Consider the following 230686-nt stretch of genomic DNA (forward strand, 5'->3'; position numbering starts at 1 on the left):
GAATTACCGGCCACGGTCTCGATCTCTCATCCCTCTTTGGGCAACCATGAAGTGGTATTGGGCGAGCGCCAATACGACGGTCTGGGCCGACTGGTGTGGGAAAAGGTCGGCCAGAGTGTCTCTGAATGGCAATACGCCGAAGGACAAATCCACGCCCATACCCAGACCTTGCCCGATGGCACCGAAGTAGTCACAGAACGCCAACCAGAACTGGGTGGCGCGCTGCTGTCGATGCAGGCGCCCGGCATCAGCGTGTTCAATAAATACGATCCACTAAGTGGCCGTTTGCTGGAGTCGCAAGGGAATCTTGGGCAACAGAACGATCACTGGTCGCCGTCGGGCTTGCTGACCAAGGCCGATTACGCCTGGCAGGGCGATCAACCACGCTCGCAACAGCAAACCACCACGCCATCGGGCAAGGTCACGCGTCTGACCGATGCTGACGGCGCCGAACAGCGCTGCCAGTACGATGGGTTTGGGCGTTTGAGTCAGCAGCAAGGCCCTGATGTCACCGTCACAATGACCTACGATGCGGCCTCGCGGATTCACCAGCAGCGCACCCAATCAAAAGACAGCTTGCGAGACATGACCGTAACCCTGGGCTACGACAGCCTCGGCCGGCCGGCACGGCGCACTACTGAAACCCGCACCCCGTCCGGGCAGCAGGTAGAAGTGCAAACCCAAGAGTGGCGCCAAGACGGCAAGCTCACTCAGCGCGAACTGACCCGTGACGGTGTTCTGGTACGCAGTGAAACCTTCGACTACGACATCCGTGGCCGGATGATTTCCCATCGTCTTACAGGCCAAGCGTTACCCGAAGACGCCCACGGCAAAACCTACCGCGAACAACACTTCCAGTACGACGCCCTCGACAACGTGCGCCGCCTCGAAACGGTATTTGCCGACGGCAGCGAAAACAATATCAGCGTGTTTGGCTACAACCCTTCCGACCTTACCCAGCTAATACACATCAGCCACAGCCGACCCGATTACCCGGCACCAGTAACTCTGGAGTACGACACTCTGGGCAATCTCAAACGCGACGAGCGCGGCAATCCGCTGCACTACGACGCCCTAGGCCGACTCATCGGGGTAACCCTGCCTACGGGCCAGCGCCGTTGGCACTACGGCCCAGCGGGCAACATCATCAAGACCGAAGACGCAGCCGGTCCACGTTGGCGCTACCACACCTCAGGCCAGCTCAGCTGCGAGGTGGGTGCATCCACGCAAACCCGCTGGGTCCGTGCAGGAAATGTTCCGGTGGCCGAAAGCCGACTGGCCTCAGCGGTGCGCGAAGTCATGCTGCTGGGCACCGATGCCCAAGGCTCGGTAACTACGGAGGCCAAAAACCAAATCCAGACCCCGGTCTACGGTGCCTACGGCCAAAGCAAAATCGAACCCGGAGCCAGCCGACTGGGCTACGCCGGCGCCTTGCGCGAACAGGACACCGGCTGGTATTTCCTCGGCGACTACCGGATCTACAACCCGGTGCTGATGCGTTTTCACAGCCGCGACAGCCTCAGCCCTTTCGGTGAAGGCGGCCTCAATGGCTATGCCTATTGCGCCGGCGACCCTGTGAACCGCATCGACCCGTCGGGCCATGCGTGGACCGACTGGCTGTTACCGGCAGCGGGGCTCGTGCTGGGCATGATCGGCACCGTGGCATCGCTGGGCGCTCTGGCCGCGCCAGCTGCGGCCCTGACCGCCAGCTATGTGGCGGCGGTGACCACCGCGACCCTGAGTGTGGTGTCGCTGGCCGCAGACGTCGCTTCCATGGCCTTGCTCGCCACCGGCAATGAAAACGCGGGGCGGATTCTGGGCTATGTGGGCATGGCCACGGGCCTGGCATCAGCGGCGCCGTCGATTGCCAGTGCCGCTGCCAAAAAGGTCAAAGCATTCGGCATCCGCGTGGGCCACGGACAGTACAGGCTGCAACACGCCGGGGGCCGAGGCCGAGGGTTTCCTGGACACGCTCAACGAGTGGGATCGAATGCGCCTATGCGCGATATGAACTTGTCCTATTTGCTGGAACAAGGGACGACCCGAGAGCGTATTTTACCGCATCTGTCCCGTGGTGATTTGCAAAATATAGCGCAAACCAACACCGTCAATAGCACCTCCGTTTATGCAATCGCGCCTGTTAATCCACTGCAGCTACCTCCCAAAGCCACCCCTATCAGGGGCGGCAGGCTATTAACCTGGGAGCAGAATGGCCGTATGGGCACCTATGGCGGATATCCACAAATAGAAAACCCTGCCTATGTCCGGGAAGTCAGACGCATCGCATCAGGGCAACACCCGGACTTCTACCCCCATCAATTGAGTCAGGCAGGCATAAATCCGAACGAAATCCGACACCTTGATCCGTTTTATTACGAAGCTCAGGAGCTGCAACGAGTCGCCGGAGCAGCACCCTTCACAGAGAGTCTTGCTGATCACCCGCTGTTTCTGGAGGATCTCTTGTGGCGTCATCGAAACCAGCTGGCTCAGCACGCAAATGTGATACGGATGTAGTAGAAAACACCGGGCTTGAACGGCGCACTAGTGCGCCGTTCAACCCGCCAGACCAGGCTCTGGAGAGCAGGATCGAAGATGTCCGCACCTGCCCTCTCTTTCAGGAACTGCAGTCTGCACGTTGCTGCAGAGCGGATCGAGATCATGCTGGCGGATGCAGTGCCTGACACCTGATCACCGCGCCAACAGCGCCTTGCGCATAAACACCCGGGCAAATCCATTTTCTGTAGCGCTATGGGTGTGCCGGTAGCCAAGCTTTTGGTAGATGTCGATGTTCTCGGTCATCAGCTCATGGGTGTAGAGCCGTATGGCGTCGCACCCATTGCGCAACGCATGGCGCTCACAGAACGCCATCAGTGTTTTGCCGATACCTTTGCCTTTATGGCGAGGCAGTACGGCGATGTTGATCAGGAGCAACTCCGTATCCTCCAGGCTCATCACCAGCACTCCCGACAGATCCGCACCCTCTTTAACCACGAACGTATGGGTATCAGCCACCACCTGCCGGTAGTCATCCAGCATGGGGCCCGGTTTTTTCCCGATTCTGCAGATATAGGGCTCATAGGCCTGATTGACCAGCGCAGCGATGGCGTCAGCATCGTCCTGACGGGCGCGGCGAATAACTCTCACAGTATGCAATGCATGCCTCCGGACAAAGACGCTCTGTATCCACCCGTCACTCCCGCCCTCACGGCCCGGAGACGGTCATGGGCGGGGCCGCAGACTAGCAGAAGACGCTTTAAATTCATCTGACGCATCTACTCAGTCATCTTGAGGCGAGGGATCTTTTTCGAGCAAAGCCGCACCTGCCCCGAGCGGGTTCAAACGATCGCCCGGATAGCAGCTCGTCCAGCGCAGCCTTGATGCACGACTGCTCTGGACAGGATTTACGGATGTCTCAACAACCGCTCAATGCCTCGGGACGACGCTCACCGGCAAAGAACATAGGCCGCAGACGCACACCCACGCTGTTGCCGATAAACGCTGCCACTAACCAGACCCAGCCATGCAGGCTGCCCGAGGCAATGCCGCTGAAATACGCGCCGATGTTGCAGCCGTACGCCAGTCGCGAGCCATAACCGAGCAGCAAGCCGCCGATCACCGCCGCCAGCAGCGAGCGCGGCGGGATTTTCAGGCTGGGGGCGAAACGTCCGGCCAGCCCGGCGGCCAATAGCGCACCAAGCATGATGCCAATGTCCATGACGCTGGTGATGTCTTCCCACACCGGTGCGGCCAGGGCTTTGGCGTTAGCCGGGACCTGCCAGAACACCCAGCTTGCGACATCAACCCCCAGCCCGCTGGCCACCTTGGCACCCCACAGGGCGAACGCCGAAGTAATGCCCCATGGCCGTCCGGCCAACGCCAGGGTGGCGTAGTTGAGCAAGGCCAGGGCAATGGCCCCCCAGACCAGCGGCCACGGCCCGCGCAGAAAACGGCGCAGCCCCGGGTGCTCGCTGGTCACGCCCTGTTCAAGCTGACCGTGACGGCCCTTCTCCAGGCGTACGGTCACCGCTGCAATGATCCCGAACACCGCCAGACTCAAGAGCAATGCCGGAATCACGCCGAAGCTTTTGACGATGGAAACCGCCGGGAACGACGGCAATGCAAACCACCAGTCAACGTGCTGAGTGGCGATCAGCGAACCGCAGATAAAGAACAACAGGGTCACCAGCATGCGCGCATTGCCGCCGCCCACGGTGAACAGAGTGCCTGACGCACATCCGCCGCCCAGTTGCATGCCAATGCCGAAGATGAACGCACCGAACACTACCGAAATGCCGGCCGGCGCCACCAGCCCGACCACCGGCTGACCGAACAGGGTTCCCGCCCCCAACGCCGGGAAGAACAGCACCACCGCCAGCGCCAGCATCACCATTTGTGCGCGTAAACCTGCGCCGCGCCGATCCGTGATGAACACCCGCCAGGCCGAGGTAAAGCCGAAGGCTGCGTGATAAAGGGTCAACCCCAGTGCCGCGCCGACCACCAGCAACAGCACTTGGCGCGAGCCGACGCTGTTTTGCAGGAACACGGCGCCAAGCACCAGGAAGATAAAGGCCACCAGCGGCGCAAACGACTTGCGCGCGGGCGTCATAGAGAGAGAACTGCTCATGAAGAATCTCGGTTCGTTTGATTTTGATTAATGGCGAGGGCGGCGAGTATAAACCCGGGCGCAGGTCCGATCTTCGGGTAATTGGTCCCGGGCACCCATTACCTGTGCCCGGGCGGGTTCAAACCGAAGCGGCGCCCCCCTGTCAGGCGCCGAATGTTTTGGCCAGCGCGGTTGCGCCCCGGGCAGTCAGGGTCAGTGCGCGGGAATCGAGATGACGGCTCACCCAGTCGCGCTTGAGCATCAGTTCAAGCAGCGCAGCACCCAGCGCGCCCCCCAAATGCGGCGTGCGCTCGCTCCAGTCCATGCAGGGATAGGCCAGGCGCCTGCGTTGCTGCACCAGGCAATCGACCTCAATGCCCAGTTTGGCCAACTGGTCCGCGCCTTTGTCGGTGAGGGCATAGTCCTTGCCTTGTACCTGAATCCAGCCCTGCCCGAGCATTGCGTCATGCACCTTCACCGAGATTTCGCCGGCGCAGTGGTCGTAGCAGGTTCTTGCCTGTTTCAACGCACAAGGCGTACTGGGCCTGAATACCGGCGCGCCACGATCAGTGATCGACAGCAACGCCTCAAGCGCCCGGGCCACGTGTGTATTGCTCAGCCGGTAGTAACGATGCCGGCCCTGAGCATGCATCTGCACCAGGCCCTGTTCGCGCAAACGGGCAAAATGACCGCTCGCAGTGGACGACGCAATATCGGCCAGTGCGGCAAGCTCAGTGGCCGTGCGAGCACGGCCATCCAGCAGCGCGCACAACATTATTGAGCGTGACGGATCAGCAATTGCACCCGCCACCGCCGCCAGGGAAAGATCCGCAGCCTCTACATCCATAGTTCACTCAATCCCGAAGTGTTGATGTACCGCAACGCCATACTGAGGCCAAGCAATAGGAAGAGATAGATCAATGAGCCAATCAGGCTCCTTTGGCAACCGGACTGGCCCGGGACCTGAGTCATACGTCTGTCATCCACGCTTGTTAAGGTTCTGCCCCATCTTCGCGGACCGCTGCTCCACCGACCCAAGGTGCCACTCCAGGTGTTATCCAGCCCGACACGCCAACCCATCATCCTCAGATCCAGCGACATGCGCGGCGACGACTTCGGCGCCCTGTTCTCGAACATGTTCGGCAACCGCTACCCGGACATGCCGCCGCCGGCCAAAGAGATCATCATTGGCGGCGTTTACGGGCGCCATGCCGGCGTCAGCTTTCGCCGCATGCATTACCGGGGAGATTTTACCGTGGTGTTCCCCGGCCCCCAGGACGAAATCACCTTCGTGATTCCCACTGCCGGCAAGATTGTCTTCAATAACACCACCGAGTCGACAGGCGTGGTGAACGTCGGCCTGGCGGTCGACAAGGCCGATGTTCGCTCAATGCAGTTTCTCGACAACCATGCCCAGCACGGGATCTCGATCAAACGCCAACTGCTCACCGAACGCCTGTCGACACTGCTGGGCAAACCGATTCTCGACAGCCTGATTTTTCAACCGAGGGTGGATCTGAATATCGCGTCCTTTCAGGGCATCAAGGCGTTGATCGATCTGGCAACCGGAACCGAGTTCGACTTGCTGCTCAACGCTGGTACGCTCATGCCCTCCCGCCTTCGGGAAATGCTGATCGACGCCGTGCTGGACGCCTGGCCGCATAACTTCACCCATGCACTGCACCAGCCCGCGGCACTGATCGCGCCCCGGCATGTGAAGCTGGCAGTCGAGTACATCCAGGATCATCCCGGGAACCCGGTCAGCGGCACTGACCTGGCGCTGCTGGCCAACGTCAGCCAGCGCGCATTGCAGGAAGGTTTTCGGCGGTTCATGGGCACATCAGTCGTGGCCTATCAACGCCAGGTGCGTCTGGAACGTGCCCACACTGCACTGACCCTGGGCAACGCCACTTCAGTCACCGCTGTGGCCCTGGGCCTGGGGTTCAGCAATGTCGGCAGGTTTTGCCAGTACTTCAGGGACGCCTATGGCATCAGCCCTGCGGACCTTAAATCCGGGCTGAAAAACCCGATCCGCAGTTAAGGCCCGGGCCGCCCGATCCAGACGGCCAGGACCTTGGCGCGAGGTCAGAACAGGTAGCTGGCCTTGAGGCTGGCGCCAAAACCGTGGCTCTCACCGCCCGCGCTGGCGCCCAGTTCGGCCCCCAGACTCAGCGCGTCAAGACTGGCCATGAGATTGACCCCGGCGGTGAACTGATCACGGTTATCGAAGGCCGCGCGCTGATCAATATCCAGACCCGGCAAGTGACCTTCGCTGTTGACGGATGAATCACCCAGCACATGTTCGTAGCCCGCCCGCACACCCGGCACCAACTGCCAGCGCCCAAGCCCGACCGGAACAAATGAAACGTTCAGATTGGCCAGCGCACTGCGCCGGGTTTGCTCGATGCCGTCGACGTCGAGGGCCAGTTCACTGCCCTTCTCCCTGAAGCCTGACAAATCGAGGTGACTGATGCGCACGCCAAGGCTCGGCTCGAAGATCATGTCGCTCACCGGAATCCGATAACCCAGTGCCAGGGTGGCGCCGGTGAGTTTGCCATGGCTGTCGCCCCTTGCAGTGCCGAGCCCGCCGCCCAGGTCGCGCTTGCTGTCGTAGTCGAGCCAGCCGGCGATGATGCTCGTGTCGACAAACAGGCCCTGCTCCAGGCTGCCCGGGGCATAGCGGGCACCCACGTTGAAAAAGGTCAGGTCGGTCTGCGCATTACCGCCCGCCCCGCCGATATTGCCGTGACTGTAGCCAAACCCGGCGCGGGCACTCAGTTGCCCGGAGAAGCGACCGGTCACGCCGACCATCATGCCCTGCCCATGTTCGTTGCTGCTGGCCACACTTGATGAACCATCGGTTCCCAGGTAACTGGCCAGCGCCGTACTCCACAAACGGTACTGGCCGACTTTGAGGTCATTACCGCTGCTGTAGGGTGCCGCAGCCTGGTCAATCATCGCGTCCTGACGTAGCAGGTAGCTGGCCGCATCAGCATGCACCTGGCCGCCAACAGCGGACTCGACGCCACCAAGAGTGCCGGCATCAATGGCCGATTGCAGGTAATAGTTGTAAGCGCTGTAGGTGCCGGACAGGCTGCTGCCCTGCAACTGTTGCAACAGCTGCGCTCCCGCCGCCGCGTTGCCTTGCAGTCCGGCTTGCCCCGGCAGGCTGTTGTAGGAAACCATCTTGGCGCGCAGGACATAGAGCGTCTCCTGGGACAGGCCCAAACCTTGTTTGAGGTAGTTGTCCATACTGCCGTACTGTGCGCTCACTTGGTCCAGGCCGGCTTGCAGATAACTGGCCTCGACCCCCAGCAGTGGCGCATAGATCGCAGCCATGGCCGGTGGCATTGCAGCCAGCGTCGCTGCCACCCGCGCCGCGGTGTAGTCGTTGGTGGCCAGGTAATTATTCATGATCGTCGCGTTGTCGACCCCGGCGATGCTGAGCAACACCGCGCCGGTCCAGCCCGTGCGGTCCTTGCCGGCGGTGCAGTGGAACAAAGCGGCACCGTCTACCGCCGCCAGCTCGTTGAACAGCGTCTTGAACTGACCGCGCATCCCGGCATCGCTGACAAATGCACGGTTGGTGTCCTGCATCATCGCCATCGCCTGGGCCGCGCTGGTGAATGAAACGGTGGTTACATTTGAGCCGGAAGCGGTGCTGCCAATGATGTCGATGTTCGACCAGGTCGCGCCGTGCAGTGCAGTGTCGGGCGTAGCCGCGATCTCGTCGGCAGTGCGCAGGTCGTAAATCGCCTTGATCCCCAGACCATTCAGGGTGGCCAGGTCAGCCGCCGACGGGGTCAGCGCGTTGGAGCGGTAGAACACGCCGCTGCGCATCGTCCCGTCATGGGCCGTGGCGTAGGCAGTGGTGGTGCCGGCGATATCGCGAAAATTGTCGATGCTCGCCAGACGCGGGGTGTCCAGCACAGCAGTTTCACCCGCCTGGGCAGCGGCAATGGACAGGCTCAAAACGGACAGCGAACATAAAAGTCGTTGAAACACGGCGCAGCCTCTTTAAAACAGGTTGGGCTGCCTACTATCTGTAGTGAAGTGATACCGAATATGACAGATTGCCGAAGGGTGAAAATACCTGCGCGATCTGTCCGCAGGCTGCGCTTCTTGGCCATGTAACCCTCAGGCCAGCGAGCACCGAGTCCATCTCCTCTTACCAGCGAGGCCAGTCATGAGCACAACCACTGCCGATAACCGCCCCGTTTACCAGGCCGCCTGCCATTGCGGCACCGTACGTTTCACGGTAAGGCTGAGCGATGGCCTGAACACGGTACGCCGATGCAATTGTTCCTATTGCCGTATGCGCGGTGCAGTCGCCGTGTCGGCCAACCTGGCAGACATCGAGGTACTGCAGGGCAAAGATGCGCTGACGCTCTACCAGTTCAACAAGAAAGAAGCCCGGCATTACTTCTGCTCGCGCTGTGGCATCTATACCTTTCACCAGCGCCGCTCTTCACCTCATCAGTACGGGGTCAACATTGCCTGTATCGAACACATGAGCCCGTTTGATTTCGCAGAAGTACCCGTGTTCGAAGGCCGGGTCCATCCCAATGACCGCGCGGACAAAGGCCCTTTGGTGGCAGGCTGGCTGCGCTATGAAGAAAATCGGCCAGTGACTGGCGATTGACCGGCCTCAGCCGCTCACTTTAAACGGCGCGACATCAGGTATTGCTCTTTGCCCCAACCCTGAAAGCGTTCCACCACTTCCCAGCCGAAGCGGGCGTAGTAATGGCTCTGGCTGTGGGTATGCAGGTAAAGGGTGCTGATACCCGTGTCCCTTGCATGGTCACAGATCCCTTCGATCAACTGTGCTGCGAGCCCGGTTCTTCTGGCCTCTGGCGCGATGAACACGCACGCCAGCCACGGCCCCAGATCGGGCCGTGCGGCCAGGTCATTGCTGGCCAGTGCGGCGCCCCCCAGCAGTTGGTCACCGCGCATCGCGACCAGGCACTTCCATCTGCCGTCTTGCTGCCCGGCCGAGAATTCCTGTTGCCAGCTTGCTAGAGGCTGATGGGCATACTCGTAACTGAATTCCTGATGAATCCATTGCGCCATCTCATTGCATTTGTCCATGTGCCGGTCAAGCCACTCAATGCGTACCATGTGATGCACCCTTTATAGATTCGTCCCGCAGACAGGATTTGCAGGCCTACAGCCGTGCGGGACAGAATATGTGAAAGTGCGCGGTTTGGCCCGTGCCTAGCGCTGATGCAGGGCGTTGACGTCACCTTTGGCCCGGGTTTCGCGCAGGTATTCGTCCATCGAGTCATCCAGCGCCTGTAACCAGCGGGTATGGTGCGGGACCGCCGCCGTACCGGTGATCACCGAACGATAGGACTTGTCGCGATAACCCATGATGTCGTGCTTCTTGTCGGTCTTCCACTTGAGGAAGATCCGGTTCACGGCATCGATATCGAAGCTTGGATAGTCGGTCTGGTCGATCAGGTGCTTGATGTAGCTGCCCTGGAATTCGTACATCGAGGCCGTGGACTCCAGGCCTTCTTCCCGGGCACGCCAGCGGGCACTGTCGGCCTTCATGGCCGCCTGCTCAGGCAGGGTAATGCGCCCCAGCATGTAGTCGCGGGCATACCAGGCCTGGGCGTCGAACAGGTTGAAGCTGTACCAGAGGTCCTGCATGCCGAGGTAGATCAATTGCGGATTGTCTTCCCATATCACCCCTTGATAGAGCTCTGCGGGCCACAGCCGGTTGGCCGTCTGCAGGGTCAGTTCCTCGGACAGGAAGGGAAAGTGGTGTTTGTAGCCGGTGCACAGAATGATTGCGTCCACCCGTTTGCTCGATCCGTCGACAAAGTAGGCCATGTCGCCGTCCACCTTGCTCAGTTGCGGGCGCTCCTCCCAGTTCTTTGGCCACTTGTAGCCCATCGGCTGGGTCCGGTAGGCACTGGTGATCGAGCGCGCACCGTACTTGTAGCACTGCGAGCCGATGTCTTCCGCCGAGTAGCTGCTGCCTACGATCAACAGGTCCTTGCCCTTGAGTTCAGTGGCTTCACGGAAGTCGTGGGCATGCATGATGCGCCCCGAAAAGCGCTCGAATCCCTCAAAGGCAGGCACATTCGGCGTGGAGAAATGACCGCTGGCCACGACCACGAAGTCGAATGTCTGGATCACGTTTTGCTGCAGGCCGTAGTCGTAGGCGGTGACGGTAAATTCCCGGGTGGCCTTATCAAAACTGACGTGCTTGACCGCCGTATTGAAGCGGATGTAATCACGCACACCGGCCTTGCTTACCCGACCCTGGATGTAATCCCAAAGCACTTCACGGGGTGGATAAGAAGAGATCGGGCGGCCGAAATGCTCATCGAAGCTGTAGTCGGAAAACTCCAGGCATTCCTTCGGACCGTTGGACCACAGGTAGCGGTACATGCTGCCGTGGACCGGCTCGCCGTGCTCATCAAGGCCGGTGCGCCAGGTGTAGTTCCACATCCCGCCCCAGTCGGCCTGCTTCTCGAAGCAAACCACATGCGGCATGGGTGCACCTTTGGCATGTGCGGATTGAAAGGCGCGCAGTTGCGCCAGGCCACTAGGGCCGGCACCGATAATAGCGACACGAATAGACATTGAATTCCCTCGACAGATAAACGCAGAAAAAACACACCCGACCCGCACGGCTATAGCCGCAGGCAACGGGAGAAAGAGTTCAGGCGTCAAGCTGCAGGTGGAGGGAACGAACGCTTGCGTTTAAAGGCCACCAGCACGTCGTGGGGCAGAATTGGCTGGTATTGATAGCGTCTGGAGAGCTGTGCATTGGCACAAGGAAAAGCGGTAAACGCAGAGGATTTCAGGTTGGGCCCATGTCCATCACCGCGATGCGCAGGACGGGGGGCTGAAAAGCGAAAGATACGTGTGTTCTCGTGCATGGGGGCTGATCCAGCCTCTTTTAATTATGAATGCCTTTTAGCTATAAGGGATAAAAACCCTGATTGCAAGGATAAAACCCGGACGGTCTGCAAGGGTAAGCGCCGGCCCGGGCTTGATCCGTTTAGGTGGGCAGCGCCTGGAAGCGGCTGCCCGTCAGGTCAATAAACCGTCGAGCGACGGCTGATGACCGATCAGGTGCCCGCGTCGAAATCACTTGCCTCATGACGCTCGGGCAACTGCTGCGAAGGGTCGCCCCAGGTACAGTTGACCCGGCGTCCACGCTGGACCGCAGGCCGCGCTTCAATAGCATCGGCCCAGCGCATCACATGCCGGTAGTCCTGCACCGAGAGGAACTGCGCGGCTTCATACAACCGGCCTTTGAGCAGGCCGCCGTACCAGGGCCAGATCGCCATGTCGGCGATGGTGTATTGATCCCCCGCGACGTATTCGTTCACTGCCAGCTGCTTGTCCAGCACGTCCAGCTGACGTTTGACCTCCATGGCAAAGCGGTCGATGGCGTACTCGATCTTCACCGGCGCGTAGGCATAGAAATGGCCAAAACCGCCCCCCAGATAAGGCGCACTGCCCATCTGCCAGAACAGCCAGGAAAGGCACTCGGCACGGGCCGCCGGCTCGGTGGGCACAAACGCCCCGAACTTTTCGGCGAGGTACAGCAAGATCGCGCCCGACTCGAAGATACGCACGGGTTTGGCCCCGCTGTGATCCATCAGCGCCGGAATCTTGGAGTTCGGGTTTACTGCGACGAAGCCGCTGCCAAACTGATCGCCGTCACCGATCTTGATCAGCCAGGCGTCGTACTCCGCCCCTTGATGACCGAGGGCCAGCAGCTCTTCCAGTAAAATGGTGACCTTCTGGCCGTTGGGCGTTGCCAGGGAATACAACTGCAGCGGATGCCGCCCCACCGGCAGCTCCTTGTCATGGGTAGCGCCGGCCACCGGCCGGTTGATACTGGCGAATGCCCCGCCGTTTTCCCTGTTCCAGGTCCAGACCTTGGGTGGTACGTAATCAGTCATGCTTGATACTCCCGGGGTTCAATTGCGCTGTTCACCAACCTATATGGATTGCACTGGCGCCGTGCAGTTCAGGATGGGCGAACAACTCGAAGATACGCTTGCCGGGCGCCAGTAGCGGCGATTTTTTATGTCCCCACGGTCCAGCAGACTCAACCTTGTGCCAGGCGCAACCACTCAGTAGTAACGGCGCGGATCGGAATCGATCAGGCTGGCCAGCTTGGTCAAGGCAAAACGCAGTTCGTCCTGGCTGGTGGGCGACATCAGCACCAGGCGTACACATCGGGTAATCCCTGAGCGTTCTGCCTGGAACTGGGTGCCACTGAGCACCAGCACCCCGTTGGCCCGGGCCAGCATGGTGAACTCATCACTGGTCCAGGGTTCGGGCAGCGTCAACCAGACGTGGTACGAATAGGGCTGGGTCTTGAGCTCGAAATTGGCAAACACTTCCCGTGCTATCGCCTGCCGCCCAGCGGCCTCGTTGCGCTGGGTGCGGATCAGTTTTTTGTCCAGGCCTTCAGTTATGACATTGCTGGCCAGTTGCGCCGTCAAGGGCGACGGCATCCAGACGCTGCTGCGCACCATTGAGGTCAGGCGCGACAGCAGCTTGGGCGGGCTATACAGATAACCGATGCGCAGCGCTGGCATGATCGACTTCGACAGGCTGGTCAGGTACACCGAGCGCTCCGGTGCAAACGCCGACAGCGGCTTGATCGACGGGTCGGTCGCGAGGAAGCCATAAATGTCGTCGTCGAGGATGATGAAGTCGAACTCTTCGGCCAGAGCCGCAATTTGCGCCCGACGCTTTTGCGACATGATGGCCGCGGTCGGGTTCTGGCAAGTCGCAACGCACACCAGCATCGCCGGTTTCTCCCGCAGACACAGCTCGCGCAGGGCCTCGGGGATGATCCCTTCATCGTCCATCGGCACGCCACGCAGGCGACGCTCCAGACCGTGGGCCAGGGAAATGATGCCGGGGTAGCAAAGCTCTTCGCAAAGTACCAGGTCACCGGCGCGGGTCAGGGCGCTCATCGCCACCATCAAGCCATGCTGGGCGCCGGCGGTAATCACTACCTGCTGCCACTGGGCATCGGGCAAAGAATGACGCAGCCACTGCGCACCCGCTTCACGATGAGCCGGGTGCCCGCCGTCCGGCGCGTAATCCAGGGTGCGGGCGAAATCGGTGCTCCTGGCCATGCCTACCAATGCGTCGCGCAACCAGTACTCCAGGGTTTCGCTGTAGGGCTTGATTATCGACAGGTCGAGTAATTCCGACTGCCCCAGATTCAGCGGCGCAGCGCTATTGCTGGCAGGCAACTCGAGCTGCTTGTGACCCAGCACATAAGTGCCGCGCCCTACCTCCCCCTGCACCAGGCCACGTCGATGGGCTTCGCTATAGGCCCGGCTGATGGTGCCCGGCGTGACATTCAGGGTGCTGGCCAGTTCCCGAAGCGTCGGCAGGCGGTCGCCTTCGCTCAACACGCCGTTGCTGATATCGCGTGCTAACGCATCGGCAATCGACAAATACATCGGCTGGCTGAACTCGCTTAGCTGGGGAACCCACATGAATGATCACTGCCCATCGTAGAAATGATGAATATCCGAGCATATCACACGGGTTCAGGCAACCAATAAATCGACCCAATGCCTGAGTTGAGTCGATTGACGCTGCTATTGAGTCGATTAGAAGCGCCCGCCCCACAATCGCAAGCGAACAAATAAATCACTTAAAAATCAATTATTTACGCGAAAAATCAACGAAAAACAGACGACAACAGCAAATAAAACATTTGGCAACACCATTTCCGGCTATTGAATCAACTCAATCCATTCAATTACACTCATCCGAAATCGAGTCAATCGACTCAATTTGCACCCTGATAACTACGCGACCCTGCCGCGCCAAGTCGAGACATCATGGACACACTCAGAAAGGATCTATCCCTGTCAGCGATCATTGCGGGTTTCATTGCCGTGATCATTTCCTACGCCGGACCGTTGATCATCGTGTTCCAGGCAGCCAGGGAAGCGCACCTTCCCAATGACGTCATATCTTCGTGGATCTGGGCAATCTCCATTGGCAGCGGCATTACCGGCCTGATCCTGAGCTGGCGTCTGCGTATTCCAGTGATCACCGCATGGTCGACGCCGGGTGCAGCACTGCTGGTGTCGATGCTGCCCACCGTCACCCTGCCCCAGGCGATCGGTGCTTATGTGGTGGCGTCGGTGATCATCGCCGTGGTCGGGTTATCCGGCGCATTTGACAAGCTGATGAGTCGCCTGCCCAAAGCCATCGCCGCAGCAATGCTGGCTGGCATTCTGTTTCGTTTCGGCGCCGAGCTGTTCACTTCCATCAAGCTGCAGCCGGCGCTGGTGCTGTCGATGATCGCCGCCTATCTGCTGTGCAAACGCTTTTCACCGCGCTACGCGATTCTCTCGGTGCTAATTACCGGTTGCGCCATGGCCGCGGTGTTCGGTGAACTGAACAGCAGCTCGATCACCATCGCAGTCGCCCACCCGGTCTTCATCGCCCCCGAATGGAGCTGGCACGCAATCATCAACATTGGCCTGCCCCTGGCACTGGTGACGCTGACCGGCCAGTACGTGCCGGGTATGGCTGTGTTGCGCACCTCTGGCTACAACACCCCGGCGCGCCCGATTATTTCGGTCACTGCCATTGGCTCGATTCTGCTGGCTCCGTTTGGCTCCCACGGGCTGAACCTGGCCGCCATCACCGCCGCGATCTGCACCGGCCGTGAAGCACACGAGGACCGTGACAGACGTTACATCGCCGGGATCGCCTGCGGGGTGTTTTACATTCTGATGGGTATCTTCGGCGCAACCCTGGCCTCGGTGTTTTCCGCCCTGCCCAAAGAGCTGATTGCATCCCTCGCCGGCCTGGCGCTGTTCGGCGCAATCAGCGCCGGACTGACCGGCGCCATGGCGGATGAAAAACAACGCGAAGCCGCACTGATCACCTTCCTGGTCACGGCCTCAGGCATGAGTTTCCTCGGTCTGGCAGCGGCCTTCTGGGGCCTGATCTTCGGCATCGTCGCGCACTTCGTCCTGTCTTACTCACGTGAACGCAAAGCCGGCGCCATTGCCCAGGGGAGCCGACCATGATCGCTCGTTATGATTTCATTGTGGTTGGTGGCGGCATCGCGGGGGTCTCGGTGGCGTATGAACTGGCAGCCCATGGCAGCGTCTGCCTGCTCGAGCAAGAACCACAGCTGGCTTACCACACCACCGGTCGTTCAGCGGCGATCTCGATGCAAAGCTATGGCAACCAGCAGATCCGCTCGTTGACCTGTGCCTCCCGGGAATTTTTCGAGAACCCGCCGCAGGGGCTCGCCGAGCACCCGTTGTGGTCGCCACGGGGCGCATTGATCGTGGCCCAGGAAGCCCGCACGGACAAGCTGGTGGCGCGCTTCACAGCGGTACTCGAGCAAGTCCCCTCGGCGATGCTTCTCGATGACAGGCAGGTACTGGAGTTGGTGCCCTACCTGGCCGAGGGCGCCTGGAGCTGCGGCATCTACGAGCCGGGCGCCTTCGACCTGGATGTGCACGGCATTCATGGTACTTACCTGGGCGGCCTGCGCGCCCGCGGCGGGGTGATCAAGCGTGAAGCCCGGGTGCTGCGCGGTGAGTACCACAACGCCCACTGGACCCTGCACACCCAGGATGGCCAGCAGCTTGAATCGGCCATTGTGGTCAACGCCGCCGGAGCCTGGGCCGATGATGTCGCCGAGCGCTGCGGGGTGCCCAAAGTCGGTGTGCGGCCACTGCGGCGCACGGTGCTCGCCGTTGATCCGCAATGCGACGTACACCACACGCCGTATCTGGGCACGGTCGACGAAGACATTTTCATCAAGCCGGAGGCCGGACGACTGATCGTTTCCCCCTGCGATGAAAGCCCTTCGCTGCCCTGCGATGCGCTGCCGGAGGAACTCGACCTGGCCATCACCATGGACCGCCTGCAAAACACCACACGCCTGCGCCCACGCTCGATCATCAATAAATGGGCGGGCCTGCGAACGTTCGTCGCCGACCGCTCCCCGGTCCTCGGCCAGGACCCACAGCAAGAGAGCTTTATCTGGCTCGCCGCCCTCGGTGGCTATGGCATTCAGGCAGCGCCGGCCATTGCACGCTTGTGCAGCCACGCGGCACTGGGCATCGCAATGCCGAAGGATTTGGCAGGGCTAGACCTCAACTATCAGCATTTTTCTGCGGCCCGCTGCCGTGAAGAGGCGTTTTCAGCGCTGGCCGTCAAACAGGTTGCCGATTTGCATTAACCCCACCCACCTCACAAGGAACGTCACCATGCAAACCAACACTCAACACCGTAGCGCCGCCCAACCTTTCCTGAGCGAAGAAAACGTCATTTTTACCAACAAGGCGCCGCTGCCGCTGGGCACCTATTCCCAAGGCATCAAGGTCAGCCACGGACAGACCATCTACCTGTCGGCCCAGACACCGGTTTCGGCGCTGAACAATGAAGTGCTGGCGCAAGATTTTGAAGGTCAGTTGCGCCAGACCCTGGACAACCTGGCGCAAATGGCCCAGGCAACAGGGGGCAGCCTGGCAAACGTGGTCAAGGTGACGGCATTCATCACTGACTTGAACGAATTCCCGACGCTTAACCGTGTCATGGCGGAGTACTTCACCAAGCCGTATCCGGCCCGTACCACTGCCGGAGCCAGCGCCCTGGCCCGCAATACCCTGGTTGCCATCGACGCCATCATGGTGGTCTGAAACACCGTCGATCAACCCAGTGCCCATCGGTCCGGCGCACCGGACCGATGAGCACACCGCAACAGCGTACTTTCAGGGATTGGCCATGAACAATTGGTACAGGGAATATGTGCTGCAATGTCTGGTTTGCGATCGCAGCTACCGGCCCCATGAGGTCAGCTATTACTGCCCGCACTGCAAAATCGATGGCGCCCTCGATACGCTCTACGATTACGCGTCACTCAAGCGCGAATGGTCCCGCGACAGCCTGGCCCATCACCAGGCCCGAGGCATGTGGCGCTATGACCGGCTGATGCCGTTGAGATCGACGCAGTTCATTCCGCCCTTGCTGGTGGGGAACACGCCGCTGTATTCGCGCCCGGAACTACTCGGCAAAGGCGCCCGGATCAAAGTCTTGATCAAGGATGAATCGCGCCAACCCACCGGTTCGCTAAAGGATCGCGCCAGCGCACTGGCGGTGGCCCACGCCATGCAGTCCGGGGCGCTGACCGTCGCGGTGGCCAGCACCGGCAACGCCGCCTCGGCCCTGTCCGGCATGAGTGCAAGTCTGGGGCTGCGCAATGTGATTTACCTTCCCAAAAGCGCACCCCGCGAAAAGCTTGCCCAAATGCAGGGCTATGGCGCCGAGATAGTGCTGGTGGACGGGCAATACGACGACGCCTTCGAACAATGCCTCAACGCCTGCGAAACCCACGGCTGGTACAACCGCACCACCGGGATCAATTCGTACATGAGCGAAGGCAAGAAAACCGTAGCCCTGGAGATGTGCGAACAGCTCAATTGGCAAGTGCCCGATCTGGTGTTCGTTCCAGTCGGTAATGGCTGCATTCTGGGCGCGGTGTACAAAGGCTTTTTCGACCTGCTGCAACTGGACTGGATCGAGCGCATACCGCGCTTGATAGGGGTGCAGGCCGAGCACAGCAACTTCATGTATCGCGCCTGGCGCAGTGACCGGACGATGCACCACATCGAACGTATTGCCCCCTCCAGCCTGGCCAGCAGCATCAACGTGGCGCTGCCCCGTGACCGCCTCAAAGCCATGCGCGCGGTGACCGCCAGCGATGGCGAATTTATCTGCGTCAGCGACCAGAGCATTGTTGCCGCCGCATCCAGGCTGGCGACCAGCACCGGCGTATTCGCCGAAGCCGGCGCCGCCAGTGCCTTCGCCGGCCTGCTGAAGTACGCCGAAGAACACCCCGATACCGCGCAAACAGCCGTGATCCTGATCACCGGAAGCGGTTTGAAAGACACGTCCATTTTTCTATCCGATCCGACCAGCCGCCCGTCACGCAAACCGCAAGCACACACCCGTGCTCCGCTGGCTGAAGCGCTTACTTAAGGAGTCACTCTATGAGCCTGCAAAATTTCGACCCTGCCCTTGCCCGCCTGATCGACCGCGAACGCAATCGCCAGGAAACCCACCTGGAGCTGATCGCTTCAGAAAACTATGTCAGCAAAGAAGTGCTCGAGGCCCAGGGCTCGGTGCTCACCAACAAGTACGCCGAAGGCTATCCGGGCAAGCGTTACTACGGTGGCTGCAAGGTCGTCGACGAGATCGAAAACCTGGCCATTGAACGCGCCCGTAAACTGTTCAAATGCGAATACGTCAACGTCCAGCCGCATTCCGGCTCACAGGCCAACCAGGCAGTTTTTCTGGCGGTGCTTGAACCTGGCGATACCATTCTGGGCATGTCCCTGGCCCACGGCGGGCACCTGACCCACGGCGCCTCGGTGAATTTTTCAGGCAAGTTCTATCGCGCATTTTCATACGGTCTGGAGAAGGAAACCGAGACCCTCGACTATGCAGAAATGGAAGCCCTGGCCCGCGAGCACCGGCCAAAAATGATCATCGCCGGGGCCTCGGCGTATTCGCGCACTATCGACTTTCAGCGCTTTCGCACCATCTGTGATGAAATCGGCGCCTACCTGATGGTCGACATGGCGCACTACGCCGGCCTGATCGCCGCCGGCGTGTACCCGTCGCCCGTTGGCATCGCCGACTTCATTACCTCCACCACCCACAAAACCTTGCGCGGGCCGCGCGGCGGTCTGATTCTGGCCAAGGCGCAGTACGCCGCCTTGCTCGACAAGACGATTTTCCCGGTTTACCAGGGCGGACCACTGATGCACGTTATCGCCGCCAAGGCCGTGGCGTTTAATGAAGCTCTGGACGATGAGTTCATGCACTATCAGCAACGCGTGATCAACAATGCCCGCACGATGGCTGACGTGCTCAGCCGACGCGGGCTGCGGGTGGTGTCCGGCGGCACTGACTGCCACATGTTCCTGCTTGATTTGCAGGCCCTGAACATCACCGGCAAAGATGCCGAGGCCCTTCTGGAAAGCGCCCACATAACGCTGAACAAGAACTCAATCCCCAATGATCCGCAGAAACCGACGATTACCAGCGGTATCCGCATCGGTACCCCGGCGTTGACCACCCGTGGCTTTGGTGTAGCGGAATGTGCCGAAGTGGCGACCCTGATCGCCGACCTGCTGGAGCAGCCGGACAACAAGGCCCTGCTGGAAAATACCCGCCGCCGTGTCATGCACTTGTGTGAGTGTTTCCCGGTTTACTTGATGGCCTAGCGGCCCGCGCTTCGGCTGCCGGGTCCAGGCCAACCCGGCGCCGAAGTCGATATCAACGGGCAATATAAAGTTCAGCGTTAATACAACCCATGATGCCGGGCCTGAATATAAACTGCAGATAATTAATTGTGTGCGTGCGCACGTTTAAATACGGCTCAATTTCTCCCGCTGCACGCGCTCATTACCTGATACTTCAATGTTTTTAATTGCCCGCTTGAATCTTCGTAAGTCATCAACTTTGGCACCACTTTACAGGCTCTCAAGTCCGGCGATACACGTATGATTCTGGCCACGTCGAGTTGCATTCCATATTTATATTCCATGAGCAAGGGCTCTGTTTTGTTTTGAGCCCGGGCATAGTGTTTGACCGCCTGTTGATGTTGAGTGATTACATTGGATATCGCTTCATCCGTCACGACAGCCCAGGACGGCATGGCTGCAATCAGCGCCAGTGTAAAAATCAATGACCTGGCCATTGGCATCGGCATTCTCCACTTGAGTATTCGCTGAAGATAACAGCCTCTGCCTGACGGGAACGTTGCGCATAAATGACCATTTGGACATCTTGAAAACAGTGAGGGCTGCACACTGCACGCTTATATAACAATATTGTAATTATCCGCTCACCTTCCTGTTAACGGCCGCCACCTATCATCACGCTTAACCCCTGAGAGTCGACACCCTTGCTGCTCAGGCTTTAACTTCAAACCCATACGGTCATTATCATGAATCTGATCAAGTCACTGTTTTTCACTGTCGCTGTCTTGTCGTGTACTGCAGCACTGGCAGAAGACGGCAGCGAGCGCTCCAGTCAAGCCGTACAAAAAATGCGACTTGATCAGGCAGCACTCTTTAATGATCGGGACAACAGTCAGGCCTCACAACCCGTCAACACTGATAATACTGACAACAAACCCCGGGCTGAGAAGACCGAGAAGTCAGAAGGCTAAGTTTAACCATTTCACCTTTAGCAGCTTCCCCGCTCCTTTGGTCAAGGTGAAACTTTTAGCGCCCCTCGGGGCGCTTTTTTTTGCTCTTTTTTTACGTCAAAGCAGCGTGTTTGAGCCCAGTCCGGACCCGGTAAAGGGCTCACGGCAGTTGCCTGCCGCGAGCCGCCATCACTCGTCCTCTTCGCGACGATGGGCCCATTGATAGAGCGCAGGCAGGACAAGCAGTGTCAGGGCAGTGGAGGACAGTATGCCGCCTATGACTACCGTTGCCAGCGGGCGCTGTACTTCGGCCCCGGTACCTGTCGCCAGGGCCATGGGAATAAACCCCAGGGATGCGACCAGCGCAGTCATCAATACAGGGCGCAAACGTGTCAGGGCGCCTTCGTTGATGGCCTCGGCCAGTGAGCGCCCCTCCTCGCGCAGATTGCGAATGAAGGAAATCATTACCAGCCCGTTCAGAACGGCTACCCCGGACAAGGCAATAAAGCCCACCCCCGCCGAAATCGACAACGGGATACCCCTTGACCAGAGCGCCAGGACCCCACCGGTCAGTGCGAATGGAATACCGGTAAAGACCAGTAACCCGTCCTTCAAGTTATTGAACATCATGAACAGCAGCGCCAATACCATTAACAGGGCAATGGGCACCACAATCTGCAGGCGCCTGGCGGCAGATTGAAGCTGCTCGAACTGCCCTCCCCAGCTGGTCCAGTATCCCGCAGGGATCTGCACTTCACGCTGGATGGTTTCGCCCGCCGACTGAACAAATGAACCCAGGTCCCGGCCCCGCACGTTGGCACTGACAATCACCACACGCTTGCCGTTTTCACGACTGACCTGATTAGGGCCCAGCACCAGATCCAGGCTCGCAACCTGGGACAGCGAGATAAAACCGATTTGCTGATTACTGCTGTTGGCCGGCACCGGAATAAGCAGACCGGAAAGTCCTGCAACGTCCGTTCGCAGCGCCTCTGACAATCTCACGACTATATCGAACCGACGATCGCCCTCGTAAAGGATGCCGGCCTGACGCCCCCCCACAGCAATCGCGATCGCCTCCTGAACCTCGGCCACGTTAAGGCCATAACGCGCAGCCTTGTCCCGATCAATATTGATCGTTAATACCGGCAACCCGGTGGTTTGCTCGACCTTGACCTCGGAAGCGCCGGCGACGGTCTGTAGAGTGGCGGCGATTTTTGCAGCGGTCTGGTTCAACACCGCCATATCGTCGCCGAACACCTTGACCGCGACGTCACTTCGCACGCCCGAAACAAGCTCATTGAAACGTAACTGTATCGGCTGGGACAGTTCATAGTTACTGCCCGGCACAGTCGCAGCAGCCTGCTGTAATTGTGCAATCAGCGTGGCACGCGACTTGTTCGGGTCAGGCCACTCACTTTGCGGCTTGAGCATGACGTAACTGTCGGAGATGTTCGGCGGCATCGGGTCGGCGGCAATTTCTGCGGTACCTGTGCGGGCAAACATGCGCTCAACTTCCGGAACCTTAGCCATTACGGCTTTCTCGAGACGCTGCTGCATGTCCACCGACTGGGTGAGACTGGTGCCCGGCACGCGCAGAGCCTGCAAGGCAAAATCGCCTTCGCTCAAACTCGGGATGAACTCACTGCCCATGCGGGTTGCGGTAAAACCGGACAAGACAATCAGCACCAGCGCGATGCAAAACACGAGGCCGCGATGCCCCAGCACGAACTTTAAGACAGGCGCGTAACGCAGCCGCGCGGTACGCATTACAAAGCCTTCTTCTTCCTTGACTTTACCGGTCACAAACATCGCGATAGCGGCAGGCACAAAAGTCACCGAAAGGATCATGGCGCCAAGTAGCGCAATGACCACAGTGAACGCCATCGGATGGAACATTTTGCCTTCCACCCCCGTCAGGGCAAATATCGGCAAGTACACCACCATGATGATCAACTGACCGAAAATCAGCGGCCGGCGCGCCTCTTTGGCCGCAGCAAAGACCTCGTGAAAACGTTCCGAACGGGTCAGCACCCGAGCATGCTTGTGCTGTGCGTGGGCCAGCCTGCGGATTGCGTTTTCAACGATCACCACCGCGCCGTCAACAATGATGCCGAAATCAAGCGCGCCCAGACTCATGAGGTTGGCACTGACTTTATTGGCAAACATCCCGGTAAAGGTGAACAGCATTGCCAGCGGTATCACCATGGCGGTAATCAATGCCGCGCGAATGTTGCCAAGGAACAGAAACAGGATTGCGATAACCAGAATCGCGCCTTCAATCAGGTTTTTCTTGACCGTCGCGATGGCTTTTTCAACCAGATTGGTACGGTCATAAACCGTGACGGCTTTAACACCTGCCGGCAACGAACGGTTGATCTGCTCAAGCCTGGCAGCAACAGCCCGCGAGACTGTACGACTGTTTTCGCCGATCAGCATGAAGACAGTGCCCAGCACCACCTCGCGACCGTTCTGGGTGGCGGCCCCGGAACGTAACTCCTGACCGATAACGACATCGGCAACACTGCTGATGCGGATCGCAGTGCCCTGTATGTTGCTGATGACGATATTGGCAATATCTTCAACCCCGCCGAGCTGACCTGGCGCACGGATCAACAACTGCTCGCCTGCGCGCTCGATATAGCCGGCGCCGACGTTCGCATTGTTGCGCTCAAGAGCCGTCACCAAATCGTTCAGTGTCAGCTTGTAGGCGGCCATTTTTTTGGGGTCGGGAGCAATCTGGTACTGCCTGGCGTAACCACCGATGGTGTTGATTTCGGCGACCCCGGGCACGTTGCGCAACTGAGGCTTGATGATCCAGTCCTGGATAACCCGAAGATCTGTTGGCGTATAAGGTGTCCCGTCCTCTTTCAGTGCCCCGTCCACGGCTTCAACTGTCCACAGGAAGATCTCGCCGAGGCCGGTGGAAATGGGCCCCATGACCGCATCAACCCCTTCTGGCAACTGCTCCCTGGCAGTTTGCAGGCGTTCACCGACCAACTGGCGCGCGAAGAACAGATCGGTCCCGTCTGCAAAAATGACCGTGACCTGAGACAACCCCGAGCGCGACAACGAACGGGTTTGCTGCAAGCCGGGAAGACCGGCCATGCTGGTTTCAATCGCGTAAGTAATACGCTGTTCCGTCTCCAGGGGAGAAAAGCCGGGGGCAGATGTGTTGATTTGCACCTGAATGTTGGTGATATCAGGGACTGCATCGATAGGCAGTTTCTGGTAGCTGGCAATACCGAGCCCAGCCATGAGCAACACCGCAAGCATTACGACGATGCGCTGTTCAATCGCAAATTGGATCAACCGTTCAAACATGGCGTTTTACTCGTGGGACACAGGTCAATGGGCATGCTCGGCAGAGCCTTTGCCCAGCTCCGACTTGAGAATGAAACTGCCGGCAGCCGCGACCCGGGTGCCGGCAGCCAGGCCCTGGACGATTTCCACATGGTCTCCATCGCGCCGGCCGACCTTCACCGGCTGCAACTTGAAGCCTTCATCGTTTCGAACAAAAACCGAAGGTTTGTCGTTCACGGTCTGCAGCGAAGATTCAGGGAGGCTGACAGCGGCATTGGCTTTGTCAGCGACCACATCGATAGACACGAAAAGACCGGGGCGCCAGGCTCCTTCAGGGTTTTCAAGCATGACTCGAACCAGGGCAGCCCTTGTCTGCTCGCCGAGCAGGCTGCCGACATACCCGATCCGCCCCTCGACGCGGGCATCCAGATCAGGCGCGATGACCGTCACCACCCGCCCCACGACAACCTTGTTCAAGTCTTTTGGCGTCACACCAAACGTGGCCCAGACCCGAGACAGGTCCGACAGCGTGAACGCAGCGCTGGCTTCGCTCACGACTTCTCCGATGGCGAGGTGTTTTTCGACCACCACCGCGTCGAACGGGGCGATGAGTTCATAGCGGTTGCCCGCGGAGGAGTCCGGGTTCGCGCCGATAGCGCTCAGCTTCTGGCGCGCGTTGGTCAAACTGATGTCGGCTTCCTGGAAGGCCTGACGGGCCGCCAGGTAATCCTGCTCTGCAGAAATCTTGTCTTCCCACAGTTTTTGCTCGCGCTGCAGGGTCAGTCGGGCGAGCCCCAGGCGTCTGTGCGCAGCGTTTAATTCGGCTCGTTGATCCGAGATTTGCTGACTGGCAATCACCGCCAGCACCTGACCCTTTTTCACCGACTGCCCCAGGTCAACTTTGACCGCTTCAACGACCCCGCCTACCCGGGGCACGACATGGGTCGTCCGGTCTTCGTCGAACCTGATTTCTCCGGGAAAAGTAACCGACGTACTCATCAGCCTGGGGGCTGCCAAGGCCAGCTCAATGCCTGCGGCACTGATCTGTTGCGCACTGAGTTGCAGCTGTCCTTCCTCATCAGCATGACCCTCGGTTGCGCCTGGCTTGGCGTGATCTTCGTCGCCGTGGGCCTCCTCTGCTCCGCTCTCCTGCCCGTGACTGTCAGGTTGTGGTTCGACCACCGTCGCCAGCCCCTGCTTACCCAGCGACACACTTGCCAGTGCGATGATGGCGACTACCGCAAGGGCCGTAGCAATACTTCGTTTGTTGTTCATGGATGCTCCCGGCGAGCACGTGCTCAGGCACACGGTGCCGCCCTTGATAAGGATGAAAAGGCAATGGCCTAAGGTTGGGCCGTGAACCGGTCGAGGTCGCCGTAGATACCCTCGACCGTCACTCGGGCCTCGGTGGCTGTCGCCAGGGATTCCAGATACTGGCTGCGGACGGCAATCAGGGTCCGCTGGGCATCGAGGACTTCAAGAAATCCGAACTTGCCCATCTCGAAACCACGGGTGGCGGCATCAACAGCGCGCTGGGCAGTCGGCAGGATGAGTTCATGAAAAGAGGCCACGTCTCGTGCGGCGCTGGCCCACTGATCGAGAGCAGATCGGGTCTGGGTGCGCAGGCGGAGCTCCAGCGCATTACGAAGATCACGGGCCTGATCTGCCCGGCGTGAGGCAGCCAGCACGTTGCCCTGATTGCTGTTGAATAGAGGAATGGGCATCGACAAGCCGACCACGTTGACGCGGTCGCGCTCTTCGCGACTGTACTGGCTGCCAACGCTGACGGTCAGGTTAGGAATGCGCTGGGCCCGCTCGGAGCCTGAAGCAGCCTCACGCTGTTCAATCAGGGCCTGGGCCAGACGCAACTGTGCGGTTTGATTGATAGCGCTCAGTAGCCTGGTCGCCGAGGGTAATGTGCCTGCAGAAAGGTCAGCGTATTGCAGCCGATCAAACGACTGCGTCACAGCCCCGGTAACCCGTGCAAGTTCACGGTAGTTATTGGCCTTCAAGGTTTGCGCCCTTCGGACCAGCAGGTCGGTTTCGGCCAGTTGCACCTGGGCCCGGGTCGCCTCTACCGGAGATGACTTGCCTGCGCGGACACGACCTTCTGCGACCACCAGGCCACGCTCGGCAAGTGCCCGCGATTGCTGCGCCAGATCCAGTCCCGCGTCGGAACGCGCAGCGCCATAGAAGGCCTGGATGACCTGGGCACGTAACTCGTTGCCCCGGCGCTCAAGTTCCAGCCGGGCGACATCTTGTCCACGACGGGCAACCTCAATACGCGCACCGCGCTTTCCCCCCAGCTCAAGCTCCTGGCTAAGCATGACGGTTGTGGTGCCGGTATTGCGCCGGGTGTCTTCCACCTCCCATGACACCACCGGGTTGGGTATGAGACCGGCCTGTTGTCTGTCGCCCTCAGCGATGGCTGTTTCCTGTCGGGCAGCGGCAAGGTCGGGGTTGGCGCTAAAAGCAGCCTCGATTGCCTGCGACAGACTCAAACTGCTCGCCAGCGCAAGGCCGGGTGTCATGCCAGACAGTAACAAGAGGCACAAGACCACTCGTGTCATTGAAGGGCTCAGGCTGAACAATCTGTACCGTGCACCCTGGCGTTTCTCCAGTCGCATAAATCACCACATAAAGTATGAAAAGGCACAACCGGCTTTATATAGCCGGCCTTATCTGAAGGGACTTTATGCAATAGAAGTTATCGGCAGGATTGCTGAAAAATTACAATTGCGTTATCTGCAGAAATTCAATTTTTTTGCCTTACACTGCAGACCTTAAAGATACTTTTGCAGAAACGAAATGCAATAACTCCAGGCACAGACTCAATCATCGGATTCACATCCGGCGCACTGCGGCATAACGCCACAGCTGTCGTTAACCCCTTATATTGCCTGGATCAGGGCTTGACCTTATAGCGGCTTCAGGCTTGAAAATACCGGCCAATCCATGGGATCGAAAACACCGCCTGGAAAATAACGCAGTGCTCAACCGCACACTAATAAATCCAGCACGCCATACATAACTAATTAATGTTAGGGAATTACGCCATGCGAATCCTTGTAGTAGAGGACGAGCCAAAAACTGCCGAGTATATGCATCAGGGATTAACCGAAAGTGGCTATATTGTTGATATCGCCACTACCGGACTTGACGGACTTTTCCTGGCACAACATCAGCCTTACGGTCTGGTCATACTTGACGTCAACTTGCCGGAAATGGAGGGGTGGGAAGTCCTGACCCGGTTAAGGGCAACTTCCAATACGCGAGTCATGATGGTCACCGCCCGGGGACGTCTTGAGGAGAAAGTCAGGGGCCTGGAACTGGGAGCCGATGATTATCTGGTCAAGCCGTTCGCGTTTGCGGAGCTGCTGGCACGGGTGCGTACCCTTTTGCGCCGCAGCGAACAGGCCAGCCTGCCCGGGGTATTGCGGGTGGGCGACCTGGAACTGGATCAGGGTCGGCACCGAGCTTTTCGAGGCACCCGGCGTATCGACCTGACCACCAAAGAGTTCGCGCTCTTGCATCTGCTGATGCTGCACAGCGGTGAGGTGATGTCGAGAACCCAGATCATCTCACTGGTGTGGGACATGAATTTCGACTGTGACAGCAATGTCGTGGAAGTATCGATACGGCGTTTGCGAGCCAAACTGGACGACCCTTTCGAGCAGAAGCTGATCCATACCCTGCGCGGTGTCGGGTACGTGCTGGAAGTGCGCAATTGAAACCGGCACGGCTCTCCATGCGGCTAGGGCTCGCCGTCACGGCAATGAGCGCCCTCCTCGTACTGGTAATGGCCGCATTCGCCTACGCCTCCATTTCTCATCAACTTGATCTGCGGGCCAGAGAAGGACTGAGTGAAAAACTGGGGCAAATTGAACACAGCCTGGCCGAGAGTTCTGCGTCGGCGGCAGAGATTGTTCTTCAACCCCATAACCTTCGAGACCAGATCATTGGTCACGACAATTTCACCCTCACTATCCTGGACTCGAGCGCCCCCCGAAAGCGCTTGCTCAGTATTGGAAACAACGAGGACATAGCACTGCAAGTGCCACTCAACGAAACAGGATTACAGGGTTTTGAGGTCTTGAAATCAGCGCAAGGCGATGAAACCTTGACGGCCTATAAACTGATAAACCTTAAAAAAGACCGGCCAGTGCTGGTGATTCTTGCTCTGGACAGAAAGAGCGACGCCTTGCTACTTGCCGCGTATGTGAAATCCACAATCATCGCCCTGCCTTTTATCTTGCTGCTGGTAGGCAGTTGCGCGTGGTGGGTGATCCATCGTGGGTTGCAACCATTGCAGGCCTTTCGCAGGGTTGCGCAAAGAATCACCGCCCGGGACTTGTCCCATCGAATACAGGCAGCCGATCTGCCAGAGGAACTCAGTGATCTGGCGCATGCCGTTAATTTCATGCTTGACCGGCTGGACAGTGATATTCAACAGCTGGCCCGGTTCTGCGATGACTTGGCGCATGAACTGCGCTCACCCATGAATAATTTGATGGGCAAAGCCCAGGTCACCTTGTCCAAGGAAAGACCCCCGGCGCAATACAAGCAGGTACTGGAATCCTGTACTGAAGAACTGGAACGGCTGTCGCGCATGGTGTCGCAGATGCTGTTCCTGGCCAGCGCAAGCCAACCGTCGGCGCCACTGTCCTTCGAAACCATTGAGCTTCAGGAAGAGGCGATAAAGGTAACCGAGCTATTTTCCTTGTCGGCAGAAGAAAAACAGATGTCGTTGCGCGTTCAGGGAAGCGCTCAGGTGTCGGGCGACCGACTGATGATTCAGAGAGCAATCTCCAATCTGCTTTCCAATGCCATACGCCATGGCACACCCGGCTCCGAGGTCACGATAACCCTTGCCAGTCAGCCGGATGCGATATCGCTGGCGGTGCGTAATGCCGGCGAAGGCATTGAAGCAGAACACCTGCCTCGCCTGTTCGACCGTTTCTACAGGGTTCATGCCAGCCGCTCGCGACAACAGGGCGGAACAGGATTGGGCCTGGCGATTGTCCGTTCGATCATGAACGTGCATGAAGGGCGCGCAACCGTGACAAGCGAGCCTGGAGACGCCACTACATTCAGCCTGATATTTCCCGCACGACCTCAGCTTGGCGCCCGGGTGGTCCGGTAACGGATCATCAACAGGACTCACGCTCAACCTGAGGGCATTCAACCCGGTGAATCACCGGCTCGTTGCTGCCTTCAATCACATACTGGGCGGCCCGGCGCCCCATCTCGTAATAGGGCAATTGCACCGTACTCAGCGGCGGATAGAACAACTCGGCAACACCGATCATGTTGTCGTAACCCAGCACCGCCACATCCTGCGGAATACGCAAACCCCGGCTGAGCAAGTACTGATAAGCGACCAAAGCAATGCGGTCGTTGCCACACACCAGCAAGTCGAAAGGCGGTTTGGCGTTTACCCCCTGCAATTGCTGCTCCAGCACTGCAATCGTTTCCTGGTAGGCGTCATCGGTCGACAGGCTGAATTGAGCAACGTCATCGCCAGACATGCCAGCCTCTGTCAGGGCACGTCGCAATCCCAGCTGGCGCGGCTCCCAGGCCAGGCTGGCGTGCGGCAGGTTGATGCACAGCGGTTTGCGGTAACCGCGTTTCAGCGCCTGGCGCACGGCTTGATACTGACCGTCTGCATCATCGGGTATGTAACAGGCCACGCCGGGTTCTGAGCTGATGCAATTGCTCAGCACCAGCGGCAGGCTGCGCAGTACCGCCGGGATCTCGACGGTGCGTAACTGCATGGCGCTGAAGATGATCCCGTCGGGTTGATGGGCCAGCATCAGGTCGATGGCCTGCTGACTCAGCGGCGTTTCAAACACGTTGAGGATGAAAACGTTCCAGCCGTTTTCACGGGCGGTGCGCTCCATGGACAGGAGCATTTCCACGGCGAAGGGAGTGGTCGCGGTATCCAGTGCGAAGACGCCGATGGTCTTGCCGCTGGAATGACCGCCACGGATCTTGCGGGCAGAAAGGCTGGGAACGTAGCCCAGAGTCTCGATTGCCTGACGAACTTTGGTCAGGGTTTCCTGATTGAGTTTTTCAGGGGTATTGAGCGCCCTGGACACTGTCATGAAGGAAACCCCCGCCAGCCGTGCGACATCTTTAACTGAAGCCATTCGCGGGTGCCATTGCTTATGAGGCCGGGCATCATGTCATGTCTGGCAAAAGCATGACAACACGCTGCCGGCAGCAGGCGCCACGAACAGCCCGTCAGGCTGTTCAGAGTTGCAGGTCGGCCAGTTCCCAGGCCTGGACGTTACCCAGTACCCCTACCCCGTTGACCGCAAAAGCACGGACCGCCAGGCTGTGCGGCCCGGGATAAATCCGGCTGCTCAAGCTATAGGCGCCGTCATCGACGAACACCTCGATCGAGGACCGGTCGAGAAAAATCCGCAATGCGATCCGCGTCTGCGACAGGCTCACCGCAATGCTGCGAACACCGCTCACGCCCGCTCCCGAGTGTTGCCGGTCGAGCACCAGGCGCCGGGCCATGGCGTCGAAATACAGCAAGGTCTGCTCCCGCCCGTCCTCGCTGCAGCGCAACGCCAGACCAAAGCGCTCTGCGTTGCTGGCGGCCAGATCCAGTTCCAGCTCAATCTCCAGCAACGCCCCCCGAAGCTGGAGGGTGTGGCTGCAGGATTCGACCGCGCCGACCTGCAGCGCCCAGTGTTCACGCCTTAGCGCTTCGAGCTCGCGGGCCGGACGCATGCGCAACCGTTCGCCATGACGGCTCAACTCGCGAGGCAACGACAGCGCGCCGCACCAGTGATGCGCCTGAGTCGGCATCGGGCTGTCCCACATATCCATCCACGCCCACAGCAGGCGGCGCCCGTCCGGCGCCAGCAGGGTCTGCGCGGCATAGAAATCGTGACCGTGATCGAGTTCGTAGAGCTTCCCGCATTCACTGAAACGACCCCTGTCGTCCAGCTGGCCCATTCGATAGCTGTTCTGGAATTTGTTCCAGTTGTCATAGCCACTGGGTTTGAGCCCCTGGGGCGAATAGAGAAACACGTCGCAGCCATCGAGCTCGAATATGTCCGGACATTCCCACATGTAGCCATCGGCCTCGCGCTGACCTTGCAAGGCGCAGCCCAGGTAGTCCCAGTGATACAGGTCATCTGAGCGATAGAGCAGCAGCTGCGGGTCGTCGCCGTGACGAGCCCCCAGCGCCATCCACCACTGCCCTTCGCGCATCCACACCTTGGGGTCGCGAAAATGCATGGTCTGCGGGTCCGGCGCGGTTTCGATAACCGGCCCGTGTTTGCTGAACGACAGGCCATCGGTGCTGCTGGCCAGGCACTGGACCTGGTGAATATTGCTGTCATCGCCCGGCGCACCCAACCAGGTGTGCCCGGTATAGATCAGATAAAGCTTGTCGTGCGCGACCACCGCCGAGCCTGAAAAACAGCCGTCACGGTCATAGCTGTCACCCGGCGCCAGTGCGATGGGCAGATGTTCCCAATGCACCAGGTCGCTGCTTTTGGCGTGCCCCCAGTGCATCGGCCCCCATTGCGCCGAATACGGATGATGCTGGTAAAACACGTGGTATTCACCGCGAAAAAAGACCAGCCCGTTGGGGTCGTTCATCCATCCTGCAGGCGGCGCCAGATGATAGCCGGGGCGATAGTCGTTACCCCGTGCGGGGAGTGTTTTTTCGATGGCACGATTCGCTTCGTCCAGCAGTACAGCATGCATGGCTTGATCCTTTCTAGGGTTCGTAACGGGTGACGGACTGAGCAATGGCAGGCAGCTCCAGCGCTTCGGCAACCGTGTTTTTAGAGGGATTGCGCGCAGGGTCCTTGCGCAACAGGGTCCATGACAGCAACAGGCAGGCGCCCACCAGGCCAGCCATTAGCACGTAAACGCTGGAGAAGCCGAAATGGTCGTAGCCGTAGCCCACCAGCGGCGAGAGCAGCATAGCGGTCAATTGTTGGGCGAACTGGAATCCCACCAGATAAATAGAGGCGGACAGCCGGGAGTCGAAGTTGAGCGAAATGTATTTGAATACCGAAACCAGCAGGATGGGTACTTCCAGGGCATGCAGCATTTTGCAGGCCGCGATGGTCCAGGCTTCAGTGGCCAGTCCGGAGCCGAGAATCCGCACGAACATGATGCTGCCGGCCAGGATCAGCCCGTTTTTGGCGCCCGTGCGGCTGACCACCCAGGGGGCGAACAGCATCAGAATTGCCTCGACCAGAACCTGGGATGAGTTCAGGTAGCCATAGGCTCGGGTGCCCTGCTCCGGGGTCGAAAAAAACGAAGAGAAATACACCGGAAACTGCTGCTCGTAAATCATGTAGATCCCGCACACCCCGGTCAGGTAGATGCTGAATGCCCAGAAACGCGGGAGTGCCAGCAACTTCCACAGATCGTGCATGCGCACGGGGATGGCAGCCGCTCCTGACTGCATCTGCGGCTCGCTGAAGCGGCTCAGATCGAGCCGGTACAGAATCAGCAGGAACACGACACCGGCAGCGCTGCTCATGTAAAACGCGATGTCCGGATCAATGTTGAATACCACGCCGACGATCCCCGTCGCGCTGGCCCAACCCAGCGAACCCCACATTCTGGTGATGCCGAACTCGAAGCCTGCGTGACGCGAAAGCCGCTCCGTGTAGGACTCGATCACGCCCACGCCCGCCAGCATCGCCAAGGCCAGGAAAGCCGCGCCGACCACGGCCCCCAACACCACGTTTTGCGCCAGCAGGTTGGCATATACATAAATCGCAAACGGGGCGGCGGCACAGAGCAGGATGCCAATCCACACCAGAAGTTTTCTCGACAGGCCGAGGCGATCCTGAAGAGCACCGTAGAACGGCTGAATCAGCAGAGCGGCAATGGCGTTGGCGGCGAAAACAAACCCGGTTTCGGTGCCATTGAGGCCAATGACCCGGTGCAGCCAGATAGAGAACAGCGAATAGCTGGAAGACCACGAGAAGAAGAAGAAAAACAACAAACCACTGATAAGCCAGTACTCACGTTTGGCTGTAATTTGCATGTGACGCCCCTCTTGTTTTTATTTAAGTTAACGTTAACATTGCAACATATTACGAGGCCTCGACCGGTTCGCTGTCAAGTGGTTCGCCATGCAAAAGGCGCAGATCCCTTGCTACGGAGTCCTGCAAAAAAATGCAGCCCGGCCAGCGCCCGGCGACTGTTCAAAGGCGTTTGCGGTACCCGAATAAAACAAAAAAAAGGGTGATTTATGCGTTCTGCGGTTTACCGGCCTTGGGCCGGCATTTCATTGCTGATGGTCTCCACGCAACTGTTGGCCGGGCCGGCGCAAAGCATCGAGGAGCGTCTGCTCAGACTTGAAGCCAGGACCTCCTCCGCCGAAGCTCGGGCCTCGGTGGCCGAAGCCGATGCAGCGAAATTGCGCCAGCAAGTCGAACTGCTCAACCGGCAAATTATCGCCAGCCCGCAGACCCCAGTGCAAAGCGCCCTCGACCAGCGAGTCGCGCGCATAGAAGCCAGCCAACAGGCCCTTGCAAGCTCTGCGGCAGCGAAGGCCACGCCAGCCACTCCAAATGGACAGCTAAGCGATGGCTTCAGCTTCGGCGGCTATGCCCGTTCGGGATTCATGAGCAACGGATCGGGTGCCGGCCATGGCGGCCCGTACCTGACCCCCGCAGGCTCTGTAGGTGGCGCGGTGGGTCGCTTGGGCAATGAAGTCGATACCTACGTCGAAGCTAAATTCACCCAGCAAAACCAGACCGACAACGGAACACGCGCCAAGTACACGCTGATGCTCGCCGACGGCCTGGAGACCCCCAACGACTGGACCGCCGCACAAAGCTCGCTGAATGTGCGCCAGGCCTACGCCGAACTTGGCCACCTGGCGTCCTTTCAGGACAGCCCCATGTTGCGTGATGCCAGCCTGTGGGCGGGCAAGCGCTTTGATCGGGACAATGCCGATATCCACTGGATGGACCGGGGGATCGTGTTCCTGGCCGGAACCGGCGGCGGTATCTACGACGTGAAACCGGGCGAAGACTGGCGCCTCAATGCATCGCTGATGAGCCGTTCCTACGGTGACTTCGGCACTGAGGAAAACAAGGACATCCGCAGCTATGTCGCCACCCTCAATCAATTTTTCGACGAGGGCCGCTGGCAGGTCATGCTCAATGGCATTTCCTCGGCCCAAAACGATGCCCGCCTGGACGAGCGGCACCGACAGGAACAGGCCAGGGACAGCCGGGTAAACAAGTCCGGATTCAGCCCCGCCTTGAGTGGCGCCCACGGCATGCTGGCCTACCACCAACCCGACTTTTTTGGCCGTGAAGGCTACTTCAAGGCCGCGCTGCTGTATGGCCAGGGGCTGGGGGCGGAGGTCAACAGCATCGGTGCCGACGGCGACTTGCTGGACCAGGCCCGCACAGTGCGTCTGGCGCTCTATGGCCATACCCGGTTGAGTCAGGACTGGCGTATCGCACCGGCCCTGATTGCCGAGCAGAGCAAGGACCGTTACGTACCCGGCGACGACTATCGCTACATGACACTCAACGTACGCCTGGCCAACGAACTGAGCAGTAACTTCGAAATGCAATATGAACTGAGCTGGCAGACCATGGACCTGGATGCACTGGGCTACGATGGCCGCCAGTCAGCCAATGGCGACTATTGGAAATTCACCTTCGCCCCGACCTTCAAGGCCCGGACCGGTGACTTTTTCATCCGCCCGGAACTGCGTTTGTTCGCCACTTACATGAACTGGTCCAGGGACCTGGACAGCTTTAGCGCAACAGACGATTTTGGGCAAAAGGGTTTCAAGTCCGGTGGCAACTGGCAATTGGGTGTACAGATGGAGACCTGGTTTTAACAATGCCGAAGTGGCTCACCGGGGCGGCTTGAACCCTGGCTTGCAGCCATCGCCGACCGCACCGAAGCCACAACAGGCAAGTGAGACAAAAGCGTTTTACCCCATAGACGAGGGGATCGACCCGCTACGCATCAAGCTCGACGTAGCTCGACTCCCCTCCTCCCGTTGCCCCCGACAGCCAGCCCCAGACAAAACTCAACGTAGTACGCCCTGCGTGATCAACGCCTACTGTGCCACGAGACCAGCCGGCAAGAATCTCACCGTCCGTAGTCAAGCAATGATAAAGAAGCTCAAGGGTGTCAGCGCCTGTCACACGCCCCACCTGATGCCCCATGCGGATGCGGCCGCCCTGATAAGTCCCCCAAATGGCATCACCCTCGACCTGGTAATGAAATACGGTGCCGGCGCCGGATAACCCGTGGGTATTGCCCGCTACCGTGAATCGGCGATCGTTCAAACGCTCGCTGATTTGAGAACAAGGGGTTTGCATAAATGTTGGGTCCTTTGGTCAAGATATTCCATTGCGGCTTTCGCCAGATCTTAAGTTTTTTCACGGCTGAGCTACGACCAGGCAAGAACCGGGATCAGCCGTTGGATTTCTGTTCTTTCACATTCATAGCGATCAACGCCTGCCTGGCAGCAGCGACAACAATGCCCCATTGGGGCAGCGCGATTACCGCCGCGTCGTCCCCTATGTTTTGAGGTGTAGCCTGGCAAAAAGCATCGATGGCGGCGCTGACTGTTTGCACAAGATCGCTCTGCAGCGGGGTGAAGCCCTGAGCAGTGAAAGGGTCCTTTGCCACAGACACCGGCACCCAGTCTGCCCATGAATTGATTAACTCATTCATGCCCAAACGCGGGGGCTCGTTCTCACATTCAATCAGCCACTCGAGCAGCTCGACGGTCCGATTTCGTATGCGTTGAGAGACGACCTGGGTATTCATATTTTTCACGCCTCCTTGATGGGCAGGCAGCCCCCTTCAAGCCCGGGGTTCATTGCCAGCCTTGACCTGTGAAAAGACATGGTCTGGGTCAGCCTGGCCCGCATACCTGAACAGAAGGCCGGGTTCGGTATCGGCAAAATACTGACTCAGGATGCTCTCCCCGGGGATCAGCCATTCAGGTTCGGGCCATTGCTGCGCCAGAACCCCTATCGGTTTACCCGACGAACAAATAATCCACGTAGCCCGACCTCCATGGATGCCAGGCAGGTAGCCCATGCCTTGTATCGCTTCAAACAAAGTGCGCAGTGTGGCTGCCGGATCAAGACTGATCGACGTCCTGTGGCTTTCCAGATCATCCCCTGCATGCACGCTATCGCGATCAACTCCAATGACCAACATGAATGCTCCTTGCCAGCGTTGTGCGGTTGTTGGATTGACCAGCGTAGGGATTAGGTAAGCGATGATCAGCCGTCCAAATTGCATTTGTGATGGCGAAAGCCTCGTACCCGCGATCTGAAGTAATTGCCTCCTCTCGAGACAACATCCTGCCAAGAATGTGATTCCTGACCCACGATGTTTTGTCAGCATCCATAACCATGCAGCCGGGTCCGCGGTCAGCGTTTCTCCACTCAAGCGCAACACACTCTTTGACCGCATTATCCGTCCCTTCACCCCCTCCTCGAATGCTTACCGCCTTGGACGCGCCTGACTCGGGATGCGATGCACTGTACGTGCATTGGTAAATAGCTTCATAGGGAGAACTGTGCGACCACTTCGTCCGATGACATGACATCGGCATACTCATTACCGAGGATAGCCAAGGTCAACTCATGAACGGTTGTGGCGTCCCATGACTGTCCGTGCGCCCCGATGACGGGCACCGCTGTCGTGGCATCTGAGGGAAGGATGATGCTGTACCCGAGTGCTTTTCCGGCACGGACTGTGGCATCCATGCTGTTGTGAATGACAACACCTGTCAGCACTAAACGCTTTACCTGCATCCGTTTAAGAATGGCGTCCAGTTCGGAACCAATAAACGCGCAGTTTTCCTGTTTGGTAATAACGATTTCTCCTTTTATTGGAGCAACGTCCTTCTTTATGCCATTCCATGGGCCATGGACGTAGTAGCTGGATGTGGGCGTCTGCTCATCGTGCTTCACGTGTAGAACCGGCCAACCGTTTGATCGCCAGTGATTGAGAAGGCGTTGGATGACCGGCAAATACTCAGGATTATTTTTGCCATCCCAGATCGGGCGATCAATGGCATCCTGAACGTCAAGGATAACAAGGGGAACAGGGCCGGATTGATCCTTCATATAATCTCATCTCCTTCATACAGGGCAGTAGGCTGAGTGTGCTGAAGCGAGCTTCTACCAGCAACTGATTGCAGCACAAACCTGCCCACCGCTCTCTACGAATCCCTTCACAATGAACATCCGGCTTATGCAAGGTGACTTGGCCGCACGCCTACTTTGACATCTCCCTTGGTGAAGCAAAATTTACGATCGTCAGCTATCGGCCAAGAGCTGACATTCAGAAGGGCACGTTTCGATCATTTACAGGCTACCTTTCGAGTTACTTGCCTTTCAGCATCGACACCATGTGTCGTGCCGAATCAAGGATCTCTTCCGAGGGGCCATTAACCTGGCATGTAACGATCAACCCCTCGCCGATCAAGAACAACTGCCTCGCGGCCAAAAATGGCTGCTTAAGCTGTGCGTCAGTGCAGATATCTTCAAGATAAGCGAGAACCTGTTGCTTATGCTGTTTCGCCAAAATGTGCGGCTGATCGGTCTCGCCGCTGTACTCGGCTGAAGCATTGATAAAGGCACAACCATGAAAATCTGGTTCCTGGACCCATGCAGCAATGAATTCGATGTATGCCAGTGGTCGCAGCAGCTCGGAAACCCCTTCCACTACGTCTCTTATTTTCCTCATGAACTCGGTATCGCGAAGCTGTAAGGCTGCCTCGACAAGATGTTCTTTGCTGGAGAAATGGCGATACAGCGTCTTTTTGGTTACTCCAGCTTCATGGCTTAGCTGTTCCACCCCGGAGGCGTGAAAACCCTGGCGGTAAAATAATCGTAGAGCGGACTCAGTGATGGTGTCGGATGTGCTCATTTCCTTGGGCCTCATGCAGGTATGCACGCAGTGTATACCGATCGGTTGACATGCAGGTATACCGATCGGTATCTTCTGTTTCTCCCCCCTCCTTTCCGGAGTTACCACCGTGCCAATCGATTACTTGCTCAGGTCTAAAGCACCGCCAGCACCTTCTCTGCGTTTTACGTTGATGTCATTCATCGGAGTCGTCATCACAATCGGGGCAACCGGTTGGCTCAGTTATATTTCCGGAGTGCCTTGGCTAATGGCCTCTTTTGGTGCGAGCTGCGTACTTGCTTTCGGGGTGCCTGAGTCGCCGCTAGCCCAGCCACGCAGCATTATCGGCGGACACGTAGTGTCAACCTTGGTCGGGCTTTTGGTGCTGAGCATTCTTGGGAACTCATGGTGGGCAGGTGCACTGGCCGTGGGACTGGCATTGGCAGCCATGCAACAAACACGCACACTGCATGCCCCGGCAGGGGCAAATCCATTGGTTGTACTCGCCGCAAGCGCCCCTGCTAGCTTTCTGGTTACGCCGGTTTTGACGGGCTCAATTGTAATCGTCGTCGTGGCCTGGTGTATGAACAACATACGTAGCAGGGGTAGCTACCCCAAGTATTGGTTTTAAGTAAGTCCAGTCCGTTAGAACTTTCAATCCGGCTCCGTAAGTAATCTCAACGTAAAAATGTCTGCTTTGGGTCGATTGAATCGCCCAATGCGAGCGCGTTCGATCGACACGCGCAATCGATCACCTGGAGCGTCACGTCCAACCCTTTCAGGAGGTCGTGCACCACCACTGGCTGGGTAAGGATTACTTGTTACGACCACAACCAGGGAAAAGCCTCTGTAGCTGGAAACGGCTACAGAGGCTGCGCTTATTTCGGTGAGTTGAGGTTCAGCGTGGGTGTCTCGTCGAAGAAGTTCCAAGGCTTGAGCAGTACGTGCACCCATTCGGTTGGCATGATCGGCCACTCCTCTGCGCGCGCCACGTGAGTGGTGCCGGTGGTAAGCCACACCACATTGTCACTGCTTTCGATCGACTGGTTGTTGGCTGTGAAGAGGCCCAGACCGGTATCCGTTGCAGAGCGATTCGGGTATTTACCTTCTGGATAGCGCTCCAGAGGATCGTAACGGGTCACCCAAATCTGCTTGTCCATGAAACTCAGTCGATGGTACAGCCATTCGTCGCTACCGAAATTGGCGCCCTTGGCCACAGGGTGAGTCCCGCCCGCATAAGGGATCAGTTGGTAGGACACCGGGTATCCCATCTTGTTTTCCTTACTCGTGTTGCTGATCAGACGAATAGTCGCGGGGTCGAATTTTTGTGCAGCTTGCTGTTCAGTGCTGACCACCTTTTGGTCAATCTGCATGGTGCTGGAGCGCGGCCCGCCGCGGTCATTTTTGGCAACCACGGGATTAAGTTCGACCAGCGAGTTGTTTTCGCCATCTACGTCCATGTCCAGGCGGAAATTGTAGATGTGCTGGTGAGTGGTGCCGACAATGTTGTGGTCGATCAAGGTACCGTAGCGAGTGTCCTCTTTGGCTGTTGCGTCATGAATGGTGGTGGACTTCACACCTTTGACTGCCTCGATGCCAGTTGCACCTGCGTCGATACCGATCACCCCGTTCTGCTGGAAGACCCAGTCAAAAATGTAGTCATAGTTGCCGACAGTGCTGATCCAGCGAATCACCAGTTCCCGGCGCTCGGTGCTGAGGTTGGGTTGGCCCATTTCCTGATGCTTGTATTCAGGTCCCGCATAGCGTTCGAATATCGCCATCGCGCGCGGGATATTGATGGGCGATCCGGCATAGTCGGCGATGGTCGCGTCAACAAACACCGCGTTCTGCGGCGCGTCCTTGCCAGGCTGGATCTGGGAGGTGAGAGTCCCCATGCCGTAGTCTCCGGAATCGAGATAGGCTTTGAAGTACCAGCCCACGTCCGGATCTCCATAGGGCACGATCATGCCGCCCAGGTTACCTTCGTACATGACTTTGCGCTTCTTGCCCTGATCGTTATAGGTGACCGTGGAAATCACCGGGCCTACCCGCGAATCCAGTGCCAAATGCAGGTCCCAGTTCTGCCAGTGGATGCTGTTGCCGGTGATCGTGTAGTTTTTGCCCTCGGGTTCGATGATCTCCAGTGGCTTGACGGTCGCCGCCTTACGCCCTCGCCCGTCGTAAGGCGTAGGCTTCATTGGCACCGGCACTATCACGCCATCTTCGATCTTGATCACGCTCTTGGTTTCCAGGTCGACCACGGCCACCAGGTTTTCGATCGGATGAGCCCAGTAGTTACCATCGCCGACATCCAGATAGCTGACCACCTTAAGCAGACGCTGGTCCTGAACAAGGCCGTCTTTGCCATCAAAGTAGCCCACTGTGAGCGGCGTAGTGACGACCTTCTTGACGTCTTTGATGCCACGTTTGGCCAGCGCCTGAGCATAGTCAGTGCTGCCTTCTATGACCGACTGCACAGTCGCGAAGTCGTCCAGCAAGACCATCCCGTGAACATTCCTGGTCGGTTCCCAACTCAGGAGTTTTTTGCTGCCCAGATCTACCACGGCTTCGACGACGTGCCTGCCATCGAGTACGGTCACATCGGCTTCGCGAGATTGACTTACGGGTTTTCCGGTATAGATGAAGTCCCAGACTTCGCTCTTCTTCGGCCCCCGGAGCGATATTGCCGTGAACCGGAAGTCTTTTTTATAGTGCCCAGACGCTTTGATCACCTCGACCGCCAACTTGATTTCGTCTGCACTCAAAGCGTTAAGTGGATGAGGCCGGGTTTCGACGCTAAACGTTTTATCCAGGCCCGACTGGAATACTTCATTGATGAAGTTATTCGACATAAGTGCAGTATCTTTTTTAAAAACCACCGGAACGCTAAGTTCCAGTCTTTTGCCGTTAAGCATCGCCACTTTGCTGTTCGGTTTTACCTTGATATATGCCCCGTCTTTGGAAATAACGAAGAGGTTGGCATAGTCGTCCCATTTTACAGTGGCCCCGAAATTTTCCAGGGTCGACTTCAGGGGTACCATCTGCGCTGCGCCGCCATGGGCATGGGCGGTGGAGGCAAGGCCGGCAAGGGTTAATGCCAAGGCCAGCGGCGCTAAATTAAATTGACGGCGTTTGAGTGTATGACTCATCAGTGAAGTCCTTAAAGTGCCCAGCAAAGTAATGAGGCATGTTTCTTTCGCCAACGGTTTTTTCCATTTTGCGGGCGAGCCAAACAGCGTTCTATGCAGGAGGGCGAAGTAGTCGGGAGCCGGCAGGCACACTCACTGTAAGGCGAAGTTGTTGGCGTCCTTTAACACAAATTGGCAATTCATCGCGCCAGGGGCTAGCAGTGAAAGTTGCGCCAGAGCGGCGCACTAACTTGACGCAGGCATGCTGCAAGTTGGTGCTTTAAACAGCACTACTTGGTCCTTCAGCACGCATTGGGGGAGGAAATTTATTGGCATAACGCTTGCTAACAATTTGTAACATTTACCCGTTACAGCGTTTTTTCCCGTAGAGGTTCCGCGTGCGTCAATCCCTTCATACAACCGATATTTTCGAGCATGCCAACGCATTGCCAGGCTGGCGTCAGCGCTATGACCAGCTCAGTTGCGGCCGCCTCGAAGGTTGGCTGGATGTGGTCCAGGCGGGTGAAGTTCAGCTGTTTCGTGAGCGTCTCAATCAGCAGGTTATCCAGCACATCTGTCTACCGCGCAATGCGGTCAACATCTTGTTCCCGCTGGCTTGGCCTGCAGTGGATTATCAAGGGACGATGGCGGAAAAATGCGCCACTGTTTTGCTGCCGAACGACGAATATCGCGTGTTCACGCCGGCTGGCATGGATGTGCTCTGCATGTCGATTCCCTATGCAACGTTACGCGGGCTGCTGGACGAAGCGGTGCTCTATGCATTGATGCAACTGGATCGGCCGAAGCGCGTGTGTCTGCGAACACACCGCCTGGCCCCTGGCATAGTGATGTTCAAGGCTTTGATGGAGGGCTCGCCGACCAGTTCGACATGGCAGTCGCTGACTCTCATGGCCGTCGAGTGGCTGGAGCGAGTGATTGATGTACCTCAGGAAACGCCGCGGCCTGGGACCCACAATTACATCGTTGAACGTTGTCATCAGTGGTTGATTGAAGAACCCGCAGCGCCAACGAACGTGCTTGAGTTTTGTCGACGTTTGAAAGTGTCACGACGCACACTTCAATATAGTTTTCAGTCGGTGGCCGCGGTTACACCTGTGCAGTATCTGCGGTCGGTTCGCTTGAACGGTGCGCGCCGCGCGTTGAAAGAAGACCCATATGCAAGCATTGCCGATATCGCCGAACGTTGGGGGTTTGGCCATTCGAGTTATTTCACCCTGGAATATCAGAAACTGTTTAACGAGTTACCGTCGGCCTTGCGCTGTCTTGAGCGAAGGCTGTAGTTACGAATCTTTTATTCAAGCCACGCAGGATAAATAAGCGCAAACCGCTGACTTACCCAGTCGACAAAAGCATGTACCTGCGGAGCAAGATGCGTTCTGCTCGGATACAACACGGACACCGGGCGCGGTCTTGGCCGAAAGCGCTCAAGTACTTCCACCAAAGATCCGTCAGCCAGATACCGCTGCAGCGTGATCCCCGGTGCCTGAAGAATGCCAAAACCGGCTACGCCACATTGCACATAGGCATTGGACTCATTGACGACGATGCCGCGGTGGCTGATGTAACCCCTGTCGACGCCGCCCTGGGAGAATTGCCAGGGGAGCGGCCGGTGGCTCTGGCCGGAAAGAAAACTTATGCAACGGTGAGTATCCAGCCCCTCCAGAGTATCCGGTGCTCCGAACTCCTGGATATATCCTGGCGCCGCGCACGTCACCATGGTTGCCATACCTATACGTCTGGCCACCAGACTGGAGTCCGGTAACTCTCCGATCCTGAGCACGCAATCCACACCTTCGGCAACCAGATCCACCGTGCGGTCGGTCACCCCCAAAGCCATTTCGATTTGCGGATGAGTGTGGGTGAACTCTCTCAAACTTGTGATGAATGCAGGCTGGGAAAGCGCCGACGCAATATCAACCCGCAGCTTTCCTCGAAGGCAAGCTCCCGCCGTATTGAACATCGACGTCGTCTCAGCCAGACGACCGAGAATATCCATGACCCGTTCGTAAAACTGCTCCCCCTCTGTCGTAAGCCGGACTTGTCGGGTCGTACGCTGAAAAAGCCTGACCCCAAGAGACGCTTCCAGATCCTGTATGGCTCTGGTGACCTGAGGGCGCCCCAATTGAGTGGCATCGGCGGCCTTCGTGAAGCTTGCGAGCTCGGCAACACGAACAAAAACCTGCATTGATTGAAGCAGTTCCATACACCCTCGCCCTGTTTTTGTTGCCCCTATAGGTACAAACCCTAGGCCATTGTTGCCTTTAAAGACAACAGTCCTGTTCTGGCTGGCGCATTTATTGTTGTCGACTCGCAAGGAACAATGGCTGCACCTCACCAGACACGACTGGTGCCCTTTAAGGAGAAACGAAATGAAAGCCTGGCTTGTGCATGATTTTGGTCTCGACAATTTAGTCCTTGGTGACACCCCTGCTCCGGAACCGAAGACCGGAGAGTTGCTGGTCAAGGTTGGCGCCGTTTCGCTCAACTTCCGCGACAAAGCCATCGTCGACGGTATTTATGAGCCACATAAGGTGCCAAAACCGCTGATACCCGTAAGTGATGCAGCTGGAACCGTGGTGGCTGTTGGTGAAGGGGTAAGCCGATTCAACGTAGGCGACCGGGTAAACTCGCATTTGTATTCGCGCTGGATTGATGGCGCCCCGGGCCCCGACGAACCCGATTACTGCTTTGGCTCGCCCCTGCCTGGCGGTCTGGCCGAATACATGATCATTCACGAGGATAGCGCTGTGCGCGCACCCGATAACATGTCGGACGAAGAAGCATCGACACTGCCTATCGCCGCACTTACTGCCTGGTACTCACTCGTGGACTACGGCCAGATCAAGGCCGGAGAAAGCGTGCTCGTGCAGGGTACGGGCGGCGTATCGATTTTTGCTGTTCAACTGGCTACCGCGCTGGGCGCCAAAGTCATTGTCACATCAAGCAATGACGCGAATCTGGAAGCTGCCATGAAGCTGGGCGCAGTCGCTGGGGTGAACTACCGGACCCACCCGGATTGGGCCGAGCAAGTGCTGAAGCTCACCGACGGGAAAGGGGTCGACCTGCTTCTGGACGTTGCCGGTGGCAATGGCCTGAACCAGTCAATCGCAGCGACCCGGGCCGCAGGCAAGATCGCACAGATCGGCTTTTTGACAGGGCAAACCACCGAGCTAGGGCTGATGCCACTGATCTTCCGGCAGACAACCATTCGCGGCATCGCAGTCGCGCCTCGCTCGTCGTTCGACCGCATGAACTCTTTCCTCAACGAGAACCAGATCAGACCGGTAATCGACAAGGTCTACCCGTTTACAGAGGCACGCCAGGCCTATGAACACTTGGCGAGGGGAGCTTTTGGCAAGGTCGTTATCAAGATTGCCTGATTGCTGGGGGGTAATTTCGAATTACCCCTTCTTCTCGATACGGGTCTGCGGCCTCAGTCATTGTTGATCAGTGTTGTTATGCATCAGGTTTTCAAATCCCTGCCTGCCAAAGGGCTGACTATTTTCTGGGGAGCAATGCGATCATTTGATCAAAGGACGTTAACGAATATCTTCCCTCAAGCTTTTCTACAGTGGGCATTTTGCAAGGAAACCCGAATCGCACTCTGCCGGGAAGCACTTCGTCCATGGATGCGTACCAGATCAGCAAAGCCTGTTGGAGGCGCACATGTAGCTCGAAATTACTCCGGCGGCGGGTGGTGTCTGCTTTGGCTCGTTCGCGCGCGAGCAGAGGATCTATGCGGCCAACAATGTAACAGTCAGCAAAGCCAATACGTCCTTGTGCGATCGTTTCTCTTGTGGCTTGCAACTCTGTTTGCCAGTCGTGTTCGCTTGCTTCACCGATCTGCCAAAGGCACCAAATGTAGTGGAGTTTGAGAGGGTCACTGTCACACAGAGCCCACGAAGAAATGTCTTCCATGGCCAGCGCCGTTTGCCAGCGATCCACGTTTCGCTCTGCCCAAAAAGTTGCTGCTCCCAATGAATCCTTTGTCCGGTCCGGCTCGTTTTCAAAACGACCGTTTTCAGCAATGACATGTTGCCCTCCATGCTTAGCGCACCAAGTGGTTTTCCCGCTGGCACTGATCCCTTCAACAACCAAAATCATCGTTTGACTACTCCGTTAGTTGCGCGTGCTTGTATCCGTCCGGCGGTGTCCTTGCATCGCTCCAGATTTTCTAAATACATCGGATTGACTGCTTTAGGCCGATAGCAGCCTGTCACGAAGCGCAGCTGTCGGCCAATGGCTGCCTCGAGCCCTTTGCGCGAATGCCTCGCCCGCTGCCTGATACCCCCAAGGCTGAGAGCGATAACAATCAGCGTTGACGGAGGCGCTCGAGGTGCACATTCAGGCAACGCATTACGAATAAATCCGCTCCTGCAACAGCGCGAGTGACTGCCGACAAAGCAGAACAGCTATCTTGGACTAGCTTTACCTGGATCACTGAAGCCTCCGCCCACAACTCAACCAGGCCAAAGTTCATAATGCTCAAAAAAATCGATTTGACGATCACCCACGATTACCTCAATCCATTTGCCTCGCTGGACGCACCCAAACTAAGCCCGGAGCTGGCGGACTACCTGTTGGATAGTGCCTGGTACTACCCCAAGCTGTGCCTGCAGATCAACTGTCCGGAAAATGAGCGAGAACGCCTACAGCAAGCCATCAGCAATACCTTTGCGGAAAAGAGCGAGCAAGTCAGAGGGAATATTCTCATCCTGCGATTCGAAGCGCTGACACTCCTGGGCCTGGCACTGGCGGTGGGGTTAATAGGCAAGACTCTGGGCATTGAAAGCACCATCCCGGTGGCAGTATTTACCGTTACGGTGTGGATGCTGCTCTGGCGCAGCGCAGAGATATTTTTTCTGGATATCGGCAGCGCTTATCGGGAGTTGCGTAAGTACCGGCGTATAGCCAGTGCAACAAAGCAGTTTTGATTGAAAGTGTTGAGTCGCCGCTGATTGAATAAGTACCCTCGAAGACCAGCTCTTGGCAGATTTCAACCCCTCGTGGCAAACAGAAACGATACCCTCAAGTACTCCGCGAAAATGGGAGTGACTACTTATGGCCGCTTACCACCTCTAGCAAAGGGCAGCAATCGGCCAGAAGCAGCCACTTATGAGCGACTTCTATCGACCGAGGCTGTGTGAAAACGTTTTAGAGCAGGTTTGACAGTCAGAGCCGGACCGAAAATCGCGATCCTACGCAAATTTCAGGTCTGGCTGACCAACCAAGCGCTGGCAGATTTTACCTAGCAACGCAGACTTCAAAACGCTGCATCCGTTTTCACACAGCCTGGACCCATAGCGGACTTACGCTCAACGAAGGCAAAGCCATGGCCCGTCCGATCATGACATCACCACATTAATGGTGATCGTCGCGCAGAAGCCCAAGAGACACAGGATCCCAACACCATAGAAAACGGTGCGCCAAGGCTGGACGCCCTTCAGGTATGCCAACGTGTGCAGGACTCTGGCGATGGTGAACAGAACGCTCAACCATGCCGTGACGGAAGCAGGTGCATTCATGGCAACGGCGAGCCCACCCAGCGCGAAGAATGCCGGGATGCTTTCCAGGTCGTTCGCCCAGGCCCTTGCCGCGCGAGTCACTTGCGCAAGCTCCTTTTCACGAGCGAATCGATTGAAAACAGCGGCGTCCTCTGTGTTCGTGAATGCCCTGAAGCGTATGCGGAAGAGGCCTTGGTAACAGGAGACCGCGAACATCTTGAGGAACAGCACAACCACGCAGAGTGAGTAGACGGTCAAAGCACTGGTCATGCCTGGCGCTCCCTATTAAAGCCTTTGACCACGAGGTACAGCAGCGGCCCCACGGAAACGAATACAGCAGTCAGTATCAGGTAGGGAAGCAGGTCAATGAGTGAACCACCTCGCGATCGGTTGTCTTTCGCCATCCAGATGCCGGCCAGCGCTGCCATAAGGTACAAGTCGATGACCAACTGGGCAGTGTCAGGTCGGGAAATCAGCTCAAGCCCAAAGGCAAACAGCGACTGCTCAGCATTCAGCATCGTCCAGCCGGTATACATCGAAAAGAGCACCAGCGATGCCAGCGTAATGAGGCGAAGTACCATAGTCCTGTCCTTGCTAGGGTTTCCTGGCACAGTAGTGGTAGGGTTGCTGGCGCTCAATGACCTGTGAGGTCATGGAGGCCGAGCACAAGGACGTCAGAGGCGAAGCATGAGTAATCACCTGTTCCTTCATAAACATCCCCCTCCGGCCACATCGGCGGGCCAGCACGTGCGCCACCTGCGTCGGCAGGCAGGGCTAAGCCAGCTCGATCTTGCACTCATGGCCGGGGTTTCGCAGCGCCACCTCAGCTGCGTCGAAACCGGCCGCGCCAAGGCGAGCACCAGTACCTTGCACGCCATACTTTCGGCCCTTGGAGCGCCGCTAGATCACTGCAACGAAGTCTTTCTTGCCGCTGGATACGCGCCACGTTACGCAGCAACGTCGCTCGATGCGCCCGCCTTGGAAATGGTACACACGGCCATCGATCACATCCTGCGTGCGAACAATCCGGCGCCTGCCATCGTTATCGACAGCAACTGGGATATCACTACTGCGAACGTGAGCACGGGGCTACTGTTGGCGATGGCGGGGGTGGCACAGGACGTGGCGTCAGGTTTCAATCTGCTGAAAACACTGCTCTGCCCCGGCGGACTCGGTGATCGGTTGGCCAATGCACAGGAGATCCGTGCTGCTGCGTGGCAGCGCGCCTCCAGAGAGTCAGTCGGCAATCCAGCGCTCGCAAAGCGCTTGCGCAACCTACCAGCTCCAGCCATTGCCTTGCAGACACCCTCTGTCAGCCCTTTGCTGCTGACCCGTGTGTGCACCCCGGATGGAGAGTTGAGCTTTCTCTCAACCTTCACTACCTTCGGCATGCCCCTGGACATCACCGTGGAGTCGCTGCGAATCGAACATTTGATACCAGCCGATGTGATGACCAAGCGCAGGATGATGCAAGCCTTCGAAGATTGGAACGCGGATGACGACCAATCATGAATGCCGCAATCGACCCATAGTGGACATCTCGTCTAGGTCACGGTATTCGACGGTGCGGATAGGTAAGGAAAATATTTTGCCAAGTCGGTGTGACTCGACCCTTTAAAGCGGCCGGTTAAGTACCAGTAAACGCGCCGCCAGCGCTGTCATTACCGCAGCGAAGCCATAAGCACCAAGGCGTTTAGATATGAAGCCCTTGCTGAGGCGCCCATGCAGCCGTCCGGCGCAAAATCCGAGCAGGGAATGGAAGATCAATGCGATCAGTGCAAGCAACATACCTAAGAACATCAACTGCGAGGTGACGCTGCTGGCGCCTGTGGTGACGAACTGCGGCAGGAATACCATGAAGAATAACAGCGCCTTGGGGTTTAACAGGCTGTTGAGCGTGGCTCGGGCAACGATCTTCCGAAACGAAGCCTGTGTAGCTTGAGTATCAGTGTCCGCAGGAGGCGTCTTCAATGCCTGCCAGGCCAGCCACATCAGATAACAAGCCCCGGCCCACCGTAGCAAGTCAAACGCCGGCGCCCAACTCATCACCAGCGCACCGAGACCTGCGCTAACCATGACGGTCATCAGCACATCGGCCAAGGTTATTCCTAGTGCTGCGGCGAGGCCGGCGCGCCAGCCGTGGGCAACCGCATGGCTGCTGACGATAGCCATGTTAGGGCCAGGCACGATCAGCAACATCAAGGCGGCGGCAATGAATAGGTAGAGGTTAGTGGCGTCCGGCATAGTGCAATACTTCCTTGGGTGAGGAGTGATGCTAACCGGTAGTAGTTAGGCAAAGCAGATACAGTGGGGATGGATTTGGCCGCAACAGTATGGTGTGGAGAGGCAAAATCCGTTCGACAGCATGGTGAAACAAGTTCGAGCGGCTGCTATTGGCCGATTTCTGCCGGTCAAGGCCCACCCCGTGCGCAGGTCAGATCCCATACAAACAACTGGTGAAGTCGAATGCAAATGGCTGGTCAGTGGCAATGCAAACGGGTGGTCAAGTGGAATGCAATTTGCCACGAATACCAGCGCCCAACTGAAATTCGGCCGCTAAGCTGTTTCGGCGCGGTAATAGCGGTAGCTAAGCAGCCTACCAATTCTCGTCTCCAACTATGCCAAAGTCCGCAACCATTCCAGCAGGTCGGCCTGAGGGCTATCAGGGCGCAACGGCTCAGGTGAAAACAGGCAGTAGCGTGAGCCATCCTCCACGAAATCCAATGGCGCAGTTAAGACACCCGTCTCCAAATCGTCGCGCACTAGATGCCACGGCCCGATTGCCACACCCAAGCCTGCCACAGAAGCCTGCAAGCTGAAGTAGAAGTGCTCAAAGGTTTGCCCTGTCGTATCGGGCGGAGACTCGCCTACAGCTGACGCCCATTCATGCCAAGCGCTTAGACGCGAGCGGGTATGCAGACGCGGTGCGGTCGCCTTAATCACGGTGCCCGTCTTCTTCTTGATGAACCAAGCTGCTGCCATGCCACCCGATGGCGGCCACAGTTCTCAACAACCTCGCGCAGATCATCATGGATCTTGCGATAGCCATAAACACCACCGCTTTCCAGCCAGGAATGCTTGATCAAACCGAGCAGTCGTTGATCCTCCTTGGCGCGCGCAGATTCTGACTCGGATAGCCACGCGTAGTAGCCTCTGGGATGAACCTTCAGCGTCTGGCAGAGCCGTCGAATGGAGTAGTCGCCCGCTAGATGCTTAATAAAGGCGTACTTCAGCCGCACTCCTTGGCAAAGTACGCGGCGGCCTTTTTTAAGATGTCCCGCTCCTCCGTCAACCGCTTTAGCTCAGCACGTAGACGGCGAAGCTCAGCGCTCTGATCGTCCTCCTGGACGCACTGCTCCTGGGGCTTGGTGTAGCGCTTAATCCAGGCATAGAGGCTGTGCACGGACACGCCCAATCGCGCAGCCACCTCTGAGACAGGAAGCTGCTTTCGGTCACTTGGTTGACCGCCTGGATTTTGAATTCTTCAGGATAACGCTGGTTGCTCATGGCACCTCTAATGGGCCTCATTTTAAGGCTTGGAGGTGTCTACGAAACTAGGCGCGATTCAGCTTGATGCAGAATAGCAAGTTCATTTGAGACGCTTTTCCCGTGTCAGTGAATTGCCCCGGCCTTCCTAGACGCCTTTGAGCGGCTGCTATTGGCCGATAGCTGCCGGTCATTAATGCTCGGTTTGTAACTGGCAAGCTCCACCTATCGCTTGAAAGTCTTGCTTGCTGTGCGTCTTCTACACTGACGAAGCTCGCTCGTGCCCCGTTGGTCACGACCTCGGCTCACCGTCTTTGCACGTTGCCGGTAACGCTTTCCAGCCGTTGCGGGTTGACGCAGGCGCTGATACGCACCCTGCAACCCCACACCCAACAGATCGCGAGGGGACACACGCCATGAACGCAATTACGACCAAAGACGGCACCAAGATTTTCTACAAGGATTGGGGGCCGAAAGACGCGTCGCCCATCGTGTTTCACCACGGTTGGCCGTTGAGCGCGGATGACTGGGACAACCAGATGATGTTCTTCTTGCTCAAAGGCTACCGGGTGATCGCGCATGACCGCCGCGGACACGGGCGCTCGACCCAGACGTGGGAGGGCAACGACATGGACACCTACACCGCCGATGTCATCGAGCTGACCGATGTGCTCGACCTCAAGGGGGCGATCCATATCGGCCACTCGACCGGGGGTGGTGAAGTCGCGCGCTACGCCGCGCGAGCCAAACCGGGACGTGTTGCCAAGGCCGTACTGATCAGCGCGGTTCCACCCATCATGGTCAAGTCGCAAAAGAATCCTGGAGGCTTATCTCTGGAAGTGTTCGACGGGTTCCGTTCGGCATTGGTTGCCAGTCGTGCGCAGTTTTACGTGGACGTGCCGGCGGGGCCGTTCTACGGCTTCAATCGACCCGGGGCCAAGGTCTCGCAAGGCGTCATCGACAACTGGTGGCGTCAAGGCATGATGGGCGGTGCAAAAGCTCAGTACGACTGCATCAAGGCGTTTTCCGAAACCGATTTCACCGAAGATTTAAAGGCGATTGAGGTGCCGACGCTGGTCATGCATGGCGAGGACGATCAGATCGTACCGTTTGCAGACTCTGCGCCGCTTTCGGCCAAACTTTTGAAGCATTCCACGCTCAAGACGTACCCCGGCTTCCCTCACGGTATGCCGACGACCAACGCGGATCAGATCAATGCTGATTTGTTGGCGTTTATTCGCGATTGAGCAATGCGTCGTGACGACGGCTGCACAAGATAAGGGGACCGATTTGTTTTCGAAGAAAATAGATCTGTCCCTTTTTTCACACCCACGTTTCTGTAGGCAGCCCTTCGTGACTGGCTGCTATCGGCCGAGGCTGTGTAAAAACGTTTTTGAGCGCGTCAGGTACTCAAAACCGGACTGTAAATCGCGTTTCTACGCGAAATTCACATCTGCAGACGTGCCGATAAATTTCAGATTTAACGCAGAGGCGCGCACTTCAATTTTGGCGAAGCGTTTTTACACACTCTGGGCCAGGAGCGGATCGTTACTTTAGGCCGCCGCCTGACATCAGCGACTCGTAGCGGGCCCCCAGAAATACTCAGCTTAAGCTGTTCGGTTGTTATGCCCAGTAGCGCCAAATCATGCACTCTCGCGTTCAATCACATCACAAGCCAGCAAATTCAGGCGCTGCAACTCACCCTCTCGCTCGACCACTCCGAGACTTTGCAGCAGACGGGTGGCGGCCAGGACGCCGATTTCCAGCGCTGGAGGTTTGATCGTGCTCAGGCTCGGCAAGAGCATCTGGGCGAAGGCGTAATCACCGAAACCCAGCACTGCGCAATCCTGCGGGATTCGCAGTCCGGCGCGCTGGCCGGCGAGCAGTGCGCCAGCGGCCAGATTGTCGTTGGCGAACACGATGGCATCGGGCTTGTCCGGCCGGTTCATCAGCGCCTGCATGGCTTGCTTGCCGGCTTCGAAGGGCGCCCAATCAGGGTCTGGCGCAAACTCTATGGGCTCCAGGCCCAACTCGATCAGCGCCGCCGAACAACCATCGCGCCGCTCCAGAGCACTGAAGTCACCCGCCGCGCTGTTCTGTACGAACGCAATGCGCCGATAGCCCTTGCCGTGCAGATATCGCGCAGCGGTGACCCCGACCTCAAAGTGCGAAAAACCGATCTGAATAGGTGCCCGGTCCGGTTGGTAGTCCCAGGTTTCTACCAGCGGAATGTCCGCATCGGCAAGCATCTTTTCGGTGGCAGCGCTGTGAAAGTGGCTGGTGACCACCAACGCCGCGGGGGACCAACCCAGAAAAGCCCGCACCGCACTTTCTTCCTGCTCCATCGAAAAGTAACTGGATGCCAGCAACAACTGATAACCATGGCGGCTGAGGGTGTCGCTGAACCCTTGGATGGTATTGGCGAAAATCGGCCCCGAAATGTTCGGCACCACCATGCCGATGATCCTGCCTCGCGCCGAAGCCAGACCGCCCGCCACGAGATTCGGCACATAACCCAGTTCTGCAACAGCAGCGGCGATGCGTTCCCGGTGTTCTTCAGACACCTGATCTGGCTGATTGAAATAACGCGAAACCGTCATCGTCGAAACCCCGACATGCGTGGCGACGGTCTGCAACGTGATGCGCCCTGCCCCACGCCGTTTGCGCGGCGGGTTCTTCTGATCGCTCAAGATTTCGGCCTATCTAACAAAAAGGAATATAAAAGTAATTTTTTAGTATTTGACGATCTATAACGCCCTTATCGATACTGGTGATGTTAGCGCTAACGGAGCGATCTTGTCAGCTACTCGCTTGAGCGAATGCCGCCGGACAACCATGGCACCTATCAGGCGCAATGACCGAAGAGTCATGGCAACCAGAGCATCTTTCAAGTGAGCATCGACATGCAACACACCTTTGGGGAAATCATCAAACCAACGCGCCTCGCGCAAGCCGTCGTTGCGGCACTGGCCTTGACATCACTGTACGGTCAGGCTGCGCAGGGCACCGCGCACAGCAGCGATGCGCAAACCGCAACCTTGCAGGCCGTGACCGTCACCGCCACCCGCCGGGAAGAATCCCTGCAGAAAGTGCCGGTGGCAGTTTCGGTCGTCGATGGCGAGCAGCTGGAACGAGACAACCGCAACAGCGTGTCGAGTATCGTCCAGCAGATTCCCAGCGTGAACTTCCGCACCGGCGCGTCAAACAAGGACACCTCGCTATTCATCCGCGGCGTGGGGACGATATCCACCTCACCGGGCGTGGAGCCGACCGTCGCTACAGTAGTGGACGGCGTGGTTTACGCGCGCCCCGGCCAGGCCACTCTGGACCTCCTGGACCTGGAGCGCATCGAAGTGTTGCGCGGCCCACAGGGTACGTTGTTTGGCAAAAACGCATCGGCAGGTGTGCTCAACGTCATCAGCAAGGCGCCGAGCGCCGCAACACACGGCTATATCGATCAGTCCTACTACAGCGGCAACGAAAGCCGCACCCGGTTTGGTATCGGTGGCAGCCTGATCCCCGACACCCTCAAAGCCTTGCTGACCACTCTGTTCGCCAGCTACGACGGCAACGTCGACAACAAGGCCAATGGTCAGGAAGTCAATGGCTACAACCACAAAGGCGCGCGGGGCAAGCTGGAGTTCACCCCTAACGACGACGTCACACTGACAGTGATCGCCGATTACATGCAGTCCCATGACGACGCGCCCAATGGCGTGATCGTTTCCGCGCTGACCCCAGCCTTCGCGGGTGCCCTTGCACCGGTGCATGCCAGCAGCGACAACCGCGATATCCTCAGCGATTACCGCAGCCACGTCGAAGACATCAACAAAGGTCTATCGGCGCAACTGGACTGGAGCCTGGGGGATTACACCCTGACGTCGATCACCGCCTGGCGCGGCTGGAACAACACGCAATGGCAGGACGGCGACCGCCTGGCGACCATTAGCGCGGCTTTCCCCGGCACCGAAGACAAGGGCGATCTGGATTTCAATCAATACTCCCAGGAGTTGCGCCTGGCCTCACCAAAAGGCCAGTTTCTGGAGTACGTCGGCGGGCTGTATTACATGCATGGCAAGGATGATGAAACCTATCGCCGCGCCTTGGTGACGACTACCCGCACCGACGTCGGCGTAGCGGACTACAGCACCACCAGCGACAGCTATTCGGTATTTGGCGAATCCACGCTGAACTTCACTTCTGCATTTCGCGGGATCGCCGGCCTGCGCTGGACACACGACGAACTGGAATACGACCACCGCAGGTTGTCGACGTCAGCCACGACCGTCAGCGGCATTCAACCCGCGACCAGCAGCTCCGGCTCAGTGGATGAAGACGGCTGGTCCGGGCGGCTAGGCCTGCAATACGACCTGACCGACAACGTGATGACATACCTGACGTATTCCCGTGGCTACAAAGGCCCGGCCTATAACGTGTTCTTCAATATGCAGCCCCGGGACACCGACCCGCTGAAACCGGAAACCTCCAATACGTGGGAGCTGGGCGTGAAAGCCACCAGCTGGAATGATCGACTGGTCACCAACGTGGCGGTCTTCCATAGCGATTACGACAACTACCAGGCGAACTTCTTCGATACCGTGGCCGGTCTGGTGGTCACCCGACTGATCAACGCAGGCAGCGTCAGCACTGAAGGTGTTGAAGCGGACCTTGCCCTGCAGGCTACACAAAACCTGAAGCTGTCCGGTGCCCTGGCTTACACCCGGGCGCGTATCGATACTTTCTCCTGCCCGGCAGGTGCAGCGGCATCCTGCAATGTGAACGGCAAAACCCTGCCCTTCTCGCCGGACTGGAAAAGCTACGTGCGCGCCGACTACAGCATCCCGCTGGAAAACGGCCTGGATATCGAACTGGGCACCGATTACAACTGGCAGAGCGAAGTGCAGTACGACATCAGCCAGAACCCGGACACCAAACAAGGCGCCTACGGCATCTGGAATGCCAGCGTCGCCCTGGCCGACTACAACCAAGGCTGGCGTGTAGCGCTGCTGGGGAAAAACCTTGCCGACAAATCCTATTCGTCCGTACTGGCAAGCGGCAGCGGCTACATCTATCGCTCTGTGCCCCGTGATGATGAGCGTTATTTCGGCGTGCAGGTGCGCAAGGATTTTTGAACGAAACCACACCGCCATCCCAGTGCAAGCGAGGCGTTCCCGCGCGAAAGACACCGCGATCGACGTCGAACCGCGTCCAGCTTTATCGCCGCCAGCACCGTTTCCACAGGATCCGGGTCAGACAAACCCTGTGGATCCGCCATTGATTCAACAAGGACCAAACTATGCTTACCCCGCCCCGCCAGCTCAAACTCGGCGCCTTTCTCATGGCCACCGGGCATCACGTGGCCGCCTGGCGCCACAAGGATGTCCCGGCCGACGCCGGGCTGGATTTCAGACACTACAAGCACCTGGCCAGGGTGGCCGAAGCGGCGAAGTTCGATGCGCTGTTCGTCGCCGACAGCGTCGCTGCCCCCACCGGTGCCAGCGCCAGCCACATGGCCCGCTCCGATCACTTCGAGCCGCTGACACTGATGTCGGCGCTCAGTGCCGTCACCGAGCATATCGGCCTGATCTGCACCGCCACCACCAGCTACAACGAGCCGTACCATGTAGCGCGTAAATTCGCCTCGCTGGATCACCTGTCCGGCGGTCGCGCTGGCTGGAATCTGGTGACCTCCGATGCCGCAGCAGAAGCGCAGAATTTCGGGCGCGACGAACACATCGGCCATGCCGAGCGCTACAGCCGGGCGCGGGAGTTCCATCAAGTGGTGACTGGCTTGTGGGACAGCTGGGAAGACGATGCTTTCATCCGCAACAAAGCCAGTGGCGAGTACTACGATCCGGCCAAGCTGCACGTGCTGGATCATCAGGGCGAGCACTTTCGGGTCAAAGGTCCGTTGAACGTCGCCCGCCCCCCTCAGGGTCGGCCCGTCATTGTCCAGGCCGGCTCCTCGGAAGTCGGCCGCGAGCTGTCAGCCGAAACCGCAGAAGTGGTGTTCACGGCCCAGACCTCTCTGGCCGATGCGCAGCAATTCTATGCCGACCTCAAAGGCCGGATGGCGCGCTTTGACCGCGACCCCGACGCGCTGAAAATCATGCCGGGTGTTTTTATCGTGGTCGGCGACAGCGAAGCACTGGCCCGGGAGAAGTTCGAGGAGTTTCAGGCGCTGGTAGAGCCCAAGGTCGGTGTCGCCTTATTGGGGCGCATGCTGGGCAACTTTGACCTGTCCGGTTACCGCCTCGATGAACCGCTGCCCCTCTTGCCATTGACCGAGAGCGGGCAGCAAAGCCGGCAAAAACTGCTGACCCGGCTCTCACAGGATGAAAACCTGACGCTGGAGCAGCTGGGGCGCAGGATCGCCGGGGGCCGTGGCCACTACAGCCTGGTTGGCACCGCGACGCAGATCGCCGATGAACTTCAGGTCTGGTTCGAAGAGCGCGCCGCAGATGGCTTCAATGTGCTGGTGCCGCATCTGCCGGGAGGGCTTGAAGACGTTGCCTTTCATGTGGTGCCGCAGTTGCAGCGCCGTGGCTTGTTCCGCACCGAGTACAGCGGCCATACGCTGCGGGAAAACTTGGGCCTGCAACGACCGCGTCACCGCTACGCCGGGAGTGTATAGGTGAATTTCACAACCTCGAAGACCGCTTGCCTGATGCTGGCCTGGGCCCTGTCGTCCAGTGTTTTTGCGCTCAATGGGGATGCACGTCCGGACGCGCCCGAGCTGGCTGCACGGGGGCCTTACAAGGTTGGCGTGCACACTGCGAACGTCGTGCATCTTGACCAGCTCAACGTGTTGGCGGTCAGCGCCACGGCCAGCGATCCCCGTTACGACCGACCGTTGCGTCTGGAGGTGTGGTACCCGGCGCAATTGGGCAAAACCCAGTCCGAGCTGACCACTTACAACGATGTGCTGGGCGCCGGTGCCAACGACCCGGCCCGACCCAATACCGTTTTCACTTTTGAAGGCCGCGCAGCACGAGACGCGCAGCCCCTGGCAGACAAGACCTGCCCACTGGTCATTGTGTCTCATGGTTACCCGGGCTCACGCCTGCAGATGAGTTACCTGACCGAGTTCCTCGCCTCCCATGGCTATGTGGTGGTGGCCATCGATCACACACAATCCACCCGCGCCGACAAGGCCGGGTTTGCCAGTACCCTGCTCAACCGCCCGCTGGACATTCTGTTCGTGCTGGATCAAGTCACGCAGTGGTCGGCACCGGCAAGTGGTAATCCCCTTGCGGGCAAAATCGATGTCAGCCACACCGCTTTGGTTGGCTATTCCATGGGGGGTTACGGTGTGCTTAACGCAGCGGGCGTTGGCACCAGCCAAACGGCGTCGCGCTTTGTACCTGGCAACCTATTGCAGGCCAGACAAGCGGGAAACCCCGATTTTGAAGCCCGCCAGGATGCCCGCATCAAAGCCGTGGTTGCCTTTGCGCCCTGGGGTGGCGAGCAAGGTCTGTTCGATGAAAAGGGGCTGGCAAGCCTGCGTGTCCCCAGCCTGTTCATCGCCGGTGACCAGGACGATGTAGCGGGTTACGCCCGGGGCGTCAGACGGCTGGCAGAAGGCGCAATCAATGCCGATCGCTACCTGCTGGTTTACCAGAATGCACGGCACAATATTGCATCTAATCCGCCGCCACAGGCAGCCAGCAGCCATCCCGAGGATTTCGGCGCCTATGCCGAACCGGTTTGGGATTCCAGCCGAATCAACAATATCAATCAGCACTTCGTCCTCACTTTTCTCGACCAGCAGCTCAAGGGACTGGACCGCCAGTCCTGGCTTAGCCTGGTGCCGCTGGCCTCTGCGGGCAAATGGTCGAAAGACCAAAGCGGATATGAAAAACCCGATCACAGCTATTGGAAGGGCTTTAAGAACCGCAGCGCGCTGGGCCTGGAGTTTTATCACTGGCCCGTGCAGGTCGCCCCCTTTTCCGCTTCCCGTCGAGACTCACAATGACTTATATCGCTGCCGAAACCCGCTACGAGCCCCCCCCCAAAATGAAACGCCTCACGCTCCTGTTCGCAGGCCTGATCAGCCTTTTATCGGCCCACGCTGCCCTGGCAGATGACCCGCAAACCCTGCGCATTGGCTATCAGAAAGGCTCCATCGCACTGGTCATTGCCAAGGAACAAGGCCTGCTGGAGAAGCGCTTCGTTGACACCAAGGTGCAGTGGATCGAATTCCCTGCCGGGCCGCAGATGCTTGAAGCGTTGAACATCGGCGCGCTGGATCTGGGTTCCACAGGCGATATCCCGCCCTTATTCGCGCAGGCTGCCGGGGCTGATCTGGTTTATGTGGGTGCCGAGCCAGCCAAGCCAACCGCTGAAACGATCCTCGTGCGCAAAGACAGTCCGCTGCAAAACGTGGCCGACCTCAAGGGCAAAAAAGTCGCTTTCCAGAAAGGCTCCAGCTCCCACAACCTGCTGCTGAGGGCCCTGAACAAGGCTGGCTTGAGCTATAAGGACATCCAGCCCATCTACCTCAGCCCCGCCGATGCCCGCGCGGCCTTTGAACAAGGCAGCGTCGAGGCCTGGGCGATCTGGGATCCCTATGCTTCGCTGGCCTTGCTCGAAGGCCATTCCCGCCTGCTGGCCAATGGTGAAGGCCTGGGGTTGTCCGGCCCGATCTACACCGCCCGGCGCGACTATGCAAAAACCCATGAGGCATTTGTAAACGCGGTTCTTGAGCAGTTAACTGCCGCCGAGGCGACGACACGTAGCCAGCGTCAGCAAAGTATCGACATCCTGACCCGCTCCATGGGCCTGCCCGAAGCCGTGATCACGCGCTACCTGGATAACCGGCCGCCCTCTCCAATCCTGCCGGTTGACGCAAGAATCATCGCCGCCCAGCAGGCTACCGCCGACCTGTTCTACGAGAATCACTTGCTGCCAAAAAAGATCCGCGTCGAAGACGTGGTATGGCACTGAACAGGCCCTGCAGCGCTGTGGGGTGTTTCACGCCAACACTCTGCAGCCATTGCGCCCAAGGGCGGCGATCTGAACGAGTGATCACAGGCGGTATTTTCAGTGATAGAGGCCACGCGAATTGAGTCAACCTGCGCAAGACTGGTGACTCGTCGGGCCGGGTATAAGTTTACCGCCAGGCGGCGATATTCGGTCGAGCGGGCCTGGCGATTGTACGCTCTACCCGGGCTCAGTGGGTTGGCGCTGCGCGAGGGGGTTCACGTTGATAAAACACCTTCCTTTGCCGGAGGCGTACAGGACTGACAGTTCTGTATTCAAGTCACTGGCCATGCCATGGCACACCGACTTTGCGGAGCGAATCCATGCTTGTACTCCTCGTCCAATAACCCCGTCAGCCTCTGATCCAGATCTGTGGTGGCTTTAGTCTCAAAGCCTGCCCGGGAGTAAAATGGTGCATTCCATGGCACGTTTTTGAATGTCGTCAGCGTGACGAAACTGAGTCTGCTTGAGCGCGCATAATCCTTCGCGGCCTCAATCAGACACCGCCCGGTACCTTGTCCTTGCATCGATTGCATCACTGATAATTCATAGATATGTAGATCACTGCCGTGGCGCTCGCCGCTGAGAAATCCTTGCGGCCGATTTTCGGCATCAAGCGCAACCCAACATGTCGATAGCGCAATGAGTTGGCGATGACGTTCGATGGACATCGGAGGCGAATCAGCCAGCCAACTCAACTCATCAATCATGCGAAATGCTTGAGCAGCGGAGGTTTCAATGGCGGGCAGCAGTTGTGCATCTTGCGGTACAGCAAGGCGGATAATCGCAGGCATGTGATGCCCTTGGTGATGTGAGTGAGTGAGCGGTCAAACCAGAAAAGCCAGCGTTGGATAGTCGAACATATCATGCGCTCAGACGACCCGGTATGAGCGGCCAGCGAACACCCCTTGATCAGATCAGGCAGGCAGCCGCTTCAGCACCTCCTTGAGATAAGCATCCGAATCATACCCACCCTGCCCCAGCCATCTAAGCCGCCCTTGCCTGCCAGCAAAGGTAGACGATGACTGCACGCGACCACCTTGCATAGGTATAGGGGGTATACCTATACTGCTCGCCATATAGGCAGGAGGGGTATCCCATGGGTCATATCGCAGCAAACAAAGACGATCTTCTCAAACGCGTAAAACGTATTGCCGGTCAGATCCAGGCCGTTGAACGGGCATTGGCATCGGATCTCGATTGCGCCAAAACACTGCACCTGGTTGCCGCCACTCGTGGTGCCATCAATGGCTTGATGGAGCAAATCATCGAGGACCACGCCCGCGAGCATGTTGCTAACCCTTCGTTGAGCGAAGAAGAACGCAACAAGGGCGTCGAAGAGCTGCTTGAAGCCATTCGCCGTTACTCCAAGTGAACAATATGAACAGCATCAACCACACACATGAGCACGTATTCCTTGGCTCGGCGCACGACGAAAATGCCAGGCGCACACTTTGGGTGGTGGCACTGACCGTGGTGATGATGGTCGGCGAGATCACCGCAGGCTATCTCACGGGTTCGATGGCGTTGCTGGCCGATGGCTTTCATATGGCTACCCATGCCGGAGCATTGGGCATCGCGGCCCTCGCTTACGCTTACGCCAAACGCCACGCGTCCAGCCAGCGCTACAGCTTCGGCACCGGAAAGGTCGGAGACCTGGGCGGGTTCGCCTCGGCATTGATTCTCGGCATGGTCTCCCTGGGCATTGGCGTTGAGTCTGTGATGCGCCTCTTGCAGCCAACAGAAGTTCAGTTCGGTACCGCTACGCTGATCGCGATTGCCGGATTAATCGTGAACATTGTCAGTGCCCTGCTGCTGGGCCACGGCCACGATCATGATGATCATGGCCATGAACATGCTCATCACGGCAACGACAACAACCTGAAATCGGCCTACGTCCATGTCCTCGCAGACGCGCTGACTTCGGTTCTGGCTATCGCTGCCCTGCTCGCCGGCCGCTATCTGGGCTGGGTGTGGCTGGACCCGGCCATGGGCATCGTCGGCGCCATCGTTATCGCGCGCTGGGCATGGACCCTGATGGGGGCCACTGCAGGTGTACTGCTGGACCAGACCGATGTGCACGTTGCCGAGGAAATCCGCGAACTGGTGGAGAAACCCGGGGATGCGACCATCACGGATTTGCACGTCTGGCGGGTAGGACCGCAAGCCCATGCGGCCATCGTCAGTGTCCTGGGAGAGGCCACTGCAAACGCCGAGAGCATTCGTGAGCGTCTCAAGCCGGTTCACGAAGTCAGCCACCTGACGGTCGAATTTCGAGCGCTCTGATTCCAAGCGCCCCCCCTTCTTCAAAGGAACCTGCAATGCCTCCAGGAAAACCCGAACGGGCCCGTCGCCTGACTCAATCACAAGTGAACCAGGCGACTGACAATGGCTAAAGAAATCGAAAACCCCTGCATCTCGATTTGCCAGCTCAGTGGTGATCTGTGCGTGAGTTGCGGGCGAAGCAAGGAAGACATCAGAAAGTGGAAACGCATGAAGCGGCCTGAAAAAATGGCCGCTGTGCAGAGGGCGAATGTGCGCTTGAAAGGGCTGAAAAAAGCGCAGGGGTAATGGTGCAGCGCACTCAGATCAAGACAGCCACCACTGCCCCCGCAGAAGCGGGGGCTCAATCAGATAGAACCCTCAGGGGCGATCAGTATTTCCAGGTGACAGAAGCAACCACGTTGCGCGGCGCCCCATAGCTGGCAGTGGTGGCGCTGTTGTACAGCGAGAGCAGGTACTTGCGGTCGGTGACGTTGTTCAGGTTCACCGACGTGCTCCAGTTGCTGTCTATGTCATAGCTGGCCATGAAGTCGAGCAGCGCGTAGGCGTTTTGCCGGATCGCGCTGTTATTGTCGTTCTCCACCGCGCTCTGCCAGCTGACCCGGGTACCCACCTTGGCTTTTGGCAAGCTCGGCAGGCGATAGGTCAGCATGCCGCGCACGCTGTGGGTCGGCACATATTTACGCGCCCTGTCGCCATCATCGTTGTCGATGCGTACGTAGGTGTAGCCACCCAGCAGGTCAAGACCCGGCAGTGCTTCGCCAGAGGCTTGCAGCTCAACGCCGTGACTCTTGTAGTCCATGGGGTTATAGACGTATCGACCGTCGACCAAGCCGGCGTACTCCGCCACATTTTGCTGTTCGGTCTTGAACGCAGCAGCCGTGAGGTTCAGGCGGTTATCCAGCAGGCTGCCCTTGACGCCGGCTTCCATGCTTTTGCCTTCCAGTGGCGCGAGCAACTTGCCGTCGGCGCCCAGGTTGTACTGTGCGCTGTAGATTTTCGTCCAGCTGCCATAGACGCTCCACTGCTTGTCGAGGTCGTAGACCAGGCCCGTATAAGGTGTGACCTTGCCGTGGGCGCGGGTGTAGTAATCGGAACCGTAGCTATCGCCAGAAGCATCCAGGCTGAGCATTCGTGCGCCGACGATCCAGTGCAGGTCGTCGGCCAGGCTGAATCGGGCACCGGCGTACAGGCTTTTCTGGGTGTCGCTGAAGTTCTGGGTGTTGGTATCGCTGGTAAACAGGAAGGACGGACGGGCCAGATTCCCTGCCAACACGTCCGGGAACGATACGTCGTAGTAGCCCCCTTCAACCGCGTCGTATTCCCGGGCCTTTTGATGGGTACGGCCGTAGGCAGCCCCCAGGGTCAACTCATGCTCGCGGCCAAACAGGCTGAACGGGCCTGAGACCCTGGCATCCCCCAGCAACTGATGAGCCTCGCTGGTGGTGTGGGCGGCAAACACCGAGGCCTCGTCACCGCTGACCCCGGCGACATACATCATGTTGGTGTCTTGCTTTTCATTGATGCCGGTGGCCGTGAGCGTGGCGTTCCAGCCGTTGCCAAACTCATGTTTGAGCTCGGCGAATGCGCGCTGGGTATGCAGGTTCCAGTAAGTCCACGGCTGGCCGATGCTGGAGCTGCGGCTGCCATAGTGGATGGGCTTGCCGTCATTATCGACCAGCGGCAAGTTACCCCAGGTGCTGCCATTGGAATCGCTATTGTGCTGGGAGAAACCCACGGTCACGGTGTCGGCATCGGACAGATCGAACGCCAACAGGCCGGCAGCAACGTTGCGCTCGTGGCTGTAGCGATCCATCCATGAATTGCCCTTGTCATGGGAATAGATAAAGCGGCCACGCACATTGGCGGTGGACGTCAACGGACCGGAAACATCCACGTCCACTCGACGGCCGTCCCAAGAGCTGACACGGGTGTCGACTTGCGCCTGGAACGTCTCGGTCGGACGCTTGCGCACGAAGTTGACCGTGGCCGACGGGTTGCCTGCCCCGCTCATCAAGCCGTTGGCGCCATGCAGGATATCGATCTGCTCGAACTCGGCCAGATCCTGGTCACCCACCAGCACGGTCCCCACGAACGGCATGCCCACGCCGTCGTACTGGAAGGTATTGATATCGAAGCCGCGGGAAGTGAATTCGGTCCGGTCGGTTTCAGTCTGCTCAACCGTCACTGAAGGCGCCGAGCGCAGCGCATCCTTGATGCCGGTGATCTTGAAGTCGTCGAGTGCCTGGCGGGTAATGGTGGTCACCGCCTGCGGGGTTTGCTTGTCGGTCAGCCCCAGACGAGTTGTGCTGGACGCCGGATTGCCCTTGTAGCCCACGCTGGGAGCGTCAACATATTCATTGCTGCCTTCGATCTGCATGGCAGGTAACGTCAAATCTTCAGCGGCATAAACCAGAGGCATGGCGCTGCAAGCGCCGGCAAGCAAAAGGCTGGCGGGGAGACGATGTTTCAAGCTGAAATTCCTACGGCTGAATATTCAAGGAAGACGTCATTCTTGATAACGCTAATGATAATCTAACTCAATAACAACCAAGCCTTCGACATTTTTTTTACATTTTGAAATATTTGCCCTCGCCCGCCGGGCGCTGGCCAAGGGAAGCCCGCATCCGCTAAGAGCGCCCCTGGGGATGGAACGCTCAGCTTCTATATTTCAGCGCTTGAACCAATGCAGTAAAGGCGGGAGACGCCTGGCGTCTGTTGGGGTAATACAAGTGGTAACCCTGAAACTCGGGGCACCAGTGGGCCAGGACTTCCTGGAGTCGACCGTCGGCCAGATACGGTGCTACCAGTTGCTCTGGTACGTAGGCCAAACCAATGCCATCAACGGCGGCATTCAGAACATGGATGATGCTGTTGAACACCAGCTGTCCATCTGCCTTGACCGTAAAAGCCTGACCATTGTTTTCAAATTCCCAGGCGTAGATCGCCCCTGATGGTCGGTGCCGGATATTCACGCAGTCATGCCCGGTCAGCTCATGGGGGGTAGCCGGAGCCGGGTTGCGTTCGAAATATTCTGGAGAGCCCACCACCGCCAACCGCCAGTCCGGCCCTATGCGGACCGCGATCATGTCCTTGCTGATCGATTCGCCCATGCGAATGCCAGCATCGAATCGCTCCTCGACCACGTTGGTAAATCCATAGTCGACGTAGAACTCCAGGGTGATATCCGGGTAGCGCTTGAGGAAGCCTGCAAGCATTGGCCGAATGCACAACTCAATTTGATCGTCGGTACAGGAAATACGGATCGTGCCACTGGGCTTGTCCCGCAGCTCACCCAGCGCTTCAAGCTCGGCGTTGATCTGATCAAAAAGCGGAGCAACCGAGTGCATCAATCGTTCTCCGGCTTCTGTCGGCGACACATTGCGTGTCGTGCGGGCCAGCAGCCGTAGCCCCAGTCTTTGTTCAAGCGCGCGGATCGTATGACTCAGCGCAGAAGGCGTAACCCCCAGTTTGGCGGCGGCTTTGGTAAAACTTCGATCGCGTGCTACCGCGAGAAACGCCTGGATATCGTTGACTTTGGTATGGGCCATTGCTGAGTTTTTCTCAAAACTGCATGAAGATTATGCCTACTAATCAAGATATCTCGAATACGTCAAGCTCTGTCACCTGTCTGGGGCGCAACAATGATGATGGGCGAGACACCGCTCAATACAGCTATGAAAACCTTGATCCCCGCAGAGCCTGATCGGCGCCGGTCACGTGGATCTGTACGGTCGCGTGAACTTGATTCCCAGGAACAAGCCAACAGCTATTTGATGAGATTTTTTTGAATGACGGCTCAACCACTAGACACCCCCACAGGTGATGCCACCGGCACGCCGCAGACTGAAGCGCTCGCCGATCACTGGGGTGGCATCTTTGCGATGACACTGTGCGTATTCGCGTTGATTGCCTCGGAGTTCATGCCTGTCAGTTTGCTCACGCCGATCGCTTCGGATCTGCACATCAGTGAAGGACTGGCCGGGTATGGCATTGCCATTTCCGGTGCCTTCGCGGTGCTGACAAGCCTCTGGATTTCCAGGCTGGCGGGCGCTATGGACCGCAAGACGCTGTTGCTGCTACTGACCGCAATCATGTGCGTGTCGGGGCTGGTGGTCGGCCTGGCGCCAAACTATACGGTCTACCTGATGGGGCGTGCGCTGATAGGGGTGGTGATTGGCGGGTTCTGGTCGATGTCGGCAGCCATGGCCATGCGCCTGGTTGCGCCCCGTAGCGTGCCCAGGGCGCTGGCAATCTTCAACGGCGGCAATGCTTTGGCAACCGTAGTGGCCGCCCCGCTGGGAAGCTACCTGGGGAGTGTCATCGGTTGGCGAGGGGCTTTTTTCTGCCTGATTCCGGTAGCGATCATTGCGTTTATCTGGCAGTGGATCAGCCTGCCAGCCATGCCGGCGGCGCCGCGTAAAACGGGGGCTGGCTGTGTCTTTCGATTGCTCAAGAGCCCTTTGATCCGTTTCGGCATGTTGAGTGTGGGCACCTTCTTTATGGGGCAGTTTGTATTGTTCACCTATCTGCGCCCGTTCCTGGAAACCGTCACAGGCGTAGATGTCTCCCTGTTGTCGATGATCCTGCTGGTTATCGGTGTGGCGGGGGTTGTCGGAACCCTTGTGATCGGTACTTTCCTGAAAGCCGGCATGTACCGCGTCCTTGTCTGCATGCCACTGTTGATGGCCGCCATTGCCCTTTCCTTGATTGTCGCTGGCAGCTCAGTGGTGGCAGCTTTTGTATTGCTGGGGCTGTGGGGCCTGATTGCAACGGCTGCACCTGTGGGATGGTGGTCATGGCTGGCCAATGCGCTGCCCAAGGATGCTGAAGCCGGTGGTGGACTGATGGTGGCGGTCATCCAGCTCTGCATTGCACTGGGCTCTAGCGTCGGCGGCCTGTTGTTCGACGGGAGTGGCTACCGCATGACCTTTTTCGCAAGCGCTATCTTGCTGGTGCTCGCGGCGGTACTGGCCTTGTTCACATCGAGGAGTCGGGCAGGACAAAAACACCATCGGTGAAACAGCTGTAGCGCGACAAGACAGTGACGGCTCAGGTGGCATGATCCAGAGAAATCAGCGCCCGGCTTTGTTCCGGCGAATCAGCAATATGAAAAACCCTGCGAGCTGACTTGCGATCACCCCGATCACCAGGCTCTTGCCCCACAGGGGCAGCGTGCCCAGCCAATCAACCAGATAAACCAAAAGCACTGCACAAACCAGGGTCCAGCACGTGATGACAACCCCGCGTATCACTCTCGGATAACGCCGATACCACCTGAAGGGCCCCTCTTCTTTAGCCTGGGAATCAATCAGACCCAGCAGTTCCAGAACAGCCATAAGCAATTCAATCATGCTGTTTCAATCCAGTGTTTTTTGGGGCCGCGGACACGCGGGTGATCGGGCGGATTGAATATAGCAGCCTGTTTACAGTGGCCCAGGCCGCAAATACGCCGCAGTCATTGCGCCAGTCTTTAAACAGCTCGCGAGCAAGCTCGCTCCTACAGAGACGGCATAAACCCCTGTGGGAGCGGGCTTGCCCGCGATGGCCGCAACTGCGCCGCAGCCATCCCGCCAGTTCGCGTTTTCAGAGACGGCATAAACCCCTTTGGGAGCGGGCTTGCCCGCGATGGCCGCACGTGCGCCGCAGCCATCCCGCCAGTTCGCGTTTTCAGAGACGGCATAAAACCCTGTGGGAGCGGGCTTGCCCGCGATGGCCGCAACTGCGCCGCAGCCATCCCGCCAGTTCGCGTTTTCAGAGACGGCATAAACCCCTGTGGGAGCGGGCTTGCCCGCGATGGCCGCAACTGCGCCGCAGTCATCCCGCCCGTTCGCGTTTTCAGGGACGACATAAACCCCTGTGGGAGCGGGCTTGCCCGCGATGGCCGCACGTGCGCCGCAGCCATCCCGCCAGTTCACGTCTTCAGAGACGACATAAACCCCTGTGGGAGCGGGCTTGCCCGCGATGGCCGCACGTGCGCCGCAGCCAACCCGCCAGTTCGCGTTTTCAGAGACGGCATAAAACCCTGTGGGAGCGGGCTTGCCCGCGATGGCCGCACGTGCGCCGCAGCCATCCCACCCGTTCGCGTTTTCAGAGACGGCATAAACCCCTGTGGGAGCGGGCTTGCCCGCGATGGCCGCACGTGCGCCGCAGTCATCCCGCCAGTTCGCGTTTTCAGAGACGGCATAAACCCCTGTGGGAGCGGGCTTGCCCGCGATGGCCGCACGTGCGCCGCAGCCATCCCGCCAGTTCGCGTTTTCAGAGACGGCATAAAACCCTGTGGGAGCGGACTTGCCCGCGATGGCCGCACGTGCGCCGCAGCCATCCCGCCAGTTCGCGTTTTCAGAGACGGCATAAACCCCTGTGGGAGCGGGCTTGCCCGCGATGGCCCCACGTGCGCCGCAGTCATCCCGCCCGTTCGCGTCTTCAGAAACGCAACACACCCACTGCTCATTCCACCCGCCCGGTTTCCGGCAGCAGGTACTACCGGCGGTGAGCTGAGAATGGCTTCAACGGGAAGTATTATCGATGGTCAAACTCACCCGGTTGGCCCGGCAGTAGAGCTCGGAACAGTGCACGGGACGGCCGTGCTGGTCGTAGGCGGTTTTGCCGATGCGGAATAACGGCTCGCCGGGCTCGCAACCCAGCCATTTGGCTTCGGCCTTGGTGGCGGTGTACACGTCGATGACCTTGCGGTCACTGCGCACGCTGGTCTCGTAGTCGTCATGCAGCAGTTGATAGGTGGAGTGCCCGGGCTGGTAGCGCTGGTCAAATTCCGGGTAGCGCGCCAAGGGTATGTAGGAATAGTCGATGAACAGCGGCTCGTCTTCCAGGTACATCACCCGCACCAGCTTGAACAGGCGCCCGCCCTGGGGCACGTCGAGCCGTTGCTGGTAATCGTCCACCGGAATCAACTCCTGCTTGATCACCGCTTCGCGGGTGTTCTTGCCTTGGGCAATGCCAAAATCGGTAAAGCCGCTGACCGTGAGCAGAGCATTTTCGACCTTGCGCCCTTGCACGAAAGTGCCTTTGCCCTGCACCCGGGTGAGTACGCCATCTTTCACCAGGTCGGTGATTGCCTTGCGCACCGTGATGCGACTCACACCATAGAGTTCACACAGTTCGGGCTCGGTGGGGATCTGCCCGTCCACCGGGTACACGCCCTGCTCGATGGCCTCGAGTATCCGCTGGCGAACCACCGCATAGAGGCGCTGGGACGAATTGCGCTGCAAGCCGGGCATGGACCATCCTTGTTGAATAACGAACACGGCGGCCAGTATAAGGGCTACCGCTTGCGCCGCCAGCTTTTCCGGGGCCGGCGTTCAGTCCCAGGCGCCCTGGCACTGCAAGGTCCGCGCCGCGCCGGCTGCGCCCTGCTCCATGGACTGTTTAACGCCGAGGCCACAGGCTGCGGCATATAGAAACCCGGCGATAAACGCGTCGCCCGCGCCCATGGTGTCGACGATGTTCACGGGCAGTGCGCACTGGCGGTAGAACTGCTGGCCGTCATAGGCAAGGCTGCCTTCAGCGCCGAGGGTGGCGATCGCCGTGCCTGCGCCCATGCCAGTCACTTCGCGCAGGCGGCCTCGCAGTTCGGGGGTGTCCGCGGGCGCCGAGGCGAAGGCATAGTCCAGGCTGGGGGGCAGCTCGCGCCAGAGCGGGCTGTCCCATTTATCGGCAAAGTCAAAACTGATGATTTTACCCCGGGCTTTGAGCCCGGCCAGGTAAGGCTCCACGTGGCCCCAAATGCCCGCGTGCACCATATCGAACTGCCCGATCCAGGCCAGGTCCTGTTCACTCAGATAAAAATCGCTCATCACCCCTTCCGCATAATCCCCCAGCACCCGGTCGCTGCCGTGCAGCTCGACGAACGTCAGTGCGGTGCTGCCTGGCTTGACGTGTACGTGGCTGACGTCCACGCCTTTGGCTCCCAGCTCGCGTCGCAACTGTTCGCCCCAGGCATCCTCGCCCACCCAGCCGATGTAGGCCGGGCGCATGCCATGGCGGGCACTGTGCACCGCAACGTTGACCGCGTTGCCCCCGGAAAACCCTCGACCCAGCGCCGGGTATACGTCAATGCAGTTGTCGCCGACAGTAACCAGTCTTTTCATGACCATTGCTCCGTGAAAAGGCAGGGCGACCCGGGTCGCCCTGCGGCACTCAGTACTCCACTAGGCCGCCGTAGTAGCGACGGTCGTCAGGGTTGTGGTCTTTATAGATGGAGAGGTAGTAACACAGCCACTCCATGGGCACGAACATCAGGAACGGCGCCAGCCAGGGATGCAGGCCGTGACTGATCTCGGCGTAGTCCACGACGATCACATCATCGGTGTATTGCTTCACAAAGCGGATGGCCCGCTCGGTGGTATGCCGGCTTTCATCGGTGCCCAGCAAAAACAGAAACGGCACGCCAGGCTCGACCACTTCCAGCGGGCCGTGACGGAACTCGCCGCTTTCGAACACGCTGCCGTGGGTCCAGGTGAACTCCATCAGGGTAACAATGCCTTCCTTGTAAGCCAGCGGCCGCAGGGGGCCGGCGGCCACGGTGTAGATCATCGGCCAGGCCGAGGCACGCTCGCCCAGTGCACGGCCTTTTTCTTCCCAGCCACGTACCAGCTCGCCCAGAACCCGGGGCAATTGTTCAAGCTCGCGGGCGATTCTGGCGACATCCGGGTGCGGGGCAGGCTCCAGCCGCCTGATCATTTCCAGCGCCACGGTGTAGCACAGCAGGAGGTGAATCTCCCAGATGCAGTCCGCCTCGTAGGCCACGACTTGTTCGGCCACTTGCGTAATCGGGCTGTCCGCCCGCTTGGTGAAGGCGGCGGTCATGGCCCCGCGTTCGCCGGCCAGGCGCAAGGCCTGGATCACCTCTTCGGTCTTGCCGTAGTCGGACACGCCGATCACCGCGCAGCGCTCATCCAGCCGATGGGGCGTGTTGTCGCAGAACTCCCACCCCGAATAGGCCATGCACTGCAAACCGGAGTAACGGTCCACCAGATGCTTGGCGGTCTGCGCCGCGTTCAGCGGCGAGCCACAGGCCACGAAGTAGATGCGATCGACGCCGCGGGCAAGCATCTGTTCGACAATGGCCTTGACCTTGGGCACATCCACTGCCAGCACTTTCTCGACTTCCTGAACCATGTTTTCGGTGACCAGAAAATCCACCGTGCTTTTATCGATATCCAGCATGTTGTTGTCTCCAGGGGTAATCAGGTCGGTTGTACTTCGAGGGCGGCAAGGCGCTTGTTGCGCCGCTCCCAGTAGGCGTAGGCAGGCAAGCCCGTGGCGATCACGACCAGCGCGCACACCAGGCCCTGAACCGGGGCCCAGACAAATGTGGAGGCCACCAGGATCAGGCTCGACGCCAGGGCCAGAAAGGTCATCAGGCCGAAGGCCGGGGTGCGCCACAGGGGGTTGTAGTCCGGCTGGCGACGGCACCAGATGATGGAGCCAAACGTGAGGGTGTTCTTGAAACACATGACCAGGGTGAAGTAGCCCAGCAAGGCTGTGAGGTCAGAGGCGTAGACGAACACAATACCCAGCGCGCACTGCAGGATGATCGAGTAATCCGGTGTGTGAAAACGCGGGTGGACATGGGCAAAGCATTTGAAGAACAGGTTGTCCCTGGCCATGGCGTATTCCAGTCGCGGCTGGTACATCACGCAGCTGGACAGCGAGCCGAGGATCACGATGATTGCCGTGACCGCGACGAAGATCCCCGCTATTTCGCCCAACGCCGGCAGGTAGGTAAGCGCATCGGAAATAGGCGTTTCAGAGCCCAGCAATCGATCGAAGGGCATCATCCCTGTGATCACCAGCGCCAGCAGCGAATAGAGCACCAGCACCAGCAGGCAGGAACCAATCAACGCCCGGGGCATGGTCTTGCCTGGTTGTTTGATTTCGCCGGTCATATAGCAGATAGACGCCATCCCGGTGTAGGACCAACTGGTGGCAGAAATACCGGCCAGCAGCGCCATCAGGCTTGCGCCCAACCCCAGGCCCAGGCCGGACTGGGAAACCGTGGTTGCGGTGAGGTTGTCGCCCTTGATGTAGAAAATACCCAGGCCGATGACCATGGTGAAGGGGATGATCTTGGCCACGGTAATCAGGGTCTGGAAGGTGGCCCCGCCCTCTACGGAGCGCAGGTGCAACAGCATGAAGCAGAGGATCAGTACCGTGGCCAGCAACTTCCCGAACAACGGGCTTACCGGCAGGATGAAGTTCAGGTTACTGACGATGGCCAGGGCCATGATTGACAGCGAGGGTGCGTCGTTGGCCCAGAAGCTGGTCCAGCCTGACAGAAACGCCAGCGGCCGGCTGCCGGCCTTTTTCAAGTAGATGTAATCCGCACCGTTCTCCGGGTAGGCCGTAGAGAGCTCGGCATACACGCACATCTGCGGGATAACAATCAGCCCGCCGATCACAAAGGCGAGGATGGTCAGCAGCGGCGAGCCTGCCGCCTTGGCCACCTCCCCCACCGAGACAAAAATACCCGAGCCCACAGTGGTGCCCACCGCGATAGCCAACACCGGCCAAAAGCCCAGCTTGCGGGCCAGTTCTTTTGAATGCCCTTCTGAAACCTGCATATGCCCACCCGATTGTTTTCGTTATTTGGGGGCCGCCCCACCGGGCGGCGCTGACTACGCAACGCAATTTACAACTTTGTTTCGCTCTTCTTTTTGATATGACGATATATAACGTCTTGCAAAATAATGTAGCAGGCAGCGGCAACTGCGCAAGGCATTTTTTGCGTTAATTCAGGGCGAAATAGATGGGGCTGCAGGCTAGACAGCTGGCGACCGCATTTACGGTCAGGCGGGGTTTGTGAAGGCGTATTGCCCCACTCAAAGTCAGAAGCAGAGGTTCGACTGAGCGCAACAGGATGGTTAAGCTGGGGCTCTTTTCAGGGAGAAATATATGACCGGGAACCACCAGGGCAGCTGCCTGTGCTCGGCAGTCAGATACGCGCTGCTCACTGCACCAAAAGCCGTCAGTCACTGCCATTGCAGCCAGTGCCGCAAAGGCCACGGCGCAGCATTCGCGTCTTATGCCAGCGTGCCCCGCAGCGCACTGCGAATGCTCAGTGGCAGCGCCAGCATCACTTCCTATGCCTCATCGGAGTCAGTGCTGCGCGAGTTCTGTGCGCACTGTGGTTCGACCCTGTTCTGGTCACGTACTGATGGCGAATTCAGCGACTGGGTTTCGATAGCGCTGGGCACACTGGACACGCCCTTTACGCCGCCAAAGCAACAACACCTTCATGTTGCCTCCAGTGTTCACTGGTACACCCCCATCGAATCAGGTGCCAGGGGCGAATAACCGCTGCGGGTCGATAACCACCCGCCGTCGTAGCCAAGCGGGCAGCTGATATTCAGGCGCCTGCCAGCAGCTCGATGATCCAGCCAGCTTCCCGTGCGATCTCTTGCACCTTGTGCTCGGGCACGGCCTGTTGCGCCCGGGCCAGATTGCTCAGGTTCTGCTGCTTGTGGCGCAGGATACGTTGCCACTTGAGCAGGAATGCCGGACTGCGGGCCTGCATCTGCAGCGGGCCGAAAAACAGCTCCCGGGCGGTGTACACCACAGGCCCGTCACGTTCGGCGACGATGATTTCGTAGTCGAAACGGTTTTCCTGCAGCAATTCCTCGTGGAGGATCCGGTAGCCGTTTTCCATCAGCCATTGGCGCAGTGGCTGCTCGCCGCCGTTAGGCTGCAGGATCAAGCGTTCCTGGCCGCTCAGATGCGCCTTGCCACTGTCGAGGATGTCGCGGATGGTCTCACCGCCCATGCCGCAGATGCTGATAGCGGTGATTGCATCGCCCGGCTCGATTGCCGCCAGACCATTGGCCATGCGCACTGTGATCCGCTGCTCCAGGCCGTTGTCGCGCACGGTGCGTTGCGCCGCGCTGAATGGGGTCAATGCCACTTCACCGGCCACCGCTGCCGATATAACGCCTCGGCGCATCAACGCCACCGGCAGGTAGCCGTGGTCCGAGCCGATATCGGCCAACCGCGCACCGGCTGGCACATTCGCCGCCACGCGTTCCAGGCGCATGGACAATGTATGTTCGTTCAACTGCAGTTCCTTTTCACCACGAATGTCCGACACCCATAGAAACGGTGCGGCGGCCATAATGCGTGCTGAGGCCAGCAGGGTAAAGCGCAGGCCGGCGCCGCTCCCTAGAACTTCGTTACCAGGCCCATACGTAACGTTCTGCCGGGCGCAGGCATAAAGCTCTGAGCAAGCGGGTCCAGGTAATAGCGGTTGGTCAGGTTCTGCAACGAAAGATTCAGGTTCGTGTGCTCCTGCCACTTGTAGTTGAGGAACAGATCAAACAGCGTCACCTCGTGATAGACCAGTTGCGGCGTGGTGGCGCCGGTCTGCCAGTTGTTGTCGGCCGTGACGGTCGGACCCGAGGTGTGGGTAACACGTGCGCCGAGCGTCAGCGTCTGGTCAAAAAAGCGCAGACCCGAGGTCAGATTCGCTGAAAAGCGTGGAGGATTCTGAGTGTTGGTGTAAGAACCCATAAAGCTGCCCGGCGTACAGTCCGGCGTGTTGCTCAAGTCCTGGTAACGGTTCGAACTGGCGCGCAAGCGGGCCGCGAATACCGAGTCGCAGGTTTCGGTTTTCAAATAGTAGGTGGATGACAGGTCTGCAAACATGCGGCCCGAGTCGTAATGCGACTGCAACTCCAGGCCACTGGTTTTAAAACTGTCGGTATTGCTGAACTGCATCAGCCCCATCAGGCCCGGGGTCGGATCGTAATAGCGGGTGATGTAGTTTTTGATGGTGTTGTTGAAATAGGCAATTTTGATGGCCGCCGAGTCGCCGTCGAACAACAGGTCGGTTTGCTGAGTGCTGGCGCCGATTTCCCAATTGCTCGAGCGTTCGGGTTTCAAGCCCTTTCCGGGCATGGTCTGCAATACCCCCTGGCTGGTTTCAAACAGTGAAGGCATGCGCAGGGCCTGGGTGTAGGACGCATAAACGAACGTATCCGGCGCCAGTTCAATGTTGAAGCCAATGGCAGGCGCAAACGCGCCGCCGCTGTCACTCTGTTTGCCGGAATATTCATAACCGGTCACGACACTGCTGGTCTGAGCGGGGTAGACAATTGACTCGGTCGCACCGAAGTCGTTGTAGCGTATGCCTTCAAAGGGGTAGTTGGTGTTATTGAAGACGATTGCGTTGTTCAGCCTCGGGTCGGTGGCGTCCGTGTATTGCCCGTTCTGATCCGGGAACCACATCATGTTGCCGTTGGTACCCGGTTTCATGACCCTCAGGTACTTCACCTCGCGGTCCTCGCGCACCCCTTGTGAATGGGTGACGTGATCCTGGGTCCGGTAGTAGGTATAACGCCCGCCGCCCCAGAGGGTCAGGCGGTCAATCGGCAGGTACTCCAGCTTGCCGTTAAGGCTCAATTCCTGGCGGGATCCGTCGCGCAAGCTGCGGTTGGCGTTGATGTCGTCCTGAGTGGTGACCACGCCCTTTTGTGGGCGAAGTTCCTCGGTCTGAAACGAGCCACCCAGGTCCAGTTTTAAATCGCCATAGCCCGTCTCGAACCGCGAAGTATTGGCCAGGTCACCGCCGATGCGGCGGTCGGCCTGGCGGTTCCAGTTGCGGTCCGAGCGATAGGCCTGCGAAGTTGGCGCCAGTACCGACGTCAGCTGGCTGGTCTGTGCATCCGTCATCCACAGATTGGCCGTGAGGTCCACCAGCGGGTTGCCGGCTGGCAAGTAGTTGTAGCGCGCGGTGTAGGTATCAATCCTGGTGTGGCCCAGGGGGTATTGGTAAATGCCTCCGGTGCCAAAACGAAAGATATCCGAAGGCATGATTTCGCCAATATGACCGTCGTAACGACGAAAGCCCAGGTCCAGCGTATGCCCGTCTACCGGGCGTATGGTGGTTTTGAGCAGCATCGATTCGGTCTCGGCCGAGGAGTTAAGGACCTCCTCACCGGGGTTATAGGTGGTGGCGACGGTCATGTCTTCGCGGCCCCAACGGTCATAGGTGCGGTAGCGATCCTGGCCTTTTTTGCCGGCGAAATAGTTACCCTGGTTGCGGTGGGCGTAAGCCGCGACGACGTCAAACATGTCATGGGTATAGGCGAAAGCCGCACTGCCGGACTCGGCCTCGGAACCGAGCAGGCCTCCACGGTTTTTGTGCGGCTGCGAGTACAGAGGCTCTGTCGCGGAGTGGCCATCGCGAGAGGCAGGAGCGACACCGTTATTCCACAGGTCCCCCTTCAGGCGCAGTCCGACGGTGTTGCCATCGCGCAAAATATCCTCAACCCCCAGGGTGCGCATTTTCACCGTACCGCCGATGGCACTGGATGTCAGGCTCGGCCCCTTGTCGATCTCGATGTCGCTGATCAGGTCCGGGTCAATGTAGCTGCGTTGCTGCGTACCGGCATAACCCCGGTAGACATCAAGCGCCTGTTGCGAGCCGTCGACTGTCACAGCTACCCGGCTTTGCCCCTGGATTCCGCGAATATTGACATCCAGGCCACCGCCATTACGGCTGTCTCCCACCTGGACGCCCGGCTGGCCTTTGAGCAGATCGCCGGTCGAAATAACGCCAAAACGCTGCATGTCTTCGCCGGAGATATACACGGAAGAGCGTGGCGCCGAGTACACCTGTTTTTTGCCAGGATCTTCGCCGATGACTTTTTGCGAGGGCAGGAGCACGGCCCCTCCCCCCTGATACAACTCGAAGCTGCCGTCATCCTGAGGCTGATAACTCAGACCGGTTCCCGCCAACAGCCGGGACAGACCGTCCCGGGTGCTGAAATCGCCATGCAGGCCTTTGCTGGTCTTGCCTGCTGTCAGCGTCGAGCTCCCCGCCAGGCTGATCCCAGCCTGCACGCCAAAACGCGAGAGCGCCTGGTCCAGCGGGCCGGCATCAATGTCGTAATAGAGGCGCTCCTGGGCAGCAAAAACGGCAGCGCTGTACAGCGGCTGCACACTCAGAATAAGCAGGCCAAACGTGCGGGCACACAAAACACTTGCTGGGGAAATCATGCAGGGCTCCTGGAGGTGAAGGCCCACCTGTCTCGGTGGGTGATTCCTGTAGGCCCCGCCAGTTTTGAAAAACTATCGTCAATCAAATAAAAAAACTCACACCGCCACCACCGTCACCCAGTAACGGCTGCGTCGCTCGATGCGAACGGGCAGCGCACGGGCCACCAACGCCAGGGCGGCATCGGTGTCGTCGAGCTGGAAGCTACCCGTCACACGCAAGGCCGCGACCTGCGGGGCACAACGCAAAATACCCGGCCGGTAACGCGAGAGCTCGGCCAGCAGGTCATCAAGGCGCATCCGCTCAGCCGGTAAAATGCCGCGCAACCAAGCCTGGGCCAGAAACCCGTCAGTGGTATTTGCCGCATGCACCCCCTGACTGTCGACCTGTGTTCGCCAGCCGCTCTCCAGTAGCAGGGGCGCAGGTTCATATCGCGAACGCACCCGCACCAGGCCGCGTAACACGGTCACCTGAGTACCCCGCTGATCATGGCGTACCAGCAGATCAGCGTCGCGGCTGTGCAATACGGCGTCAGGTGTGAGCAACTCCAACGGACGCGACTCGACCCGCACGTCCAGCGCCAACTCGCCCTCGATCAATTGCACGCGGCGCAGATCGGCATGCAGTTGCAGATTCGCTGCGCTGGCGGTGTTCAACCATAACGAACTGCCGTCAGCCAGCGCCCAGCGACGACGCTCACCGGTCCCGGTGCGGTAGCTGGCCATGGCTGAGCGCACCAGAGTGCTGTCCACGCCTTGCCAGGCAATCCCGGCAAGCAGACTGATTGCCAACACGCTTTTGAGTACTTGCCTGCGCCGCTGAAGATCTGCTCCGGCCGACTCCAGGGCCCGGCGGGCGGTCGCATCGGACAAAAGATCTGCCCCGGGCTGCTGCAACAGCGCCAGGCTGCTGACACGCTGCCAGGCGTATTCGTGGGCTTCGCTGGCCTGACGCCATTGCTGCAATGCCTGATGGTCCGTTGCACTCATCAGCCCGGACTGCATGCGCACCATCCAGTCGATGGCGCTATCGCGCACACGAGGGGGAATCGACAGGCCGCTCATTCAAAACGGCTCGCATAACACACACCGAACGCCTTGCTCATGGCCCGCTGTACCTGGGCCACAGTCAGGTCCAGCTGCATGGCGATTTGCGGGTAGGTCAAACCGTCGAGCTGAGACAGAAAGAAAATCTGGCGCACCCGCACGGACAACCCCACCAACAACGAGTCGAGTTGCAACAGGGTTTCAATCATCAGGTAGCGGTCTTCTGGCGATGGCTCAAGAGCATGTGGACGTGCGGCCAGCGCTTCGAGATAAGCCCGTTCTATCGCCTGACGACGCCAGCGGTTGATCAGCAGACCATTGGCGATGGTCGCGAGAAAGGCCATGGGTTGGCGCAGTTCATGTACATCGTGCTGAGCGCGCAGCACGCGGATAAACGTGTCGTGAGCCAGATCTTCGGCATCGGCACTGTGGCCTAAACGCCGATGCAGCCAGCCCCGAAGCCAGCGGTGGTGATTGGCATACAACTGCTCGACGGGCGAGGCAATCCTGTCGTGACCCATGTCAGATTCACTTAATGCAAATGATAATGCTTCTCATATTATTATTTGTCGCGGACGCTTGTACAGCGCCCGTGTTGTCGGCTCCGTCATTGACGCCGGGGCCCGAGGCAGGTGCACCTGCCCCGGGCATTCAGTCGATGCATCACGCTCAGTTGTGCAGCGCCCGCCCGTACGCGGCCAGTACCGCTTCGTGCATGGCCTCGGACATTGTCGGGTGCGGCAGGATGCTTTCGATCAGCTCGGCTTCGGTGGTTTCCAGCCCGCGCGCAATGACGTAGCCCTGAATCATTTCGGTCACCTCCTCACCCACCATATGCGCCCCCAGCAGCTCGCCGCTGTGGGCGTCGAACACCACCTTGACGAAGCCATCGGTGGCGCCCATGGCAATCGCCTTGCCGTTGGTCACGAAAGGAAACTTGCCCACGTTGAGGGTCTTGCCGGCACTGCGCGCCTGAGCTTCGGTGTAGCCGACACTCGCCACTTGCGGGTGACTGTAGGTACAGGCCGGCACGCTGCGCGGGTCCAGTGGATGCGGGTTGCCACCGGCGATTTTCTCGACACAGATCAGCGCTTCGTGGCTGGCCTTGTGTGCCAGCCACGGCGCCCCCGCCAGGTCTCCTATGGCGTACACGCCCGGCTCGCCGGTGCGACAGAACTCATCCACCAGCACATGGCTGCGCTCGACCTTGATCCCCGTGCCTTCAAGCCCCAGCTCCTCGACATTGCCGACAATGCCCGCCGCCACCAGCACTACATCGGCTTGCAGCGTTTCATGGCGTTTGCCTTCGAGGCGCAGGTGCACCGCGCCCTGCTCCACCTTACTGCCTTGCACCGCGCAGCCGGTGTACAGACCGATACCGTCGCGCGTCAGGGACTGTGCCACATGGGCGCTGATTTCCTGATCTTCCACCGGCAGGATCCGCTCGGCCATTTCGACCACGCTGACCTGCGCACCGAGGGCGTGATAGAAGCTGGCGAACTCGATACCGATAGCACCACCCCCGATGATCACCAGACGCTTGGGCACGCTTTGCGGCACCAGGGCCTGGCGGTAAGTCCAGAAGTGCTTGCCGTCCGGCTCCATGCCCGGCAGCACCCGCGCCCGGGCGCCGGTGGCGAGGATGATATGCGCCGCGCCGAGGCGCAGCTCACCCTGATCTGATCTGACCCGCAGTTGCTGCGGTCCGTCCAGTCGTGCATGACCGTTGAATACCTGAATGCGGTGCTTTTTCATCAGCCCGCCAACGCCCCGCTGCAACTGCGCAGCCACATCGCGGGAGCGTTTGACGATGGCACCCAGATCCGGCGTGGCCTGCCCGACTTCGATCCCGAAGCGGTCGGCGCCGCGGATCATGCGCAATACATCGGCGCTGCGCAGCAGCGCCTTGGTCGGGATGCAGCCCCAGTTCAGACAGACTCCGCCCAACTGGGCCTTTTCCACCAGGGCGGTGCGCAAGCCCAGCTGGCTGGCGCGGATGGCGGCAACATACCCGCCGGGGCCGCCGCCAACCACGATTACATCGAATTTACTATCGCTCATCGGGACTTCCTCAGATCAGCATGCCCAGCGGGTTTTCCATCAGGCCCTTGAACACTGCCAGCCATTGCGCCGCCAGCGCGCCATCCACGGCCCGGTGATCCACCGACAAGGTGCAGCCCAGGACCGAACCGATCTTCAGTTCACCGTCTTCCACTACCGGTATTTGCCGGGTGGCGCCCACTGCCAGAATCGCGGCCTGGGGCGGGTTGATAATGGCGCTGAACTGCTGCACGCCGAACATACCCAGGTTACTGATGGTGAAGCTGCCGCCCTGATATTCCTCGGGTTGCAGACGCCCTTCACGGGCACGCCCGGCCAGTTGCAGTACATCCGCGCTGATTTGCGACAGGGTTTTGCCATCGGCATTGCGCACCACTGGCGTGATCAGACCGGTATCGGTGGAGACCGCCACACAGACATCGGCCTGGTGATAGCGGCGCAGCGCCGTGTCGGTCCAGCTCACGTTCATCGCCGGCACCTGCCTGAGGGCAATTGCCACCGCCTTGACGATAAAATCGTTGATCGAAATTTTCCTCGGCGCGCTCTGGTTGACCTGCTCGCGCAAGGCCAGCAAACGCTCCATCCGGCACTCCACTTCCAGATAGAAGTGCGGCACCGTCGCCTTGCTTTCCACCAGACGCCGAGCAATGGTCTTGCGCATGCTGCTGTGGGCAACTTCTTCAAAACCGGCCCCGGATACCGGCATGGCCACCGGTGCAGGCAACACACTCGGTGCGAATGCTGCCTCAACATCGCGTTTAACAATGCGCCCGTTCGGCCCGCTGCCCTTGAGGCTGGCCAGATCCAGCCCCTTGGCCGCAGCCAGTCGGCGGGCCAGGGGGCTGGCGAAGATGCGCGCACGTGCAGGCCCGGCCGTCGCCGCTGCGACATGGACCGGGGCTTGCACGCCAGGCGCATCAGCGGTAACCGGCGCACTGGCCGCAGGCACAACACCGGCACCGGCCAACAACGCGGCGATATCGACATTGCTTTCACCGACGCCAAACAGCACCCCGATCGGGGCGCCCACTTCCACTTCACGCCCCGCTTCGACGAGGATCTTGCCCAGTACTGCATCCTCTTCAGCGGCCAGTTCGACCAGCGCTTTTTCGGTTTCGATCTCGGCAATGCAATCACCGAGGCTGATTGCATCGCCTTCCTTGAGGGTCCAGTTCTGGATCGCGGCGTGGGTCGCGTTGGCCGACACCTCAGGCATACGTAATAGCTTGGCCATCAGGCACTCCGTTGGTTGAAAAGGTCGGGACGGTAGGCGGCGATATCGGCGTACTCGACCAACTCCAGAACGTTGCCTTCCGGATCACGGCAGAACAGCGCTTTCACATCGGGACGCAGCTGAATCGCGGTGTCACCGGCGAAAAAACGCGCACCGGCGCGTTTCAGCTCAGCCGCCAGGCTGGCAATGTCTGCGACGATGAATGTCAGGTAGCTCGCATTGCGGCGCTCGAGTATCAAGCCCTCGGCCTGGGGTTCGGGTGCGCGCTGCGGCGCGAGCAACTTGATCCGTTCGCCATAGGGTGTCTGCAGCCGCACCACGCTGTACCCGCCCTCACTCAGGCCAACCTGTTGCGCAGCGGCGGCCGGCATCTGCACCTGGGCAATAAAGGTAAAACCCAGCACATCCTGATAGAACTGGCTGAGGGCCTGCAGATCAGCGCAGCAAATCCCGACTTCCATTGGTACCAGCATCTTCATGCTCATTGCTGCGCTCCTTTTTCATCCATGACCTGTTGCAGGCCTGCGACCACTTCTTCGGTGCGGGCACTGGCCGCGCGCTCCAGGATTCTGGAAATACTCGGTGAACCTTCGCCACCGGTGACACGCTGAATCGGCTGATCGAGCCAGTCGAAGCAACGGCGCTGCAACTCATCTGCCAGCCAGCCGCCATAGGAAGTACCCCGGGCGCCCTGCTCGACGATCAGCACATTGTTAGTCTTGCGGATACTGGCCTCGACCGTGGCCCAGTCGAAGCTGGCGCGGTCCAGGAAGCGCAGGTCGATGACCTCGGCATCAATACCGGTCTGCTCCACGGCTTCCAGCGAGTGCCCGACCATGCTCAGGTAGGTGAGGATGGTCAGTTCGCGGCCTTCACGGCGTACCGCAGCGGTACCGAACGCAATCTGATAGTCCAGATCGTCCACCGGTACATCACCGCTGTGGCTGTACAAGTCGACGTGCTCGATTACCAGCACCGGGTCTTTGCAGGCCAGCGCAGCATTCATCAGGCCGATGTAGTCGAACGGCGTAGACGCGGCAACGATGCGCCAGCCCGGGCTGGTGACAAAGATCCCCGCCGGGTCCATGGAGTGCTGGGAGCCGTAGCCGGTGCCCATGGCGATTTTGGTCCGCAGCACCAGCGGCACGTCGCTTTGCCCGCCGAACATGTGCCGGGCCTTGCCGATCTGGTTGAACACCTGGTCGGCCGCCACCCACATGAAGTCGGGGTACATGAACTCCACCACCGGCTTGAAGCGGCCGTCCAGGGCCAGGCCGCCACCCAGGCCGCAGAAGGCGTTCTCGCTGATAGGGGTGCCGAGGGTGCGCTTTGCAAAGCGCTCTTTCAGGCCCCGGGTTGCACCGTTGGTGCCGCCCTTGAGGCGGTGCACGTCCTCACCCATGACCACGATGCTGTCATCGGTTTCCATCCGCCGGTTCATCACGTCGGCAATGGCGTCGATGAACTTGCGTTTTTCCAGGCCGCCGCTGTAGCTCGACTGCTCACAGGTGCGGGCCTCGGCCAACTCGCTGAGATCGCCGCGGATACCCACGTCGCGAAAATCCGGCGAAGGCCATAATTGTGGACGAATCCGGCGCTTGCCCGGCTTGCCGTCCGGGTCGGCTTCCAGCAGTTGTGCCGCCGCCTGGACCATGGCCTGCTTGATGGTTTCGCGCAGCCCGGCCACACCGGCGTCATCGATCAGGTCGCGTTTTTTCATTTCCACGGCCAGCCGCTCCAGCGGATCACGGGCACGCCAGCTTTGCTCTTCTTCCTTGCTGCGGTAACCGAAAGCGCTGCCCGGGAACGGGCCGTTCTGATGGAAAAAGCGGTACACATCGGCCTCGATGACGGTCGGCCCGTTACCGGCACGCATGTGCGCCAGCGCTTGCTGCATGGCCAGGTAAACCGCCAGCGGGTCCATGCCGTCAACCTTCCAGCTCGGGATGTTGAAGCCCAGCCCCCGGGCCGACAGCCGCGGTTCGGCGGTGGCTTCTTCCACCGTGGTAGACACCGCGTAGAGGTTGTTCTCGATGAAGAAACACAACGGCAGTTTCCAGGCGGCCGCCAGGTTCATGGTCTCCAGCACCGAACCGATGTTGACCGCGCCGTCGCCAAAATAGGTGACCGCCACGGTATCGGTGTTCGCATGCCGATGGGCCCAGGCCGCGCCGGCGGCCAGCGGTACGCCGCCACCGACGATGGCGTTGGTGCCCAGGGCACCGGCTTCGGCCCATTGCAGGTGCATCGAACCGCCACGGCCTTTGCAGAAGCCCTGGGCCAGACCGAGAATTTCCGCCAGGGTGCGTTGCAGCAGATCCTGGATCGCGGGGGGCACCGGCGCTTTCGGGTCAATCCCGTCGGGCATCAGGTACACCAAGGCCTTGGCCAGAAACTGGTGGTGACCACGGTGCGAACCGTTGACTTCATCCGCCGCACCCAGCGCCACGATCGAACCTGCCGCGCCCCCTTCCTGGCCGATGCTCGAATGCGCCGGGCCATGCACCAGGCCTTCACCCGCCAGCTCCAGCACGGTCTCCTCAAAGGCACGAATCAGGTGTAAATGGCTGAGCAACGTGCCCAGCAACACAGGGTCGGCCTGCTTCCAGTCGGCGTCGGTGGTACTGAGCTCGACCCACGGCGAAGCCGGCGACAAGGCAACACTTTTCGGCATTTTACTTCTCCACAATTGACTCAAATCGACAGGCCGCAACGGGCCGGTACAACGAAGGCGAACTAGAAGCCGTTGGCAGTCCAGCCGCCATCCGATACGTAGATCTGCCCGGTAATGAAGGTTGCGCTGGTGGACGCCAGAAACAGCGCCAGTTCGGCCATTTCCCCAGGCTCGCCAAGGCGTTGCAGCGGTGTACGCCGGCGCAGTGCCTCGACGTCCAGACGGCCGCTGCGCTGCAGTTCCTCCACCAGCGGGGTGCGGGTGTAACCGGGGCCGATGGCGTTCATGCGGATGCCGTGCCGGGCCCACTCCACCGCCAGGCACTTGGTCATGGAGACCACGGCGGCTTTGGTTGCGCAGTAGGCGGTGCGATCGGCGGAGTGCGAAACACCCCACATCGACGAGGTGTTGATGATGACGCCCGACTGCTGCCCGATCATGTGCCGGGCGGCGGCCTGGGCGCAGAAGAACACACTGTTGAAATTGATCTCCACGGCCCGGCGCCATTCGGCCGGGGTGATCTCCAGCGACGGCTTGTTGATCGACACTCCGGCGTTGTTGAGCAACACGTCGATACGCCCGAAACACGCCTTGGCATAGGCAAAGGCCGCTTCGACAGCCACTTCGTCAGCCACCGAGGCCTGGAAGCATTCGACGCGGGCATTGGGGAATGCTTGCTGCAATTGGCCTCTGGCGTCGGCCATGGCCGGGGCATTGATGTCGATCAGCAGCAAATGTGCACCGTTGCGGGCAAAACCCTCGGCGAGGGCCAGGCCGATACCGCTGCCTCCACCGGTGACCACCACCACTTTGTCGTGGATACCGGCGTAGCGGCTGTGCTGGAAAACCGGCGCGTCCGACACGGGCTGTTCGGGCGTAGTTGCAGAGCAATCTGGGTTGGACATGAAGTTCTCACTTATTTTTATATCTGGTCATACATTACAATCAACTTGTCAGACCAGTAGATAAAAACTAACCCGCAGTGGCGGGTTAGTCAAAGGAAATTGCTACGAAATTCGTCAGAACAACGCCAGGCTGTAGCTGACGATAAGGCGATTGTCGTCGACCGAAGGACCGAAACTGGAGCGCACCATGGCATTCCTCCAGCGCAGCCCCAGGTTCTTCAGCGGACCGCTCTGGATCACATAGGACACATCAAAGTCCCGCTCCCATTCCTTGCCGTCGTTGCCACCGGCCACGGCCACGTTGTCGCCCCTGACGTAACGCACAAAGGACGTCAGCCCCGGCACTCCCATGGCGGCAAAGTTGTAGTCGTAACGCAGTTGCCAGGCCTTCTCCTGCGCCGAGGCAAAATTGCGCACCTGGATATCGTTGGGCAGTACGGTCGTGGTGGGGCTTAGCCAGATGCTGGCGTCTTCGCCATACATGCGCTGCCAGGCCGCCATCAGCGTGTGCCCGCCCAGACCGGCACTCAGGGCCGTGAAGAACGATCGGTTATCGATCTGGCCCGCCTTGGCCTGGCCTTGTTCCTCGGAATCCAGCAGGCCGATATTGGCCCCCAGGGTCCAGGCGCCGACGGGCTGTTTGTGGGTGAACTGGATAAAGCGCTGGCGGTAGATGTCCTCCAGCTCGGCCCCCCACAGACCGACCATGGTCCGTTCCTGGTTGAAGCGGTACTCGCCGCCCAGGTAGTTGTAGCGATCCGAAGTGGCATAGGCGCGACCGTCGATAAACAGGTCTTCACGGTTGCTGGAGTTACGCTGGGTGAATGAGCGCATCTGCCCGGCATTGAGGGTCAGCCCGGTGAATTCCTTCGAGGTCAGCATCGCTCCCTGAAAGGTCTGGGGCAGCAGGCGTGCATCGTTGTACTGGAGGATCGGCAGGGTCGGCAGCAACTCGCCGACTTTAAGTTCGGTCCGGGACACTTTCAGTTTGACCGCAGCCCCCAGACTGGAAAAATCATCTGCCGAACCATTGCCGTGTTCGGGCAACAGCAGGCTGCCGGTGCGCCCGGCGCCGCTGTCGAGTTTGATCCCCAGGCGGCCGATCAGGTCGACGCCCACCCCCACAGTGCCCTGGGTGTAGCCGGACTGCGCATTGAGCATGAAACCCTGGGCCCACTCCTCGCTCTTGGCCTTGGGGGCTGCGCTGTCGCGATAGTCGCGATTGAAGTAAAAGTTGCGCATCTGCACGGTGGCCGTAGCGTCCTCGATAAAGCCCTGTTCCTGAGCCAGGGCCAGGCCCGGCAAAGTGCTCAGCAGCAGCAGGGGTGGTGCGGTGAAGTATTTAGGCAGGCTCATTGTTATTGTTTTTCCCGGTGGATTTCAGGCACGGCGATCCCGTGGCAGCACCCGTGCTGCCACACAATCAGCCGGTATATGGCAGGCGAACCTGCCGGTTTGAAAGCAGGGGCAGCCTCAGACCGCCAGCCACTCCTGCATCAGGTCCGGATCGTCGGTCAACGCCTGGGGCGTGCCTTCGAAGACAATCCGCCCGTGGCCCATCACGCACACACGGGAGGAGACCTTAAGGGCGATGGTCAGCTTCTGCTCTACCAGCAGAATTGAAACTCCCCGTCGATGGATCTCGCGGATTGCCTCGGCAACCACGGCCACAATCTTCGGCGCCAGGCCTTCGGTAGGTTCGTCAATCAGCAACACCCTGGGGCAACCCAACAGTGAGCGGCACAGGGTAAGCATCTGCTGTTCGCCACCGGAGAGGTTGCCCGCACCGGTGTTGCGCCGCTCGCGCAAACGCGGAAAGAACTCGAACATCTGCCCGACGTTCCATGCCGTGGCGCCATCGACAGCCTGCTGCTGCCCCATGCGCAGGTTTTCTTCGACGCTGAGGTTGGCGAACACCTCGCGCTCTTCCGGAACAATGCCGACTCCGGCTCGGCTGATGCGATAGGGTCTGAGCCCGGTCAGCTCGCGACCGCCCAGCTGGATGCTGCCGGCACTGGCCGGCACCAGCCCCATTACAGCTTTCATAGTGGTGGAGCGCCCGGCGCCATTACGTCCGAGCAGGCTCACTACCTCGTTGTGAGCGATATTCAGGTTGACCCCGTGCAACACATGACTCTTGCCGTAATGCACATGCAGGTCACGGATCGACAACAGATTTTGCGAGAGCGGATTCATGCGCATTGCTCCTCACCCAGATAGGCTTCCTGCACCCGCCGGTCCGCCCGGATCTGGTCAGGTGTTCCGGTGGCGATGACTTCGCCGTAGACCAGCACGCTGATGCGGTCACACAGGGAAAACACCACGTCCATGTCATGCTCGACAATCAACAGCGAACGCCCCTGTGTCACCTCGCGAATCAGGTTCAGGGCGTAGTCGGTTTCTTCATGGGACATGCCTGCCATCGGCTCGTCGAGCAGGATCACCCGCGGGTCGCTGGCCAGCGTCATGCCAATCTCCAGAGCCCGCTGCTCGGAGTAGGACAGCTCTGCCGCAGACACTGCCTGCTTGCCCTGGAGCCGCACCTGCTCAAGCAGTTTTTCGGTCTGCTCGCGTACCTGCGCATAGCCCTGCACCGAGCGCCAGAAGTGGTACTGCATCCGGTGTTTGCGCATCACCGCAATACGCAGGTTCTCGAACACCGAAAGTCCGGGGAAAATGTTGGTGATCTGGAACGAGCGCGACAGCCCCAGGTGATTAATGTGTTCCGGTGAGCGGCCTTGAATCTCGGTCTCACCGAGAATTATCTTGCCGCTGGAGGGTTGCAGCTGCCCGGAGATCAAGTGAAACAGGGTCGACTTGCCGGCCCCATTGGGACCAATCACCGCATGCCGTTCGCCGGAGCGCAGCTGCAGTTGCGCACCACGAATGATATGGGCCTCACCGAACGACTTGTGCACATCGTGTAATTGCAGGATCGAGCTGCTCATGGTCGTTCTCCTTCTACCCCAAGCGTGAGCGCAGCAGCAGCTTGCTCCGGTTTATCGTCCAGCAGGCGCAGCCATTGGCGCCGGGCCAGCTTCAACGCCAACAGGCCGCACAGCCCCAACAGCACCGGCGTGGCCCAGGTCAGTGGTGCCCCCGGCAACCATTGGCGGCCAAACAGGCTGATGGCCGGCCAGGGCTGACCGGCAATCAGCAGCGCCTGGTAATCCTGGCTGAAAATCCGTTGCAAGGTTTCGATCGCGAACACCACGGCCAGGCTCAGCAACCCGGCGGTGAGCAATGCCGTTAACGCCGCCGGGATAATCGCCAGCCAGCCACGTCGACGGATCTGCGCGTTCCAGGCCAGCACCAGCCCCGCCAGACCGCTGGGCATGAACATCATCACCAGCACGAACAGCAGCCCCTGATAAAGCAGCCAGGACTGGGTCAGGTCGGAGGCAACGTTACCGAAGAAGGTCATCAGCGCTGCGCCCAGTACCGGGCCGAGGAACACGTTGACGCCACCGATGTAAGTGTTGAGTACCACCTCTGCCGAATAATGCATGTCGAAGAGCACGTAGTTGGCCGACTCCAGATTCAACGCCTGCAAGCCACCGGCAATCCCTGCAAACATGGCCGACAGGGCAAACACCAGCACCCGCAAGCGATGCACGTTGTAGCCCAGAAACTGCAGGCGGTGACCGTTCTCACGCAAGGCAAATGTCAGCCGCCCCATGGGCGTCAACGTGAAGGCGTAGAGCAAGGCGATGGACAGCACCACCCAGCCCAGAGTCAGGTAGTACACCTGGGTGGCATCGCCGAAATCCAGGCCCCATGCCGGGATGCGCATCGACGAGATACCGGCCTCGCCGCCAAACAGGGTGCTCAGGTGCGGTGCCAGGGAGTGCAGCAGCTCGGCCAGCGCCAGGGTGATCATGGAGAAGTAAACCCCCGCCCGCTTGGTGGCGAACCAGCCGGCACACAGCCCGCACATAAAGCCGCCCAGGGCGCCGATCAGCGGCAGCAGTGGCGTTGGCAGGAGGCCCTGGCCATTGAGCGCGTTCATCGCGTGGAGGGTGGCGAAGGAGCCAACGCCAAAATACGCCGCGTGGCCGAACGAAAGCATGCCGCCCTGTCCGCACAGCAGGTTGAAGGCACAGGCAAACAGGGCTGCAATCAGCATCTGGATGGCCGCGTTGACCATCGCCACCGGCAGGATGCCAGGCAGCACCAGCAGTGCCAGCAGCAACAGCGCCAGCAGGATTTTCGTGAGTTTCATGGTCTACCCCTTCTCGCCCATTAACCCGGACGGCCGGATTAGCAAAATCAGCAGCATCAGTGCAAACGGAATGGTTGCCGCCACGCTCGATACCTTGAGCGTCATCAGCCCGCCCGCCTGCTGCGCCCAGTCACCGGCGCCAAACAGACCCAGGACCGTGGCCAGACTGAGGTCCACACCCACTGCAAACGATGAAATCAGCCCGATCAACAGCGAAGCGACCATCGCTCCGGCCATCGAGCCCAAACCGCCGACTACCACCACGACGAAGACAATCACCCCCAGCTCCAGGGCCATGTTCGGATTGGTGGTGTAGAACGCCCCGGCCAGTGCCCCGGCCAGACCGGCCAGCGCGGCGCCGATACCAAACACCGCCATGAACACCAGCGGCACGTTGTGCCCAAGGGCCTCGGCCATTTGCGGACGATGGATTGCGGCCCGCACCACGATGCCGACGCGGGTACGGGTCAACAGCAGGTAGATCAGGGCAAACACCAGCAGCGAGACCGCCCCCATCAACAGGCGATAGAACGGATAGTCAGTGCTGAATACCTGGAACGCTGCAAAGTTGAGAAACTCCGGCACCCGGTACTCGACAGAAAAGTTGCCGTAAAACAACTTGATCAACTCGGCAATGATGAACGTCAGGCCAAAGGTCAGCAGCAGTTCGTGGGCATGCCCGTACTTGTGCACCCGGCGCAGGAAGAACCGCTCGACGATCACCCCCAGCAGCCCCACCAACAAGGTCGAAAGCAGCACCGCGCTGATGAAACCGACATATTTCTGCAGGGTGTAGGCCAGGTACGCGCCCACCATGTAGAAGGAGGCATGGGCGAAGTTGAGCACCCCCATCATGCCGAAAATCAGGGTCAGGCCAGCTGAAACCATAAACAGCAGCAGGCCGTAGATCACGCCGTTAAGCAGTGAAACTGTGAGAAATTCCATAGGCGACTCCAACATGGGCAGGAAGGCGTGCCGGGCGGCACGCCGGGCGGCGTCACTCGGGCCGTTGCATCCGGCAGTCATCCTGCACGGGCGCCGCAGCCTCATCGGCAGTGAACGACTTGATCGGCACGAAACCCATGTCGGTGCCGTCAACTTTGTAGCGGGCGTCCCGCGAAACCACCGACACCACGAACGGCATCAACAACTGGTGATCCTCGGCCCGCATGCGCACGTCACCCAAAGGGTTGCTGTCGCCGGCCTTTTCCAGGGCCAGGGCGAAGGTGCGGGTATTGAGACGGCCGTCTTCGGCCGGGAGTTTTTTCAGCACATTGCCGACCATCTGCAAGGCGAATACGGTTTGCGGCTCGATGTACGCCGGCAGGTGCCCGGTCGAGGCCTGGTACTCGCTGGCAAAGCGCTCGCCCTGCTCGCCCGCAGCCTCGATATTGAACGGATGGGAAACGTAGTGCCCCAGGGCGACATCGCCGGCGTTGGCCAGATTGCCCGGCTGGTCGAGAAAGGCGGTGCCAAAGCGCAGTTTCAGGCCCGCGGCTCGGCTGGCCTTCATCAGCAACAACAGGTCGTTGCCCCAGTTACCGGTCAGCACCGTTTCAGCACCAGAAGCCTGGATGCGCGCGATATAGGGCGAAAAGTCCTGAACTTTCTGGGTGTCGTGCAGGCTTTTGCCCACCAATTGATAGCCACCGGCTGCGGCGTTATCGGAGATGGCTTTTTCCATGTCCAGGCCCCAGCTGTAGTTCTGGTTCATGGCGTAGACGCTGGTGCCCAGGGTGCCCGCCTCTTTCATCGCCGCAACCAGAGTCTTGACCCGGATCGGCGCATTACCGTTGAAGCGGAAGTGATAGAAGTGACATTTGCTGCCCGTCAGCTCAAGGGCTTCACCGCCAACATTGAGGAACACCACTTCCTTGCCTTTGTTGCGCAGGTTGTACTTGCGTACATCTTCAGTGATCTGCCCGGCGGCGACTGACGAGGCGCCCTGAACAATCATTTGCGCCCCGCTGCCGATGGCGGCCTTGAGCTTTTCGGAGGCGCCCGCCGGGGTACCCTGGCTGTCGAATTCGAGCAACTGGATCGGCTCGCCGTTCCAGCCACCTTCGGCGTTAAGCCGTTCGATCTGAAAGCGGGTGGCGGCGCGGAACATTTGTCCGGTGGCAGCTGACGGCCCCGACAGGGTTTCGACCAGCGCTACTTTCAATGGATCAGCACAGGCGATACCGGCGCACAGAGTGGTGCCGAGGGTGAGCAGACGCAGCGTGGTCTTGGTGTGCATGGAAGCCTCGTTTTTATTTTTATTAACGATCTGGTAATACATCATCAACAACATGTCTGACCAGTTTGCGGAAATTACGACAACGCTGCCCCGATGTCAAAGCACCCTGAACAGGAAATATGCTTTTATTGGCTCATGAGTCTCGTGTAGACCTTTAAAACAAACGGTCCAGGCGGGTGATTTTTTTCTAAAACTTGTAAGACCACAGTTCAATCATTCACTATCACCAATCCATCACTTTGATGCCCGTACCCGTGCTGCCTCCGGGCAGAGGACTGACCAATGAAAAGCGCAAACGTACAACCCAACCAGCCCCTGCCCGTGGAAATCGTCAACTGGCTGAGTGCCGAGATCGAGTCCGGACGGCTGGCCACCGGCGATCAATTGCCCAGCGAGCGGCAATTGTGCGAGCAGTTTTCGGTAAGCCGGGCGGTGGTACGCGAAGCGTTGTCGCAGCTCAAGTTCGAAGAACTGATCACCACCCAGCAAGGCAAGGGGGCGTTCGTCGCCAAGCGCGGGGAGCGCCATGCGTTCCGTTTGAAAGAGGTCTCGCTGGGCGAAGAGGATTCACTGCTGCATATCCTCGAGTTCCTGATCACCATCGAAGTCGGCGCCACACGCCTGGCTGCCTTGCGCCATACCCCCGAAGACCTGAAGAAGATCCGCCAGGCGCTGGTGGGCATGGAGTACGCCATGGTCAATGACCAACTGGGCGATGAAGAGGACTACGCCTTCCACCAGGCGATCGTCGCGGCCACCCACAATCCGCATTTCAAATCCCTCAACGAATACCTGGACCACAGCGTCCGGCGGCTGATCCGTGAAGCCCGCAGCAACACCGCGCAAATCTATAACGAGCTGATCCAGGACGTGCAGGACGAGCACCAGGCCATCTTCCAGGCCATCCAGGCGCGCAATCCGGATCTGGCCGGCGAAGCCGCCGAACGCCATCTGCGCAATGCCGCCAAGCGTATGGACATGTACCTGCAGGACTGACCTCCTGCAGCGCCCTTGACACCGAAAAGCGAAGCCTTCTACCATCCTGTCAGACAACAACAAAATATGTCAGACAGGTTATTCCCCATGAGTCCCTCCCGAGCACCGCTGCCACCCTTGGCGGCAATGATTCAACCCTTGTGCGCGATTTCACCGGCTGACCACTTATCTGGCTCTGCGCATCATGTGCAAGGCTTGTGCACGCCCGCCAATATCCGTTGTCCATCCTGACCCAGAGGTTTCCATGCACATCAGTGGCCAGACAAAACTGATCGGCATCGTTGCTGATCCGATCGCCCACGTAAAAACCCCGCAAGTGATCAACCAGAGTGCAGCCAACCAAGGCCTGGACGTGGCCTGCATCCCCCTGCACGTAAAGGCTCAAAACCTGCAAAAAGTGCTCAGCGGCGTAGCCGGTATCGCCAACCTGCATGGCCTGGTCGTGACCATTCCGTACAAGGAAAGCATCGTTGAATACTGTGATGAGCTGACCGACCTCGCCCGCCAGATCGGCTCGGTCAATGCCGTACGGATCGACCCCGAAAGCGGACGCCTGACCGGTGGCAACTTTGACGGCGAAGGCCTGCTTGCCGGTTTGCATCAACAAGGCCACAGCGTTTATGGCAAGCGCGTACTGCTGGTGGGTGCCGGCGGTGCGGGCAAGTCGATTGCCTGGTCCATCGCTCGCCAGAAGCCCGCCCGGCTGGCGATCTACAACCGCTCTGCGGCCCGCGCCGAAGCGCTGCTGGAACGCCTGAAAAAACAGTTCCCCGAAGTCGACCTGAGCATCAGCGACGGCAATGCCCAGGGCTTCGACGTGATCATCAATGCCACGTCCCTGGGGCTCAGGGACGAGGATGCCCTGCCCCTCGACCCTAGCACCTTGAGTGCCGAGGCCCTGGTTTGCGAGGCCGTGGTGCGCGACGGCGATACCGCCCTGCTGGCCGCAGCCCGCCTGCGCGGCTGCCGGGTACACCCCGGGCAGCACATGATTTACGGACAGATCGTGCAGATCTGCCGCTTCCTCGGTGTGGACCTGCAGCAAGAGCAAGTTGCGCGCATTCTCGGCCCATGAGCCCTTGGGCCTCCCGGCCCTGATCCTCGTTTGGAGACACTGACCATGTACGACTTCAACAACCGCGTCTTGCTGCTGACGGGGGCCAACGGTGGCATTGGCCGCGAAGTGGCGAAACTGTTCTACCAGTACGGCGCCTCTATGGTGCTCACCGACCTGGACGGCGAGGGTCTGGCGGATTTCGCCCGGACCCTCGACGTCAGCGGCGACCGGGTTGCCACCTTGAGAATGAACGCAGGCGACCCTGAAGACTCGGCCAGGGCCGTACAACTGGCCGTCGAGCGCTTTGGCGGGATTGATTTTCTGGTGCCGTCGGCCGGTCTGTACCAGTCACAGCCGATTCGCGAGATGACCGACGAGCAATGGCGCCAGACTCTGGGCATCAACCTCGACGGCGTGTTCTATCTGTGCCGTCGCGCTATCCCGGCACTGCGCGCCAACAGCGCGATCGTCAACCTGACCTCGGTTGCCGCGCACCGGGGTGCCTACTCCAACGCCCACTATGGCTCGTCCAAGGGTGGCCTGCTGAGCCTGACCCGCGCGCTGGCCCGTGAACTGGGGCCCGAGACCCGGGTCAACGCTGTTTCTCCGGGTGTCATCGAAACCCCGATGACCCAAAGCCTGATCGCAACCCGTGGCAGCGACTCGGTTGAACAAACACCGCTCAAACGCCTGGGCCAGCCGAGCGAAATCGCTTCGGTGATCGCCTTTTTGTGTAGCAACGGCTCAAGTTTCATGACCGGTGAAGTGCTGCACGTGAATGGCGGGCTGTACATCGCCGGATGAGTCAAAGCTCCCCTTTTTCGCAATGAAAACGGGGAGCTCTACTTAAAGGCCGACGGGCCTGATGGCTCAACGGCGAGGCTCAAGTGAAGGCATCTGGGTTGCTTTTCAAGCCCGATCTGTACATTGAACGCGCCTGTGTTTCACCAATAATCGGCCACTCCGGACCTGAGCGGTTTTGATTACTACAGGAGCATATTGATGAGCACCCATATCCGTACCAAACGATTGACGGTCCCACAGCTGGTTGCAATGAAAGGCCAGCAGAAAATCGTCTCCCTGACGGCCTACTCCAGCTCTATCGCCAGGTTGATCGACCCTGTTGTCGATTTCATTCTGATCGGTGACTCAACGGCAATGGTCGGCTATGGCCGGGCCTCGACCCTGAGCATGCAGCTTGAAGAAATCATCGGTCATACCCGTGCTGTGGTCGACAGCACGCGCCTGGCCTGTGTGATCGCCGACATGCCGTTCGCCAGCTATCAGGAATCCCATGAACAGGCCTTTCGCAATTGCGCTCAGGTCCTGGCGCGCACCGGTTGCGATGCCGTGAAGCTGGAAGCCAACAAGACCCTGGCGAGTACCGTTGAATTCCTGGTGGCCCGCGGCATCCCGGTCATGGCCCACGTCGGGCTGATGCCGCAGTTTGTCAACGTGATGGGAGGCTTCAAGGCCCAGGGCCTGAGCGCGCAAAACGCTGGCGTGATAGCCGCAGATGCCCGGGCCAATCTCGAAGCAGGCGCTTTCAGTCTGCTGCTCGAAGGTGTGGCCGAAGGCGTAGCCCGGCAGATCACTCTGGATTCGGAAATGCCCACCATCGGGATTGGCGCTTCGCCGGCCTGTGACGGCCAGATCCTGGTGACCGAAGACTTGCTGGGCCTGAGCGGTGAGCATTTGCCGCGCTTCGTTAAACAATACGCCGATGTCGGCGCGGTGATTCGAGACGCTTGCGAGCGTTTTGCCGAAGACGTGCGTAACGCAGGTTTCCCTGAGGCGCGGCATTGCTACGGGCTCTGACTATACCGAGCGCTCTTCGCCGATAGCTCGTGCCAGTTGTTGCAGGGCCAGGACAATATCCTTGCTCCAGTCGAGGGTGAAGCTCAAGCGCAAGTGATGCTTGCAGGCCCCTTGCTGGCTGAAGATCTCTCCGGGGGCGATCACGATACCCTGGCCCAGCAAGCGCTCGAACACCCGGCGCATATCTACCGCCCGCGTGGCCTCGAGCCAGAAGGTGGCGCCTCCTTGCGGGGCGACCACCTGCAACTGCCCGGCGCAGTGCACCTGCAGCAGGACCTTCATGCGTTTCATACGCTCCAGCAATATGGTCCGTAACAGAATCAGATGCTGGTCGATACGCCTGGAGTTCAAGAGCATGGCGATTGCTTTCTGACGGATCGGCGACAGGCGAAACCCACGTTCCAGGAACAGCCGATGCAGTTGCGGCCCGTGCTGGCGGCACAACACAAAGCCATAGGGTGCTTCCGGGCCAATGATCTTGTCGAAGGTAGAGAACACCAGCAATTTCTGCGGATCGGCGAAATCGCGATAGCGGGCTGGCGCGGCAGAAAAACAGAACTCGCCATAGGTGTCATTTTCGAACAACCAGATATCCCGCTCTGCCAGCCAGCGACAGATCTGCTGTTTATCCTGCGCCGGCATCAACATGCCCTGGGGAATGTTCACCGTCGACGACAACACTGCCAGGCGTACCGGCTCACGCCCGAGCAGCTCAGCGAGTGCTGGCAGATCAAAACGCCCGTCCACGCCGAGGGGCACTTCAATCACGCGGATCTTCGCTGCCTGCAACTGGCGCAGAATCGTCCACGAACATGGCGACTCCACCAGAGCTAGCGTGCCACCAAGGTCCAGGGCATCGAGTGACAACTCCAGCACACCGCGCAGATCCGGGCCGATAAACACATGCCCGGCCTGCCAGGTGCAGTCTCTGGATCGGGTGTAGCGCGCAGCCAGCGCCATGCGCAACTCCGTCTCGCCTAACGGCTGATAGAGCGGCGCCCGAGAGCGCGGGTAGTGACGGGCCAGTTCGCGCTCCATCAGTAACAAGGGGTTTTCCAGCGACAACAGCATCGCCGGAGCATCACTGCTCAGGGCCAGCATCCCCGGCTGGCGGGCGCTGGAATACACGCTGTCAAGCAGGTTGGGCGAGCTGGCATTCCATAACGATGCCGGTGTCGCCCGGGTGAAATAACCGGACTTGGGTCTGGCCCGGACGCGCCCCTCGTCCTCGAGAAGTGCATAGGCGTACTTGGTAGTCGACACCGACACATTCAGACGCAAGGCCAATTGCCGCAGAGACGGCAATTTATGCTCGCGCCCAGGGCTGGCTGCCTCGATCAACCCGACAAGATAGCGGTACACCGCCTGATAGGCGAAGCAAGGGTCTTTGTCTATATCCGTGCTCACGTGCGCTAACTCCTTGTGCTGCTTTATGAGGCATTCCTGCTGATCGCGCTCAAGTAACTTGACGTGCGACGCTGACTTGTCATGGGCGACATTGCTTACCTTCCGCACTCGGCACGGGCTATGTATTATCAGCGCAGGCTGATACTGCCTGCCGCTCGCGTCCGTAAGGAAAGGTGAAAGTATTGCTTCTCTTCCCGAATCCTCCCGCTTCTTTTGACAGTCGAGGTTTGGCAATGCGAGCACCGTACACCTCGACCTCAGGAGAGCAAGCATGATTTCGATCGAACAAGCCAAGCAGATGGCCAAGCGGCTGCGTGCCTCGCATGAGTTGCGCCAGCAACCGATGACACACGCCATGGCGCTGGAAACCGTGGCCCACCAACTGGGCTACAAGGACTGGAATACGGCGTCAGCAATGCTGCCCGGTGAAGATCCTGTGCCCGCGATTACCTTCGACAAGGCCATCCCGATCCTGAGGATGTTTGACGAAGCCAAGGCGCGTGAGTTTTATCTGGATTTTCTGGGTTTCAGTGTCGAGTTTGAACACCGGTTTGAGGCTGACTTGCCGCTGTATCTGGGGATCAGCCGCAACGGTCTGCAGTTGCATCTTTCCGAGCATCACGGCGATGCGAGCCCCGGTTCAACGATCTTTGTGCCGATGCACAATATCCAGTTGCTGCAGGACGAATTGCAGGGCAAACGCTACGGCTACGGACGCCCCGAGATTGTTCAACAGGGCTGGGGCCAGGTGCTGGAAGTCCATGATCCGTTCGGCAATCGCATCCGCTTCTGCCAGGACTAAGCCTCATTGGACGGGCCAGGTACATGACCTGACCGTAGGAGCGAGCTTGCTCGCAAGCTCTTCGGGGCTGCGTTGGAAAGGCTCGCGAGCAAGCTCGCTCCTACAGGTCGTGCGCTTACAGCCGCAATCGCATCTTCTGGGTCTTGGCCTGCCGGATATATGACCTGACCGTAGGAGCGAGCTTGCTCGCGAGCTCTTCGGGGCTGCGTTGGAAAGGCTCGCGAGGCAAGCTCGCTCCTACAGGTTGTGCGCTTACAGCCGCAATCGCATCTTTTGGGTCCTGGCCTGCCGAATATATGACCTGACCGTAGGAGCGAGCTTGCTCGCGAGCTCTTCGGGGCTGCGCCGGAAAGGCTCGCGAGCAAGCTCGCTCCTACAGGTTGTGGGCTTAGCGCTTGAGTTTGCGTTTGTTGCGGTATTGATCGATCACTACGGCCACCACAATGATCAGGCCCTTGATGATGTCCTGGATGTAGGCATCGACCCCGACAAAGGTGAAACCACTGGCCATGACCCCAAGGATCAATGCACCAATCACCGTACCGGTAATGCGCCCTACCCCGCCCGCCAGGCTGGTGCCGCCAATCACTGCCGCGGCAATCGCGTCCAGTTCATAGGACATGCCCATGCCTGCCTGCCCGGTGGCTGCCCGTGCCGAAGCCACGACTCCGGCCAGCCCCGCCAGCAGCCCGGCGATGCTGTAGACGATGATCAAGTGACGCTTGACGTTGATCCCCGAAGTACGCGCCGCCTGCATGTTGCCGCCGATGGCGTAGGTGTACTTGCCGTATTTGGTGTAACGCAGGGCAATGTGGAAGATCAGCGCCACCACCAGAAAGATGATGACCGGCATCGCGCCATGCCCGATGGCAGTGTAGGAATCCGAGAGCATGCTCACCGGCTGGCCTTCGGTGTAGTAACGCGCCAGGCCGCGGGCCGACACCATCATGCCCAGGGTCGCAATAAAGGGCGGTATCCCGGTAATCGCAATGATGCTGCCGTTGATCGCGCCTGCCAGCAGCCCCACGCCAAGCCCCGCCAGCACCGGGATCCACACCGGCAGGTCGGTCAGCGAAGGGAATACCGCGCGGGTGAAATCGGACGTTTGTGCCAGGCTGGCGGCGATCATCGCCGACAGCGCCAGCACTGAACCCGATGACAGATCGATACCGGTGGTGATGATCACCTGGGTGACACCAATCGCCAGCAAACCGATCACCGATACTTGCAGGATCATCAGTACCAGGCGCTGGGAGTTCATCAAAAAGCTCTGGTCACGCACGATCCAGCCAAAGACTTCAAACACCAGACCAATGCCGATCAGCACCAGAAAGATGCTCAGCTCGGTCGGGAACCGACGACGGCTTTTGGTTTTGGGCGGGGCCACGGCAGGCTTGTTTTCGGTTATTGCGTTCATGGACGTTTTCTCTCTTGTTCTGCTGCGCCACTGGCCCTGTCGGGCCGCTGCACTGAAGTCGTTAATGAATCGCGGTGATACCGGACGCCAATTGCATGATTCGCTCCTGGGTCGCCTCGCTGCGGTCCAGGGTGCCCATCAGTTCACCTTCGTGCATGACCATCACCCGGTCGCTCATGCCCAGCACTTCGGGGAGTTCCGAAGAAATCATGATCACCGCCATGCCTTCACTGGCCAGGAAGGAGATCAGCCGGTAAATCTCGACCTTGGCGCCGACGTCGATGCCCCGGGTCGGCTCATCCAGAATCAGCACCCGCGGGTTGGTCATCAGCCAGCGCGCCAGCAAGGCTTTTTGCTGATTGCCACCGGACAGGGTGTCGATGCATTGCTCAAGGGAAGGGGTTTTGACCCGCAGCTTTTTGCACATGTCTTCACACAGTGCGCGCAGGGCTTTTTGCTGGATAAATCCGTTGCCGGCGTAATGCGGCAGGATCGCCATTTCCATGTTTTCCAGCACTGACAGACAGGGGAAAAGCCCGGTCAGCTTGCGGTCTTCAGTCAACAGGGCGAAGCCCTTCTCGATGGCCATGTTGGGACTGGTGATACGAACGGGCAGCCCGTCCAGCTGGATTTCACCGCCACTGCTGGGGGTGATGCCGAAAATGGTTTCGGCGATGTTGGTCCGCCCCGACCCCATCAAACCGGCAATGCCCATGATCTCGCCAGCGTGCAAGTCAAACGAAACCCCGTTGAACACACCGTCCAGGCTCAGGTTGCGCACCGACAGCAGCAATTCACCCAGCGGGTTTTCCCGCACCGGGAACAACTGGTTCAGCTCGCGCCCCACCATCATCGAAATCAGGCTGTCGCCGTCCATGCTGTCGGCCCGCTGCAGACCGATATAGGCACCGTCTCGAAACACCGCCACTTCGTCGGCGATGCTGAACACCTCGTTCATTTTATGGGTGATATAGATGATGCCTTTGCCCTGGGACTTGAGGTCGGCAATGATCGAAAACAGGTGCGCGACTTCCTTGTCGGTAATGGCCGAGGTCGGTTCATCCATGATCAGGATGTCCGAGTTGTATGACACGGCCTTGGCAATCTCCACCATCTGCCGCTCGGCGATACTGAGGTTGCCTACCAGCTCCTGCGGGTCGAGGTTGATGCGCAGACGCTCCAGCAGTTGCGCGGTGCAGCGGAACATCTCGCGGTGGTCGATCATGTGCAGCGCGTTTAACTGCTCGCGGCCGATCCAGATATTTTCCGCAATGTTCATGTGCGGCATCAGGTTCAGTTCCTGATGGATCATTGCGATCCCGGCCTGCAATGCAGCCAGCGGACCGGAGAAGGTCACCGGCTTGCCCCGCAGTCGCAGCTCACCGGAATCGGGTTGATAGATACCGGCGATGATTTTCATCAGGGTTGACTTGCCGGCGCCGTTTTCGCCCATCAGGGCCAGCACCGAACCGGGGCGAACCCGCAGTTGCACGTCATCAAGCGCCACCACACCGGGGAAGCCCTTGCTGACATTGATCACTTCCAGCAGGTATGGAACCTCTTGAGCGATAGCCGCGGGCGCGGGCGCCATGGTCGAGGTGCTTGAAACAGTCGCTGACGCGAGCATAGCCAGTACTCCTCAGATGCCTCGGGCAGTGTCCGAGACAGCGGGCAAGGCGTGAGCCCTGCCGCATATTGTTGTTATTGGATTGAGATGACGACTACTTGAAATCCTTGGCATTGTCTTTGGTGATCAGCTGGAAAGGCACCCAGACCGCCTGCTCTACCGGTTCTTTGTTGATCATTTTCAGGGCTGTGTCGACGGAGCCGTAAGCCTGGCCCTTGGCGTCCTGGAACACCGTGACTGCCAGCTCGCCTTTCTCCACCGCGCGCACGCCGTCGGGGGTGCCATCGACACCGGCAATCAGCACAGTCCCGGGCTCGATGCCGGCTTGCTTCAAGGCCATTGCCGCACCGATGGCCATCTCGTCGTTGTTGGAAATCACCGCATCAAACTTGCGGCCCTGGGTCAGCCAGTCATTGGTCAGGGTCATGCCCTTGTCACGCAACCAGATGCCGGTCTGCTCTTGATCGACCTTGATATCCGGGTACTTGGCCAGCACCTCTTTCACGCCTTTGGTGCGGTTGGTGGTGGCGTTGTTGGCCAGGTCGCCCAACAGGATGACGATGTCGCCCTTGCCGCCCATCTTCTTCGCCAGGTATTCCATCTGCATCTGACCGGCTTCCATGTCTTTGGAAGCTACGGTGGCAACGCCCAAGGGCAGCTTTTCGTCATCAGGACGGCGGTTGACATAGACCAGCGGAATCCCGGCCTTGACCGCTGCTTCGGTGATTTTGCGGGTCGCAGCAGTGTCCACCGGGTTAACCACAATGGCATCGACTTTCTGGCTGATAAAGTTTTCGACCTGACTCAGCTGCTTGACCACGTCAGCGCGCGCATCCTCAAACTGCAACTGCACGCCTTCGGGGTTGCTTTTAGCTCTTTCGTTCATCGACTCACGCAAGTAAGTCAGATAAGTGTCATCGAACTGGGACATGCTCACACCGATTTTTACATCGGCCATGGCGGCGCCGCTGGCCAGCGTCATCGACAGTGCAAGGGAAGCAAAACGTAGGCGGTGTTTCATTAGGGCAGTCTCCACATTCTTGTTGGTTTTATAGATGCGGTACGTACTTGAATGACGGGTGAGGCAAGGTCTCGCTGAACTGGGATTGACTCTATTGGAAAATAATTTCTATATCAACCCGATTTAGAAATTTATGAAAAAATAATTCTATTTAAACTTCACGGGTCCAGCCGGATCACCTGCTGTCGTTCAGCACTCAGGCGCGCCGCGTCCAGCACCCGCAGAGCCTGCAACGCATCCTGCGGATCCACCGGCACTGGCCCGTGGTGGTTTACCGCGTCAATCATTTGCGTATAGAACTGCTGCCAGCGGCCATGCTCAGTGGGTACCCGCTCACGTTCAGCCCCCTGCTCGAACCAACCCCAGCGTCGATGTTCTTCGGCGCCCCAGCGCTCGCCTTCGGTTTTAGGCGAAAGCCCGGCCAGAACTGCCGCCTCTTGCCCGTCAAAGCCCTCAACGCTATAGCAGCCGAGGGTGCCGGTAACCCGGAACCTGGGGCGCGGACTGCTTTGCAGGCAACTGCCACCGACATGGGAGACCACGCCATTGGTGTGGGTCATCGCGATAAAGAAACTGTGGTCGATACCGGGATGCCCGGGGCTGTCGGCAAGCTCGGCATAAACCGTCTGCACCGGGCCGAACAACTGCAGCGCCTGGTCAACCAGGTGGCTGCCCAGATCCCGGAGCCAGCCCCCACCACTGGCATCGCCCACTGCGTCGGGAGCAAAGCGTTCGACGAATGATTCAAAGCGGCTGACCTGGCCCAGGGCTCCGGCATCCAGCAACTTGCGGATGGTCAGATAGTCCGAATCCCAGCGCCGGTTTTGATACACGCTCAACAGCACGTTCTGGCGCTGAGCTGCGGCCACTAATTGTTCGGCCTGAGCAGTGTCGGCGGCGAAAGGCTTGTCACTGACCACCGGCACGCCCAACTCGATGGCCTGCATCACCAGCTCCGGGCGACCGTGCAGCGGGGTTGAAATCACCAGCAGGTCAACCCCGGCTTCAACCAATTGGCCGAGACTGTCCCAGGCCGGTACGCCGGGGTATTCATTGGCCAGCAACTGGCGACGCTCGGGCGAACGGGTAACCACCCCGGCGAAAGTGACCCCGGGCAAACTGGCAATCAACGGAGCATGAAAAAAGCGGCCTCCATGGCCAAAACCGACGAGTCCAATACGCATAAAGCCTCCATTCGCTTGGGCGAACCTGATTCCTGTAGGAGCGAGCTTGCTCGCGAGCTTTTGATCTTGAAGAGCTCGCGAGCAAGCTCGCTCCTACAGGGTATTTGGTGTTTGTGACTTTCGGTCCGACTGGCTGAACATCGTGGTCAAACCCGCGTTTGCCCGGACGTTCCCGAATTCTGTAGGAGCGAGCTTGCCTCGCGAGCTTTTGATCTTGAAGAGCTCGCGAGCAAGCTCGCTCCTACAGGGTAATGGGTGTCTGTAACCTTCGGTCCGACTGGCTGAACATCGTGGTCAAACCGGCGTTTGCCCGGGCGTTCCTACAGGTTTTTTGGTGTGTTGTTTATTTGGCGTCCGGGCCGTAAAACTGTGGGCGCTCAGGCAGCTGGACTTTGACTATCGCCCCGCTTTGCTGCGCTTCGATGCAGGCATCCGCTGCCACCGCTGCGGCAAAACCGTCCCATGCCGACGGGCCACCTACCCGGCCGGCCCGCACGGCGTCGATAAAGGCTTGCAACTCAACGTCGTAGGCGCCGATGAAACGGTCTTTCCAGTCCATCAAAATGGCGTTGGACAGTTTGGCGCCGCTGCGCAGTTGCACTTGCGACGGCTCTGGCAGTTTGGCAATCCCGGTCTCGCCCACCACTTCACACTGAATGTCATAGCCGTATTGGCAGTTCACAAACACTTCAACATCTATGCGTGTGCCCTTGACCGTTTCCAGCAGCACGATTTGCGGATCTTTGAGATGGGCCAAGGCTTTGCTGGTTTTGCGCGGGAACACCACTTGCACCGACACGTAGTCGTCATCCAGCAACCAGCGCAATACGTCCAGTTCATGGATCAGGGTGTCGGTAATCGCCATGTCGGTCTTGTAGTTCTCGCCCACCGTCGGGTTGCGGTGCGCACAGTGCAGCATCAACGGCTCGCCGATCTGGCCACTGTCGATCACCGCTTTGAGTGCCCGGTAGCCTTCGTCATACGGACGCATGAAACCGACCTGCACCAGACGCTTGCCATGGGCCACCTCAGCATCAACGATGGCCCGGCAACCGGCCGCCGTCACTGCCAGCGGTTTTTCGCAAAACACCGGCTTGCCGGCCTTGATCGCTGCCAGCACGAACTCTTCGTGGCTTGGCCCCCACGATGTCACCAGTACCGCATCGACTTCCGGTGCATTGATCAGTGCATGACCGTCCGGATACACCTCGGCGGTCAGCCCGAGATCAGCAACCACCCGGGCGGCTTGCTGCAAATCGATATCGGTGACGGCCACCACCTGGCTGTTGAGCAAGGTCTGGCTGCAACGACGGATGTGGTCTCGACCGATGGCGCCGGTACCGATCACGCCCAATTTCAATGCTTGAGTGTTCAACGACATTTGCCTGCTCCTGTTGGATTTTTTATCAGAGGTTTGCGATCAGTACTGCCGGGCTTTGGAAAGTGCGAGGTTGAGTTTTTGTGCTGCCGCATGGGTGCGCGGGCTGGTGGACACCTGCGCCACGCCGACCCGCCACCATGTCAGGTAGCTGTGAATCATGGTTTTGGGCAGCACCTTGATGTCGATCAGGGTCGATACCGTTTGCAAACGCGCATCGGCCAGCGCCCCATGCAACTGCTCAAGGGTACTGACCTTGTAGGTCTTGCAACCGTAAGCGGCCGCGCTCATGGCGAAGTCCACCGGTACAAAGCCGCCGTCGAGCTTGCCGGTCTCATCATTGCGATACCTGAACTCGGTGCCGAAGCTGTCCATCCCGTTGCCCATCTGCAAGTTGTTGATGCAGCCGAAAGTCATGTTGTCGAACAGCACTACGTTGATCTTGCGCCGCTCCTGAATCGACGTCGGCAACTCGGAGTGCAGCATCATGTACGAGCCGTCCCCTACCAGCGCGTAGACCTCACGCCCGGGCTCGGCGAGCTTGACCCCGAGCGCTGCGTTGACTTCGTAACCCATGCACGAGTAGCCATACTCAAGGTGATAGGTGTTGACCCCCTTGCTGCGCCAGGCCCGTTGCAAGTCACCGGGCAGGCTGCCTGCCGCTGCCACGATCACCGCGTCGTCGGCCAGGCTGTGGTTGAGTACGCCCAGCACCTGGCTCTGGGTCAGGCATGATCCGGTCAGCTCGATAAATTCGCGCAGTACCGCCGGGTCAAGGTGGTCGGTGATCTCGGGGGCGAAGTCCGGCTGCTGATAATCGACCTGATAAACCCGGTCGACTTCTGCGTCCAGTTGCGCCCGGGCCAGTCTGGGAGCATCGCCCCAGCTGGAGCGATAGCCCTGTTGCTCGAGGATTCCGGTCAGCGCTTGCAGTGCCTCCCGGGCATCGGCCAGCAATTGCACGCCATCAAGTTTCAGTGCATCGCAAGGGCTGATGTTGAGGTTGAGAAACTCCACTTCCGGGTGCTGAAACAACGATTTCGACGAGGTGGTGAAGTCGGTATAGCGGGTGCCGATGCCGATGATCAGGTCGGCATCCCGGGCCAGCAGGTTGGCGGCCAGGCAGCCGGTCTCGCCAATCCCGCCGACGTTCAGCGGGTGCGCCGAGACAATGGCGCTTTTGCCGGCCTGGGTTTCAGCGAACGGGATATCAAAGCGCTCGGCGAAAGCCTGCAAGGCGGCATTGGCGCCGGAGTACTTGACCCCGCCACCGCAAATGATCAGCGGCTTGCGCTTGCGTTGCACGATGGCCTGGGCGTCAGCCAGCATCGCCGGGGTCGGCAACCGGCGATCGATGCGGTGTACGCGTTTTTGCAGGAAGTAATCCGGGTAATCGTAGGCTTCGGCCTGTACATCCTGAGGCAGGGCCAGGGTTACCGCGCCGGTTTCAGCCGGGTCCGTGAGCACGCGCATGGCCTGGATGGCGGCGCTCATCAACTGCTCGGGGCGGTTGATGCGGTCCCAGTATTTACTCACTGCCTTGAAGGCGTCGTTGGTGCTGATGCTCAGGTCGTGAAATTGCTCGATCTGTTGCAGCACCGGGTCCGGCTGACGGCTGGCATAGACATCGCCCGGCAGCAGCAACAGCGGGATCCGGTTGGCGGTGGCAGTGGCCGCCGCAGTGAGCATATTGGCGGCACCCGGGCCTACCGATGAGGTGCAGGCGTAAATCTTGCGCCGCAGGTTCTGCTTGGCAAACCCGATCGCCGCATGGGCCATGCCCTGCTCGTTGCGACCTTGATGCACCACCAGATCACCGCTGTCCTGCTCCAGCGCCTGGCCCAGCCCCAGTACGTTGCCGTGACCAAAAATGGTGAAGATACCGGCGATAAACTTGCTCTGGACCCCATCGACTTCGACGTACTGGTTATCGAGAAATTTCACCAGGGCCTGGGCCATGGTCAGTCGTGTCGTACTCATGCTGTCACCTTGAATAAATACATATCCCGACTACTTGCTGCCCACTGTAGGAGCGAGCTTGCTCGCGATCTTTTGATCTTGAAGAGCTCGCTCCTGCAGGTCAGGTGGGGTGGTTGTTTATTTGGCCGTCGGCATGCTGAATTCCGGGCCCTTGGCGATGCTGTCCGGCCAACGCTGCATCACGCTTTTGTAGCGGCTGTAGAAGCGGATACCTTCTTCGCCGTAGGCGTGATGATCACCAAACAATGAGCGCTTCCAGCCGCCAAATGAATGCCAGGCCATCGGCACCGGAATCGGCACGTTGATGCCCACCATGCCAACCTTGATCGTGCGGGCAAAGGCCCGGGCCACACCGCCGTCGCTGGTGAAGCAGGACACGCCGTTGCCGAATTCATGGGCATTGATCAGCGCCACGGCGCTGGCGAAATCCGCCACCCGGACAATGCCCAGCACCGGTCCGAAAATCTCTTGCTGATAGATGCTCATCTCAGTGGTGACGTTATCGAACAAGGTTGCGCCGACAAAGAAGCCCTGCTCTGCGCCCGGCACTTTCAGGTCGCGACCGTCGACGATCAACTGCGCGCCCTGGGCCACGCCCTGATCGATAAAACCAATGACCTTGGCCTTGTGCTCTGCGGTCACCAGCGGCCCCATCTCGCTGTCCGGCTGCAAGCCATTGCCGACCTTGAGCCGGTCGATGCGCGGCAGCAGTTTTTCGATCAATTTGTCGGCTACATCGCCCACGGTCACGGCAATCGAGATCGCCATGCAACGCTCGCCCGCAGAGCCGTAAGCGGCACCGATCAATGCATCCGCCGCCTGGTCGAGGTCGGCATCGGGCATCACGATCATGTGGTTTTTCGCCCCGCCCAACGCCTGTACACGCTTGCCCCGCGCAGTGCCCTGCTGGTAGATGTACTCGGCAATCGGGGTGGAGCCGACAAACGAAATGGCTTCGATGTCCGGGTGCTGCAACAGCCCGTCAACCGCGCTTTTGTCGCCCTGCACCACGTTGAATACGCCATCCGGCAAACCGGCTTCAGTCAGCAGCCGGGCCATCAGCAGGCTGGCCGAAGGATCGCGCTCCGAAGGCTTGAGGATGAAGCAGTTGCCGGTCACCAGCGCCAGCGGAATCATCCACAGTGGCACCATGACCGGGAAGTTGAACGGCGTTACCCCGGCGCACACGCCCAGGGGCTGGCGCAGGTTCCAGTTATCGATGCCACCGCCGATGTTGTCGCTGAAATCGGTTTTCAGCAGTGCAGGCGCACCGCAGGCATATTCAACAATTTCGATGCCGCGGGTCACTTCGCCCTTGGCGTCGGAAAACACCTTGCCGTGTTCGCGACAGATAATTTCGGCCAGTTCATCGTGGTGTTCATCGAGCAGTTGCTTGAACTTGAACATCACCCGCGCACGGCGCAAGGACGACTGTTCGGACCATGCAGGAAACGCCTTGAGTGCCGACGCCACGGCCTCGTCTACCGTGTGCTGGCTGGCCAGTGCCACCCGTGCCTGGACGGCGCCGGTGGCTGGATTGAATACGTCGCTGAAACGCTCACCGCCTGTGTCCTGGACCTGGCCGTTGAGGTAGTGACCGATAACCGGGGTAGTGCTCATTATTGTTCTCCGAAAGCGTTAAAGATCCATCAGCCAGCTGTGCTGCGGGTCGTTGTGAAATTGCCAGACGCGCTTGGGACCGGCCATGACATTGAGGTAATAAGATTCATAGCCATAGGGCACGCTGACCGGGTGGTAACCCTTGGGCACCACCACCAGGTCGCTGTTCTCAACCGCCATGGCCTGGTCGAGGCTGCGGTCATCGGTATACACGCGCTGGAACACAAAGCCCTGGGGCGGGTTGATGCGGTGGTAATAGGTTTCTTCGAGAAAGCTCTGGTGCGGCAAATCGTCGGTGTCGTGTTTATGCGGCGGATAGCTGGACGAGTGCCCGGACGGAGTCCGCACCTCGACCACCAGCAGCGAATGCGCCGGCTCGGTGTCGGGCAGGATGTCGCACACGTAGCGGGTATTGGCGCCTTTGCCGCGCACACTGCGTTTCATGCTGGGCGGCGTGATCAGGCGTGCAGCCAGCCCGGCAGTGGCCGAACCGGGTGCGGCACAGACGGCAATTTGCACGTCGCTCAAGGCCAGCACCCGGGCCTGACTGCCCGGTGGCAGGTAGGCCGCAAACGGCGATTTATCCTCGAATACCGAGTTGCGATCGCCAATATCCTCCCAGCTGAAAGCGCCCTTGCCCGGCTCTTCGCCACTGATGGTGACCCGACCGCTGAGCAGCACCAGGCACAGTTCCTGAGTGCCGGCGCTCACCGGCAATTGCTCGCCGGGGGCCAGGCGATAAGCGCTAAAGCCCACGTACTCCAGGGCACCCTGTGGCAGTTCGACCAGGGTGTTGCCCGTGGCCTGACCTTTGATCAGCAAGCTCATTGTCCAGTCCTCGCATCCAGCAGCGCGCGCAGGGTTTGGTAACCCTTTTGCGCATAGGCAAAACTCGGCGCCACGGCCGGGTCCTGTTCGGCTTCTACCACCAGCCAGCCGTGGTAATCGGCAGCCAGCAGTACATCGAGCAACGCTGCGAAATCAATGTCGCCGTCGCCGGGTACGGTGAAGGTGCCGTTGATGATGCAGTCGGGGAAACTCCACAGGTTGTTGCGCGCCAGTTGCACCACAGCCTTGCGCACATCCTTGAAGTGCACGTGGCAGACCCGGTCAATATGTTTGCGCAACACCTCGATCGGCTCGCCACCGCCCATGTAGCAATGGCCGGCGTCGAACAGCAGGCCAACGTCGGGGCCGGTCAGGCTCATCAAGGTGTCGATGTCCGACGGCGACTCAACATAGGCGCCCATGTGATGGTGATAAGCCAGGCGCACGCCCTGGGACAACGTGAACTGCGCCAGTTCATTGAGTTTGTCGGCGTAGGCTTGCCATGCCTGCTCAGTGTGAAAGCGCGGGCGCTCGACCAATGGAATGCGCTGGCCCTGGATTGAGTCGGCGACTTCGCCATAGACCAGCACCTTGGCCCCGTTTGCGGCCAGCAACTGCACATGGCTGGCGATTGCGTCGATTTCCTCGGCGGCCGAGTGCCGGGCCAGGCGGCTGGAATACCAGCCCGAGACCAATGCCAGATCGTAGGGTCGCAGCACATCGCCGACGCCCTTGGCGTCCTTGGGGAATTTGCCGTTGAGTTCGAAGCCATCGTAACCGATTTGCTTGCCTTCACTGAGCGCCGTGCTCAATGGCGTCTCACCGCCCAATGACGGCAAGTCATCGTTACTCCAGGAAATCGGGTTGATGCCAATACGGATAGCGGGCATGGCTGCACCTATTATTGTTTTCTGAATTAAACAGCACCCTGCGGCTGTACTTGAACTTGAACCTGATCCTGTAGGAGCGAGCTTGCTCGCGAGCTTTTAGATTGCCAACAGCTCGCGAGCAAGCTCGCTCCTACAGATGCAGATGCAGGGGGTCGGGGTCAGCGGCGGGCCGCTTGCCAGGATTCGATGAGCTGCACAAACGTGCCCTGTACCCGTTCAATCAAGGTTTCATCATCGATCTCTCCCGCCAGCCAGGCGCGGCTCGGTTCCTGGAAGATCGTGCGGCCCACGGCAAACCCGCGGCAGGTGCTGCTGTGGCGTGCCTGCCTGAAACCTTCTGCCAGTGCTTGCGCCGGGGCATTGAGGCCCAGCAGTACCACGCCGCGGCAATACGGGTCGCGCTCTTGAATCAGGGCGTCGAGCTGCTCCCACACCTGTGCCGTCTGGGCTTCGATTTTCCACCAGGCCGGGTAAATCCCCAGGTTGTACAAGCGCTTCAATGCGCGGTACAGCACATCGGGATAAGTCGAGGGGTGATCCTTGGGCGGAATGATTTCCAGCAGCAATTCATGGCCACTGACCAGTGACGCCTCGTACAGGCCCTTGATCTGCGCTTCCTGCTCCAGGCGCAGCAGCGGCTCGTCGTCGGGGTGAAACTGCACCAGGCATTTGATGATGTGTTCCTGCGGCCAGCCGATCAGGTTGCTGCCCACCGAACGGCCATGTTCGAAAGCCAGTGGCCGTGAACCCTGGACCTCTACCGGACGGGCAATCCACCAGCCGCGACCGGTGGCGGCATTGAGTGAGTCCTGGGCAAAACGCTGGTCGGCCAGCAACCCGACATCGGCGTCGATACCCTGGCGGCGCAGGTCGGTTTCAACCCGCTCGACAGCGCGGATAAACAGCTGCTTGAGCGCGCAGATGCTGGTGTGATCGCGACCATACTGCTGGGCCACTTCCACCAGTTGCCAGCGATGATCGAAGGCGAATACAAACAGTTGTTTCCACTGTTTGCGCGGCACGCTGACCTGATGCAAACGCTGCAAAGCCACATCCTGATCCGGACGGGTGATCGGCACCGGGCTATTGAACAGGTAGTCGAGTTCGGCCGGCGTCGGCATCGCCGGGGCGCAGGCATGCCGCGACACCACCAGCCCGCCGCAGGCATTGGCCAGCTGGCTGCAACGCTCATCGCTGGCATCTTTGAGCCAGCCGCTGAGGAAGCCGGACATAAAGGCATCGCCGGCGCCCAGCACGTTAAGCACCTCAACCCGCACGCCGGGATAAACCGCACCGTCTTCAAGCCGGGCCGGAATGTCGCCATGGATCACCGTGCATCCCTGGGAGCCCAGCTTGACCACCAGCGTTGCCGCCGTCACTGCCCGCACCGCGCGCAATGCAGCCAGCAAGTCGGTGCCGCCACCGGCAATCAAGAATTCTTCTTCAGTGCCCACGATCAGGTCGAAGCGCGGCAGGATCGATTGCACGTGCGCGGTCACTTTCCGGTCTTCGACAAAGCGGGTTTCGCCATCGGCCTTGCCTGCCAGCCCCCAAAGCACCGGACGGTAATCGATGTCCAGAATCCGTTTGACGTTGTTCTGCTCGGCGTACTCAAGGGCCTGGACGCTGGCCTGGTAGACCCCCTCGGTGGAGAAGTGAGTGCCGGTGATCAGCAGTGCCTTGCTCGACGCTATAAACGCCGGATCGATGTCTTCTGCACGCAGCGCCATGTCGGCGCAGTTTTCGCGGTAGAACACCAGCGGGAAGGTTTCGCGGTCTTTAAGACCCAGCAGCACCAGTGCGGTGAGGCGCTGGGGATCGAGGGTGACGGCACTCACGTCGCAGCCTTCGCGAGCCAGTGACTCGGTCAGAAAACGGCCCATGTGATCATCGCCCACCCGGCTCAGCATGGCTGAGCGCAAGCCCAGACGCGCGGTGCCGAACGCAATATTGGCCGATGAGCCGCCAAGGTATTTGGCGAAGCTGCTGACATCCTCCAGGCGCGCGCCGACTTGCTGCGAATAAAGGTCGACGCCCAGGCGTCCAAGGCAGATCAAATCCAAATCACGCCCTGTGGCAAAACGAGTCTGTCCCATGCTGGCTCCTGTTATTTTTATCAGCCTGCACTCATCACCCGACGGCTGAGCGCTCTTTGTGAGATGAAGACTAAAACGTCCTCCCACATAAAACAATATTTATTCCATAATTTTTTAATGTAGAATTTTTGTTCCATATTGGTCGTACGTGATCAGTTTTCGGCCCTGTAGCGATTCAGCTAGCGGGTCATTGAACGCCAGGTCAGGATTATTTGCGCACCTACCCTGTAGACTTTGCAGGCTAAACTGCCCCATGCCCTGAAGAGCCATCCATAAGGACTCCCTATGCCCTCCACTGATCAGCCGGCCCCGATCGAGCAAACGCCTGAGAGCGAACAGGCCGGCCCACCGATCAATGCCGAACGCCTGTTGCAGCTTATTACCGAGGAGTACGAGAGCCTGCCGCGCCAGCTCAAGCGTATTGCCAGTTACATGAGCCAGCAAAGTGACCGGATCATGGTTGACCGGATCAGTGATATTGCCCGCGAGTGCGAAGTTCACCCTTCAGCCATCGTGCGCTTCTCACAGCGTTTCGGTTTCAGTGGTTTCAGTGAAATGCAGGCGCTGTTTCGCGAGGCATACACCCACAAGGCCACGCCGGCGCAGAACTATCAGCAGCGCATTCGCAGCATGATTGCCAACAAGTCGCAAAAAGCCAGTGGCGGCGACCTGGCCCGCGAATGCATCAATGCGACCCTGTCGGGCATAGAGCGTCTGGGGCTGGAGCTCGATGACCAATCCTTCGACAAGGCCGTGGATCTGGTGGTCAATGCCGACAATATCTACGTGGTGGGCGTGCGGCGCTCCTTCGCCGTGGCCGACTACCTGGTGTACAACCTGCAGCACACCAACAAGCGCATTCATCTGGTGTCCGGGCTGGGTGGCAGTTACCGCGAACAAATGCGCAGCGTACGGGCCAACGACCTGGTAATTGCCATCAGCTTTACCCCCTACGGCAAGGAAACCCAGCATTGCCTGCGCATCGCGCAACTGCATCAGGCCAAGACCCTGATCATCACCGACAGCAACCTGTCACCGCTGGCCAAGCGCGCCAACAGCGTGTTGCTGGTCAATGAGGGCAGTTCGTTTGCGTTTCGCTCATTGAGTGCAACCTTGTGTCTGTGCCAGGCCTTGTTTATTGCCGTGGCCTACCGGCTGGAACTGAAAGTGGATGAAATTCACGAGCAAGTGGGGTTTGACGACTAGAGCGCCCAGCTCTAAACATCAAAATAAATGCAGTTAACCATCATTATTATGAATTTGCGGACTGGAACGACCTGCTGCACACTGCGCCCGTTCCTCCCCCAAATGAAGGGACTTTTCAAGGGCTTGCCGGGAAACCCGCTAAGCCCTTTTTTTATCTCTTGAGTCGCCAACACCGGATTTCCCTCACCATGCCAACCCGCTGGATCAGCCGCCTATTGCCTGCGGCCACCCATACCCGTCCCACCGAATGGAGCCGCGCCGCCATTGGCGTATCCCTTGGCACACTCTTGAGTGTCTGGGTCTGCAGCCTGTTTTTCGGCCTGCCGGTCGCCATGCACCTGATTGGCCCGCTGGGGGCCAGTGCGGTCTTGTTGTTTGCCGTGTCTTCAGGGGCACTGGCGCAACCCTGGTCGATTATTGGCGGCTACTGCTGTGCAACCCTGGTGTCATTGGCGGTAGCGCACTTTTTCGGCCGCAACCTGGACAGCGCTTGCCTAGCCGTGGGCCTGGCCCTGATTGTCATGTGCCTGCTGCGCTGCCTGCACCCGCCTGCCGGGGCTTTGGCCCTGCTGGTGGTACTGGCCGACCCGGACAGCGCAAACCTGGGCTGGGGCTTGCTCGCGCCCGTGATGCTCGCCGCAGCGTGCATGCTGCTGGCAGCGCTGGTTTATAACAATCTGACGCGGGTGCGCTACCCGAAAAAACCCGCCGAGCCGAGCCCGGTAGCGAGCACACCGCAGGTTGCCGGTGACCCGGGGATCAAGGCTGAAGACTTGCAAAAAGCCCTGGAACAGATGGACGCGTTTATTGACGTGACACCCGAAGACCTTGAAGAACTGATTCGGGCCAGTGAGCACTATGCCCGTCGACGCAGTGTCGGCGAGGTGCTCGCCCAGGCCCGCTGAGCGGCATGCGCAGCCGGGCAGGAGGCATTGCACTGTTACCCTGAACTTCCTGCTAGGGTTATCCGTGCAACGTCCTGGCGACCTGGTTTTCATTGTTCCTGATCGCCCGGATGCAAAGGCCCCTGCCTTTGTCACGCAGGTGGCCCGAATTCCCTCGGTTGACCGCGATCAAGGCCTGTAATGCTCAAGACCATTGAAAAAGAAATCTCGAATCAAGCTGCCCCTCCCGCCCTGCAAGCTGAATTCGCCCAACATGATTTCGAGAAACTGCGCAATTTTTGCCGCCTGACCTATATCGCAAGCATCTTCATCTGGCTGTTGTTCGACCTGATTGTCAGCATCAAGGGTGGCCAGGGGTTTACCGGCGCTTCGATGGTTTTTCTCAGCGTCATGGTGGTGCTCACCATCATTTTGGGCTTTGTCCGCAAGTCCCGGCACTTCGACATACTCAATGTGATGTTTGTACTGGTGATTACGCTCGGTATCCGCCTGATCATTTTCGGCCTGCCAACCGATGCACAGCCGATCTGGCTGATTCTTGTCACGTCCAGCACCCTCTATAGCGCGTCGGTATTGCCTCTGAGCCGCGGGGCATTTATCGCCGTGGTGGCAATCACCTGGGTGACCCTCAACCCTTTTCTGATGACTCAAGAGTCCGTCACGGATCTGCGGGGCACCCTGCTCCTGTGCTACCTCGCTTTTCTCAGCAGCCTGACCATCTACAGCTTTTTCAAGCTGCGCAAAATCAAGCTGTACAACTTCACCATGACCCGGCTGCTGGTGACCCAGGCCTACATTGACGCCCTGACCGAGATTCCCAATCGCCGCGCCTTCATGACCCGGGCCACCAGCACATTACAGAGCCGGCCCCGGGTGTATGACCACTATCTGGCGATGATCGACATCGACAACTTCAAGCAGGTAAATGACCATTACGGTCATGACATTGGCGATGAGGTACTCAAGCGCACCGCAGCCAGCATCCAGTCGGTTTTGGCTGACCACGAGTACGCGCGCATGGGCGGTGAGGAATTTGCCGTGTATTTGTCGGGGGTGCGCCGCAGTGACGTCGAGGCGCTGATGGACAGGTTATGCCGGCAAGTGCGTGAAGACCCCCATGCACACCCCGTGACCGTCAGCATCGGGCTGACCCGGGTCGAAGACAATGACACCCTGAACCAGGCGCTGGCCAAGGCTGACAAGGCGCTGTACGTGTCCAAGAACAGCGGCAAGGACCGGTTTACCTTTCGTTAGGGCTCATGCCTGGCCCTGTAGGAGCGAGCTAGCTCGCGAGCTGTTCTAGCTGCCCGCGAAAAGCTCGCGCCTGCAAGGTTCAGGTTGATTAGCGGTCTTCGCTCAGATCGGTATTGCCGTCCCAGCCACCGCCCAGTGCGGCAATCAGTTTGACGCTGGCAATCAGGCGGCTTTGCTGCAAGTTAAGCACGCTGCGTTCGGTGTTCAGGGCCGTGGCCTGGACCACCACGACGTCCAGGTAAGCGATCAGGCCAGCCTTGTACTGATTGTTGGTCAGGCGTAACGACTCGCGGGCCGACTCCAGTGCCTGTTCCTGGACGACGCTCTCATCGCCCAGCACCTTGAGCTGCACCAGGTAGTTTTCCACTTCGCGCAAGCCATCGAGCACGGTCTGGCGGTACTTGGCCACGGTCTGGTCATACACCGCCTCGTTGCGGTCAACCTCGGCCGAACGCTGGCCACCATCGAACAACGGCAAGGATACTTTGGGCCCCACCGACCAGAAACGGTTCGGCACGCTGATCCAGTCCTGGTACTGACTGCTGCTGTAACCGCCCTGAAGGCTCAAGCTGAAATCGGGGTAGTAAGCGGCTTTGGCCACGCCGATGTTGGCGTTGGCGGCGATGATTGAGCGCTCCGCCGAGGCGATGTCCGGACGCCGTTCCAGTAACTGCGAAGGCAGGCTCAGCGGGATTTGCGGTAGCGCGGGAACGGTTGTGGTTTCAGCCAGGCTAAACCCCGAAGGCGCCTGACCGGTGAGCACCGCAATGGCGTTCTCAAATTGCGCGCGCTGCCAGATCAGGTCGATCAGGCTGGCCTGGGTGTTACGTAACTGGGTTTGCGCCTGAGCCACGGCGTCCTTGCCGGAAATCCCGGCCTTGTACTGGTTTTCGCTCATTTTCAGCGAACGCTGATAAGCCTCGACCGTCGCTTGCAGCAAGCGTTTTTGCTCATCGATCACCCGCAGTTGCAGGTAGTTCTGCACCAGTTCCGACTGCTGACTCAAGCGCATGGCGGCCAGGTCGGCCAGGCTCGCTTCGGCAGTGGCTTCATTGGCTTCCAGCCCGCGGCGCAGCTTGCCCCAGACATCCGCTTCCCAGCTGACCCCGACCTGGGCGTTCAAGGTGTCGCGAATGCCACTGCTGGAGCTGGTCAAACTGGAGTTGGAACTGCCGGTGCCCTGACTGGAGCGGGTTTTGCCCACGCTCAAGTCGGCGCTGGGTAAAAACGCCCCGCGGGCGCTGCGCACCAGAGCCTGGGCCTGACGGAACTGGGCCTCGGACTGAGCCACGGTCTGGTTGGTGCTGTTGAGTTTCTCCACCAGCCCATTGAGCTGAGCGTCGTCATACAGCTCCCACCAGGCTCCACGGGCCAGCGCATCACTGGGGTTGGCCCGGGTCCAGCCGGCAGCCTCTTTGTAATCCGACGGCGCCGCCGATTCGGGACGCTGGTAGTCCGGACCGATTGCACAGGCGCTGAGCAACAGACCCGATAACACCAGCGGAGCGAGTTTAAGCAAACGAGAGGTCATAACGGAGTGTCCAGAGCAGCATCAGTGCGCACGCCACGCCATTTGTTGAAACGATGGCGGGCGCGATCAAGATAGAGGTAAACCACCGGGGTGGTGTAAAGGGTCAGGATCTGACTGAAGATCAGCCCGCCGATAATGGTCAGGCCCAGCGGCTGGCGCATTTCTGCCCCTTCGGCAGTACTGAGCATTAACGGCACGGCCCCCAGGATGGCCGCCAGGGTGGTCATCAGGATCGGGCGCAAACGTTGCAGGCACGCGCTGCGAATCGAATTTTCAGGGCTGAACCCGGCAGTCCGTTCCAGCTGCAGCGCGAGGTCGATCATCAAAATCGCGTTTTTCTTCACCACCCCGATCAGCAGGAACAGGCCCAGTAGCGATATCAGGCTGAATTCGCCCCCCGTGAGGTAGATGCTCAGCAAGGCACCCACCCCGGCCGACGGCAAGGTCGAGAGAATGGTCAATGGGTGGATATAGCTCTCATAGAGAATCCCCAGCACCAGATACACCGCCACCAGCGCGCCCAGAATCATGAACGGCTGACTTTTTTGGGTCGCGGCAAAGGCATCGCCGGTGCCGGCCATTTTCGCAATCACGTCTTCGGGCAGGCCGAGTTTGGCAATGGCCCGCTCAATCGCTGCGGTGCCCTGCTCGGTCGATACCCCGGGAGCCATGTCAAACGAGACGGTCTCGGAGGCAAACTGGCCTTCGTGCTCGACCCGGTCGTCCTGCAGGCTGTTCTCGTAATGGGCAATGGCCGACAACGGAATCCGCTGGCCATCGGCGGTGATCACCTGTACCTGCTCCAGGGTCTGCGGGTCCTGGGCGTACTTGGGGTTGACCTCCATCACCACCTGGTACTGGTTCAGGCTGTCGTAGATGGTAGAAATCTGGCGCTGGCTGTAGGCGTTGTTGAGCACGGCGGTCACCATGTCCATGTCCACCCCCAGGCGCTTGGCCTGATCGCGATCCACCACCAGTGTCACTTGCTGCGCGCCCCGTCCTTCACGGGCGTCGATTGCCGTCAGCTCAGGCAGAGCCTTGAGCGCGGCCACCACCTTCGGGTACCAGGTCCGCAGTTCACCAAGGTCGCCGCTTTGCAGGATGTAGGAGTACTGCGAACTGGTTTGCTCGCGCCCCCCGCCGAACTGCAAGTCCTGGTCGGCCATCAGCATCAGGCGCCCGCCGGGCACTTTGGGCATGGTGTCTCGCAGGCGCTCAATGACTTTTTGCGCAGAGATCTTGCGCTCGGAAATGGGCTTGAGGCGCACGATCATGACCGCGTTGTTGGTGCCGCCATTGCCGCCAATAAAGCCGGCCACACTCTCGACCGCCGGATCGGCCAGCACCGCCTTGCGGAAGATTTCCATCTTCGGTTGCATCACGCTGAATGACAGACCGTCGTCACCGCGGACAAAGCCGATCAACTGCCCGGTGTCCTGTTGCGGCATGAAGGTCTTGGGCACCACCACGTACAGCGCCACGTTGACGCCAATGGTCACCAGCAGGCTCAACAGGGTCAGGCGCTTGTGGCGCAACACCCAGTCCAGGCTGCGGGCATAACCGGCGACCATGCGCTCGTTAAGGCGAATGCTCCAGCGCTGCATGGCGTTTTCGGTGCCCGGCACATGGGGCTTGAGCCAGCGCGCACAAAGCATGGGCGTCAAGGTCAGCGACACCACCAGCGACACCACGATCGAGGCGGCCAGGGTGATGGAAAACTCACGGAACAGGCTTTCGACAATCCCCCCCATAAACAGGATCGAAAGAAATACCGCCACCAGCGAAACGTTCATCGACAGCAGGGTAAAACCGACTTCCTTGGCCCCCAGCATCGCCGCTTTCATCGGCGCGATACCGGCGTCGATATGCCGCGAGATGTTCTCCAGCACCACGATGGCATCATCCACCACCAGCCCGGTGGCCAGAATCAGGGCCATCAGCGACAGGTTGTTCAGCGAGAAACCGTACAGGTACATGATGGCAAAGGTGCCCACCAGCGATACCGGCACCGCCAGGGTCGGAATCAGCGAGGCCCTGAAGTTACCCAGAAACAGGAACACCACCAGAATCACCAGCGCCACGGCAATCAGCAGGGTCATCTCGGCTTCGTGCAAGGTGGCCTTGATCACCGGCGAGCGATCCATGGCCAGGTTCAGTTTGACGCTGGCCGGCAACACCGCCTGCAGTGCAGGCAACTGGGCCTTGATCGCGTTCACGGTCTCGATGATGTTGGCCCCGGCCTGGCGGTTGACCACCAGCAATACGGCCGCATCGTTGTTGAAAAAACCACTGTTGTAGCGGTCTTCAACGCTGTCCTGAACCTTGGCTACATGGCTCAGGCGCAAGGCTGCACCGTCCTGGTAGCGAATGATCAGCGGTTCGTAATCCTTGGCTTTTTCCAGCTGGTCATTGGCCTGGATCTGCCAGTTGCGATCGCCATCGGACACCGCGCCCTTGGGCCGGCGTACGTTGGCGTTGGCAATGGTGTTGCGCACGTCATCCAGCGCCACACCGTACTGGTTGAGCAGTTGCGGCTCCAGTTCGATGCGCACCGCAGGCAGCGAGCTGCCGCCGATCTGCACTTCGCCCACGCCCGGCACCTGAGACAGGCTCTGGGACAGGATGGTCGAGGCCAGGTCGTACAGCTCGCCCTTGGACAGCACGTCGGAAGTCAGCGACAGCACCATGATCGGGGCCTGGGACGGGTTGACCTTTTTATAGGTCGGCATGCTTTTCATGCCGCTGGGCAACAGGTTGCGCGAAGCATTGATCGCCGCCTGCACTTCGCGGGCGGCGCCGTTGATGTCGCGGTCCTGATCGAACTGCAGGATGACCCGGGTCGAGCCCTGACTCGAGCGGCTGCTCATGGTGTTGACCCCGGCAATCGCGCCGAAGGAACGTTCCAGCGGGGTGGCGACCGTGGACGCCATCACCTCGGGGCTGGCGCCCGGCAGGCTGGCCGACACCACGATGACCGGGAAATCCATCTGCGGCAGCGGCGACACCGGCAACAACCCAAAACTCACCCCGCCCAGCAACATGATGGCCAGGCTCAGGAGCATGGTCGCCACGGGACGTTTGATGAACGGACCGGACAGGTTCATACCGACGCCTGCTCGGACGAAGCCGCATCACCCCGCCAGCGGCGGCCCAGTCGATCGAAGTACAGGTAGATCACCGGGGTGGTAAACAGGGTCAGCACCTGGCTCACCAGCAGACCGCCGACCATCACCAGCCCCAGTGGCTGTCGCAACTCTGCGCCGGAGCCGGTGGCCAGCATCAGCGGTATGGCACCGAACAGCGCCGCCAGAGTGGTCATCAAAATCGGCCGGAAGCGCAGCAGTGCGGCCTGATAGATCGCTTGCTCGGGGGCCATGCCCTGATTGCGTTCGGCGTCGAGGGCGAAGTCGATCATCATGATCGCGTTCTTTTTTACGATACCGATCAACAAGATGATGCCGATGATGGCAATCATCCCAAGGTCATTGCCACTCAGGATCAAGGCCAGCAAGGCCCCGACCGCTGCCGAGGGCAAGGTCGAGAGGATGGTGATCGGGTGGATGTAGCTCTCGTAAAGCACGCCGAGCACGATGTACATGGTCACCACTGCCGCCAGAATCAGCAGCAGTGTGCTCGACAACGAGGCCTGGAAGGCCTGGGCTGCGCCCTGGAACTCGGTCTTCACCCCTACCGGCATGCCGATGTCTTTCTGCACCTGATCGATCAACTCGACCGCTTGCCCCAGGGCAACGCCCGGCGCCAGGTTGAACGACACCATCACCGAAGGGAACTGGCCGATATGAGAGATCGCCAGTTGTGCCTGGCGCTCTTCGACCTTGGCCAGGCTCGATAACCGGACCTGGCCGCCATCGGTGGTTTTGACGTGGATCTGCTCCAGCGCCTGGGGGCCGATTTTCTCGCCGTCCCGGGCCTGCAGCACCACGCGGTACTGGCTGGCCTGGGTGTAAATGGTGGAAATCTGGCGCTGACCAAAGGCGTCATACAGCGCATCGGTGATGTTGGCCACCGACACACCAAGGCGTGAAGCCGCATCGCGGTCAATCACCAGGAACACCTGCAGGCCCTTGTCCTGCAGGTCGCTGGCCACATCGGTCAACTCGGGCTGATTGTTCAGCGCCGTCACCAGTTTCTGGCTCCAGGTGCTGAGCATCTCGGCGTCCGGGGAGGACAGGCTGAACTGGTATTGCGTACGGCTGACGCGGTCCTCGATGGTCAGGTCCTGCACCGGCTGCATGTACAGTCGAATACCCACCAGCTGGTCCAGTTGCGGCTGCAGGCGCTCAATCACTTGCGCGGCACTTTCGCTGCGCTCGCTATGGGGCTTGAGGTTGATCAGCATGCGCCCGCTGTTGAGTGTCGGGTTATCCCCGTCCACCCCGATGTAGGACGACAGGCTCTCGACATCCGGGTCTTGCAGAATGATCCGGGCCAACTCTTGCTGACGCTGGCTCATGGCACTGAACGAGATGGACTGCGGCGCTTCGGAGATGCCCTGGATCACCCCGGTGTCCTGCACCGGGAAGAAGCCCTTGGGCACCACCATGTACAGCACCACCGTCAGCGCCAGAGTACCGATGGCCACCAGCAGGGTCAGCGGCTGATGCCTGAGGACCCACTGCAACATGCTGGCGTAGCGGGCGATCATCCAGTCAATGAAGGCACCACTGGCGCGGTAGAACCGCCCCTGCTCTTCTTCCTTGGGTTCGGCTTTGAGCAGGCGCGCACACATCATGGGCGTGAGTGTGAGCGAGACCACCAGCGACAGCAGAATCGCCACCGCCAGGGTAATCGCAAACTCGCGAAACAGGCGCCCCACCACATCAGCCATAAACAACAGCGGAATCAATACCGCAATCAGCGACAGCGTCAGCGAGATCAGGGTAAAGCCGATTTGCTTGGCCCCCTTGAGCGCGGCCTGCATCGGGCTGTCGCCCTCTTCGATGTAACGCGAAATGTTTTCCAGCATCACGATGGCGTCATCGACCACAAAACCAGTGGCGATGGTCAGGGCCATCAGCGTCAGGTTATTGATCGAGAATCCCGCCAGGTACATCACACCAAAGGTGCCCACCAGCGACAGCGGCACGGCAATCGAAGGGATCAGGGTGGCGCTGGCGCGACGCAGAAACAGGAACGTCACCATCACCACCAGCGCGATGGCGATCAGCAATTCAAACTGCACATCGCGCACCGAGGCGCGGATGGTCTGGGTGCGGTCGGTGAGGACGGTAACGTCGATACCGGCCGGCAGGTTGTCGGTGATGCTTGGCAGCAACGCCTTGATCCGGTCCACCACTTCAATCACGTTGGCGCCCGGCTGGCGCTGAATATTCAGCAACACGGCCTGGTTTTCGTTGGCCCAGGCGGCGAGACGTTCGTTTTCGGCGCCATCGACAATTTCCGCCACATCCTTGAGCCGCAACGGCGCGCCGTTGTTGTAGGCAAGGATCAGCTCGGCATATTCCTGCGGGGTTTTCAGCTGGTCATTGGCGTCCAGCATCGACACCCGGGTCGGGCCGTCAAAGTTGCCCTTGGGCTGGTTGACGTTGGAGGCACCGATCAGGGTGCGCACGTCCGCCAGGTTCAAACCGTTGGCGGCCAGCGCTTCAGGGTTGACCTTGATGCGCACCGCCTGGCGTTGACCGCCGGCAATGCTGACCATGCCGACGCCGCTGATCTGGGCGATCTTTTGCGCCATGCGGGTGTCGACCAGATCATTGAGTTTGGGCAACAGCATGGTTTTGGAGGTGATCGCCAGGGTCAACACCGGGGTATCCGCCGGGTTGACCTTGTTGTACACCGGTGGCGCCGGCAGATCCTTGGGCAGCAGGTTGCTGGCGGCATTGATCGCGGCCTGCACCTGCTGCTCGGCGACATCCATATTGATGTCGAGGTTAAAACGCAGGGTCAGCACCGAAGCACCGCCGGAGCTGGTGGAGGCCATTTGCGTCAGGCCCGGCATTTGCCCGAACTGACGCTCAAGCGGTGCAGTCACCGCACTGGTCATGACATCCGGGCTGGCACCCGGATAGAGCGTCATTACGCGGATGGTCGGGTAATCGACCTGGGGCAAGGCCGATACTGGCAACAAGCGATAGGCGATGATCCCGGACAACACGATGGCGAGCATGCATAGCGTGGTTGCGACCGGGCGCAGGATAAACAGCCGCGACAGATTCATTCGTGGGCCTTGCCCTTGCCATCAGCCGTTGCATCGGCTTCAGACCCGCCTTGCAGGTGCTGCGCCGGAGTGGCCGGCACCTCGGTGCTGTCGTTGACCACTTCCACCGCACCGCCATCACGCAGGCGGTCTGTGCCTTCAAGCACTACGCGATCGCCGGGCTCGAGGCCTTGTTCGATCACCGTCACATCACCGTCGGTGACACCGGCCTTGATGCTGCGAATCTTGACCTTTTTGTCGCCGTCCATCACATAGACGAACGAACCGTTGGTGCCGTACTGAATCGCTGCGGTCGGGGCCAGGACCACATTTTTCAGAGTGTCGGCCAGCAGGTGCACGTTAACGAACTGATTGGGGAACAACACCTGATCGCGGTTATCGAACAGGGCCTTGAACTTCAAGGTGCCGGTGGTGATATCAATCTGGTTATCGATACTGCTCAACACCCCTGTCGCCAGCTCCTGGGTGTCGCCACGGTTCCAGGCCTGTACCGGCAACTTGGCGCCGCTGCGATAACGCTCAAGCACCAGGGCAAGGTCCTTCTCGGGCAAGGTGAAGCTGACCACAATCGGCTCGGTCTGGGTGATCACCACCAGCGCGGTGGTGTCGTTGGCCGCCACCAGGTTGCCGACGTCCAGTTGACGCAGGCCCACACGGCCGGTGATCGGAGCGCGAATCTTGGTGAAGTCCAGATTCAGCTTGGCGTCGTTGACCGCTGCCTGATTGGTCTTGACCGTACCCTGATACTGGCCGACCAGTGCTTCTGCGGTGTCCAGGGTCTGCTTGGCGATACTGTCTTCAGCGTACAGGCCACGATAGCGCTGCACATCGACCTGGGCGTTTTTCAACTGGGCCTGGTTCTGCAACAGCGTGCCTTCGGCCTGGAGCAAGGCGTTTTGATAGCTGCGCGGGTCGATTTCAGCCAGCAGTTCGCCAGCCTTGACCATCTGCCCTTCCTTGAAATAGACCTTGACCAGCTCGCCTGCTACCCGGCTGCGTACATTGATCGTGTTGAGCGCGGTTACCGTGCCCAGCGCCTTGTAGTAGACCGGAAAATCACCCCGCGTCACTTCTGAAACCCGAACCGGCACGGCCTGGGTCGAACCGCCGAATCCGGGACGCATCATCCCCGACTTGCTGGTGTGCCCGGCGGGCTGAGCAGTCGCTGCCTTTTTCGAGGCGGATGGCCACAGCCACCAGCACAGGGCAACAACGATCAACAGGACCAGCAGGCCAAACAGCCAGCGACGAGATTTGTGGGAAACAGACGATTGCATTGAATGATCAACCATTGGGCGGCGAGCGCTTATTATCAGGAGGCTGAAAGATAAGCAGTGCGCACGGTTATGAAAAGGTTCTTTACCGGGTATTTACGTTATAGCGGTGTCAAGGCCATGGGTTTGCCCTGCAATCCTGTTAATCGTCTGCCGCAGCAGTGGGGGGCGGTTCGGTTTTAACCGACGGGTGTGACATTTACACCGGGCCGGGCTCCACGCCTGCAGAGTTATTTGTAGCAGCCCACAAAAAAACGGCCGGGCAATAAATGCCGGGCCGTTTTTTAGGTAGCGCTGCGACTTACTTCAAAGCAGCCAGTGCTGCTTCGTAGTTCGGCTCTTCAGCGATTTCTTTAACCAGCTCGCTGTAAAGCACGTTGTCGTTTTCGTCCAGCACGACTACCGCGCGGGCAGTCAGACCAGCCAACGGACCATCAGCGATTGCCACGCCGTAGTTCTCGATGAACTCACGACCGCGCAGGGTCGACAGGTTCTGTACGTTTTCCAGACCTTCGGCACCGCAGAAACGGGCCTGGGCAAACGGCAGGTCAGCCGAGATGCACAGCACCACGGTGTTGGCCAGTTCGTTGGCCTTGGCGTTGAACGTGCGCACCGAAGTCGCGCAGGTCGGAGTATCAACGCTCGGGAAGATGTTCAGCACTTTGCGTTTGCCCGCAAGGCTGGCCAATGTCACATCGGACAAATTACCTGCTACCAGCGAAAACGCCGGCGCCTTGGAACCTACTGCTGGCAGTTCGCCTTTGACTTGAACAGGGTTGCCTTTAAGCGTCACTTGAGCCATGAACGATGTCCTTCTTAACGGTTTTTGAAGAGGCCGAAGTTAAACACGAATCAGGCAGCCGACCTACGGCCCGCACGTAAATTGTCATGGATCGGGTTACGACCTGAAGACAGGCTCGGCAAAGGCGTCAGCGAAAACGGGCCGTCAGGCAATGCAAACAGCCCCGATTCGCTGCATTGCCTGAGGTGTGTTACTGATTTTTAAGTTTCAGGTACGACTGATGAAGATCGGATGCCCAGCCATCAATCACTTTTTTCACGTCATCCGGCTTCATCGCCTGGCTGCTGTTCGCCAGCGGCTTGCCGATGCCTTTGCGCACCACCTGCGCGACAACTTGCTGGTTTTGCCCGTCAATAAACACCGCTTCGGTTGCCAGCTGGGTTTCCTGATCGCGGATACCCGACGCAGTACTGACCGCCGCTGCCACCAGCGCTACCGGAATATATTCGTAAGGTGCCAGGCTCTCGGTCTCGCTGCTCACGGCAGTGATCGCTGGCCGCAGCACAATCACGCCCGGCCCGGGGGCACTGGCCAAGGGCAATGACTTGCTGAGTTCACGCTTGAGCGCTTGATCGTAGTAGCTGGTGATACCGTTCAAAGTGCTTTGCGGGATCTTCTCCGTCGGTTTCGGCGCCGGGTAGAGCTGGCTTGGCTCGATATAGACGCTGGTGTACTTGTTCACATTCAGCTTTGGATCGATCCAGCGCATTACTTCAGCGCCCGAAGGCGATTTGGCTTCTTTAAGACGGCTGTAATCCTTCAAAAAACCGGAGTATTCATCCGGCTGCTGGACCTTGCTTGCACAACCGACTACCCCGAGTGAGGCAATACACAAGGTACCCATCATCAGCCCTAGCTTCATTTTGTGGCTCCCGTGGAGAACGTAACATTTTGTGTGCGAAGAGTAGTTATAGCTAATCCTCCCCAAAAGCGCTGGCTTGGGCACCGATTCCCCATGACAACAGAGCCGAAACGGCACAGCTCAGATCAATTAAAAAAACATACAGCTATAAAAAAGCAGATCAGATAATAAAAAAAGCTCATGAATATGCCTTTATATCTGCTCCGTATTAATTCTATCCCCCTGAATCTGTTTTGTTTCTGGCCAACTTCCTAGAGTTCACCCAGCGCCAGACCACCAGGCCTGGCAGGACTTTGAACCGTGGAAGACTTGAGCATGAGCACAGCACTAAACGGGCAGGCCTATAACTATAAGGTCGTCCGCCAATTCGCCATCATGACGGTAGTCTGGGGGGTGGTCGGCATGGCCATGGGCGTGTGGATCGCCTCGCAACTGGTCTGGCCGCAAATGAACCTGGACCTGCCCTGGACCACCTTCGGCCGCCTGCGACCCCTGCACACCAGCCTGGTGATTTTCGGCTTTGCCGGCAGCGCACAGTTTGCCGCCAGCTATTACGCGGTGCAGCGCACCTGTCAGGTGCGGTTATTCTCAGACAAGCTGGCGGCCTTCACCTTTTGGGGCTGGCAATCAGTGATCGTGATCATGCTGGTCACCCTGCCGCTGGGCTACACCACAACCAAGGAATACGCAGAAATAGAATTCACCGGTGCCGTGTGGCTGACCGTGGTCTGGGTCGCCTACGCCATCGTGTTCTTCACCACCGTGGTGCAGCGCAAAACCAGACATATCTACGTCGGCAACTGGTTTTTTGGCGCCTTTATTCTGGTGATTGCCATGCTGCACGTGGTCAACCACCTGGCGATTCCGGTGGACTGGTTCAAGTCTTATCCGGTGTATGCCGGGGCCACCGACGCCATGGTGCAGTGGTGGTATGGGCATAACGCAGTAGGATTTTTCCTGACCACCGGCTTTCTCGGGATGATGTACTACTTTGTGCCGAAACAGGCCGGCCGGCCGATCTACTCTTATCGCCTCTCGATTGTGCATTTTTGGGCGCTGATCACTCTCTATATCTGGGCCGGGCCCCATCACCTGCACTACACCGCACTGCCTGACTGGGCGCAGTCGCTGGGCATGGCCATGTCGATCATCCTGCTGGCCCCGAGCTGGGGCGGCATGATCAACGGCATGATGACCCTTTCGGGGGCCTGGCATAAATTGCGCACCGACCCGATCCTGCGGTTTCTGGTGCTGTCCCTGGCGTTCTACGGCATGTCGACCTTTGAAGGGCCGATGATGGCAATCAAGACTGTCAACGCCCTCTCCCACTACACCGACTGGACCATCGGCCACGTCCACGCCGGCGCTTTGGGCTGGGTGGCGATGATCACCTTCGGCGCGCTCTATCACATGATTCCGAAGATCTTCGGCCGCGAGCAGATGTACAGCATTGGGCTGATCAACCTGCACTTCTGGCTGGCGACCATCGGCACCGTGCTGTACATCGCCTCGATGTGGGTCAACGGCATCACCCAGGGCCTGATGTGGCGCGCGATCAACGACGACGGCACCCTGACCTATTCGTTCGTAGAGTCGTTGACCGCCAGCCACCCGGGCTACGTCGTTCGTCTGGTGGGCGGGCTGTTCTTCCTCAGCGGCATGCTGCTGATGTGCTGGAACGTGTGGCGGACAGTACGCGTGGCCAACCTCAAGCAAGCCGAGCTGACGGCACAGATAGCTTGACCCTCACCCGACGCAGGTCGCCGGACCTGCGCCGGGTGCTATCCAACAAGGAGCGCTGGACATGATCGAAATAGCCCTCAATTGCGCAGCCGTCATCAGCCTCTATTGCGCCATCAGCTGGTGTTTGAAACATAAAACCCAAAGCGATATCGACGAGGCCAGCCTGATCCCCTTTGCCGATGACCCTGAAGTGGCGCGCCGGGTTGAACGCGCCACGGGTAAAAAGATCAACGCAGTGCAGATGAGCGAGCCACAAAGCCGCAAGCCAGACCGGTACACGCTGGAACTCTGAATCGAGGAGAATGGCCCTTTGCACAGATTAAATCGCACGATCAGTTGCACAACCAAGGTGTTCGGCGGCATTCTGCCAGCTTGGGTTTAACGAACTTTTGATCGACTACGCACTCAATCTGTACAGCCATTAATACCTTTCCGACAGAGACGCTCATGACTTCCAAGCTGGAACAACTCAAGCAGTTCACCACCGTGGTCGCAGACACCGGCGACCTCGACGCGATTACCCGCCTCAAACCTGTTGATGCCACCACCAATCCATCCCTGCTGCTTAAAGCCGCAGCCATGCCGGGTTATGCCGAGCTGCTGAAAAACGCCATCGCCCACGCAAACGGTGATGTTGGCCTGGCCTGCGACCACTTCGCGGTCTCGGTTGGTAGCGGTATCTTGAAGGTCATTCCGGGCCGTATTTCGACCGAAGTCGATGCACGCCTGTCGTTCGACGAATATGCCTTGCTGAAAAAAGCCAACCAGTTGGTCGAGCTTTACGACAAGGCCGGCGTGGGCCGCGACCGGGTACTGATCAAGCTCGCCTCGACCTGGGAAGGCATCCGTGCCGCTGAAAAACTGGAAAATGACGGCATTCAAACCAACCTGACCCTGCTGTTCTCGTTTGCCCAGGCTGCTGCCTGTGCCGATGCCGGGGTGTTCCTGATTTCGCCGTTCGTGGGCCGGATCTACGACTGGTACAAAAAATCCACCGGCATTGACTACACAGGCTCGGATGATCCGGGTGTGCAGTCCGTGACCCGCATCTACAACTACTACAAAGCCAATGACTACAAGACCGTGGTCATGGGTGCCAGCTTCCGTAACCTGAACCAGATCGAACAGCTGGCCGGTTGCGACCGCCTGACCATCAGCCCGGACCTGCTGGAAAAACTGGCACTGGACCAAGGCCAACTGGAGCGCAAATTGAGCCCGGGCCATCAGGGCGAACCACGCCAGAGCCTGAACGAAGCGCAGTTCCGCTGGGCCTCCAACGAAGACGCAATGGCCACCGAGAAACTGGCCGAGGGCATCCGCCAGTTCGCCCGCGACCAGGAAAAACTCGAGGCATTGTTAACCGCCAAGTAACCCGCGCCTCTCCCGCAGGCGCAGCAGCACAAAACCTGTGGGAGCGGACTTGCCCGCTCCCACAGGGGTGTTCAGCGAATCAGCAGACTCCTGCAATAGCGTTCCACGCCCGCCTCCAGACCCGCCATCGGCTCGCCATACCCCGCCTCACGCAACTGACTCAGGTCGGCACAGGTGTAAACCTGATATTTGCTCTTGAGCTCTTCAGGGAATTCGAAATAGCGCAACGCCCCTTCAAGGGCTGCCGTTTCCAGGGTCAAGGGCGGCCGCCCCGCTGCCCCACGCAAACAGTTGATTGTCGCCAGCGCCAGATCGTTGAACGTACGGGCCACACCGGTACCCAGGTTAAAAATACCACTGGTGTGCGGGTGATCGAGCCAGTGCAAATTGACCTTGACCACATCCTCCACCGCGACAAAATCGCGCATGTGCCCGCCTGCCGGGTAGCCGCCGTACTCACCAAACAACTCGACATGACCATGCTCGCGGTACTGGTTGAAGCAATGCCAGACCATCGAGGCCATTTGCCCTTTGTGTTGCTCGCGCGGGCCGTACACATTGAAGTAGCGCAAACCCACAATCTGGCTGCGCGCCCTGGGCAGTAGCCGGCGCACGTACTGGTCGAAGAGAAATTTGGAGTAGGCGTAAACGTTCAGCGGCCGCTCACACTCGCGAACTTCGCGAAAATCCCGGTTGGCGCCATAGACCGCAGCCGAGGAGGCATAAATAAAAGCAGTCGATTGCTCCTGGCAGGCTTGCAGCACGTCACAGCTGTAACGGTAGTTGTTGTCCATCATCAACCGGCCGTCACTTTCAACCGTACTGGAGCATGCGCCCTGATGCAGCACGGCGCGTATATCACCCAACTGACGGTTGGAAAAACGATGCACGAATTCGCGTTTATCGATGTAGTCCTCGATATCACAGTCCGCCAGATTGCGGCACTTATCGCCTTCAGTCAGATCGTCCACGGCAATGATGTCACGCTCACCGCGCCGGTTAAGTGCCTTCACCAGGTTGCTGCCGATAAAACCGGCGGCCCCGGTTACGATGATGCTCATCAGTCACTACCTCCCATGGGTTGAGCTCAGCCTATGCCGGTGCGCTCAGACAGTCTTGACGCAGATCAGATGTTGCGCCTGCAGCCGCCTGGCTGAACCAACCATAGCTGAATGCCGCTCACCGCATGAGCGAACTCGCCGGTAGGAGCGAGTTTGCTCGCGAGCTTTTGACGATTTGAGGTGCTGCGCAGGAAAAGATCGCGAGCAAGCTCGCTCCTACAGAAAGCGCAAAGCATTGCGTCAGAAGCTGTACTTCATCCCCAGCATCAGATTGCGTGGATCGCCGTAGTAATAGGTCGAATACAGCCCGTAACCGCTGAGGTATTCGCGGTCGAACACGTTGTTGAGATTGACCGTAGCGCTGAGGTTGCGGTTGATCTCATAGCGGGCCATCAAGCCCACCACCGCGAAGCTGCCCTCCTTGGCATCAGCCTTGATCGAGGAATCCAGCTCGGTGTAGGTCGAGCCTTGCCACGCCACATTACCGCCGGCCGTCAGGTCTTTAAGGTCGCCGTCGAGCTGATAACTGGTCGCCAGCTTGAACAACTGCTCAGGGTGGTTACTGTTGATCCGTTTGCCGTCCTTGTCCCGTGGCTGGGCGTAGGTATAGCCCGCGAGCAACTGCCAGCCGCTCATGATTTCGCCGGAGATTTCAGCCTCAAAGCCTTTGGTTTTTGTCCCGCTGATGGCCTTGTAGGCCTCTTCGCCGTTGGAGCGCACGCCGTCGTATTGGGCGTAGTTGTCCTGCTTGATCAGGAACAGTGCAAAGCTGGTGTTGAGGGCGCCGCCGAAATATTCCGACTTCAATCCTGTTTCATAGCTCTGTCCGGTCATCGGTGCCAGGACTTTGTCATCACGGTCAAAGTAACTTTGCGGGGTGAAAATATCGGTATAGCTGGCAAAGACCGAGTGGTTTTCATTCAGGTCGTAGACGATGCCCGCGTAAGGGATCATTTTCCCAGATGTTTTCGAGTTATCCGTGGTCGGCGTTGTTTGCTCGGCGTTGTAGGTCATGGACCCCTTGCGGTCGTAGTCCACCACCCGTGTCCCGAGAATGACCGACAAATCATCCGTGGGCTTCAAGCGCAACGCGCCGTAGGCCGCTGACTCTCTGGTTTTATACCTTTGCTTTAAGCCGCGGCTTAAATCAGCAGGGCGTGGCGCGTCGTTGTTCCAGTCTTGATAGTTGATGGTCACATCATCGGCATTCATGGCCAGATAGTCGGTACGGCGGTTGCTGACGTTAACCCCCAGCACCAGCTCATGGCTGCGGCCCAACAACTCAAATGGCCCGGTGGCATAGGCGTCCAGGGTGTCCGTGTTTATTTCGAAGGTTTTGGTACCGCTCATGAACTGCGCTTGACCGGTGGTTTTGTCCGGGAACGGCCCCCAGCCCACGATGTTGCCTTGTAGCTGTTCGGTATTGCCTTTCCAGTGGCTGGCCTCGACCTTGAGCAGCCAGTCGCTGGCAAAACGCTGTTCTACCCCGGCGAAGTATTTGGTGCTTTCGCTGTCGGCATACGCCCATTTCGCCGCCGGATTGGTCGAGCGCTTGAAGTGGGTTCGGCTGCCGTCGCTGTAATACAGCGGTAATTGACCAAAGCTTGAGCCATTGGAGTTGATGCGTTGATAGTCGATGCCCGCATAGGCGGTGGTGTCATCGCTCAGGTCGGCTTCGCCGATACCGTAGAACACATCCTTGGTGGAGGAATAGCGATCGATAAAGGAGCGGCCATCTTCACGGGCCGCGACAATCCGGCCGCGCACCGCACCGTTTTCAGTAAGCGGGCCCGACAGGTCCAGTTCACTGCGATAGCGGTCCCAGGAGCCGCCGCTGCCGGCCACATACCCCTGAAACTCTTTGGTTGGACGCTTGCGCACCAGGTTCACCGCGCCGGACGGGCTGCCCACCCCGCTCATCAACCCTGTTGCGCCGCGCACTACTTCAACCCGGTCGTAAATCGCCATGTCGCGCATGCCCAGGCCATTGGTATTAGTAGTGAAATCCGAGGTCGGCACGCCGTCGTACTGAAAGTTATCCAGGGTGAAGCCACGGGAGTAGAAGTTGAATCGCTCGCTATCGTCATGCACCACCGTGATCCCCGGGGTTTGCCCCAGCACCTGGGCGATGCTGCCCAAGCCTTGATCAGTCATTTGCTGACGGGTGATGACCGTGACCGATTGCGGTGTTTCTCGCAGCGAAAGCGCCAGCCTGGTGGCGGTGCTTGTTTCCCCGGTGGTGTAGGAATGGCTGCCTTCAGTGGTAGCACCTAATACCTGCCCCGTTACGCTGGTGGCTTGCAGTTGCAATTGCCCGTCAGCCCCGCCGGACGTCAGCGGGTACAGAGTCCACACACCCTCGGCGCTTTCGGTGGCGGTCAGGCCGCTGCCGCCGAGCAGGCGTTGCAAGCCCTGCGCCACATCAAATCGGCCCTTGAGGGCGGGAGCCTGTTTGTTACTCACCAGCGCGGGGTCGTAAGGCAGGGAAATATTGGCCTGCTGGGCAAATATATTTAACGACTCCTGCAGATCGCTAGCCGGCACATCAAAGCTGCGCTGCGCGCTGACAGGCGCGGCTGTGACCGGCTGCGCGACCGTCAGCACGCCGCTGCCCAGTAAAACGGCGTGCAAGGCGATGGCTAAACGGTTGCGCGACGACAAAGGAAGGTTGCGAAAAACACGGGACATTGGCGTGGGGCTCCTGCAATTAAATGGTCCTATGCCCTATTTGTCGAAGGACGCCCGAAAACCCGCAAATAAATTTGCGATTAATTCCTATTCCCACAACGCCGATCCGGGTTTGCCTGCAAGATTGAGCTGATCCCATCGCCAGCAAGCTGGCTCCTACAAGGTCCGCCTCCATCAAAGCCACCATTGTGGGAGCCGGCTTGCCAGCGATGCCGGCAACCGGGTTTGCCTGCAAGATTGAGCTGATCCCATCGCCAGCAAGCTGGCTCCTACAAGGTATGCCCCCATCAAAGCCACCATTGTGGGAGCTGGCTTGCCAGCGATGCCGGCAACCGGGTTTGTCTACAGGATTGAGCTGATCCCATCGCCAGCAAGCTGGCTCCTACAAGGTATGCCCCCATCAAGGCCACCATTGTGGGAGCTGGCTTGCCAGCGATGCCGGCAACCGGGTTTGCCTGCAGGATTGAGCTGATCTCATCGTCAGCAAGCTGGCTCCTACAAGGTCCGCCTCCATCAAAGCCACCATTGTGGGAGCTGGCTTGCCAGCGATGCCGGCAACCGGTTTGTCTGCAGGATTGAGCTGATCCCATCGCCAGCAAGCTGGCTCCTACAAGATCCGCCCCCCATCAAAGCCACCATTGTGGGAGCTGGCTTGCCAGCGATGCCGGCAACCGGGTTTGTATGCAGGATTGAGCTGATCCCATCGCCAGCAAGCTGGCTCCTACAAGGTCCGCCCCCATCAAGGCCACCATTGTGGGAGCTGGCTTGCCAGCGATGCCGGCAACCGGGTTTGTCTGCAGGATTGAGCTGATCCCATCGCCAGCAAGCTGGCTCCTACAAGGTCCGCCCCCATCAAAGCCACCATTGTGGGAGCTGGCTTGCCAGCGATGCCGGCAACCGGGTTTGTCTGCAGGATTGAGCTGATCCCATCGCCAGCAAGCTGGCTCCTACAAGGTCCGCCCCCATCAAAGCCACCATTGTGGGAGCTGGCTTGCCAGCGATGCCGGCAACCGGGTTTGTCTGCAGGATTGAGCTGATCCCATCGCCAGCAAGCTGATTCCTCAGGCCGCCACGATCCGCGTCCAGAAACGCGTTCTGCGTTCAATGCGTACCGCCAGCGACTGGCTCAGGCTATCCAGCGCCAGATCAATGTGTTCGAGCTGGAACACGCCCGAGACCCGCAACTGCACCACAGCCGGATCGCAGTTCAGCCAGCCATGGCGATAGCGTGACAGTTCGCCCGCCAGGTCTTGCAAGGACATTTGCCTGGCCACCAGTGCTCCTCGCGCCCAGCCACTGGCATACAACCCGGGCGAGACCTGTAACTGTGCCGAGCGCGCATCGATCAGGTACTCGCTGCCCGCCTGCACCAACAGCGGCGGCCCGGAATGGGGCCGATGCACTGCCACGACTCCCTCTTCGACCATCAGACGCGTGCCTGCTGACTCCTGACGCACATCGAAAGCCGTGCCGATGGCCTGTAATTGCGCCTCACGGGTCTGTACCCAAAACGGTCGACGGCCCGGGGCAAAGTCAGAATCGCCCCCCGTGCGGATAAAGATCTCGCCAGTACGCAACACCACCAGCCGCTGTTGCTCACTGAACAGCACATCAGCAGCACTGTCGGTATTGAGCTGCAAACGCGTACCGTCAGCCAGGTTGAACAGCCTTCGCTCACCCACGCCGGTTGTGTAATCGGCGCCAAAGGTGCGCCAGGGTTGTTGCACCAGCAACCCGCCCGCCCCGGCCCCCAGCAGGCCTAAACCAAGCACTTTGAGGGTCTGGCGACGCGAGCGCAGCCGGTCACTCCCGGCCAGGGTTTCGAGGGCCACGCCGCCGGGCAGCGTCGAGGCCAGGCGAAAGGTCGATTCGGCGACTTGCAGCGCTTGCCAGGCGGCCTCATGGCTGGCGTCTGCAGCACGCCACTGCTCACACTCCGTATGCACCCGGGGTGACGCCGCTCCGGACCCGGTTTTGACCAACCACTCAATCGCCTGATCGAGCACCTGCGGGGTGAACGTCACCTGTACCGGGCCACCGGTTTCCCTGCGGCTCAAAGGCTGTTACGCGCCAGAAAACAGTGGCGGATAGCCGTGGCCATGTACTTCTCCACTGAACTCACGCTGACCCCCAGGCGCCCGGCTATTGCTTGATAGCCAAGGCCTTCCAGGCGCGACAGCAAGAAGGCAGTCCGCACCCTGGGCCTCAGGCCGTCGAGCAAAGCATCAATGCGGGTCAGGGTTTGCAGAAGGATCAGGCGCTCCTGGGGCGAAGGCACATCCTGCTCCGGCAAATTGGCGATGGCGTGCAGATAGGCGCGCTCGACTTGCTGGCGACGAAAGCGGTCAATCAACAAGCCTTTGGCGATGCTGCTCAACCAGGCGCGGGGCTCACGCAAATGCGCAACCTGCTCCGGTTTGCCCAGTACATAAAGAAAGGTGTCGTGCGCCATGTCCGCAGCATTGTCGGTATCGCGCAGGCGCCGGCGCAACCAGCTCACCAGCCAGCGGTGATGGTCGCTATAGAGGGCGTGAACGTCTGAATGCAACAGCGACGGGTTCGACGGGGATGGCGACACGGGAACCCTCGGTGCGTACTGGGCAACAACTGCGAATAGGAATGGGTCGCAATCATATTCGCAGCGCTGGCCAGACTCAAGCCTTGAGCGGCTTGCGAGGGCCAATCACCCGCCTGATGCCGCACAGGACGGCGGCAACAGACGGGGCACAATCAAGGAATCAGCGAGTACACCAGCGACGAAATAGCCACCAGGCCAACTGCAGTGACAAACACGTTGGAGATCTTGCCCGAGTACTGGCGCATGGCCGGAACGCGGCGAATGGCATACATCGGCATCAGGAACAGGATGGCCGCGATCACCGGGCCGCCCAGGGTTTCGATCATGCCCAGGATGCTCGGGTTAAGCGTGGCAACTGCCCAGCACACCACCAGCATGAACGCGCCAGTCATGCGGTCCAGGGTTTTCTCTGCCGGGCGCTTGCCGGTTTTCAACACCAGACCTTTAAGGCCTTCACTGGCGCCGATGTAGTGGCCCAGGAACGACTTGGCAATCGCCACAAATGCTATCAACGGTGCGGCAAAGGCAATGGTCGGGTTGCTGAAATGATTGGCCAGGTAGGACAGGATCGACAGGTTCTGCGCCTTGGCTTCAGCCAGCTGTTCAGGTGACAGCGTGAGCACGCAGCTGAAGACGAAGAACAGCACCATCGCCACCATCAGCAGGTGGGCGCGGGACAGGATCTGCGAGCTGCGCTCATCAGCATTGGCACCGTAACGGCGCTTCTGATCAACGGCGAAGGCCGAAATGATCGGCGAGTGGTTGAACGAAAACACCATCACCGGGATCGCCAGCCACAAGGTGTGCAGCAACGCTGACGGCGCCGGCAGGGTGCTTGCCGTGCTCAGAATCCCGCCGTTCCAGTGCGGAATCAGAAACACCGCCAAAAACAACAGCGCGACAATGAACGGATAGACCATCATGCTCATGGCCTTGACGATCGCCTGTTCACCGCAACGCACAACGGCCAACAGGCCGAGAATCAATACCAGCGACAAAATAGCCCGGGGTGGCGGCGTGATATGCAATTGATTGAGCATAAAGCTGCCGACCGTGTTGGTCAGGGCAACGCTGTAAATCAACAGAATCGGAAAAATCGCACAGAAATACAGCAACGTGATCAGCGCACCGGCCCGCAGACCGAAATGCTCTTCAACCACATCAGTGATGTCTGAACCTTCGCGTCCGGAGAGTACGAAACGGGTCAGCCCACGGTGAGCATAAAACGTCATCGGAAATGCCAGCAGTGCCAGAATCAATAACGGCCAAAAGCCGCCAAGCCCGGCATTGATGGGCAAAAACAAAGTACCTGCGCCAATGGCCGTGCCAAACAGGCCCAGCATCCAGGTAGTGTCATGACGACTCCAGCGACTGAGGGTCGCAGGTGCCGCGTCAAAGCGTTCATCGACGCTGTTAGCCTGGTCATTCATCCGGTCGAATCTCCGCTAGCCGGTCGTTACCACGCGGTCGGGGCGGACAAAACACACCTTACAGACAACGCCCCGACCATAAGAAGGGCGCGATTCTGGGGGATTCGCCATAAGAAGCAAAGGTTTAGCTGAGCAACGGTGAAAATGATCTGTCGCGTCAAAGCAACAGTTGGAAACCAATTGATACACTATGTCTGCCAAAAAACTGCCCGGAAGGCCTGTCGCCCATGACTGTTTCGCACCGTTACACCGCAATGATCGGACTGCTGGCCGCCCTCTCCCTGCCGATGGCGAATGCCGAAAGCCTGACGATCATCTGGCCCGGCGACTGGGAGGTTCAGGCCGTGCCGCCTGCACCCGATGACAATGGCCAGCGCCAGCGGGCGGTAAAAAATGACCCCAACGGTGATCCGTTAATGGTGATGGAACTGACCCAGACCACATTGACGCCTGACCACAAGGTCAACATGGAGGCGGTGCTGCTGCAGATGCGCAAGACGTTGCAAAAGAATTTCGCCGGGGCCGGCTATCAGAGCGCCTGTAACAAAATTCACAGCAGCACCCTGGGCGGCCTGGATGCATTGGAAACCACCTGCAAAATCACCCAGAACGGCAACCACGTGATCACCCAGACGCTGGTGGCCGCCACCCATGACAGCAATGCCTACGCCCTTTCCTACGCCGGCCCGGCCGATGGCTACAAAGCCAACGAAGCTGAAGTACTGGGGATCCGGGCCAGCCTGCGGCTGACGCCATAAACCCTGTACTTGTCCAGACCGGAATCTGCCCAGTGAACAAACAGCCATTTTTCCCCTATCAGGCGCTGGCCGACACCTTGCTTCCCTTCCTGCCGGAAGACAACGGGGACGGCTCCCACGACCTGTCGCACATCCACCGCGTGTGGACCAATGCACAAGTAATCCAGGCCAAAGAAGGCGGCGATCCGGAAATCCTGCTGGCTGCCACCCTCCTGCATGACTGTGTGGCCGTCGAAAAGAACTCACCTTTACGGGCTCAGGCGTCCACCCTGTCGGCTGACAGGGCAGCGAGGATCCTGAGCGGCCTGTCGTGGCCGGATTCGAGAGTGAACGCCGTGGCCCATGCCGTGCAGACCCACAGCTTTTCCGCGGCCCTGACACCCACAACCCTGGAAGCAAAAATCCTGCAGGACAGCGACCGGCTGGATGCCATCGGCCTGATCGGCGTAGCCCGTTGCTTTTACGTCTCGGGAAGAATGGGGTCGGCGCTGTATGACTACACCAACCCGCTGGCGACCGGGCGTGAGTATCAAGACAAGCGTTTCACCATCGAACACTTTCATACCAAGCTGCTCAGGCTGGCCTCAGGCTTTCAAACCCCGGAAGGCGCCCGCCTGGCTGCAATCAGACATCAACGCCTGGAAAGCTTCCTGCATGAATTCATGGATGAAATAGCCGGCCTGCCAATAAACGAACCCTCATAACCCGCCCCTGTTCCAGATCGCCGATACAGCGCTGAAAAGCTCGCGAGACAAGGGGGTTCGCCAACACATTCCACATCGGGATCAACATCTGCGAGGCAGGCATCAGCACCTGACGTATCTTCCGCCACCCAACCTCTGTAGGAGCGAGCTTGCCTCGCGAGCTGTTCCAGACTCCAAACACAGCACTGAAAAGCTCGCGAGACAAGCTCGCTCCTACAGGGGGTTTCGCCAACACATTTCACCTACGGGATCAGTACCACTTTGGCGCAGGTTCCTGCATTGACTTCGGCATAGCTGCCCAGCCCGTCGGCCAATCGCGCTTCTTGCAGCTGGTTGGGTACGGGCAGCAGGCCCTGGTCGAAATACTGGCCAAATTGATCAAGCATCCGGGCGCATTCGCCACAGCTGTAGAGCAGCGAGTTAACTCCGATCAAGGTTCCGCCCTTGCGGTATAGCGCCAATGCTGGCAAGTGCACGTGGCCGTCCAGTGGCGCGGCAATGAAGGCGACCCGGCCAAAAACCCGCAGCGCCCCGACAGTCGCCGGCAGCCAGTGACCGGTGGTATCGAAGATGACTTCAGCCCCCCCGCTAAACACGGCATTGACCTGAGCAGCCAGGTCTTCAGGCTTGTCCAGCACAATCACTTCGATGCCTTGCTCACGCAACGTCTGGGCCTGCTCCGGGCCACGTACCGCCGCCAGCACCCTGGCGCCAAGTACTTTCGCTAACGCAATGGCCGCGCTGCCTACAGCACCGTTGGCACCAATCACCAACAAGCAGGTGTCAGCGCCTACACCGCTGCGTTGCAAAGCATCCCAGGCCGTGGTGTAGGGCACGCCCAGGCTGGCGGCCTGAACAAAGCTCAAGGACCTGGGCTTGAGCGCGACGCCTGCAACCGGCAAGACCAGATAACCGGCATGGGAACCATCACGATAGAACCCCAGTTCCTTGCCGGTGCCCCACACCTCTTGCCCTACCAGTGCTGCCGGGCCATCGACAATGACCCCGGCAAAGTCTCGCCCCGGAATACGCGGCAAAGTGGTGTAGGGGAAACGCCCCAGCACATTCTTCACATCGCTGGGGTTCAGGCCAGCGGCCTTGACCTGCACCAGTACCTCGTCTGCAGCGGCTACAGGTGCGGGCAGTTCAACCAGGCTCAGTGCGGCCAGATCACCGGTTGTGGAAAATTGCAGTGCGTGCATGCTCGGCCCTTCGGGTGGTGAATTGAAGGGCCCAGTGTATGACCGATAAACAACCTGAACCGGCCAATGCCTTCTGCCTATCGGTCAAACCTTGATCCCGCCCCCTTGGCGAGTGGCATACAAAGAAGGACTCATACCCAACTCGCGTCGGAACATGTCACTAAAGCTGCTGGGCGAATACCCCAACGAGCGTGCGATTTGATTGACGCCAGTGCCCTGAATCAGCTCGGCAGCAGCGGTGGCCAGTTGCACCTGACGCCGCCATTGCGCAAAGCCTGTGCCCAGTTCGCCCTGAAACAGCCGCGCCAGGGTGCGAACACTGGCCCCGGCGTGCTGTGCATGCTGTTCAAAGGAGATGTCCAGGGTCGGGCTGGCCATTACCGACTGGCAAAGGTGCAACAGACGCCGATCAGCCGTGTCAGGCAGCGGCACCCTGAGCAGGGTACGGCCCGCCCGTTGCAACTCGAGCAAGGTCAGCTTGAGCACTGCCTCGGTGTAAGCCGATTGCCCGTCGGCTTGTTCCACCAGATTAATAATCAGCTCGCGCAGTAACCGGCCGACTTCGATGACCTGCACCGTGCTGTCCAGGGTTCTGGCCAATGCCGGGGGCAAGTAGATATTGCGCATCTGCAAGTCCGAGACCACACGAATCCCGTGGGGCACCCCCGGTGGAAGCCACACCGCCCGTTGCGGCGGAACCGCCAGTGCCTCCTGCGGGGTATCGACCCACATCACCCCAGACATGGCATATAACAATTGGCCCCACTCATGCTCGTGGGGATCAATGTATAAACCGCGCGGATACGTACGTGCCAACGGCTGTACCGGCACGGCGGGATCAGACAAATCAGGCGGGGCTGCAAGCGCCATGAGCAGTAAACGTCAGAAATTGAGGAGCCATGGTAGCCAAGCCATTGCCCGACAACCAGACTGAGGTTTTGATGGCGCCAGAACCGCCCTTGCCTGACAAATTCGTCATCTTGTTATCAGCTGCCTGACAGTAGCTGTCACTCAGGCTGAAACTTTTTGGATAAAGAGGAACCCGATGAAAACCCCATTACGTCTTGTCGCCCTTTCGGCCCTGTTGCTGACCTCCATGGCACAGGCTGCCGAGCAACTGACCATCGATGTTCACCGCGATGCCAATTGTGGCTGCTGCAAAACCTGGATCTCCCACCTGCAAGCCAATGGTTTCAAGGTCAATGACCATGTAGAAGCGGACATGAGCAGTTTTAAACAGCAGGCAGGCGTTGAACCGCGACTGGCTTCATGCCACACCGGCATGATCAACGGCAAGTTCGTGGAAGGTCATGTGCCGGCCGATCAGGTGGTGGCCCTGACCAAACGTAATGACCTCAAGGGCATTGCCGTTCCGGGCATGCCGGTGGGTTCCCCGGGTATGGAAATGGGCGATCGCAAGGATGCCTATCAGGTGATAGGCCTGCGTAACGACGGCCGCGATGAGGTGGTTGCGCAATATCCGGGAAATTGATCTGCACGCCTGTAAACGCACCAAATAAGTGCGTTTACAGACCTGGCTTCACGTCTGCGAACCTTACCGCTCAGCCGAATCTCCCTCTGACAGCGCTTATTCATGACGCCTGTCATACAGCCTTAGTGCATCCCTCCTACACTGCAGGCTGTCGCAATTACGACGCTTGATTTTCGCGCTTAAATAAACCGAACCTTCTGCATCAGGCACAGGTCAAGTTAAAGGCGGGGCACCGGTTGTGGTGCATTCCTTGCAGCGATCTGTCAGCCGCTTGCGCTTGCAAGCCATCGGTCGTCGTTTATTTATTAATGCGGAGTTAAATGTCGCCCCCTGTGGAAATGGTTGTTTCCCTGCCGGCCAGACAAAAGTGAATCAATAAATATAAAGGGAGATAGTCATGATCAGTGCTGCTGCGCCTCAACAAGATGATCGGCTTGACCCCCAGGCCTCCAATCTGGTTTCACTGCCAGATTCAGGTCCTGCGGGAAAGGCAGTACTGCCGGCAGGGAATGCCAACCCCAACAAAAAGAAAGTTCTGTTTGTGACATCGGAACTGGCCGATCTGGTTAAAACCGGCGGTCTGGGGGATGTATCCGCTGCACTGCCACGGGCCATGCGCCACCTGCATGACGTACGGGTATTGATTCCGGGCTATCGCCAGGTGCTCAACAGTGACAATCCGATTCATGTCATCGGTGAACTCAGCGGGCATGCAGCCTTGCCCGCCTGCAAAATCGGACGCATGGACTTGAAAGACGGGCTGGTCATCTATGTGCTGATCTGCCCCGAACTGTATGAGCGCGAAGGCAGCCCGTATGGCGCCAATAATGGTCGTGACTGGCCGGACAACCATATCCGCTTTGCCCGTCTGGGCCTGGCAGCGGCCGATATTGCAGCCAACCTGGCGCAAATCCACTGGCAGCCCGACCTGGTACACGCTCACGACTGGCCGGCCGGGCTGACGCCGGCCTATATGCATTGGCGCGGCCAGAGCACCCCCACATTGTTCACCATCCATAACCTGGCTTATCAGGGAGTGTTCAGCAGGGCCTGCTGCCCCGAGCTGGCGATTCCGGACCATGCCCTGCAACAGGACGGCATGGAGTTCTATGGCAAATTGTCGTTCCTCAAGGCCGGCATGGCGTATTCGAGCCATATCACCACCGTGAGTGCCACCTATGCCGCAGAAATCACCACGCCGGCTTTCGGTTGCGGACTGGACGGATTCCTCGCCAGCAAAACCCAGCAAGGCCTGCTCAGCGGTATCCCCAACGGCATTGATGAAAGCTGGGAAGCGTCTACCGATCCGCACCTGATCGCCCCGTTCAGCATGGGCGACTGGAAAGGCAAGGCCCTGAACGCAGATCACGTGCGCAACCTGTTTGGCCTCAAACCGTCCAAAGGCCCCTTGTTCGCCGTGGTGTCGCGCCTTGTGTACCAAAAAGGGCTGGACCTGACTGAAGCCGTCGCGGCGTTTATCGTCGCTTCGGGCGGGCAGATTTGCATCATCGGGCGCGGTGAGCCCGAAGCAGAACAGGCCATGCGTGAACTGGCCCAGCGCTTTCCGGGACATGTCAGCGTGCGCATCGGCTTTAACGAAACCGATGCCCGGCGCATGTTCGCCGGCAGCGACTTCTTATTGATGCCTTCTCGCTACGAGCCCTGCGGCTTGAGCCAGATGTACTCGCAACGCTTCGGCTCCCTGCCCGTGGCACGCAACACCGGCGGCCTGGCCGATACCATAGAAGACGGGGTCACCGGCTTCCTGTTTGATGAATCCACCGTAGAAAGCTATGAACAGGCCCTGCGCCGTGCGTTCAAGGTCTTTGCTTACCCCGGACTGCTTAACGCCATGCGCTGCCGCGCCATGGCCGCACCGTTCAACTGGTGCAAGGCAGTTGAACCCTATGCCGAGCTGTACGAACAATTGGTGAGCACGTCTCAGAGCAACGCCGGAAAATCTTGAAGAGGCCTTAATCGATGCCTTCACAGACATTGAAAACCTGGCCCCATGGCGCCCAGTTGCTGGACGCGCACCACACGCGCTTTACGCTCTGGGCACCGGATGCGCATTCGGTCAGCGTTGAACTGAAGGATGGCCGCTCGCTGCAGATGCTGCCCCGCCCTGAAGGCTGGTTTTTACTGGATGCCCCCTGCCCGAAGGGCACTCGTTATCGCTACTGCATCAATGGCGAGTTTGAGGTGCCGGACCCGGCTTCTCGCGCGCAGGACGGCGGTCTCGACGGTTACAGCGTGGTCGTCGACCCCGACGATTACCCATGGCAAAACAATCAATGGCAAGGCCGGCCCTGGCATGAGGCAGTGATCTATGAGCTGCATGTCGGGGTGCTGGGCGGCTATGGCGAAGTGGCTAAACAGTTGCCGCGTCTGGCGCAAATGGGCATCACTGCCATAGAACTGATGCCGCTGGCGCAATTCAGCGGCGAACGCAATTGGGGGTATGACGGCGCCCTGCTTTACGCGCCCCATGACACCTACGGCTCACCTGCAGAACTCAAGCAGTTGATCGACCAGGCCCACGGCCTGGGCCTGATGGTGATTGTGGACGTGGTCTACAACCATTTCGGGCCACAAGGCAATTACTTGCCCACCTATGCCAACCCGTTTTTCAACGAACAGACCCATACGCCCTGGGGTGCAGGGATCAATTACGAACGCCGTGAGGTACGTGAGTTCTTCATTGGCAACGCGCTGATGTGGTTGCTGGAGTATCGCTTCGACGGGCTGCGCCTGGATGCGGTGCATGCAATCAATCACCCGGGTTTTATGCATGAACTGGCACACCAGGTGCGCCAGCATGTAGAGCCGGCACGCCAGGTCTGGTTGACCCTGGAGAATGAGGCCAATCAGGCGTTTCTGCTGGAAAACGACTACAACGCGCAATGGAATGACGACGGCCACAACGTCCTGCATGTACTGCTGACGGCAGAGACGGACGCCTATTACGCCGAGTTTGTCGAAGACACCACCCAAAAGCTGGCCCGCTGCTTGAGTCAGGGCTTTATCTTTCAAGGCCAGAACGACCGCCACGGAAACGCACGGGGTGAATCCAGCAGCCATTTGCCTCCCACTGCCTTCGTCCTGTTTTTGCAAAATCACGATCAGGTCGGAAATCGCGCCCTTGGCGATCGCCTGCATGAGCTTTGCCCGCCCCAGGCCTTGCGCGCCGCGACTGCCCTGCTGCTGCTATCACCGATGATTCCGTTGCTGTTCATGGGCGAAGAAAGTGCAGCGCCCGAGCCCTTTCTGTTTTTCACCGACTACACCGGCGAACTGGCGCAGGCCGTCACTGAGGGCCGGCGTAAGGAGTTCGCCGATTTCAGCAGCTTCAACTCGCAAAACCCGGGGCCGGGAATTCCCGACCCCAATGTCCGGTCTACCTTTGTGCACGCCCGTCCCTCACTGGCCAGGGCCGATGACGGGCCGCGAAACAACATGCTCGAGCTCTATCAACAATTACTGCGCATACGCCACCAATCGATCATTCCACGCCTGGCCGATGCCCAGTCACTGGGGGCCCATACACTGGCAGCTGGTGCCGTGGCCGCCCGCTGGCTCATGGGCGATAACAGCGTGTTGCACATTGCCTTGAATTTGAGCCCCCGCCCGGTGAGCCATACGGCTGCGCCAGACACCGAACTCCTGTTTCAAAGCCAGCCCGACGTGGCTACGCAACTGCGCGACCGGCATGTGCTGGCGCCTTATAGCGCGCTGGTCAGTCTGGTTCGTGCACCCCATCAATCGTCCCCCGCCGGAGAGCGCCCATGAGTGAAGCGCAACTTGAAATACTGGCCAGCCGTGCAGGCCTGGCAGTGGACTGGGTCGATGCCAACGGTACACCTCAGCATGTCTCGCCCCACGTACTCGAAGCGGTGCTGGCCGGGCTCGGATTGCCTGCCGACACGGCCGAAGCGATAGAAACCAGCTTGCTCAATTTGCAACTGGAACAGCAAAACAAACGCCTGCCGCCCCTGCTGACCGCCGATGTGGGCAGAGGGCTGGACCTGACCCGCTACTTCAACCCCCATAGCCACTGTGTCATCCACCTGGAAACCGGCGGCACCCTGGACGTTCAACTGGACGCCGACGCCTGGCTTCCAGGCATGATTCCGGTCGGTTATCACCGGGCCCAAGTTGATGATCAACACTTCACCCTCGCCGTCGCCCCCGCGCAGTGCTACAGCATGGCGGACGCCGTCGACAACGCGACGCCCCGGGCCTGGGGTTTGAGTGCACAACTGTATTCGCTCAGACGCCAGGGCGATGGCGGCTTTGGCGACACACAGGCCCTGGAAATATTTGCCAGGCTCACGGGTGAGCGTGGCGCCGACGCCCTTGCTATCAGCCCGATGCATGCCATGTTCAGCTGCGACCCGTATCGCTATAGCCCCTACTCACCGTCCAGCCGGTTGTTTCTCAACAGCCTGTACGCCGCCCCCGCCAGCATTTTGGGTGAGGTGGCCGTGCAACGGGCGATTGAGACCTGCGGTCTGGGGCCCGAGCTGCACCGGCTGGAACAACTGCCACTGATTGACTGGCCTGCGGCAACGGTGGCCAAACAAACATTGCTGCGCCAGCTCTACGAAGACTTTCTGCTGGGTGAGCAACCGCTAAGCGAGGACTTCAATCAGTTTCGCGACAGCGGTGGTGAAGCACTTGAAAACCACTGCCGGTTCGAAGCGTTGCAAGCCCTGCATGTCGCCGAACATCAAAGCATCGACTGGCGGCTCTGGCCCGAGCAATGGCGCGACCCCGACAGCCCGGCGCTGCTGATATTTGCCGAAGAGCATGCCCACGAGATCGGCTACTACGCCTTTTGCCAATGGCTGATTGCCCGGTGTCTGGCACAGGCACAGAAAGCGGCCCGCGACAGCGGTATGGCCGTTGGCCTGATCGCCGATCTGGCAGTGGGCGCCGATGGCGGCGGAAGCCAGGCCTGGTGCCGCCAGGATGAATTGCTGGCGCAGCTCACCGTCGGTGCGCCACCGGACCTGCTCAATCGCCAGGGCCAGGGCTGGGGCATCTCGGCCTTTTCGCCTGACGGCCTCAAACGCAACGGTTTCCGCGCCTTTATTGAAATGCTGCGGGCCAATTTTGCTTACGCCGGCGGCTTGCGTATTGACCACGTGATGGGCCTGCAACGCCTGTGGGTCATCCCTTTGGGCGCTCCGGCCCATGAAGGGGCGTACTTGTATTACCCGGTCGAAGACATGCTGCGCCTGCTGGCACTCGAATCCGTTCGCCACCAGGCCATCGTCATGGGTGAAGACCTGGGCACCGTTCCCGACGGACTGCGCGAAAAACTGAGTGAACGCTCAATCCTCGGCATGCGCGTGTTGTTGTTCGAACAAGATTACGGGGCACGTTTCAGGCCCATTCTGGACTGGCCGGATAACGCCCTGGCCACCACCAGCACCCATGATTTACCGACGCTCAATGGCTGGTGGCTGGAACGCGATATCGACTGGAATGCCCGGCTGGGCATGGTGGATCAGGTGACTGAGGCGCACTGGCGGGAAAACCGCCAGCAGGAACGTGATGGCCTGCGCAACGCCCTGGGTCAGGACCCGCAAAACTTCATCGATGAATCCACCGGCGCCGATCAGGTACTCGACGCCAGCGCCCGCTTCCTCGGGCATACCCGCGCTCCGCTGGTGCTACTGCCCATCGAGGATGCGCTGGGCCTGCAAGAGCAGGCCAATTTGCCTGGAACCGTGAGCACCCACCCCAACTGGTGCCGACGCCTTGGCGCCGATGGCGAAACCCTGCTTGATTCACCGGACGTATCCCGACGCCTGGAATTACTTGCCTGCGCCCGGCTGCAAGCCCAGGAGCGCGATCAATGAACGGAGCTACTGCACTCTCCCTTCGGGCAACCCAGCGCTTGCAATTGCATGCCGGTTTCACCCTGGACGATGCACGACTGCAGGTGCCCTGCCTCGCTCGCCTGGGCATCAGCCATATTTACGCCTCGCCGTTGCTCACCGCCCGTGAAGGCTCGATGCATGGCTACGACGTGGTGGACCCGACCTGCGTCAGCCCCGCACTGGGCGGTGAACCGGCGCTGCGCCGGCTGGTGGCAGAGTTGCGGGCCCACGGCATGGGGCTGATTCTCGATATCGTGCCCAATCATATGGCAGTCGGTGGCAGCGACAATGCCTGGTGGCTGGACCTGCTGGCCTGGGGCCGGGCCAGCCCCTACGCCGAATATTTTGATATCCAGTGGAACTCCACCGACCCGTTGCTCAATGGCCTGTTGTTGCTGCCCTTTCTGGGCAATGACTATGGAGCAAGCCTGCAGGAAGGCAGTATCCGGTTGCGCTTCAATCCCGGCACGGGGGCTTTTCACGCAGAGTATGGCGCTCATCATTTCCCGATTTGCCCGCTGCATTACCCCAGCCTGCTGGACAACAGCCCGCAGCCGCAATTGCAGGCACTGGCAGAGCGCTTTGGCGCACTTAAAGACAGTGACTCCCCCCGGGAGCAGGCCCTGGCGCTGCAACAGGAGCTGGCCGGCTTGAGCCAGTCTGCGGACTGCACTGAGGCTATCGAGCAATTGTTGTCGCGCTTCGATTCACGCCATGCCCAAGGCTTTGCCCGCCTGCACCAGTTGCTCGAACGTCAGGCTTACCGACTCGCCAGTTGGCGTACTGCCGCCGATGACATCAACTGGCGGCGCTTCTTTGATGTCAACGAACTCGCAGGTGTGCGCGTTGAGCGCTCGACGGTGTTTGAAGCCACCCACAGCAAAATTTTCCAGCTGATTGCCGAAGGGCTGGTAGACGGCTTGCGCATCGATCACATTGACGGCCTCGCCTACCCCAGGGCGTATTGCCGAAAATTACGACGCCGGGTCGACAGTCTCAGACCTGGCCAGCATGTATCGATCCATGTGGAAAAAATCCTCGCCATGGACGAACAACTGCCTGACGACTGGTGTGTAGACGGCACCACCGGTTATGAATTCATGGATCAGGTGTCAATGCTCCAGCATCAGCCCGAAGGTGAGCAGCCCCTTGCTCAGTTATGGTCGACCCTGAGCCAGAGGCCGGCCGATTTCCAGTCCGAAGCGCTGCTGGCACGCCAACAGATCCTCAAAGGTTCGCTGGCCGGTGATTTCTCAAGCGTGGCCCATGCATTGCTGGACGTCGCCCGCGACGACATCATGAGCCGCGACTTGACCCTGGGCGCCATACGCCGGGCTCTGGAAGCCCTGGTGATACATTTCCCGGTGTACCGCACCTACATCAGTGCAGACGGACGCGGTGCCGCCGATGAGGTTTTCTTTCAGCAAGCGCTGGCCGGCGCCCGCGAAGACCTGAGTGAAGCAGACTGGCCGGTACTGGACTATTTACAGCAGTGGCTGGGCGGTAATCCGTGGCGCAACTTGCCGCCGGGACGCACGCGCAGACGCCTCAAACATGCCTGCGCGCGCTTTCAGCAACTGACCTCGCCCGCGGCCGCCAAAGCCGTGGAAGACACTGCGTTCTATCGCTATGGGCGGTTGTTGTCGCGCAACGATGTGGGCTTCAGTGTTGAGCGTTTCAGCGCCCCGAGCGAGGATTTTCACCGCGCCTGTGCCCAGCGCTTAAAACACTTCCCCCATAACCTGCTGGCCACCGCCACCCATGATCACAAGCGCGGCGAAGACAGCCGTGCACGCCTTGCCGTGCTCAGTGAGCGCAGCACCTGGTATGTGCAATGCGTCGAGCGCTGGCTACCGCTGGCGCAGGCTCTGAGGACCGATGCCGCAAGCCCGACACCCGGCGATGAGTTGATCCTGTATCAAGTCATCCTCAGCAGTTGGCCACTGGACCTGAGCCCTGACGACGGGCACGGTTTGCAGCAGTACAACGACAGGCTCTGGCAATGGCAGCTCAAGGCCTTGCGCGAAGCCAAGCTCCAGAGCCAATGGGACGCACCCAATGAGACTTATGAGCTAGCCGTAAAAACCTTTATTGAGAGGCTGTTGCTGCAACCGGCCGGCCTGACATTGCGAATGGAGCTTTTCCAGGCTTGCGAAGCTATCGCCAGTGCCGGAGCCGTCAACGGGCTGGCGCAATGCCTGTTGAAACTGACAACTCCCGGTGTCCCCGATATCTACCAGGGCACCGATCTCTGGGACCTGAGCCTGGTGGACCCGGACAACCGGCGGGCGGTGGATTTCCAACAGCGCCGGCAACTGCTCGATACCTGCCCCGACGAACAGATGCTGCTGCAGGACTGGCGCAGCGGCGCGATCAAACAGGCGTTGATTGCACGCACTCTGAATCTGCGCGCTCAGCATCCCCAATTGTTCAGCCACGGCAGTTATATCCCGCTTGCGGTGACCGGCCCGCGAGCCGGCCAGATACTGGCTTTTGCCCGCCAATGGCAGGACCAGACCGCCGTGATCGTGGTGCCCCGCCTGTGCGCCCATGACATTCAACAACAGACACCCACCTTTAATTCAGCCTCAGTTTGGGCAGATACCTGCATCGAATTACCGTCTGACCGATTCGGCTGCAAATTTAAGGGACTTTTTGAAACACCCGTAGTCATTAAAAGTAAGACGCTACGGGTCAGCGATGCTCTCGACACCTTCCCCGTCACCCTCATGATCAACACTTGAGTTCAGGAGCTTTGCGATGAGTACCAACGAAAAACGCATCCGTGAATTTGCCTACCAAATATGGGAATCAGAAGGAAAACCCGAAGGTCAGGAAACCCGGCATTGGGATATGGCGCACAAACTGGCTCAGGCCGAAGCGCTCGCCCCGACCCAGGCCGAACCCCGCAAGGCCCGGGCCAAACCGGGGGCCAGCGCGGCCCCAAAAGCGCCACCGAAGGAGCCTGCAGCGAAAAAGCCCCGGGCTCCACGCAAGCCGGCGACGCCTTAACCCTGACGCCGAGTGCGCAGACGCAACTGCGCACTTAATCGCTGATTCTGTTTTTAACGGGCCGGTAATGCCTGACGGGCACGTGTTGCCCGCAAAAAACACCATCGGCGAAACCGGTCACTTTTCTAAATTCACATTCATGCTTTCACCCACCACCAGGAGCCGTCATGACCAAGCGCAAGTCAGCCCCCCCTGTAACACCGGATGTCGAACACTCGCGCATTCGTGAAGGCCTGCCCTTTCCGCTCGGCGCGACCTGGGACGGACTGGGTGTCAACTTTGCATTGTTTTCGGCCAACGCCACCAAAGTCGAACTGTGCCTGTTCGACTCCACCGGCGAAGTCGAACTTGAACGCATTGAACTGCCCGAATACACCGACGAGACCTACCACGGCTACTTGCCCGATGCGCACCCGGGGCAAATCTACGGTTACCGGGTATATGGCCCGTACGACCCGCAAAATGGCCATCGTTTCAATCACAACAAACTCCTGATCGACCCCTATGCCAAGCAACTGGTGGGCGAGCTGAAATGGTCAGAAGCGTTGTTTGGCTACACCATTGGCCATCCCGACGCCGACCTGAGTTTCGACGAACGTGACAGCGCGCCCTTTGTACCCAAATGCAAAGTCATCGACCCCGCCCACACCTGGGGCCACGACCATCGGGTGCAAGTGCCATGGGACCGTACGATTTTCTACGAAACCCATGTGCGCGGGATCAGCATGCGTCATCCGGCGGTGCCTGATGAGGTACGCGGCACCTTTGCCGGGCTGATGGTGGACGAAGTCATCGAGCACATCCGCAAGCTGGGGGTCACCAGCGTCGAACTGCTGCCGGTGCACGCCTTCGTCAACGATCAGCACTTGCTGCAAAAAGGCATGACCAACTACTGGGGCTACAACAGCATTGCGTTTTTTGCCCCCGACCCGCGCTACCTCGCCAGCGGTAAAATTGCCGAGTTCAAGGAGATGGTCGCGCACCTGCACGAGGCCGGGCTGGAAGTGATTCTGGACGTGGTCTACAACCACACCGCCGAGGGCAATGAGCAGGGCCCCACCTTATCGATGCGCGGGATCGACAACGCCTCCTACTACCGGCTGATGCCCGATGACAATCGCTACTACATCAACGATTCCGGCACCGGCAATACCCTGGACCTGAGCCACCCTTGCGTGCTGCAGATGGTCACTGACTCCTTGCGGTACTGGGCCCAGGAAATGCACGTGGACGGTTTCCGCTTCGATCTGGCGACCATTCTGGGGCGTTATCACGAAGGCTTCAGCGAGCGGCACAGCTTCCTGGTGGCCTGCCGTCAGGACCCGTTGCTGCGCCAGGTGAAGATGATTGCCGAGCCTTGGGACTGCGGCCCCGGAGGTTATCAAGTGGGCGGTTTCCCGCCTGGCTGGGCAGAGTGGAACGACCGGTTTCGCGATACCGTGCGCGCCTTCTGGAAAGGCGACGAAGGCCAGCTGGCCGACTTCGCCGCGCGCATGACCGCATCCGGCGAGCTGTATGACCAGCGTGGACGCAGGCCCTATGCCTCGGTCAACTTCATTACCGCCCACGACGGTTTTACCCTGCACGATCTGGTGTCCTACAACGACAAGCACAACGAGGCCAACGACGAGAACAACCAGGACGGCAGCAACAACAACCTGTCCTGGAACCATGGCGCCGAAGGCCCTACCGACGATCCTGAAATCAACACCCTGCGCCTGCGCCAGATGCGCAACTTCTTTGCCACCCTGCTGCTGGCTCAGGGCACGCCGATGATCGTGGCCGGTGACGAATTCGCCCGTACCCAGCACGGCAATAACAACGCCTATTGCCAGGACAGCGAGATTGGCTGGGTCAACTGGGACCTGGACGAAGACGGCAAATCGCTGCTCAAGTTCGTCAAGCGCCTGATCAAACTGCGCATGAGCTACCCGATCCTGCGCCGCAACCTGTTTCTGGTTGGCCATTACAACGAAGAGCTTGGGGTCAAGGACGTGACCTGGCTTGCCCCCGACGGCAATGAAATGAGTATCGAGCAGTGGGAAGACGCCAATGGCCGCAGCCTGGGCATGCTGCTGGACGGCCGGGCACGGGTCTCGGGCGTACAACGGGCCGGGGCCGACGCCACGCTGTTGATTGCCGTCAACGCACACCACGACGGGGTCGACTTCACCCTGCCAGAAGTCCCCGAGGGTACGGGCTGGGTTTGTAAATTCGACACCTTCGACCCGGATATCAAGGGCCAGGATGCCCTCGCTTTCAACAGCACCTATTGCGTCAATGGACGTTCGATGGCGCTGTTCGAGCTGATGCGTGAACAAGGTGCCTGAACATGGATCTGCACGCATTTTTTGACATCCACGCGCCGCGCCTGGATACCCCTCAGGCGCTGGGCGATTGCCTGCGGCACATGGTGCAGGCCGGCCTCGATCAACTGCCGATGCCGGGCAGCGGCCAGACTCTGGAGCGCTGGCAGCGACTGGGGTTGGTCGCCGCCCATGACTTGGGCCTGTGCAAGCTATATGAAGGCCATACCGATGCCCTGGCCACCCTCCACGAACTGGGCGCCGCCCGGCCTGCCCCAGGCAGCACCTGGGGATTGTGGGCGGCAGAACCGCCGGATGCGCGGGTCGATGTGCATATGACCGATGGCCAGGCCATCCTCACCGGCCGCAAGGCCTGGTGTTCGGGCGCGGCGGTGGTCAGTCATGGCTTGCTCACCGCACGGGATGAAAAAGGCGCGGTGCAACTGGTGGCGGTGGACATGCACCAGCCCCAGATCAGCGTCGCATCACACGGCTGGGAAGCGGTAGGCATGCGCGCCACCGCCAGCGTTGAGGTGACCTTTGAACAAGCGCCCGCCACCTGTATCGGACGCCCCGGCGACTACTTGCAACGCCCCGGTTTCTGGCACGGCGCCATCGGCATCGCCGCCTGCTGGCACGGTGCAGCCAGCCGGCTGGCCAGTTACCTGCAACACCACTGCAGCCAGCGCGAAGAGCCCCATGCCCTGGCCCATCTGGGGGCAGTGAATGCCGCGTTGTACAGCGCCACCTGCGTGTTGCGTGACTGCGCGCAGCAGGTGGACGCATCACCCGGGGGCGATGCGCAACAGCTGGCACGTCAGGCCCGGGCACACATTGAAGCGTGCGCCGAACAGGTGATTCAGCATGTCGGCCGTGCTCTCGGCGCGGGCCCCTATTGCAAGAATCCGCACTTTGCACAACTCAGCGCCGACCTGCCGGTGTACCTGCGCCAGAGCCATGCCGAACGCGATCTGCAAGTGCTGGGCAAACTGGCGGCGCTGCAACCTGACACCCGGTGGCCGCTATGAAAACCAATCTGATCGTAGGGGCCGGCACATCGCTGGATCACTGGAGCGACTCTCAACGTTTGGCCATGCTCCCGGAAATACAGCTTTCGGACCTTGTGCCCGAAGGCGCCCGCGCCGTGATTATTGCCCCGCACCCGGATGACGAAATTTTGGGCAGCGGCGGCTTGCTGCAAATGATCGGCGCGTCCGGGCGTTCATTGCTGCTGATCTCGGTCACCGACGGCACTGCCAGCCACCCGGGGTCAACTCGATGGCCCGCGCAGCAACTGGGCGCGTTACGGGTTCAGGAGTCCGAAGAAGCGCTGCGCCGCCTGGGGCTCGCGCTACCGGAGTGGCAATGGCTGCGCGCAGGGTTTGAGGACAGTCAGGTCGCCACCCGCGAAGCCGCGGTGGCAATGTTTATCGAGCAGCAGTTACGCCCCGGCGATGTGGTATTTGCAACGTGGCGCGAGGACGGCCACAGCGATCATGATGCGGTCGGCCGCGCCAGTAGCACGGCCGCCAGAGCCGTGGGTGCCACCCTGCATGAACTGCCGATCTGGACCTGGCACTGGGCCCGCGATGACGATGCCCGGGTGCCCTGGGCCCGTGCACACAAAATCAACCTCAGCCCCAGCGCCATGGCGCGCAAACGTTATGCAGCCAGTGCGTTTACCAGTCAGTTGCAGGAAGACCCGAGTACCGGGTCAGGCCCGATTTTGCCCGCCCTGGCACTCGAGCGCCTGCTGCGCCCCTATGAAATAGTCTTTGTGCAGGAGTGAAACATGAGTGTCTCCACTGCTTTTTTTGATCAGCTATATGAGCAAAACCCGGACCCGTGGGCTTTTCGCGAGCGCTGGTACGAACAGCGCAAACGCGCACTGACCCTGGCCAGCTTGCCGCGTCAGCATTATGGGTCGATCTATGAATTGGGCTGTGCCAATGGCGAGTTGAGTGCCGGCCTGGCCCTGCGCACTGACCGCCTGTTGTGCTGCGACGCAGCCGCCAGGGCGGTCGAACTGGCACAGCAACGCCTGAGCCATTGCCCGAACGTTGAAGTGCGTCAGAGCCGGTTACCGGCGGACTGGGCCAGTGGCCGTTTTGACCTGATCGTGCTCAGTGAACTGGGCTACTACCTGGATGCCAACGAATTGCAGCGCATGATTGAGCGGGTCGTGGACAGCCTTGCAGAACAGGGTCAGGTCTTGGCCTGTCACTGGCGCCCGGCCATCGAGGGCTGCGCACTGACCGGGGATCAAGTGCATGCCCTGTTGCATGCCAGCCTGGGGCTGAGCCGGCTCGCGCAGCACCTGGAAGATGATTTTGTACTTGAAGTCTGGGGCCGCGACCCTATTTCAGTGGCAAGCCAGGAGGGCCTGCGATGATCGGCATTCTGATCCCTGCTCACAACGAGCAAGATTTGCTTGCGCAATGCCTGCAAGCTGCCCTCACGGCAGCCCGGCACCCGGAACTCAACGGCGAGGCGGTCAAGGTGACGCTGGTGCTCGACAGTTGCAGCGATGGTTCGGCAGACATAGCCGCCAACTACGACATCAAGGTGCTGCAAATCAAGGCCCGCAATGTCGGGATCGCCCGGGGCACCGGTGCGCAGTGGCTGCTTGAGCAGGGGGCGCGCTGGATCTCCTGCACCGACGCAGACAGCCTGGTAGCCGATGACTGGCTGGTGGCGCAACTGGCGCTCAATGCCGATGCCGTGTGCGGTACGGTGCGGATCGAGGACTGGGGCACCCTGATCGATACACCCGCCCGGGCCCGTTACCTGGCGGCCTATCAGGGCCAGGACGGGCATCGGCACATTCATGGCGCCAACCTGGGTTTCAGCGCCCGGGCTTATCGTCAGGCCGGTGGTTTTCAGCCGCTGGCATGCCATGAAGATGTGCATTTGGTGAAGCAGTTCCAGGCCTGTGGCGCTTCCATCGCCTGGAGCCATCGGCCCAGGGTGACCACCAGTGCCCGGCTGGACTGTCGCGCCAAGGGAGGCTTCGGTGATTACTTGAAGTCACTGCTGGCCGGGCCTGGACCTGATCAACATCAACCGGACTCTCGACCCGGTGCGCTATAAATAGCCTGTGTTGAACGGCCAGGCTCGCACCGAGTCAGACCCTGACAACCAGGAGAGACCATGACCCTTGATATTGTCGGCAACAACATAGACTCGCCAGCGCCGGTCGCAGTGCCCGATGTCCACCGAATGAAGGTGCTCACGGTCAACATGCACAAGGGATTCACAGCTTTGAATCGTCGTTTCATCCTGCCCGAGCTGCGCGAAGCCGTACGTAGCACCTCGGCCGACCTGGTGTTTTTGCAAGAAGTACAGGGCGAACATGAGAAGCACGCATCGCGCTACGACGCCTGGCCGCAGGTATCGCAATACGAGTTCCTTGCAGACAGCATGTGGACCGACTACGCCTACGGACGCAATGCGGTATACCCCGACGGTCATCACGGCAACGCGGTGTTGTCCAAGTACCCGATCAAGTCGTACCGCAACCTCGATGTCTCCATCACCGGCCCTGAACGGCGTGGCCTGTTGCACTGCGTGCTGGAGGTCCCGGGGCACGAGAACGTGCATGCCATATGCGTCCATTTGAGCCTGCTCGAAAGCCACAGACAGTTGCAGATCGTGCTGCTTAATCAATTGCTCAAATCCTTGCCGCCTGGCGATCCGGTGATCATTGCCGGCGACTTCAATGACTGGAAATTGCAAGGCAATGCCATGCTTTCCCAGCGCGACGACCTGCACGAAGTCTTTGAGCGCCACCACGGCAAGCTGGCAAGAACCTACCCGGCGCGCTGGCCGCTGCTGCGCCTGGACCGGATCTACCTGCGCAATGCCACCAGTCATAACCCGACCATCCTGGGCAACAAGCCGTGGACCCATTTATCGGATCACCTGCCGTTGGCGGTTGAAGTGCATTTGTAGCAGCAGTTGCCGAAGGGTGACCGCCACCCTCGTTGCCACCCATAGCCTATCGATGAACGGCGCAGCAGACCCCGCAATTTAAGGCCCTACGGCCCTTATCCCAGCCTCGTTCCTCGTCAGCGACTACTACTCCGGCTTCTAGTAGCAGTTGCCGAAGGCTACGTCCGGTTGCGCAGTGACCGTAATCCAGCGTGCACAATAGCTTCGGTTCCGGACGCAGCCTCGTTTCACTCGACAGCTGCTACGAGGGGTTTCAAAGGGTTTTGGCGCCGTTCTCGCCAAGGAATATCTGCCCCGGCAGCGTGAAGTTGCGCAACTTGAGCAAGGCCAGCGGTCCGGCATCCCGCTCAGGCTCGCCCCCGGATGGTCGCTGCTGCCCGGCCAGTTGAAGCGCTGCCAGAACTCTCGCGGGTTGAAGTACTCATGTTTGGCCCCGTTGAAAATGAAGGTGGTCTGCACCACGTCGCGCACCGCTTTGCCTTGCAACTCAAAGCTCAGGCCCATGCCGTCGTCGGTGTAGAGCACGCGGATTACTAATGACATCCCTTCAATAGCCAATGCGAGTTCGCACTGGCTATAGCATCAAACTTGATATTGACGTGCGCCTGGCGCAGCTGCGTTGCAAACCGTTTTATGGCCCGCGGCTTCGGACATAGAAAAAACCATTACCAATCAGGAAATGACCGGCAAAGCTAAGGACAGGTGTATTGCATGATTGAAAATTTCGGGGGCGATCCTAATCAGTACAGATCACCAAAAACAAACAATAAATAATAAGAGACCACCAAACAGCCAGAATTTTTATTAACAAGAATTTGTATGTAGGAACCTTCCGAAATTTTCAGCTATTCATCTAATTTCTACTTGATGAATAACGCTAACCAGTGATACCTCCATGATCACTCAAGTAATTAACGGATCTTTGAGCACAGGTCTACACGAAGCTCATCCAAGGGGTTTGAAGATTGCCAGGCACACGCATGACTCTCACGGCTCAGCTCTTGCAGGAGCGGCGTACTTATATGAAGAGAAGTGGCCAAGGCAGAATCAACAATAGTCGAAAACCTGAGTAGGCCGGCACCCGGGATGATGCAAATAAATCTCCCGCTAATAGGGGGCGAATATTATGACAGCGGTAAAGCAGTGCCCCTCCTCATGCAGGTGAACTTGCCATCCAAGCCTCTCACACAATTGCTGAACCAGTTCCAGGCCAAGGCCATAGCCGAAATCTGCGGAGTCATCCCCGGACCGTAAAACCCCTACGCGATTTATCACGCTCAGTTGCTGTGGCGTACACACAATTTCTATATAACCTTCATCAGCGTACTGCAGCACATTGCGCAACAGGTTGCCGAAAATAATGCGGCAAGCCTGGGCTGGCAATAAATACAGGGTTTCCTGGGCAGTTATCATCAGTTTGAGATTTCGGGAGCCAGCCAGATACTCGTGGTCTTCCATCAACTCACCCAGCATCAAGCGTATATCAACAGTTTCTCTGGCCGGAGCGGCTGAATGTTCCTTACTCATCCACAGCAGGGTTTCGGTGATGTTCTGCATATTTTGCACCGACCGCTGCAGGCGTTGCAACGGTGGAGAGAGCTCTCCGTTTAATGCCAGCAGTTGCAGGTTTGCTTTGGCAATGGCCAAAGGCGTGCGCAGTTCGTGGCTACTGTACCTGAGCAAACGCTCCTCTCGAAGGCTCGCGGCTTTGACCCGTTGCACACTGTCCGCAAGCGAGGAGGCAAGAATATTGAGCTCCCTGTAACTGAAATTGGGCCGCAGGCCTGGGTTTGCTCCAGGGTTACCCTGGGCGGTTGACCAGCGGGTCAAACGGTGCAGCGGATTGATTATCAGCCATACCAGGCCAACGATCACCAGCAACGCAGTGAGAGGTACCGACAGGCCAACGGCGATTAGCCCGCGGATTTTTTTCTCGAAATACTCTTCGGAGAGGCGGGGAACCTCTTCCCTGTCCTCGTCACGCAGGGTTTCAAACAGATAAAGGACTTTGCCGTCACCCAGTGGTTGCATCTGCAGATAAACGGCGAAAGGCGTCTCGGGTATATCTTCAAAGATCTGCACCGTGCCGACTACCCGCGTAGGGGGTGACTCCAGGAGCAAACGCACATTTTCAGGTAATGATTGCTTGCCAATGACTCCAGTAAAAAAAGCAGTTTTGGGCAACGGGGTCAGCGGATCCTTTGCATATCGCTCAGAGAAATACAGGGACTCCTCTTCCATGATGTAGCTGCCGATGTAGTCCACTCCGTGCCCCGTGTAGGTCGACAATATCTGCACACAGACCACCAGTATCGCGCCAATCATCAGCGCGATGCCTCCTCCCATCACGTACTTGAGGCTCAGCCCTTGTCGCATATCACCCCCAGCTTGAATCCCACACCCGCCAGCGTATGAATCAATGGCACCTTGAAGCCCTTGTCGACGCTGCGCCGCAGGCGGCACATATGTACCTTCAAGCTATTGCTGTCCGGTGGATCATCACCCCAGATCGCCAGTTCCAGGCGTTCGCGGCTAACGGGCGCGGGGCTCGCGCGCATCAGGCATTCCAGCAGTTGCCAACTGGTGGGTGAAAGATGCAAAGGCTGGTTATTGCGTGACACCTCCCGGCTGGCGGTGTTCAAGCACAGGTCTGCAACCTGCAGGAGACTGGCCTGACAACTGCGTCGCTGGCTCAAGGCGCGAATCCGGGCGACCAGTTCCTGCAGATCGAAGGGTTTGACCAGATAGTCGTCGGCACCTGACGCGAAGCCGTCAAGCTTGTCTTGCAAGGCATCCAGTGAGGTCAGCATGAGGATCGGAGTTTGTCCGCCATCTTCACGCAAGGCGCGACAGACCTTCTGGCCATGCATCCTGGGCAGCATCACATCAAGCAAGATGACATCGTAGCGCTGCGCGCGCGCCAGTTGCAGGCCGCTGACTCCGTCCCGGGCATGGTCGCAAATGATGTTGCTGATATTCAGGTACTCGACGAGTGTAATTGCCAAGTCAAGATTGTCTTCTACCAACAGTACGTTGATGTACATGCGTGTTTCCTTAAACCTTTAGCAGTTTGTTTACACCAGCATAAGGGGCATTAAGTGCATTTGTGCCGGCGTTAACCCGGCTGTAACCGCTGATCTTTTACTGTTCACTGCGTTCTCCAAAAAGAGAGGTCGAGATGAACAATGCCTCAGGCAACTGGATGGTCCTGGCTTTCATTATTATAGGGTTAATGATCAGCCCTTTTTCTCGCGCTGACACGCCGCAGTTGTGTACAGATGTTTGCATAGCTGAACAATCAGGCTGCATTGAAGATATTTCCATGATCAACGCCTGGTGGGCAGCCCCACTGAACATGAGCCAGAGGCGCAACTAACTACAGCCAGTTTTATGGACAACCCGGTCGCCAAAACCTGGAAAGTCCAACTCTGCCCTACCCTGGAGAATCAGGCTCGGCGGACGAAGGATGGTGCAGCAGCCAGTAAATGCCTGACCAATTGATCAACAAAACTTCGCGACTAATATTAATTAGTTAAAACAGGTGAAGCCATGTATATGAAAGACATTAAAAACCACTCAAACAATATAACGTACTGCATATACTTCATTATCGCCATGAGTCTGGCCCTGGGCCTGTACTTAATTCAGTTCAACTCTCAGATTGACCATTTAAGGGCCCGCGTACAAGAGTGCGATTCGAGTGGTGTTGCGCCTGTGCCCGCACCAATGAATCCGCAGTTTTATAACGACGAAGAACTCTTTTTACCGGACGGGCTGGAAATGCAGGCGCCGATGTTCAGGCCGTACAAAACGGTACTGCAATCAGATGATCTGGATCAGCCCGAAGTCGCTCCCTCGCCTGAATTTCAGCTTTAAGGGGGTGTCGGGTGCTCAATCCGCTCTCAACCGAATGCCCCTGTGGCCCCGTGAAACTGATCGTCTCCATGCTATGCCTGTATGCGTTGCCCGTGGCCTCTGCCGTTGGGCAGCAACCCGACCAGGAAGCCCTTCGCCTGCAACAGCAACAGCAGCATGAGTTGCAGCAATTACAACGGGATCAGCGCCGGCGGCAGATTCAAAGAGGCAGTTCCGCGGCACAACCCGTAACGCCCGCACTGCCTGCGGACAACCTCGAAGACGAACGTTGCTGGCCCTTGAACGGTATACGCGTGGCCGGCGTCACCCGGTTCAACAACACCAGCCTGAACAAACTCATCGAGCCCTATGTAGCGCCGTGCATGGGCGTCAACCGGATCAACCGTCTGCTGGCCGGGATCACCCGTTTGTATGGAGATAAAGGCTATATAGCCAGCCGTCCGTACCTGATCAACACCCCGGTCGCGGGACACCCGCTGGATATTCACGTTGAGGAAGGCTACCTCGAAGCCATCGAGCTGGCCGACCAGAGCCTGGCGCTGTCGCTACGCGGGGCGTTTCCAGGGATGCTCGGCGAACCGCTGAACTTGCGGGACCTGGAACAGGGCCTGGACCAGCTTAATCGCCTGAGTTCGGTGGACCTCACCGCCGACATTGCCCCTGGCAGTGCGCCCGGTGCCTCACGGATCATTCTGCGTTCGCGCAGCAACGCCCCGCGCTGGGGGCTAGGGCTAGGGGTCGACAACCTGGGAAGTGCCGCACCCGGGCGTGATCGCAACACCATCAGCCTGAACCTGGACAACCCGTTACAGCTCATCGACTCGTTAAACCTGAGCTTCAGCGACACCCTCAACCACGGCCCGCGCTACAGCCGCAGCCATAGTCTGTTCTATTCCATCCCCTATGGTTACTGGACCTACAGCCTGTTCGCCAGCCATGCCGAATATCGTTCAGCGTTCAAACTCAGCAACACCACGCTCTACAACAGTGGCCGTACCGATCAGGTCAGCTTGCGTACCGACCGGGTGCTATGGCGCGACCAGGGGCATCAACTGAGCGCCAACCTGCAACTGGCCTACAAAGACGTCGATAGCTATCTGCAAAAGGTTCGCCTGGGGATTCAGAGCCCGACCCTGACCGTGGCCGAGGCCGGGGTGAACCTGTTCTGGCTCAACAGCGCGGTGTGGAACCTGGATGTCAATTACGCTCGGGGCCTGACCTGGTTCGGCGCCGATCGCGATGCAGATCAGTTACAGAAAAACCTGCCCCGTGCGCAATTTCAAAGGTACCGGGCCAACCTTACCCAATGGCGCAACGGGCAGGTTCAGGGGCAACCGTGGCAGTGGCAGAGCCAGGTATCAATGCAATACAGCCCGGATACGTTACCCGCCCTGGAACAACTGCTGGGCACCGATGACTCTGCGGTGCGCGGCTATCGCGAAAATATCGCCTCCGGCGCCATCGGTATGGCGTGGCGCAACACCTTACGCCTGCCACTCAACAGCGACCTGCCGTTCAGGGTCACCCCGCGCCTGGGGCTTGATAACGGCTGGATCAAACGCGAGCACGGCGCCAGCAGCCAACGCCTGAGCAGCGCCAGTGCCGGAATCAACCTGCACTGGAAAAACCTGCAGCTCGACTTCGATTACCAGCGCAACCTCAACACGCCCGCAGGTTTTACCCGGGAACCTGAGGTCTGGCTGACGCGCCTGAGCTTGCAAATATGAGCTTGCAGATATGAGCCTGCAGACAAGACACACATCTGATTAGCCTGAAATAACCGCAGCATCCGACCGGCAAAGCAGCGTTGCAAAGAACAGCGCACTTCGCGGATCAGCCAACCCAGAGCGAGACTATTGATGCCAAATCATACCCACCTCTTTCACCTGTCTGCCCGGGGCAAACTGCGCTGGGCCATAGCCAGCCTGCCCCTGTTCCCTCAGCTGGTTCTGGCCGCAGGCCTCACTGTCGTCGAAGGGCCTGGCGGAACCCCTCAATTACAAAATCAGGCCGGCGTGCCCATCCTCAATATCGTCGCGCCCAACGCCGGCGGTCTGTCCCATAACCAGTTTCTCGACTACAACGTCGACCGCCAGGGCGTGGTATTGAACAACGCCTTGCAGGACGGCCAGTCCCAGCTTGCCGGGCATCTGGCGGCCAACCCGCAACTGCGGGGCCATGCGGCCAGCGTCATCCTCAACGAAGTAGTCAGCCGCAACGCTTCGACCCTGAACGGCGCCCAGGAAATTTTTGGCCGGGCAGCCGATTACGTGCTGGCCAATCCGAACGGCATCTCCGTCAATGGCGCCAGCTTCATCAACACCCCCAACGCCAACCTGGTGGTAGGTCGTGCCGAGCTCGACAACGGCAAGTTGCAAGCCTTGAACACCGGTATTGCCGACGGCCAGTTGACGGTGCAAGAACAAGGCCTGAAAAACCTCGACGGCTCGCTCAGCCTGATTGCACCGCGTATCGACAGCAACGGCCGTCTGATCGCCCGTGATCAATTGAACCTGATCGCCGGCCGTAACCAAGTCGACTCCGCCAGCGCCCGGGTGCTGGGCACAGAGCCTGCCGGCAACACCCGGGACCAGCGTATCGACGCTAGCCTTTTTGGTGCAATGCAGGCCGGAAGGATCAACATTGTCAGCACCGCCGAAGGGGCCGGTGTGCGCGTGGGGGCCGTGCAAATAGAGGGCCGCGACGGCGTGAAGATCAGCTCGGCCGGCAGCCTCGATATAAGCGGCCAGGTACACGCCAACAGCCACGACACCACGCGTGCCGGCCTGAAGAGCCGTCAGGGCGATGTCGACGTGCACAGCGCCGGGGACTTGAACCTGGCGGCCACCGATGTCCAGGGGCGCAACGTCAAGCTCGACGCTAGCCGCAACCTGGCCTTAAGCAGCCTGCAAAGCCAAAAACTCGAGGAAAAACGCGAGAAGTGGAACAAGGGCAATTACCTTTTCACTTACGAGACCCATGACGCCACCATCACCGACAAAGATTCGCGCGAGCACGGCAACAAAATCGTCGCCCTGCAAAATGCTGCATTGTCTTCCGGTGCCAACACCCGGATCGAGGCCAGCAGCATTGATGCCGGTGATACCCTGCGCGTCGACAGCGGCGCTGACTTGCACCTGAGCGCCGCCACCCAGACCCATGAACGGCATGACCAGGGCAAACACCGCAAGCACTTGTGGAACGCCAATTGGGACAAGTCCAGCAGCGAGCAAAGCAGTGTCACCAGTCTCCTCAAGGCCGGTAAAAACCTTGAACTGAGCAGCCAGAAAACACTGCAACTACAAGGGGCCGAGCTCAAAACTGCGGGGGATATTCAACTGACCGCGCGGCAAGTGGAAATTACCAGCGCCAGTCGCACCCAGAGCAGTAGCGACAACACCTATGCAGGCGACCTTGTGGGTGGCAGTTTCTTTGGCACCAAGGGCGACGGGGACAAGGGCAAGACCTTGAATACCGGCAGCAAGGTCAACGCGGGCGGCAAGCTGATCGTCAGGGCCGATCAAGTGCATATCAGTGGCAGCCAGGCCCGTGGGGGGACGCAGGCCAGCGTTATCAGCGACAAAGGTTCGCTGGTGATCGACGGCGTGCGCGACACCACCCACGATAATCGCTACAACAAGGACAGCAAGTTCTTCGGTTTCTCCAGCCATGAAAACCGCAAGAACCTCAAGGACAGCAACATCGTCGCCAGCGATCTGCGCTCGGACAGCAATCTGGTACTGCAAAGCGCCAAAGACATCGAAGTCAGCGGTTCACGGGTATCTGCCGCAAGCGGGCTGAAGGTGGACGCCAAGGGCGATATCAACATCGTTTCAGCACAAAACACCTCGCAAGACGCCAACAGCAACCACACTCGCAAAATTGATGGCCATGCCGGGGAAACTGCCGACGGCAGCCGTCAGTATCGTGCTGGGGTGCGGTATGAAGACCGGAAGAACACCGCCAGCACCGACACTACGCGCCAGCAAGCCTCCAGTCTTAGCGGCGGCACCCTGACCGTTGCGGCAGGCGCTGACTTGAACGTCAAGGGTTCCGACCTCAAGGCCACACAGGGCGATGCGACCTTGAATGGCAAAAACATCAACCTGCTGGCGACACAAGACACTCATCACACTGCAGCCGGACAGACCACGACCGCAGGCGGCGTCTACTACACCGGCGGCCTCGACAAGGCCGGCAGTGGTGCAGAGATCAGCCATCAGAGCAAGCACGACACCAGCAACAAAACTACCGTGCAAAGCAGCAACCTGGCGGCGGCCGGCAACCTGACCATCAATACCGGCACCCTCACCACCCAGGGCTCCCGGGTCGAAGCCGATGCCCAGTTAGAAGTCAACGCCGCCCGGGTCGATAACCAGGCAGCGCATAACAGCGAAACCTCCACCCTCAAGAAGAACAGCTGGAGCGCCGATGCCGGGGCCAGTATCGAATACAAAGGCATTTCCCGGCCCGTCGAAAAATCTCTCAAGGGCGCCCCCCAGACCAAGTTTCATCAGCCATTGCTGGTGGATGCGCTCGAGCAACCCAATCTGGGGGTGGATGTTGAAGCAAGCCATGCCCGACAGAACCGCACTCAAGCGGACAACACGGCGGTGGTCAGTCAATTGAGTGGCAGCACGGTGCAAGTCAATGTGGCAGGCACGCTCAAGGATGAAGGCACTCAATATCGTGCCACTGATGGCGGCTTGAAGATCAATGCCGGTAGTCACACTGCCACGGCCGCGGCCAATGACTACAGTCGCAGCGAGCAAGGGCTGGACGCCAAGGCGGGGCTACGGGTCTACACCAACACCAGCCAGGACCTGAACCTGCGTGGCAGCGGCGCAGGCGGCAGCAGCGATGTGCAGGAATCGACACGTACGGCCGTGGTTGCCGGCTATAACGGAGCACAGGGCGTCACCATCGAGGTCAAGGGTGATGCCAGCCACCAGGGTAGCCAGTTCCAGGGCAACCAGGCCGGGGTCGACCTCAAGGCAGGCGGCAAACTGGCGCTCAATCAGAGCAACGATACCCGGAGTAAAACCGACACATCCCTGCGCGGCAACGCGTCATTGACCCTGGGCACAACACCGGGCATCAACGGCACTGGCGCCAACCTCGGTGCCAGCGCGCAGCTGGACCACAAACGGCTGGATACCGAGGACAGTCAGGCCCGCGTTGCGACCATTGAGGGTAAGGGCACTGTCCGGCTCGCCAGCGGCGCCGACCTGACCCTGCAAGGCACGCGGATTGGCAGCAGCAGCGAAAAAACCGGCGATATCAGTCTCAACGCCGGTGGCAAGCTGGACCTGCAAGCCGCGACCGGGAGCCACATCAGCGATGGCAACAACCTGGGCGGCGGCGTGAGCGCCGGTGCCACCAAGGCCAGCAGCGCCGAAAGCAGCAGCAAGACCGGCAGCCTGAGCGCCAACGTCAATATCGGCAAAGTCGCGGAAAATGACCGCAGCGTCAGCGTCGGGCAGTTGCACAGCAACGCCAGGGTCACCCTCGCCAGTGGCGCTGGCACTGGCGACGCCATCCATCTGCAAGGCACTCAAGTCGCGGCTGGCAGCGTCAGTCTGGATGCAGGAAAAGGCGGCATCCTGCAAGAGTCCGCGCAATCAACCCAGGCGCACAACAGCTGGGGCCTGACACTCGGCGCAGGGGGGACAGGCGGCAAAACCACCCTCGCCAGCGCCAGTGAACAGGACACGTCCAAGCACGGCATCAATGCCCGGGCCAAGGTCAGCGTTGATCACCAGCAAGGCACCACTCAGCACGACAGCCTGATCAAGGCCGACAACGTGGTGATCACCAGTGCTGGCGATACCCGCCTGGCCGGGGCAAGGATCGAAGCAGGCAAGGTGCACGGCAAGATAGGCGGGGACCTGGTGGTCGAGAGCCGCAAGGATCAGGTCAACAGCACCCAAGTCACCGTCGATACCAGGCTGGATGCCGAGAAAAACCAGCCTGGCGCGGTCAACAAAGTGGCCGAGGCCACTGGCCCGCTCAAGGACAAGGTGCAAGCCAAGGCAGAGGGTGCATTCGAGAACAACCGCGAAAAAATAGAAAACACCGTCAACAACTATGCTGGCGGCGGCAAGCTCAGCCCTGGCCCGGCCGTGGCCAATGCTGCACAAAGCCTATTGTTCGGCGACAAGAGCGGTAACACCGTCTACACCCCGACCTTGAATCTGGATGTCAGCCATATCGTCAAAGACAAAGCGTCTCAAGCTTCGGGTATCAGCAGCATCGAGGGTGTCAATTTACAGGTTCAGGGCGGTACTCAGCTGACGGGGGCACGCATCAGTGCCACCGGGGGGAAAGTTGATCTGGGTGGTTCAGCCGTCACTGCAACGGCTCTGGCCGGCAGCGACTATCGCGCCGATGTGGGCCTGAACCTTTCGAAATCGCCGGTCAATCTAATTGTGGACGCCAAAAACGAACTCTCCGACAAAAAGGACGATGCAACACGCAAGGATCAAGTCTTCAACCTGGGCCCGTTGCGGGTTGGCGGGCACAGTGACCGCCAGGAATTGCAGGCGGGTATCGAGACACGTTAGAGAGCCCCAGTGAACAGAGCCCCCGCATAAATGCCATGCGGGGGCTCAGGGGTAAAATGCTTACCGCATTATTGTAGGAGCGAGCTTGCTCGCGAGCTTTTTACCTGGAACAGCTCGCCAGTAAGCTCGCTCCTGCAGGGTCGGGCTCACGTCGGCTGCAAAAACAAAACCCCTAACGGCGGCAGATTCAACGCCACCGAAACCCCTTGGCCATGACTTGGCAAATCCTGAGTCATGACCCCACCACCATTGCCATAGTTGGAACCCGCATAAGTCCCGGCATCACTGTTGAGTACTTCTTGCCAGTTGCCGGCAAACGGCACCCCGATGCGATAACCGGGATGCGGCACAGGGGTAAAGTTCGCTACCACCAACAGTGGTTTACCCGCCTTGCTCCAGCGCAACCAGGCATAGACACTGTTGCTCGCATCGTCCCCGATCAACCATTGAAAGCCTTGCGCCACATCATCCTGATCATGCAGCGCCGGTTCTTCGCGGTACAGGCGGTTCAAATCGCCCACCAGCTTCTGTACCCCCTGGTGCTCCGGGTATTGCAACAGGTACCAGTCCAGTTGCTGATCGTGATTCCACTCACGCCACTGCCCGAACTCACAGCCCATGAACAACAACTTCTTGCCCGGATGCGCCCACATAAAACTCAGATAGGCCCGCAGGTTGGCGAACTTTTGCCAGCGATCACCCGGCATCTTGTCGATCAGCGAATGTTTGCCGTGCACCACTTCATCGTGGGAAATCGGCAAGATAAAACGCTCGCTCCAGGCGTACACCAGACCAAAGCTCAACTCGTTGTGATGATGGGCGCGGTACAACGGGTCTTGCTGGATGTAATGCAGCGAATCATGCATCCAGCCCATGTTCCACTTGTAGGAAAACCCCAGACCGCCCTGCCCGGTACTCTGGCTGACACCGGGCCAGGCCGTTGACTCTTCGGCAATCATCAGCGCGCCGGGAGCTTCCAGGGCCACCACATCATTGAGATGGCGCAAGAACTCAATGGCTTCAAGGTTTTCACGGCCCCCATGAATGTTGGGCACCCACTCGCCCGCTTTGCGCGAGTAATCGCGATACAACATCGAGGCCACCGCATCCACCCGCAGGCCGTCGATATGAAAATGCTTGAGCCAGTGCAACGCCGAGGCCAGCATGAAGCCGTGTACTTCGGTGCGGCCCAGGTTGTAAATCAGCGTGTTCCAGTCCTGGTGATAACCTTCCAGCGGGTTGGCATATTCATACAGTGCCGTGCCGTCAAATTGCGCCAGTCCGTGGGCATCGTTCGGAAAATGCGCGGGCACCCAGTCCAGAATCACCCCGATCCCGGCCACATGGCAGGCATTGACGAAGGCTGCGAAATCATCCGGCGAACCGTAGCGCGCGCTCGGCGCAAACTGGGATAACGGCTGATAACCCCACGAGCCGCCAAACGGGTGCTCCATGATCGGCATCAGTTCGATATGGGTAAAACCCAGTTGCTGCACGTAAGGAATCAAGCGTTCTGCCAGTTCGTGCCAGTTGTACTGGCGAGCGACCTCCCCTGCATCGTCCACTTCGCACTGCCATGAACCGGCATGCAATTCGTAGATCGACAACGGCGCATCGGGCTTGTGATGCTCTGCGCGGCCCTGCATCCAGGCCGAGTCCTGCCACTCCACCTGCAGCGGCGAGGCCACTCTGGAAGCCGTATCGGGCGGCAACTGGGTTGCCAGCGCCACCGGATCGGCCTTGAGCGGCAAGATGCCATTGGCCCCGAGTATTTCGTACTTGTAGGCTTCACCTGCCTCAAGACGCGGGATAAACAACTCCCAGACCCCGCTTGGATGGCGCAGACGCATGGGGTGCCTGCGGCCATCCCAGACATTGAAATCTCCTACCACCGAAACCCGCCGGGCATTGGGGGCCCACACCGCAAAACGCACGCCGGGTACGCCATCGACGCTCATGAGCTGGGCACCGAAACAGCTGCTCAAGTCGCGATGATTACCCTCTGCAAACAGATACAGGTCCATTTCCCCCAGCAAAGGACCAAAACTGTAAGGATCTTCGCTGGTCTGCTCGCCCCCGGCCCAGTTGATGCGCAACCGATAGCCGCAGGCATCGGCAAAACGGGCCGCAAACAGGCCCGGGACTTCGGTGCTGTCCAGAGTGCCGATGACGTCATCCGAGTCGCGGGCCACTACCTTGACGCTCAGGGCACCGGGCAAAAACGCCCGTATCACCTGCCCGCCTGCTCCATCCGGATGCGGGCCCAGCACCGCAAACGGGTCCCGGTGCCGGGCATTAATCAGCGCCTCGATATCTTCACGCGGGGGCAACAGAGCAGTTTTCTCCGGGCCTGGAACCTTGCTTGAACTCATCACTTCTCTCCATCCGGTAAAGGCTTGGCCGTGCTTGGCAAGTGGGTGAGCAAATCGCTTAAGCCCTGCAAGGGAACACGCAACCAGGCAGGCCGATTTGCTGCTTCATAGATAACTTCATAAGCCGCCTTTTCCAGACTGAACAACGCCAGCGCAGCATCCTCGCCTGTGGCCGTTTTCCAGTCATGTTCAAGGCTAGCTGTTGCCAGCCGATATGCATCGACCAACGCCCTGCGAGCCTCTTGTATATAGCGTTCAACCACCCGTTGCCGGGCATCGGCGGCCTGATCCGAATGATCCGACTGTTGCACGTTGCTGACTGCCATGGCCGCGGCGTAATCGAAAGAGCGCAACACACCGCTCAAGTCTTTATAGGGGCTGTGCTTGCTGCGCCGAGCTGACAGTGAGCGCGCCGGCTCACCTTCAAAGTCGATGAAGTAAGCATCGCCCTTGACCACCAGCACCTGCCCCAGATGCAAGTCACCATGCACCCTGATCTTCAATCCTCCCAGGGTTTTTTTGGCCAGTTGCTGGACATGGTCGCTAATCGCACTGTGTTGGGCGATCAGATTCTTGACCTGTTTCTGTTCGCGCTCAGCAAGCGCCGGCAGATGCTGCTTGAGCAGTTTCAAGGCGTGCTTGAGTTGCCCATTGATATGACTTGCCCACTGCCGGGTGTCCGCCTCGGATGTGGTCTGAGGGGCAAAGTCCGGGTTGTTGCTCGCTTGCGCCAGCACCACATGCATCTCGCCCAAACGCTGGCCGAGCAGACCGGCGAAATCTGCCAGCTCACCCAGGGCGTTGTAATGCTGTTCGTGCTCGGACATGGCGTCGGCCATTTCGTCACGAATGGCCCGTTCCAAGTTGTTTTGGGTCCAGGTCCAGGCATCGCCCTGATTGCTCAGATAGCCCTGGGCAATCATCAGCAAGGTCTCTTCACCCCCGGTTTCATGGCGCACCACCGCGCCGAGCAACGGAGAAATATGCTGAAATCCGGCTTCGGTCAGATAGGCGCCCAGCTCCAGCTCCGGATGCTGACCACTGCTGATTTTGCGGATCAGCTTGAGCACCATGGCGCCGCCGATCACCACCGAGCTGTTGGATTGCTCGGCCGTGAGGTAACGCACCTCACTCTGTTCGTCCAGCCCCAGGGCCGCCAGCTGTGGGGTCGCCGTGAAGCTGATATCCCCCGCGCTGCTGCTGATTGTCTGGCCGTTTTGCATGCCCGCCAGTACGGCACGCACAAAGGCTTCAAGACCGAATGCATCGGTCATGAAACCGACCTGAGGGCCACGTCGCAATCGCGACAGCACCGACTGCTGAGCCAGTGCGCTGCCGGCCTGATCCTCGCCCAATACCCCAAGAGGAACTTGATAACTGTGCTGTTCGCCACCGCTGGTGACTTGCACCTCGGTCAGCAACATGGGGTGTCGGGCATCACCGAAACGCGTGCCGTGGAGGATGCTGATCTGCTCGATCGGTGCATCCTTTTGCCCGAACCAGCGCCGCTTGGGCAACCAGGCGGGCAAGATCACGTTTTGCAGAGTGGTGCGTGCCGGGGCATCGAGTAACTCTTCAAGGCGTTGCTTGAGCACCAGGGTCAGCAGTTCAGGCAGGCTTTGCGCCGGTTCTGCGTGCCAGCTCGGCATCTGATTCTCGCTGGCCAGCAAAAACCAGTAAAAACCGTACGGCGCCAGGGTCAGCATGAAATCCAGCTGGCCAATGGGCGGAAAGGCGTTGCCGCCCAGCATCTCGACCGGTACCCGCCCGGCAAACTCCGACAGTTCCAGCTCTGCCGCCTGGGCACTGCGTGACACGTTCGCCACACACAGGATGGTTTCATTCCTGCCGTCGCCATCGGTGTATTCGCGGATGTACGCCAGAATCCGCCGGTTGCTCGGCGACAGCATTTTCAGGCTGCCGCGGCCAAAGGCTTTTTGCTGCTGACGCACCGCGAGCAGGCGCCGGGTCCAATTGAGCAATGAGTGCGGATCGCCGGCTTGCGCTTCAACGTTCACCGACTGATAGCCATACAGCGGGTCCATGATCGGCGGCAATACCAGGCTCGCCGGGTTGGCCCGCGAAAACCCGCCATTACGGTCAATCGACCACTGCATCGGTGTGCGAACCCCGTCCCGGTCGCCGAGGTAAATATTGTCCCCCATGCCGATTTCATCGCCGTAATACAGGGTCGGGGTACCGGGCATCGACAGCAACAGGCTGTTGAGCAGCTCGATCCGCCGGCGGTCTCGCTCCATCAACGGCGCCAGGCGCCGACGAATCCCCAAGTTGATCCGCGCCCGCTTATCGGCGGCATAGTAGTTCCACAGGTAATCGCGCTCCTTGTCAGTGACCATTTCCAGGGTCAGCTCATCATGGTTGCGCAGGAAAATCGCCCATTGGCAATTGGCCGGGATTTCCGGGGTCTGGCGCAGAATGTCGGTGATCGGAAAGCGGTCTTCCTGGGCCAGCGCCATGTACATGCGCGGCATCAGCGGAAAGTGAAAGGCCATATGGCATTCATCGCCATTGATGCCATCGCTGTCGCCAAAATACTGCTGGGTGTCTTCCGGCCATTGATTGGCCTCTGCCAGCAGCATGCGGTCGGGGTAATGGGCATCGATTTCAGCGCGAATCTGCTTGAGGATCTGATGGGTTTCGGGAAGGTTCTCGTTGTTGGTGCCGTCGCGCTCGATCAAATACGGGATGGCATCCAGGCGCAGGCCGTCAATGCCCATGTCCAGCCAGTAACGCATCACGGCCAGCACTTCTTTCATCACCTGCGGGTTATCGAAATTCAGGTCCGGCTGGTGGGAATAAAAGCGGTGCCAGAAGTACTGCCCGGCGACCGGGTCCCAGGTCCAGTTCGAGGTTTCGGTGTCGAGAAAAATGATCCGGGTGCCGTCGTACTTTTCATCGGTATCCGACCACACGTAGTAATCCCGCGCCTTGGAACCGGGTTTGGCGCGGCGGGCCTTTTGGAACCACGGGTGTTGATCCGAAGTGTGGTTGATCACCAGTTCAGTGATGACCCGCAGACCGCGCTTGTGGGCCTCGGCGATGAAGTGTTTGACGTCGGCCAGGGTGCCGTAGTCCGGATGCACGCCACGATAATCGGCGATGTCATAGCCATCATCACGACGCGGCGAGGGATAAAACGGCAACAGCCACAGGGTATTGACCCCCAGCTCCGCGATGTAATCCAGTTTGCTGATCAGGCCGGGAAAGTCGCCGATTCCATCGTTATTGGAGTCGAAAAACGATTTGATGTGCACTTGATAGATCACCGCGTCCTTGTACCAGAGCGGGTCTTTGATAAAGCTGGCCGAAGCGGGTTTCTTTGCCATAAGGAAAATACCTGCTGGTTGCCCGGAGCCGACAAAGCCCCCTGGCAATAGGTGCTTAAAGGGGTTTGATGCGCCAGATGCCGAACGGCTGTTGCCAGGGCTCGATGCGCATCCATTGGGTTTTGCCATACCAGGTCCAGCGGTGGCCGTTCATCAGGTCTTCCCCCGAGGTCCAGGCATCATCGGCCAGGCCCATTTCCCACAAGGGCAGCTCGAAATGAGCCTCCTGGGCGTTATGCGGGTCGAGACTGATCGCCACCAGTACAAAATTGCTGCCGTCGGCGCTGCGTTTGCCGAAATACAGGATGTTGTCATTCCAGGCGTTGTACAGCGTGAAGCCCAGGTGGCTATGCAGGGCCGGGTTCTGGCGCCGGATGCGATTGAGCTGGGCAATCTCGGCCACGATATTGCCCGGCGCGCTGAAATCACGGGGGCGAATCTGGTACTTCTCCGAATCCAGGTATTCCTCTTTCCCCGCCACCGCCGCCGACTCACAGAGTTCAAAGCCGCTGTACATGCCCCACAAGCCCGAGCCCATGGTTGCCAGTGCCGCCCGGATCAAAAAGCCGGGGCGCCCCGAGTCATGCAAGAAGCCGGGGTTGATATCCGGGGTATTGACGAAGAAGTTGGGGCGAAAGCACTCACGCAACGGGCTTTCATTCAGCTCTGTGAAATACGCTGCCAGCTCGGCTTTGGTGTTGCGCCACGTGAAATAGGTGTAGCTCTGGGTGTAACCGACCTTGCCCAGGCGCGCCATCATGGCCGGGGTGGTGAATGCCTCGGCGAGGAACATCACCTGCGGATGCAGGGCGCGCACCTCTGCGATCAACCACTGCCAGAACGGCAGGGGTTTAGTGTGCGGGTTGTCGACGCGGAAGATCTTGACCCCCTCATCGACCCAGCCCAGCACGATGTCACGCAACTCCAGCCACAGACCGGGAATCGCATCCGGGGCATAGAAATCGACATTGACGATGTCCTGATACTTTTTCGGCGGGTTCTCGGCGTAACGAATGGTGCCGTCGGGGCGCCAGTTGAACCAGCCGGGATGCTGTTTGAGCCATGGGTGGTCCTGGGAGCACTGAATGGCAAAATCCAGAGCGATTTCCAGACCGTGGTCCGCGGCAGCAGCGACCAGGCGCCGGAAGTCATCACGGGTGCCCAGCTGCGGGTGGATGGCGTCATGCCCCCCCTCCTCGCTGCCAATCGCATAAGGGCTGCCCGGATCATCCGGCCCGGCCTGCAATGAATTGTTGGGGCCTTTGCGATGACGGCGGCCAATGGGGTGAATCGGCGGAAAGTACAGAACGTCAAAGCCCATGTCGTGAATCATCGGCAAGCGCTGGTGCACATCATTGAAGGTGCCGTGGCGGGCCGGGTCATCGGTGACCGAACGCGGGAACAGCTCGTACCAGCTGGCAAATTGCGCCAGCTGACGCTCAACCTCTACCGGGTACTCGGGGCTAAGGCTCAAATAAGCGTGGTTTTGTGCCTCGGCCATCAACTGCGCACTATGTTCGTGCATAAACAGCGCCACCTGCTCAGTCTCCAGCAGCCCTGACAGTTGCCCGAGCAATGCCTGCAGCTGCTCATGCAGTTCGCCTTGGCTGCGCTCAATGGCGTGCTGCACCAGGATGCGGCCTTCCTGCAACTCCAGGCTGACGGCAATGCCCGCCTGATGTTTTTTCTCCAGCTCATGGCAAAAGCTGGCATAGCGATCAATCCAGGCCTCAATGCAAAACACATAGCGCCCCACTTCGGGCACCGGGAATTTTGCGCTCCAGCTGTCATTGCCCAGAAACTGCATAGGCGTTGCCAACCAGTCCCCGGAACTGGCCAGACGCCAGTGCAGCACGACTGCCAGCCGGTCGTGACCGTCGACAAACACTTTACTGCGCACATCGACCTGCTGCCCCGCAGTAGCCTTGACCGCGAACTCACCGTTTTCGAGCACCGGGGACGTGGATTCAATAGCAATACGCGGCAACAGCAACGCCTGCGACAAGGGCAAATTCGCAGTGGAATCAGGGTCTTGCGGGAAATCAGCAGTCATCGAGCAGCACTCCTCACGCCCGCGGACGTTCATGTGTGGTCGTATCAAAGCCATTCCCGGCATCGGTCACCGGGCACCTGGTTGGGAGCGGGGGAAAGAATTAAAAGTTCAGACTAATTGCCGATACTCCGTTGGTCATTGGCCGGGGAACCGAGCGGCCTTCAGTGAGGTCGACCGGCTGTAATCCTTCCCATGCAGCAATGAGGCCATGTCCATGAATATCCCCATTCCAGCAGAAACCCCCGATCCCAATATTGACGAACCCGTGTTACCGCCCGGTGATACCGAGCCGGTTCCGGAACAGGACCCACCGGTCAAGGACCCCAACCCGATTGGTGATCCACCTTGCGAAGATGCACCGATGAAAATCTGATGCCCGTCTTGAGCGCTGTTCAACCTGCGTAGTCGCTGACGAGGAACGAAGGCTGCGATCGGGCGCGAAGCGGCCGTAACCAATGACCGCCAATCCATTCGATCGAACCCGGCCGGTTATCCACGCACTAACGTTTAACCCCCCATAAAAGGACCACGTTCATGACTATCACAATCGATGCCGACAAAAGCTGCTGGTATGAATCACCCGAAGGCGCGGAGCACTCCCCGGCCGAGCGGGTAGAAGTCATTACAGACCACGCCTCGAGAATGTGCATGGCGCTGATGAACGGCCTGCGCATCGCCATCACCTCAGACGAGGCCGAAGCCCTGGTCGCGGCGGGCGCCAAGGACAGCCGCGAGTTGCTGCGGGCGGGGGGGAGTGAGTCAATTATCTGAAGGTCTTGGACTGATGAGCCGCAAGCCTGGGCTCAACTTCGGTGATTCGGTGATTTAATTGACCTCAATCAGCACTCACCGCCCGGACCTGGGTTAAAGGCATCAAGGGCTTGCTGCACATGGCCGCGACCCGGGTGCAGCAAGTTGTCGCAGGCGGCTCCTGAAACGCATCTGATCCGGTTTTTAATAAAATGACTGAGTCTGTTATGCAAACAGTTCGCAGGGGATAGTGCTCAGGCCTGATGGAGGCTGATGAGCGAAAGACCATGAGCGAACAAATTCCCGTCCAGATACTTGAAACATTCGAGGCTTCGCGACCCAGAGCCGCCAAAAACAAAAGCCGCTCCAGTGACAACCTGATCCACACCCGCAGCTTTACCGGCCTGTTCCGGACCCTTCGCATCGTCGGCGCAGGCGTTCTGTTTTTGCTGTTCTTTGGCACGGTCTGGCTCAATTGGGACGGTCGTCAGGCGGTCCTGTGGGACTTGTCTGAAAGCAAGTTCCACATTTTCGGGGCGACCTTCTGGCCGCAGGATTTCATCCTGTTGTCGGCGCTGCTGATCATTGCCGCCTTCGGCCTGTTTGCGATCACGGTCTTTGCGGGCCGGGTGTGGTGTGGCTACACCTGCCCGCAAAGCACCTGGACCTGGCTGTTTATGTGGTGCGAGAAGATCACCGAAGGTGACAGGAACCAGCGCATAAAACTGCAAGCCGCGCCCTGGCGCCTGAACAAGATCGTGCGCCGCACCGCCAAGCACGCGCTGTGGATGGCAATCAGCGTAATGACAGCGCTGACCTTTGTCGGTTACTTCACCCCGATCCGGCCGCTGGCCACTGAATTGCTGACCCTGGAAATGGCCGGCGTCAGTCTGTTCTGGGTGCTGTTTTTCACCGGCGCCACCTATATCAACGCCGGCTGGCTGCGCGAGGCGGTGTGCATGCACATGTGTCCCTATGCGCGGTTCCAGAGCGTGATGTTCGACAAAGACACCCTTGCCATCTCGTATGACGTGGCCCGTGGCGAAAACCGCGGCCCGCGCAAACGCGGAATCGACCCGGCCCAGGCTGGCCTGGGGGATTGCATCGACTGCCAGATGTGCGTGCAGGTCTGCCCCACCGGCATCGACATCCGCGATGGCCTGCAGATGGAGTGCATCGGCTGCGCCGCCTGTATCGACGCCTGCGATACGGTAATGGACAAAATGGGTTATGCCCGCGGGCTGGTGCGCTACACCTCCGAACACGAGTTGCAGGGCGGCACGACTCACCTGCTGCGCCCGCGCCTGATCGGCTACGCGGTGGTGCTGGTGCTGATGATCGGGGCTCTGGTGGTCGCGCTTGACCAGCGCTCGATGGTGTCACTGGATGTGATCAAGGACCGGGGCCTGTTTCGCGAAAACAGTCAGGGCCAGATAGAGAACATCTACAGCCTTAAAATCATCAACAAGACCCAGGAGCCGCAGCATTACCGGGTGTCCTTGCAAGACAACGAAGATTTCCGCTTGCAGGGTAAGACCGAGCTGACCCTGGCCCCCGGCGAAATCGTCGATGTGCCGGTATCGGTCGCGCTATTGGCCGAGCGCCCGAAAAGCAGTTCGCAAACCATCGGGTTTGTGGTCACCGACACAGATCAACCGAGCGTGCGCAGTGTGGCCAAGAGCCGTTTTGTAGCGCCATTGAATCGATAAACGATAAATCCCTGTGGCCGCGGGCTTGCTCGCGATAGCATCACCCCGGTCAATCAGACTGACCGGAGTGAGCCATCGCGAGCGAGCTCGCTCCTACAGCAATAGCCGGGCCTTATTAATGAAACGCTACGAAAAATTCGCCGACGATATTGCTGAACTGATTCGCAGCGGGGTGCTCGGCCCCGGCCAGCGCGTGCCTTCGGTACGTTATGCCAGCCAGACCTACGGAGTTAGCCCCTCCACCGTGTTTCAGGCCTATTACCTGCTCGAACGCCGCGGCCTGATCCGCGCCAAGCCGCGCTCCGGCTACTTCGTCAACGTGCATGCGCCGAGTCCGTTTTGCGAGCCGGTGTTCAGTAGCCATGTGACCGAATCCACCGAAGTGGATGTCAGCGCCCTGGTGTTCTCGGTACTGGACTCGATGAAAGACCCGCACACCGTGCCCTTCGGTTCGGCGTTCCCCAGCCCGACCTTATTCCCGCTGCAACGGCTGGCCCGTTCCATGGCCACCGCCAGCCGCGAAATGGACCCGCGCATGGTGGTCACCGACATGTCGCCGGGCAACCCGCAGCTGCGTCGGCAAATTGCCCTGAGGTACATGGTCGGCGGGCTGATGCTGCCCATGGAAGAACTGCTGATCACCAATGGCGCCCTGGAAGCCTTGAACCTGTGCCTGCAAGCCGTCACCGAGCCCGGCGACCTGGTGGCCATCGAGGCCCCGGCGTTCTATGCCTGCCTGCAAGTACTGGAGCGGCTCAAACTCAAAGCCGTGGAAATCCCGGTCCACCCGCGAGACGGCATCGACCTGGGGGTGCTGGCACAAACCCTGGAGCGCCATCCGATCAAGGCGGTGTGGTGCATGACCAGCTTTCAGAACCCGATTGGCGCGACCATGCCCGAGGCCAAAAAACAGGCGCTGGTCGAACTGTTGCGCAGCCACCAGGTGCCAATGATTGAAGACGATGTCTACGCCGAGCTGTATTACGGCCAGCATGCGCCCAAACCGGCGAAAGCCTTTGATAGCGAAGGGCTGGTGATGCATTGCGGCTCGTTTGCCAAAAGCCTGGCCCCGGGCTATCGCATTGGCTGGGTGGCGGCGGGTCGCTACGCGCAGAAAATCGAGCGTCTCAAACTGATGACCTCGCTGTGCGCCTCGATGCCGGCCCAGGCGGCGATTGCCGACTACCTGCAGCACGGCGGCTACGATCGTCACCTGCGCAAACTGCGGTACGCCCTGGAAGAACAACAGAGCGCGATGCTGGCGGCGATAGCCCGCTACTTCCCGGCCCAAACCCGGGTCAGCCAGCCGTCCGGCGGTTATTTTTTGTGGCTTGAACTGCCCGAACAGATGGACTCACTCAAGTTATTCCAGATGGCCCTGGCCCAAGGCATCAGCATTGCCCCGGGCCCGATCTTCTCGGCCACCCAGCGTTTTCGCAACTGCATCCGCCTGAACTACGGCAGCCCGTGGGACGAAGCCAGTGAAAAGGCCATGGAAACCCTGGGCAAAATCGTCCGCTCGTTCTAACACCTGCAGGAGCGAGCGTCTCGGCGCAACTCGCAACTACAGGTACAGGGGGGCCAGTGGAACCGTATCCCGCGCAACACCCCCCCTCCGTAGGAGCGAGCTTGCCTCGCGAGCTTTTCAGCGCAAACCCCAACAGCTCGCGAGCAAGCTCGCTCCTACAGGTACTGGTGTGTCAGTGGAACCGTATCCCGCGCAACACCCCCCCTCCGTAGGAGCGAGCTTGCTCGCGAGCTTTTCGGCGCAAACCGCAACAGCTCGCGAGACGAGCTCGCTCCTACAGGTACTGGCGTGTCAGTGCAACCGTATCCCGCGCTACACCACCCCCTCTGTAGGAGCGAGCTTGCCTCGCGAGCTTTTCGGCGCAAACCGCAACAGCTCGCGAGCAAGCTCGCTCCTACAGAGGCAGTGGTTCCGGTGGATCTCAACCCGGCATGCAGTTGAAGTCCGCGGTGTGCGCCACTTCCTTGCCGTGGGAGTCCACCAGCGTCGCGCTGATTTCCGGGCCCAGGCTCGACTCGATCAGCTCGTAGCGCTCTCCGGCCTTGAATTGCTTGTAATTGACCTTGCCCTGGCAATCGACCTGGTTTTCATCACCGGTGGCACCCTCAAACAAGGTCACGTCCAGCCGGTGGGCACCGGGGGGCACTTCAAAGTAACGACCATCATTGATGTTCTTGCCGTCTACCCGCTCGGCCATCAGGTCACTGCTGCCCTCTTCCTTAAGACCGATCCAGGCTTGGCCCGGGTCTTGTTTGGGCATCGGTCCGGCACAGGCTGACAGCAACAACACCAGGCTCAGGGACGGAATCAGCAATAGCGGTTTAAGAGTCATCGCAAGTACGCCTCGCACAGAGTTCAAAAAGGTACGACAGGCTGACCCGTCGAACAGGCCTCAAGCTTGCGACTCAGCGCGTGTTGCGCCAAATGAATGAAAGTGAAGGGATTTTCAGCTCTTTCCTAAAGGATCCTTCACGTTGCTGAAAGCTGATCGTTAGGATCGGGCGGTAAGACTGACGAGGTTTGCAATTCCACTCCTCGGAGGTTCAGGCATGCTCGGGCTGGTAAAGACCGCACTGCACAAGCCCTACACGTTTATCGTGCTGGCGATTTTCATCTGCATCATCGGGCCGTTGGCAGCTGTGCGCACGCCCACTGATGTATTCCCTGACATTGGTATTCCGGTAGTCGCCGTCGTCTGGCAATACACCGGCCTGGCACCGGCCGATATGGCGGGCCGGGTGATTTACACCTACGAGCGCTCGCTCAGTACCACGGTCAACGACATCGAACATATCGAGTCGCAGTCTTTGCCCGGCATGGGCATCGTGAAGATTTTCTTTCAGCCCGGCGTCGATATCCGGACCGCCAACGCGCAAGTGACCGCGGTGTCTCAAACCGTACTCAAACAGATGCCGCCGGGGATCACCCCGCCGCTGATTCTTAACTACAGCGCCTCCACGGTGCCGATCCTGCAATTGGCGTTTTCCAGCCCCACGCTCTCGGAAGCCAAGATCCGCGATCTGGTGCAGAACAACATCCGCCTGCCCCTCAGCTCGCTGCCCGGTCTGGCCATGCCGACCCCCATGGGCGGTAAACAGCGTCAGATCACCCTCGACCTCGACCCCCAGGCCCTGGCAGCCAAAGGCTTGTCGGCACAGGACGTGGGCAACGCACTGGCAGCGCAAAACCAGATCATCCCGGTGGGCACCGCCAAGCTCGGCACCTATGAATACACGGTACTGCTCAACAACAGCCCCAAAGCCATCGACGAGCTCAATGATCTGCCGATCAAGACCGTCAATGGCGCCCTGATTACCATCGGCCAGGTGGCCCACGTGCGTGACGGCTCGCCGCCGCAAACCAACATCGTGCGGGTGGACGGGCAACGGGCAGTGCTGATGCCGGCGTTGAAGAACGGCAATATTTCGACCCTGTCGATCGTCGACGGCATTCGCTCGATGCTGCCGCGAATCAACGAAACCCTGCCGCCCTCACTCAAAACATCCCTGCTGGGGGATGCTTCGGTGTTCGTCAAACAGTCGGTGGGCAGTGTGGCCCAGGAAGGGATCATTGCCGCCCTGCTGACCAGCGCGATGATTCTGCTGTTCCTCGGCAGCTGGCGCTCGACCCTGATCATTGCCGTGTCGATCCCGCTGGCGGTGCTCTCGGCCATTGCCCTGCTGGCCCTCAGCGGGCAAACCCTGAACGTCATGACCCTCGGAGGGCTGGCGTTGGCGGTGGGGATCCTGGTGGATGATGCGACGGTGACCATCGAGAACATCAACTGGCACCTTGAGCAAGGCAAGTCGGTGCGTGATGCGATTCTCGATGGCGCCAAACAGATCGTCGGCCCGGCATTCGTCTCGCTGTTGTGTATCTGCATCGTGTTTGTGCCGATGTTCATGCTGCAGGGGATTGCCGGCTACCTGTTCCGGCCGATGGCCCTGTCAGTGATTTTCGCCATGGGCTCCTCCTTTATTCTGTCGCGCACCCTGGTGCCAACCCTGGCGATGTTCCTGCTCAAGCCCCATGTACCGGAGCAAGGCCCAGGCCATCACCCTGAGGATGGCTACATCAACCATCACGAGGGCGACCGGCACACCCCACAGCATTCGGCACCGGTGCGGGCACTGCTGAGTTTCCAGCAAGGGTTCGAGCGGCGTTTCTCGGCCGTGCGCGATGCTTATTACGGCGTGCTGGAATTGGCCCTGGCCCATCGCAAGCGTTTTTTGCTGGGCTTCATGGCCTGCGTGCTGGCCTCGTTCGTGCTGCTGCCGAGCCTGGGCCAGGACTTCTTTCCGGCCACCGACGCCGGGGCTCTGGCGCTGCATGTGCGCCTGCCGCTGGGCACGCGCATTGAAGAAAGCGCCGCGGCCTTCGACCGGATCGAGTCGCGCATTCGTGAAATCATCCCTGCCGAGCAACTGGACACCATCATCGACAACATCGGGATTCCGCTGAGCGGCATCGACATGGCCTACAGCAGCAGCGGCACCATCGGCCCGCAGGATGGCGATATTCAAGTCACCCTCAAGGCCGACCACAGCCCGACCGCGGACTACGTCAAACGCTTGCGTGAAGCCCTGCCCGAGAGCTTCCCCGGCAGCCAGTTTGCCTTTATGCCGGCCGACATCAGCACCCAGATCCTCAATTTTGGTGCCCCGGCTCCGCTGGACGTGAAAATCTCCGGCCGCGACGACGCGGCCAACCGCACCTATGCCCTGGAGCTGCAACGTCGCCTGCAACATGTGCCGGGGATTGCCGATCTGCGGATTCAGCAATCGGTCGGCTACCCCTCCCTGCAAGTGAATGTTGACCGGTTGCGGGCCAATGGCCTGGGAATTACCGAACGTGATGTCACCAACAGCATGGTGGCCTCGCTGGCGGGCAGTTCACAGGTGGCGCCGACCTTCTGGCTCAACCCGCAAAACGGCGTGTCTTACGGGGTAGTTGCCGCGACTCCGCAATACCGGCTGGACAGCCTGCCCTCGCTGGAAGCCTTGCCGGTGACCGGTAGCAACGGCCAGTCACAAATCCTTGGCGGGCTGGCGACCATCACCCGGGTCGAGAGCCCGGCGGTGGTCACCCATTACAACATCGAGCCAACCCTGGATCTGTACGCCAACATTCAGGGCCGCGATTTGGGCTCAGTGGCCGCCGATGTGCAAAAAGTGATTGATGGCGCTTCGGACCTGCGTCCCAAAGGCGCCACCATCACCCTGCACGGCCAGATCGACGCGCTGCATGAAGCCTTTAGCGGCTTGAGCCTGGGCCTGCTTGGCGCAGTCGTGCTGATCTACCTGCTGATCGTGGTCAACTTCCAGTCGTGGGTGGACCCGTTCGTGATCATCACCGCCCTGCCCGCCGCGCTGGCCGGGATCGTGTGGATGCTGTTCCTCAGCGGCACGTCCTTGTCAGTGCCGGCACTGACCGGGGCCATCTTGTGTATGGGGGTGGCCACTGCCAACTCGATCCTGGTGGTGAGCTTCTGCCGCGAGCGGCTGGCTGAGCATGGCGACGCCCTCAAGGCCGCGCTCGAAGCGGGCTACACCCGGTTCCGGCCGGTATGCATGACCGCCCTGGCCATGATGATCGGCATGCTGCCGCTGGCCCTTTCCGAAGAACAGAACGCCCCGCTCGGACGCGCCGTGATTGGCGGCCTGATGCTGGCCACCGTTGCCACCTTGTTGTTCGTGCCCGTGGTGTTCAGCCTGGTGCACGGCCGTGAAAAAAATCGCGTTGCAGCTGGAGAAACCACCCATGTCGTCTGATCAAAAACCTTCGCGCAAGCGCTTGATGTACCTGGGTATCGGTGGCCTGACCCTGGCCGCGCTGCTGGTGGCCAACGGGCTGGCGGCACGCAGCCGCCACGAAAAAGAGGTCGCCAGCTGGACCGAAGTCGCTGCCCTGCCGGTGGTCAGCGTGTTCCAGCCGCAGCAAAATGCCCATGGCGACACCCTGCGTTTACCCGCGCATCTGCAAGCCTGGAGCAAGGCCTCGATCCATGCCCGGGTCAGCGGTTACCTCAAAAGCTGGCAAAGCGATATTGGCAGCAAGGTCACAGCCGGGCAGGTGCTGGCGGTCATTGATAGCCCCGACCTTGATCAGCAACTGGCGCAAACCCGCGCCCATATGCTGCAAGAACAGGCCAACGCCAAGCTCGCTGCCACCACCGCGTCGCGCTGGCAAAACCTGCTGGCCAGTCATTCGGTCTCGCGCCAGGAAGCCGACGAGAAAGCCTCCAACGCTGCCGCCGCCAGGGCCAATGCCCAGGCGGCCGAAGCCGACTACGCACGCCTGTGCAGCCTGGAAGACTACAAAACCATTCGCGCGCCCTTCGCCGGGACCGTCACCGCGCGCCACACCGACATTGGCCAACTGATCAAGGCCGATACCGACAGCGACACCGAACTGTTTGACATTGCCGACACCCATCAACTGCGCCTGTACGTACCGGTGCCGCAGAACTACGCCAGCGTGATTCGTCCGGGCATGCAGGTGCAGCTCAGCGTGCCGGAACATCCAGGACAAACCTTCAATGCAAAACTGATCGGCAACTCGGCCGCAATTGATCAGCGCTCGGGCACCCTGATGGCCCAGTTTGTTGCACAAAACCCCGGCGATGTGCTGATGCCCGGGGACTACGCCGAGGCAACCCTGGCAATCCCGCCCGACACCCATGGCGTCAGCATTCCGGCCAGCGCCTTGATCTTCCGCGCCCAGGGCACCCAGGTGGCGGTACTCGACAGCGCCAGGCATGTGCATATGCAAAGCATCCATATCGGCCTGGACCTGGGTGACCGTCTGGTGATTGACCAAGGGCTCAAACCTGCCGACACCGTGATCGACAACCCGCCCGATGCCCTGCGCGAAGGCGACCCGGTCAAACTTGCCGATGCAGGAGCCAACCATGCAGCCAAAGCTTAAACGCGGCGCTCTGTTGCTGGCCCTGGCGTTGCAGGGCTGCTCGCTGGCACCGGCCTACAAGCCGCCGCAACTGGACCTGCCACAGCACTATCGCGAACAAAGCAGCGACGGCCCGTGGCACAGCGCGCAACCGGCCGATCAACTGTCCCCCCAGTGGTGGCGGCTGTATCACGACGAACGCCTGAATTCACTGCAGCAGCGCCTGCTCAAGGCCAACCCGGACCTGGCGGCAGCCCTGGCGCATTACGATGGCGCCCAGGCGTACGCCAGCCAGCTGCATGCCGGGCTATTCCCACAGATAACCGCCAGCGGGCAACCGCTGCGCCAGCGCCAGTCGGACAGCCGGCCGTTGCGCGGTACGGAACAGCCAGCGGTGTACAACAGCAACACCGCGGGCTTTGCGCTGAATTACGATCTCGACCTGTGGGGTAAAATCCGCAACCAGGTGGTGGCGGGCGATGCCCGGGCACAGGCCTCGGCAGATGACCTGGCCGTGGCCCGCCTGAGCTTGCAGCGCCAGCTTGCCAGCCTGTACGTGCAGCTCGACGGTCTGGATGCGCAACAGCGCATTCTGTCCAGTTCGCTGGATGATTACAGCCAGGCCCTGCAACTGACCCGGGCCCGCTATCAGGGGCAGATTTCTTCCGAACTTGACCTGACCCGTGCCCAGAGCCAGCTGGCCGAAGCCGAGGCCCAACTGGACGACGTGCGCGGCCAGCGCAACCTCACCGAGCACGCCATTGGCGAACTGGTGGGTGAGCCGGCCAGCAACTTTGTCCTGCCGGCCAGCGAGCAGACCCTGAGTCTGCCAGAGCAACCCGCTGACCTGCCCGGCAGCTTGTTGCAGCGCCGGCCTGATATCGCCGCGGCCGAACGCCGGATGTTTGCCGCCAATGCGCAAATCGGCGTGGCCAAGGCCGCCTGGTATCCCGACTTCAGCCTGACCGGACTACTGGGCGGACAGACCCAGGGCGTCGGGAATTTATTGTCGGCGAGCAATCGTTTCTGGGCGTTGGGGCCACTGGTCAGCCTGCCGATTTTTGAGGGTGGCCGACTGGATGCCGAAGAGCGCCAGGCCAGGGCCGAATTCGAAGAAGCGTCGGCGCACTACCGCGGCCAGGTGCTGCATGCCGTGCGCGAAGTCGAAGACAACCTGGCGCAGTTACGTGATCTGAGGCAACAGAGTCTGGATGAACAGGCGGCGGCCAATGCAGCCGAACACACCCGGGCGCTGGCCACCAACAGCTACGAGGCTGGCGCGGTGAGCTACCTGGATGTGGTCACGGCACAGACCGCGGCGCTACAGGCCCAACGCGCGGTACAAGCCCTGCGCACCCGCCAGCTGCAGGCCAGCGTGGGATTGTTGACGGCACTGGGAGGGGGCTGGGAAGGCTGATTTTGCGACGACTGCGTCGCCGGACGTAGCCTGCGGCAACTGCTACGCAGGTCGTGACTGGCTCCCGTAGCAGTTGCCGAAGGCGACGTCCGATTGCGAAGCGATCGTAAACCCTGAGTACCGGGTCTATCCGGCTAAACACCATCGCCGATGTCTGCGGCAACTGCTACGCAGGTCGTGACTGGCTCCCGTAGCAGTTGCCGAAGGCGACGTCCGATTGCGAAGCGATCGTAAACCTTGAGTACCAGGTCTATCCGGCAAAACACCATCGCTGATGTCTGCGACAACCGCTACCCAGGTCGTGACTGGCTCCCGTAGCAGTTGCCGAAGGCGACGTCCGATTGCGAAGCGATCGTAAACCCTGAGTACCAGGTCTATCCGGCTAAACACCATCGCCGATGTCTGCGACAACCGCTACCCAGGTCGTGACTGGCTCCTGTAGCAGTTGCCGAAGGCGACGTCCGATTGCGAAGCGATCGTAAACCTTGAGTACCAGGTCTATCCGGCTAAACGCCATCGCTGATTTTGCGACGACTGCGTCGCCGGACGTAGCCTGCGGCAACTGCTACGGGGGGTATGTTTGTCGGATCTGAACGTCAGAACAACCCGGAAGTCGGGGGCGGGGTGCCTTTGAGTTGCCACGCCCCCACCGCCGCCGCTTTCCATTGCCGGGGGTTGTGGTTGGCCACCGTGCGGGCATTGCGCCAGTGCCGGTCAAGGTTGTGGGCCCGCCCCGTGGTCGAGGCGCCACCCACGTCGAATACCAGCTCCGCCGCCTTGAGCGCAGACTCCGCAGCAATGTATTGCGCCTGCGCAACGTCTACCGCTGCCTGGTCTACCAATAGCGGATCAAGGTCGCCCGCCCACGCCCGGTCGATGGATTGCGCCGCATGCAGCACCACCGCTTCAGCCGTGAAAGCCCGGGCCGCGATATCGCCCACGCTCAGCTCTACGTATGGGTCGTCAACCGAGCGGGTCGCGCTGCTGTGCTTGATCGGCCGCGCATGCTCATTGGCAAACGCTACGGCATCGTTCAGGGCATTGCGCGCAATACCCGCCTGCACCGCCGCCAAAAACAATTGCAGAAACGGAGTAACGATGGTGCGCTTGCCCTCTTCCACGGTCCGGGTGCGGATCTCTTGTGCAAGTACCTGTACGTTGTTCAAACGGGTTGTGCCGCTGGCGGTCAGGCGCTGGCCCATGGAGTCAAAATCGTCCAGCAGTTCCAGACCCTGGCGGTCACGCGGCAGGATGAACGATACCGGCTGATCGTTTTCATCCAGCGCCACCGCACTGACCCAGTCGGCGTATAACGAGCCGGTGCTGTAGTACTTGTTGCCCGTGGCCCGATAATGCTCGCCGTCACGCACAATCCGGGCGCTGATCGAACCATTGGCGCCGCCCACCTCCCAACCCGCATTGCCGATCACCGCGCCCTGCAGGTAGCGCTCGAACCAGCGCTCGCGCTCGCCTTCGGCATCATCTGCCCGAGATGCCAGCAGCCCTTCGACAAAGCCGAAGCCGGGGCGCAATGCCTGGGCAACGTTGGAGTCCACCGCCGCGATGCGGATCAATAACTCAATCACCTCTTTCACCGAACCGCCGCTGCCGCCATAGCGAACCGGGATTCGGGCGCTAAAAAAGCCGGCTTTGGCAATCTGCGCCACCGCCTCAAACGGCAGTAGCCGATCGCGTTCGCGTAACGCCGCACCCTGGCCAATCTCCGGCAACAGGCGGTCGGCACGGGCATTGAGTTCTGCCACCGTAGCAACGGGACGTTCGGTTACAGCAAACAGCTTACTCATGGCATTTCCTTGCATTGATAGCGCTTAAATGGCGATTTTCCATAGCTGTGATGCATCAAACAGCCACGCAGTGTTTTCGGCTTCCAGCGGCGGCACCACCAGTTGCACCTGGGCACCGGGCAGGCGCGGTACAGCCCCCAGCAGGCGACGGGTGTATTCATGCTGCGGGTTGTCAAACAGGTCCTCGACCCGGGCGCTTTCCACCACCTTGCCGTGACGCATCACCAGCACCTGATCGCTGACATGGCGGATCACCCCCAGGTCGTGGGAGATAAACAAATACGCCAGCCCCAAGCTGGCTTGCAGGTCCGCCAACAGGTCGAGCACCTGCGCCTGTACCGATACGTCCAGCGCCGACACCGGCTCGTCGCAAATAATCACTTTGGGGTTGCTGGCAATGGCCCGGGCGATCGCCACGCGCTGACGCTGACCACCCGACAATTGCAAGGGACGGCGCGTGGCCAGTTCGGCCGGCAAGCGCACGTGTTCCAGCAGCTGGCTGATGCGCGCAGCGTGTTGCCCGGCCTGGAACCCCGCCACATCCAGCGCGTCGGCAAGGATCTGGCCGACGCTCCAGCGCGGATCGAAAGAGCTGAGCGGGTCCTGATAGATGACGCTGATATCCCGTCGATGCAGGCGCCGCTGTTTTTCCGTGACCCGCTCGCTGCCCGCCGCCGTCCATGGCTGGCCAAGAAATTCGACACGCCCTGCGTCCGGTTCCAGCAGCCCGAGGACCATGCGCGCGACAGTGGTTTTGCCCGAGCCTGACTCACCGACGATGCCCAGCGTGCGCCCGGCCCGCAGTTCAAAACTGACGTCATCCACCACTTGCCGCGATTGATGATCAGGGCCGATATAACGTTTGCCCAGCCCGCTCGCCCTGAGCAGCAGAGGCGAGTCAGCGCCCGAGCGGGGCAGCCCGTTCACTGCAGGCTGCCCCGGCGACAGGCGCGTACCCCGTGCATGTTCGGCAGGTACTGCATCCAGCAAGGCCCGGGTGTAAGGGTGATGCGGGTTGCGCAACACCTGCTCCGTTGGCCCCTGCTCCACCGTCACGCCGTGGCGCAGCACCAGCACTTCATCCGCCAGCTGCGCCACCACCGCCAGGTCATGGCTGATGATCAGCAACGAGTCGCCGCGGGCCTTGATTTCCTGCAGCACTTCGAGGATTTGCGCCTGCACCGTGGCATCCAGTGCGGTGGTCGGTTCATCGGCGATCACCAGCCCCGGGCTCAGCGCCAGCGCGCTGGCAATCAGCGCCCGCTGACGCAAGCCGCCGGACAGCTGATCGGGACGTTGCCGGGCACGCAACCGGGGCTCGGGCACACCGACTTTATCCAGCAACTCGATAACCCGTTCGCCGCGACTGCGGCGATCGCCCCAATTGTGAGCCTTGAGCACCTCGAGGATTTCCTTGCCTACCGCACGCAAGGGGTCAAGCGACACCAGTGCATCCTGCAGCACGAAACCAATGCCCTTGCCCCGCAGCCGGCGCCAGCCACGCTCGGACAACCCCAGCAGATCCTGCCCGCCATAACTCAGGGTCCGCGCACTCACCCGCGCCCCGGCGCCCGCCAGGCCAATCAGGCTGCGGGCGGTCACGCTCTTGCCGGAACCGGACTCGCCCACCAGCGCCAGGGTCTTGCCCGGGGCCAGGGTAAACGACAGGTTGTGCACCACGGTCTGGCCGTCGAATTCGATGGACAGGCCCTCAACGATCAAGTGTTTGTCACTCATGACAGGCGTCCCTCCAGACGTTGTTGCAGATAGCGGCCGGCGACCGTGGTCGAGAGCGTGGTCAGTACGATGAACAGCCCGGGGAAGAATGTCAGCCACCAGGCATTGGCAACAAAGTCACGCCCCATCGACAGCATCGTCCCCCACTCCGGCGCGGGCGGCGGTGCGCCCAGCCCCAGAAAGCTCAGGGCCGAAGCCCAGACAATGGCCTGACCGACGCCCATGGTCAGGGTCACGATCAGTGGGCGCATGGCATTGGGTAACAGCTGGCGCAGGATGATCCGCCGTGTCGGATGCCCCAGGGCCACGGCAGCTTCGATGTAACCGGCGTTACGCACCGCCAGCACTTGACCGCGCACCATGCGCGCATAGCCCGGCGCCCCGCCCAGCCCGGTGGCGACGATCAAGGGACCGACGCCACTGCCAAAGATCGCCACGAACAGCAGCGCCAGCACCAGGCTGGGGAAGGCAAACAGGATCTCCAGCAGCCAGCCGACGCCGCGGTCCAGATAAGCGCCGCCCAGGCCGCCCAGCAAACCCAGGACGATCGCAATGCCCATGGCCAGTGCCGTGGCGGCCAGGCCGATAAACAAGGACTGGCGCGTGCCGTAGATCACCCGCGAAAAAATATCGCGCCCCGATTGATCGGTGCCGAACCAGTGCGCCCAGCCCGGCGGGTGGAAGGCATCGTGGGGAACGATCGCTAACGGGTCGCTGTGGGCGAACAGTTGCGGCACCAGCGCCGCGATGATCAGAAAGGCCAGAAAAGTCACAGCCAGCAAGGGCCCGGGGCGCACCCTTGACGCTGTGCGCTGCACCCGCACAGCGGGCAGTACGGTGTCGAAAGTCAGTTCGCTCATGCTGTTTTCCCCTGTTGGCGCGGATCGATCCACAGGTACAGCAGATCGATCACAATGTTGGCCAGCACATAGACGGCGGCCACCGCCAGACTGATGCCGATGGTCAGCGGCAAGTCCTGCGCCTGCACCGCCTGGTACAACTGGCGGCCAAGGCCCTTGCGCGAAAAGATCACTTCGATCACCACCGCGCCGCTGATCAGCGCACCGATGGCCCAGCCAGACAACGAAATACCGGGCAACACGGCATGGCGCAGTGCGTGCTTGAAGCGCACGGCCGTGTCACTCAGGCCCCGGGTGCGGGCGGTCAGGACAAAGGGTTGTTCCAGTGTCAGCTCAAGGGATTCACGGGTGACCTGTGCGATAAAACCGGCCAGCGGAATAGCCAGTGCCACCGCCGGCAACACCAGGGTGCGCCAGCCATCGCTACCGGCCGGGGGGAACCAGCGCAAACCGAAGGCGAACACCGCCAGCAGCAAAATACCCAGCCAGAAGTGCGGCAAGGCAGCGGCCAGGGTTTCAGCCAGCGAGGCCAGGCTGGACACCCAGCGGCCACGGCCGGCGGTGAGCACGGTCAACGCCAGGACCAGCAGCCAGGCCAGCGCCAGGGCGCAGAAGGTCAGCTGCAACGTCGCCCAGGATTGCTCGGCGAGCACCCGCGTGACCGGTAAGTGCTGGGAGTAGGACATCCCCAGATCGCCCTGCAACAGACGCCCCAGGTACAGCGCATATTGAACCGCCAACGGCTTGTCCAGACCAAACTCACGGGTGGCTTCAGCAATGGTCTCTGCGGTCGGGTTGCCACTGGCGCCGCCAAGAATGGCCAGCACCGGATCACCCGGCATCAGGTGCAGGGCGAAGAACGTCAGGGTCGCGACGGCCCACAGCACCAGCACCCCGCCTGCCAGACGCCATGCCGCGCGACGGGCCAGCCGGGTCAAACGTTCGTGCCGTGGACTGGAGTATGTGATTGCGCTCATTGGTTTACCCCTCTCATTTGTTGACCCAGGCGTCATACAGGTAAGTCACCGCCAGCGAAGGCTCCAGCCTTACGCCCTGGGTGGTTTTGTAGATCCCCAGACGCGAGCTTTGCGGGTAGGTGGTCAGTTGCAGGTATTGCTGCGAAGCAATCTGCTGGGTCTTGTAGTACAGGGCTCGACGCTGTTCGGGGTCCTGGGTGGCCAGGGCTTGCTGGTTGATTGCGTCAAACTGCGGGCTGGCGAACCCGGCGGTGTTCTGGTGGTAGCCACCGACGCCTGCCGGCTGCACGAACTCTGAGCCGAACACAATCCGCAGCACGTCTGCGGTGTTGGTGTTCCAGTAGCCAACCCGGATGTCGTAGTCCCAGTCGGCCTGACGCTGGGTGGCCAGGACATCGCTCATCTGCTCGATCAGCAGCTCAAACCCGGCCTTGCGCGTGGTGGCCTGCACTTGCTCCCACAGCGTCAGTTCAGAGGGCGGTGTGCGGTTGCCAATCACCACATGCACCTGCAGGCGTTTGCCGTCACGGGTGCGATAGCCCTCGGCGTCGCGCCCGGTCCAGCCACTTTCATCCAGTAGCTGCGCGGCGCGGCCCTGGTCGTAGTCCTGGGCATGTTCAAAGTCCGGGCTGTAAAAACGCGTGGCCGAACTCAGCGCGCCACCGGCACGCGGGAACTCATTGAAGTACACGCTTTTCAGGGCGCCCTCGACATCGGCGCTGCGCACAAAGGCTTCACGCACGTTCACGTTATCGAAGGGAGCGCGGGTGATATTCAGCGTGCCGTTGGTGGGATTGCCCGGACGCAGGGCGACCAGCATGGTCAAGTCCGGATTGCGCCGCGCCGCTTCATGGGACTCAGGCGGCAGCGCCTCAATCACGTCGACCTCGCCGGCCTGCAGCGAGGCAAACCGCACCGATGGCTCCTGAATGAACTTCCACACAATGCGCTCCAGCCATGCTGGGCCCTGATGCTTGGCGGTGGGTGGCGCCCAGTTGTAATCGGGGTTGCGTACCAGTTCGACCTGGCTCTGGCGGTCCCACTTGACGATCTTGAACGGGCCGCTGCCCACCGGGCTTTCACAGTTCTGGTCACGAGAGCGGAGCAATGCCGTGGGCGACTCAATGCCGAGAAAGCCTTGCGCCAGCACCTCCAGAAATGCGGCATAGGGTGTGGCCAGGTGCACCACTGCCGTGTAGTCATCGAGCACCTCGGTGCTGCGGTATTGGCGGATGTAGCCACCGGCGGTACTGGACTGGGTTTTCGGATTGGCCATGTGGTCGAGGTTGGCCTTGACCGCCGCTGCGTTGAATGGCGTGCCGTCGGTGAAGTGCACGTCATTGCGCAGGTGGAAGGTGTAAACCAGACCGTCGGCCGAGACCTCCCAGCCCTTGGCCAGCCACGGCCCTATTTGCCCCTGCTCGTCCATTGACACCAGCGAGTCGAGATACTGCTGGCCGATAAACACTTGCGGCATGTCGCCGCTGACATGGGGGTCCAGGCAAGTGGGTTCACGGTCCGTGGCGTACACCAGCGTGCCGCCGCTGACCGGTTTGTCACTGCGCGCGACCATCGATGCATCCTGGCCGCAGCCGATCAGCAGGCTGCACAGGGCAGCGAGGCCAATGAGGGGAGTGCTCTTGAGCAGCGACCTGGATCGTCGGCCTTGAGATCGCAAATGGGGCGAGAGTTCGAGCATGGGGCTTACTGCCTAAAGTCCGGGAACAGGGCTATTGCACAAGCCATGCCGATTTTTTCGGCCAGTAAACAGGGGGAAAACGCGGGGTGCTGCAGGGGTAAAACCAACACTCTGTGCGGCAACTGTTGGTGAGCCAACAGTTGCCGCTACGAAAAACGGTCAGCTCTTGTAGCAGCTGGCGAGTGCAACGAGACTGCGTGCGCGTGAACCGAGGATTACGATCGCTACGCAATCGGACGTCGCCTGCGGCAACTGCTACGAAAAACGGTCAGCTCTTGTAGCAGCTGGCGAGTGCAACGAGACTGCGTGCGCGTGCACCGAGGATTACGATCGCTGCGCAATCGGACGTCGCCTGCGGCAACTGCTACGAAAAACGGTCAGCTCCTGTAGCAGCTGGCGAGTGCAACGAGACTGCGTCCGCATGCACCGAGGATTACGATCGCTGCGCAATCGGACGTCGCCTGCGGCAACTGCTACGAAAAAACGGTCAGCTCCTGTAGCAGCTGGCGAGTGCAACGAGACTGCGTCCGCATGCACCGAGGATTACGATCGCTGCGCAATCGGACGTCGCCTGCGGCAACTGCTACGAAAAGCGCTCAGCTCCTGTAGCAGCTGGCGAGTGCAACGAGACTGCGTCCGCATGCACTGAGGATTACGATCGCTGCGCAATCGGACGTCGCCTGCGGCAACTGCTACGAAAAACGGTCAGCTCTTGTAGCAGCTGGCGAGTGCAACGAGACTGCGTCCGCATGCACCGAGGATTACGATCGCTGCGCTAGCCAGCTCCCGCAATGATTGTGCAGGGCCAAATTTCGGATCAAAAACGCAACGGCTGCGCCGGTTGGCGCAGTACTGCCGGGTCGCGGTATCGGGCGCCGAAATGATCATCCGGCAAGCGCGCCTGCCCTGCACCGAACAAGCGTTCGCGCAGGGTTTCACCGTCGCTGTAGCGCTCGCGAAAACGTCCGCGACGGCGCAACTCCGGCACCACCAGTTCAATGAAATCGCGCGCGGTTTCAAAGGACAGGTACTGACGCAAATTGATCCCGTCGATGCCGTCCTCATCCAGCCACTTTTCGATCTGGTCGGCGACTAGGGTCGGGGTTCCGGCAACGAAAAAACGCTCACGGTTAAAACCCGAAAACTGAGCCAGTACGGTGCTTATCGTCCACTCGGGTTTGTAGCGCTGCAAACTCTGCCAGCCCTTGACCTCAAGCCGGATCAAATCGCTGATCAGGGCATCGCCGGGGTAAGCCGTCAAATCAACCGCCGACTGGGCATGGGCCAGGGACGCTTCAACGCTCATCAACTGGCGATAGCTGTCGAGTTTGCGGCTGACCTCTTCGTCGGTACGGCCAACGATCACCCCGGCCATGACGATGAATTTCAACCCCGCCGGGTCACGCTCATGGGCGATCGCCTTGCTGCGCATGGCCTGGATATTGGCGCGTACCGCCGCCGTGTCGATACCGCCGGTGAACACCACTTCAGCGTGACGCCCGGCAAATTCGATACCCGCCGCTGACCCGGTGGCCTGGAACAGCACCGGGGTGCGCTGGGGCGAAGGCTGGCACAAATGAGGCCCGGCGACTTTGAAATGCTCGCCGACGTGATCGATATAGCGCACTTTGGCCGGGTCGGTGTAGATCCGTTGCTCGCGGTCCTGGATCACCGCGTCATCGTCCCAGGAGCCCTCCCACAACTTGTAAAGCACATCCAGATATTCGTCGGCGATCTCGTAGCGGTGGTCATGCACCACCTCTGTGGCATGCCCGAAATTGCGCGCTGCATTGGGCAGATAAGAGGTCACGATGTTCCAGCCCACCCGGCCTTTGGTCAGGTGATCGAGAGTGCTCATGCGTCGCGCAAAGGCAAATGGCGGCTCGTAGGTGGTGGAAAAGGTAGCGCCAAACCCGAGGTTTTTGGTGACCGCCGCCATGGCCGGAATCACCATCAACGGATCATTGCTGGGGATTTGCATGGCCTCGCGCAATGCGGTTTGCGGGCCATCGCGAAATTGATCGTAGGTGCCAATCACATCCGCCAGAAACACCCCGTCGAAGGTGCCGTACTCCAGCAATTGAGCCAGTTCGGTCCAGTAGTCCAGATCGTTGAAGCGGTGCCGGTTGTTCTCGGGATGCACCCACAGCCCGTGGACGATATGGCTCACACAGTTCATTTCAAACAGATTGACGTGCAGTTGCTTGGGCATCAGTCGTACTCCTACGGCGCAGGGTTGGGTGTGCGCTGATGCACGGCCTCGATCCGGGCCAGGATTTCTTGATCCAGGGTGATGTGCAGCGCGCCGAGGTTTTCGCGTAACTGGGCGAGGCTGGTCTGGCCCGTCAGAGCACTGGCCACAAAGGGTTTGTTGATGACGTAAGCCAGGGCCAGTTGCGCCGGGCTCAAGTTGTGCTCTCTGGCGATCTGCAGGTAACCGCTGACGGCCTGGTCTACCTCCGGGCCGTCATAGCGGGTGAACGTGCGGTACACCGACGACAGACGCGAGCCCTGGGGACGCGCACCGCCCAGGTATTTGCCGGTCAGCGAGCCGAATGCCAGGGGTGAATACGCCAGCAGCCCTACGCCTTCGCGGTGGCTGAACTCCGAGAGCCCGCCCTCGTACAAACGGCTGATCAAGCTGTAGGGGTTTTGCACACTGACAATGCGCGGCAAACCCAGGCGCTCACTCTGCTTGATAAATTCGGCCACGCCCCAGGGGGTTTCGTTGGACACGCCAATGTGCCGGATCTTGCCGGCCTTGACCTGTTCGGCCAGCACCGACAGCGTTTCTTCAATGGCCACGCTCTGGTTGTCCTCAACATACGGATACTCGCGCAGACCGAAAAAATTGGTCGCCCGGTCCGGCCAGTGCAATTGATAGAGGTCCAGATAGTCGGTATTCAGACGCTTGAGACTGCCGTCCAGCGCCTCGACAATATTGCGCCGGTCGTGGCGGGTCAGGCCGTCGCGAATGTGCAACTGCCCGCCGGGTTCGCGGGCGGGGCCGGCAATTTTACTGGCCAGCACCACGTCGTCCCGGCGACCGCTGCGTGCCAGCCAGTTGCCGATATAGCGTTCAGTGGTACGCCAGGTATCGGCATGGGTCGGCGTGGGGTACATCTCGGCGGTGTCGATCAGATTGACACCTTCTGCCAGCGCCAGCTCGATCTGCTGGTGGGCATCGCTTTCGCTGTTTTGATGACCCCAGGTCATGGTCCCAAGCCCGATGACGCTGACCTTGATGTCGCTGCTGCCCAGTTGGCGGTAACGCATGAGTGATCCTTTAATTGAGTTTTGAAGCCGGGGCCTGGTCCTTGCAGCTAACATGCCACGGTGCTCAAGCTTGTGTCCCGGGGCCCATTGAGCGGCCAGCGTTGTTGAGGGCTGCACAGTCTGTGTATCTATTGTTGGCCAGGCAACAGCGCAGATCCTCTGCTGGAGCGAGTTTGCTGGCGAGCTGTTGATGTTCAAAGAGCTCGCGAGCAAGCTCGCTCCTACAGTGATTTTGCGGTGTATGTGCATTTGAACATCTACGACACTCCCGAGTTCTTCGAGGGGTACCGCCGCCAGGTGCCTTAGAAGCCCGGAACGATCTGACCTTTGTAGCGCGTGAGGATGAACTCGCGCACTTGCGGTGAGTTCAGTGCCTTGGCCAGTTTCTGGATGGCCGGGCTATCGATGTTGTCCGGACGGGCCACCAGGTATTCGACATACAGGTCCTTGCCCTTCTCGACAATCAGCGCGCTGTTGGTGTCGATACCGGCTTCCAGGGCGTAGTTGGCGAACACGAAAGCCAGGTCGACCTGGTTCACTGCACGGGCCAGCAATGCCCCTTCCAGCTCGCGGATTTTCAGGTGTTTGGGGTTCTCGGCGATGTCGCGGGTGGTCGACAGTGTGTTGCTCGGGTCCTTGAGCTTGATCAGCCCCGCTTCGTCCAGCAGCACCAGTGCGCGACCGGCGTTCACCGGGTCATTGGGGATGGCCACGGAGGCGCCATCCTTAAGCTCGGAGATGTTTTTGATCCGGGTCGAATAGGCACCGAATGGTTCGATGTGCACGCCCGTCACCGGCACAAGATCGGTGTGCCGGGTTTTGTTGAACTCATCCAGAAACGGTCGGTACTGGTAGTAGTTGGCGTCGATGTTTTTCTCCGCCAACTGCACGTTGGGCTGGATAAAATCGCTGAACACTTTGATATCCAGATCAACCCCCTCCTGGGCCAGTTGCGGTTTGACGAACTCAAGAATCTCGGCATGGGGCACCGGGCTGGCACCGACCACCAGTTTCTCGTTCGCCTGGGCGGTAAAAGCAGCAAGCACGGCCACAAGGGCAAACAGCTTTTTCATTACATACACTCCGAACAGTAAGAAATTGGCCGTCTCAGCGACGGCTATAACGCAGCACCAGGCGGTCGCCGCTGATTTGCAGGCCCTGCACCAACAACACCAGCAACGCCACGGTGACCACCATCACGTCAGTCTGAAAGCGCTGATAACCGAAGCGCACCGCCAGGTCTCCCAGGCCACCGCCGCCTACGACTCCGGCCATCGCGGTGCAGTCCACCAGCACGATGGCCGTCACGGTGACGGCTGCGATCAGCGCGGGCCGCGCCTCTGGCAGCAGGGTGTGGCGGATCACTTGCCAGGTGCTGGCGCCCATGGCCTGAGTCGCCTCCACCACCCCGTGATCGACTTCCCGCAGGGCGATTTCCACCAGTCGTGCAAAGAACGGCGTGCAGCCCGCCACCAGTGGCGGGATGGCGCCCTTCACACCCAGGGAAGTCCCGGTGAGCAAGGCGGTCAGCGGGATCAGCAAAATCAGGAGGATGATGAATGGCAGCGAGCGCAGGATATTCACCAGCACCGATAGCAGCCGGTACAGGCCGGGTCTGGCGTGCAGCTGCTGCTTGCCGGTGAGGAACAGCAACACCCCCAGCGGCAAGCCCAGCAACAGGGTAAAACCCAGGGCCACGCCGAGCATGCTCAGGGTATCGAGACAGGCCCGGCCGATTTCCGGCCAGTTGAGGTTGATCAGCAAGGCGCCCACGCTCAAGACCAGTCGTGACGGGGCGGATTGACCCCGTTCAACAGCCAGTTACCCACCACGTGGTATTTCCAGCGCACCGGATCATGCAGGGTGTGGACCCGGGCATTGCGCCAGTGACGGTCGTGGTTATGGTGGGCCAGGGACGAGCGCGTACCGCCCAGCTCAAACAAGCGGGTGCTGGCTTCCAGAGCGATTTCAGTGGTCAGCACCTTGGCCTTGGCCACCGCCACCGATGCGCGCGCCACACCGTCTTCACCCGGCACTTCGCGCACGCTGTCCATGACCTTGCCGGCGCGTTCGAGCAAGGCTTCAGACGCGTCCAGCTGGATACTCAGCTTGCCGATCTGGATGATGGTCAGCGGGTCGTCACTGGCCTTGTCCAGGCCCGAGTCGATCCATGGCCGGGCGTGCTCGCGGACAAAACTGAGGGTGTCGCGCAGGGCGGCGCGGGCAATACCGGCGTCGATCGCGGCGGTGGTGATTTGCGCAAATGGGCCTGCCAGCGTCGGATGCTCATACGAGCGATAAGTCTTGAAAACGTTGAACTGCGGCACCCGTAAATCCTTTAACAACACCGTGCCGCTGGCCGTGTTGCGCTGGCCGATGCTGGACCAGTCATCCACCACCGTCAGCCCGGGAGTGGCACGCGGCACGAAAGCCAGATGGGCCTTGTCCGCGCCATCCAGCGCCAGCACCCCGAGCCAGTGGGCATAAAGCGAGCCGGTGCAATAGCCTTTACGGCCATTGATGAGCACCTGCTCGCCATCCTCGACAAAGCGGGTCTGAATATCCTGAACGGTTTTGCCGCCGGTTTCCGAGATCGCATTGGCAAAGCGATTGCCCTTGAGCGCGAGGTCAAAAAACCAGGCCTTTTGCTCGTCAGTGCCTTGCAGGCGAATATCTTCGAGCAGGCAGTAATGGTTCTGCGGGATCTGCCCCAGGGACGCATCGGCAGCGGAAATAATGGTGATCACCTCGGCCAGCGTGGCGTAAGACACCTGCGCCCCGCCAAACTCTGCGGGCACGGTGATGCCCCACAGGCCGCTATTGGAAAACACGTCGACCACCTCGGCGGGCACCTGACGCAGCCGGTCACGCTCAGCGTCACCCTCCAGCAAAAATGCCGCCACTTTATGGGCAACATCAATGGCTTCGGCATCCGTGCGGATCACATGGGCATCGGCAACGGAAAGTGGATACGGAGCATCGGCAGGGTTATACGGCATGGATTTCTCACTCTTTACACATGTTGGGTTGTCGGCAGGGACAACCGGTAACAGAGCAGGAGCAGAATCCATGCCAGGTATTTTTTACTTATAAATCAATGGCTTATGTTTTATAGCAAAAACAGGGAGTTGGCAGGGCAACAGTCTGTGTGGCAACTGTTGCCTGGCAAACAGCAGCGTGCCTGAACGTTGGCCACCAAACCCCCGTTTTTTGTAGCAGTTGCCGAAGGCTACGTCCGGTCGCGCAGCGATCGTAATCCACAGCGCACGCCAGACTCGCCGGAGTGCCACACCACGCAGACGCAGCCTCGTTTCACTCGTCAGCTGCTACGGGGATACCCGTTTTTCGTAGCAGTTGCCGAAGGCTACGTCCGGTCGCGCAGCGATCGTAATCCACAGCACACGCCGGACTCGCCGGAGTGCCGTACCACGCGGACGCAGCCTCGTTTCACTCGTCAGCTGCTACGGGGATACCCGTTTTTCGTAGCAGTTGCCGAAGGCTACGTCCGGTCGCGCAGCGATCGTAATCCTCAGCTACGAGAAGTCTGGCGATTGGCGCTGACCTTCGGGGAAACCGTGGTTGCGGGCGCTGAATACAATCCACAGGCCCGCCAGCAACAGCACCAGCAATACCCATGGAAAGATGCCTACCCCGATTTGATCCAGCAGCACGCCACCGGTCAATGCGCCGATCGCAATGGCGCTGTTCCAGACCACTACGTTCAATGACAGCGCAACATCGGCGCCCTCGCCTGCAGAGTCTGCCAATGCTGTTTGCAGCAGGGTCGCAGCACCGCCAAACGACAAGCCCCATACCAGCACCCCGGCGTATATCACCGTGGCTGATTGAGCAAAAAAACCAAATACCAGTGCGATCGCAGCGAATGTTCCAAGGCTCGCCAGCACTGCTTTGCGCAAGTGCCGATCTACCAGGCGCCCGGTCAGCCAGATCCCCGCCAGCGCCGCAAGGCCGAAGACCAGCAGCACGATATCAACGTCATTGCCCAGACCTGCGGGCGCTACGAAAGGTGCGATGTAGGTGTAGAGAATGTTGTGCGCCAGCATCCAGGTCATTACCACGCCAAGTACTGAGCGCACTCCCGGCGTCAGCAGCACCTGCCGCAGACCTATGCGTTGCGAGGCCGACTGCCCCGGATAATCAGGCACCTTGACTAGCACCCAGACCATCAGCACCAGGGTCAAACCCGACATCAGGCCAAAGGCCGTGCGCCAGCCCACCAGCGCGCCCAACCAGGTGCCCAACGGCACGCCAAGCGAGAGCGCAATCGGCGTGCCGACCATGGCCACTGCCATCGCCCGCCCCTGCAGGTGCGGTGCCACCATGCGCCGGGCATATCCCGCCAGCAGACTCCAGGCCAGACCTGCAGAGGCACCGGCAAAAAAGCGCGCAACCAGGGTCATGCCATAACTGGAAGACCAGGCGGTAATGGAGTTGAACAGCAGGAAGCCGACAATCGTCAACAGCAGCACATGGCGCCGACGCCAGCCCTGGGTGGCAATGGTCAGCGGGATGGCGGCCAGCAGGGATCCCAGCGCATAAACCGTAACCATCTGCCCGGCCAGTGAAGATGAAACCTCAAGACCGCTGCTGATTTGCGCCAGCAAACCCGCAGGCAAGGTCTCGGTCACGATACAAATGAAGCCGGTCATGGCCAGCGCAAGCAGTGCCCCCATGGGTAATCGTTCAGTGCTGCTTTGTAGTAGCGCCATCGCTTGTTCCAGCCTTGTTAGTTATGTATCGATGAGTACAAATGTAGGCCTGTAAAAGAGTGTTGGTCAACGACTTTTGTATCGAATAGTATTTAAGTCCTGTCACCGAGGAGACTGAAATGGCACAGATGGGACGCCCGCGTACATTTGACCGCGACGCGGCAATCACTCAGGCCATGCACCTGTTCTGGGAACATGGCTACGACTCGACTTCACTGAGCCAGCTCAAGGCGAACATCGGCTCGGGCATCTCCGCGCCCAGTTTTTACGCGGCCTTCGGCTCCAAGGAAGCCTTGTTCAAGGAGGTCATGGAGCGCTACCTGAACACCCACGGCCAAGTCACCGCAAGCCTGTTCGACCTGCAGTTGCCGGCGCGCGAGGCGATTGAAAGGACATTACGTGGTTCTGCCCGAATGCAATGCGAGGACGGTCACCCCCGTGGTTGCCTGGTGGCGTTGGGGCTAATGAGTGCCAGCTCGGCTGAAGCCATCGCCATTTGCGCCCCGCTCGCCGCAGCCCGGGCGCGCAACCGGGCCGGGTTTGTTGCCTGTGTGGAGCGCGGCATGGCCTCGGGGGAATTGCTGGCGCAGACCAGCCCCGTGGCGTTGGCCACGGTGTTTGAAAGCTTTTTGCTGGGGCTTACCACCCTGGCCAGAGATGGTGTAGACCATGGCGTGATGGAAGCTGCTATCACTCAGGTGATGAGCGCCTGGGATGCCATGCGCAGCGACATTGCGCATTGAAAGTGCTCGCGAGGCAAGCTCGCTCCTACAGAGTGCCACGGCCTGTAGGAGCGAGCTTGCCTCGCGAGCTTTTCAAAGCGCCGCGCTCTGTTTTTGCAGAGTCAGTTCTTCCACCAGCAACCGGGCCGGGGCCGTGAGCGCAATGCCATGGCGAGTGACGATTTCATAGGGCTCATTACGGGATTTCAGTTCAAGGGGCAAATGCACCAGCATGCCGTGGGCAACCGCCATCTGCGCGACATCCACCGGCATGACGGCCACCAGTTCCGGATCTTGCAGCAGCAATGAGAGCGTGGTGAAAGTGGATGAGGTTTCAATCGGGTAAGTAGGGAAATTAAGCCCCGCTTCTCTGAACTCGCGCTCCAGGGTCAGGCGCATCGGCATGTTGACCGGGAACACTACCCACGCTGAAGCTGCCAGTTCACTCAACGCCAGCAACGGCCGACCGGCAAAGCGATGACGGGGGCTGGCGACCACCACCAGCGGCTCCTGATCACGCAGGGTGCAGTCATAGGCTGCCGGGTTCTGGCTGACGCTGGTTCGACACAGAGCAAGGTCCAGCCGCCCTTCGTCGAGCAGTGCCAGCAAGCGGGCGCTGGTGTCTTCGACGATTTCTACCGACAGTTGCGGTTGCCTGGCCCGCAAGCGCGCCAGGGATTCCACCAGCACCGGCACCGCACCCATGATCACCCCCACCGACAGGCGACCGCCGTGGCCTTGCATGATGCCAAGCATTTCTTCACGCAGATGGGCCACGTCAGTGTGAATCAGCCGCGCATAACGGATCACGCAGCGCCCCAGGTCGTTGGGGGTCAGGCCTTTGGTCGTGCGCTCGAACAGGGTTGAACCCAGGGTCGATTCAATTTCATGCAGCGCCTTGGTCGCACCGGGCTGGGTGATCGCCACGGATTCGGCCGCCTTGTGCAGGGAGCCGTGTTCGTCCAGCGCAATCAGCAATCGAAGTTGCTTGAGGCGCAGCCGGGAAATGATGGTAGTGAGGGATGGCAGCATAGGGGGATGACTAATGGTTATCGCTCAATCAGCATCTGTCATTAGGCAGCATCCCTGACAAAAATTAAAGTGAGCGCCAGAAGAGCCGTTATGGCTCGCGATAAAAATAATCTGCGAAGAGCTCACTCCATGCGTCTAATCCAGTTTGAAACCACCCAGGGCACGCGACACGTCGGTGTTATTGAAGGCGATGAAATCCATGTGGTGCGGGCCACCTACACGACCCGGGAGCTGGCGCTCGGCGCGATTGCCAAAGGCCATGGTCTGGTTGAAGAAGTGCTGGAACGCGGCACCGACCCAAGCCCGCACAGTTATCGCCAGACCTTGCACGAAGGCCGGGTCTTGCCGCCACTTGATCACCAGGACCCGGCCCATTGCCTGGTCAGCGGCACCGGCCTGACCCACCTGGGCAGCGCTTCGACCCGCGACAAGATGCACCAGAAAAACGCCGGTGAGCAGGCAGCAATGACCGATACCGCACGGATTTTTCAGTGGGGAATCGAAGGTGGACGTCCGCCCGCGGGCACCCCGGGGGTCCAGCCGGAGTGGTTCTACAAGGGCGACGGCTCGATTGTGGTACGCCCCGGCGCGGCCTTTGACAAGCCGCCTTTTGCCGAGGATGCAGGCGAAGAGCCCGAGCTGACCGGCCTGTATGTGGTCGGCGAAGACGGTAAACCGTACCGGGTTGGTTTTGCCCTGGGCAATGAGTTTTCCGACCACATCATGGAGCGGCGCAATTACCTGTACCTGGCCCATTCCAAGTTGCGCAATTGCAGCTATGGCCCGGAATTGCGGGTCGGGGAGCTGCCGCGTCATTTGAGCGGGATGAGCCGCATCCTGCGAGGCGATGAAGTGATCTGGGAAAAAGAGTTCCTCAGCGGCGAGGACAACATGTGCCACAGCCTCGAAAACCTTGAATACCATCACTTCAAATATGCGCAATTCCTGCGCCCGGGCGATGTGCATGTGCACTTCTTCGGCACCGCCACCCTGTCCTTCGCCGACAACATCCAAACCCGCGAAGGCGACCGGTTCGAAATCAGCATGGCCGAGTTTGGCGAGCCACTGATCAATGGCATTCAGGCCGGCACCGCCGAGCTGCCCGCCGGCAAGGTCAAACCGCTGTAAAGCGTTTTGCGGGTCTGGCAACAGACCCGCCCCGTTTAATAAAAAATATAAGAAACGAGACAGGTATGAACATCAAAACTTCGGTGTCTGCGTCGTCAACGGTGGCCGATCACGCTGATGCCTCGCGTCCCACCACTGTGCGCTGGCGCATATTCCTGATCCTGCTGCTGTTGTCGGCAATCAACTACATCGACCGCGCTTCGCTGTCGGTGGCCATGCCGCTGATTTCCTCCGAGTTTGAAATGACGCCGGCCCTGGAAGGCTTGATGCTCAGTGCGTTTTTCTGGTCTTACGCATTGATGCAGATCCCCGGCGGGATGCTGCTGGACCGCTTTCAAGTGCGCAATATCGTCGGCGTTGCCACCGTGGGCTGGGGCTTTTTTCAAGCCATAGCAGGCGGCGCCCATAGCTGGATCACACTGCTGGCCACCCGTATCGGCCTCGGGGTTGCAGAATCACCGATCATGCCCGCCGGCGCCAAGTTGAACGGGGCCTGGCTAACGCCTAACGAACGTGGCCGCGGCGCGACCCTGGTGGATGGCGGAGCCCCACTGGGGACGGCGTTCGGCGCCATCATCATCGCCGGGCTGATTACCTGGTTTGACTCCTGGCGGATTGCATTCGTGATTGCCGGGGTCGGCACCATGATCGTCGGTGTCTGGGCCTGGTGGTACATCCGCAACAGCCCGGCCGAGCACCCCAAGGTCAACGCGGCCGAACTGGCTTACATCACCGACGCCAATGCCGAAGCGGCCCGCACCCACGGCGAACGCAAGGCCATCCTCAAGGACCTGCTCAAAAGCCGCTCGGTACTGGCCATGTTTGCCGGGTACGCCTGCTACAACAGTGTGTTCTACGGCCTGTTGACCTGGATGCCGAGCTATCTGCACAAGGCCCACAACCTGGATATCAAGGCCATGGGCGGCGCTACTTTTCTGATCTTCATGTGCGGTTTTATCGGCGAAATCTTTGGCGGCTGGCTGGCAGACAAATGGAAAGACGCAGGCGGCGCACCCAACAAGGTGATGCGTTGCATGTTTGGCGGTTCGGCGGCCATTGCAGCGTTGTGCATCCTGCTGGTGGCTTACACACCGGACGCCGTCACCGTGATTTCCCTGCTCTGTGTGGCGCTGTTTTTCATCCGCTGGTGCGGCATGTACTGGTGCCTGCCGGCCATTCTGGGCGGCAAATCCAAAGCCGGTGTACTGGGTGGCAGCATGAACTTCTGCGGCAATATGGTCGGGGTTATCGTGCCCATCCTGATCGGCCTGATCGTGCAATTCACCGGATCGTATTTCCTGGCGCTGATCTTTTTTGTGGTCATGGCGTTCGGCCTGATGCTGTTTTCTTCCCTCATTGACTACCGTGAACGCGGACTGGCCTGAGCCACTGCGCTCTATTGGGGTAACCGTGATGCAATTGATAACTAAAACAGGCAGCGAAAATGCTGCCAATGCCGTGATCCGCCTCAACCCGCTGGACGATGTGCTGATCGCCCGCCAACCCGTGCCCCAGGGCCTGGTGCTGGAAGCTGAAGGGCTGGTGGCGCTGAATCCGATTCCCTCCGGGCACAAGATTGCGACCCGCGATATCGAGCCCGGTCAGCCGCTGCGCCGCTACGGTCAGATCATTGGCTTCGCCAGCCAGCCGATCAGGGCCGGGGAGCATGTGCATGTGCACAATCTGGTGATGGGCGACTTCGCCCGCGATTACGCCTTTGGTGTCGACGCCCGCGGTGTCGGCACGCAGACCAGCGACACCTTCATGGGCATCGTGCGACCCGATGGCCGGGTCGCCACCCGCAATTACATCGGCATCCTGACGTCGGTCAACTGCTCGGCGACCGTGGCCAAGGCCATCGCCGATCACTTCCGCCGGGATATCAATCCACAAGCCCTGATCGACTATCCCAATGTCGACGGGGTTGTTGCCCTGACCCACAGCTTCGGCTGTGCCGTGGACCCCGGCGGCGAAGCCCTGGCGATGCTGCGGCGCACACTGGGCGGTTATGCGGTGCACCCCAATTTCGCATCGGTGCTGATGATCGGCCTGGGTTGCGAAACCAACCAGATCGCCGATTTGCTGGCGGCCCAAGGGCTGGAAAAAGGCGAGTTCCTGCGGGCCTTCACCATCCAGGGCACGGGCGGCACCTCGAAAACCATCGCCAGCGGCATCGAGCAGGTCAAGTCCCTGCTGGCCCAGGCCAACCAAGTGCAGCGCCAGCCCGTCAGCGCCAGCCACTTGATTATCGGCCTGCAATGCGGGGGTTCGGATGGATACTCGGGCATCACCGCCAACCCGGCGCTGGGCAATGCGGTCGACCGGCTGGTGGCCGCAGGTGGCACCGCCATTCTGTCCGAGACTCCGGAGATCTATGGCGCCGAGCATTTGCTTACCCGCCGCGCCGTCAGCCGTGAGGTGGGCGAGAAGCTGATCAGGCGCATCCACTGGTGGGAGGACTACTGCCAGCGAATGAACGCCGAGCTCAACAACAACCCGTCGGCGGGTAACAAGGCCGGGGGCTTGACCACCATTCTTGAAAAATCCCTGGGGGCTGTGGCCAAGGCTGGCTCCAGTGATCTGGTGGACGTTTATGAATACGCCGAAACGGTCCGCGCCCACGGCCTGGTGTTTATGGACACCCCGGGCTATGACCCGGTTTCAGCCACCGGGCAAGTCGCCGGTGGCGCCAACCTGATCGCCTTTACCACAGGCCGGGGCTCGGCCTATGGCTGCGCGCCCTCGCCTTCGATCAAGCTGGCGACCAATAGCCGGTTGTGGGAAACCCAGGAAGAAGACATGGACGTGAACTGCGGCGGCATAGCCGATGGCAGCATGACCATCGAAGAACGCGGCGAATACATCTACCGCATGATGCTGCGCATTGCTTCGGGCGAGCGCAGCAAAAGTGAGCAGCACGGGTACGGTCAGAACGAATTTGTACCGTGGCAGATCGGGGCGATTACCTGAGTACATAACCCCTGTGGGAGCTGGCTTGCTGTAGGAGCGAGCTGGCTCGCGAGCTTTTAATCGAGCCCACATTCGATTGCCGGGCATTCTTGAGAAGCTCGCGAGCAAGCTCGCTCCTACAGGGTTTTTTGGAGGTTACAGAGCCGCCTCGCACCCCTACAAGTTTCATCGATTCTTTTGAGGACACACAGATGACACACATTAGCGGTCAAAATTTTATCGCCGGGCAGCGCTGCGCCGCCGGCACTGTTCGTTTGCAAAGCCTTGATGCCAGCACCGGCGAAGCATTGCCCTACAGCTTTATCCAGGCCACCGAGGCCGAAGTCGATGCCGCAGCAATGGCTGCCAGCACCGCATTCGCGACGTACCGCAGTTTGCCGGCGACACGCCGGGCTGAATTTCTGGAAGCTATCGCCGACGAAATCGACGCCCTGGGTGACGATTTCGTCGCCATCGTGTGCCGCGAGACCGCATTGCCTGCAGGACGTATCCAGGGTGAGCGTGGCCGCACCAGTGGTCAAATGCGCCTGTTCGCCAGCGTATTGCGCCGGGGGGATTTTTACGGTGCCCGTATCGACCAGGCCCTGCCTGACCGTCAGCCACTACCACGGGCCGATCTGCGCCAGTGGCGCATCGGGGTCGGCCCGGTAGCCGTGTTTGGCGCCAGCAATTTCCCGCTGGCGTTCTCGACGGCCGGCGGCGATACCGCGTCGGCACTCGCAGCCGGTTGCCCGGTGGTGTTCAAGGCCCACAGCGGGCATATGGCGACGGCCGATCTGGTGGCTCAGGCCATTGAGCGCGCTGCCACCCGCACCGGCATGCCGGCCGGGGTATTCAACATGATTTACGGTGCGGGTGTCGGCGCCACGCTGGTCAAGCATCCGGCGATTCAGGCCGTCGGGTTTACCGGGTCGTTGGCCGGCGGCCGCGCCCTGTGTGACATGGCCGCTGCCAGGCCGCAGCCGATCCCGGTGTTTGCCGAGATGTCGAGTATCAACCCGGTGTTGATGCTGCCCCAGGCCCTGGCTACTCGCGGCGACACGTTGGCCCTTGAGTTGGGCGGTTCGGTGATGCTCGGTGCTGGCCAGTTCTGCACCAGCCCGGGTCTGGTGCTGGGTATCCGCTCGCCGGAGTTCAGTGGCTTTGTCGAAGCGCTCAGCCAGTTTTTCAGCAACCAGCCCGCGCAAACGCTGCTCAATGCAGGCGGTTTGAGCAGCTACCGCAAAGGCATTAACCGTCTGGCTGAAGTGCCAGGCATTCGCCATATTGCAGGCTCGGAGCAACAGGGCAACCAGGCTTTCCCGCAGCTGTTCCAGGCTGATGCCAGCCTGTTGATCGACGGCGCCGAGGTGTTGCAGGAAGAAGTGTTCGGGCCAACCACCGTGATTGTCGAAGTGGCGGACAAGGCCCAGTTGCTGCGAGCGTTGCATAGCCTGCATGGCCAACTGACTGCGACACTGATCGCCGAACCTGGCGATTTGCAGGCGTTCGCCGAGGTGGTGCCGGTGCTGGAGCAGAAGGCCGGACGCCTGCTGTTAAACGGCTACCCCACCGGCGTCGAAGTGTGTGACGCGATGGTCCATGGCGGCCCGTACCCGGCGACCTCCGATGCCCGTGGCACCTCGGTCGGCACCCTGGCCATTGACCGTTTCCTGCGCCCGGTGTGCTACCAGAACTACCCTGACAGCCTGTTGCCGCAGGCGTTGCAAGACGCCAACCCGCTGGGCATCCAGCGTCTGGTCAACGGCAAAAGCAGCCGCAACCCGCTGGCCTGACAGCCGTTACTGATCGGCGGCGTAAATCACAGTCTGAGCGCTGTGACCCGCCGCCGGTTTGAGGGTGAAGTAAGTGTCGCCCTCATCGGTCAGGATCTCGTAACCCGCCTTGCTGGTGACGCTGACGTGCTTGATGATTTTCAGCACCCGCTGAAATTTAACGCTCTGGGTACCGTTTTGCGCAGGGCCGGTGAGGACATTCACACTCTGGAACCAGTCCTGGTTCTTTTTGTTCGACACCAGGGTGCCGGTCAACGCCTCGAAGCGTTCCAGACGAGTAAAGCCCCATAGCGTCTGCTCTTCGACCGGCTTGCCGGACGCGCCTGCGCCAGTAAACACAAACAGATTGATGGCTGGATTGTCTTCACAAAAAAAATCGTAAGGCACCAGACCGTCGACCATTTTCTTGCCGGCAACAAAGCCCTTTTTATGCACCAGAAACATGCCCGTCTCCCGCTCAGTTTGAGCTGCAAGTCTACGGGGGCATGACGTACAGGGCCGTCAAGGCAATGTAATTTCGTGTAAAGAACCCTTGCGTAGCAGCTGTCGAGCCATGCGAGGCTGCGTCCGGCTGCGAAGCGGCCGTTCATCCATCATTACCGCGCAAACCGGATTCACGGGGACTACGTCCCCGGACGCAGCCTCGCATGGCTCGGCAGCTGCTACGGGGTTACGAAGCGCGGTTACTCGGCAAGTTGATTTCTACGGTCAGGCCGCCGGAGGGCTGGTTGAGCGCCACGATGGTGCCCCCGTGCATTTCTACGGCCCTTGAGGCAATCGCCAGGCCCAGCCCGAAACCGGCACCGGGCTCACTCACGCCGCGCTCAAATGGCTGGAAAATGCTCATCAGGCGGTGCTGTTCAACACCAGGGCCCCGGTCGCTGATGCGCACGTTTAAACAACCGGTGTCAGGATCGATCCGGGCCTGGACCAGGACTTCGGTTTGCGTTGCGGTATAACGCACGGCATTGCGGATCACATTTTCAAAACACCGGTACAACAATTCACCGCTGACCCGGGTAAGAAACGGCGGGCATCCCTGCAGGGTGACGCGGCACTGTTTGATCCCGGCCTCAAACTGCGCATCCTCGACGATCAACGCCAGCAATTCGAGGATGTCGACCGTCTCACGCTCGATACTTTCGGGGCGGCCCTGGACCCGGGCCAGGGTCAGCAGCGCCTCGATGAGGGTGTCCATGCGCACCGATTCGCGCTCGATGCGGCCGACCATTTCCTGGCGGCCCGGGTCCTGATGCAGCAAGCCAATGGCCGCCTGCATGCGGGTCAGGGGTGAACGCAATTCGTGGGAGATGTCGTGCAACAGGTTTTGCTGGGCATCGACCAACAGTCTCAACTGATTGGCCATGCGGTCGCAGTCTTCGGCCAGATCAACGATTTCATCCCGCCGCCCGCCCATCATGGGCTTGACCCGGGTGCCGAAACGGCCCTGGGCCACATCACTCATGGCCCGGCGCAAAAAGGCCAGGGGCCAGGTCAGATAGAAGGCCATGTAGCCGCTGAACAGCGCACTCATCACCGTACCGATGACCAGCGGCATCGCCCCGGGGCCACGCTCACCGTCATTACCCGGCGCGCGGGTGGATCGGAGCGTCAGTTCGACACCGTCCTTGCTGGTCACGGTGCGCTGGAAGGCCGGCTGCAAAACCTGTGAACCGGCCAGCAACTGGCCGCTACGGTCATACACACCAATGGCCTGGTCATCCGGGTGCTTCCACACGCTGAGCAGTTGCTTTCCCGCATCGACACCGAACGCTTGCAGCAGATGCACTTCGCTGGTGAGGATGGTGTCCAGATGCGGGTCGCCCGGCCTTGAACCACTGAAGGTGACGATGCAGATACCGACAAAAAACGTCAGGCTGGTGGCCAGCCAGAATGCCAGAAACAGCTTCCAGAACAGCCGCCCGGGTTTGCTCATTCGGCAATCAACAAGTAGCCCAGGCCACGTACGCTCTGAATCCAGGCCTTGGTATCAGGGCGTGGCCCCAGTTTCTGGCGGATGCTGCTGATGTGCACGTCGATGCGCCGGTCGTAACGGGTCAAGGGACAACCCAGGGCATTGAGCGACAGGTCCTGCTTGCTCACCACTTGCCCGGCTGAACGCGCCAGCTCCTCGAGCAGGCTGAACTCGGTACTGGTCACCCCCAGCTCGCGGCCCTGCCACTGCGCCTGGCGCTTGCCGGGCCACAATACCAGCGGCCCGCTGCGGATGACTTCGCAGGTGTGCCGGTCGCCAGGTTGCACCCGGCGCATGATGGCCCGTAAACGCGCCACCAACTCCCCCGGTGAGCTGGGTTTGGGCACGTAATCGTCCGCCCCCAGTTCAAGCCCGGTAATGCGGTCAATGTTGTCGCCCCGCGCGGTCAGCAAAACCACCGGCACCTGACTGCGCGCACGGATACGCCTGAGCACTTCGATCCCCGACAGGCGCGGCAGCATCACGTCCAGTACCACGATGCTGTAAAGCCCTGAAAGCGCTTCAATTTCACCCTCCTCGCCGGTATGCACCGCACTGGTCTCAAAACCTTCGCGCTCAAGATATTCACTGAGCATTGCAGTCAGTTCCTGGTCATCGTCGACGAGCAATACACGGATCATGGCGGACTCTTGAGTGGCGGTGCGGGCATTATCGGCCTTGCGCTGTGCGCAGTCATCGTCCTGCGCCAACCTTTACCTAACTTGACATTGGGTTAACCCCATCATACGCCTCGAACTTTTATGCTTGACCTCCACCAGCCTGCTTGCCTCGCGGTATGTCGTCTTGATGAACCATAACCGCGCCCGCTTTCGCTGCTTGTCGATGTGTCCTGGATATAAAGATCTTGATGAAATTTACGCGCCTGCTCTGTTCGGTTGCACTGTTGCTCAATGCCACACTTGCGCACGCCCAAAGCTTCAAAATTTCTGATATTCGCATTAACGGCCTGCAGCGGGTTTCAGCCGCCAGTGTATTCGGCGCCTTGCCGCTGAACGTCGGTGAAGAAGTGGATGACCAGCGCCTGGTGGAGTCCACGCGGGCATTGTTCAAAACCGGTTTCTTTCAGGATATTCAACTGGGCCGCGATGGAGACGTGCTGGTAATCACTGTAGTCGAGCGGCCGTCTGTCGCCAGCATCGACATTGAAGGCAACAAGGCGATCTCAACTGACGATTTGATGAAAGGCCTCAAGCAATCCGGCCTGGCGGAAGGTGAAGTGTTCCAGCGCGCCACGCTTGAAGGCGTACGCAACGAACTGCAGCGCCAATACGTCGCCCAGGGCCGCTATTCGGCAACGGTCGACACCGAAGTGATCAGCCAGCCGCGCAACCGCGTAGCCCTGAAAATCAAGATCGACGAAGGCGAAGTGGCGGCGATCAAGCACATCAATGTAGTGGGCAACACGGTCTTCGACGAAGCCGACCTCACTGACCAGTTCACCCTCAAGACCAGCAACTGGCTCTCGTTCTTCAAGAACGATGACAAGTACGCCCGCGAAAAACTCTCCGGAGACCTGGAGCGTCTGCGTTCGTACTACCTGGACCGTGGCTATATCAACATGGAAATCGTATCGACCCAGGTGTCGATCACCCCGGACAAAAAGCAGGTGTTCATCACCGTCAACATCAGTGAAGGCGAGAAATTCACGGTGCGTGATATCTCGCTCAAGGGCGACTTGAAAGTGCCCGAAGACCAGATCAAGGCCCTGCTGCTGGTACAACCGGGCCAGGTATTTTCACGCAAGCTGATGACCTCTACCTCAGACCTGATTACCCGTCGCCTGGGTAATGAAGGCTACACCTTCGCCAACGTCAACGCGGTACCAACCCCCGACAGTGGCAGCCACACGGTGGATATCGCCTTTGTGGTGGATCCGGGCAAGCGCGCCTACGCCAACCGCATCAACTTTCGCGGCAACACCAAGACCGAGGATCAGGTGCTGCGCCGTGAGATGCGGCAAATGGAAGGCGGCTGGGCTTCGACCTTTCTGATTGACCAGTCCAAGACCCGTCTGGAGCGCCTGGGCTACTTCAAGGAAGTGAACGTTGAGACACCGGCCGTGGCGGGTGTCGACGATCAGGTGGACGTCAACTACAGCGTTGAGGAGCAGGCGTCGGGATCGATTACTGCCAGCGTCGGTTTCGCTCAAAGCGCCGGGCTGATTCTGGGCGGCGCGATTACCCAGAACAACTTTTTAGGCACGGGCAACTCGGCCAGCATCGGCCTGACCCGTTCCGAATACCAGAGCAAGTACAACATCGGTTTTACCGACCCCTACTTCACGGCCGATGGCGTGAGCCTGGGCTACAACGCCTTCTACAACAAAACCGACTACAACGATTACTACTCTGACGGCGTCTCGTATTACTCCATCAACAGCTATGGCGCGGGTGCCACCCTGGGTTACCCGATCAATGAAACCTCGCGCCTGAGCTTCGGCCTGACCGCGCAGCACGACGTCATTGAGCCGGGCACCTACAGCGCCGATGAGATCTATGACTTTATCGAGCGGGAGGGCAAGCAGTTCACCAACTTCAAGGCCAACCTCGGCTGGTCGGAGTCAACCCTGAACAAAGGGGTCATGGCGACCCGCGGCTCTTCGCAAAACCTCAACCTGATGGTGACCGTGCCCGGCAGCGACCTGAGTTTTTACAAGATCGACTACAACGGCCAGACCTTCGTGCCCCTGAGCAAAGACACGTCCCTGCGTTTGCATACCAAACTCGGCTATGGCAACAGCTACGGTTCAACCGATGGCCTGCCCTTCTATGAAAACTACACCGCCGGTGGCGAGGGCTCGGTGCGCGGATTTGAAAGCGGCACCCTGGGCCCGCGCAACACCCCGGCCACCGGCAACTACGCCAGCGCCGGGCAGGCCTATTACTCGGACCGGGATACCGAAGCGCTGGGCGGCAACATCATGCTCACCGGCGGGGTGGAGTACCTGTTCCCGATGCCCTTTATCAAAGACAACAAATCACTGCGTACCTCGTTGTTCTGGGACGTGGGCAGCGTGTTCTCGAACAAGTGCTACCTGAGTACCACCACCGGTTGTGACGGGGTCAACCTTGACCAGCTGGGCAGTTCGGTGGGGGTTGGCGTGACCTGGTACAGCCCGATGGGCCCGCTAAGCGTCAACCTGGCCTTGCCGGTGCGCAAACCCGAAGACGCCCAGACCCAGGTATTCCAGTTCTCGCTGGGGCAGTCGTTTTAAGCAATTGAGGGTGGCTGTTTTCTGTAGGAGCGAGCTTGCTCGCGAGCTTTTTATCGAGCCGATACAGGGTCAAGTGTTGAAACCTGTGGGAGCTGGCTTGCCAGCGATGGCATGGATGCGGTGAAACAGACAGGCCGCGCTGCCTGAATCGCCAGCCAGCGGGCTCCCACAGGAGCCCGGCGTGTCCATGATCGTCAGGCACCTTCGAACTTGAAGGCCGGGGTCACCTGAAACCGGTTTGAAACTTCACCCGAGTAAATCGTGCTCTGGTCCGGCCCCAGGTCGAGTTTTTTAACCGCTCCCGTGGCTTTCGAGAAATCAATCCGGTTCAGGTCCACCCAGAACGTGTTGGGGGTGACCGCCGATTCAAAGAAGTACAACCCGCGCTTGTGGTCGATCACCGATCGCCAGCGGGTCGACGAGATGTTCGGCTCGCCGGGCGTGGTAATGCCGTAAGGCACCGAAACGTTCCTGATCACACTGAATACGCTGGCCAGTGACGAGCGCGGATCTTCGGATTTGGGCACGGCATTGACGTAAAAGGATGCCCGCGCAAAACGGTCCGCCGAACGATTGGTGCCGGGGAGCATCACCGTCCCGCCAATGGACTGCCAGTAAGCATTCATTGCCAGCTGTGCATCGAACGCCGGCGAGTTGGTCATCACTTGATAGCGTCGGTCGTGATGGATCACTTGCTTGCCATCGATGTATTCAATGATTGCACTGTCACCCGAGGCGTCAGACATCGAAAGATGCAGGGTCGCCAGACGACTTTCACCCGGCACCTGCGCAGTGACTACGGTGAAGGGCTCGGTTTCAAGCACCGCGACCGCTTCGGCAACACTGCTGAAATTATCCAGAACGTACTGCGCCCAGGCCGCGATGCTTAGCCCGGGCTTGCCCTTATGCACCGGCGGATACTCCGACTCCACAAGCCAGAGCAGGTTGGCCGAGAGCCCGGCTTCATTCACCCCGTCGGTGGTGGAAATGTCATAGCCGGTGGCAATCACACTGCCGTATTTAGACGTCCACTTGAGTGAGCCGGGGCCCGCCTCTGCACTACGCTGCATGCCCTGGGGGAAGATCCACAGGTTGGTCGCCACATCGGTTTTCCAGTCCATGGAGCGCGCAGTAATCACATTCTGGTTATCTCCCAGGTAAACCAGGCGGGTGCAGGCATCGGCCACCGGTAGCACCAGACTAAAGCCCGCCAGTGCCAGTGCAAGGTGTCGGGTTTGTTTGAGTAGCTGCATTGCTTGGCCTCCTTGAAGGCGGATTAAAACCGCATGGACAGGCCCAGCACCGGTCCGCGTTGGGTCACATCGTATTTGAACTTGTTGCCGGTAAAGTCGGTGGTCCGGTAATCCTGGGATAGCACCCGGTAACCGACGCGAATGATGGCGGGGTGATCAGCAACGTACATTCTGTAGCCCAGATAACCCTGGACGTTCCAGGTTTTCTTCGAAGCCGTATCCAGGCCGCCGGTATCGGCTTCACCGGAAAGGGTCCAGCGATCAGTCAGGTCGACCTGAGTGCGCAAGCCCACAAATGGATCCGTCCACTCGGTTTTTTTACTGAGACTCAAACCCAGGGAGTTGACGTCCAGTTTGGTCGTGAGCCGGGTCCAGCGCAGGCCGAATGTAGGCTCGATACGCCAGGTGCGAGGCTCGGCAAAAACCGTCGAGCCACCCAGGGCGTGTTCAAACACCCGGTAATACACGCCTGCGGCAAGCGTGGTCTGGGTGATCGCCAGCCCGACCTTGCGCCCGTAGACGCGCTCGGACTGATCGGTCTTGGCATAGACCCCATCCAGATAGAAACCCAGGGTGCGGTTGGTCAGCTCCAGATTGCCCATGAACACTGAGCTGAGGTTGTGCATGACCTCTGAAAACGGTACATCGACCTTGCTGTTGACCCCGCCAAGTGCCGCCTGCCCGTGCATTGACGGCGCCCACACAAACGGGCTGGCCAGCAGCAGCCACTGCGGCTCGGCGGGTGTAGCTGCCGAGCCTTCGGCATGGGCCACTTGCATGAAAGCCAACAGCGGTAAAGCCACTGTTGCAGACTTGAGCGTCTGACTTGTCGAAGGTTTGCGCCTCATTTGCTGTCGCCCCGATTGACCCGTTATCGAACTGATCAGTAGGTATAGCAAAGAAACCCCCTGCAACTTGTGTCCTGTATCAAGCGCTGTAGGGAGCTGGCGCAGGCTCTATCGGGGCACGGCCCGGGTCAAGGATCAGTCTGTTGTGCGTCCTGCGTGCCGTCCACCACCAGCAATGTCTGAATGTCAGCAAAAATGCTTTGCCACTCTTTTTCTTCCATCGCCAGAAAGCCGAAGCTGCGCAGCAGGAAAGCGCCTTCGGTGGCCAGGAATGCCAGGCGGGCCCGACGCCCCTGCTCGGTGGACGGATCCACCAGGTCCATGCGGGCACGGTACCAGTCACGGGTCGGCTGGCGCAGCGTGTCTACGTTGAGCAACGCCGTCATCAGGCCGGCAGCACGGTCTGCCTGCATGCCATCGGTGGCGCGGGTTGCTTCAGTATGGGCGGCAATGATGTGTAGCCCACCGGGCTCGTCACCCGCCAGGCTGTGCACCTGATCATCAAACTCCAGGCTCCAGCGCTCATACATCGCCTGTATGAGGTTGTCCTTGGTGCCAAAGCACGATTGCACCCCGCCTTTGCTGACGCCGGCAGCCTTGGCCACTTCACCGATCGTCAAACTGGCGATGCCACCCTCGCGCACCAGCAACTCAGCAGCATCAAGCACCTGGTTTGGGTCAATAACGGAAGGTCTGGCCATTTGAAAATTCCCGAATTAGAATACGATCGTATTGTAATAGATGTACATCAAGCTCGCTACGCCCATCATGACCAATATCCAGACGGGTTTAAAACGGAGAAACCATGACGCATTCGCAACGCTGGCTGATTCTGGCGATCATTTCTAGCGCCTTGTTTCTGATCGTTATCGATATGACCGTGCTCTATACCGCGCTGCCGACGTTGACCCGGGAGTTGCAGGCATCGGCCTCGGAAAAGCTCTGGATTGTCAATTCCTACGCGCTGGTAGTGTCCGGCTTGCTGCTGGGGATGGGCACCCTGAGTGACCGGCTTGGCCATAAACGGCTGTTTATCGCAGGCCTGGGGATCTTCGGGGTGGCGTCGCTGTGCGCGGCATTCTCACCCACGCCTGCATGGTTGATCGCCGCCCGCTCATTATTGGCGGTAGGTGCCGCGGTCATGATGCCCGCGACCCTTTCGATCATCCGCATGACGTTCACCGATGAGCGCGAGCGTTCGATGGCGATCGGTATCTGGGCCGCCGTGGCTTCAGGCGGTGCCGCATTTGGTCCGGTGTTGGGCGGCGCACTGCTTGAATACTTCTGGTGGGGCTCGGTGTTTCTGATCAATGTGCCCATCGTGCTGGTGGCACTGGTGCTGGGGGTGATGTTGATTCCGGCACATCCGGGCAACAGCCACAAACGCTGGGATTTGTGGGGCTCGGTCCAGGTCATGATCGGCCTGATCGGTATCGCCTATGCCATTAAAGAGCTGGGCAAACGCGCTCCCTCCTTTGCGACTGCGGCGGTGGTGCTCGCCATTGGCCTGGTGTTCATGGTCTGGTTCGTTCGCCGTCAGCGCACTAAAGCTCAGCCGATGATCGACTTCAAGATCTTCAAAAATCACGGGTTCACCGCTGCCGTAGCATCGGCGATGGTCGGCACCACGGCGTTGATCGGGATGGAGCTGGTGTTCACCCAGCGCTTACAGCTGGTCATGGGCCTGTCGCCCTTGCAGGCCGGGCTGTTTATTTTGCCTTTGCCTCTGGCCTCATTCGTCTCGGGGCCTTTGACCGGGCGCTGGCTGCAGCGCGTCGGTAGCCAGCGGATGCTGTTCTGGGCGCTGCTGGTATCGAGCATCGGCATGGGCGCGTACCTGCTGCTGTACAACGCCGGCATCTGGGCACAAATCGCCAGCCTGATCGTGCTGGGCCTGGGCCTGGGGGCAACCATGACTGCGGCCTCAAGCACCATCATGAACAGTGCCTCCCAGGATCAGGCGGGCATGGCGGCCTCTATAGAGGAAGTGTCATTCGAGCTGGGCGGCGCGATCGGGGTGACCTTGATGGGCAGCATCCTGTCGGCGGTTTACGCGACCAGCATGATCATTCCGACCGGGATGCAAGTGCCGGCCATGGTCAGCGACAGTCTGGACGAAGCCCTGATTGCGGCCGAGGACATGAGCACAGAATCAGCTGCCACGCTGACTGCACTGGCCCGGGCTGCGTTTGATCAGGGGTTTGTTGCGGTTCTGGCGGCATCCGCTCTGCTGCTGTTGGTCGCCGCCGTAGTGGTGCGCCTGAAAAGCACGGTAAAGGAGCCATTGAAAGCCTGATCAAACGGTGTCCCTGTTCTTTGCACTCCCCTGCCGGGCTGTGAATCGCGGATGGATTTGCCGATAACGCAAAACTGTCCGCGACCGTTAATCATCTGGCCGTCGCGCTGGCGCTGTGGCTGCAATAGGGGGTGCAGGACCGTGATTTGGCCTCCTCTTGATAGTAAGCAGCTGTTTTTACGAGATTTTTTTCAGTTAGTGCTTCCCATATGGAATAAATGTTGGTAAATTTCCGCGCATTGTTGAAGCGGGCCAAAAACAAGGCTTGCAACAACGGTAGCCATCCTCTCGATACCACTCGCAATGAGCAGTATCACCAGAGAACGATGTGCAGCAAGAGCTACAGATACAGGGGCGTCGCCAAGCGGTAAGGCAGCAGGTTTTGATCCTGCCATGCGTTGGTTCAAATCCAGCCGCCCCTGCCATTTACATGATTCATCCACGTGTCATTCAGCCGCCAGGCGCCACACGTATAAATACCTCCCCCCTTTTGATACTTGGTTTTTGACCTTTTGCCATGCCTGCAGGTTTGTTATCGGGCAGCGCGAGGCACGTCCGGCGCTGTGGGCCGGTATTCAATCACCTCGCTGTAGGGCGTCTGCAAATCGCGCTCGGGGATCTCCCAGATCAGCAACTTGGGCGGCGTCTGTTTGAATGCCGGGTTGTTGAAGTAGGCATTGGCCCCCCCGGAAAATTCACCGCCATCCCTGGAGAAGTCACCAATCGTGGCGCCAAGCGCTTGCTGCAGAAACCCGAGAAAACCGGAGTTGCGCGAAAACGATGTGCCGATCAGCGCCACGTCCGGCAGATTGTCATCACCAAACAGATCATCCAGGTCAGCGCCACCCTGCACTTCAGCGGCTTTCTCGCTGAACCGGGTCGCCGCCACGGTTTGGGCAGCCGGCTGCCAGGCCAGTGGCAACCAGTCGAGTCCGGCCAGGCGCACCAGATCCCCCGCGCGCAATGCCGGTTTTTGCACCGTCACCTCAAACACCTTGTGCGGCGTCGCGTTGATACCCATTGCCTGCACCTGCCGGGCTATTGCCTGAGCGGCAGCCGCTGCGCCGGTTTCGCTCCAGTGGGTGTCGGTGCGCAAAAAAGCTTCAGCCCCTGAAGGTTGCAATGCCGACGCCAGATCCACCGCACTGACGCCAGCCGCATTCAAGCGCTCGACCCAGTTCACGGCACGGTCTTGCAACTGTGCCGGGCGCCGTAAAGCACACAGCTGCGCACTGGCGATCCGGCTCTTGTCCGGCACCACTACCACCAACAGCTCGATACCGCGTTGAGCCAGGCGCTGGCGGATGTCGCGCACCACGCCAGCCTTGGTCCCGGCATTGGCCCGGGCATTGCGGTTGATGCGCAGCTCATCGGTCAAAAACAGCCAGCCGGTACAGCCCGCACGCACCCGCGTGCCCGTGTCGTTAAATGCCAGCCAGCTGACGCCGCGCTCAAGGTCGGCCACCCCTTGCGGCACGGACGCCGCAGACAGCTGCTTGGCGATCTTGTGGGTCACCTCACCATTGAGCACCGCATCACGGCTCAGATCGGGCGCCAGCATCTGCACCTTGCCGCTGATCAACAGCCACAGCGCCGAAGCAAAGGTTGTTGCCAGAAATGCCACGAATACAAAACCGGCCAGCTTGCTGCTGCGCAGAGTGAGCTCACTGGGCACTGACGCTTTGGGAGAAGAATCGGACATGGGGCGGCCCTCAGAACTGGAAGTACAGGAAAGGCACCGCTTCGCGGCTCGCGATTAATGCGAACGAGAGCAGGAAACCCGCCACTGGCCATAGGGCCGCTAACGGAGCAAACCAGATACGCTCAGCGAACCGCTGCTCATAACGACTTTTGAGCAGCGGCGCGAGAATGCATCCGACCCCCAGCAAAGCGGCCAGACCGTGGGCCGAACGCAGGGTCACCGCCAGCCCGTCACCCAGGGCAAAATCGTGAAAACCGAACTGGCCGGCGTACATGTTCAGCGCGCTGTGGAAGTCCGGCGCCCGGAACAGGGTCCAGGCCAGAAACACAAACAGCAGGGTCAGGCTGTGGGACAGCAGCAGCGGGATGCGCGGCAGGCTCGAACGCGACCAGAGGCGGTCAATGCACAATGCAATGCCATGGGCCGCCCCCCACAGCAGATAATTCCAGCTGTCACCGCCATGCCACAGACCGGCGATGGCCATGGTCAGGAACAGGTTGCGGTAGGTCTTCCAGGCACCGTGACGGTTACCGCCCAGAGCGATGTACAGGTAGTCGCGCAGCCAGCTGGACAACGACAAATGCCAGCGCCGCCAAAAATCCTGAATGCTGCTGGCCAGATACGGCTGGTTGAAGTTTTCCGGAAAGTGAAAGCCCAGCATCAACCCCAGACCGATCGCCATGGCGCTGTAACCGGCAAAATCGAAAAACAGTTGCAGCGAGTAAGCCAGGCAACCGATCCAGGCATCGGCAAAGGACGGACTGTCCAGATGAAAGGCCACCTCCACCAGCGGCGACAGGGTGTCGGCCACCAGCACTTTCATGCACATGCCAATCATGAAACGGCGCGCACCCAGGGAAAAATTCTGCCAGTCGAAGTAGCGCTTGCTCAGCTCGCGGCGCACCCAGTCATAACGAATGATCGGCCCGGCAATCGAGTGGCCGAACATCGATATATACGTGGCGAAGTTTATGAAGCTGCGCTCAACCGGCACCGTGTGACGATGCACATCCACCAGGTACGAAATCGCCTGCAGCACGATAAACGACAAGCCGGCCGGCAGCGCCACACGTTGCCAGTCCATCGGCATGGCGCCGTACCAGGTGATCACCTCCATCCAGGTTGCCGCGACGATATTGGCGTACTTGTACCAGCACAGCACGGCCGTGTTGAACACGATCAGGGCAACCAGCAGCTGCACCCTACCCTTCGAGCCTTCCCGCGCGCGATCCACCAGCAAGCCACCGCCCCAGGCGACGATGGTCAACACGATATGCAGGCTCAGGAACAACGGGCTCAGCCAGCCATAGAACAACCAGCTGCCGATCAGCAAAATGACGTTGCGCCACTGCGGCTTGCCCAGGGCATAAATCAGCAGGAAAGCGGGCAGGAACAGCGTCAGAAACTCAAGTGAGGCGAAAACCATGGCGGCTACACAATCCGGTCAGTGGGACACAGAGTCCGTAGCGCCCAAAAGACGCGGACCGCTGACAGATGGCACCAGCAGCACGCTGTAGCGCTCCCCCGCCTTCAACTCGCCCAACGCCAGCGGAGTCCCGACATCGGCGTCCCCACACAGCAGTTGCAGCGACAGGTTGACCGGGTTGACCGGGCGCCGCTGCATGCTGTTGACCGGCACCTCCTTGAACACATCACCGGGACGCCCGGGCAGACGCAATGTCGCGTCACTACAGGACGGATCGACATTGAAGAACGCCAGCGAAGCCTTAAGGCCGTTGAAGTCGTCCGGGGTTTCGCGCACTGCAACCTGACGGATACCCTCGCCGTCGGGCACCACAACCACGGTCGCGAACTCGCCGGGCCCGACGTTCATCTCCAGCGCCAGGGTCTGGCCATTGCTGACCAGTGAACCCGTAACCGGCTTGCCCGAGTCCAGCGCAAACATCGGCGACACCGGCTGCTCTTTATCGATGCGCAACGGCGCCTGGCCGGCTTTGGCGATCACATCCAGTGGCGCCGGGCCGGCGTTGACGAAGCGGATGAACGCAGCGTCTTGCGCAGGCCCTGTGGGGTAAAGGGCAAACTCGCCCGCCCGGGCACCGGCACTGCACAACAGCGCAGCCAGGACACACAGGCCTCTGCCGGGGCTAATCATTGGTGCACCCCCTTGGCGCTCACCGCATCGGCCGGCAAGTTGCCCAGCGCCCCGGCGATGGCATTGGCCCAGGATTTGTACCCGGCCACGGTGAAATGCTGGCCATCAGTGGTCACCCACTGGCCAGGGCTGGAAAACGTCAGCGAATCGATATAGGTGCACGGTGCAACGTTGGTCGCCAGAAATGCAGACAACAATTTGGTACGCGCCTCATTTTTCTTGTACATGCCGCCCTCCTTGCCCCATGCCGGACCAACCCATGCGCACTTAGCGCCGCTGGCGGTGATTTCCTTGGCCAGGGCGGTGACGTTCTGCCACGCCCAGGCCTTGGGGAACACCGGCTTGTCGTAGGACCCCATGGTGTCGGCGATCACCAGCACCACCAGATCCGGTTTGTCTGCAGCGATCAGGTCCTTGATCGGTGTCGTCGTCGCGTCACGCCCCTTGAGGACAAATTTCCCGTCAGCCTTTTCCTCCGCGCCGCAGTCGACTTTTTTGCTGATCAACCAGTCCCCGGCGCTGGCGCCACATGCACCGATCGAATGGACGATGGCCCCCTGTTGCGTCAGGTTGGCGTGCAGCGGCTCCATCAAGTGGTCCGCCAGACTCATATGACTCTCGCCAAGAACCAGAAGCGTCATGCCGGCAAGTACGGAAGAAGGCATTTAAAGTCTCCAGAAAGTCAGTTGGAATACGGGGAGCGATAAGGACTGACCGGCAGTTCCATCGCGCCGTTCATGTCTTCGAACATGTAGCGCAGGTACATGGCCCCCGTGATTTGCCGGTAGTCCTGGGCGTTATCGACGCCAAGATTGGCCCCCAGGAAAAACGCCGAACCGAATTTGTACTCACCGGCTGCAGCCAGGCTGTAACCCACCCCGGTCTTGCTCTGGCCCGAGTAGCGCTTGCCGCTGGTGGCCTGCAAGTCTTTGTCATTGGGGAAGTAGTCCGCCGCATCCTGCTGGAAGTGCTGAACCCCGACCGAGCCCTTGATCTGATAGGTCAGGCGCTCGGTGCGCTGCGACCAGGAGACCGGTATGCCAAGGGCGAAGTAACTTTGCGGGCTGAAGTAGCCGCCATGACCGTAGGTGAAGAAGTCCTGGTTGTTATCGAAGCTCAGGCCGGTAGCACTCACCCCCAGGGTCAGCTTGCTGTCCAGGGCATTTTGCAAGTACCAGTACACACCGCCGCCCAGTTCGGCACGGCTGTTGGACTCCACGTTATGCCCCAGCAGCTTGTGCCACGAGCCGTAGCCATAAGCACCGACGACCTGGTCGTCGTAACTCAATTGTCCACGCCCGCCGTTGGCGGTCACACCGCCCCATGACTGGTCGGTGCGCTTGTCGGTGGTACCGGCAAACGATGTCACGCTGTCCGTGACGGCTCGTCGCGACAGGTTGACCCCGTAGCGCATGTTGGGGTTGCCGGGCAGTGGTCGATCCACACTCACACCCCCGGCAACCGTGCTGTACAGGAAGCCAATGGGCGTGGTGCCCAGATCGGCCTTGAGCCCTTCGTCCGGGCGGGCGTAGGCCACGCCCAGACCAACACCCTTGTCCCGTTGCGAGCCAATGCCTTCGGCCGATGGACCACCCCCGCCAAAGCGCTCGGCGGCATCGCTGCCGACACTCCCGGCGTTGATCGACACCGGTGTCACCCGCACGGCGAGACGGTTCTCGCCCACTGGAATATTCACTTCCAGCGGGGTCTCGATGTCAGTCATTTTGCTCAGGCCCGATTCGCTGTCGTTACTGCGAATGGTCACGCCCTGGGTCACGTAGCCGCTGCGCTCCTGAAGCAGATCATCCAGCGCACGCCGGGCGGAACTGGTTTGCTCCACGCCTGCGTTGAGCGTGCCTGGCGCTGCAAAAGGGTTGGCCGCGGCCAGGGCCGGCCCCGGCTGCAGCAGCGTTTTGGCCGGCAGCGGGATCTCGTCAATCGAGGTCCGTCCGAGCTGATTACGCTGGCCCCGGTCGGCAAAAGGGTTGGCTGCAACGCTGGTACTGCCGCCCCGGGCGATCAGGGTGCGCTGGCTCTCGGTTTGCTCGATATCCACGGCTTTGCGCAACAGCTGCGTAGCCTGGGCGGACTGGCCCATGCTGCGGTAAATCCGCGCCGCTTCGGTCAGCGACTGCGGATCGTAGTTCTTCAGCGCCATGAACTGCTGCAGCGCCTTGTCGGCGTAGCTTTTATCACCGGCCAGAACTGCCGCGTCTGCCGCATTGAGCAGGATCAGAGGATCGTTGGGCCGGCTCTTGAGCAATGGCTTGTACAGTTCAAATGCCTTGGCGTTGTCGCCATTGCTGACATACATGCGTGCGAGCGCCGAGACCGCTTCAACATCCCCCGGGCGCGATGCCAGAGCCGGGGCCAGAGTGTCGTAAGCGGCTGCCAGGTTGCCACCTTCGCGTAACTGATCGGCCTGGCGGATGCGATAGCGGTACAGCACATCGTCAAAACGTTTACGCGTTGCGACGCTCATCTGGCGGTTTTTCAGGTCACGCAGAATCGAATCGACCTGAGTGTCGTTGCCGGTCTTTAACAGCAGGTTTGCATATTGCAGCATCAGGTCGGCGGACGGGTTCGGCGTGCGGTTGAGCGCCTCCTCCATCATTGCCTGCGCACGCTGCGGATCCTCGCTGTCGACATAAGCCGAAGCCAGGGCTGCCATGCCATCAGGGCTGCGACTGGCCGTCGGTTGCAGGCGATCAAGCAGCGCCAGGGCTTCCTGACGCTGACCGCGCCTGGCGATGGCCGTTGCGAGCCGCAGCTGCGCATTGAGGGTGATCTGGTCGGCCAACTCATTGATGGCTGCAGTACGGCGCCCAACAGGAATGCGGCTTATGGCCGCCTGCGCAGCGTCCCACTGCTCCATTTCAACCGAGAGCAAGGCACTGGTATAGAGCGCGTCAACGTCCTGCGGATGGTCCTTGAGGTAACGGTCGATCAAGTCACGGGCCTGGTCCGGCTCACCTGTCTTGAGGTACAAGCGGGCAAGGTCAAAGCGGGTCCAGACATTGTCCGGGTCATCCTTGACCGCCTGCATCAAGGCTTGTTGCGCAGCGCGCACGTCGCCACGTTGCTCGGCCATTTTGGCGGCCTGGGCAGAGCGCAGCGCACGCAGCCGGGCGCCACCCATCCCGGCCTGCTGGGCTGGCGTGAGGCTGTCGAGCAGACGCAGGGCTTCATCGTTGCGACCCGATTGCGCCAGAACAGTGGCCAGACCTTGCACGGCCAGCGCGTTGCCGGGCTGCACAGCCAGTACCTGTCGATAGCTGCCCTGGGCCGCCTCGAGTTCACCGGCCTGAGCCTGAATATCCGCCAGGGTCAGGTGCGCTTCGATACCCTTGGGGTTCAGGCGCATGGCCTGGGCAATGCTTTCCCGGGCCTTGGCCGGTTGCGCCGTAGCCTGATCGCGGGCCTGTTGCAATAACGCCCAATAACGCACGTTAGCCAGTGCCGGCTTCCAGCGTGCGCCTCCGTTGGCGATGGCCCGGTTGAGTAATTGCTCAGCTTCAGACAAGCGATTTTGTTGCTGGCGCACCACCCCCAGACCACCGAGGGCGTCCGGGTCGTCAGCCTTGTTTTTCAAGCGGGCGGCGAAGGCTTGCTCGGCACCGGCCGGATCATTTTTTTCCAGAGCCTGCAGGCCACGGGCGACCAGTGGATCTGCCTGCCAGGCCACCGGGCGCCCGGTAGTCGCCGATTGCGATCTGCCTTTATCCAGTAGCGTGCGGATTTCCTGGTCATCGGGATGAGCTTTGAGGAACTCCTCGAACAACGGCACCTGTGCCGCATTGGGCGGCCCCGTCCAGACCAGTGCCAAACGCCAGCTCTCGTCGGCGTCTCCGCCAATGTCGGCGCGGGTCGACAGTTTGGCCAGGTCACGGATACCTAGCGCGCGGGTGTCTTCGCGACGCACCAGTTGCTTGGCCAGGAACAACGCCAGAACCGGGTCATTGGGGTTCTCGCGCTGCAAACGCTCCAAGCCTTTGCGGGCCTCGGGCCAGGCAGCAGGGTTGAACGCCAGATTGTTGTAATACTCGCGCCCCACCTGGCCTGAAGGTGTACGCCCGGCGAACAGTTTGCGAAACACCTCGGTGGCTTCATCACGCTGGCCGCTGTCGACCAGACGCCGGGCCTCTTCCAGCAGTGCGATGTTCGACGCCTGCGCGAGGGCGATGTCCTGCTCCAGTTGCGCCGCCCGCCATGGTCGCGGGGACAACGCCTGCAAGCGCGCCAGGTACTGCCTGGCTTGCTCGGGCTTGTTCTGTTTGAGACTGGACAGCCCCATGCCATACAGGGCATCGACCTGATTGGGGTCCATGCGCAGGACTTTTTCCCAGGCCTCGGCTGCACGCTGCGCATCCGCACGGTTCTGCCAATACTGCCCTTGCTCGACCAGCAACGCTTGCACGTCGTTAGTGGCTGCGTGGGACGCGGTGCCGATTATGGCGGTAAACATACCGATGACTAGCGAGTGGCGGCGCGGGTACATGACGTCTCCCAAGACAGTTTGAGTGTTCCGTCATCACGAAACTGATAGCGTTTTTCTGCCCAGCCGAGTCCGAACAGACTAAGCATCAGGTTGTAGTACTGAGGTTCGCCCGGCGCAGCGGCGTCTTTGTCCAGCAGCGTATTCAATGCCTGCTCGACGCGACGTTGCTGCAGCTCCGCCAGCCAGGGCTGGGCCTTGGCCTGGAAGTACGGAATCAGCGCCGCAGAGAAACCGAACGGGCCTTGCCCTTCGTACGCCCCGCTGTTGACCTGAACCTTTTCCGGTGCAACGCCAATGGAAGCGGTACTCCTCGACATGCCATCCAGGCGCGCCAGTAGCGGCGCGGCCAGCGGATCGGTGGCGGGCGTCATGCCGGCCCACAGATAAACCCGGATGGCGTCATAACTGCCCAGCCCGCCCTTGACCGGGTCCTCGACAAACAGACCGGCCCCGGGGGCCGTCGCGCGGTAACCGACCCAGTCGGCAACGTAGCCCTGAGGGCTGTAGGCCTTGATCATTTCAACGCTGTTCAGCGCGATTTCTGTCCATGGCCCGGCGGGCTCTTCCATGGCCAGCCGACGCAGCAATGGCAGCGGCAGATAGCTGGGGTTCAGACGCCACAGGTGATCGGGCAGCACATAACCCTCGGGCCCGGGCACGAGCATTTTGCCGAGGCCCGGAAGGTTCACCACCAGCTTGCTTTCAATGTTCTTGAGCATCAGCCCTGCAGCTTCGCGATAGTCAGGGCGCTGCCACAGGCGTGCAGCTTCCAGTAGCGAGTAAGCAATCCACAGATCCGAGTCGGATGCCGAGTTGGCATCCTGCAGTTGCCATTTACCGTCCTTGCCCCGCCCCCATAACCACCCCGGCAAGCGCTCACCCGGGTTACCCGCCATCAGGTTGGAAGACGTCCATTGCCACAGCTTGTCGAAACGCTCGGGATCGTTACCGATGACGGCGAACAGCATGGCGTAGGACTGACCTTCGGAGGTGCTGTGATCGGGCTCGACGCTGGACTCCAGGACGCGGCCGTCGGGCTGCACAAAACGCGAGGCATAAGTGCCCCAAAGCGGCCAGTCGGCGCCTTTACACTCAATATCCTGTGCCATGGCCGGTGCCAGGCCCAGCAGCGCCACACCACTTGCCAGCCACACTAGCGCTCTGCGACAGCGGGCCGCAGGTGGACCACAACGCCTGATTGCAAAAAGACTGGTCACGGTTCAGCGACCCAGGCGCTGGTTGGCACGTGCGCGCAACGCCAGGTAGGCCAGACCGCCAAGCAACACCACACCCAGACCGGTGAGCAACAGCACCCACAGCACATGACGCGACATCAGCCACTGCAGGTATTTGACCGGGCCAAGGCTGCCGACGTAGTAATCCTGGTCCGACACCAGTGCTTCGACGTTTTTACCGCGCACCACCACCAGGCTGCCCTGGACCGACTGGCTGTAATCATCGCCACCGATCAGGGCATTGGTCGCATCAGCCAGCCCCTGGGGCTGGCCACTGGCAATCAACACCACGCTGCGGCCGTCTTTGAGCGGTGACTGGAAACCGGTCAGATAAGTGCTGTTCGCCCCACCCGAGAACGCCATGTCCAGCCTGGTCTTGCGCTGATTGGCTTCAGGGTCGGGGCTGAACCAGTCACGCACGCGCAGCGCCAGATCAGAGAGCTGAAAGCTTTGCTGGCCATCGGCACCCGCAGCGGGCAAACGGTCGGCCCATTGCTTGAGCAACGGCTGGTTGGCGCCGGATGCCAGCACCAGCAAGTCCTTGTCCGCCACGCTTGCGACTTGCGCCGCCTGAATCACTTCGACGCCGGTGGCCGGGTAGCCCGTGGACTCACCGAAGCGGCCGAGCACGGTCAGGTAGGCATCCAGTTCCGCTGCACCCGCGTTATCCGGCAGTACCACAGCGGTTTGCGACAGATCGGCAAGGCGGGTGAACGGGAAACCGGTGTCTTTGAACACGCCCAGGTTCGGCATGGCGATGAAGTGGTCGTAGCCGCTCAAGTCGAGGGTCGACTCGGGGTCGATGGCGCCGCGCATGTTGTCGATAATAATGTCGTTGCACTCGCCCTGCTTGAGGTAATCAAACATGTAGCGCAGTCGCAGACGCGACTGTGGTGGCGCCGAATTGAGCGGCAGCAGCACATCGGTTTCGCGGTTCAGGTTGTCGCCTGTTTGCAGGGCGCTGAGCAGACCGCTGTCGAGCTTGTCCCGCGAAGGCAGGTTTTGCGACTGGATCAGGGCATCGTTGAAGGAAATTATCAGCGATGAGTTGTTGGACTTCTCTTGCGGTGTGTAGCGGTACCTGAGGTTCAGCGGAGCACCGTTATCGCGCCAGCTGAACAGGTCCGGCGGCAGATTCAACGGCACAATGATTTCGCCCGGGTTGAAACCCGAGACGTTGAAATCCTTGGCCGGCAACAACTCCCCCAGTTTGACCGGACGATCACTGGGCAACCAGTTCGGCGCGTCATAGGGTTTGCGCGGTTTCACCAGATCAAGACGATCGATCACCACACTGTTGCCCGACAATGCCTGGCTACCCAACACCAGAGCGTTGGCAGCACGCTTGAGCTCGGCACTGTCGCGCCCGCTGATGACCAGCAACTTGCCGTTGGCATCATTGGGATTAGTCATCACGGTCAGGGTCGGGCCCTTGGCGGCTGGCAGGCTCAGACCGCCTGCCTGCAACGCATCAGGGCCGCTCAGCAGTACAACCGCGTTGCCGGTGGCCGGGATCTGGTTCAAATGCGACGAGAACCGCGCACCGCGATAGCTGGCCTGGGCGCCGAACCACGATGACAGCGCACCTGCAGCTTCCAGGGTGGCATTGTCGGGCGCCGCGGCGAATACAAACGGCAGGTTCAATACACGGGCATCACGACGATCAAAGAACGGCAGCGGCATGATCGACAGGTCATTGGGCAAGACCACTGGCGACACGTCGATCCCCAGCTGCGTGGTATTACTGATTTTGGCCCAGAGGCTGGAGTGCATCGGGTCTTCGCAACTCAAGGTGTAGTGCCCGATAAATTGCAGGCCCAACCGGTTGAATTCGGTGATCAGATGCGCCGGTATCTCGACCACCTGCTGTTGCAGTTGCCCGGCCTTGTCCTTGGGCAATGCCAGGCTCGCCGCCACTTCATCGTTGACCAGTACGTTGATTTGCGACAGCTCTGCCAGCAACGCCGGCGAATAGGTGTACTGCACATTCAGCCGGGCACCGGTAACGATCGAATCGGCGCGCACATCAAAATTGACGCTGTCAGTGGACTCCACGCCGCGCAGGCTCATCGGGTAGTTGCGGCCCAATTGCTTGAGGGTCACGGTGTAGCTGTCGGCGCCGGGCGCAGGGCTGGCCGGTGCTGTTTCACCCGACGCCGCGCCGATGCCAAGGGCCAGCAAGGCACAGGTCAAACGTGCCAATACATGCCGCGGCTCGCGCTGACTACCGAAAGCTGATGACGTTGAATTCATGACTTGTCCAATGCATTTTCTAGCGTGGGTGGGGCGCCCCGGCGACGGCGCAGCACGCTGCGCACTTCCATTGTCGTGGCTTTGAAAAGTTCGTAGATACCGCGCAGGCCAATGCTGCTGACCTCGCGAAAGGCTGCCAGCGGAGTGTCGACCTGCCCGCTGCCCCAGGTGGCCGCCCAGGTGTCGGCACGGGAAAAAGTCAGACGCACCAGCTCGCTTTGCTGGCGCAGGGTCAGCGGCTCAAACCGGGCGCCAAGCACATCGCCACGACTGAACATGATGACGGCCGGAAACACGCTGACGTGCTGGTTGCCAAACAGTGAGATCTGTACCCGCTCGCCATGGGGCACGCTGACACCCGGTGGCAGACGCAGGCCCATGCCCTTTTGTGAGAAGTCCTGGGTGACGCCCTCGATCACACTGCCGTCGGCACGGGTCAGCAGTGCCGGCAGTTGCGCGGCCACCCGCGGCCCGACTCGCACCTGACGGGTTTCGCTGGCCACCGCCACGGCGGCACTGATGATGATCAGGTTATAGAGGGTCCAGGCCAGGTTGATCAGCAGCGTGACAATGAACCCCTCATCACCGAAGGCCAGGCGCAGCAGTCCATAGATCAGGCCGCACAGATTCAGCACCAGCAGCACGATGTAAGGCTTGGCGAGCTTCCAGTCGAAGAATTTGTCTTCGATGGTCCCGCCCTTGTCGGTCACGTTGAACCCGCCGAACCCGGGCTTGACCAGTGCCATCAGCACCGGGGGCATGATGTACCAGGCCAGTACCGTCTCGTAGACCTCGTTCCAGAACGAGTGCCGGAACCGTCCCTGGATGGTGGAGTTGGTCAGGCTGGCATGGAACAGATGGGGCACGGCATAGGCGGCAATCATCACCCCCGAGGCATGGAAGATTTGCGCATCGAAAAACAGGAAAGCCAGGGGTGCAGTCAGGAACACCAGGCGCGGCAAGCCGTAGAAGAAGTGCAGCATGGCGTTGAGGTAGCACAGGCGCTGGCCCAGGTTCAGGCCTTTGCCGAGCAACGGGTTGTCGGTACGGAAAATCTGCGCCATGCCCCGCGCCCAGCGAATGCGCTGGCTGATATGGCTCGACAGGCTTTCAGTGGCCAGCCCGGCGGCCTGGGGGATCGCCAGGTAAGCCGTGTTGTAACCGGCACGGTTGAGCTTGAGGGCGGTGTGGGCGTCTTCGGTCACGGTTTCGACCGCGACCCCGCCGACTTCCATCAATGGCGCCCGCCGGATGACGGCGCAGGAACCACAGAAAAACGTGGCGTTCCACAGGTCGTTGCCATCCTGGACCAGGCCGTAGAACAGTTCACCTTCGTTGGGCACCGAACGGAAGGTATCGAGGTTTTTCTCGAAGGGGTCCGGGGAGAAAAAGAAATGTGGCGTTTGCAACATCGCCAGCTTCGGATCTTTCAAAAACCAGCCAATGCTCACTTGCAGAAAGGAGCGCGTCGGCACGTGGTCAGCGTCGAAAAACGCCACGAACTCGCCGCTGGTGATTTTCAGTGCTTCGTTGAGGTTGCCGGCCTTGGCGTGGAAGTTGTTGTCACGGGTGATGTAGTTGACGTTGATCTGATCACAGAACTCACGAAAGTCCTCGCGACGGCCATCGTCCAGTACGTGGACGCGCAACTTGTCCTTGGGCCAGTCCATGGCCTGGGCGGCAAAAATGGTGAGTTTTACAATATCCAGGGCTTCGTTGTATGACGGGATAAACACGTCAACTACTGGCCACTCACTCGGCTGGCCGGTGAGCAAAACCGGTTGCCGGCGCAGCGGCCAGGCGGTCTGCAGATACCCGAAAACCAGAACCACCAAGGCATAGATTTCGGCCAGTATCAGGCCGTAACCGAAGGTTTTGTCGACCCAGTCATCGAAGTCCAGGGTCGAGGTGAGACGCCAGTACATGTATCGCAGCGAGGCGGTCAGCGACAGGCCGATCAGGATCAATATGCTCAGGCGCCCCGGTATTTTGCGCAGCACCAGCGCCGCGGCAAAACAGCCTGCCGCGAAGATGCACTGTGCGTACAGCTCGAACGGGGTCATGACGATGAGCAAGGCCAGCACACTGCAAAACGCTGTGGTTCCTATGATCAGGGTGCGCCGCAATGCAGCCGGTAACTGCTCAAGCCAATCGTATAAAGACTGCGCCCAACGTTGCAGCCGGGTGGCTGTAACAGACGACTCGGGGCTGGATTCGATCATGCTGCGTGGCCCCCGGTGGTACGGGGAACCTGGAACCGGGCCTTGAGTTGCTCACTGAGCAACACTATGGCTTCGCGCGCTGCAGACACCCCGGCCAGCGGGTCATGACCATAGGCCAGGGCCTCACCGAAGCGTTCGTCCCGGGCAATGACCGACAGCAGTTGTGTGCCCAAACGGCGCTTTAG

178 protein-coding genes, 1 tRNA gene and 2 pseudogenes (1 of these 181 cut by a window edge) are annotated in these 230686 nt (G+C 59.7%); 70 read left to right on the forward strand and 111 right to left on the reverse strand.

Annotated features, from left to right (window positions below; all coding sequences use genetic code 11):
- Positions 1-2514, forward strand: a 2514-nt coding sequence (locus ACP7BO_RS11295; protein WP_426210377.1) for an RHS repeat domain-containing protein, incomplete at its 5' end; no start/stop codon positions are given.
- Between the two features lie 174 nt (positions 2515-2688).
- Here the strand turns inward: ACP7BO_RS11295 and ACP7BO_RS11300 are convergent.
- From ACP7BO_RS11300 to ACP7BO_RS11310, 3 genes are all read right to left on the reverse strand, one after another.
- The gene (locus ACP7BO_RS11300) at positions 2689-3153 is read right to left on the reverse strand and encodes a GNAT family N-acetyltransferase (protein WP_426210379.1); all 465 of its coding nucleotides are present in this window, start codon (positions 3151-3153) and stop codon (positions 2689-2691) included.
- Between the two features lie 259 nt (positions 3154-3412).
- Positions 3413-4624 carry a YeeE/YedE family protein gene (locus ACP7BO_RS11305; protein ID WP_397456421.1) on the reverse strand — a complete coding sequence of 404 codons (1212 nt, stop codon included), beginning with the start codon at positions 4622-4624 and terminating at the stop codon, positions 3413-3415.
- A gap of 142 nt (positions 4625-4766) precedes the next feature.
- On the reverse strand, positions 4767-5450 hold the full coding sequence (locus ACP7BO_RS11310) for an ArsR/SmtB family transcription factor (protein ID WP_426210382.1): 684 nt from the start codon (positions 5448-5450) through the stop codon (positions 4767-4769).
- 252 nt (positions 5451-5702) lie between these two features.
- Between ACP7BO_RS11310 and ACP7BO_RS11315 the strand changes: the two genes are divergently transcribed.
- Complete coding sequence (locus ACP7BO_RS11315; protein WP_426210384.1) at positions 5703-6644, forward strand: helix-turn-helix transcriptional regulator; 942 nt, start codon at positions 5703-5705, stop codon at positions 6642-6644.
- A 44-nt stretch (positions 6645-6688) separates the two neighbouring features.
- On the opposite strand, the gene ACP7BO_RS11320 is transcribed toward ACP7BO_RS11315, so the two are convergent.
- Complete coding sequence (locus ACP7BO_RS11320) at positions 6689-8608, reverse strand: tyrosine-protein phosphatase (protein WP_426210386.1); 1920 nt, start codon at positions 8606-8608, stop codon at positions 6689-6691.
- Positions 8609-8789: 181 nt separating this feature from the next.
- Here ACP7BO_RS11320 and ACP7BO_RS11325 point away from each other — a divergent pair, with 181 nt between their 5' ends.
- Positions 8790-9245, forward strand: a complete 456-nt coding sequence (locus ACP7BO_RS11325) for a GFA family protein (protein ID WP_397456419.1) — start codon at positions 8790-8792, stop codon at positions 9243-9245.
- Positions 9246-9259: 14 nt separating this feature from the next.
- Here ACP7BO_RS11325 and ACP7BO_RS11330 read toward each other — a convergent pair whose 3' ends face one another.
- From ACP7BO_RS11330 to ACP7BO_RS11345, 4 genes are all read right to left on the reverse strand, one after another.
- The gene (locus ACP7BO_RS11330; RefSeq protein WP_397456418.1) at positions 9260-9721 is read right to left on the reverse strand and encodes a GNAT family N-acetyltransferase; all 462 of its coding nucleotides are present in this window, start codon (positions 9719-9721) and stop codon (positions 9260-9262) included.
- Between the two features lie 96 nt (positions 9722-9817).
- Positions 9818-11197: an NAD(P)-binding domain-containing protein gene (locus ACP7BO_RS11335; RefSeq protein WP_426210389.1), complete on the reverse strand. Its 1380-nt coding sequence runs from the start codon at positions 11195-11197 to the stop codon at positions 9818-9820.
- Positions 11198-11688: 491 nt separating this feature from the next.
- Positions 11689-12531, reverse strand: a complete 843-nt coding sequence (yghU, locus tag ACP7BO_RS11340) for a glutathione-dependent disulfide-bond oxidoreductase (RefSeq protein ID WP_426210391.1) — start codon at positions 12529-12531, stop codon at positions 11689-11691.
- Between the two features lie 174 nt (positions 12532-12705).
- Positions 12706-14094 (reverse strand): PLP-dependent aminotransferase family protein, encoded by a 1389-nt coding sequence (locus ACP7BO_RS11345; protein ID WP_426210393.1) that lies wholly within the window; start codon positions 14092-14094, stop codon positions 12706-12708.
- A 351-nt stretch (positions 14095-14445) separates the two neighbouring features.
- On the opposite strand from ACP7BO_RS11345, the gene ACP7BO_RS11350 reads away from it, so the two are divergent.
- The 5 genes from ACP7BO_RS11350 to glyA all read left to right on the forward strand — a co-directional run bounded on the left by ACP7BO_RS11350 (position 14446) and on the right by glyA (position 19869).
- Positions 14446-15651 (forward strand): benzoate/H(+) symporter BenE family transporter, encoded by a 1206-nt coding sequence (locus ACP7BO_RS11350; protein WP_426210395.1) that lies wholly within the window; start codon positions 14446-14448, stop codon positions 15649-15651.
- The gene (locus ACP7BO_RS11355; RefSeq protein ID WP_426210396.1) at positions 15648-16820 is read left to right on the forward strand and encodes an NAD(P)/FAD-dependent oxidoreductase; all 1173 of its coding nucleotides are present in this window, start codon (positions 15648-15650) and stop codon (positions 16818-16820) included. The genes ACP7BO_RS11350 and ACP7BO_RS11355 overlap by 4 nt, the downstream gene beginning before the upstream one ends.
- A gap of 28 nt (positions 16821-16848) precedes the next feature.
- Positions 16849-17280: a Rid family detoxifying hydrolase gene (locus tag ACP7BO_RS11360; RefSeq protein WP_426210398.1), complete on the forward strand. Its 432-nt coding sequence runs from the start codon at positions 16849-16851 to the stop codon at positions 17278-17280.
- Between the two features lie 85 nt (positions 17281-17365).
- Positions 17366-18619: a threonine synthase gene (locus ACP7BO_RS11365; protein ID WP_426210400.1), complete on the forward strand. Its 1254-nt coding sequence runs from the start codon at positions 17366-17368 to the stop codon at positions 18617-18619.
- 11 nt (positions 18620-18630) lie between these two features.
- Positions 18631-19869 (forward strand): serine hydroxymethyltransferase, encoded by a 1239-nt coding sequence (glyA, locus tag ACP7BO_RS11370; RefSeq protein WP_426210402.1) that lies wholly within the window; start codon positions 18631-18633, stop codon positions 19867-19869.
- 155 nt (positions 19870-20024) lie between these two features.
- Here glyA and ACP7BO_RS11375 read toward each other — a convergent pair whose 3' ends face one another.
- Positions 20025-20351: a DUF2790 domain-containing protein gene (locus ACP7BO_RS11375; RefSeq protein ID WP_426210404.1), complete on the reverse strand. Its 327-nt coding sequence runs from the start codon at positions 20349-20351 to the stop codon at positions 20025-20027.
- 243 nt (positions 20352-20594) lie between these two features.
- Between ACP7BO_RS11375 and ACP7BO_RS11380 the strand changes: the two genes are divergently transcribed.
- The gene (locus tag ACP7BO_RS11380) at positions 20595-20819 is read left to right on the forward strand and encodes a hypothetical protein (RefSeq protein WP_426210406.1); all 225 of its coding nucleotides are present in this window, start codon (positions 20595-20597) and stop codon (positions 20817-20819) included.
- A gap of 168 nt (positions 20820-20987) precedes the next feature.
- Here ACP7BO_RS11380 and ACP7BO_RS11385 read toward each other — a convergent pair whose 3' ends face one another.
- From ACP7BO_RS11385 to ACP7BO_RS11395, 3 genes are all read right to left on the reverse strand, one after another.
- Positions 20988-24122: an efflux RND transporter permease subunit gene (locus tag ACP7BO_RS11385; protein WP_426210408.1), complete on the reverse strand. Its 3135-nt coding sequence runs from the start codon at positions 24120-24122 to the stop codon at positions 20988-20990.
- A gap of 24 nt (positions 24123-24146) precedes the next feature.
- Positions 24147-25376 (reverse strand): efflux RND transporter periplasmic adaptor subunit, encoded by a 1230-nt coding sequence (locus ACP7BO_RS11390; RefSeq protein ID WP_426210410.1) that lies wholly within the window; start codon positions 25374-25376, stop codon positions 24147-24149.
- A gap of 68 nt (positions 25377-25444) precedes the next feature.
- A complete protein-coding gene (locus tag ACP7BO_RS11395) occupies positions 25445-26671 on the reverse strand; it encodes a TolC family protein (protein WP_426210412.1) in 1227 nt (408 codons plus the stop codon).
- 486 nt (positions 26672-27157) lie between these two features.
- Here ACP7BO_RS11395 and ACP7BO_RS11400 point away from each other — a divergent pair, with 486 nt between their 5' ends.
- Both ACP7BO_RS11400 and ACP7BO_RS11405 read left to right on the forward strand, forming a co-directional pair.
- Positions 27158-27832, forward strand: a complete 675-nt coding sequence (locus ACP7BO_RS11400) for a heavy metal response regulator transcription factor (protein WP_426210414.1) — start codon at positions 27158-27160, stop codon at positions 27830-27832.
- Complete coding sequence (locus ACP7BO_RS11405) at positions 27829-29244, forward strand: heavy metal sensor histidine kinase (protein WP_426210416.1); 1416 nt, start codon at positions 27829-27831, stop codon at positions 29242-29244. Before ACP7BO_RS11400 ends, ACP7BO_RS11405 begins: the two co-directional genes overlap by 4 nt.
- 7 nt (positions 29245-29251) lie before the next feature.
- Here ACP7BO_RS11405 and ACP7BO_RS11410 read toward each other — a convergent pair whose 3' ends face one another.
- From ACP7BO_RS11410 to ACP7BO_RS11420, 3 genes are all read right to left on the reverse strand, one after another.
- A complete protein-coding gene (locus ACP7BO_RS11410) occupies positions 29252-30250 on the reverse strand; it encodes a LacI family DNA-binding transcriptional regulator (RefSeq protein ID WP_397456415.1) in 999 nt (332 codons plus the stop codon).
- 103 nt (positions 30251-30353) lie between these two features.
- Positions 30354-31829, reverse strand: coding sequence for a glycoside hydrolase family 32 protein (locus tag ACP7BO_RS11415; protein WP_426210419.1), 1476 nt, complete (start codon positions 31827-31829; stop codon positions 30354-30356).
- Positions 31830-31842: 13 nt separating this feature from the next.
- Entirely contained in the window at positions 31843-33132 is a 1290-nt protein-coding gene (locus tag ACP7BO_RS11420; RefSeq protein ID WP_426210421.1) for an MFS transporter, read from the reverse strand.
- A gap of 207 nt (positions 33133-33339) precedes the next feature.
- On the opposite strand from ACP7BO_RS11420, the gene ACP7BO_RS11425 reads away from it, so the two are divergent.
- Positions 33340-34953: a carbohydrate porin gene (locus ACP7BO_RS11425; RefSeq protein WP_426210423.1), complete on the forward strand. Its 1614-nt coding sequence runs from the start codon at positions 33340-33342 to the stop codon at positions 34951-34953.
- Between the two features lie 124 nt (positions 34954-35077).
- On the opposite strand, the gene ACP7BO_RS11430 is transcribed toward ACP7BO_RS11425, so the two are convergent.
- The 5 genes from ACP7BO_RS11430 to ACP7BO_RS11450 form a co-directional block, all read right to left on the reverse strand.
- Positions 35078-35443, reverse strand: coding sequence for a hypothetical protein (locus ACP7BO_RS11430; protein ID WP_397456411.1), 366 nt, complete (start codon positions 35441-35443; stop codon positions 35078-35080).
- Positions 35444-35537: 94 nt separating this feature from the next.
- Complete coding sequence (locus tag ACP7BO_RS11435) at positions 35538-35897, reverse strand: hypothetical protein (protein WP_426210425.1); 360 nt, start codon at positions 35895-35897, stop codon at positions 35538-35540.
- 36 nt (positions 35898-35933) lie between these two features.
- On the reverse strand, positions 35934-36296 hold the full coding sequence (locus tag ACP7BO_RS11440; protein WP_426210427.1) for a hypothetical protein: 363 nt from the start codon (positions 36294-36296) through the stop codon (positions 35934-35936).
- Positions 36297-36646: 350 nt separating this feature from the next.
- Positions 36647-37213 carry an isochorismatase family protein gene (locus ACP7BO_RS11445; protein ID WP_426210429.1) on the reverse strand — a complete coding sequence of 189 codons (567 nt, stop codon included), beginning with the start codon at positions 37211-37213 and terminating at the stop codon, positions 36647-36649.
- A gap of 259 nt (positions 37214-37472) precedes the next feature.
- Positions 37473-38018: a TetR/AcrR family transcriptional regulator gene (locus ACP7BO_RS11450; RefSeq protein WP_426210431.1), complete on the reverse strand. Its 546-nt coding sequence runs from the start codon at positions 38016-38018 to the stop codon at positions 37473-37475.
- Positions 38019-38127: 109 nt separating this feature from the next.
- Here ACP7BO_RS11450 and ACP7BO_RS11455 point away from each other — a divergent pair, with 109 nt between their 5' ends.
- On the forward strand, positions 38128-38628 hold the full coding sequence (locus ACP7BO_RS11455) for an HPP family protein (protein ID WP_426210433.1): 501 nt from the start codon (positions 38128-38130) through the stop codon (positions 38626-38628).
- A gap of 247 nt (positions 38629-38875) precedes the next feature.
- Here the strand turns inward: ACP7BO_RS11455 and tynA are convergent, their stop codons facing one another.
- The gene (gene tynA / locus ACP7BO_RS11460; protein WP_426210435.1) at positions 38876-41146 is read right to left on the reverse strand and encodes a primary-amine oxidase; all 2271 of its coding nucleotides are present in this window, start codon (positions 41144-41146) and stop codon (positions 38876-38878) included.
- 377 nt (positions 41147-41523) lie between these two features.
- On the opposite strand from tynA, the gene ACP7BO_RS11465 reads away from it, so the two are divergent.
- Complete coding sequence (locus ACP7BO_RS11465; RefSeq protein ID WP_426210437.1) at positions 41524-42426, forward strand: helix-turn-helix domain-containing protein; 903 nt, start codon at positions 41524-41526, stop codon at positions 42424-42426.
- An 11-nt stretch (positions 42427-42437) separates the two neighbouring features.
- Here ACP7BO_RS11465 and ACP7BO_RS11470 read toward each other — a convergent pair whose 3' ends face one another.
- On the reverse strand, positions 42438-43349 hold the full coding sequence (locus tag ACP7BO_RS11470; protein WP_426210439.1) for a LysR substrate-binding domain-containing protein: 912 nt from the start codon (positions 43347-43349) through the stop codon (positions 42438-42440).
- 166 nt (positions 43350-43515) lie between these two features.
- Here ACP7BO_RS11470 and ACP7BO_RS11475 point away from each other — a divergent pair, with 166 nt between their 5' ends.
- Complete coding sequence (locus ACP7BO_RS11475) at positions 43516-44526, forward strand: zinc-dependent alcohol dehydrogenase family protein (RefSeq protein ID WP_426210441.1); 1011 nt, start codon at positions 43516-43518, stop codon at positions 44524-44526.
- Positions 44527-44644: 118 nt separating this feature from the next.
- Here the strand turns inward: ACP7BO_RS11475 and ACP7BO_RS11480 are convergent, their stop codons facing one another.
- A complete protein-coding gene (locus ACP7BO_RS11480) occupies positions 44645-45250 on the reverse strand; it encodes a hypothetical protein (RefSeq protein ID WP_426210443.1) in 606 nt (201 codons plus the stop codon).
- Between the two features lie 377 nt (positions 45251-45627).
- Here ACP7BO_RS11480 and ACP7BO_RS11485 point away from each other — a divergent pair, with 377 nt between their 5' ends.
- Positions 45628-46080 (forward strand): hypothetical protein, encoded by a 453-nt coding sequence (locus ACP7BO_RS11485; protein ID WP_426210925.1) that lies wholly within the window; start codon positions 45628-45630, stop codon positions 46078-46080.
- A 411-nt stretch (positions 46081-46491) separates the two neighbouring features.
- Here the strand turns inward: ACP7BO_RS11485 and ACP7BO_RS11490 are convergent, their stop codons facing one another.
- Positions 46492-46920 carry an MAPEG family protein gene (locus ACP7BO_RS11490; protein ID WP_426210445.1) on the reverse strand — a complete coding sequence of 143 codons (429 nt, stop codon included), beginning with the start codon at positions 46918-46920 and terminating at the stop codon, positions 46492-46494.
- Positions 46917-47231, reverse strand: a complete 315-nt coding sequence (locus ACP7BO_RS11495; protein ID WP_426210447.1) for a DUF2834 domain-containing protein — start codon at positions 47229-47231, stop codon at positions 46917-46919. The genes ACP7BO_RS11490 and ACP7BO_RS11495 overlap by 4 nt, the downstream gene beginning before the upstream one ends.
- Before the next feature lie 106 nt (positions 47232-47337).
- On the opposite strand from ACP7BO_RS11495, the gene ACP7BO_RS11500 reads away from it, so the two are divergent.
- On the forward strand, positions 47338-48162 hold the full coding sequence (locus ACP7BO_RS11500; RefSeq protein WP_426210449.1) for a helix-turn-helix domain-containing protein: 825 nt from the start codon (positions 47338-47340) through the stop codon (positions 48160-48162).
- A gap of 102 nt (positions 48163-48264) precedes the next feature.
- Here ACP7BO_RS11500 and ACP7BO_RS11505 read toward each other — a convergent pair whose 3' ends face one another.
- The 3 genes and pseudogenes from ACP7BO_RS11505 to ACP7BO_RS11515 form a co-directional block, all read right to left on the reverse strand.
- Positions 48265-48894 (reverse strand): LysE family translocator, encoded by a 630-nt coding sequence (locus ACP7BO_RS11505; protein ID WP_426210451.1) that lies wholly within the window; start codon positions 48892-48894, stop codon positions 48265-48267.
- A 372-nt stretch (positions 48895-49266) separates the two neighbouring features.
- Positions 49267-49632 (reverse strand): LysR substrate-binding domain-containing protein, encoded by a 366-nt coding sequence (locus ACP7BO_RS11510; RefSeq protein WP_426210453.1) that lies wholly within the window; start codon positions 49630-49632, stop codon positions 49267-49269.
- Positions 49632-50157: pseudogene (locus ACP7BO_RS11515) on the reverse strand (transposase); the annotation flags it as partial. The pseudogene ACP7BO_RS11515 and the gene ACP7BO_RS11510, both read right to left, overlap by 1 nt.
- Before the next feature lie 395 nt (positions 50158-50552).
- Here ACP7BO_RS11515 and ACP7BO_RS11520 point away from each other — a divergent pair.
- The gene (locus ACP7BO_RS11520) at positions 50553-51383 is read left to right on the forward strand and encodes an alpha/beta fold hydrolase (protein ID WP_426210455.1); all 831 of its coding nucleotides are present in this window, start codon (positions 50553-50555) and stop codon (positions 51381-51383) included.
- A 396-nt stretch (positions 51384-51779) separates the two neighbouring features.
- Here the strand turns inward: ACP7BO_RS11520 and ACP7BO_RS11525 are convergent, their stop codons facing one another.
- On the reverse strand, positions 51780-52826 hold the full coding sequence (locus ACP7BO_RS11525) for a LacI family DNA-binding transcriptional regulator (protein WP_426210457.1): 1047 nt from the start codon (positions 52824-52826) through the stop codon (positions 51780-51782).
- A 213-nt stretch (positions 52827-53039) separates the two neighbouring features.
- Between ACP7BO_RS11525 and ACP7BO_RS11530 the strand changes: the two genes are divergently transcribed.
- The 4 genes from ACP7BO_RS11530 (at position 53040) to ACP7BO_RS11545 (ending at position 59082) form a co-directional block, all read left to right on the forward strand.
- Positions 53040-55268, forward strand: coding sequence for a TonB-dependent receptor (locus ACP7BO_RS11530; protein ID WP_426210459.1), 2229 nt, complete (start codon positions 53040-53042; stop codon positions 55266-55268).
- 164 nt (positions 55269-55432) lie between these two features.
- Positions 55433-56770: an LLM class flavin-dependent oxidoreductase gene (locus ACP7BO_RS11535; protein WP_426210461.1), complete on the forward strand. Its 1338-nt coding sequence runs from the start codon at positions 55433-55435 to the stop codon at positions 56768-56770.
- Positions 56771-58111 (forward strand): alpha/beta hydrolase family protein, encoded by a 1341-nt coding sequence (locus tag ACP7BO_RS11540; protein WP_426210462.1) that lies wholly within the window; start codon positions 56771-56773, stop codon positions 58109-58111. It begins immediately after the preceding gene.
- Between the two features lie 41 nt (positions 58112-58152).
- On the forward strand, positions 58153-59082 hold the full coding sequence (locus ACP7BO_RS11545; RefSeq protein ID WP_426210927.1) for a sulfonate ABC transporter substrate-binding protein: 930 nt from the start codon (positions 58153-58155) through the stop codon (positions 59080-59082).
- A 311-nt stretch (positions 59083-59393) separates the two neighbouring features.
- Here the strand turns inward: ACP7BO_RS11545 and ACP7BO_RS11550 are convergent, their stop codons facing one another.
- A complete protein-coding gene (locus ACP7BO_RS11550) occupies positions 59394-59912 on the reverse strand; it encodes a GNAT family N-acetyltransferase (protein ID WP_426210464.1) in 519 nt (172 codons plus the stop codon).
- Between the two features lie 305 nt (positions 59913-60217).
- On the opposite strand from ACP7BO_RS11550, the gene ACP7BO_RS11555 reads away from it, so the two are divergent.
- The 3 genes from ACP7BO_RS11555 to ACP7BO_RS11565 all read left to right on the forward strand — a co-directional run bounded on the left by ACP7BO_RS11555 (position 60218) and on the right by ACP7BO_RS11565 (position 61689).
- Positions 60218-60493, forward strand: a complete 276-nt coding sequence (locus tag ACP7BO_RS11555; protein WP_397456402.1) for a metal/formaldehyde-sensitive transcriptional repressor — start codon at positions 60218-60220, stop codon at positions 60491-60493.
- A gap of 5 nt (positions 60494-60498) precedes the next feature.
- A complete protein-coding gene (gene dmeF, locus ACP7BO_RS11560; RefSeq protein ID WP_426210466.1) occupies positions 60499-61404 on the forward strand; it encodes a CDF family Co(II)/Ni(II) efflux transporter DmeF in 906 nt (301 codons plus the stop codon).
- 102 nt (positions 61405-61506) lie between these two features.
- The gene (locus ACP7BO_RS11565; protein WP_397456400.1) at positions 61507-61689 is read left to right on the forward strand and encodes a DUF1289 domain-containing protein; all 183 of its coding nucleotides are present in this window, start codon (positions 61507-61509) and stop codon (positions 61687-61689) included.
- A gap of 82 nt (positions 61690-61771) precedes the next feature.
- On the opposite strand, the gene ACP7BO_RS11570 is transcribed toward ACP7BO_RS11565, so the two are convergent.
- Entirely contained in the window at positions 61772-63823 is a 2052-nt protein-coding gene (locus tag ACP7BO_RS11570; protein WP_397457216.1) for a TonB-dependent siderophore receptor, read from the reverse strand.
- A gap of 235 nt (positions 63824-64058) precedes the next feature.
- On the reverse strand, positions 64059-64952 hold the full coding sequence (locus tag ACP7BO_RS11575; protein ID WP_397456398.1) for a LysR family transcriptional regulator: 894 nt from the start codon (positions 64950-64952) through the stop codon (positions 64059-64061).
- Positions 64953-65192: 240 nt separating this feature from the next.
- Between ACP7BO_RS11575 and ACP7BO_RS11580 the strand changes: the two genes are divergently transcribed.
- Positions 65193-66422: an MFS transporter gene (locus tag ACP7BO_RS11580; protein ID WP_426210469.1), complete on the forward strand. Its 1230-nt coding sequence runs from the start codon at positions 65193-65195 to the stop codon at positions 66420-66422.
- Between the two features lie 54 nt (positions 66423-66476).
- Here the strand turns inward: ACP7BO_RS11580 and ACP7BO_RS11585 are convergent, their stop codons facing one another.
- The 6 genes from ACP7BO_RS11585 to frlA all read right to left on the reverse strand — a co-directional run bounded on the left by ACP7BO_RS11585 (position 66477) and on the right by frlA (position 71987).
- Entirely contained in the window at positions 66477-66755 is a 279-nt protein-coding gene (locus ACP7BO_RS11585) for a hypothetical protein (protein WP_426210471.1), read from the reverse strand.
- A 72-nt stretch (positions 66756-66827) separates the two neighbouring features.
- Positions 66828-67844, reverse strand: a complete 1017-nt coding sequence (locus ACP7BO_RS11590) for a hypothetical protein (RefSeq protein ID WP_426210473.1) — start codon at positions 67842-67844, stop codon at positions 66828-66830.
- A 66-nt stretch (positions 67845-67910) separates the two neighbouring features.
- Positions 67911-68642, reverse strand: a complete 732-nt coding sequence (locus ACP7BO_RS11595) for a GntR family transcriptional regulator (protein ID WP_073510030.1) — start codon at positions 68640-68642, stop codon at positions 67911-67913.
- A gap of 81 nt (positions 68643-68723) precedes the next feature.
- A complete protein-coding gene (frlD, locus tag ACP7BO_RS11600; protein ID WP_426210475.1) occupies positions 68724-69512 on the reverse strand; it encodes a fructoselysine 6-kinase in 789 nt (262 codons plus the stop codon).
- Positions 69513-69561: 49 nt separating this feature from the next.
- Positions 69562-70590 (reverse strand): fructoselysine 6-phosphate deglycase, encoded by a 1029-nt coding sequence (frlB, locus tag ACP7BO_RS11605; protein ID WP_426210477.1) that lies wholly within the window; start codon positions 70588-70590, stop codon positions 69562-69564.
- A 20-nt stretch (positions 70591-70610) separates the two neighbouring features.
- Complete coding sequence (frlA, locus tag ACP7BO_RS11610) at positions 70611-71987, reverse strand: fructoselysine/psicoselysine transporter FrlA (RefSeq protein ID WP_426210479.1); 1377 nt, start codon at positions 71985-71987, stop codon at positions 70611-70613.
- A gap of 331 nt (positions 71988-72318) precedes the next feature.
- On the opposite strand from frlA, the gene ACP7BO_RS11615 reads away from it, so the two are divergent.
- Positions 72319-72720 (forward strand): GFA family protein, encoded by a 402-nt coding sequence (locus ACP7BO_RS11615; RefSeq protein WP_426210481.1) that lies wholly within the window; start codon positions 72319-72321, stop codon positions 72718-72720.
- A 52-nt stretch (positions 72721-72772) separates the two neighbouring features.
- On the opposite strand, the gene ACP7BO_RS11620 is transcribed toward ACP7BO_RS11615, so the two are convergent.
- The 15 genes from ACP7BO_RS11620 to ACP7BO_RS11690 form a co-directional block, all read right to left on the reverse strand.
- Positions 72773-73474 (reverse strand): tRNA (adenine(22)-N(1))-methyltransferase, encoded by a 702-nt coding sequence (locus tag ACP7BO_RS11620; RefSeq protein ID WP_426210929.1) that lies wholly within the window; start codon positions 73472-73474, stop codon positions 72773-72775.
- A 104-nt stretch (positions 73475-73578) separates the two neighbouring features.
- Complete coding sequence (locus tag ACP7BO_RS11625; RefSeq protein ID WP_426210483.1) at positions 73579-76416, reverse strand: TonB-dependent receptor domain-containing protein; 2838 nt, start codon at positions 76414-76416, stop codon at positions 73579-73581.
- A gap of 96 nt (positions 76417-76512) precedes the next feature.
- Positions 76513-77478 (reverse strand): FecR domain-containing protein, encoded by a 966-nt coding sequence (locus ACP7BO_RS11630; RefSeq protein WP_426210485.1) that lies wholly within the window; start codon positions 77476-77478, stop codon positions 76513-76515.
- On the reverse strand, positions 77475-77981 hold the full coding sequence (locus ACP7BO_RS11635; protein ID WP_426210487.1) for a sigma-70 family RNA polymerase sigma factor: 507 nt from the start codon (positions 77979-77981) through the stop codon (positions 77475-77477). The genes ACP7BO_RS11630 and ACP7BO_RS11635 overlap by 4 nt, the downstream gene beginning before the upstream one ends.
- A 148-nt stretch (positions 77982-78129) precedes the next feature.
- Positions 78130-79521 (reverse strand): dihydrolipoyl dehydrogenase, encoded by a 1392-nt coding sequence (gene lpdA, locus ACP7BO_RS11640; RefSeq protein WP_426210489.1) that lies wholly within the window; start codon positions 79519-79521, stop codon positions 78130-78132.
- Between the two features lie 10 nt (positions 79522-79531).
- Positions 79532-80755 carry a pyruvate dehydrogenase complex dihydrolipoamide acetyltransferase gene (locus tag ACP7BO_RS11645; protein WP_426210491.1) on the reverse strand — a complete coding sequence of 408 codons (1224 nt, stop codon included), beginning with the start codon at positions 80753-80755 and terminating at the stop codon, positions 79532-79534.
- Positions 80755-81240 (reverse strand): VOC family protein, encoded by a 486-nt coding sequence (locus tag ACP7BO_RS11650; RefSeq protein ID WP_426210493.1) that lies wholly within the window; start codon positions 81238-81240, stop codon positions 80755-80757. Before ACP7BO_RS11650 ends, ACP7BO_RS11645 begins: the two co-directional genes overlap by 1 nt.
- Positions 81237-83429 carry an alpha-ketoacid dehydrogenase subunit alpha/beta gene (locus tag ACP7BO_RS11655; protein WP_426210495.1) on the reverse strand — a complete coding sequence of 731 codons (2193 nt, stop codon included), beginning with the start codon at positions 83427-83429 and terminating at the stop codon, positions 81237-81239. The genes ACP7BO_RS11650 and ACP7BO_RS11655 overlap by 4 nt, the downstream gene beginning before the upstream one ends.
- A 62-nt stretch (positions 83430-83491) precedes the next feature.
- Positions 83492-84334, reverse strand: coding sequence for an SDR family NAD(P)-dependent oxidoreductase (locus tag ACP7BO_RS11660; protein ID WP_426210497.1), 843 nt, complete (start codon positions 84332-84334; stop codon positions 83492-83494).
- A gap of 114 nt (positions 84335-84448) precedes the next feature.
- Complete coding sequence (locus ACP7BO_RS11665) at positions 84449-85696, reverse strand: OprD family porin (protein ID WP_426210931.1); 1248 nt, start codon at positions 85694-85696, stop codon at positions 84449-84451.
- A 111-nt stretch (positions 85697-85807) separates the two neighbouring features.
- On the reverse strand, positions 85808-86530 hold the full coding sequence (locus tag ACP7BO_RS11670; RefSeq protein ID WP_426210499.1) for an ABC transporter ATP-binding protein: 723 nt from the start codon (positions 86528-86530) through the stop codon (positions 85808-85810).
- Positions 86527-87282, reverse strand: coding sequence for an ABC transporter ATP-binding protein (locus tag ACP7BO_RS11675; protein WP_426210501.1), 756 nt, complete (start codon positions 87280-87282; stop codon positions 86527-86529). Before ACP7BO_RS11675 ends, ACP7BO_RS11670 begins: the two co-directional genes overlap by 4 nt.
- Positions 87279-88556, reverse strand: a complete 1278-nt coding sequence (locus tag ACP7BO_RS11680) for a branched-chain amino acid ABC transporter permease (protein WP_426210503.1) — start codon at positions 88554-88556, stop codon at positions 87279-87281. The genes ACP7BO_RS11675 and ACP7BO_RS11680 overlap by 4 nt, the downstream gene beginning before the upstream one ends.
- Before the next feature lie 3 nt (positions 88557-88559).
- Positions 88560-89501 carry a branched-chain amino acid ABC transporter permease gene (locus tag ACP7BO_RS11685; protein ID WP_426210505.1) on the reverse strand — a complete coding sequence of 314 codons (942 nt, stop codon included), beginning with the start codon at positions 89499-89501 and terminating at the stop codon, positions 88560-88562.
- A gap of 52 nt (positions 89502-89553) precedes the next feature.
- Complete coding sequence (locus ACP7BO_RS11690; RefSeq protein WP_426210507.1) at positions 89554-90795, reverse strand: branched-chain amino acid ABC transporter substrate-binding protein; 1242 nt, start codon at positions 90793-90795, stop codon at positions 89554-89556.
- A gap of 282 nt (positions 90796-91077) precedes the next feature.
- Here ACP7BO_RS11690 and ACP7BO_RS11695 point away from each other — a divergent pair, with 282 nt between their 5' ends.
- From ACP7BO_RS11695 to panB, 4 genes are all read left to right on the forward strand, one after another.
- Positions 91078-91791 carry a FadR/GntR family transcriptional regulator gene (locus ACP7BO_RS11695; RefSeq protein ID WP_426210509.1) on the forward strand — a complete coding sequence of 238 codons (714 nt, stop codon included), beginning with the start codon at positions 91078-91080 and terminating at the stop codon, positions 91789-91791.
- 244 nt (positions 91792-92035) lie between these two features.
- Positions 92036-92866: a shikimate dehydrogenase family protein gene (locus ACP7BO_RS11700; protein WP_426210511.1), complete on the forward strand. Its 831-nt coding sequence runs from the start codon at positions 92036-92038 to the stop codon at positions 92864-92866.
- A gap of 45 nt (positions 92867-92911) precedes the next feature.
- On the forward strand, positions 92912-93652 hold the full coding sequence (locus ACP7BO_RS11705; RefSeq protein WP_426210513.1) for an SDR family NAD(P)-dependent oxidoreductase: 741 nt from the start codon (positions 92912-92914) through the stop codon (positions 93650-93652).
- Positions 93653-93850: 198 nt separating this feature from the next.
- Positions 93851-94666, forward strand: coding sequence for a 3-methyl-2-oxobutanoate hydroxymethyltransferase (gene panB, locus ACP7BO_RS11710; protein WP_426210515.1), 816 nt, complete (start codon positions 93851-93853; stop codon positions 94664-94666).
- Here panB and ACP7BO_RS11715 read toward each other — a convergent pair whose 3' ends face one another.
- The gene (locus tag ACP7BO_RS11715; RefSeq protein WP_426210933.1) at positions 94667-96061 is read right to left on the reverse strand and encodes a PLP-dependent aminotransferase family protein; all 1395 of its coding nucleotides are present in this window, start codon (positions 96059-96061) and stop codon (positions 94667-94669) included.
- A 283-nt stretch (positions 96062-96344) separates the two neighbouring features.
- Here ACP7BO_RS11715 and ACP7BO_RS11720 point away from each other — a divergent pair, with 283 nt between their 5' ends.
- The gene (locus ACP7BO_RS11720; protein ID WP_397456393.1) at positions 96345-96875 is read left to right on the forward strand and encodes a glyoxalase superfamily protein; all 531 of its coding nucleotides are present in this window, start codon (positions 96345-96347) and stop codon (positions 96873-96875) included.
- Between the two features lie 388 nt (positions 96876-97263).
- Here ACP7BO_RS11720 and ACP7BO_RS11725 read toward each other — a convergent pair whose 3' ends face one another.
- The 10 genes from ACP7BO_RS11725 to ACP7BO_RS11770 all read right to left on the reverse strand — a co-directional run bounded on the left by ACP7BO_RS11725 (position 97264) and on the right by ACP7BO_RS11770 (position 110916).
- Positions 97264-98292, reverse strand: a complete 1029-nt coding sequence (locus tag ACP7BO_RS11725) for an ABC transporter permease (RefSeq protein ID WP_003447631.1) — start codon at positions 98290-98292, stop codon at positions 97264-97266.
- 61 nt (positions 98293-98353) lie between these two features.
- Positions 98354-99919 carry a sugar ABC transporter ATP-binding protein gene (locus ACP7BO_RS11730; RefSeq protein WP_426210518.1) on the reverse strand — a complete coding sequence of 522 codons (1566 nt, stop codon included), beginning with the start codon at positions 99917-99919 and terminating at the stop codon, positions 98354-98356.
- 94 nt (positions 99920-100013) lie between these two features.
- Positions 100014-100940 carry a sugar ABC transporter substrate-binding protein gene (locus ACP7BO_RS11735; RefSeq protein ID WP_060691594.1) on the reverse strand — a complete coding sequence of 309 codons (927 nt, stop codon included), beginning with the start codon at positions 100938-100940 and terminating at the stop codon, positions 100014-100016.
- Positions 100941-101098: 158 nt separating this feature from the next.
- On the reverse strand, positions 101099-102124 hold the full coding sequence (locus tag ACP7BO_RS11740) for a Gfo/Idh/MocA family protein (RefSeq protein WP_426210520.1): 1026 nt from the start codon (positions 102122-102124) through the stop codon (positions 101099-101101).
- A gap of 343 nt (positions 102125-102467) precedes the next feature.
- Positions 102468-103505, reverse strand: coding sequence for a Gfo/Idh/MocA family protein (locus ACP7BO_RS11745; protein ID WP_060691592.1), 1038 nt, complete (start codon positions 103503-103505; stop codon positions 102468-102470).
- 39 nt (positions 103506-103544) lie between these two features.
- Positions 103545-105482 carry a 3D-(3,5/4)-trihydroxycyclohexane-1,2-dione acylhydrolase (decyclizing) gene (iolD, locus tag ACP7BO_RS11750; RefSeq protein WP_426210523.1) on the reverse strand — a complete coding sequence of 646 codons (1938 nt, stop codon included), beginning with the start codon at positions 105480-105482 and terminating at the stop codon, positions 103545-103547.
- Between the two features lie 117 nt (positions 105483-105599).
- Positions 105600-107102, reverse strand: a complete 1503-nt coding sequence (locus ACP7BO_RS11755) for a CoA-acylating methylmalonate-semialdehyde dehydrogenase (protein WP_397456390.1) — start codon at positions 107100-107102, stop codon at positions 105600-105602.
- An 18-nt stretch (positions 107103-107120) separates the two neighbouring features.
- Complete coding sequence (gene iolB, locus ACP7BO_RS11760) at positions 107121-107930, reverse strand: 5-deoxy-glucuronate isomerase (RefSeq protein WP_397456389.1); 810 nt, start codon at positions 107928-107930, stop codon at positions 107121-107123.
- A complete protein-coding gene (gene iolE, locus ACP7BO_RS11765) occupies positions 107927-108820 on the reverse strand; it encodes a myo-inosose-2 dehydratase (protein WP_426210525.1) in 894 nt (297 codons plus the stop codon). The genes iolB and iolE overlap by 4 nt, the downstream gene beginning before the upstream one ends.
- A 158-nt stretch (positions 108821-108978) precedes the next feature.
- A complete protein-coding gene (locus tag ACP7BO_RS11770; RefSeq protein WP_426210527.1) occupies positions 108979-110916 on the reverse strand; it encodes a bifunctional 5-dehydro-2-deoxygluconokinase/5-dehydro-2-deoxyphosphogluconate aldolase in 1938 nt (645 codons plus the stop codon).
- A gap of 285 nt (positions 110917-111201) precedes the next feature.
- Between ACP7BO_RS11770 and ACP7BO_RS11775 the strand changes: the two genes are divergently transcribed.
- The 3 genes from ACP7BO_RS11775 to ACP7BO_RS11785 all read left to right on the forward strand — a co-directional run bounded on the left by ACP7BO_RS11775 (position 111202) and on the right by ACP7BO_RS11785 (position 114281).
- Positions 111202-112122 (forward strand): MurR/RpiR family transcriptional regulator, encoded by a 921-nt coding sequence (locus tag ACP7BO_RS11775; protein WP_060691586.1) that lies wholly within the window; start codon positions 111202-111204, stop codon positions 112120-112122.
- Between the two features lie 188 nt (positions 112123-112310).
- Complete coding sequence (locus ACP7BO_RS11780; RefSeq protein ID WP_397456386.1) at positions 112311-113027, forward strand: HPP family protein; 717 nt, start codon at positions 112311-112313, stop codon at positions 113025-113027.
- A 180-nt stretch (positions 113028-113207) separates the two neighbouring features.
- Complete coding sequence (locus tag ACP7BO_RS11785; protein ID WP_426210530.1) at positions 113208-114281, forward strand: GGDEF domain-containing protein; 1074 nt, start codon at positions 113208-113210, stop codon at positions 114279-114281.
- Positions 114282-114369: 88 nt separating this feature from the next.
- Here the strand turns inward: ACP7BO_RS11785 and ACP7BO_RS11790 are convergent, their stop codons facing one another.
- From ACP7BO_RS11790 to ACP7BO_RS11815, 6 genes are all read right to left on the reverse strand, one after another.
- Entirely contained in the window at positions 114370-115812 is a 1443-nt protein-coding gene (locus ACP7BO_RS11790) for an efflux transporter outer membrane subunit (protein ID WP_426210532.1), read from the reverse strand.
- On the reverse strand, positions 115809-118916 hold the full coding sequence (locus ACP7BO_RS11795) for an efflux RND transporter permease subunit (RefSeq protein ID WP_426210534.1): 3108 nt from the start codon (positions 118914-118916) through the stop codon (positions 115809-115811). The genes ACP7BO_RS11790 and ACP7BO_RS11795 overlap by 4 nt, the downstream gene beginning before the upstream one ends.
- Positions 118913-122014, reverse strand: coding sequence for an MdtB/MuxB family multidrug efflux RND transporter permease subunit (locus ACP7BO_RS11800; protein WP_060691581.1), 3102 nt, complete (start codon positions 122012-122014; stop codon positions 118913-118915). The genes ACP7BO_RS11795 and ACP7BO_RS11800 overlap by 4 nt, the downstream gene beginning before the upstream one ends.
- Positions 122011-123306, reverse strand: coding sequence for an MdtA/MuxA family multidrug efflux RND transporter periplasmic adaptor subunit (locus ACP7BO_RS11805; RefSeq protein ID WP_060691580.1), 1296 nt, complete (start codon positions 123304-123306; stop codon positions 122011-122013). The genes ACP7BO_RS11800 and ACP7BO_RS11805 overlap by 4 nt, the downstream gene beginning before the upstream one ends.
- Before the next feature lie 283 nt (positions 123307-123589).
- The gene (gene tpx, locus ACP7BO_RS11810) at positions 123590-124090 is read right to left on the reverse strand and encodes a thiol peroxidase (RefSeq protein WP_060691578.1); all 501 of its coding nucleotides are present in this window, start codon (positions 124088-124090) and stop codon (positions 123590-123592) included.
- 190 nt (positions 124091-124280) lie between these two features.
- Positions 124281-124952 (reverse strand): DUF3313 domain-containing protein, encoded by a 672-nt coding sequence (locus ACP7BO_RS11815; protein ID WP_426210537.1) that lies wholly within the window; start codon positions 124950-124952, stop codon positions 124281-124283.
- 315 nt (positions 124953-125267) lie between these two features.
- On the opposite strand from ACP7BO_RS11815, the gene ccoN reads away from it, so the two are divergent.
- From ccoN to tal, 3 genes are all read left to right on the forward strand, one after another.
- Positions 125268-126695 (forward strand): cytochrome-c oxidase, cbb3-type subunit I, encoded by a 1428-nt coding sequence (gene ccoN, locus ACP7BO_RS11820; RefSeq protein ID WP_397456381.1) that lies wholly within the window; start codon positions 125268-125270, stop codon positions 126693-126695.
- Positions 126696-126756: 61 nt separating this feature from the next.
- Positions 126757-126987, forward strand: a complete 231-nt coding sequence (locus ACP7BO_RS11825; RefSeq protein WP_060691575.1) for a hypothetical protein — start codon at positions 126757-126759, stop codon at positions 126985-126987.
- A 155-nt stretch (positions 126988-127142) separates the two neighbouring features.
- Positions 127143-128066: a transaldolase gene (gene tal / locus ACP7BO_RS11830; protein WP_060691574.1), complete on the forward strand. Its 924-nt coding sequence runs from the start codon at positions 127143-127145 to the stop codon at positions 128064-128066.
- 71 nt (positions 128067-128137) lie between these two features.
- Here the strand turns inward: tal and rfaD are convergent, their stop codons facing one another.
- The 5 genes from rfaD to ACP7BO_RS11855 all read right to left on the reverse strand — a co-directional run bounded on the left by rfaD (position 128138) and on the right by ACP7BO_RS11855 (position 135823).
- Complete coding sequence (gene rfaD / locus ACP7BO_RS11835) at positions 128138-129127, reverse strand: ADP-glyceromanno-heptose 6-epimerase (RefSeq protein ID WP_426210540.1); 990 nt, start codon at positions 129125-129127, stop codon at positions 128138-128140.
- Positions 129128-129367: 240 nt separating this feature from the next.
- A complete protein-coding gene (locus ACP7BO_RS11840; protein ID WP_426210542.1) occupies positions 129368-131815 on the reverse strand; it encodes a TonB-dependent siderophore receptor in 2448 nt (815 codons plus the stop codon).
- A gap of 1061 nt (positions 131816-132876) precedes the next feature.
- On the reverse strand, positions 132877-133872 hold the full coding sequence (locus ACP7BO_RS11845; protein WP_426210544.1) for a FecR domain-containing protein: 996 nt from the start codon (positions 133870-133872) through the stop codon (positions 132877-132879).
- On the reverse strand, positions 133869-134393 hold the full coding sequence (locus ACP7BO_RS11850; protein WP_426210546.1) for a sigma-70 family RNA polymerase sigma factor: 525 nt from the start codon (positions 134391-134393) through the stop codon (positions 133869-133871). The genes ACP7BO_RS11845 and ACP7BO_RS11850 overlap by 4 nt, the downstream gene beginning before the upstream one ends.
- 152 nt (positions 134394-134545) lie before the next feature.
- Complete coding sequence (locus tag ACP7BO_RS11855) at positions 134546-135823, reverse strand: serine/threonine transporter (protein WP_060691570.1); 1278 nt, start codon at positions 135821-135823, stop codon at positions 134546-134548.
- A 227-nt stretch (positions 135824-136050) separates the two neighbouring features.
- On the opposite strand from ACP7BO_RS11855, the gene ACP7BO_RS11860 reads away from it, so the two are divergent.
- Both ACP7BO_RS11860 and ACP7BO_RS11865 read left to right on the forward strand, forming a co-directional pair.
- Positions 136051-136581, forward strand: coding sequence for a DUF4946 domain-containing protein (locus ACP7BO_RS11860; protein ID WP_397456376.1), 531 nt, complete (start codon positions 136051-136053; stop codon positions 136579-136581).
- A gap of 32 nt (positions 136582-136613) precedes the next feature.
- Positions 136614-137285: an HD domain-containing protein gene (locus ACP7BO_RS11865; RefSeq protein ID WP_397456375.1), complete on the forward strand. Its 672-nt coding sequence runs from the start codon at positions 136614-136616 to the stop codon at positions 137283-137285.
- 242 nt (positions 137286-137527) lie between these two features.
- Here the strand turns inward: ACP7BO_RS11865 and ACP7BO_RS11870 are convergent, their stop codons facing one another.
- A complete protein-coding gene (locus tag ACP7BO_RS11870) occupies positions 137528-138487 on the reverse strand; it encodes a quinone oxidoreductase family protein (protein ID WP_426210549.1) in 960 nt (319 codons plus the stop codon).
- Between the two features lie 84 nt (positions 138488-138571).
- Positions 138572-139357: an AraC family transcriptional regulator gene (locus ACP7BO_RS11875; RefSeq protein ID WP_426210551.1), complete on the reverse strand. Its 786-nt coding sequence runs from the start codon at positions 139355-139357 to the stop codon at positions 138572-138574.
- 175 nt (positions 139358-139532) lie between these two features.
- Between ACP7BO_RS11875 and ACP7BO_RS11880 the strand changes: the two genes are divergently transcribed.
- The 12 genes from ACP7BO_RS11880 to ACP7BO_RS11935 all read left to right on the forward strand — a co-directional run bounded on the left by ACP7BO_RS11880 (position 139533) and on the right by ACP7BO_RS11935 (position 155136).
- On the forward strand, positions 139533-139979 hold the full coding sequence (locus ACP7BO_RS11880) for a DUF411 domain-containing protein (protein ID WP_060691565.1): 447 nt from the start codon (positions 139533-139535) through the stop codon (positions 139977-139979).
- Between the two features lie 397 nt (positions 139980-140376).
- On the forward strand, positions 140377-141945 hold the full coding sequence (gene glgA / locus ACP7BO_RS11885) for a glycogen synthase GlgA (RefSeq protein ID WP_426210553.1): 1569 nt from the start codon (positions 140377-140379) through the stop codon (positions 141943-141945).
- A 14-nt stretch (positions 141946-141959) separates the two neighbouring features.
- Positions 141960-143768, forward strand: a complete 1809-nt coding sequence (treZ, locus tag ACP7BO_RS11890) for a malto-oligosyltrehalose trehalohydrolase (protein WP_426210555.1) — start codon at positions 141960-141962, stop codon at positions 143766-143768.
- A complete protein-coding gene (gene malQ / locus ACP7BO_RS11895) occupies positions 143765-145846 on the forward strand; it encodes a 4-alpha-glucanotransferase (RefSeq protein ID WP_426210557.1) in 2082 nt (693 codons plus the stop codon). Before treZ ends, malQ begins: the two co-directional genes overlap by 4 nt.
- Positions 145843-148611 carry a malto-oligosyltrehalose synthase gene (locus tag ACP7BO_RS11900; protein ID WP_426210559.1) on the forward strand — a complete coding sequence of 923 codons (2769 nt, stop codon included), beginning with the start codon at positions 145843-145845 and terminating at the stop codon, positions 148609-148611. Before malQ ends, ACP7BO_RS11900 begins: the two co-directional genes overlap by 4 nt.
- 16 nt (positions 148612-148627) lie before the next feature.
- Complete coding sequence (locus ACP7BO_RS11905) at positions 148628-148879, forward strand: DUF2934 domain-containing protein (RefSeq protein ID WP_397456366.1); 252 nt, start codon at positions 148628-148630, stop codon at positions 148877-148879.
- 167 nt (positions 148880-149046) lie between these two features.
- Positions 149047-151209, forward strand: a complete 2163-nt coding sequence (glgX, locus tag ACP7BO_RS11910; protein ID WP_397456365.1) for a glycogen debranching protein GlgX — start codon at positions 149047-149049, stop codon at positions 151207-151209.
- A gap of 2 nt (positions 151210-151211) precedes the next feature.
- Entirely contained in the window at positions 151212-152213 is a 1002-nt protein-coding gene (locus ACP7BO_RS11915; RefSeq protein ID WP_426210561.1) for an acyl-CoA dehydrogenase family protein, read from the forward strand.
- Positions 152210-152974, forward strand: a complete 765-nt coding sequence (locus ACP7BO_RS11920) for a PIG-L deacetylase family protein (protein ID WP_397456363.1) — start codon at positions 152210-152212, stop codon at positions 152972-152974. Before ACP7BO_RS11915 ends, ACP7BO_RS11920 begins: the two co-directional genes overlap by 4 nt.
- A gap of 3 nt (positions 152975-152977) precedes the next feature.
- Positions 152978-153577: an SAM-dependent methyltransferase gene (locus ACP7BO_RS11925; RefSeq protein ID WP_397456362.1), complete on the forward strand. Its 600-nt coding sequence runs from the start codon at positions 152978-152980 to the stop codon at positions 153575-153577.
- Complete coding sequence (locus ACP7BO_RS11930) at positions 153574-154275, forward strand: glycosyltransferase (RefSeq protein ID WP_397456360.1); 702 nt, start codon at positions 153574-153576, stop codon at positions 154273-154275. Before ACP7BO_RS11925 ends, ACP7BO_RS11930 begins: the two co-directional genes overlap by 4 nt.
- 60 nt (positions 154276-154335) lie before the next feature.
- The gene (locus ACP7BO_RS11935; protein WP_060691554.1) at positions 154336-155136 is read left to right on the forward strand and encodes an endonuclease/exonuclease/phosphatase family protein; all 801 of its coding nucleotides are present in this window, start codon (positions 154336-154338) and stop codon (positions 155134-155136) included.
- A 253-nt stretch (positions 155137-155389) separates the two neighbouring features.
- Here the strand turns inward: ACP7BO_RS11935 and ACP7BO_RS11940 are convergent.
- From ACP7BO_RS11940 to ACP7BO_RS11950, 3 genes and pseudogenes are all read right to left on the reverse strand, one after another.
- Positions 155390-155691, reverse strand: a pseudogene (locus tag ACP7BO_RS11940) (type VI secretion IcmF C-terminal domain-containing protein); the annotation flags it as partial.
- 552 nt (positions 155692-156243) lie between these two features.
- Entirely contained in the window at positions 156244-157512 is a 1269-nt protein-coding gene (locus tag ACP7BO_RS11945) for a sensor histidine kinase (protein WP_397456356.1), read from the reverse strand.
- Positions 157497-158180 (reverse strand): response regulator transcription factor, encoded by a 684-nt coding sequence (locus ACP7BO_RS11950; RefSeq protein WP_397456355.1) that lies wholly within the window; start codon positions 158178-158180, stop codon positions 157497-157499. Before ACP7BO_RS11950 ends, ACP7BO_RS11945 begins: the two co-directional genes overlap by 16 nt.
- A 505-nt stretch (positions 158181-158685) precedes the next feature.
- On the opposite strand from ACP7BO_RS11950, the gene ACP7BO_RS11955 reads away from it, so the two are divergent.
- The 3 genes from ACP7BO_RS11955 to ACP7BO_RS11965 all read left to right on the forward strand — a co-directional run bounded on the left by ACP7BO_RS11955 (position 158686) and on the right by ACP7BO_RS11965 (position 165575).
- Complete coding sequence (locus ACP7BO_RS11955) at positions 158686-159012, forward strand: hypothetical protein (protein WP_426210565.1); 327 nt, start codon at positions 158686-158688, stop codon at positions 159010-159012.
- Between the two features lie 68 nt (positions 159013-159080).
- Positions 159081-160739, forward strand: a complete 1659-nt coding sequence (locus ACP7BO_RS11960) for a ShlB/FhaC/HecB family hemolysin secretion/activation protein (protein WP_426210935.1) — start codon at positions 159081-159083, stop codon at positions 160737-160739.
- Between the two features lie 132 nt (positions 160740-160871).
- The gene (locus ACP7BO_RS11965; protein WP_426210567.1) at positions 160872-165575 is read left to right on the forward strand and encodes a hemagglutinin repeat-containing protein; all 4704 of its coding nucleotides are present in this window, start codon (positions 160872-160874) and stop codon (positions 165573-165575) included.
- 146 nt (positions 165576-165721) lie between these two features.
- Here the strand turns inward: ACP7BO_RS11965 and glgB are convergent, their stop codons facing one another.
- From glgB to ACP7BO_RS11980, 3 genes are read right to left on the reverse strand one after another with little or no spacing between them, the layout of a single operon-like run.
- Entirely contained in the window at positions 165722-167947 is a 2226-nt protein-coding gene (gene glgB, locus ACP7BO_RS11970) for a 1,4-alpha-glucan branching protein GlgB (RefSeq protein ID WP_426210569.1), read from the reverse strand.
- Entirely contained in the window at positions 167947-171294 is a 3348-nt protein-coding gene (gene treS, locus ACP7BO_RS11975) for a maltose alpha-D-glucosyltransferase (RefSeq protein ID WP_426210571.1), read from the reverse strand. Before treS ends, glgB begins: the two co-directional genes overlap by 1 nt.
- Positions 171295-171349: 55 nt before the next feature.
- A complete protein-coding gene (locus ACP7BO_RS11980) occupies positions 171350-173347 on the reverse strand; it encodes an alpha-1,4-glucan--maltose-1-phosphate maltosyltransferase (protein WP_426210573.1) in 1998 nt (665 codons plus the stop codon).
- A gap of 214 nt (positions 173348-173561) precedes the next feature.
- Here ACP7BO_RS11980 and ACP7BO_RS11985 point away from each other — a divergent pair, with 214 nt between their 5' ends.
- The 4 genes from ACP7BO_RS11985 to mapR all read left to right on the forward strand — a co-directional run bounded on the left by ACP7BO_RS11985 (position 173562) and on the right by mapR (position 177334).
- Entirely contained in the window at positions 173562-173720 is a 159-nt protein-coding gene (locus tag ACP7BO_RS11985; RefSeq protein WP_426210575.1) for a hypothetical protein, read from the forward strand.
- A 161-nt stretch (positions 173721-173881) separates the two neighbouring features.
- Positions 173882-174118 carry a DUF3203 family protein gene (locus ACP7BO_RS11990; protein WP_060691545.1) on the forward strand — a complete coding sequence of 79 codons (237 nt, stop codon included), beginning with the start codon at positions 173882-173884 and terminating at the stop codon, positions 174116-174118.
- 266 nt (positions 174119-174384) lie between these two features.
- Positions 174385-175806: a cytochrome c oxidase accessory protein CcoG gene (gene ccoG / locus ACP7BO_RS11995; protein WP_426210577.1), complete on the forward strand. Its 1422-nt coding sequence runs from the start codon at positions 174385-174387 to the stop codon at positions 175804-175806.
- A 118-nt stretch (positions 175807-175924) separates the two neighbouring features.
- A complete protein-coding gene (gene mapR, locus ACP7BO_RS12000) occupies positions 175925-177334 on the forward strand; it encodes a GntR family transcriptional regulator MpaR (protein WP_060691543.1) in 1410 nt (469 codons plus the stop codon).
- Positions 177335-177755: 421 nt separating this feature from the next.
- Here the strand turns inward: mapR and ACP7BO_RS12005 are convergent, their stop codons facing one another.
- On the reverse strand, positions 177756-178166 hold the full coding sequence (locus ACP7BO_RS12005) for a hypothetical protein (protein ID WP_426210580.1): 411 nt from the start codon (positions 178164-178166) through the stop codon (positions 177756-177758).
- Positions 178167-178383: 217 nt separating this feature from the next.
- On the opposite strand from ACP7BO_RS12005, the gene ACP7BO_RS12010 reads away from it, so the two are divergent.
- From ACP7BO_RS12010 to ACP7BO_RS12020, 3 genes are read left to right on the forward strand one after another with little or no spacing between them, the layout of a single operon-like run.
- Positions 178384-181605: an efflux RND transporter permease subunit gene (locus ACP7BO_RS12010; RefSeq protein ID WP_397456344.1), complete on the forward strand. Its 3222-nt coding sequence runs from the start codon at positions 178384-178386 to the stop codon at positions 181603-181605.
- Entirely contained in the window at positions 181595-182761 is a 1167-nt protein-coding gene (locus ACP7BO_RS12015; protein ID WP_426210582.1) for an efflux RND transporter periplasmic adaptor subunit, read from the forward strand. Before ACP7BO_RS12010 ends, ACP7BO_RS12015 begins: the two co-directional genes overlap by 11 nt.
- Positions 182745-184157 carry an efflux transporter outer membrane subunit gene (locus tag ACP7BO_RS12020; RefSeq protein ID WP_397456342.1) on the forward strand — a complete coding sequence of 471 codons (1413 nt, stop codon included), beginning with the start codon at positions 182745-182747 and terminating at the stop codon, positions 184155-184157. The genes ACP7BO_RS12015 and ACP7BO_RS12020 overlap by 17 nt, the downstream gene beginning before the upstream one ends.
- Positions 184158-184753: 596 nt before the next feature.
- Here the strand turns inward: ACP7BO_RS12020 and ACP7BO_RS12025 are convergent.
- The 11 genes from ACP7BO_RS12025 to ACP7BO_RS12075 form a co-directional block, all read right to left on the reverse strand.
- The gene (locus ACP7BO_RS12025) at positions 184754-185962 is read right to left on the reverse strand and encodes an acyl-CoA dehydrogenase family protein (RefSeq protein WP_426210585.1); all 1209 of its coding nucleotides are present in this window, start codon (positions 185960-185962) and stop codon (positions 184754-184756) included.
- 24 nt (positions 185963-185986) lie between these two features.
- A complete protein-coding gene (locus ACP7BO_RS12030) occupies positions 185987-187699 on the reverse strand; it encodes a dipeptide ABC transporter ATP-binding protein (protein ID WP_426210587.1) in 1713 nt (570 codons plus the stop codon).
- Positions 187696-188559 carry an ABC transporter permease gene (locus ACP7BO_RS12035; protein WP_073510709.1) on the reverse strand — a complete coding sequence of 288 codons (864 nt, stop codon included), beginning with the start codon at positions 188557-188559 and terminating at the stop codon, positions 187696-187698. The genes ACP7BO_RS12030 and ACP7BO_RS12035 overlap by 4 nt, the downstream gene beginning before the upstream one ends.
- Positions 188556-189536, reverse strand: a complete 981-nt coding sequence (locus ACP7BO_RS12040) for an ABC transporter permease (RefSeq protein WP_426210589.1) — start codon at positions 189534-189536, stop codon at positions 188556-188558. The genes ACP7BO_RS12035 and ACP7BO_RS12040 overlap by 4 nt, the downstream gene beginning before the upstream one ends.
- 13 nt (positions 189537-189549) lie before the next feature.
- On the reverse strand, positions 189550-191235 hold the full coding sequence (locus ACP7BO_RS12045; protein ID WP_426210591.1) for an ABC transporter substrate-binding protein: 1686 nt from the start codon (positions 191233-191235) through the stop codon (positions 189550-189552).
- Positions 191236-192052: 817 nt separating this feature from the next.
- Positions 192053-193447, reverse strand: a complete 1395-nt coding sequence (locus ACP7BO_RS12050) for an LLM class flavin-dependent oxidoreductase (RefSeq protein WP_426210593.1) — start codon at positions 193445-193447, stop codon at positions 192053-192055.
- 11 nt (positions 193448-193458) lie between these two features.
- Positions 193459-194511, reverse strand: a complete 1053-nt coding sequence (locus ACP7BO_RS12055; RefSeq protein ID WP_397456336.1) for an NADP(H)-dependent aldo-keto reductase — start codon at positions 194509-194511, stop codon at positions 193459-193461.
- A 302-nt stretch (positions 194512-194813) separates the two neighbouring features.
- Positions 194814-195584, reverse strand: a complete 771-nt coding sequence (locus tag ACP7BO_RS12060; protein WP_397456334.1) for a MetQ/NlpA family ABC transporter substrate-binding protein — start codon at positions 195582-195584, stop codon at positions 194814-194816.
- A gap of 34 nt (positions 195585-195618) precedes the next feature.
- Positions 195619-196218: an ABC transporter permease subunit gene (locus tag ACP7BO_RS12065; RefSeq protein ID WP_397457211.1), complete on the reverse strand. Its 600-nt coding sequence runs from the start codon at positions 196216-196218 to the stop codon at positions 195619-195621.
- A 68-nt stretch (positions 196219-196286) separates the two neighbouring features.
- A complete protein-coding gene (locus tag ACP7BO_RS12070) occupies positions 196287-197510 on the reverse strand; it encodes an SfnB family sulfur acquisition oxidoreductase (RefSeq protein ID WP_426210596.1) in 1224 nt (407 codons plus the stop codon).
- A 534-nt stretch (positions 197511-198044) separates the two neighbouring features.
- Complete coding sequence (locus ACP7BO_RS12075; protein WP_426210598.1) at positions 198045-199241, reverse strand: MFS transporter; 1197 nt, start codon at positions 199239-199241, stop codon at positions 198045-198047.
- Positions 199242-199360: 119 nt separating this feature from the next.
- Here ACP7BO_RS12075 and ACP7BO_RS12080 point away from each other — a divergent pair, with 119 nt between their 5' ends.
- Entirely contained in the window at positions 199361-199984 is a 624-nt protein-coding gene (locus ACP7BO_RS12080) for a TetR/AcrR family transcriptional regulator (protein WP_426210600.1), read from the forward strand.
- 72 nt (positions 199985-200056) lie between these two features.
- Here ACP7BO_RS12080 and ACP7BO_RS12085 read toward each other — a convergent pair whose 3' ends face one another.
- Complete coding sequence (locus ACP7BO_RS12085; protein WP_426210602.1) at positions 200057-200995, reverse strand: LysR family transcriptional regulator; 939 nt, start codon at positions 200993-200995, stop codon at positions 200057-200059.
- A 129-nt stretch (positions 200996-201124) separates the two neighbouring features.
- On the opposite strand from ACP7BO_RS12085, the gene araD1 reads away from it, so the two are divergent.
- The 4 genes from araD1 to ACP7BO_RS12105 all read left to right on the forward strand — a co-directional run bounded on the left by araD1 (position 201125) and on the right by ACP7BO_RS12105 (position 206868).
- Positions 201125-202123, forward strand: a complete 999-nt coding sequence (araD1, locus tag ACP7BO_RS12090) for an AraD1 family protein (protein WP_426210604.1) — start codon at positions 201125-201127, stop codon at positions 202121-202123.
- A 65-nt stretch (positions 202124-202188) separates the two neighbouring features.
- On the forward strand, positions 202189-203508 hold the full coding sequence (locus tag ACP7BO_RS12095) for an MFS transporter (protein ID WP_426210606.1): 1320 nt from the start codon (positions 202189-202191) through the stop codon (positions 203506-203508).
- A gap of 28 nt (positions 203509-203536) precedes the next feature.
- Positions 203537-205093 carry a UxaA family hydrolase gene (locus ACP7BO_RS12100; protein ID WP_426210608.1) on the forward strand — a complete coding sequence of 519 codons (1557 nt, stop codon included), beginning with the start codon at positions 203537-203539 and terminating at the stop codon, positions 205091-205093.
- A 191-nt stretch (positions 205094-205284) separates the two neighbouring features.
- The gene (locus ACP7BO_RS12105) at positions 205285-206868 is read left to right on the forward strand and encodes an aldehyde dehydrogenase (NADP(+)) (RefSeq protein WP_397456326.1); all 1584 of its coding nucleotides are present in this window, start codon (positions 205285-205287) and stop codon (positions 206866-206868) included.
- 6 nt (positions 206869-206874) lie between these two features.
- Here ACP7BO_RS12105 and ACP7BO_RS12110 read toward each other — a convergent pair whose 3' ends face one another.
- The 3 genes from ACP7BO_RS12110 to ACP7BO_RS12120 all read right to left on the reverse strand — a co-directional run bounded on the left by ACP7BO_RS12110 (position 206875) and on the right by ACP7BO_RS12120 (position 209484).
- On the reverse strand, positions 206875-207312 hold the full coding sequence (locus ACP7BO_RS12110) for a hypothetical protein (RefSeq protein ID WP_397456325.1): 438 nt from the start codon (positions 207310-207312) through the stop codon (positions 206875-206877).
- A 226-nt stretch (positions 207313-207538) separates the two neighbouring features.
- The gene (locus ACP7BO_RS12115; RefSeq protein WP_426210611.1) at positions 207539-208804 is read right to left on the reverse strand and encodes a sensor histidine kinase; all 1266 of its coding nucleotides are present in this window, start codon (positions 208802-208804) and stop codon (positions 207539-207541) included.
- The gene (locus ACP7BO_RS12120; protein WP_060696878.1) at positions 208801-209484 is read right to left on the reverse strand and encodes a response regulator transcription factor; all 684 of its coding nucleotides are present in this window, start codon (positions 209482-209484) and stop codon (positions 208801-208803) included. Before ACP7BO_RS12120 ends, ACP7BO_RS12115 begins: the two co-directional genes overlap by 4 nt.
- Positions 209485-209711: 227 nt before the next feature.
- Here ACP7BO_RS12120 and bamA point away from each other — a divergent pair, with 227 nt between their 5' ends.
- A complete protein-coding gene (gene bamA, locus ACP7BO_RS12125; RefSeq protein ID WP_426210613.1) occupies positions 209712-212078 on the forward strand; it encodes an outer membrane protein assembly factor BamA in 2367 nt (788 codons plus the stop codon).
- A 194-nt stretch (positions 212079-212272) separates the two neighbouring features.
- Here the strand turns inward: bamA and ACP7BO_RS12130 are convergent, their stop codons facing one another.
- The 3 genes from ACP7BO_RS12130 to ACP7BO_RS12140 form a co-directional block, all read right to left on the reverse strand.
- Entirely contained in the window at positions 212273-213331 is a 1059-nt protein-coding gene (locus ACP7BO_RS12130; RefSeq protein WP_426210615.1) for a linear amide C-N hydrolase, read from the reverse strand.
- Between the two features lie 23 nt (positions 213332-213354).
- A complete protein-coding gene (locus tag ACP7BO_RS12135; RefSeq protein WP_426210617.1) occupies positions 213355-214179 on the reverse strand; it encodes a hypothetical protein in 825 nt (274 codons plus the stop codon).
- A 128-nt stretch (positions 214180-214307) separates the two neighbouring features.
- On the reverse strand, positions 214308-214880 hold the full coding sequence (locus tag ACP7BO_RS12140; protein ID WP_426210619.1) for a TetR/AcrR family transcriptional regulator: 573 nt from the start codon (positions 214878-214880) through the stop codon (positions 214308-214310).
- A 104-nt stretch (positions 214881-214984) separates the two neighbouring features.
- On the opposite strand from ACP7BO_RS12140, the gene ACP7BO_RS12145 reads away from it, so the two are divergent.
- Together ACP7BO_RS12145 and ACP7BO_RS12150 are read left to right on the forward strand one after the other, a co-directional pair.
- Positions 214985-216475, forward strand: coding sequence for an MFS transporter (locus tag ACP7BO_RS12145; RefSeq protein WP_426210621.1), 1491 nt, complete (start codon positions 214985-214987; stop codon positions 216473-216475).
- A 350-nt stretch (positions 216476-216825) separates the two neighbouring features.
- Positions 216826-216900, forward strand: a tRNA-Gln gene (locus ACP7BO_RS12150).
- Positions 216901-217007: 107 nt separating this feature from the next.
- Here ACP7BO_RS12150 and ACP7BO_RS12155 read toward each other — a convergent pair.
- The 9 genes from ACP7BO_RS12155 to bcsQ form a co-directional block, all read right to left on the reverse strand.
- On the reverse strand, positions 217008-218177 hold the full coding sequence (locus ACP7BO_RS12155; RefSeq protein WP_426210623.1) for an alginate O-acetyltransferase AlgX-related protein: 1170 nt from the start codon (positions 218175-218177) through the stop codon (positions 217008-217010).
- Between the two features lie 10 nt (positions 218178-218187).
- Positions 218188-219603: an MBOAT family O-acyltransferase gene (locus ACP7BO_RS12160; protein ID WP_426210625.1), complete on the reverse strand. Its 1416-nt coding sequence runs from the start codon at positions 219601-219603 to the stop codon at positions 218188-218190.
- 18 nt (positions 219604-219621) lie between these two features.
- Positions 219622-220293 carry an alginate O-acetyltransferase AlgF gene (locus ACP7BO_RS12165; RefSeq protein ID WP_397456315.1) on the reverse strand — a complete coding sequence of 224 codons (672 nt, stop codon included), beginning with the start codon at positions 220291-220293 and terminating at the stop codon, positions 219622-219624.
- Positions 220290-220958 carry an SGNH/GDSL hydrolase family protein gene (locus ACP7BO_RS12170; RefSeq protein WP_397456314.1) on the reverse strand — a complete coding sequence of 223 codons (669 nt, stop codon included), beginning with the start codon at positions 220956-220958 and terminating at the stop codon, positions 220290-220292. The genes ACP7BO_RS12165 and ACP7BO_RS12170 overlap by 4 nt, the downstream gene beginning before the upstream one ends.
- Positions 220959-220975: 17 nt before the next feature.
- Entirely contained in the window at positions 220976-224791 is a 3816-nt protein-coding gene (locus ACP7BO_RS12175; protein ID WP_426210628.1) for a cellulose synthase subunit BcsC-related outer membrane protein, read from the reverse strand.
- Positions 224767-225945, reverse strand: coding sequence for a cellulose synthase complex periplasmic endoglucanase BcsZ (gene bcsZ / locus ACP7BO_RS12180; RefSeq protein WP_426210630.1), 1179 nt, complete (start codon positions 225943-225945; stop codon positions 224767-224769). The genes ACP7BO_RS12175 and bcsZ overlap by 25 nt, the downstream gene beginning before the upstream one ends.
- A gap of 66 nt (positions 225946-226011) precedes the next feature.
- Positions 226012-228279 carry a cellulose biosynthesis cyclic di-GMP-binding regulatory protein BcsB gene (gene bcsB / locus ACP7BO_RS12185; protein ID WP_426210632.1) on the reverse strand — a complete coding sequence of 756 codons (2268 nt, stop codon included), beginning with the start codon at positions 228277-228279 and terminating at the stop codon, positions 226012-226014.
- A complete protein-coding gene (gene bcsA / locus ACP7BO_RS12190) occupies positions 228276-230501 on the reverse strand; it encodes a UDP-forming cellulose synthase catalytic subunit (protein ID WP_397456308.1) in 2226 nt (741 codons plus the stop codon). Before bcsA ends, bcsB begins: the two co-directional genes overlap by 4 nt.
- Positions 230498-230686, reverse strand: the 3' end of a protein-coding gene (gene bcsQ / locus ACP7BO_RS12195; protein ID WP_426210635.1) for a cellulose biosynthesis protein BcsQ. The gene runs 900 nt beyond the window's last position; only the last 189 of its 1089 coding nucleotides appear in the window; the start codon falls outside the window, past its right edge; its stop codon occupies positions 230498-230500. Before bcsQ ends, bcsA begins: the two co-directional genes overlap by 4 nt.

Source organism: Pseudomonas sp. TWR2-1-1, from assembly GCF_049897045.1.
Lineage (GTDB): Bacteria > Pseudomonadota > Gammaproteobacteria > Pseudomonadales > Pseudomonadaceae > Aquipseudomonas > Aquipseudomonas versuta.

What these genes read in the sequence shown, in the direction of transcription:
- ACP7BO_RS11630 (WP_426210485.1), bottom strand. Translation starts at nt 77,478, where the DNA reads ATGAGCGGCCTGTCGATTCCCCCTCGTGTGCGCGATAGCGCCATCGAC.
- ACP7BO_RS11420 (WP_426210421.1), bottom strand. Translation starts at nt 33,132, where the DNA reads ATGCAAATTACAGCCAAACGTGAGTACTGGCTTATCAGTGGTTTGTTG.
- ACP7BO_RS11480 (WP_426210443.1), bottom strand. Translation starts at nt 45,250, where the DNA reads ATGATTTTGGTTGTTGAAGGGATCAGTGCCAGCGGGAAAACCACTTGG.
- ACP7BO_RS11930 (WP_397456360.1), top strand. Translation starts at nt 153,574, where the DNA reads ATGATCGGCATTCTGATCCCTGCTCACAACGAGCAAGATTTGCTTGCG.
- ACP7BO_RS11990 (WP_060691545.1), top strand. Translation starts at nt 173,882, where the DNA reads ATGACTATCACAATCGATGCCGACAAAAGCTGCTGGTATGAATCACCC.
- ACP7BO_RS11490 (WP_426210445.1), bottom strand. Translation starts at nt 46,920, where the DNA reads ATGACCAGTGCTTTGACCGTCTACTCACTCTGCGTGGTTGTGCTGTTC.
- bcsB (WP_426210632.1), bottom strand. Translation starts at nt 228,279, where the DNA reads ATGAATTCAACGTCATCAGCTTTCGGTAGTCAGCGCGAGCCGCGGCAT.
- iolB (WP_397456389.1), bottom strand. Translation starts at nt 107,930, where the DNA reads ATGAGCTTGCTGATCAAAGGTCAGGCCACGGGCAACACCCTGGTCGAA.
- ACP7BO_RS12035 (WP_073510709.1), bottom strand. Translation starts at nt 188,559, where the DNA reads ATGAGCGAACTGACTTTCGACACCGTACTGCCCGCTGTGCGGGTGCAG.
- frlA (WP_426210479.1), bottom strand. Translation starts at nt 71,987, where the DNA reads ATGCAGGTTTCAGAAGGGCATTCAAAAGAACTGGCCCGCAAGCTGGGC.
- ACP7BO_RS11375 (WP_426210404.1), bottom strand. Translation starts at nt 20,351, where the DNA reads ATGCCAATGGCCAGGTCATTGATTTTTACACTGGCGCTGATTGCAGCC.
- ACP7BO_RS11920 (WP_397456363.1), top strand. Translation starts at nt 152,210, where the DNA reads ATGAAAACCAATCTGATCGTAGGGGCCGGCACATCGCTGGATCACTGG.
- araD1 (WP_426210604.1), top strand. Translation starts at nt 201,125, where the DNA reads ATGCGTCTAATCCAGTTTGAAACCACCCAGGGCACGCGACACGTCGGT.
- ACP7BO_RS12145 (WP_426210621.1), top strand. Translation starts at nt 214,985, where the DNA reads ATGACGCATTCGCAACGCTGGCTGATTCTGGCGATCATTTCTAGCGCC.
- ACP7BO_RS11565 (WP_397456400.1), top strand. Translation starts at nt 61,507, where the DNA reads ATGGCTAAAGAAATCGAAAACCCCTGCATCTCGATTTGCCAGCTCAGT.
- ACP7BO_RS11470 (WP_426210439.1), bottom strand. Translation starts at nt 43,349, where the DNA reads ATGGAACTGCTTCAATCAATGCAGGTTTTTGTTCGTGTTGCCGAGCTC.
- ccoG (WP_426210577.1), top strand. Translation starts at nt 174,385, where the DNA reads ATGAGCGAACAAATTCCCGTCCAGATACTTGAAACATTCGAGGCTTCG.
- rfaD (WP_426210540.1), bottom strand. Translation starts at nt 129,127, where the DNA reads ATGAGCATCATCGTAACCGGGGCCGCCGGTTTTATCGGCAGCAACCTG.
- ACP7BO_RS12170 (WP_397456314.1), bottom strand. Translation starts at nt 220,958, where the DNA reads ATGCCTTCTTCCGTACTTGCCGGCATGACGCTTCTGGTTCTTGGCGAG.
- ACP7BO_RS11315 (WP_426210384.1), top strand. Translation starts at nt 5,703, where the DNA reads ATGCGCGGCGACGACTTCGGCGCCCTGTTCTCGAACATGTTCGGCAAC.
- ACP7BO_RS12075 (WP_426210598.1), bottom strand. Translation starts at nt 199,241, where the DNA reads ATGGCGCTACTACAAAGCAGCACTGAACGATTACCCATGGGGGCACTG.
- ACP7BO_RS11430 (WP_397456411.1), bottom strand. Translation starts at nt 35,443, where the DNA reads ATGCAAACCCCTTGTTCTCAAATCAGCGAGCGTTTGAACGATCGCCGA.
- ACP7BO_RS11805 (WP_060691580.1), bottom strand. Translation starts at nt 123,306, where the DNA reads ATGGTTGATCATTCAATGCAATCGTCTGTTTCCCACAAATCTCGTCGC.
- ACP7BO_RS12105 (WP_397456326.1), top strand. Translation starts at nt 205,285, where the DNA reads ATGACACACATTAGCGGTCAAAATTTTATCGCCGGGCAGCGCTGCGCC.
- ACP7BO_RS11475 (WP_426210441.1), top strand. Translation starts at nt 43,516, where the DNA reads ATGAAAGCCTGGCTTGTGCATGATTTTGGTCTCGACAATTTAGTCCTT.
- mapR (WP_060691543.1), top strand. Translation starts at nt 175,925, where the DNA reads ATGAAACGCTACGAAAAATTCGCCGACGATATTGCTGAACTGATTCGC.
- ACP7BO_RS12130 (WP_426210615.1), bottom strand. Translation starts at nt 213,331, where the DNA reads ATGCAGCTACTCAAACAAACCCGACACCTTGCACTGGCACTGGCGGGC.
- ACP7BO_RS11625 (WP_426210483.1), bottom strand. Translation starts at nt 76,416, where the DNA reads ATGATTTCCCCAGCAAGTGTTTTGTGTGCCCGCACGTTTGGCCTGCTT.
- tpx (WP_060691578.1), bottom strand. Translation starts at nt 124,090, where the DNA reads ATGGCTCAAGTGACGCTTAAAGGCAACCCTGTTCAAGTCAAAGGCGAA.
- ACP7BO_RS12095 (WP_426210606.1), top strand. Translation starts at nt 202,189, where the DNA reads ATGAACATCAAAACTTCGGTGTCTGCGTCGTCAACGGTGGCCGATCAC.
- ACP7BO_RS11795 (WP_426210534.1), bottom strand. Translation starts at nt 118,916, where the DNA reads ATGAACCTGTCCGGTCCGTTCATCAAACGTCCCGTGGCGACCATGCTC.
- dmeF (WP_426210466.1), top strand. Translation starts at nt 60,499, where the DNA reads ATGAACAGCATCAACCACACACATGAGCACGTATTCCTTGGCTCGGCG.
- ACP7BO_RS11870 (WP_426210549.1), bottom strand. Translation starts at nt 138,487, where the DNA reads ATGCACGCACTGCAATTTTCCACAACCGGTGATCTGGCCGCACTGAGC.
- ACP7BO_RS11915 (WP_426210561.1), top strand. Translation starts at nt 151,212, where the DNA reads ATGGATCTGCACGCATTTTTTGACATCCACGCGCCGCGCCTGGATACC.
- ACP7BO_RS11520 (WP_426210455.1), top strand. Translation starts at nt 50,553, where the DNA reads ATGAACGCAATTACGACCAAAGACGGCACCAAGATTTTCTACAAGGAT.
- panB (WP_426210515.1), top strand. Translation starts at nt 93,851, where the DNA reads ATGAGCACCCATATCCGTACCAAACGATTGACGGTCCCACAGCTGGTT.
- ACP7BO_RS12010 (WP_397456344.1), top strand. Translation starts at nt 178,384, where the DNA reads ATGCTCGGGCTGGTAAAGACCGCACTGCACAAGCCCTACACGTTTATC.
- ACP7BO_RS11730 (WP_426210518.1), bottom strand. Translation starts at nt 99,919, where the DNA reads ATGCTCGCGTCAGCGACTGTTTCAAGCACCTCGACCATGGCGCCCGCG.
- ACP7BO_RS11400 (WP_426210414.1), top strand. Translation starts at nt 27,158, where the DNA reads ATGCGAATCCTTGTAGTAGAGGACGAGCCAAAAACTGCCGAGTATATG.
- ACP7BO_RS11335 (WP_426210389.1), bottom strand. Translation starts at nt 11,197, where the DNA reads ATGTCTATTCGTGTCGCTATTATCGGTGCCGGCCCTAGTGGCCTGGCG.
- ACP7BO_RS11510 (WP_426210453.1), bottom strand. Translation starts at nt 49,632, where the DNA reads ATGGCAGCAGCTTGGTTCATCAAGAAGAAGACGGGCACCGTGATTAAG.
- ACP7BO_RS12050 (WP_426210593.1), bottom strand. Translation starts at nt 193,447, where the DNA reads ATGCCCAAGCAACTGCACGTCAATCTGTTTGAAATGAACTGTGTGAGC.
- ACP7BO_RS12120 (WP_060696878.1), bottom strand. Translation starts at nt 209,484, where the DNA reads ATGATCCGTGTATTGCTCGTCGACGATGACCAGGAACTGACTGCAATG.
- ACP7BO_RS11790 (WP_426210532.1), bottom strand. Translation starts at nt 115,812, where the DNA reads ATGACCTCTCGTTTGCTTAAACTCGCTCCGCTGGTGTTATCGGGTCTG.
- ACP7BO_RS11925 (WP_397456362.1), top strand. Translation starts at nt 152,978, where the DNA reads ATGAGTGTCTCCACTGCTTTTTTTGATCAGCTATATGAGCAAAACCCG.
- ACP7BO_RS11305 (WP_397456421.1), bottom strand. Translation starts at nt 4,624, where the DNA reads ATGAGCAGTTCTCTCTCTATGACGCCCGCGCGCAAGTCGTTTGCGCCG.
- ACP7BO_RS11485 (WP_426210925.1), top strand. Translation starts at nt 45,628, where the DNA reads ATGCTCAAAAAAATCGATTTGACGATCACCCACGATTACCTCAATCCA.
- ACP7BO_RS11440 (WP_426210427.1), bottom strand. Translation starts at nt 36,296, where the DNA reads ATGTTGGTCATTGGAGTTGATCGCGATAGCGTGCATGCAGGGGATGAT.
- ACP7BO_RS11800 (WP_060691581.1), bottom strand. Translation starts at nt 122,014, where the DNA reads ATGAATCTGTCGCGGCTGTTTATCCTGCGCCCGGTCGCAACCACGCTA.
- ACP7BO_RS11785 (WP_426210530.1), top strand. Translation starts at nt 113,208, where the DNA reads ATGCTCAAGACCATTGAAAAAGAAATCTCGAATCAAGCTGCCCCTCCC.
- ACP7BO_RS11575 (WP_397456398.1), bottom strand. Translation starts at nt 64,952, where the DNA reads ATGGCCCATACCAAAGTCAACGATATCCAGGCGTTTCTCGCGGTAGCA.
- ACP7BO_RS11770 (WP_426210527.1), bottom strand. Translation starts at nt 110,916, where the DNA reads ATGGGACAGACTCGTTTTGCCACAGGGCGTGATTTGGATTTGATCTGC.
- ACP7BO_RS11735 (WP_060691594.1), bottom strand. Translation starts at nt 100,940, where the DNA reads ATGAAACACCGCCTACGTTTTGCTTCCCTTGCACTGTCGATGACGCTG.
- ACP7BO_RS11365 (WP_426210400.1), top strand. Translation starts at nt 17,366, where the DNA reads ATGAACAATTGGTACAGGGAATATGTGCTGCAATGTCTGGTTTGCGAT.
- ACP7BO_RS11555 (WP_397456402.1), top strand. Translation starts at nt 60,218, where the DNA reads ATGGGTCATATCGCAGCAAACAAAGACGATCTTCTCAAACGCGTAAAA.
- ACP7BO_RS12005 (WP_426210580.1), bottom strand. Translation starts at nt 178,166, where the DNA reads ATGACTCTTAAACCGCTATTGCTGATTCCGTCCCTGAGCCTGGTGTTG.
- ACP7BO_RS12135 (WP_426210617.1), bottom strand. Translation starts at nt 214,179, where the DNA reads ATGAGGCGCAAACCTTCGACAAGTCAGACGCTCAAGTCTGCAACAGTG.
- ACP7BO_RS12065 (WP_397457211.1), bottom strand. Translation starts at nt 196,218, where the DNA reads ATGCTCGGCGTGGCCCTGGGTTTTACCCTGTTGCTGGGCTTGCCGCTG.
- ACP7BO_RS11655 (WP_426210495.1), bottom strand. Translation starts at nt 83,429, where the DNA reads ATGCCGAAAAGTGTTGCCTTGTCGCCGGCTTCGCCGTGGGTCGAGCTC.
- ACP7BO_RS12115 (WP_426210611.1), bottom strand. Translation starts at nt 208,804, where the DNA reads ATGAGCAAACCCGGGCGGCTGTTCTGGAAGCTGTTTCTGGCATTCTGG.
- ACP7BO_RS11410 (WP_397456415.1), bottom strand. Translation starts at nt 30,250, where the DNA reads ATGGCTTCAGTTAAAGATGTCGCACGGCTGGCGGGGGTTTCCTTCATG.
- ACP7BO_RS11355 (WP_426210396.1), top strand. Translation starts at nt 15,648, where the DNA reads ATGATCGCTCGTTATGATTTCATTGTGGTTGGTGGCGGCATCGCGGGG.
- ACP7BO_RS11450 (WP_426210431.1), bottom strand. Translation starts at nt 38,018, where the DNA reads ATGAGCACATCCGACACCATCACTGAGTCCGCTCTACGATTATTTTAC.
- ACP7BO_RS11580 (WP_426210469.1), top strand. Translation starts at nt 65,193, where the DNA reads ATGACGGCTCAACCACTAGACACCCCCACAGGTGATGCCACCGGCACG.
- ACP7BO_RS11635 (WP_426210487.1), bottom strand. Translation starts at nt 77,981, where the DNA reads ATGGGTCACGACAGGATTGCCTCGCCCGTCGAGCAGTTGTATGCCAAT.
- ACP7BO_RS12055 (WP_397456336.1), bottom strand. Translation starts at nt 194,511, where the DNA reads ATGCGTTACCGCCAACTGGGCAGCAGCGACATCAAGGTCAGCGTCATC.
- bamA (WP_426210613.1), top strand. Translation starts at nt 209,712, where the DNA reads ATGAAATTTACGCGCCTGCTCTGTTCGGTTGCACTGTTGCTCAATGCC.
- ACP7BO_RS12045 (WP_426210591.1), bottom strand. Translation starts at nt 191,235, where the DNA reads ATGCTCGAACTCTCGCCCCATTTGCGATCTCAAGGCCGACGATCCAGG.
- ACP7BO_RS11685 (WP_426210505.1), bottom strand. Translation starts at nt 89,501, where the DNA reads ATGGAATTTCTCACAGTTTCACTGCTTAACGGCGTGATCTACGGCCTG.
- ACP7BO_RS11840 (WP_426210542.1), bottom strand. Translation starts at nt 131,815, where the DNA reads ATGTCCCGTGTTTTTCGCAACCTTCCTTTGTCGTCGCGCAACCGTTTA.
- glyA (WP_426210402.1), top strand. Translation starts at nt 18,631, where the DNA reads ATGAGCCTGCAAAATTTCGACCCTGCCCTTGCCCGCCTGATCGACCGC.
- ACP7BO_RS11880 (WP_060691565.1), top strand. Translation starts at nt 139,533, where the DNA reads ATGAAAACCCCATTACGTCTTGTCGCCCTTTCGGCCCTGTTGCTGACC.
- ACP7BO_RS11395 (WP_426210412.1), bottom strand. Translation starts at nt 26,671, where the DNA reads ATGACACGAGTGGTCTTGTGCCTCTTGTTACTGTCTGGCATGACACCC.
- ACP7BO_RS11780 (WP_397456386.1), top strand. Translation starts at nt 112,311, where the DNA reads ATGCCAACCCGCTGGATCAGCCGCCTATTGCCTGCGGCCACCCATACC.
- ACP7BO_RS11720 (WP_397456393.1), top strand. Translation starts at nt 96,345, where the DNA reads ATGATTTCGATCGAACAAGCCAAGCAGATGGCCAAGCGGCTGCGTGCC.
- ACP7BO_RS11955 (WP_426210565.1), top strand. Translation starts at nt 158,686, where the DNA reads ATGTATATGAAAGACATTAAAAACCACTCAAACAATATAACGTACTGC.
- glgA (WP_426210553.1), top strand. Translation starts at nt 140,377, where the DNA reads ATGATCAGTGCTGCTGCGCCTCAACAAGATGATCGGCTTGACCCCCAG.
- frlD (WP_426210475.1), bottom strand. Translation starts at nt 69,512, where the DNA reads ATGAAAAGACTGGTTACTGTCGGCGACAACTGCATTGACGTATACCCG.
- ACP7BO_RS11855 (WP_060691570.1), bottom strand. Translation starts at nt 135,823, where the DNA reads ATGAATGACCAGGCTAACAGCGTCGATGAACGCTTTGACGCGGCACCT.
- ACP7BO_RS11570 (WP_397457216.1), bottom strand. Translation starts at nt 63,823, where the DNA reads ATGCCTCTGGTTTATGCCGCTGAAGATTTGACGTTACCTGCCATGCAG.
- ACP7BO_RS11325 (WP_397456419.1), top strand. Translation starts at nt 8,790, where the DNA reads ATGAGCACAACCACTGCCGATAACCGCCCCGTTTACCAGGCCGCCTGC.
- ACP7BO_RS11330 (WP_397456418.1), bottom strand. Translation starts at nt 9,721, where the DNA reads ATGGTACGCATTGAGTGGCTTGACCGGCACATGGACAAATGCAATGAG.
- ACP7BO_RS11745 (WP_060691592.1), bottom strand. Translation starts at nt 103,505, where the DNA reads ATGTCGTTGAACACTCAAGCATTGAAATTGGGCGTGATCGGTACCGGC.
- ACP7BO_RS11425 (WP_426210423.1), top strand. Translation starts at nt 33,340, where the DNA reads ATGCGTTCTGCGGTTTACCGGCCTTGGGCCGGCATTTCATTGCTGATG.
- ACP7BO_RS11650 (WP_426210493.1), bottom strand. Translation starts at nt 81,240, where the DNA reads ATGAGCATGAAGATGCTGGTACCAATGGAAGTCGGGATTTGCTGCGCT.
- lpdA (WP_426210489.1), bottom strand. Translation starts at nt 79,521, where the DNA reads ATGAGCGATAGTAAATTCGATGTAATCGTGGTTGGCGGCGGCCCCGGC.
- ACP7BO_RS11345 (WP_426210393.1), bottom strand. Translation starts at nt 14,094, where the DNA reads ATGTGGGTTCCCCAGCTAAGCGAGTTCAGCCAGCCGATGTATTTGTCG.
- frlB (WP_426210477.1), bottom strand. Translation starts at nt 70,590, where the DNA reads ATGCTGGATATCGATAAAAGCACGGTGGATTTTCTGGTCACCGAAAAC.
- ACP7BO_RS11755 (WP_397456390.1), bottom strand. Translation starts at nt 107,102, where the DNA reads ATGAGCACTACCCCGGTTATCGGTCACTACCTCAACGGCCAGGTCCAG.
- ACP7BO_RS11725 (WP_003447631.1), bottom strand. Translation starts at nt 98,292, where the DNA reads ATGAACGCAATAACCGAAAACAAGCCTGCCGTGGCCCCGCCCAAAACC.
- ACP7BO_RS11740 (WP_426210520.1), bottom strand. Translation starts at nt 102,124, where the DNA reads ATGCGTATTGGACTCGTCGGTTTTGGCCATGGAGGCCGCTTTTTTCAT.
- ACP7BO_RS11385 (WP_426210408.1), bottom strand. Translation starts at nt 24,122, where the DNA reads ATGTTTGAACGGTTGATCCAATTTGCGATTGAACAGCGCATCGTCGTA.
- ACP7BO_RS12020 (WP_397456342.1), top strand. Translation starts at nt 182,745, where the DNA reads ATGCAGCCAAAGCTTAAACGCGGCGCTCTGTTGCTGGCCCTGGCGTTG.
- bcsA (WP_397456308.1), bottom strand. Translation starts at nt 230,501, where the DNA reads ATGATCGAATCCAGCCCCGAGTCGTCTGTTACAGCCACCCGGCTGCAA.
- ACP7BO_RS11645 (WP_426210491.1), bottom strand. Translation starts at nt 80,755, where the DNA reads ATGGCCAAGCTATTACGTATGCCTGAGGTGTCGGCCAACGCGACCCAC.
- treZ (WP_426210555.1), top strand. Translation starts at nt 141,960, where the DNA reads ATGCCTTCACAGACATTGAAAACCTGGCCCCATGGCGCCCAGTTGCTG.
- ACP7BO_RS11945 (WP_397456356.1), bottom strand. Translation starts at nt 157,512, where the DNA reads ATGCGACAAGGGCTGAGCCTCAAGTACGTGATGGGAGGAGGCATCGCG.
- iolD (WP_426210523.1), bottom strand. Translation starts at nt 105,482, where the DNA reads ATGAGTACGACACGACTGACCATGGCCCAGGCCCTGGTGAAATTTCTC.
- ACP7BO_RS11390 (WP_426210410.1), bottom strand. Translation starts at nt 25,376, where the DNA reads ATGAACAACAAACGAAGTATTGCTACGGCCCTTGCGGTAGTCGCCATC.
- ACP7BO_RS12155 (WP_426210623.1), bottom strand. Translation starts at nt 218,177, where the DNA reads ATGTCCGATTCTTCTCCCAAAGCGTCAGTGCCCAGTGAGCTCACTCTG.
- ACP7BO_RS11445 (WP_426210429.1), bottom strand. Translation starts at nt 37,213, where the DNA reads ATGAAGGATCAATCCGGCCCTGTTCCCCTTGTTATCCTTGACGTTCAG.
- ACP7BO_RS11535 (WP_426210461.1), top strand. Translation starts at nt 55,433, where the DNA reads ATGCTTACCCCGCCCCGCCAGCTCAAACTCGGCGCCTTTCTCATGGCC.
- ACP7BO_RS11900 (WP_426210559.1), top strand. Translation starts at nt 145,843, where the DNA reads ATGAACGGAGCTACTGCACTCTCCCTTCGGGCAACCCAGCGCTTGCAA.
- ACP7BO_RS11695 (WP_426210509.1), top strand. Translation starts at nt 91,078, where the DNA reads ATGAAAAGCGCAAACGTACAACCCAACCAGCCCCTGCCCGTGGAAATC.
- ACP7BO_RS11875 (WP_426210551.1), bottom strand. Translation starts at nt 139,357, where the DNA reads ATGGCGCTTGCAGCCCCGCCTGATTTGTCTGATCCCGCCGTGCCGGTA.
- ACP7BO_RS11675 (WP_426210501.1), bottom strand. Translation starts at nt 87,282, where the DNA reads ATGAGCAGCTCGATCCTGCAATTACACGATGTGCACAAGTCGTTCGGT.
- yghU (WP_426210391.1), bottom strand. Translation starts at nt 12,531, where the DNA reads ATGACTGATTACGTACCACCCAAGGTCTGGACCTGGAACAGGGAAAAC.
- ACP7BO_RS11495 (WP_426210447.1), bottom strand. Translation starts at nt 47,231, where the DNA reads ATGGTACTTCGCCTCATTACGCTGGCATCGCTGGTGCTCTTTTCGATG.
- ACP7BO_RS12025 (WP_426210585.1), bottom strand. Translation starts at nt 185,962, where the DNA reads ATGAGTAAGCTGTTTGCTGTAACCGAACGTCCCGTTGCTACGGTGGCA.
- ACP7BO_RS11670 (WP_426210499.1), bottom strand. Translation starts at nt 86,530, where the DNA reads ATGAATCCGCTCTCGCAAAATCTGTTGTCGATCCGTGACCTGCATGTG.
- ACP7BO_RS12030 (WP_426210587.1), bottom strand. Translation starts at nt 187,699, where the DNA reads ATGAGTGACAAACACTTGATCGTTGAGGGCCTGTCCATCGAATTCGAC.
- malQ (WP_426210557.1), top strand. Translation starts at nt 143,765, where the DNA reads ATGAGTGAAGCGCAACTTGAAATACTGGCCAGCCGTGCAGGCCTGGCA.
- ACP7BO_RS11860 (WP_397456376.1), top strand. Translation starts at nt 136,051, where the DNA reads ATGACTGTTTCGCACCGTTACACCGCAATGATCGGACTGCTGGCCGCC.
- ACP7BO_RS11530 (WP_426210459.1), top strand. Translation starts at nt 53,040, where the DNA reads ATGCAACACACCTTTGGGGAAATCATCAAACCAACGCGCCTCGCGCAA.
- ACP7BO_RS11905 (WP_397456366.1), top strand. Translation starts at nt 148,628, where the DNA reads ATGAGTACCAACGAAAAACGCATCCGTGAATTTGCCTACCAAATATGG.
- ACP7BO_RS11775 (WP_060691586.1), top strand. Translation starts at nt 111,202, where the DNA reads ATGCCCTCCACTGATCAGCCGGCCCCGATCGAGCAAACGCCTGAGAGC.
- ACP7BO_RS11500 (WP_426210449.1), top strand. Translation starts at nt 47,338, where the DNA reads ATGAGTAATCACCTGTTCCTTCATAAACATCCCCCTCCGGCCACATCG.
- ACP7BO_RS11585 (WP_426210471.1), bottom strand. Translation starts at nt 66,755, where the DNA reads ATGATTGAATTGCTTATGGCTGTTCTGGAACTGCTGGGTCTGATTGAT.
- ccoN (WP_397456381.1), top strand. Translation starts at nt 125,268, where the DNA reads ATGAGCACAGCACTAAACGGGCAGGCCTATAACTATAAGGTCGTCCGC.
- ACP7BO_RS11960 (WP_426210935.1), top strand. Translation starts at nt 159,081, where the DNA reads ATGCTATGCCTGTATGCGTTGCCCGTGGCCTCTGCCGTTGGGCAGCAA.
- glgB (WP_426210569.1), bottom strand. Translation starts at nt 167,947, where the DNA reads ATGAGTTCAAGCAAGGTTCCAGGCCCGGAGAAAACTGCTCTGTTGCCC.
- ACP7BO_RS12070 (WP_426210596.1), bottom strand. Translation starts at nt 197,510, where the DNA reads ATGCCGTATAACCCTGCCGATGCTCCGTATCCACTTTCCGTTGCCGAT.
- ACP7BO_RS11435 (WP_426210425.1), bottom strand. Translation starts at nt 35,897, where the DNA reads ATGAATACCCAGGTCGTCTCTCAACGCATACGAAATCGGACCGTCGAG.
- glgX (WP_397456365.1), top strand. Translation starts at nt 149,047, where the DNA reads ATGACCAAGCGCAAGTCAGCCCCCCCTGTAACACCGGATGTCGAACAC.
- ACP7BO_RS12015 (WP_426210582.1), top strand. Translation starts at nt 181,595, where the DNA reads ATGTCGTCTGATCAAAAACCTTCGCGCAAGCGCTTGATGTACCTGGGT.
- ACP7BO_RS11550 (WP_426210464.1), bottom strand. Translation starts at nt 59,912, where the DNA reads ATGCCTGCGATTATCCGCCTTGCTGTACCGCAAGATGCACAACTGCTG.
- ACP7BO_RS11980 (WP_426210573.1), bottom strand. Translation starts at nt 173,347, where the DNA reads ATGACTGCTGATTTCCCGCAAGACCCTGATTCCACTGCGAATTTGCCC.
- ACP7BO_RS12085 (WP_426210602.1), bottom strand. Translation starts at nt 200,995, where the DNA reads ATGCTGCCATCCCTCACTACCATCATTTCCCGGCTGCGCCTCAAGCAA.
- ACP7BO_RS12160 (WP_426210625.1), bottom strand. Translation starts at nt 219,603, where the DNA reads ATGGTTTTCGCCTCACTTGAGTTTCTGACGCTGTTCCTGCCCGCTTTC.
- ACP7BO_RS11310 (WP_426210382.1), bottom strand. Translation starts at nt 5,450, where the DNA reads ATGGATGTAGAGGCTGCGGATCTTTCCCTGGCGGCGGTGGCGGGTGCA.
- ACP7BO_RS12140 (WP_426210619.1), bottom strand. Translation starts at nt 214,880, where the DNA reads ATGGCCAGACCTTCCGTTATTGACCCAAACCAGGTGCTTGATGCTGCT.
- ACP7BO_RS12100 (WP_426210608.1), top strand. Translation starts at nt 203,537, where the DNA reads ATGCAATTGATAACTAAAACAGGCAGCGAAAATGCTGCCAATGCCGTG.
- iolE (WP_426210525.1), bottom strand. Translation starts at nt 108,820, where the DNA reads ATGCCCGCTATCCGTATTGGCATCAACCCGATTTCCTGGAGTAACGAT.
- ACP7BO_RS11505 (WP_426210451.1), bottom strand. Translation starts at nt 48,894, where the DNA reads ATGCCGGACGCCACTAACCTCTACCTATTCATTGCCGCCGCCTTGATG.
- ACP7BO_RS12060 (WP_397456334.1), bottom strand. Translation starts at nt 195,584, where the DNA reads ATGAAAAAGCTGTTTGCCCTTGTGGCCGTGCTTGCTGCTTTTACCGCC.
- ACP7BO_RS11545 (WP_426210927.1), top strand. Translation starts at nt 58,153, where the DNA reads ATGAAACGCCTCACGCTCCTGTTCGCAGGCCTGATCAGCCTTTTATCG.
- ACP7BO_RS11965 (WP_426210567.1), top strand. Translation starts at nt 160,872, where the DNA reads ATGCCAAATCATACCCACCTCTTTCACCTGTCTGCCCGGGGCAAACTG.
- ACP7BO_RS11680 (WP_426210503.1), bottom strand. Translation starts at nt 88,556, where the DNA reads ATGAAACTCACGAAAATCCTGCTGGCGCTGTTGCTGCTGGCACTGCTG.
- ACP7BO_RS11985 (WP_426210575.1), top strand. Translation starts at nt 173,562, where the DNA reads ATGAATATCCCCATTCCAGCAGAAACCCCCGATCCCAATATTGACGAA.
- ACP7BO_RS12080 (WP_426210600.1), top strand. Translation starts at nt 199,361, where the DNA reads ATGGCACAGATGGGACGCCCGCGTACATTTGACCGCGACGCGGCAATC.
- ACP7BO_RS11350 (WP_426210395.1), top strand. Translation starts at nt 14,446, where the DNA reads ATGGACACACTCAGAAAGGATCTATCCCTGTCAGCGATCATTGCGGGT.
- ACP7BO_RS11615 (WP_426210481.1), top strand. Translation starts at nt 72,319, where the DNA reads ATGACCGGGAACCACCAGGGCAGCTGCCTGTGCTCGGCAGTCAGATAC.
- ACP7BO_RS11415 (WP_426210419.1), bottom strand. Translation starts at nt 31,829, where the DNA reads ATGCATGCTGTACTGCTGGACGAAGCGAATCGTGCCATCGAAAAAACA.
- ACP7BO_RS12040 (WP_426210589.1), bottom strand. Translation starts at nt 189,536, where the DNA reads ATGAGCGCAATCACATACTCCAGTCCACGGCACGAACGTTTGACCCGG.
- ACP7BO_RS11595 (WP_073510030.1), bottom strand. Translation starts at nt 68,642, where the DNA reads ATGCCCGGCTTGCAGCGCAATTCGTCCCAGCGCCTCTATGCGGTGGTT.
- ACP7BO_RS11950 (WP_397456355.1), bottom strand. Translation starts at nt 158,180, where the DNA reads ATGTACATCAACGTACTGTTGGTAGAAGACAATCTTGACTTGGCAATT.
- ACP7BO_RS11690 (WP_426210507.1), bottom strand. Translation starts at nt 90,795, where the DNA reads ATGCACACCAAGACCACGCTGCGTCTGCTCACCCTCGGCACCACTCTG.
- ACP7BO_RS11815 (WP_426210537.1), bottom strand. Translation starts at nt 124,952, where the DNA reads ATGAAGCTAGGGCTGATGATGGGTACCTTGTGTATTGCCTCACTCGGG.
- treS (WP_426210571.1), bottom strand. Translation starts at nt 171,294, where the DNA reads ATGGCAAAGAAACCCGCTTCGGCCAGCTTTATCAAAGACCCGCTCTGG.
- ACP7BO_RS11935 (WP_060691554.1), top strand. Translation starts at nt 154,336, where the DNA reads ATGACCCTTGATATTGTCGGCAACAACATAGACTCGCCAGCGCCGGTC.
- ACP7BO_RS12175 (WP_426210628.1), bottom strand. Translation starts at nt 224,791, where the DNA reads ATGTACCCGCGCCGCCACTCGCTAGTCATCGGTATGTTTACCGCCATA.
- ACP7BO_RS12110 (WP_397456325.1), bottom strand. Translation starts at nt 207,312, where the DNA reads ATGTTTCTGGTGCATAAAAAGGGCTTTGTTGCCGGCAAGAAAATGGTC.
- tynA (WP_426210435.1), bottom strand. Translation starts at nt 41,146, where the DNA reads ATGAGTCATACACTCAAACGCCGTCAATTTAATTTAGCGCCGCTGGCC.
- ACP7BO_RS11825 (WP_060691575.1), top strand. Translation starts at nt 126,757, where the DNA reads ATGATCGAAATAGCCCTCAATTGCGCAGCCGTCATCAGCCTCTATTGC.
- ACP7BO_RS12165 (WP_397456315.1), bottom strand. Translation starts at nt 220,293, where the DNA reads ATGATTAGCCCCGGCAGAGGCCTGTGTGTCCTGGCTGCGCTGTTGTGC.
- tal (WP_060691574.1), top strand. Translation starts at nt 127,143, where the DNA reads ATGACTTCCAAGCTGGAACAACTCAAGCAGTTCACCACCGTGGTCGCA.
- ACP7BO_RS11705 (WP_426210513.1), top strand. Translation starts at nt 92,912, where the DNA reads ATGTACGACTTCAACAACCGCGTCTTGCTGCTGACGGGGGCCAACGGT.
- ACP7BO_RS11380 (WP_426210406.1), top strand. Translation starts at nt 20,595, where the DNA reads ATGAATCTGATCAAGTCACTGTTTTTCACTGTCGCTGTCTTGTCGTGT.
- ACP7BO_RS11660 (WP_426210497.1), bottom strand. Translation starts at nt 84,334, where the DNA reads ATGTCCAACCCAGATTGCTCTGCAACTACGCCCGAACAGCCCGTGTCG.
- ACP7BO_RS11700 (WP_426210511.1), top strand. Translation starts at nt 92,036, where the DNA reads ATGCACATCAGTGGCCAGACAAAACTGATCGGCATCGTTGCTGATCCG.
- ACP7BO_RS11360 (WP_426210398.1), top strand. Translation starts at nt 16,849, where the DNA reads ATGCAAACCAACACTCAACACCGTAGCGCCGCCCAACCTTTCCTGAGC.